Origin of the sequence: Youhaiella tibetensis (assembly GCF_008000755.1) — a bacterium.
GTDB lineage: Bacteria > Pseudomonadota > Alphaproteobacteria > Rhizobiales > Devosiaceae > Paradevosia > Paradevosia tibetensis.
Map to the genome: position 1 here is coordinate 957,797 of NZ_CP041690.1, position 222,895 is coordinate 1,180,691.

At 65.5% G+C, this 222,895-nt stretch carries 228 protein-coding genes, 1 tRNA gene and 1 riboswitch (2 of these 230 cut by a window edge); of the genes, 134 read left to right on the forward strand and 95 right to left on the reverse strand.

Annotated features, from left to right (window positions below; all coding sequences use genetic code 11):
• Positions 1-1,711 carry the 5' portion of a sensor histidine kinase gene (locus FNA67_RS04635; RefSeq protein WP_147655228.1) on the reverse strand. Its footprint begins 1,124 nt before the window's first position, so 1,711 of the gene's 2,835 nt are visible here — the first part of the coding sequence; it begins with the start codon at positions 1,709-1,711; its stop codon lies beyond the left edge, outside the window.
• A 279-nt stretch (positions 1,712-1,990) separates the two neighbouring features.
• Here FNA67_RS04635 and FNA67_RS04640 point away from each other — a divergent pair.
• Positions 1,991-2,067, forward strand: a tRNA-His gene (locus FNA67_RS04640).
• A 17-nt stretch (positions 2,068-2,084) separates the two neighbouring features.
• Here the strand turns inward: FNA67_RS04640 and FNA67_RS04645 are convergent.
• Together FNA67_RS04645 and FNA67_RS04650 are read right to left on the reverse strand one after the other, a co-directional pair.
• The gene (locus tag FNA67_RS04645; RefSeq protein WP_147655229.1) at positions 2,085-3,941 is read right to left on the reverse strand and encodes a ubiquitin-activating E1 FCCH domain-containing protein; all 1,857 of its coding nucleotides are present in this window, start codon (positions 3,939-3,941) and stop codon (positions 2,085-2,087) included.
• A 49-nt stretch (positions 3,942-3,990) separates the two neighbouring features.
• On the reverse strand, positions 3,991-4,611 hold the full coding sequence (locus tag FNA67_RS04650) for a L,D-transpeptidase (protein ID WP_147655230.1): 621 nt from the start codon (positions 4,609-4,611) through the stop codon (positions 3,991-3,993).
• A 146-nt stretch (positions 4,612-4,757) separates the two neighbouring features.
• Here FNA67_RS04650 and FNA67_RS04655 point away from each other — a divergent pair, with 146 nt between their 5' ends.
• The 8 genes from FNA67_RS04655 (at position 4,758) to FNA67_RS04690 (ending at position 11,837) form a co-directional block, all read left to right on the forward strand.
• Positions 4,758-5,366, forward strand: coding sequence for a DNA-3-methyladenine glycosylase I (locus tag FNA67_RS04655; RefSeq protein ID WP_147655231.1), 609 nt, complete (start codon positions 4,758-4,760; stop codon positions 5,364-5,366).
• Positions 5,367-5,736: 370 nt separating this feature from the next.
• Positions 5,737-5,970, forward strand: coding sequence for a hypothetical protein (locus tag FNA67_RS04660; protein WP_049704129.1), 234 nt, complete (start codon positions 5,737-5,739; stop codon positions 5,968-5,970).
• 41 nt (positions 5,971-6,011) lie between these two features.
• On the forward strand, positions 6,012-6,251 hold the full coding sequence (locus tag FNA67_RS04665) for a hypothetical protein (RefSeq protein WP_147655232.1): 240 nt from the start codon (positions 6,012-6,014) through the stop codon (positions 6,249-6,251).
• Positions 6,252-6,346: 95 nt separating this feature from the next.
• Positions 6,347-7,810: a histidine--tRNA ligase gene (hisS, locus tag FNA67_RS04670; protein ID WP_147655233.1), complete on the forward strand. Its 1,464-nt coding sequence runs from the start codon at positions 6,347-6,349 to the stop codon at positions 7,808-7,810.
• Positions 7,807-8,877 (forward strand): ATP phosphoribosyltransferase regulatory subunit, encoded by a 1,071-nt coding sequence (locus FNA67_RS04675; RefSeq protein WP_170267209.1) that lies wholly within the window; start codon positions 7,807-7,809, stop codon positions 8,875-8,877. Before hisS ends, FNA67_RS04675 begins: the two co-directional genes overlap by 4 nt.
• Entirely contained in the window at positions 8,874-9,590 is a 717-nt protein-coding gene (hisG, locus tag FNA67_RS04680; RefSeq protein WP_147655235.1) for an ATP phosphoribosyltransferase, read from the forward strand. Before FNA67_RS04675 ends, hisG begins: the two co-directional genes overlap by 4 nt.
• A 268-nt stretch (positions 9,591-9,858) precedes the next feature.
• Positions 9,859-11,088, forward strand: coding sequence for a glycosyltransferase family 2 protein (locus FNA67_RS04685; RefSeq protein ID WP_244616466.1), 1,230 nt, complete (start codon positions 9,859-9,861; stop codon positions 11,086-11,088).
• A gap of 2 nt (positions 11,089-11,090) precedes the next feature.
• A complete protein-coding gene (locus FNA67_RS04690; protein WP_049704134.1) occupies positions 11,091-11,837 on the forward strand; it encodes a TSUP family transporter in 747 nt (248 codons plus the stop codon).
• A gap of 1 nt (position 11,838) precedes the next feature.
• Here the strand turns inward: FNA67_RS04690 and FNA67_RS04695 are convergent, their stop codons facing one another.
• From FNA67_RS04695 to FNA67_RS04705, 3 genes are all read right to left on the reverse strand, one after another.
• On the reverse strand, positions 11,839-12,741 hold the full coding sequence (locus tag FNA67_RS04695; protein WP_147655236.1) for a tetratricopeptide repeat protein: 903 nt from the start codon (positions 12,739-12,741) through the stop codon (positions 11,839-11,841).
• Between the two features lie 64 nt (positions 12,742-12,805).
• On the reverse strand, positions 12,806-13,294 hold the full coding sequence (locus FNA67_RS04700; protein ID WP_147655237.1) for a hypothetical protein: 489 nt from the start codon (positions 13,292-13,294) through the stop codon (positions 12,806-12,808).
• Positions 13,291-13,524 (reverse strand): BrnA antitoxin family protein, encoded by a 234-nt coding sequence (locus FNA67_RS04705; RefSeq protein ID WP_049704135.1) that lies wholly within the window; start codon positions 13,522-13,524, stop codon positions 13,291-13,293. Before FNA67_RS04705 ends, FNA67_RS04700 begins: the two co-directional genes overlap by 4 nt.
• A 293-nt stretch (positions 13,525-13,817) precedes the next feature.
• Here FNA67_RS04705 and FNA67_RS04710 point away from each other — a divergent pair, with 293 nt between their 5' ends.
• A complete protein-coding gene (locus tag FNA67_RS04710) occupies positions 13,818-14,039 on the forward strand; it encodes a DUF2798 domain-containing protein (RefSeq protein ID WP_049707819.1) in 222 nt (73 codons plus the stop codon).
• 104 nt (positions 14,040-14,143) lie between these two features.
• Here the strand turns inward: FNA67_RS04710 and FNA67_RS04715 are convergent, their stop codons facing one another.
• From FNA67_RS04715 to FNA67_RS04725, 3 genes are all read right to left on the reverse strand, one after another.
• Positions 14,144-14,323, reverse strand: a complete 180-nt coding sequence (locus tag FNA67_RS04715; RefSeq protein ID WP_170267210.1) for a YlcI/YnfO family protein — start codon at positions 14,321-14,323, stop codon at positions 14,144-14,146.
• Positions 14,324-14,441: 118 nt separating this feature from the next.
• On the reverse strand, positions 14,442-16,082 hold the full coding sequence (gene groL / locus FNA67_RS04720) for a chaperonin GroEL (protein ID WP_049704137.1): 1,641 nt from the start codon (positions 16,080-16,082) through the stop codon (positions 14,442-14,444).
• A gap of 45 nt (positions 16,083-16,127) precedes the next feature.
• Positions 16,128-16,415, reverse strand: a complete 288-nt coding sequence (locus FNA67_RS04725) for a co-chaperone GroES (RefSeq protein WP_049704138.1) — start codon at positions 16,413-16,415, stop codon at positions 16,128-16,130.
• A gap of 183 nt (positions 16,416-16,598) precedes the next feature.
• Here FNA67_RS04725 and FNA67_RS04730 point away from each other — a divergent pair, with 183 nt between their 5' ends.
• Positions 16,599-16,784 (forward strand): hypothetical protein, encoded by a 186-nt coding sequence (locus tag FNA67_RS04730; RefSeq protein WP_049704139.1) that lies wholly within the window; start codon positions 16,599-16,601, stop codon positions 16,782-16,784.
• A gap of 40 nt (positions 16,785-16,824) precedes the next feature.
• Here FNA67_RS04730 and FNA67_RS04735 read toward each other — a convergent pair whose 3' ends face one another.
• A complete protein-coding gene (locus FNA67_RS04735) occupies positions 16,825-17,304 on the reverse strand; it encodes a YqhG/Tai3 family protein (protein ID WP_147655238.1) in 480 nt (159 codons plus the stop codon).
• Between the two features lie 121 nt (positions 17,305-17,425).
• A complete protein-coding gene (locus FNA67_RS04740) occupies positions 17,426-18,868 on the reverse strand; it encodes a sigma-54 dependent transcriptional regulator (RefSeq protein WP_244616468.1) in 1,443 nt (480 codons plus the stop codon).
• 160 nt (positions 18,869-19,028) lie between these two features.
• On the opposite strand from FNA67_RS04740, the gene FNA67_RS04745 reads away from it, so the two are divergent.
• From FNA67_RS04745 to FNA67_RS04755, 3 genes are all read left to right on the forward strand, one after another.
• On the forward strand, positions 19,029-20,243 hold the full coding sequence (locus tag FNA67_RS04745) for an EAL domain-containing protein (protein ID WP_049704142.1): 1,215 nt from the start codon (positions 19,029-19,031) through the stop codon (positions 20,241-20,243).
• 17 nt (positions 20,244-20,260) lie between these two features.
• Complete coding sequence (locus tag FNA67_RS04750; protein WP_147655239.1) at positions 20,261-21,127, forward strand: TIGR01459 family HAD-type hydrolase; 867 nt, start codon at positions 20,261-20,263, stop codon at positions 21,125-21,127.
• Between the two features lie 62 nt (positions 21,128-21,189).
• A complete protein-coding gene (locus FNA67_RS04755; RefSeq protein WP_049707820.1) occupies positions 21,190-22,164 on the forward strand; it encodes a bifunctional riboflavin kinase/FAD synthetase in 975 nt (324 codons plus the stop codon).
• 6 nt (positions 22,165-22,170) lie between these two features.
• Here FNA67_RS04755 and FNA67_RS04760 read toward each other — a convergent pair whose 3' ends face one another.
• The 9 genes from FNA67_RS04760 to FNA67_RS04800 all read right to left on the reverse strand — a co-directional run bounded on the left by FNA67_RS04760 (position 22,171) and on the right by FNA67_RS04800 (position 32,360).
• Positions 22,171-22,809 carry an alpha/beta fold hydrolase gene (locus FNA67_RS04760; protein WP_195812458.1) on the reverse strand — a complete coding sequence of 213 codons (639 nt, stop codon included), beginning with the start codon at positions 22,807-22,809 and terminating at the stop codon, positions 22,171-22,173.
• On the reverse strand, positions 22,769-23,326 hold the full coding sequence (rsmD, locus tag FNA67_RS04765) for a 16S rRNA (guanine(966)-N(2))-methyltransferase RsmD (RefSeq protein WP_147655241.1): 558 nt from the start codon (positions 23,324-23,326) through the stop codon (positions 22,769-22,771). The genes FNA67_RS04760 and rsmD overlap by 41 nt, the downstream gene beginning before the upstream one ends.
• Before the next feature lie 3 nt (positions 23,327-23,329).
• Positions 23,330-24,961, reverse strand: a complete 1,632-nt coding sequence (locus FNA67_RS04770) for a pseudouridine synthase (RefSeq protein ID WP_053167668.1) — start codon at positions 24,959-24,961, stop codon at positions 23,330-23,332.
• A gap of 135 nt (positions 24,962-25,096) precedes the next feature.
• On the reverse strand, positions 25,097-25,798 hold the full coding sequence (locus FNA67_RS04775) for a hypothetical protein (RefSeq protein WP_147655242.1): 702 nt from the start codon (positions 25,796-25,798) through the stop codon (positions 25,097-25,099).
• A gap of 230 nt (positions 25,799-26,028) precedes the next feature.
• Positions 26,029-26,574 (reverse strand): signal peptidase II, encoded by a 546-nt coding sequence (lspA, locus tag FNA67_RS04780; RefSeq protein ID WP_053167671.1) that lies wholly within the window; start codon positions 26,572-26,574, stop codon positions 26,029-26,031.
• Positions 26,571-29,525: an isoleucine--tRNA ligase gene (ileS, locus tag FNA67_RS04785; RefSeq protein WP_147655244.1), complete on the reverse strand. Its 2,955-nt coding sequence runs from the start codon at positions 29,523-29,525 to the stop codon at positions 26,571-26,573. Before ileS ends, lspA begins: the two co-directional genes overlap by 4 nt.
• Positions 29,526-29,956: 431 nt before the next feature.
• The gene (mutL, locus tag FNA67_RS04790; RefSeq protein ID WP_147655245.1) at positions 29,957-31,759 is read right to left on the reverse strand and encodes a DNA mismatch repair endonuclease MutL; all 1,803 of its coding nucleotides are present in this window, start codon (positions 31,757-31,759) and stop codon (positions 29,957-29,959) included.
• A 65-nt stretch (positions 31,760-31,824) separates the two neighbouring features.
• Positions 31,825-32,115, reverse strand: a complete 291-nt coding sequence (locus FNA67_RS04795) for a BrnA antitoxin family protein (protein WP_308499094.1) — start codon at positions 32,113-32,115, stop codon at positions 31,825-31,827.
• Positions 32,112-32,360, reverse strand: coding sequence for a BrnT family toxin (locus tag FNA67_RS04800; protein ID WP_147655246.1), 249 nt, complete (start codon positions 32,358-32,360; stop codon positions 32,112-32,114). Before FNA67_RS04800 ends, FNA67_RS04795 begins: the two co-directional genes overlap by 4 nt.
• 107 nt (positions 32,361-32,467) lie before the next feature.
• On the opposite strand from FNA67_RS04800, the gene FNA67_RS04805 reads away from it, so the two are divergent.
• Complete coding sequence (locus FNA67_RS04805) at positions 32,468-32,917, forward strand: nucleoside deaminase (protein ID WP_147655247.1); 450 nt, start codon at positions 32,468-32,470, stop codon at positions 32,915-32,917.
• Here FNA67_RS04805 and FNA67_RS04810 read toward each other — a convergent pair.
• Complete coding sequence (locus FNA67_RS04810; protein WP_170267211.1) at positions 32,850-33,749, reverse strand: patatin-like phospholipase family protein; 900 nt, start codon at positions 33,747-33,749, stop codon at positions 32,850-32,852. The genes FNA67_RS04805 and FNA67_RS04810 overlap by 68 nt on opposite strands.
• 127 nt (positions 33,750-33,876) lie before the next feature.
• A complete protein-coding gene (purD, locus tag FNA67_RS04815) occupies positions 33,877-35,151 on the reverse strand; it encodes a phosphoribosylamine--glycine ligase (protein WP_147655249.1) in 1,275 nt (424 codons plus the stop codon).
• A 138-nt stretch (positions 35,152-35,289) separates the two neighbouring features.
• On the opposite strand from purD, the gene xseA reads away from it, so the two are divergent.
• The 4 genes from xseA to FNA67_RS04835 all read left to right on the forward strand — a co-directional run bounded on the left by xseA (position 35,290) and on the right by FNA67_RS04835 (position 39,336).
• Entirely contained in the window at positions 35,290-36,729 is a 1,440-nt protein-coding gene (xseA, locus tag FNA67_RS04820; protein ID WP_147655250.1) for an exodeoxyribonuclease VII large subunit, read from the forward strand.
• A gap of 72 nt (positions 36,730-36,801) precedes the next feature.
• Positions 36,802-37,023 (forward strand): DUF2093 domain-containing protein, encoded by a 222-nt coding sequence (locus FNA67_RS04825; RefSeq protein WP_049704153.1) that lies wholly within the window; start codon positions 36,802-36,804, stop codon positions 37,021-37,023.
• Between the two features lie 8 nt (positions 37,024-37,031).
• The gene (locus tag FNA67_RS04830; protein WP_147655251.1) at positions 37,032-38,171 is read left to right on the forward strand and encodes a hypothetical protein; all 1,140 of its coding nucleotides are present in this window, start codon (positions 37,032-37,034) and stop codon (positions 38,169-38,171) included.
• A gap of 37 nt (positions 38,172-38,208) precedes the next feature.
• The gene (locus FNA67_RS04835; RefSeq protein ID WP_145976674.1) at positions 38,209-39,336 is read left to right on the forward strand and encodes a hypothetical protein; all 1,128 of its coding nucleotides are present in this window, start codon (positions 38,209-38,211) and stop codon (positions 39,334-39,336) included.
• 15 nt (positions 39,337-39,351) lie between these two features.
• Here FNA67_RS04835 and FNA67_RS04840 read toward each other — a convergent pair whose 3' ends face one another.
• Together FNA67_RS04840 and FNA67_RS04845 are read right to left on the reverse strand one after the other, a co-directional pair.
• The gene (locus FNA67_RS04840) at positions 39,352-39,588 is read right to left on the reverse strand and encodes a DUF4170 domain-containing protein (protein ID WP_049704156.1); all 237 of its coding nucleotides are present in this window, start codon (positions 39,586-39,588) and stop codon (positions 39,352-39,354) included.
• Positions 39,585-40,433 (reverse strand): 3'(2'),5'-bisphosphate nucleotidase CysQ, encoded by an 849-nt coding sequence (locus tag FNA67_RS04845; RefSeq protein ID WP_147655252.1) that lies wholly within the window; start codon positions 40,431-40,433, stop codon positions 39,585-39,587. Before FNA67_RS04845 ends, FNA67_RS04840 begins: the two co-directional genes overlap by 4 nt.
• A gap of 255 nt (positions 40,434-40,688) precedes the next feature.
• On the opposite strand from FNA67_RS04845, the gene FNA67_RS04850 reads away from it, so the two are divergent.
• The 3 genes from FNA67_RS04850 to FNA67_RS04860 all read left to right on the forward strand — a co-directional run bounded on the left by FNA67_RS04850 (position 40,689) and on the right by FNA67_RS04860 (position 42,814).
• On the forward strand, positions 40,689-41,630 hold the full coding sequence (locus FNA67_RS04850) for an AraC family transcriptional regulator (RefSeq protein WP_170267212.1): 942 nt from the start codon (positions 40,689-40,691) through the stop codon (positions 41,628-41,630).
• An 83-nt stretch (positions 41,631-41,713) separates the two neighbouring features.
• Positions 41,714-42,097 (forward strand): thioredoxin family protein, encoded by a 384-nt coding sequence (locus tag FNA67_RS04855; RefSeq protein WP_049704158.1) that lies wholly within the window; start codon positions 41,714-41,716, stop codon positions 42,095-42,097.
• Between the two features lie 3 nt (positions 42,098-42,100).
• Positions 42,101-42,814 (forward strand): cytochrome c biogenesis CcdA family protein, encoded by a 714-nt coding sequence (locus FNA67_RS04860; protein WP_049704159.1) that lies wholly within the window; start codon positions 42,101-42,103, stop codon positions 42,812-42,814.
• A 5-nt stretch (positions 42,815-42,819) separates the two neighbouring features.
• On the opposite strand, the gene FNA67_RS04865 is transcribed toward FNA67_RS04860, so the two are convergent.
• From FNA67_RS04865 to FNA67_RS04875, 3 genes are all read right to left on the reverse strand, one after another.
• Positions 42,820-43,350, reverse strand: coding sequence for a SixA phosphatase family protein (locus FNA67_RS04865; RefSeq protein ID WP_147655254.1), 531 nt, complete (start codon positions 43,348-43,350; stop codon positions 42,820-42,822).
• Between the two features lie 56 nt (positions 43,351-43,406).
• A complete protein-coding gene (locus tag FNA67_RS04870) occupies positions 43,407-45,299 on the reverse strand; it encodes a bifunctional sugar phosphate isomerase/epimerase/4-hydroxyphenylpyruvate dioxygenase family protein (protein WP_147655255.1) in 1,893 nt (630 codons plus the stop codon).
• A gap of 141 nt (positions 45,300-45,440) precedes the next feature.
• A complete protein-coding gene (locus FNA67_RS04875; protein WP_147655256.1) occupies positions 45,441-46,130 on the reverse strand; it encodes a TetR family transcriptional regulator in 690 nt (229 codons plus the stop codon).
• Positions 46,131-46,290: 160 nt separating this feature from the next.
• Between FNA67_RS04875 and FNA67_RS04880 the strand changes: the two genes are divergently transcribed.
• Entirely contained in the window at positions 46,291-47,199 is a 909-nt protein-coding gene (locus FNA67_RS04880) for a shikimate dehydrogenase (RefSeq protein ID WP_308499093.1), read from the forward strand.
• Here FNA67_RS04880 and FNA67_RS04885 read toward each other — a convergent pair.
• A complete protein-coding gene (locus FNA67_RS04885) occupies positions 47,196-47,879 on the reverse strand; it encodes a GntR family transcriptional regulator (RefSeq protein WP_244616637.1) in 684 nt (227 codons plus the stop codon). The two genes, FNA67_RS04880 and FNA67_RS04885, sit on opposite strands and share 4 nt — an antisense overlap.
• Positions 47,880-48,134: 255 nt before the next feature.
• Between FNA67_RS04885 and FNA67_RS04890 the strand changes: the two genes are divergently transcribed.
• The 8 genes from FNA67_RS04890 (at position 48,135) to FNA67_RS04925 (ending at position 55,826) form a co-directional block, all read left to right on the forward strand.
• Positions 48,135-49,121 carry a sialic acid TRAP transporter substrate-binding protein SiaP gene (locus FNA67_RS04890; protein WP_147655259.1) on the forward strand — a complete coding sequence of 329 codons (987 nt, stop codon included), beginning with the start codon at positions 48,135-48,137 and terminating at the stop codon, positions 49,119-49,121.
• A gap of 92 nt (positions 49,122-49,213) precedes the next feature.
• A complete protein-coding gene (locus FNA67_RS04895) occupies positions 49,214-49,729 on the forward strand; it encodes a TRAP transporter small permease (RefSeq protein WP_147655260.1) in 516 nt (171 codons plus the stop codon).
• Positions 49,726-51,027, forward strand: a complete 1,302-nt coding sequence (locus FNA67_RS04900) for a TRAP transporter large permease (RefSeq protein ID WP_147655261.1) — start codon at positions 49,726-49,728, stop codon at positions 51,025-51,027. The genes FNA67_RS04895 and FNA67_RS04900 overlap by 4 nt, the downstream gene beginning before the upstream one ends.
• A 3-nt stretch (positions 51,028-51,030) precedes the next feature.
• The gene (locus tag FNA67_RS04905; protein WP_147655262.1) at positions 51,031-51,471 is read left to right on the forward strand and encodes a type II 3-dehydroquinate dehydratase; all 441 of its coding nucleotides are present in this window, start codon (positions 51,031-51,033) and stop codon (positions 51,469-51,471) included.
• A gap of 187 nt (positions 51,472-51,658) precedes the next feature.
• Complete coding sequence (locus FNA67_RS04910; RefSeq protein ID WP_210246436.1) at positions 51,659-52,789, forward strand: ABC transporter substrate-binding protein; 1,131 nt, start codon at positions 51,659-51,661, stop codon at positions 52,787-52,789.
• A 2-nt stretch (positions 52,790-52,791) separates the two neighbouring features.
• Positions 52,792-53,619: an ABC transporter ATP-binding protein gene (locus FNA67_RS04915; RefSeq protein WP_049704167.1), complete on the forward strand. Its 828-nt coding sequence runs from the start codon at positions 52,792-52,794 to the stop codon at positions 53,617-53,619.
• Positions 53,612-54,436 carry an ABC transporter permease gene (locus FNA67_RS04920; RefSeq protein ID WP_210246437.1) on the forward strand — a complete coding sequence of 275 codons (825 nt, stop codon included), beginning with the start codon at positions 53,612-53,614 and terminating at the stop codon, positions 54,434-54,436. Before FNA67_RS04915 ends, FNA67_RS04920 begins: the two co-directional genes overlap by 8 nt.
• Positions 54,437-54,476: 40 nt before the next feature.
• Entirely contained in the window at positions 54,477-55,826 is a 1,350-nt protein-coding gene (locus tag FNA67_RS04925) for an NtaA/DmoA family FMN-dependent monooxygenase (RefSeq protein WP_147655264.1), read from the forward strand.
• A 45-nt stretch (positions 55,827-55,871) separates the two neighbouring features.
• On the opposite strand, the gene FNA67_RS04930 is transcribed toward FNA67_RS04925, so the two are convergent.
• The gene (locus FNA67_RS04930) at positions 55,872-56,477 is read right to left on the reverse strand and encodes a PadR family transcriptional regulator (protein WP_147655265.1); all 606 of its coding nucleotides are present in this window, start codon (positions 56,475-56,477) and stop codon (positions 55,872-55,874) included.
• Between the two features lie 117 nt (positions 56,478-56,594).
• Between FNA67_RS04930 and FNA67_RS04935 the strand changes: the two genes are divergently transcribed.
• Positions 56,595-57,101 (forward strand): flavin reductase family protein, encoded by a 507-nt coding sequence (locus tag FNA67_RS04935; protein ID WP_049704171.1) that lies wholly within the window; start codon positions 56,595-56,597, stop codon positions 57,099-57,101.
• Complete coding sequence (locus FNA67_RS04940) at positions 57,098-57,514, forward strand: riboflavin kinase (protein ID WP_210246438.1); 417 nt, start codon at positions 57,098-57,100, stop codon at positions 57,512-57,514. The genes FNA67_RS04935 and FNA67_RS04940 overlap by 4 nt, the downstream gene beginning before the upstream one ends.
• A gap of 9 nt (positions 57,515-57,523) precedes the next feature.
• On the opposite strand, the gene FNA67_RS04945 is transcribed toward FNA67_RS04940, so the two are convergent.
• Genes FNA67_RS04945 through FNA67_RS22230 form a run of 4 tightly spaced genes read right to left on the reverse strand, consistent with a single transcriptional unit; the run spans position 57,524 to position 60,569 of the window.
• On the reverse strand, positions 57,524-58,816 hold the full coding sequence (locus tag FNA67_RS04945; RefSeq protein WP_147655266.1) for an NAD(P)/FAD-dependent oxidoreductase: 1,293 nt from the start codon (positions 58,814-58,816) through the stop codon (positions 57,524-57,526).
• 26 nt (positions 58,817-58,842) lie between these two features.
• On the reverse strand, positions 58,843-59,631 hold the full coding sequence (locus FNA67_RS04950; protein ID WP_049704173.1) for a sulfite exporter TauE/SafE family protein: 789 nt from the start codon (positions 59,629-59,631) through the stop codon (positions 58,843-58,845).
• Between the two features lie 15 nt (positions 59,632-59,646).
• Positions 59,647-59,982, reverse strand: a complete 336-nt coding sequence (locus tag FNA67_RS04955) for a protein tyrosine phosphatase family protein (RefSeq protein WP_147655267.1) — start codon at positions 59,980-59,982, stop codon at positions 59,647-59,649.
• A gap of 56 nt (positions 59,983-60,038) precedes the next feature.
• Positions 60,039-60,569, reverse strand: coding sequence for a YgaP family membrane protein (locus FNA67_RS22230; RefSeq protein WP_244616474.1), 531 nt, complete (start codon positions 60,567-60,569; stop codon positions 60,039-60,041).
• On the opposite strand from FNA67_RS22230, the gene FNA67_RS04965 reads away from it, so the two are divergent.
• The 16 genes from FNA67_RS04965 (at position 60,547) to FNA67_RS05040 (ending at position 77,587) form a co-directional block, all read left to right on the forward strand.
• Entirely contained in the window at positions 60,547-61,608 is a 1,062-nt protein-coding gene (locus FNA67_RS04965) for an ABC transporter substrate-binding protein (protein ID WP_244616476.1), read from the forward strand. The two genes, FNA67_RS22230 and FNA67_RS04965, sit on opposite strands and share 23 nt — an antisense overlap.
• 2 nt (positions 61,609-61,610) lie before the next feature.
• Positions 61,611-62,675, forward strand: coding sequence for a FecCD family ABC transporter permease (locus FNA67_RS04970; protein ID WP_147655270.1), 1,065 nt, complete (start codon positions 61,611-61,613; stop codon positions 62,673-62,675).
• Entirely contained in the window at positions 62,672-63,430 is a 759-nt protein-coding gene (locus FNA67_RS04975; protein WP_147655271.1) for an ABC transporter ATP-binding protein, read from the forward strand. The genes FNA67_RS04970 and FNA67_RS04975 overlap by 4 nt, the downstream gene beginning before the upstream one ends.
• Positions 63,427-64,023 (forward strand): hypothetical protein, encoded by a 597-nt coding sequence (locus tag FNA67_RS04980; RefSeq protein WP_147655272.1) that lies wholly within the window; start codon positions 63,427-63,429, stop codon positions 64,021-64,023. Before FNA67_RS04975 ends, FNA67_RS04980 begins: the two co-directional genes overlap by 4 nt.
• Positions 64,020-64,637: a hypothetical protein gene (locus FNA67_RS04985; protein ID WP_147655273.1), complete on the forward strand. Its 618-nt coding sequence runs from the start codon at positions 64,020-64,022 to the stop codon at positions 64,635-64,637. Before FNA67_RS04980 ends, FNA67_RS04985 begins: the two co-directional genes overlap by 4 nt.
• Positions 64,638-65,150 carry a hypothetical protein gene (locus tag FNA67_RS04990; RefSeq protein WP_049704179.1) on the forward strand — a complete coding sequence of 171 codons (513 nt, stop codon included), beginning with the start codon at positions 64,638-64,640 and terminating at the stop codon, positions 65,148-65,150.
• Positions 65,151-65,533: 383 nt separating this feature from the next.
• Entirely contained in the window at positions 65,534-67,390 is a 1,857-nt protein-coding gene (locus FNA67_RS04995; RefSeq protein ID WP_049704180.1) for an ABC transporter permease, read from the forward strand.
• 1 nt (position 67,391) lies between these two features.
• Positions 67,392-68,522 carry an ABC transporter ATP-binding protein gene (locus FNA67_RS05000; protein WP_147655274.1) on the forward strand — a complete coding sequence of 377 codons (1,131 nt, stop codon included), beginning with the start codon at positions 67,392-67,394 and terminating at the stop codon, positions 68,520-68,522.
• A gap of 48 nt (positions 68,523-68,570) precedes the next feature.
• On the forward strand, positions 68,571-69,698 hold the full coding sequence (locus FNA67_RS05005) for an ABC transporter substrate-binding protein (RefSeq protein ID WP_082201857.1): 1,128 nt from the start codon (positions 68,571-68,573) through the stop codon (positions 69,696-69,698).
• A 57-nt stretch (positions 69,699-69,755) separates the two neighbouring features.
• Positions 69,756-70,883 carry an ABC transporter substrate-binding protein gene (locus tag FNA67_RS05010; protein ID WP_147655275.1) on the forward strand — a complete coding sequence of 376 codons (1,128 nt, stop codon included), beginning with the start codon at positions 69,756-69,758 and terminating at the stop codon, positions 70,881-70,883.
• Positions 70,884-70,951: 68 nt separating this feature from the next.
• On the forward strand, positions 70,952-71,815 hold the full coding sequence (locus tag FNA67_RS05015; RefSeq protein ID WP_147655276.1) for an inositol monophosphatase family protein: 864 nt from the start codon (positions 70,952-70,954) through the stop codon (positions 71,813-71,815).
• The gene (locus FNA67_RS05020) at positions 71,812-72,624 is read left to right on the forward strand and encodes an HAD family hydrolase (protein WP_147655277.1); all 813 of its coding nucleotides are present in this window, start codon (positions 71,812-71,814) and stop codon (positions 72,622-72,624) included. The genes FNA67_RS05015 and FNA67_RS05020 overlap by 4 nt, the downstream gene beginning before the upstream one ends.
• A gap of 87 nt (positions 72,625-72,711) precedes the next feature.
• Positions 72,712-73,527, forward strand: coding sequence for an inositol monophosphatase family protein (locus tag FNA67_RS05025; protein WP_147655278.1), 816 nt, complete (start codon positions 72,712-72,714; stop codon positions 73,525-73,527).
• Between the two features lie 15 nt (positions 73,528-73,542).
• Positions 73,543-74,175 carry a dual specificity protein phosphatase family protein gene (locus FNA67_RS05030; protein WP_147655279.1) on the forward strand — a complete coding sequence of 211 codons (633 nt, stop codon included), beginning with the start codon at positions 73,543-73,545 and terminating at the stop codon, positions 74,173-74,175.
• Positions 74,176-74,195: 20 nt separating this feature from the next.
• Positions 74,196-75,857: a Na/Pi cotransporter family protein gene (locus tag FNA67_RS05035; protein ID WP_147655280.1), complete on the forward strand. Its 1,662-nt coding sequence runs from the start codon at positions 74,196-74,198 to the stop codon at positions 75,855-75,857.
• Positions 75,858-75,865: 8 nt separating this feature from the next.
• Entirely contained in the window at positions 75,866-77,587 is a 1,722-nt protein-coding gene (locus tag FNA67_RS05040) for a metallophosphoesterase family protein (RefSeq protein ID WP_147655281.1), read from the forward strand.
• Here the strand turns inward: FNA67_RS05040 and FNA67_RS05045 are convergent.
• On the reverse strand, positions 77,545-78,555 hold the full coding sequence (locus FNA67_RS05045; protein ID WP_147655282.1) for a LacI family DNA-binding transcriptional regulator: 1,011 nt from the start codon (positions 78,553-78,555) through the stop codon (positions 77,545-77,547). The genes FNA67_RS05040 and FNA67_RS05045 overlap by 43 nt on opposite strands.
• A gap of 234 nt (positions 78,556-78,789) precedes the next feature.
• Between FNA67_RS05045 and FNA67_RS05050 the strand changes: the two genes are divergently transcribed.
• From FNA67_RS05050 to FNA67_RS05065, 4 genes are read left to right on the forward strand one after another with little or no spacing between them, the layout of a single operon-like run.
• Positions 78,790-80,205 (forward strand): circularly permuted type 2 ATP-grasp protein, encoded by a 1,416-nt coding sequence (locus FNA67_RS05050; RefSeq protein ID WP_049704190.1) that lies wholly within the window; start codon positions 78,790-78,792, stop codon positions 80,203-80,205.
• 23 nt (positions 80,206-80,228) lie between these two features.
• The gene (locus tag FNA67_RS05055; protein ID WP_049704191.1) at positions 80,229-81,170 is read left to right on the forward strand and encodes an alpha-E domain-containing protein; all 942 of its coding nucleotides are present in this window, start codon (positions 80,229-80,231) and stop codon (positions 81,168-81,170) included.
• Positions 81,171-81,176: 6 nt separating this feature from the next.
• Complete coding sequence (locus FNA67_RS05060) at positions 81,177-81,983, forward strand: transglutaminase family protein (RefSeq protein WP_147655283.1); 807 nt, start codon at positions 81,177-81,179, stop codon at positions 81,981-81,983.
• Positions 81,984-81,996: 13 nt separating this feature from the next.
• Positions 81,997-82,725 (forward strand): proteasome-type protease, encoded by a 729-nt coding sequence (locus tag FNA67_RS05065; RefSeq protein ID WP_147655284.1) that lies wholly within the window; start codon positions 81,997-81,999, stop codon positions 82,723-82,725.
• 1 nt (position 82,726) lies between these two features.
• On the opposite strand, the gene FNA67_RS05070 is transcribed toward FNA67_RS05065, so the two are convergent.
• The 6 genes from FNA67_RS05070 to FNA67_RS05095 form a co-directional block, all read right to left on the reverse strand.
• Positions 82,727-83,317 carry an NAD(P)H-dependent oxidoreductase gene (locus FNA67_RS05070; RefSeq protein WP_147655285.1) on the reverse strand — a complete coding sequence of 197 codons (591 nt, stop codon included), beginning with the start codon at positions 83,315-83,317 and terminating at the stop codon, positions 82,727-82,729.
• Positions 83,317-84,717: an FAD-binding oxidoreductase gene (locus FNA67_RS05075; RefSeq protein WP_147655286.1), complete on the reverse strand. Its 1,401-nt coding sequence runs from the start codon at positions 84,715-84,717 to the stop codon at positions 83,317-83,319. Before FNA67_RS05075 ends, FNA67_RS05070 begins: the two co-directional genes overlap by 1 nt.
• Positions 84,714-86,027 (reverse strand): cytosine deaminase, encoded by a 1,314-nt coding sequence (locus FNA67_RS05080; protein ID WP_147655287.1) that lies wholly within the window; start codon positions 86,025-86,027, stop codon positions 84,714-84,716. The genes FNA67_RS05075 and FNA67_RS05080 overlap by 4 nt, the downstream gene beginning before the upstream one ends.
• A 2-nt stretch (positions 86,028-86,029) precedes the next feature.
• Entirely contained in the window at positions 86,030-86,893 is an 864-nt protein-coding gene (locus FNA67_RS05085; RefSeq protein WP_371874362.1) for an ABC transporter permease, read from the reverse strand.
• Positions 86,890-87,711, reverse strand: coding sequence for an ABC transporter ATP-binding protein (locus FNA67_RS05090; protein WP_371874382.1), 822 nt, complete (start codon positions 87,709-87,711; stop codon positions 86,890-86,892). Before FNA67_RS05090 ends, FNA67_RS05085 begins: the two co-directional genes overlap by 4 nt.
• A gap of 73 nt (positions 87,712-87,784) precedes the next feature.
• Positions 87,785-88,795: an ABC transporter substrate-binding protein gene (locus tag FNA67_RS05095; RefSeq protein ID WP_147655289.1), complete on the reverse strand. Its 1,011-nt coding sequence runs from the start codon at positions 88,793-88,795 to the stop codon at positions 87,785-87,787.
• A 212-nt stretch (positions 88,796-89,007) separates the two neighbouring features.
• Here FNA67_RS05095 and FNA67_RS05100 point away from each other — a divergent pair, with 212 nt between their 5' ends.
• Both FNA67_RS05100 and FNA67_RS05105 read left to right on the forward strand, forming a co-directional pair.
• Complete coding sequence (locus tag FNA67_RS05100) at positions 89,008-89,397, forward strand: RidA family protein (RefSeq protein WP_147655290.1); 390 nt, start codon at positions 89,008-89,010, stop codon at positions 89,395-89,397.
• Between the two features lie 11 nt (positions 89,398-89,408).
• Complete coding sequence (locus tag FNA67_RS05105) at positions 89,409-90,197, forward strand: creatininase family protein (protein ID WP_147655291.1); 789 nt, start codon at positions 89,409-89,411, stop codon at positions 90,195-90,197.
• A 43-nt stretch (positions 90,198-90,240) separates the two neighbouring features.
• On the opposite strand, the gene FNA67_RS05110 is transcribed toward FNA67_RS05105, so the two are convergent.
• On the reverse strand, positions 90,241-92,487 hold the full coding sequence (locus tag FNA67_RS05110) for a xanthine dehydrogenase family protein molybdopterin-binding subunit (RefSeq protein WP_147655292.1): 2,247 nt from the start codon (positions 92,485-92,487) through the stop codon (positions 90,241-90,243).
• A gap of 10 nt (positions 92,488-92,497) precedes the next feature.
• A complete protein-coding gene (locus FNA67_RS05115; protein WP_049704201.1) occupies positions 92,498-92,956 on the reverse strand; it encodes a (2Fe-2S)-binding protein in 459 nt (152 codons plus the stop codon).
• Positions 92,957-93,176: 220 nt separating this feature from the next.
• On the opposite strand from FNA67_RS05115, the gene FNA67_RS05120 reads away from it, so the two are divergent.
• The 6 genes from FNA67_RS05120 to soxA are packed head-to-tail and all read left to right on the forward strand — an operon-like array spanning position 93,177 to position 96,764.
• Positions 93,177-93,479, forward strand: coding sequence for a c-type cytochrome (locus tag FNA67_RS05120; protein ID WP_147655293.1), 303 nt, complete (start codon positions 93,177-93,179; stop codon positions 93,477-93,479).
• On the forward strand, positions 93,476-94,750 hold the full coding sequence (locus tag FNA67_RS05125; protein WP_147655294.1) for an NAD(P)/FAD-dependent oxidoreductase: 1,275 nt from the start codon (positions 93,476-93,478) through the stop codon (positions 94,748-94,750). Before FNA67_RS05120 ends, FNA67_RS05125 begins: the two co-directional genes overlap by 4 nt.
• Complete coding sequence (soxX, locus tag FNA67_RS05130; protein WP_210246439.1) at positions 94,714-95,163, forward strand: sulfur oxidation c-type cytochrome SoxX; 450 nt, start codon at positions 94,714-94,716, stop codon at positions 95,161-95,163. The genes FNA67_RS05125 and soxX overlap by 37 nt, the downstream gene beginning before the upstream one ends.
• 11 nt (positions 95,164-95,174) lie before the next feature.
• Positions 95,175-95,651, forward strand: a complete 477-nt coding sequence (locus tag FNA67_RS05135) for a thiosulfate oxidation carrier protein SoxY (protein WP_147655295.1) — start codon at positions 95,175-95,177, stop codon at positions 95,649-95,651.
• Between the two features lie 10 nt (positions 95,652-95,661).
• The gene (soxZ, locus tag FNA67_RS05140) at positions 95,662-95,982 is read left to right on the forward strand and encodes a thiosulfate oxidation carrier complex protein SoxZ (RefSeq protein WP_049704203.1); all 321 of its coding nucleotides are present in this window, start codon (positions 95,662-95,664) and stop codon (positions 95,980-95,982) included.
• Complete coding sequence (soxA, locus tag FNA67_RS05145) at positions 95,979-96,764, forward strand: sulfur oxidation c-type cytochrome SoxA (protein ID WP_147655296.1); 786 nt, start codon at positions 95,979-95,981, stop codon at positions 96,762-96,764. Before soxZ ends, soxA begins: the two co-directional genes overlap by 4 nt.
• Here the strand turns inward: soxA and FNA67_RS05150 are convergent.
• From FNA67_RS05150 to moaA, 3 genes are read right to left on the reverse strand one after another with little or no spacing between them, the layout of a single operon-like run.
• Complete coding sequence (locus tag FNA67_RS05150) at positions 96,761-97,336, reverse strand: nucleotidyltransferase family protein (RefSeq protein ID WP_147655297.1); 576 nt, start codon at positions 97,334-97,336, stop codon at positions 96,761-96,763. The two genes, soxA and FNA67_RS05150, sit on opposite strands and share 4 nt — an antisense overlap.
• A complete protein-coding gene (locus FNA67_RS05155; protein WP_147655298.1) occupies positions 97,336-98,337 on the reverse strand; it encodes an XdhC family protein in 1,002 nt (333 codons plus the stop codon). The genes FNA67_RS05150 and FNA67_RS05155 overlap by 1 nt, the downstream gene beginning before the upstream one ends.
• A 1-nt stretch (position 98,338) precedes the next feature.
• Complete coding sequence (gene moaA, locus FNA67_RS05160; RefSeq protein WP_049704206.1) at positions 98,339-99,376, reverse strand: GTP 3',8-cyclase MoaA; 1,038 nt, start codon at positions 99,374-99,376, stop codon at positions 98,339-98,341.
• A gap of 393 nt (positions 99,377-99,769) precedes the next feature.
• On the opposite strand from moaA, the gene FNA67_RS05165 reads away from it, so the two are divergent.
• On the forward strand, positions 99,770-100,255 hold the full coding sequence (locus tag FNA67_RS05165) for a DUF6101 family protein (RefSeq protein WP_049704207.1): 486 nt from the start codon (positions 99,770-99,772) through the stop codon (positions 100,253-100,255).
• 75 nt (positions 100,256-100,330) lie between these two features.
• Here FNA67_RS05165 and FNA67_RS05170 read toward each other — a convergent pair whose 3' ends face one another.
• A complete protein-coding gene (locus tag FNA67_RS05170; RefSeq protein ID WP_049704208.1) occupies positions 100,331-101,314 on the reverse strand; it encodes an aldo/keto reductase in 984 nt (327 codons plus the stop codon).
• Positions 101,315-101,555: 241 nt separating this feature from the next.
• Positions 101,556-102,476, reverse strand: a complete 921-nt coding sequence (gene ubiA / locus FNA67_RS05175; RefSeq protein ID WP_210246440.1) for a 4-hydroxybenzoate octaprenyltransferase — start codon at positions 102,474-102,476, stop codon at positions 101,556-101,558.
• Positions 102,477-102,534: 58 nt separating this feature from the next.
• Between ubiA and FNA67_RS05180 the strand changes: the two genes are divergently transcribed.
• On the forward strand, positions 102,535-103,275 hold the full coding sequence (locus FNA67_RS05180) for a 16S rRNA (uracil(1498)-N(3))-methyltransferase (RefSeq protein WP_147655300.1): 741 nt from the start codon (positions 102,535-102,537) through the stop codon (positions 103,273-103,275).
• Positions 103,276-103,335: 60 nt separating this feature from the next.
• Positions 103,336-104,721, forward strand: a complete 1,386-nt coding sequence (locus tag FNA67_RS05185) for a glutamate--cysteine ligase (RefSeq protein WP_049704210.1) — start codon at positions 103,336-103,338, stop codon at positions 104,719-104,721.
• Here the strand turns inward: FNA67_RS05185 and FNA67_RS05190 are convergent.
• Both FNA67_RS05190 and FNA67_RS05195 read right to left on the reverse strand, forming a co-directional pair.
• Complete coding sequence (locus FNA67_RS05190; RefSeq protein ID WP_049704211.1) at positions 104,718-104,963, reverse strand: PilZ domain-containing protein; 246 nt, start codon at positions 104,961-104,963, stop codon at positions 104,718-104,720. The two genes, FNA67_RS05185 and FNA67_RS05190, sit on opposite strands and share 4 nt — an antisense overlap.
• A gap of 21 nt (positions 104,964-104,984) precedes the next feature.
• Positions 104,985-105,497, reverse strand: coding sequence for an invasion associated locus B family protein (locus FNA67_RS05195; RefSeq protein WP_371874361.1), 513 nt, complete (start codon positions 105,495-105,497; stop codon positions 104,985-104,987).
• Between the two features lie 321 nt (positions 105,498-105,818).
• Here FNA67_RS05195 and coxB point away from each other — a divergent pair, with 321 nt between their 5' ends.
• The 12 genes from coxB (at position 105,819) to FNA67_RS05250 (ending at position 118,614) form a co-directional block, all read left to right on the forward strand.
• Complete coding sequence (gene coxB / locus FNA67_RS05200) at positions 105,819-106,730, forward strand: cytochrome c oxidase subunit II (protein ID WP_049704212.1); 912 nt, start codon at positions 105,819-105,821, stop codon at positions 106,728-106,730.
• Between the two features lie 33 nt (positions 106,731-106,763).
• Positions 106,764-108,467 (forward strand): cytochrome c oxidase subunit I, encoded by a 1,704-nt coding sequence (gene ctaD, locus FNA67_RS05205; RefSeq protein ID WP_049704213.1) that lies wholly within the window; start codon positions 106,764-106,766, stop codon positions 108,465-108,467.
• A gap of 68 nt (positions 108,468-108,535) precedes the next feature.
• Positions 108,536-109,465 carry a heme o synthase gene (locus FNA67_RS05210; protein WP_244616479.1) on the forward strand — a complete coding sequence of 310 codons (930 nt, stop codon included), beginning with the start codon at positions 108,536-108,538 and terminating at the stop codon, positions 109,463-109,465.
• The gene (locus FNA67_RS21835) at positions 109,462-109,635 is read left to right on the forward strand and encodes a hypothetical protein (RefSeq protein WP_170267152.1); all 174 of its coding nucleotides are present in this window, start codon (positions 109,462-109,464) and stop codon (positions 109,633-109,635) included. Before FNA67_RS05210 ends, FNA67_RS21835 begins: the two co-directional genes overlap by 4 nt.
• Positions 109,636-109,637: 2 nt before the next feature.
• Positions 109,638-110,192 carry a cytochrome c oxidase assembly protein gene (locus FNA67_RS05215; protein ID WP_147655302.1) on the forward strand — a complete coding sequence of 185 codons (555 nt, stop codon included), beginning with the start codon at positions 109,638-109,640 and terminating at the stop codon, positions 110,190-110,192.
• Positions 110,193-110,203: 11 nt separating this feature from the next.
• Positions 110,204-111,037: a cytochrome c oxidase subunit 3 gene (locus FNA67_RS05220; protein ID WP_049704217.1), complete on the forward strand. Its 834-nt coding sequence runs from the start codon at positions 110,204-110,206 to the stop codon at positions 111,035-111,037.
• Positions 111,038-111,101: 64 nt separating this feature from the next.
• Positions 111,102-111,467, forward strand: coding sequence for a DUF983 domain-containing protein (locus FNA67_RS05225; RefSeq protein WP_147655303.1), 366 nt, complete (start codon positions 111,102-111,104; stop codon positions 111,465-111,467).
• Entirely contained in the window at positions 111,464-112,231 is a 768-nt protein-coding gene (locus FNA67_RS05230; RefSeq protein ID WP_147655304.1) for an SURF1 family protein, read from the forward strand. The genes FNA67_RS05225 and FNA67_RS05230 overlap by 4 nt, the downstream gene beginning before the upstream one ends.
• Positions 112,232-112,300: 69 nt before the next feature.
• On the forward strand, positions 112,301-113,692 hold the full coding sequence (gene thrC, locus FNA67_RS05235) for a threonine synthase (protein ID WP_147655305.1): 1,392 nt from the start codon (positions 112,301-112,303) through the stop codon (positions 113,690-113,692).
• A 101-nt stretch (positions 113,693-113,793) separates the two neighbouring features.
• Entirely contained in the window at positions 113,794-115,002 is a 1,209-nt protein-coding gene (locus FNA67_RS05240; RefSeq protein ID WP_049707839.1) for a M16 family metallopeptidase, read from the forward strand.
• Positions 115,003-115,010: 8 nt separating this feature from the next.
• Positions 115,011-115,619, forward strand: a complete 609-nt coding sequence (locus tag FNA67_RS05245) for a GNAT family N-acetyltransferase (RefSeq protein WP_147655306.1) — start codon at positions 115,011-115,013, stop codon at positions 115,617-115,619.
• A 112-nt stretch (positions 115,620-115,731) separates the two neighbouring features.
• Positions 115,732-118,614, forward strand: coding sequence for an EAL domain-containing protein (locus FNA67_RS05250; RefSeq protein WP_049704222.1), 2,883 nt, complete (start codon positions 115,732-115,734; stop codon positions 118,612-118,614).
• A 104-nt stretch (positions 118,615-118,718) separates the two neighbouring features.
• On the opposite strand, the gene FNA67_RS05255 is transcribed toward FNA67_RS05250, so the two are convergent.
• A complete protein-coding gene (locus tag FNA67_RS05255; RefSeq protein ID WP_049704223.1) occupies positions 118,719-119,297 on the reverse strand; it encodes a YqgE/AlgH family protein in 579 nt (192 codons plus the stop codon).
• A gap of 130 nt (positions 119,298-119,427) precedes the next feature.
• Here FNA67_RS05255 and FNA67_RS05260 point away from each other — a divergent pair, with 130 nt between their 5' ends.
• From FNA67_RS05260 to gcvPB, 7 genes are all read left to right on the forward strand, one after another.
• The gene (locus FNA67_RS05260; RefSeq protein ID WP_147655307.1) at positions 119,428-120,243 is read left to right on the forward strand and encodes a protein-disulfide reductase DsbD domain-containing protein; all 816 of its coding nucleotides are present in this window, start codon (positions 119,428-119,430) and stop codon (positions 120,241-120,243) included.
• A 59-nt stretch (positions 120,244-120,302) separates the two neighbouring features.
• Positions 120,303-120,797, forward strand: a complete 495-nt coding sequence (locus FNA67_RS05265) for a peroxiredoxin family protein (RefSeq protein WP_147655308.1) — start codon at positions 120,303-120,305, stop codon at positions 120,795-120,797.
• Between the two features lie 30 nt (positions 120,798-120,827).
• Positions 120,828-121,412, forward strand: coding sequence for a hypothetical protein (locus tag FNA67_RS05270; protein WP_049704225.1), 585 nt, complete (start codon positions 120,828-120,830; stop codon positions 121,410-121,412).
• A 192-nt stretch (positions 121,413-121,604) separates the two neighbouring features.
• A riboswitch (glycine riboswitch) is annotated at positions 121,605-121,693 on the forward strand.
• 136 nt (positions 121,694-121,829) lie between these two features.
• Positions 121,830-122,996 (forward strand): glycine cleavage system aminomethyltransferase GcvT, encoded by a 1,167-nt coding sequence (gene gcvT / locus FNA67_RS05275; RefSeq protein ID WP_147655309.1) that lies wholly within the window; start codon positions 121,830-121,832, stop codon positions 122,994-122,996.
• Between the two features lie 9 nt (positions 122,997-123,005).
• Entirely contained in the window at positions 123,006-123,371 is a 366-nt protein-coding gene (gene gcvH, locus FNA67_RS05280; RefSeq protein WP_147655310.1) for a glycine cleavage system protein GcvH, read from the forward strand.
• 167 nt (positions 123,372-123,538) lie between these two features.
• Positions 123,539-124,882, forward strand: a complete 1,344-nt coding sequence (gcvPA, locus tag FNA67_RS05285; RefSeq protein ID WP_147655311.1) for an aminomethyl-transferring glycine dehydrogenase subunit GcvPA — start codon at positions 123,539-123,541, stop codon at positions 124,880-124,882.
• Positions 124,879-126,429: an aminomethyl-transferring glycine dehydrogenase subunit GcvPB gene (gcvPB, locus tag FNA67_RS05290; RefSeq protein WP_147655312.1), complete on the forward strand. Its 1,551-nt coding sequence runs from the start codon at positions 124,879-124,881 to the stop codon at positions 126,427-126,429. The genes gcvPA and gcvPB overlap by 4 nt, the downstream gene beginning before the upstream one ends.
• A 102-nt stretch (positions 126,430-126,531) precedes the next feature.
• Here gcvPB and FNA67_RS05295 read toward each other — a convergent pair whose 3' ends face one another.
• The 6 genes from FNA67_RS05295 to FNA67_RS22130 all read right to left on the reverse strand — a co-directional run bounded on the left by FNA67_RS05295 (position 126,532) and on the right by FNA67_RS22130 (position 129,834).
• Positions 126,532-126,924 (reverse strand): GFA family protein, encoded by a 393-nt coding sequence (locus FNA67_RS05295; protein ID WP_147655313.1) that lies wholly within the window; start codon positions 126,922-126,924, stop codon positions 126,532-126,534.
• Between the two features lie 198 nt (positions 126,925-127,122).
• On the reverse strand, positions 127,123-127,626 hold the full coding sequence (locus FNA67_RS05300) for a F0F1 ATP synthase subunit B family protein (RefSeq protein WP_145976677.1): 504 nt from the start codon (positions 127,624-127,626) through the stop codon (positions 127,123-127,125).
• A gap of 5 nt (positions 127,627-127,631) precedes the next feature.
• Complete coding sequence (locus tag FNA67_RS05305) at positions 127,632-128,240, reverse strand: F0F1 ATP synthase subunit B (RefSeq protein WP_049704229.1); 609 nt, start codon at positions 128,238-128,240, stop codon at positions 127,632-127,634.
• Between the two features lie 112 nt (positions 128,241-128,352).
• A complete protein-coding gene (locus FNA67_RS05310; protein ID WP_035032694.1) occupies positions 128,353-128,580 on the reverse strand; it encodes a F0F1 ATP synthase subunit C in 228 nt (75 codons plus the stop codon).
• Positions 128,581-128,667: 87 nt separating this feature from the next.
• Positions 128,668-129,423, reverse strand: a complete 756-nt coding sequence (locus FNA67_RS05315; protein ID WP_049704230.1) for a F0F1 ATP synthase subunit A — start codon at positions 129,421-129,423, stop codon at positions 128,668-128,670.
• An 18-nt stretch (positions 129,424-129,441) separates the two neighbouring features.
• Entirely contained in the window at positions 129,442-129,834 is a 393-nt protein-coding gene (locus tag FNA67_RS22130) for an AtpZ/AtpI family protein (RefSeq protein ID WP_049704231.1), read from the reverse strand.
• 282 nt (positions 129,835-130,116) lie between these two features.
• Between FNA67_RS22130 and FNA67_RS05325 the strand changes: the two genes are divergently transcribed.
• Entirely contained in the window at positions 130,117-130,797 is a 681-nt protein-coding gene (locus FNA67_RS05325) for a ribonuclease HII (protein WP_244616481.1), read from the forward strand.
• A gap of 84 nt (positions 130,798-130,881) precedes the next feature.
• Entirely contained in the window at positions 130,882-132,015 is a 1,134-nt protein-coding gene (locus FNA67_RS05330) for a site-specific DNA-methyltransferase (RefSeq protein WP_147655314.1), read from the forward strand.
• Positions 132,016-132,178: 163 nt separating this feature from the next.
• Here the strand turns inward: FNA67_RS05330 and mutY are convergent, their stop codons facing one another.
• Positions 132,179-133,252: an A/G-specific adenine glycosylase gene (gene mutY, locus FNA67_RS05335; RefSeq protein ID WP_147655315.1), complete on the reverse strand. Its 1,074-nt coding sequence runs from the start codon at positions 133,250-133,252 to the stop codon at positions 132,179-132,181.
• A gap of 62 nt (positions 133,253-133,314) precedes the next feature.
• Between mutY and FNA67_RS05340 the strand changes: the two genes are divergently transcribed.
• The 3 genes from FNA67_RS05340 to FNA67_RS05350 all read left to right on the forward strand — a co-directional run bounded on the left by FNA67_RS05340 (position 133,315) and on the right by FNA67_RS05350 (position 138,050).
• Positions 133,315-133,827: a DUF721 domain-containing protein gene (locus tag FNA67_RS05340; RefSeq protein ID WP_147655316.1), complete on the forward strand. Its 513-nt coding sequence runs from the start codon at positions 133,315-133,317 to the stop codon at positions 133,825-133,827.
• 95 nt (positions 133,828-133,922) lie between these two features.
• On the forward strand, positions 133,923-134,567 hold the full coding sequence (locus tag FNA67_RS05345; RefSeq protein WP_053167696.1) for a DsbA family protein: 645 nt from the start codon (positions 133,923-133,925) through the stop codon (positions 134,565-134,567).
• 24 nt (positions 134,568-134,591) lie between these two features.
• Positions 134,592-138,050: a chromosome segregation SMC family protein gene (locus tag FNA67_RS05350; RefSeq protein ID WP_049704234.1), complete on the forward strand. Its 3,459-nt coding sequence runs from the start codon at positions 134,592-134,594 to the stop codon at positions 138,048-138,050.
• Here the strand turns inward: FNA67_RS05350 and FNA67_RS05355 are convergent.
• The 5 genes from FNA67_RS05355 to FNA67_RS05375 form a co-directional block, all read right to left on the reverse strand.
• Positions 138,047-138,409: a DUF4180 domain-containing protein gene (locus FNA67_RS05355; protein WP_049704235.1), complete on the reverse strand. Its 363-nt coding sequence runs from the start codon at positions 138,407-138,409 to the stop codon at positions 138,047-138,049. The genes FNA67_RS05350 and FNA67_RS05355 overlap by 4 nt on opposite strands.
• Before the next feature lie 53 nt (positions 138,410-138,462).
• The gene (locus tag FNA67_RS05360) at positions 138,463-139,611 is read right to left on the reverse strand and encodes a PA0069 family radical SAM protein (protein ID WP_147655317.1); all 1,149 of its coding nucleotides are present in this window, start codon (positions 139,609-139,611) and stop codon (positions 138,463-138,465) included.
• 98 nt (positions 139,612-139,709) lie between these two features.
• A complete protein-coding gene (locus tag FNA67_RS05365; protein WP_147655318.1) occupies positions 139,710-140,588 on the reverse strand; it encodes a 4-(cytidine 5'-diphospho)-2-C-methyl-D-erythritol kinase in 879 nt (292 codons plus the stop codon).
• A gap of 6 nt (positions 140,589-140,594) precedes the next feature.
• Positions 140,595-142,292, reverse strand: a complete 1,698-nt coding sequence (locus tag FNA67_RS05370; RefSeq protein ID WP_049704238.1) for a tetratricopeptide repeat protein — start codon at positions 142,290-142,292, stop codon at positions 140,595-140,597.
• A 100-nt stretch (positions 142,293-142,392) separates the two neighbouring features.
• Complete coding sequence (locus FNA67_RS05375) at positions 142,393-144,048, reverse strand: electron transfer flavoprotein-ubiquinone oxidoreductase (protein WP_147655319.1); 1,656 nt, start codon at positions 144,046-144,048, stop codon at positions 142,393-142,395.
• A 74-nt stretch (positions 144,049-144,122) separates the two neighbouring features.
• Here FNA67_RS05375 and FNA67_RS05380 point away from each other — a divergent pair, with 74 nt between their 5' ends.
• From FNA67_RS05380 to moaB, 4 genes are all read left to right on the forward strand, one after another.
• The gene (locus tag FNA67_RS05380) at positions 144,123-144,935 is read left to right on the forward strand and encodes a uracil-DNA glycosylase (protein ID WP_147655320.1); all 813 of its coding nucleotides are present in this window, start codon (positions 144,123-144,125) and stop codon (positions 144,933-144,935) included.
• A gap of 107 nt (positions 144,936-145,042) precedes the next feature.
• The gene (locus FNA67_RS05385) at positions 145,043-146,311 is read left to right on the forward strand and encodes an MFS transporter (RefSeq protein WP_147655321.1); all 1,269 of its coding nucleotides are present in this window, start codon (positions 145,043-145,045) and stop codon (positions 146,309-146,311) included.
• Positions 146,312-146,431: 120 nt separating this feature from the next.
• Positions 146,432-146,668: a DUF2798 domain-containing protein gene (locus FNA67_RS05390; RefSeq protein WP_049704242.1), complete on the forward strand. Its 237-nt coding sequence runs from the start codon at positions 146,432-146,434 to the stop codon at positions 146,666-146,668.
• A gap of 48 nt (positions 146,669-146,716) precedes the next feature.
• Entirely contained in the window at positions 146,717-147,277 is a 561-nt protein-coding gene (gene moaB / locus FNA67_RS05395) for a molybdenum cofactor biosynthesis protein B (protein WP_049704243.1), read from the forward strand.
• A 45-nt stretch (positions 147,278-147,322) separates the two neighbouring features.
• On the opposite strand, the gene FNA67_RS05400 is transcribed toward moaB, so the two are convergent.
• Positions 147,323-148,339, reverse strand: coding sequence for a polyprenyl synthetase family protein (locus FNA67_RS05400; protein WP_049707847.1), 1,017 nt, complete (start codon positions 148,337-148,339; stop codon positions 147,323-147,325).
• Between the two features lie 223 nt (positions 148,340-148,562).
• Here FNA67_RS05400 and FNA67_RS05405 point away from each other — a divergent pair, with 223 nt between their 5' ends.
• The 9 genes from FNA67_RS05405 (at position 148,563) to FNA67_RS22060 (ending at position 154,614) form a co-directional block, all read left to right on the forward strand.
• On the forward strand, positions 148,563-149,228 hold the full coding sequence (locus FNA67_RS05405; protein ID WP_170267214.1) for a tRNA1(Val) (adenine(37)-N6)-methyltransferase: 666 nt from the start codon (positions 148,563-148,565) through the stop codon (positions 149,226-149,228).
• Positions 149,229-149,277: 49 nt separating this feature from the next.
• On the forward strand, positions 149,278-150,123 hold the full coding sequence (locus tag FNA67_RS05410; protein ID WP_147655323.1) for a S49 family peptidase: 846 nt from the start codon (positions 149,278-149,280) through the stop codon (positions 150,121-150,123).
• A complete protein-coding gene (locus FNA67_RS05415) occupies positions 150,120-150,356 on the forward strand; it encodes a hypothetical protein (RefSeq protein WP_049704246.1) in 237 nt (78 codons plus the stop codon). Before FNA67_RS05410 ends, FNA67_RS05415 begins: the two co-directional genes overlap by 4 nt.
• 58 nt (positions 150,357-150,414) lie before the next feature.
• Positions 150,415-151,341 (forward strand): glycine--tRNA ligase subunit alpha, encoded by a 927-nt coding sequence (locus FNA67_RS05420; protein ID WP_049704247.1) that lies wholly within the window; start codon positions 150,415-150,417, stop codon positions 151,339-151,341.
• Between the two features lie 50 nt (positions 151,342-151,391).
• Complete coding sequence (locus FNA67_RS05425) at positions 151,392-151,613, forward strand: hypothetical protein (RefSeq protein WP_049704248.1); 222 nt, start codon at positions 151,392-151,394, stop codon at positions 151,611-151,613.
• Positions 151,610-151,753 (forward strand): hypothetical protein, encoded by a 144-nt coding sequence (locus FNA67_RS21840; protein ID WP_170267215.1) that lies wholly within the window; start codon positions 151,610-151,612, stop codon positions 151,751-151,753. The genes FNA67_RS05425 and FNA67_RS21840 overlap by 4 nt, the downstream gene beginning before the upstream one ends.
• 62 nt (positions 151,754-151,815) lie before the next feature.
• Complete coding sequence (locus tag FNA67_RS05430) at positions 151,816-152,013, forward strand: DUF7230 family protein (RefSeq protein WP_147655324.1); 198 nt, start codon at positions 151,816-151,818, stop codon at positions 152,011-152,013.
• A gap of 106 nt (positions 152,014-152,119) precedes the next feature.
• The gene (locus FNA67_RS05435) at positions 152,120-152,677 is read left to right on the forward strand and encodes a LemA family protein (RefSeq protein WP_049704250.1); all 558 of its coding nucleotides are present in this window, start codon (positions 152,120-152,122) and stop codon (positions 152,675-152,677) included.
• Between the two features lie 23 nt (positions 152,678-152,700).
• Positions 152,701-154,614, forward strand: coding sequence for a DUF2207 domain-containing protein (locus tag FNA67_RS22060; protein WP_188569615.1), 1,914 nt, complete (start codon positions 152,701-152,703; stop codon positions 154,612-154,614).
• A 1-nt stretch (position 154,615) separates the two neighbouring features.
• Here the strand turns inward: FNA67_RS22060 and FNA67_RS21845 are convergent, their stop codons facing one another.
• A complete protein-coding gene (locus FNA67_RS21845) occupies positions 154,616-154,903 on the reverse strand; it encodes a hypothetical protein (RefSeq protein WP_145976679.1) in 288 nt (95 codons plus the stop codon).
• 297 nt (positions 154,904-155,200) lie between these two features.
• On the opposite strand from FNA67_RS21845, the gene glyS reads away from it, so the two are divergent.
• Positions 155,201-157,225 (forward strand): glycine--tRNA ligase subunit beta, encoded by a 2,025-nt coding sequence (glyS, locus tag FNA67_RS05450; protein WP_147655326.1) that lies wholly within the window; start codon positions 155,201-155,203, stop codon positions 157,223-157,225.
• A gap of 157 nt (positions 157,226-157,382) precedes the next feature.
• On the opposite strand, the gene rnhA is transcribed toward glyS, so the two are convergent.
• The 3 genes from rnhA to ispH are packed head-to-tail and all read right to left on the reverse strand — an operon-like array spanning position 157,383 to position 159,347.
• Positions 157,383-157,856, reverse strand: coding sequence for a ribonuclease HI (gene rnhA / locus FNA67_RS05455; RefSeq protein WP_049704254.1), 474 nt, complete (start codon positions 157,854-157,856; stop codon positions 157,383-157,385).
• Entirely contained in the window at positions 157,849-158,373 is a 525-nt protein-coding gene (locus FNA67_RS05460) for a GNAT family N-acetyltransferase (protein WP_170267216.1), read from the reverse strand. The genes rnhA and FNA67_RS05460 overlap by 8 nt, the downstream gene beginning before the upstream one ends.
• 2 nt (positions 158,374-158,375) lie before the next feature.
• Positions 158,376-159,347 carry a 4-hydroxy-3-methylbut-2-enyl diphosphate reductase gene (ispH, locus tag FNA67_RS05465; RefSeq protein WP_049704255.1) on the reverse strand — a complete coding sequence of 324 codons (972 nt, stop codon included), beginning with the start codon at positions 159,345-159,347 and terminating at the stop codon, positions 158,376-158,378.
• Between the two features lie 118 nt (positions 159,348-159,465).
• Between ispH and FNA67_RS05470 the strand changes: the two genes are divergently transcribed.
• Complete coding sequence (locus tag FNA67_RS05470) at positions 159,466-161,733, forward strand: putative PEP-binding protein (RefSeq protein WP_147655328.1); 2,268 nt, start codon at positions 159,466-159,468, stop codon at positions 161,731-161,733.
• 341 nt (positions 161,734-162,074) lie between these two features.
• Positions 162,075-162,959, forward strand: a complete 885-nt coding sequence (locus tag FNA67_RS05475; protein WP_053167707.1) for a cell wall hydrolase — start codon at positions 162,075-162,077, stop codon at positions 162,957-162,959.
• Here FNA67_RS05475 and FNA67_RS05480 read toward each other — a convergent pair.
• The 3 genes from FNA67_RS05480 to ygfZ form a co-directional block, all read right to left on the reverse strand.
• Complete coding sequence (locus FNA67_RS05480) at positions 162,956-163,408, reverse strand: hypothetical protein (RefSeq protein ID WP_147655329.1); 453 nt, start codon at positions 163,406-163,408, stop codon at positions 162,956-162,958. The genes FNA67_RS05475 and FNA67_RS05480 overlap by 4 nt on opposite strands.
• Positions 163,409-163,531: 123 nt before the next feature.
• The gene (locus FNA67_RS05485; protein WP_147655330.1) at positions 163,532-164,140 is read right to left on the reverse strand and encodes an HD domain-containing protein; all 609 of its coding nucleotides are present in this window, start codon (positions 164,138-164,140) and stop codon (positions 163,532-163,534) included.
• A 31-nt stretch (positions 164,141-164,171) separates the two neighbouring features.
• Positions 164,172-164,996, reverse strand: a complete 825-nt coding sequence (gene ygfZ, locus FNA67_RS05490) for a CAF17-like 4Fe-4S cluster assembly/insertion protein YgfZ (protein ID WP_147655331.1) — start codon at positions 164,994-164,996, stop codon at positions 164,172-164,174.
• 79 nt (positions 164,997-165,075) lie between these two features.
• Between ygfZ and FNA67_RS05495 the strand changes: the two genes are divergently transcribed.
• On the forward strand, positions 165,076-166,410 hold the full coding sequence (locus tag FNA67_RS05495; RefSeq protein WP_147658142.1) for a dihydroorotase: 1,335 nt from the start codon (positions 165,076-165,078) through the stop codon (positions 166,408-166,410).
• Here FNA67_RS05495 and FNA67_RS05500 read toward each other — a convergent pair.
• The 5 genes from FNA67_RS05500 to FNA67_RS05520 all read right to left on the reverse strand — a co-directional run bounded on the left by FNA67_RS05500 (position 166,407) and on the right by FNA67_RS05520 (position 169,731).
• Positions 166,407-166,955 carry a hypothetical protein gene (locus tag FNA67_RS05500; protein WP_049704259.1) on the reverse strand — a complete coding sequence of 183 codons (549 nt, stop codon included), beginning with the start codon at positions 166,953-166,955 and terminating at the stop codon, positions 166,407-166,409. The genes FNA67_RS05495 and FNA67_RS05500 overlap by 4 nt on opposite strands.
• A gap of 59 nt (positions 166,956-167,014) precedes the next feature.
• Positions 167,015-167,293, reverse strand: a complete 279-nt coding sequence (locus FNA67_RS05505) for a hypothetical protein (protein ID WP_049704260.1) — start codon at positions 167,291-167,293, stop codon at positions 167,015-167,017.
• A 123-nt stretch (positions 167,294-167,416) separates the two neighbouring features.
• Positions 167,417-167,776, reverse strand: coding sequence for a TIGR02301 family protein (locus tag FNA67_RS05510; RefSeq protein WP_170267217.1), 360 nt, complete (start codon positions 167,774-167,776; stop codon positions 167,417-167,419).
• A 68-nt stretch (positions 167,777-167,844) separates the two neighbouring features.
• A complete protein-coding gene (locus FNA67_RS05515; protein WP_170267218.1) occupies positions 167,845-168,264 on the reverse strand; it encodes an NUDIX domain-containing protein in 420 nt (139 codons plus the stop codon).
• Between the two features lie 30 nt (positions 168,265-168,294).
• A complete protein-coding gene (locus tag FNA67_RS05520) occupies positions 168,295-169,731 on the reverse strand; it encodes an FAD-binding oxidoreductase (RefSeq protein ID WP_147655333.1) in 1,437 nt (478 codons plus the stop codon).
• Between the two features lie 96 nt (positions 169,732-169,827).
• Here FNA67_RS05520 and fabI point away from each other — a divergent pair, with 96 nt between their 5' ends.
• The 3 genes from fabI (at position 169,828) to aroC (ending at position 172,521) form a co-directional block, all read left to right on the forward strand.
• Positions 169,828-170,637, forward strand: a complete 810-nt coding sequence (gene fabI / locus FNA67_RS05525; protein WP_210246465.1) for an enoyl-ACP reductase FabI — start codon at positions 169,828-169,830, stop codon at positions 170,635-170,637.
• Between the two features lie 87 nt (positions 170,638-170,724).
• Positions 170,725-171,345: a histidine phosphatase family protein gene (locus FNA67_RS05530; RefSeq protein ID WP_049704263.1), complete on the forward strand. Its 621-nt coding sequence runs from the start codon at positions 170,725-170,727 to the stop codon at positions 171,343-171,345.
• A 69-nt stretch (positions 171,346-171,414) separates the two neighbouring features.
• Entirely contained in the window at positions 171,415-172,521 is a 1,107-nt protein-coding gene (gene aroC, locus FNA67_RS05535) for a chorismate synthase (protein WP_147655334.1), read from the forward strand.
• 7 nt (positions 172,522-172,528) lie between these two features.
• On the opposite strand, the gene FNA67_RS05540 is transcribed toward aroC, so the two are convergent.
• From FNA67_RS05540 to FNA67_RS05550, 3 genes are read right to left on the reverse strand one after another with little or no spacing between them, the layout of a single operon-like run.
• Positions 172,529-173,266 (reverse strand): TlyA family RNA methyltransferase, encoded by a 738-nt coding sequence (locus FNA67_RS05540; protein ID WP_147655335.1) that lies wholly within the window; start codon positions 173,264-173,266, stop codon positions 172,529-172,531.
• Positions 173,263-173,514 (reverse strand): exodeoxyribonuclease VII small subunit, encoded by a 252-nt coding sequence (locus tag FNA67_RS05545; protein WP_049704266.1) that lies wholly within the window; start codon positions 173,512-173,514, stop codon positions 173,263-173,265. Before FNA67_RS05545 ends, FNA67_RS05540 begins: the two co-directional genes overlap by 4 nt.
• Before the next feature lie 20 nt (positions 173,515-173,534).
• The gene (locus FNA67_RS05550) at positions 173,535-174,467 is read right to left on the reverse strand and encodes a histone deacetylase family protein (protein WP_147655336.1); all 933 of its coding nucleotides are present in this window, start codon (positions 174,465-174,467) and stop codon (positions 173,535-173,537) included.
• 69 nt (positions 174,468-174,536) lie between these two features.
• Between FNA67_RS05550 and FNA67_RS05555 the strand changes: the two genes are divergently transcribed.
• A complete protein-coding gene (locus FNA67_RS05555; RefSeq protein WP_049704268.1) occupies positions 174,537-175,481 on the forward strand; it encodes an L-threonylcarbamoyladenylate synthase in 945 nt (314 codons plus the stop codon).
• A gap of 58 nt (positions 175,482-175,539) precedes the next feature.
• Here the strand turns inward: FNA67_RS05555 and FNA67_RS05560 are convergent, their stop codons facing one another.
• Positions 175,540-176,157, reverse strand: coding sequence for a biotin transporter BioY (locus FNA67_RS05560; RefSeq protein ID WP_147655337.1), 618 nt, complete (start codon positions 176,155-176,157; stop codon positions 175,540-175,542).
• A gap of 65 nt (positions 176,158-176,222) precedes the next feature.
• Here FNA67_RS05560 and FNA67_RS05565 point away from each other — a divergent pair, with 65 nt between their 5' ends.
• The gene (locus tag FNA67_RS05565; RefSeq protein ID WP_147655338.1) at positions 176,223-177,137 is read left to right on the forward strand and encodes an MBL fold metallo-hydrolase; all 915 of its coding nucleotides are present in this window, start codon (positions 176,223-176,225) and stop codon (positions 177,135-177,137) included.
• On the opposite strand, the gene FNA67_RS05570 is transcribed toward FNA67_RS05565, so the two are convergent.
• Both FNA67_RS05570 and pdxH read right to left on the reverse strand, forming a co-directional pair.
• Complete coding sequence (locus FNA67_RS05570; protein WP_147655339.1) at positions 177,138-178,025, reverse strand: DUF1499 domain-containing protein; 888 nt, start codon at positions 178,023-178,025, stop codon at positions 177,138-177,140.
• Positions 178,026-178,040: 15 nt separating this feature from the next.
• Entirely contained in the window at positions 178,041-178,673 is a 633-nt protein-coding gene (gene pdxH / locus FNA67_RS05575) for a pyridoxamine 5'-phosphate oxidase (protein WP_049707854.1), read from the reverse strand.
• Positions 178,674-178,773: 100 nt separating this feature from the next.
• Between pdxH and FNA67_RS05580 the strand changes: the two genes are divergently transcribed.
• Positions 178,774-179,712, forward strand: coding sequence for a DnaJ C-terminal domain-containing protein (locus FNA67_RS05580; protein ID WP_049704272.1), 939 nt, complete (start codon positions 178,774-178,776; stop codon positions 179,710-179,712).
• Positions 179,713-179,914: 202 nt separating this feature from the next.
• On the opposite strand, the gene FNA67_RS05585 is transcribed toward FNA67_RS05580, so the two are convergent.
• From FNA67_RS05585 to FNA67_RS05625, 9 genes are all read right to left on the reverse strand, one after another.
• Positions 179,915-181,297 (reverse strand): porin family protein, encoded by a 1,383-nt coding sequence (locus FNA67_RS05585; RefSeq protein ID WP_147655340.1) that lies wholly within the window; start codon positions 181,295-181,297, stop codon positions 179,915-179,917.
• A gap of 765 nt (positions 181,298-182,062) precedes the next feature.
• Positions 182,063-183,427 carry a porin family protein gene (locus FNA67_RS05590; protein ID WP_147655341.1) on the reverse strand — a complete coding sequence of 455 codons (1,365 nt, stop codon included), beginning with the start codon at positions 183,425-183,427 and terminating at the stop codon, positions 182,063-182,065.
• A gap of 636 nt (positions 183,428-184,063) precedes the next feature.
• Positions 184,064-185,488: a xylulokinase gene (locus tag FNA67_RS05595; RefSeq protein WP_147655342.1), complete on the reverse strand. Its 1,425-nt coding sequence runs from the start codon at positions 185,486-185,488 to the stop codon at positions 184,064-184,066.
• Positions 185,485-186,420: an ABC transporter permease gene (locus FNA67_RS05600; RefSeq protein ID WP_049704276.1), complete on the reverse strand. Its 936-nt coding sequence runs from the start codon at positions 186,418-186,420 to the stop codon at positions 185,485-185,487. The genes FNA67_RS05595 and FNA67_RS05600 overlap by 4 nt, the downstream gene beginning before the upstream one ends.
• Complete coding sequence (locus FNA67_RS05605; RefSeq protein WP_147655343.1) at positions 186,417-187,913, reverse strand: sugar ABC transporter ATP-binding protein; 1,497 nt, start codon at positions 187,911-187,913, stop codon at positions 186,417-186,419. Before FNA67_RS05605 ends, FNA67_RS05600 begins: the two co-directional genes overlap by 4 nt.
• Positions 187,914-187,923: 10 nt before the next feature.
• Positions 187,924-188,853, reverse strand: coding sequence for a substrate-binding domain-containing protein (locus tag FNA67_RS05610; RefSeq protein ID WP_244616482.1), 930 nt, complete (start codon positions 188,851-188,853; stop codon positions 187,924-187,926).
• Positions 188,854-188,950: 97 nt separating this feature from the next.
• Positions 188,951-190,087: an energy transducer TonB family protein gene (locus FNA67_RS05615; RefSeq protein ID WP_170267219.1), complete on the reverse strand. Its 1,137-nt coding sequence runs from the start codon at positions 190,085-190,087 to the stop codon at positions 188,951-188,953.
• A gap of 72 nt (positions 190,088-190,159) precedes the next feature.
• Entirely contained in the window at positions 190,160-190,594 is a 435-nt protein-coding gene (locus FNA67_RS05620; protein ID WP_049704279.1) for a hypothetical protein, read from the reverse strand.
• Between the two features lie 64 nt (positions 190,595-190,658).
• Positions 190,659-192,737 carry a TonB-dependent receptor domain-containing protein gene (locus tag FNA67_RS05625; protein WP_147655345.1) on the reverse strand — a complete coding sequence of 693 codons (2,079 nt, stop codon included), beginning with the start codon at positions 192,735-192,737 and terminating at the stop codon, positions 190,659-190,661.
• A 177-nt stretch (positions 192,738-192,914) separates the two neighbouring features.
• Between FNA67_RS05625 and hemP the strand changes: the two genes are divergently transcribed.
• The 20 genes from hemP to FNA67_RS05725 all read left to right on the forward strand — a co-directional run bounded on the left by hemP (position 192,915) and on the right by FNA67_RS05725 (position 215,144).
• Positions 192,915-193,100, forward strand: a complete 186-nt coding sequence (hemP, locus tag FNA67_RS05630) for a hemin uptake protein HemP (protein WP_174851671.1) — start codon at positions 192,915-192,917, stop codon at positions 193,098-193,100.
• 12 nt (positions 193,101-193,112) lie between these two features.
• Positions 193,113-194,162 carry a hemin-degrading factor gene (locus FNA67_RS05635; RefSeq protein ID WP_049704282.1) on the forward strand — a complete coding sequence of 350 codons (1,050 nt, stop codon included), beginning with the start codon at positions 193,113-193,115 and terminating at the stop codon, positions 194,160-194,162.
• Between the two features lie 10 nt (positions 194,163-194,172).
• The gene (locus FNA67_RS05640; RefSeq protein ID WP_147655346.1) at positions 194,173-195,060 is read left to right on the forward strand and encodes a heme/hemin ABC transporter substrate-binding protein; all 888 of its coding nucleotides are present in this window, start codon (positions 194,173-194,175) and stop codon (positions 195,058-195,060) included.
• A gap of 3 nt (positions 195,061-195,063) precedes the next feature.
• Positions 195,064-196,167: a FecCD family ABC transporter permease gene (locus FNA67_RS05645; RefSeq protein ID WP_147655347.1), complete on the forward strand. Its 1,104-nt coding sequence runs from the start codon at positions 195,064-195,066 to the stop codon at positions 196,165-196,167.
• 4 nt (positions 196,168-196,171) lie between these two features.
• A complete protein-coding gene (locus tag FNA67_RS05650; protein WP_147655348.1) occupies positions 196,172-196,957 on the forward strand; it encodes a heme ABC transporter ATP-binding protein in 786 nt (261 codons plus the stop codon).
• Between the two features lie 211 nt (positions 196,958-197,168).
• A complete protein-coding gene (locus FNA67_RS05655) occupies positions 197,169-198,620 on the forward strand; it encodes an ABC transporter substrate-binding protein (protein WP_244616644.1) in 1,452 nt (483 codons plus the stop codon).
• A gap of 31 nt (positions 198,621-198,651) precedes the next feature.
• Positions 198,652-199,614, forward strand: coding sequence for an ABC transporter permease (locus FNA67_RS05660; protein ID WP_145976680.1), 963 nt, complete (start codon positions 198,652-198,654; stop codon positions 199,612-199,614).
• Positions 199,611-200,474, forward strand: coding sequence for an ABC transporter permease (locus tag FNA67_RS05665; RefSeq protein WP_049704288.1), 864 nt, complete (start codon positions 199,611-199,613; stop codon positions 200,472-200,474). The genes FNA67_RS05660 and FNA67_RS05665 overlap by 4 nt, the downstream gene beginning before the upstream one ends.
• Positions 200,471-201,280, forward strand: coding sequence for an ATP-binding cassette domain-containing protein (locus FNA67_RS05670; RefSeq protein WP_147655349.1), 810 nt, complete (start codon positions 200,471-200,473; stop codon positions 201,278-201,280). The genes FNA67_RS05665 and FNA67_RS05670 overlap by 4 nt, the downstream gene beginning before the upstream one ends.
• Positions 201,277-202,032, forward strand: a complete 756-nt coding sequence (locus FNA67_RS05675; RefSeq protein WP_147655350.1) for an ATP-binding cassette domain-containing protein — start codon at positions 201,277-201,279, stop codon at positions 202,030-202,032. Before FNA67_RS05670 ends, FNA67_RS05675 begins: the two co-directional genes overlap by 4 nt.
• A gap of 86 nt (positions 202,033-202,118) precedes the next feature.
• Positions 202,119-202,922, forward strand: coding sequence for a DUF1684 domain-containing protein (locus FNA67_RS05680; protein ID WP_147655351.1), 804 nt, complete (start codon positions 202,119-202,121; stop codon positions 202,920-202,922).
• Between the two features lie 130 nt (positions 202,923-203,052).
• Positions 203,053-205,686 carry an autotransporter serine protease gene (locus tag FNA67_RS05685; protein ID WP_170267220.1) on the forward strand — a complete coding sequence of 878 codons (2,634 nt, stop codon included), beginning with the start codon at positions 203,053-203,055 and terminating at the stop codon, positions 205,684-205,686.
• A 45-nt stretch (positions 205,687-205,731) separates the two neighbouring features.
• On the forward strand, positions 205,732-206,169 hold the full coding sequence (locus tag FNA67_RS05690) for a MarR family winged helix-turn-helix transcriptional regulator (protein WP_147655353.1): 438 nt from the start codon (positions 205,732-205,734) through the stop codon (positions 206,167-206,169).
• Complete coding sequence (locus FNA67_RS05695; RefSeq protein WP_147655354.1) at positions 206,166-208,007, forward strand: FUSC family protein; 1,842 nt, start codon at positions 206,166-206,168, stop codon at positions 208,005-208,007. Before FNA67_RS05690 ends, FNA67_RS05695 begins: the two co-directional genes overlap by 4 nt.
• 62 nt (positions 208,008-208,069) lie before the next feature.
• Positions 208,070-208,504, forward strand: a complete 435-nt coding sequence (gene trxC, locus FNA67_RS05700) for a thioredoxin TrxC (RefSeq protein WP_049704295.1) — start codon at positions 208,070-208,072, stop codon at positions 208,502-208,504.
• A gap of 124 nt (positions 208,505-208,628) precedes the next feature.
• On the forward strand, positions 208,629-211,325 hold the full coding sequence (locus tag FNA67_RS05705) for a bifunctional acetate--CoA ligase family protein/GNAT family N-acetyltransferase (RefSeq protein WP_147655355.1): 2,697 nt from the start codon (positions 208,629-208,631) through the stop codon (positions 211,323-211,325).
• An 84-nt stretch (positions 211,326-211,409) separates the two neighbouring features.
• Positions 211,410-211,796: a response regulator gene (locus FNA67_RS05710; RefSeq protein WP_049704297.1), complete on the forward strand. Its 387-nt coding sequence runs from the start codon at positions 211,410-211,412 to the stop codon at positions 211,794-211,796.
• A gap of 54 nt (positions 211,797-211,850) precedes the next feature.
• On the forward strand, positions 211,851-212,750 hold the full coding sequence (gene rfbD, locus FNA67_RS05715) for a dTDP-4-dehydrorhamnose reductase (RefSeq protein ID WP_147655356.1): 900 nt from the start codon (positions 211,851-211,853) through the stop codon (positions 212,748-212,750).
• Positions 212,750-213,922, forward strand: a complete 1,173-nt coding sequence (locus tag FNA67_RS05720) for a polysaccharide pyruvyl transferase family protein (RefSeq protein WP_147655357.1) — start codon at positions 212,750-212,752, stop codon at positions 213,920-213,922. The genes rfbD and FNA67_RS05720 overlap by 1 nt, the downstream gene beginning before the upstream one ends.
• A complete protein-coding gene (locus FNA67_RS05725; RefSeq protein ID WP_147655358.1) occupies positions 213,909-215,144 on the forward strand; it encodes a lipopolysaccharide biosynthesis protein in 1,236 nt (411 codons plus the stop codon). The genes FNA67_RS05720 and FNA67_RS05725 overlap by 14 nt, the downstream gene beginning before the upstream one ends.
• Here the strand turns inward: FNA67_RS05725 and FNA67_RS05730 are convergent.
• Together FNA67_RS05730 and FNA67_RS21850 are read right to left on the reverse strand one after the other, a co-directional pair.
• The gene (locus FNA67_RS05730) at positions 215,113-216,327 is read right to left on the reverse strand and encodes an SGNH/GDSL hydrolase family protein (RefSeq protein ID WP_147655359.1); all 1,215 of its coding nucleotides are present in this window, start codon (positions 216,325-216,327) and stop codon (positions 215,113-215,115) included. The two genes, FNA67_RS05725 and FNA67_RS05730, sit on opposite strands and share 32 nt — an antisense overlap.
• On the reverse strand, positions 216,324-216,482 hold the full coding sequence (locus tag FNA67_RS21850; RefSeq protein ID WP_170267221.1) for a hypothetical protein: 159 nt from the start codon (positions 216,480-216,482) through the stop codon (positions 216,324-216,326). Before FNA67_RS21850 ends, FNA67_RS05730 begins: the two co-directional genes overlap by 4 nt.
• 171 nt (positions 216,483-216,653) lie before the next feature.
• On the opposite strand from FNA67_RS21850, the gene FNA67_RS05735 reads away from it, so the two are divergent.
• Entirely contained in the window at positions 216,654-217,883 is a 1,230-nt protein-coding gene (locus tag FNA67_RS05735) for a hypothetical protein (RefSeq protein ID WP_147655360.1), read from the forward strand.
• Here FNA67_RS05735 and FNA67_RS05740 read toward each other — a convergent pair.
• The 3 genes from FNA67_RS05740 to FNA67_RS05750 are packed head-to-tail and all read right to left on the reverse strand — an operon-like array spanning position 217,791 to position 220,647.
• Positions 217,791-218,939, reverse strand: a complete 1,149-nt coding sequence (locus tag FNA67_RS05740; protein WP_147655361.1) for a glycosyltransferase family 4 protein — start codon at positions 218,937-218,939, stop codon at positions 217,791-217,793. The genes FNA67_RS05735 and FNA67_RS05740 overlap by 93 nt on opposite strands.
• On the reverse strand, positions 218,936-219,673 hold the full coding sequence (locus FNA67_RS05745; protein ID WP_147655362.1) for a WecB/TagA/CpsF family glycosyltransferase: 738 nt from the start codon (positions 219,671-219,673) through the stop codon (positions 218,936-218,938). The genes FNA67_RS05740 and FNA67_RS05745 overlap by 4 nt, the downstream gene beginning before the upstream one ends.
• A 23-nt stretch (positions 219,674-219,696) precedes the next feature.
• Positions 219,697-220,647, reverse strand: coding sequence for a glycosyltransferase family 2 protein (locus FNA67_RS05750; protein WP_170267222.1), 951 nt, complete (start codon positions 220,645-220,647; stop codon positions 219,697-219,699).
• Between the two features lie 121 nt (positions 220,648-220,768).
• On the opposite strand from FNA67_RS05750, the gene FNA67_RS05755 reads away from it, so the two are divergent.
• Positions 220,769-221,917, forward strand: a complete 1,149-nt coding sequence (locus FNA67_RS05755) for a glycosyltransferase family 4 protein (protein WP_147655364.1) — start codon at positions 220,769-220,771, stop codon at positions 221,915-221,917.
• Positions 221,910-222,895, forward strand: partial view of an acyltransferase family protein gene (locus tag FNA67_RS05760; RefSeq protein WP_170267223.1) — the 5' portion only. The gene runs 64 nt beyond the window's last position; only the first 986 of its 1,050 coding nucleotides appear in the window; its start codon is at positions 221,910-221,912; its stop codon lies beyond the right edge, outside the window. Before FNA67_RS05755 ends, FNA67_RS05760 begins: the two co-directional genes overlap by 8 nt.

A 222,895-nucleotide genomic window follows, 5' to 3' on the forward strand; every position in this document is an offset into this window, starting at 1 on the left:
CGGTTCGCACCTCGGTGGCGCTGGCCGAGAGCATGAGCGCCGGGCGCCCCTGCCAGGAAATAGACTGCAGGCGCGCGGTGACCGGCACGAGCGTGCCGTCGCGCTGCACCAGATGGTTGACCGGGCCGGATTCGGGCTGCTCGTCGCTGGCGGCCGGGAAGATCGAGGCGAGCCCGGCATTGCGCAGGCTCTCCACCGAATCGTAGCCGATCATCTCGGTGATGGCGCGGTTGGCGAACAGCACCTGCTGGTCGCGGAAGACCAGGATGCCGAGCGGGAGCCGGTTGAGCACCAGCGTTTCCCCGCCCAGGTTGACAAGCGAGCCGCTCGCGGCGGGCGTCGGGGAGGAGGCTGCGGGCGCCGCGGCGCCGTCACCCTCTATGATTTCCTCGATGGTGGTCCGCCGGCTCTGCGGCCCGAGTTCGCCGCTCACCCGGTCGTTGAGGATGCGCGAGAGCTCATCGAAATTGTAGCGCGACACACGCTCGACGGCCTCGGGATCGGCCACCGGCTCCTCGGCCTGCGGCGGGACGACGGGCTCCTCGGGCGGCGCGAGGTCTTCACCGGAGGCTTGTTCGATCTCAGCTGCGGCAAGCGACTCGTTGGGCGCCGCTTCGTCGGCGGGCAACTCATCGGCCTGAGCGCCCTCGGAAACCAAGGGCGTGAACCGGCGCGCGACGACGCGGACGAGGGCAGGGGACGCGGGCTCGGGTTCGGGTTCAGGCTCGACCGGCGCGACGTCTTCGCCTGCCTCCTCCTCGGAGGGCGGGAGCGGGGCGTAGAGCTCCTCGTCGTGGGAGAGTTTTTCGAAAAGGCCGCTGAGGCGGCCCGTCTCGGCGGGCGCGGGTTCGTGCACCTCGGGTTCTTCGGCCAGCTCGGGTTCCGGCTCGTCCGCGACCGGCGCGAATTCGGGCGCTTCGAGCGTGGCGCGCGCAGCCGCCTCGACCTCGGCCCATTCTGGATCGATACGGGTATCGACGGCGCTGTCGGGTAGCTCCTCTGGGCCGTCGGCCTCCGCCCAGGCCTCGAGCTCGGCTTCGGGCGCCGGTGGCTCCTCGGGCTCAGCTACCGGGACCGCCGGGGCGACGATGGCTTGCGGCGCCTCGGAGCGCTCGAGCACGATCAGCGTCTCGCCGGCCGGCCCGGCGGAATATTTGCCCGGCACATAGAGATGGCCATCGAGCGTGATCGAGCCGCCGCCTTCAACGGTCGCGAGTGCATCGCCCAGGTTGCTGGCCAGCGGCGAAGCGGCCACGACGCGCTGGTCGCGGTCGAGAACGAGATATTGCGAGCCCTGCGGCAGCCAGCGGCGGGTGACGTCGTCCGGCGTGGCCTCGGGCAGGAGCGTGGAATCGATGGGATCGACCGCCACGATCAGCAGCCCGTTCGACCCGTCGGCCAGTTGCAGCGGGGTCACCGCGCAGGTGGCCGAGATCGGCTTGTCGCCGGCCAGGAACTGGATGCGCGAGAGGCTGGAGCGCCCGGTCGTGCCCAGGCGGATCAATCGGGGTACCTGCCCCTTGATCGGCACCGGCGAAGCCAGCAGCTTGGGCCCGCTCTTCTTGATCTTGGCCAGGAACAGGCGTGCGGCGCCATTGCGCCACAGCAGCTCGGCACCGTCGCCGGACCATAGCCAAGCCGGCCGGGCATCCGCCCAGTGCTCCAAGACGCGGCGCGCCGTTGGCGATTTGATCCATTGACCGTCTGTCACGTCGCCAGCTCGAACTCTGCCGCATATGTACCGGATTGGCACAATCCTTACGCGGAACTTAACATAATTCCAAATATCGCGCCCTTGCGCGAGGGTCCAGCAGCGTGAGCTGCCCGGGTGTCACAATTGCCATCCATGGTTAAGCCAGGAGGGTTTTCCACGGCGTTAAATCGACGCTTGCCAGATCGAAAAACTCGCCCTATGTTCCGCCCGTTTTCAGAGCCTGGCTCCACGCTGGGGTCTCGGCGCCCCGGCGCCACCGAGCTCTGAACATGGCGTGCCGCCTTAGCTCAGCTGGTTAGAGCACTAGATTGTGGATCTAGGGGTCTCCCGTTCGAACCGGGAAGGCGGTACCACCTCCCCCTCTTCAGTGTTATTTTGATACGCGTAGCTGCGAGATCGTCTCGGCGATGTTCCGGAACGCGTCCAGAAGCTGCGCATCGTTGCTTGCCAGGAAGAAGTGCTCCGAACTCGTCGCGCAATTGCGCATCAGATTCTGGGTGGTGGTGTCGTTGTCGATATCGAAGCCGACCGTGAAGACGGTCACTTCCTTCTTCATCTCGGTGCACAGCTTGGTTGCCTGCGTCCAGGCGCTTCCGTTCGGAGCATTGCAGCTGTTTTTGACGCTGTTGTTGCCGTTGGTCGCGTCCCTGCTCAGGACGGCATCGCAGTACATCGTGTTAAACGCGCCGTCCGTCATCAGGATTACGAACTTGCGCAGGTTCTCGGCATCGTAGGCGCCGGGCTTGCTGGCGGCGGGAAGCATGTTCGAGAAATTGGGCGAGACCATGTACCACGCCCATGCCAGCCCGAGATGGCCGGCGGTGGCGCCTTGGGCTGGCAGCGAATCTGCCGTGTCGTGCAGCGCGGTCTTGTCGGTGGTCAGCGGTACGATGGGCACCGTGACGCACGGGGCCGTCGAGCTCGGATAGTTCGGATTCAGCAGCGCCGTGCTCGGCGAAGCATCGGTGAAGGCATAGCTCGTGCGTTCGGTGGCGCAGGTGCTGATCTGCCAAACGACCCAATCGCCCGAGGCGCGCTTGAAGTAGTAATACTCGCACCCGAGCATGGCGCAGTAGGCATCACCCCCGGAACTGTAAGATTGATAGGTCGTCTTGGTGGGCGGACTGACCGAGTTGGACGCGATGGTGGTGGGATTGGTGCCATCTAGCGAAAAGGCATTTCCCGACTGCTGGGTGATTGCGTAGGCCGAGTTGCTGATCTTCGACGTGCCGCCAACGCTTTTCAGATAGACGTTGATCCCGGTCGCAAAGCCATGCGCGACGCTGGTCGTGACGTTGATTTCGCAGCCCGACGTTTTGCACGCGGTGACCGTCCCCCCTGAACTGTAGTTCGAGTAACTTGAGGAACTGACGTTGGCGCCCGCCGTCGTCTGCAGCGTAAACGTGTTGGCGTCGATGCGAGTGACCCGGTAGGCTTTCTTGTTGAGCTGGGTCATGCCCGCGACGTCGTCGATCCAGACCGTGTCGCCTGTACTCAGGCCGTGACCGGCTGACGTCACCTTGGCAGGATTGGCCTTTGTCACTGCGGTTATGTTGGTGCCCGCCCGCTTCGCCCACGCCACCCCGTTGATCGGCTTGGCGCTGTCCACGGGGCCGCGCGCGGCGTCCGCATAGATGCCCGGGTTAACCGTGGCGGAATAGGGTACGAGAGCGAGCTTGGAATAGGTCGGGGTCTGTACGTCCTTGACGACGATGTCGATCAGCTCGTTGGTCGCATCACGCAAGGCCTTGATCTTGCTGCCCCCCATCGAGCCCGTGGTATCGAGGGCCAACGCAACCTCGATATTGGTGGCGCCGCGCGTGGCTTCCGACAGGAGAGACGCGGTGAGGGAATTGACCCCGACCAGCTTCACGAAAAGCGTATCGATCTTCACGTAAGCCTGGAGCTGCAATGTCCCCAGGGTCTGATTGAAGGTTGCCGAAGTCACATGGGCCTCGATAGCGCTATCGGCGATGCGCTCGAGAACAAGGCTATCCGCCGTGGCCTTTATCTGGCTTTCCGTATCGGTATAAATCTTTGGCTGCAGCGCCAGGGCGGCGGCGTCGAGGGCGACCTGGGCGCGGGTCTTGGCCTGTTGCACCGAGACGTAGTCGACCACCGCGCCCGAGAAGGCGACGATCACGATGGCCATCACGGCAAAGATCACGCCGAAGACGCCCCGTTCGTCGGCGCCGAAGCGACCGACCAGCTTGAGGAAATTGCGCACGACCAGGCCCCAATAGTATTTGGGGCCGCACAGTGCCTGAAATTCCTAACTAAAGCACAATCACCTTCGTGCCAATTTGCACGCGACTGAACAGATCCATCACATCGTCATTGGTCATGCGGATGCAGCCGGAGGACACATCGCCCCCGATGGTCCAGGGCTCGTTGGTGCCGTGGATGCGGTAAAGGGTCGAGCCGATATAGAGCGCCCGGGCGCCGAGCGGATTTTTGACGCCGCCCGCCATGTGGCGCGGCAGGTCGGGACGGCGCTTGAGCATCTCGGCCGGCGGCGTCCAGTCGGGCCACTCGCGCTTGTTGGTGATGCGATGGGTGCCGGACCACTCGAAACCCGTCTTGGCCGTGCCGATGCCGTAGCGCAGCGCCTTGCCGGCCCCCAGCACGAAATAGAGGAAGTGCTGGTTGGTATCCACGATGATGGTGCCGGCATGCTCGTTCGAGGAGATGCGCACGACCTGGCGCAGGAAGACCGGATTCATGCGGTAGCGCGACTGGAGCTGCAGGGCGTTGGAGGGCCGCCCGTTGACCAGCGTGATCCCCGGCGGCGGCGCGTAGACCCACGGATATTGCTGGATCTGGCCGGCAAAGGCATCGGCGGTCAGCGCGGCCGTAACGGCCAGCGCACACACGGCGGCGCGGGTGAAACGCAACATGAAAGGGCCCCCAAATCGATAAAATTTGACTCGATTGTGCCTACAATTCGCCAAGGGGCAGTGAAGCAAAGTGGTTTCCCAATCCTTGCCGGGCCATGTCAAAATCGGGTCGCTAAACGCCGATTCTCGACGGACTTATCCCGACCATGACCGACACTACCGATTCTCCCATCCGCTGCTTCTGGGCCTCCGCCGACGACGCGCTCTACCGGCACTATCACGATCGCGAGTGGGGCCGGCCGGTGACCGCCGATGCGCGCCTGTTCGAGAAGATCTGCCTGGAAGGCTTCCAGTCGGGCCTGGCCTGGATCACCGTGCTGCGCAAGCGCGAGCGTTTCCGCGAGGTGTTCCACGGCTTCGATATCGACAAGGTCGCGGCGATGACCGAGGAGGACGTCGAGCGGCTCCTGACCGATACCGGCATCATCCGCCACCGCGGCAAGATCGTCTCGACCATCAACAATGCTCGCCGGGCGCTGGAGCTGCGCAAGGAATTCGGCTCGCTCGCCCACTATTTCTGGCGCTTCGAGCCGCCCGCCGAGGAACTGCCGCCCCCCGGCACCGTGATGGCCCAAACCGAAGCCTCCAAGCGCATGAGCAAGGACCTGCGCAAGCGCGGCTTCAGCTTCGTGGGGCCGACGACGGCCTACGCCTTCATGCAGGCCATGGGCATGGTCAACGACCACGCGCCCGACTGCTTCTGCTATGGCGAGGTCGAGGCCGAGCGCCAGGCCTTCAAGCGCCCCGGCCGCTAGGCCAACCAGACAGAGTGTTGCTTTCGCACAACAATTGGCTCCGGCCGCGACAAGCGGCCGCATCTCCTGTTGGCAGCCCCTCACGAACGCGTTACAAGCGCATCGTCCAAAACGCAGCAAGGAGGCGTCTGATGACTAATCATATGCACTTCGAACATCGCTGCGCGCATGTCGGCATTTCGCTCTCGGCCTACCGAAGCAAATTCACCGCCTGACATCCCCGCTGATCGTTCAGCACCGGACACTTTCCAAGCCTAAAGAGACGACCTGACTGCCTTTGCGGGGACCATTGCGTCCTCGCCGTCACCACCCGTCTCTCATTTTCAACCTGACCAGGAGCCGGTCCGCGTCAATGCGGCCCGGAACACAAATGTCGATTCAAGACGTCAAGGCACGCTCCTTCGTGCCTGCGGTGCCCCGCCGGGCTTCCGCCGACACGAGGGGATTCCTCCAACGGCTCTTCGCCTGGTGGCGGCTACCGCCCGCGGTTCCCGAGCATCTGCGCGAAGATGTGGGGCTGCCCCCCACCGAAAGATCGATCTTCGACTTTCCGCTCATCGATCTCAGCCGCTCCAGCCGTCGCAAGGACGACTGGATGAACTAGGGGCCCAGCCCCCTCCGTCCCGACCAACAAGGAATGAAGACATGACCATTCACCAGCTCAAGCCCAATGCCACCCTCACCCTCCAGGCCCCCTTCGAGGAGACCGCCCGCGGCGGCAGGCTGCTGTCAGCCCTGCTTTCGTGGTGGCGCTACCGGGTGAGGCCGCCCTTAGTCCCCGCGCGCCTGCGCGAGGACCTGGGCCTGCCGCCCGATCCCGACATGAGCGACTATGACGGCGTGCCGATCATCAAGCCGCTCCTGCTCGTGCTCTGGCGCGCCTGAGCCAACGGGCTCCCCGGCTTTTCGGGGAGCCCCACGCTTGCCCAACACCCCCCAATCCGCTACGTACACCCCCGACTTTCCCGGACCTTTTTGACATGACCGACAAATCCAAGCTGATCGTGCCGCGGCTGCCGCGCGGCTTCGAGGATCGCACGCCCGCCGACATCGCGGCGACCGACGCCATGATCGCCAGGATCAAGGCGGTCTATCAGCGCTATGGCTTCGATCCGGTCGAAACGCCTCTTTTCGAATACACCGAGACGCTGGGGAAGTTCCTGCCCGATACGGACCGGCCCAATGCCGGCGTGTTCTCGCTCCAGGACGATGACGAACAATGGATGAGCCTGCGCTACGACCTGACGGCGCCGCTCGCCCGCTATTTCGCCGAAAACTACGACAGGCTGCCCAAGCCGTTCCGCTCGTACCGGGCGGGCTACGTGTTCCGCAACGAGAAGCCCGGCCCCGGCCGCTTCCGCCAGTTCATGCAGTTCGACGCCGACACGGTCGGCGCCGCCGGCGCGGAATCGGATGCCGAGATGTGCATGATGATGGCCGACACCATGGATGCCCTGGGGCTCGCCGGGAAGTATGTGGTCAAGGTCAATAACCGCAAGGTGCTCGACGGCGTGCTGGAGAGCATAGGCCTGGGCAAGGCCGACCCCGACAAGAGCCTTATCGTGCTGCGCGCCATCGACAAGCTCGATCGCCTCGGCCCCGATGGCGTGCGCGCGCTGCTCGGCAAGGGCCGCGAGGACGAGAGCGGCGACTTCACCAAGGGTGCCGGGCTCGACGACGAACAGATTTCGCGCGTCCTTGCCTATACTTCGGCGGAAGGGGAGGGCGATCCGCTCTTTACCGACCTCATCAAGCTGGTTTCCGAGAACGCCACGGGGCTTGCCGGCGTCGAGGAACTGCGCGCCATGGCGGCGCTTTTCGCTTCGGCGGGCTACGGACCCGACCGCATCAAGATCGATCCGTCGGTGGTCCGTGGCCTCGAATACTATACCGGCCCGGTCTTCGAGATCGAATTGACCTTTGCCGTCACCAATGAGAAGGGCCAGAAGGTGGTGTTCGGCTCGGTGGGGGGCGGTGGCCGCTATGACGGGCTGGTGTCGCGCTTCCGCGCGGAGCCGGTTCCGGCGACGGGTTTTTCCATCGGCGTATCGCGCCTGGCCAATGCCCTCAAGCTCACGGGCAACCTGCAGTCCGAGGCCGTGCGCGGCCCGGTGGTGGTGCTGGTGATGGATCGCGACCAGACGGCGCGCTACCAGGCCATGGTTTCCGAACTGCGCAATGCCGGCATCCGCGCCGAAATGTACCTCGGTTCCTCGGGCATGAACGCGCAGATGAAATACGCCAATCGGCGCAACGCCCCGGCCGTGGTCATCGAGGGCTCCAATGAGCGCGCCGAGGGCATGGTCACCATCAAGGACATGGTGGCGGGCGCCGAGGCGGCCAAGGAATTCACCTCCAATGCCGAAATGAAGGCGGCGCGCCCGGCCCAGGTCAACGTGCCGCGCGCCGGCCTCGTCGACGCCATCAAGGACATGCTGGCGTGACCACCTCGTCCGAGCGGCTGGCTGCCCTTGCCGCGCTGGTCGAGGGCGAAGGGGTGACGCGCGTCGCCCCGCCGCTGCTGCTGCCGGCCGGCCCCTATTTCGACCTGGCGGGCGAAGAATTCGGGCGGCGCCTGCTGCTGACGACGGGCGGGGACGGCACCGAATTCTGCCTGCGGCCCGACTTCACGCTTCCCATCGTCACCGACTATCTCGAGAGTGAAGCGGCCGGAAAGCCGGCGGCCTTCGGCTATCTCGGACCGATCTTCCGCCAGCGGCGCACGGGCGTGATCGAATTCGACCAGGCCGGCCTGGAACTCCTGGCCCAGCCCGATGCCGACGTGGCGCTCGATCGCGTGTTCGGCTTTGCCCGCCAGACGCTCGAGATCTTCAACGTCCGTCATGCCGTGGTGCGACTGGGCGGCGTCGGCCTTTTCGAGGCGCTGCTGGCCGGGCTCGACATGCCCGACGTCTGGCGCCCGCGCATCCGCAACCGGTTCGGCCATGCCGAGGCGCTCGAACGCTTGCTGACGCGCCTGGCGACCCAGGCCAACGGCAAGGCGGAGACGCCCGACCGCGCTACGCTGATCGAACAGGTTACCGAGCAGATGCTGGCGGCTGGCCTCAGCCTCACCGAGGGGCGTGGCCCCGAGGAAATCGCCGACCGCTATCTCGAGCAACAGGCGCTCGACGCCGCGCTGGTGCCCGGGGCGACGCTCGAGCTGCTGCGCAGCTATCTCGCCATTACCGGGGAGGCCGAAGAAGCGCTGGCGGCGGTCGAGGCCCTGGCCGGGCGCGCCGGCATCGATCTTTCGGCTCGGCTCGGCACGCTGCGCCGTCATCTCAACGCGTTCGGACCGGCCGCGCCCGTCACGTTCGACGCTGCCTTCTCCCCGCGCCTCGACTACTATACCGGCGTGGTGTTCGAGATGACCGGGCAGGGCGGGCACGTGCTCGCCTCGGGCGGACAGTATGACCGGCTGCTCGAGCGCCTGGGCGCCACGTCGCGGATCGCCGCGTCCGGCTGCGCGGTGTGGGTGGATCGACTGGAGCGGGAGGCGCTGGCATGAGCGGCATCACGCTGGCCGTGCCCTCCAAGGGACGGCTTGAGGAAGTCACGCGCGAAACCTTCGCCAGGGCCGGGTTGACCATCACCCGGCCGGGCGGCGCGCGCTCCTATCTCGGGGCGCTCGAAGGCGTCGACGGGGTGACGGTGCGCTTCTACCCGGCCGGGGAGATCGCGCGCGAGCTCATCCGCGGCGCCATCGATATCGGGGTGACCGGCATCGACCTCATCCACGAGACGGCCGAGCATGGGCCGGAAAGCGTGGTCATCGCCAAGCCGCTCGGCTTCGGCAATGCCGACGTGGTGGTGGCGGTGCCCGATCCCTGGATCGACGTGACGCAGATGCACGATCTGTCGGACGTCGCCTCGGACTTCCGGGCGCGGCACGGCCGCTGGCTGCGGATCGCGACCAAGTACGTGAACGTGACGCGGCGCCATTTCGCGGCGCACGGGATTGCCGAATACCGCATCGTGGAAAGCCTCGGCGCGACCGAAGCGGCGCCGGCAGCGGGCGTGGCCGACATCATCGTGGACATCACCTCCTCGGGCTCGACGCTGGCGGCCAACCAACTGCGGATTCTGGAGGATGGCGTCATCCTCAAGAGCGAGGCGGCGCTGATCGTGAGCAAGACCGCCGACTGGGATGCGCAGCGCCTGGCGCTGGTCGGGCAGGTGCTGACCCGGCTTGGGGCCGAAGGGGCGCTGGCGCAGATCTAGGGGCAACCCAGACCTGTCGGGTGGCCACCCCCACCCTTGTTCCCTCCCCACAAGGGGGAGGGAGACCTGCTGGCTCTGCCCAAAGGCTTACCAACCCCGGACCTGCTAGCTCGATCTCGCCCCAAGGCTTCCCTCCCTTGTGGGGAGGGATCGAGGGTGGGGGTGAGCCGGCGGCTCCGTGCGCTCGGGCTGGGGAGCGGGTTTACGCAATTCTTGAACCAATTTGCGGCTAGAACGCTCTGACCGAAACCGGACAGGATGCACCGGCGTGCCACGAGCCATCGAACTCTCCATTTTGATGCCCTGCCTCAACGAGGCCGAAACGCTTGCCGTGTGCATCCGCAAGGCGCGCGGGTTCCTCGAGCGGGCGGGCGTGGAGGGTGAGATCGTGGTGGCCGACAACGGCTCGAGCGATGGCAGCCAGGAGATTGCGCTCGCCAATGGCGCCCGGCTGGTAAGGGTCGAGACCAAGGGTTACGGCGCCGCGCTCGCCGGCGGCATCGCGGCGGCACAGGGGCGCTTCGTCATCATGGGCGACGCCGACGACAGCTATGATTTCGAGAACCTGGGTCCGTTCCTCGCCAAGCTGCGCGAGGGCAACAAGCTGGTGATGGGCAACCGCTTCAAGGGCGGCATCAAGGACGGCGCCATGCCGCCGCTGCACCGCTATCTCGGCAACCCGGTGCTCTCCTTCGTCGGGCGCCTGTTCTTCGGCTCGCACATCGGGGATTTCCATTGCGGGCTGCGCGGTTTCGATCGGCAGGCCATCCTCGATCTCAACCTGCGCACCACCGGCATGGAATTCGCCTCCGAAATGGTGGTCAAGGCCACCCAGGCCAAGCTCCCCATCGCCGAGGTGCCGACGACGCTTTCGCCCGACGGACGCTCGCGCCGCCCGCACCTGCGCTCGTTCCGGGACGGCTGGCGGCACCTGCGTTTCCTGCTGCTGTTCTCGCCGCGCTGGCTCTTTCTCTATCCCGGGCTGGCCCTGCTGCTGGTGGGTATCGTGCTGGGCGGGGTGCTGCTGGGCGGGCCGGTGCACATCACCCGGACCATCGAGATCGACATCCACACCTTCCTGATGGCCGCCATGTTCATCATCGTGGGGCTGCAGGCGATATCCTTCGCCCTCATCGGCCGGCGCTTCGCCTCGCGCTATGGGTTCATCCCCAAATCGAACTTCGACGGCGTGCTCGAGGCGCTCACGCTCGAGCGCATCCTGCTGGCGGCGGTGCTGCTGATCGGCCTGGGGGTGGGCACGCTCATCTGGGGCGTCTCGGTCTGGGCCTCGCGCGACTTCGGTCCGCTCGATGCCAACTCCTCGATGCGCTACATGATCCTGGCCATGACGGCGCTGGTCTCGGGCCTGCAACTGGGCATGTCCGGCTTCATGTCGTCCATGATCAACATTCCTCTTTACGAGCGGCGTGTAACCGAGTTACCGCCCCCGGACGACCCGATGTCGCGCCGCCGCGACCTACCCAAGAAGAAGCCCTGAATTTGGAACCCCTGACCCTTCTCGCCCTGGCCGGTGTCGGCCTAGCCGCCGGCTTTGTCGATGCGATTGCGGGAGGGGGCGGAATGCTCTCGGTGCCGGCACTGCTGTCGGCGGGCCTGCCACCGGTGGCCGCGCTCGCCACCAACAAGATGCAATCCATCATCGGCACGACGATGGCGGCGACCACCTATTGGCGCAAGGGCATGGTGTCGCTGCGCGCGCTGGTGCCGGCGATCCTGCTCACCATGGCCGGGAGCCTTTTCGGCGCCCTCACCGTCAAGCATATCGACACCAGCGCCCTCAACGTGGCCGTCCCCATCGCGCTCATCGCCATTGCGGGCTACTTCATGTTCGCCCCGCGCCTCACCGATGCCGACCGCGCGGCGCGGCTGAGCTTTCCCATCTACGTGCCGATCGTGGGCATGGTGGTGGGGTTCTACGACGGCCTGTTCGGGCCCGGCACCGGCTCGTTCCTCACCCTGGCGTTCGTGGCGCTGTTCGGCCTGGGCGTCACCCGTGCGGCGGGCAATACCAAGGTGCTCAACCTCGCCTCGAACTTCGGCGCCCTGCTGCTTTTCATCCCGTCGGGAGACGTGGTCTGGCAGGTGGCCATCGTCATGGCCATCGGGCAGATCGCGGGCGGCTACCTCGGCGCGCTGACCGGCATCAGGTTCGGCGCCCGGCTCATCCGCCCGCTCGTCGTCATCGTCTCGATCGCGATGGCGCTGCGGCTACTACTGGTCCACTAGCTCAGTTCGCCGTGCCGAAGGCGGCATCGATGGCGTCGCGCGTCTGCGGGCCGAAATTGCCGTCGACCTTACCGTCGTAATAGCCGTCCGCTGCCAGCAATTCCTGGACGCGCCGCAGGAAGTTGCGCGACACGTCCTTGTTGCGCGCGTCGCGCAGGTTGTCCTTGGCGGCCTTCACCCCGTGGGTGAGGGCGTAATAGGCCAGGTCCGCGGCCTTGTAGGTGTCCTTGGCCACGCCCTGCCCATAGACGTAGCGCAGCGAGAGCGCCCAATAGGCATCGGCATAGCCGCCATCGACCGCCTTCTGGTACCAGGAGACGGCCTCCTCGTAATCCTTCTCGACGCCCCGGCCATCCAGGTACATGTCGCCCATGTAATACTGGCCGCGCAGGTTGCCCTGGTCGGCGGCCTTGCGGTACCAGCCCACCGCCTCGGCATAATCCTTCTGGACCCCGCGCCCTTCCTCGTAGAGCGTGCCCATATTGACCATGGCGGTGTAAAAGCCCGCATCGGCCGCCTTGCGATACCACTCCATGGCGGTCTTGGGGTCTTCCTTGACCGACAGGCCCAGGTCATACATCAGCCCGACCATGTCGAGCCCGTAGCCATCGCCCTGTTCGGCGGCCTGGCTGTAGAGCTCGAAGGCCCGGTCGTAATCCTGCGCCACCCCGTTGCCGTCGTAATACTTGTCGGCTTCGTCCAGGAGATCGTCGACCGACACCTCGGCCTTGGCGGGCGGCGTCTGCGGAGCCTGCGGCTTGCTGGGCGTCTTATCCTTGCCGCTCGACGGAACGGAAACCGACATGGACGGGTTGGCATCCTTGCTCTTTTCGACGGCAAGGGCCGGTGACAGGACGAGTAGACATAGCGCCGAGGCGCTCAAGAACAGGCCGGTGCGAAACACGACAATCCCCCAAATGCTGCCCCACGCGGAGGATGCTATGGCAGATCGGGGGAAGTCAAATCGCTCATTGGCACTGTGACGGCAGGATCGCCTGCAACTCACCCGAGGCGGGCTTGAGTTCGCCCTTCTCGATATGCATGGGCACGAAGGGTGGTGTCGCCTGGATCTGCGGATTGGCCAGCCGCAACGTGTAGCAACCGGCATATTGCCTGTGCGTGCCGTCCCTGGACACGGCGTCTATGGCGACGGGGAGGGAGTAATAGGTGCTGCCCGCGGCGCCCTCGCTCGTCGAGCGGCCCATCAGGATATCGACGCTTTCGGTATCGGCGTAACCCTTGGCGAAGGCTTCGTAGCCGCCCACGCCCGAGTTCTCGCCGTAATAGGAATAGGCGCGCAGGTATTCGCTGCGATTGATGGCGTTGTAGAGCGAGTTGACCACCGCCTCGGGTGTCGAGCGGTCGTCGAGATAGGCCTCGTCCGCGCCGTCCTGCGAGAGGGCGGGCGCGGCCATTGCGACCAGCAACCCCAGCGCGAGGACGAGGCGCGCGTTCATGGCTCGAGGAAGGTGCGCAGGGCCGCGTTGATGCGATCCTGCCAGCCCGGGCCATCGTCCTGGAAGTGCTCGAGCACGTCGCGATCGAGGCGTAGCGACACCGTCTCCTTGCCGACGGGAATGGCATTTGCCTTGGGCGAAGCGTTCTCGACCGGCTTGGTGGTGGCGGCCTTGAACAGCGCCTCGGCCTGGTCGATGGCGCTGGTATGTCGTCTGGTGGGAGGGGCCATGGAGCGGCTTTCTCAATTGGCATTGCGCGCAAGGGTAGAGCAGCGGCGGCCACCGGGCCAGAGCGTTTTGAGCGGTGACAACGTGCCCACCCCGATTGACGGCGGACGGCGCGGCCTCTACCAGACGCGAGCCGAAAAAGAAGCGGCCGGTTGGTTACTCCCGGCCCTCGCATCAGCGAGTTCTTGTCGCCCCCCAATGGGCGATCCCGGGCATCACCCTCAATGAGGATGGTGTCTGGCGGGCCGATGGCCCGGGTCATTCTCCATCCTCGCCCCATGGAGAACGGACCGAAATGAAAACTCTTCTTCTTGCGCAACTCATCATCAGCTTCCTGATGGCGACCATCATGACCGGCTTTTTCAGCCTGCTCGCGCTGGGAGTGAGCCCGCAATGGCCGCAAGCCTGGCTGCATAACTTCGTCATCGCCTGGCCGGTGGCGTTCTGTCTGTCGCTGGTCGTGGGCAAGGTGGCGTTTGCCATCGCGCACAGGGTGTTCCCGCCGGCGAGGGCCTGAGGGACGACCGGCCCCAGCCTCGTTCCCATCGGCGCTTGGCGTTTGCTGACGCGCTCTTCACCTCGACAAGGGGGGAGGGGGACCTGTTGGGGCGACTGCGCTGCCTAGTGCTGAAGTTCCTTGCGGACAGCGGAGGCGATAAAGGCCGAGCGCGTCTGGCCGCGCTCGCGCGCTTCTGCGTCGATGGCCTCGAGCAGACCGAGATCGAGCGAGACGTTGATGCGCGTGGTCGAGCCCAGGTCGCGGACCAGTGGAATGGCTGCAAGTCGTTTGGGAGAAATCACGAGGGTGGGGTGCCATCAGCTGCCCAAAACGGGAAAGGGCGGCCCTGGTGGACCGCCCTCCCGTTCGTGACCTTGGGAAAGGTCAGGTGTTCTAGTCGGCTGGTGCCGGCCGGACTTCTTAGAAGTCCATGCCGCCCATGCCGCCCATGCCACCGCCGCCCGGCATGGCCGGAGCAGCTTCCTTGGGCAGCTCGGCAATGAGCGCCTCGGTGGTGATCAGGAGCGAAGCGACCGAAGCCGCGTCCTGGAGAGCCGTGCGCACGACCTTGACCGGGTCGATGACGCCGAGCTGGACGAGATCGCCATACTGGTCGGTCGCGGCGTTGTAGCCGAACGAAACCGAGGCGTTCTCGAGGATCTTGGCAACCACGACCGAACCTTCAGCGCCGGCATTGCTGGCGATCTGACGGACGGGTTCCTGGAGGGCGCGGCGGACGATGGCGATGCCGGCGTCCTGATCAGCGTTGGCACCCTTGACCTTGAGGTTGGACGAAGCGCGCAGCAGAGCCACGCCGCCGCCCGGAACGATGCCTTCTTCGACGGCAGCGCGGGTAGCGTTCAGGGCGTCATCGACGCGATCCTTGCGCTCCTTGACTTCCACTTCCGTGGCGCCGCCGACCTTGATCACCGCAACACCGCCGGCGAGCTTGGCCAGGCGTTCCTGCAGCTTTTCCTTGTCGTAGTCCGAGGTGGTTTCCTCGATCTGCGCCTTGATCTGGGCAACGCGGCCCTGGATGTCTTCGGCAGCGCCGGCGCCATCCACGATCGTGGTGTTTTCCTTGGTGATCTCGACGCGCTTGGCGGTGCCGAGCATGTCGATGGTCACGTTCTCGAGCTTGATGCCGAGATCTTCGGAGATCACCTGGCCACCGGTGAGGATGGCGATGTCTTCGAGCATGGCCTTGCGGCGGTCACCAAAGCCCGGGGCCTTGACGGCAGCGACCTTGAGGCCACCGCGCAGACGGTTGACGACGAGAGTTGCAAGAGCCTCGCCTTCGATGTCTTCGGCGATGATCAGCAGCGGACGCTGCGACTGCACGACGGCTTCGAGCAGCGGCAGGATGGTCTGCAGGTTCGAGAGCTTCTTCTCGTGGAGAAGGATCACGGCGTCTTCGAGGACGGCGGTCATCTTCTCGGTGTTGGTCACGAAGTAGGGCGAGAGGTACCCGCGGTCGAACTGCATGCCTTCGACGACTTCGAGCTCGGTCTCGGCGGTCTTGGCTTCCTCGACGGTGATCACACCCTCGTTGCCGACCTTCTGCATGGCCTCGGCGATCTGGTCGCCGATCGAGGACTCGCCGTTGGCCGAGATGGTGCCGACCTGGGCGACTTCAGCCGAAGAATTGATCTTCTTGGCCTGGGCCTTGAGGCTGCCGACGACTTCCTCGACGGCCATGTCGATGCCGCGCTTCAGATCCATCGGGTTGAAGCCAGCGGCGACGGCCTTGACGCCTTCGACGACGATGGCCTGGCCGAGAACGGTGGCCGTGGTGGTGCCGTCACCGGCGATGTCGTTGGTCTTGGAAGCAACCGAGCGCAGGAGCTGGGCGCCCAGGTTCTCGAACTTGTCTTCCAGTTCGATTTCCTTGGCGACGGTGACGCCGTCCTTGGTGATGCGCGGGGCGCCGAACGACTTTTCGATAACGACGTTACGACCCTTGGGGCCGAGGGTCACCTTCACCGCATTGGCGAGGGTGTTGACGCCGCGCAGCATGCGCTCGCGGGCATCGGTGGAGAATTTTACTTCTTTGGCAGCCATGTCTGGCGCTCCTCAAAAATAAGCGTTGAACGGCTGGGTCCGGCCTTAGCCGATGATGCCCAGGATGTCGGATTCCTTCATGATCAACAGATCCTTGCCGTCGATCTTGACCTCGGTGCCGCTCCACTTGCCGAAGAGCACGCGGTCACCGGCCTTGACGTCCAGGGCAACGATCTTGCCGCTTTCGTCGCGCGCACCGGGTCCAACGGACTCGATGATGCCCTCGGAGGGCTTTTCCTTGGCGGTGTCGGGGATGATGATGCCGCCAGCGGTTTTTTCCTCGCTGTCGACGCGCCGGACGACCACGCGGTCGTGCAGGGGACGGAAGCTCATGTTCGCTCCTTTTGAGACCTTACGGTGATGCAAATCTGAAGCCTGTTAGCACTCCAGCATCGAGAGTGCTAGCAAGCTGACCGGGGATATAGGAGGGCGGTTTTAGGGAGTCAAGGTCGCGGGATTGTGACGGGAGCTTGAAACCGGTGTTTCCAGTGCGCCGCGAATGGGAGATAAGGGGCCATGAGCGAACAAGCAAAAAATTCCGACATCCGTCTCCGCCGCACCGGCGGCGCGGGTCTCAACACGCAGTGGAAATGGGAAATCGTGGACGCCGAGGGCAAGGTGCTCAAATCCGGCACCGCGCTGGGCGAAGAGCACAAGGCCTTCGCCACGGCCAAGAAGGCCAAGGAGCGGCTGGCCAAGTAGGTCCGGGCAGACAGGGTCCGGGCGATAGTCCGGGCCTGCGCTATTGCTGGCCGAACGGATCGTATTGCAGCAGCCAGGAATAGAGCCATTTCTCGCCGGCTCCGACCGAAGCGACGTCGTCGATCTTCCAGGCGCCCTCGTCCTGGACCATCGAGATGGTCAGCACCGTCGGCTTGCTGGCATTGGTAAAGCTCACCATTGCGACAGCCGTGCCGTCCTGGATCACCGGCTCGGAGACCGCCAGGTTCTCGAGCGTGCCCGTCTCGCCATTGATGAAGGGATTGAAGGCACCAAAATCGGGCGCTGCCGGATCGATGCGCGTGCCTTTCCCGTCCACTGCATTGGCCTGCAGATTGGCCACCACGAGCGATTGCAGATGGGGCGAGAAGTGTTTCTCGATATCCTCGTGCTCGCCGGCCACGAGGGGCTTGTAGATCTCCTCGATCAGCCCGCGGGGTGTATCCGCCACAGGAGCGCTACCGAAGATCATCGGCACGAGGCCGAACAATGTCCAATCCATGGTTTCCCTGGTCGTCTGATCGAGGATTGGCGCGGAAAATGCGAGGCCAAACCGCCTGAAATAAGGCGGGCGCGCGGGTCGCCTGAGATTTAATTCAATGCCTTGAGCGGGTTGGCCGCACTCAGGCGGCCCCTTTGGCTCCCGCCATCTCGGCCCAGGCCTGGCGCTTGCGGTAAATGGTCGAGGGGCTCAGCTCCAGCGCCGCGGCGGCCAGCGCGATGTTGCCGCCGAACGAGAGAATGGCGTCCTCGATGATGCGCTGCTCCTGCTGCCACATGGGCAGCACCGTCGTGCGGCGCGGCGCGGGTGCCGGTTCGGCGATGGGCGTGGGCGAATAGCTGCGCGATTCGATATCGGCGGCGCTCACCATCTCGGCGGAAATCTCTCCGCCATCGAACATCACCACCAGACGGCGGACGAGATTCTGGAGCTGGCGCACGTTGCCGGGCCACTCGCGGGCGATGAGGCTGTCGGCAGCTTCCGGAGAGAAGCCCGAGAATCGCTTGTGCTCCTCGCGCGCAAAACGGGCGAGGAAATGCTGGCCGAGCACCATGATGTCGGCCGGGCGCTGGCGCAGCGGGGGCAGGTGGATGGGCAGCACGTGCAGGCGATAGAAAAGGTCCTCGCGGAAGCGCTTTTCGGTGATCATCTGCATCGGGTTGCGATTGGTGGCGCAGATGACGCGCACGTCGACCTGGCGCGTATCGGCTTCGCTAACGCGGGTGAGTGCCCCGGTCTGCAGGAAACGCAGCAGCTTGCTCTGGAGCGAAAGGTCCATCTCCCCGATCTCGTCGAGGAAGAGCGTGCCGCCATCGGCCAGTTCGGCCGCGCCCTTGCGGTCTTCTACCGAGCCGGTATAGGCGCCGCGCGCGGCCCCGAAGAGCTCGGTTTCCATCAGGTCACGCGGAATGGCGGCGCAGTTGACGGCGACGAAACGCCTCTCGGCGCGCGGGCCCTTGGAATGAAGCGCCTCGGCGCACACTTCCTTGCCGGTGCCGCTTTCGCCGGTGATGAAGACCGGAGCCGAGGACGGAGCGATGCGCCCGATCTGCTCGTAGACATATTGCATCTGGGTGGATGCACCCACGAATCCGGCGAAATCGGCGGTAATGGCGCCCGGACGCGCATCGATGGTCAAGGCACGGGCCTTGCCGTGCCGATGGGCGAGTTCACCGATTCGGGCCGCAAAGCCCGTCCCGGAGATCGGCTTGGCCACGAAATCATGTGCGCCCGCGCGCATGGCGGCGACTGCAGCCGAGACCGAAGCGCCGCCCGACAGGGCGATCAGCAGCGCGCCTTCGGCGATCTTGGCCAGCCGCGCGACCGCTTCCTCGGTCGTGGGCGCCAGGTCGTCAAGGCTGGAAAGATCCATAAGGACAATGTCGTAGTCGCGCCCGCGCAGCTTTTCAGCCGCGGCACGTCCGTTCCGGCACTCCTCGATCACCGGCTCGGCCAGCAGGCATCCCGCCAGGTTGGCCGCCATCGCCCGCCCGGCGGCAGGGTCTCGGTCGATCAGGAGAATTGTGGCAGCGGCGTCGGACCTTCGTCCGGGTCGCATCGGCATGGGCGTTATCCTCGCCTGGCGTTTTTGCTTTGCCCGGATTGTTTATGAACAGGGTAAACAATTCGTTTGTCTTCCTTATCAAGGCATTCGCTTTTGCCGATTCAGCGAGGGTGGTATTGAGTTAGGAACAGAATCACTAACCTGAGCCAGGAAGAGGCAGTTGCAGGCGCTGGTTTATACTTTTATCGCCCTGGCAGCCTTTGCGGTGGCTGCGACGGCCTATTTCGGACTGGCGTTCTCGCCGGTCGAAGCCCTTATGCTCGCGCTGCTCCTGGGTGGACTTGCGGTCATTTACATGGAGCGCACGTTGCGGCGCCGCTCCGAAGCGCGCCTCGAGCGCGCCATCGAGGAACTCTCGCGCCTGCTGGCGACCGACGCCCAGGCGGGCCAGGTGCTCAGCCAGCGCATCAACGCCCTCTCCGATATCGACGCCGGCAAGCGCCTTTCGGGCCTCGAGGCCGATATCTCCGTGCTCGGCACGGTGGTGCGGCAGGTGGCCGAGGCGGTGGCCGATATCGAACAGGCCCAGGACGACGTGCGCGAGGCCAAGAAGGGCCCGATGGTGCTCAGCGCCACCGCCCGCTCCGTGCCCGAAGCGCTGCCCGAGCCCGAAATCGACCTCTCCGAGGTCGAAGACGCGCTGGACGACGGCAAGATCATCTTCCACATCGAACCGATCTTCACGCTGCCCCAGCGCCGCGTCCATGGCTACGACCTGACCCCGCGCATGCGGCTCGACGGCGGCGACCTGGCCGCCGCCTCCGAATTCATGCCGGTGCGGGGCGGCGAACGCATCGTCCGTCGCATCGAGCTGATGGCCCTCGAGGAAGCCGTGGTGCTTTCCCAGCGCGCCCGCGGCAACAAGGTGACGCTAAACCTCTATGCGCCGCTCTCGCGCGCGACCCTGGGCGATGCCGCTTCGGTCAACCAGCTTGCCGCGCTGCTCGAAACCAACCGGGCCGCCGCAACGGTGATCAACTTCGCCATCAGCGAGGACGACTGGCGCGCCGCGACCGGCGCCGAGCGCCAGGCCATGTCCTCGATGGTGCGGCGCGGCGCCGCGTTCTCGATCGTCAACGCCCGCTCGCTGCGCTCGGACTTCAGCGAACTCTCCTCGCTCGGCGTCAAGTCGGTGCGGGTGGACGCGTCGCGCTTCATCGACCAGCCCGAGGCCTTTACCGATATCCATACTTCCGATATCGCCAGTTTCCTGGAGCGTTCGGGTATCGACCTGATGGCCGTTGGCATCAGGTCGGAAGACCAGATCATAACCCTTCTCGAAGACGGCTTCCGCTTCGCGCAGGGCCATTACATGGCCGCGGCGGGCCCCATCCGTCCCGACCTCGTGGGTGATCGCCTGGCGCCTGTAGCGTAAGCGAAGGACCATTCTTTATGTCTGACACAGCCGGAGCGCTTTCCGGGCTTTCCGCCGTTTCCGGCCGCTATGACGTGGTTTTGTCCGACGTCTGGGGCGTCGTGCACAACGGGGTGGCCGCCTACCCGTCGGCTGTCGAGGCGCTGCTCAGGTTCCGCCAGGGCGGCGGGCGGGTGGTGCTCATCACCAATGCCCCGCGACCCTCGGCGCCGATCATCGAAATGCTCGATCATCTCGGGGTGCCGCGCGCGGCCTATGACGCGGTGGTGACCTCGGGCGATGCCACGCGCACCATGATCGCGCGCTATTCGGGCAAGGTGATCCACCATGTCGGCCCGCCGACCGCCGACGACGCGCTCTATGAAGGGCTCGACGTGCGCCGCGGCTCCGCCGAGGAGGCCGACGCGGTGGTGGTGACCGACCTCGACACCGATGACGACACCCCGGACATGTATGCCGAGCGCATCTCCCAGTGGCTGCGGCGCGGCCTGCCGCTGATCTGCGCCAATCCCGACAAGGTGGTCGAGATCGGCGAGCAGATCGTCTATTGCGGCGGCGCGCTGGCCGACATCTACGAGGAACTGGGCGGGCAGGTGATGATGGCCGGCAAGCCCTACGTCCCTATCTATCGCGAAGCGCTGGCGCTGGCCGAAAAGGCGCTCGGGCGCCCGGTCGACAAGGCGCGCATGCTGGCCATCGGCGACAGCGTGCGGACCGACGCCATGGGCGCGGCCGATTTCGGCATCGACCTGCTGTTCATCACCGGCTCCATCCATGCCGGCGAACTCGACGCTTTCGGGCAACCGGACCCGCAGCGCATCGCCGACCTGGTGGCCACGACCGGCGCCAACATGGCCGGATTCATGGCGCGGCTGGGCTGGTAGCTTGCATTGGCGCGGTAAAGTTGGCAATTTCCGGCGGCTTTCGCACTGGGGCGTTCTTCAAAGTGACTGACTTCATCAAGCTCGCGGGCCTCGATAACGTACCGGCCCGGCTCAAGGGCGCCCAGATTGCCATCGGCAATTTCGACGGTTTCCATCGCGGCCATCAGCACGTCTTCGCCACCCTCAAGGCGCGCGCCAGGCTGCGCGGCGTCCCCGCCGTGGTGCTGACGTTCGAGCCCCACCCGCGCGACGTCTTCGCGCCCGAGCCGTTCATGTTCCGCCTCACCGAAGGCGCCGCCAAGGCGCGGCTCGCCGAGGCACTGGGGCTGGACGGCATCGTCATCATGCCCTTCACCCGCCAGCTCTCCCAGGTCGAGCCCGAAGACTTCGTGACGCGCTACCTGATCGAGGGACTGGGCGTTTCCGGCGTCATCGTCGGGGCAGACTTCCATTTCGGCCGCGAGCGCCGCGGCACTCCCGATTTCCTGCGGCAGGCCGGCGCCGCCAATGGCTTTGAGGTCGAAACGCTCGATCTCATCGACGATGGAGCCGAGCCGATCTCCTCCTCGCGCGTGCGCGCTGCCCTGCGCGAAGGCGACCTGGCCACCGCCAATACGCTCCTGGGCTATCACTGGTTCGTCGAGGGCGAGGTGGTCTCGGGCGACCGGCGCGGGCGCGAACTGGGCTTCCCCACGGCCAACATGGCGACACACGAGGGCTTTCACCTGGCCCAGGGCGTCTACGCCGTGCGCGCGCGGCTGGGCGACCGGCTGATCGACGGGGTGGCCAGCTTCGGCAAGCCCATGTTCAACAACCAGCGCCCGCCCTTCGAGACGCATCTTTTCGACTTCCACGACGATATCTATGGCGCCCACCTCTCGGTGGCGCTGATCGGCCATATCCGCGGGCAGGAAGTGTTCAAGGGGCTCGATGACCTGATCGCGGCCATGAACCGGGACAGCCGCAGGGCCGAGGACGCGCTGCGCGCCTGCGGGCCGATGAGCGAGCTGGACAAGAAGCTCGGCTTCTTCGGCTAGCCGCCGCTAGTTTTCCTCAAAATGCCGGGTGATGAGCCCGGCCACCGTTTGCGCATGGGTGATGGCCAGGTCGTGGTCGCCGCCCGCGATGACGTGCAGCCGCGCGTCCGGCAGCAGCGCCAGGAGCCGCTCGCCCACCGCTACGGGGCTGATCGGGTCGCGGTCGCCCCAGAGCAGCAGGGTCGGGCAGGCAATGTCCCCCAGGCGTGCCGAAAGGTCCTCGCGCGCCTCCCCGATCCAGCGCGCGGCGTGAGGGTAGGCTGCGTAGTAATCGGCGCGCCAGTCGCTGCCGCCCAGATCCGCCACCGGTACGCCGCCCGATGTCGCGGCTAGCACGAGCCGGCGGACCTTCTCCGGCGCGGCCAGGGCAACCTTGACGGCGACGAGCCCGCCCATGGATTGGGCGACGATGTTCGAGGGCGCATCGAGGGCGTCGAGCACCATGGCAACGAGATCGTCGATGCCCTGGACATCGGGCCGCGACGGCTCGTCGCCCAGCCCCGGCCAGGCCAGGAACCGCCCATCGAGATGCATATGGTTAGCGACCCGGCCCCAGAAGGCCGCACTGCCGCCCGCGCCGGGGAGAAAGAGGGTCGGGGCCACCTTAGCCGGCGAAGGTGAGGATGTGCATGGCGCCCGCGCCATATTCGCGCCGGTCTTGCAGGGCGAAGCCCTCGGGGATCGCGACAGTCGCCTCGCTGGCCTCTTCGAGCACCACTGTTGCTCCGGGCGCCAGCCACTTGCCCTCGCGCAGCTCGACCAGCGCCTTCTCGCCCAGGCCCTTGCCATAGGGCGGATCGAGGAAGGCGAGGCCGATGCCGCCCATGGTTCCGGCCGGGCCGAGATCGGTCGCGTCGCGGCGCAGGAGCTTGGTGACCCCGCCCGCTCCGAACGCCTCGATATGATCGCGGATGAGCCCGCGCGCATCGGCGCCGGTATCCACGAAGATCACATGGGCTGCCCCGCGCGAAAGCGCCTCGAGCCCGAGCGCGCCGGTGCCGGCGAAGAGGTCGATCACACGCACGCCGTCCAGGTGCGGCCCCAGGCGGCTGGCGAGGATGTTGAAGATCGATTCCCGCGCCCGGTCCGAAGTCGGGCGGATCGAGTCATCGGGTGGCGACAGCAATTGCTTGCCGCGGAACTTGCCGGCAACGATGCGCATGGCTTACCCGCGCGGCTTGCGCGGGCCGCGTGGCGCGCCGCCGCCGGGGCGGGGCGTCCGCGGACCCGAAGAAGGGCCACCATCCTTGCGCGGGCCGCCACGGCCCTTGGGCGCACCTTCCGGACGCGCACCGCGCGGGCCACCCTTGCCGCGCGGCGGCGCATCGCTGCGCGGACCGCGTGCCGGAGCGCCTTCGCCGCGCGGAGAGCGCGTGGAGGAACGGGGAGCTCCGCCTTCGGGACGCGGACCACGACCCGCCGGACGGCCCGCACCCTCCGGACGAGGACCGCGCGCGGGGCCCGCGCCATCGCGGCGAGCAGGGCGGGGCGAAGCATCGGCGCTGCGCGAACGCGGCTTGCCGCCCTCGGCACCGTGCGGCTTGCTGGCATAGGAGCGCTTCGGCGCTGCCGAGCGGTCATCGAAACCGGCGGCGGAACGCGGGGCGCGCGGCTTGCGCGTCCATTCCCCAGCCTCGCGGGCGTCGGGACGGTCCGAATGGCTGCGGCGCGGGCGGTCGCTCAGCGGCTTCTCGCCGCGGCTGCGGAAGGGCTTGTCGCCGGCGGCCTTGCCGCGCGGCTTCTTGTCGAAGTCACGCTCTTCGCGCGCCGGACGTTCCTCGCGCTTGCCGTAGCTGCGCGCCGGCTTGTCGTCCTCGGAGCGGAACTCGGGTTTCTTGCGGCCCTGCGGCTTGGCCTTGTACTCGGCCGGCGCGCGGCCGTCATCGAAGTGGATCTTGCGGGTCGGACCCTCCTCGTCCCGGAACCGACCGGGACGGCCGGCGGGAGCGGCGCGGCCGCCGCGCGCGGGCTTGCCGAAATCGCGGCCGGGGCGATCAGGCGCGCGGCGCGGCTCGGGCAGTTCGGAAATGAAGTCGGCATTGGCCTCGCTGGCCAGCCGCTCGCCGAGCTGATCCTGGAGCACGCGATCCTTGACCGTCTCGACGGCACCGACGGCGAGGTCCCCGAGCTGGAACGGGCCATAGCTGACGCGGATGAGGCGGTTGACCTCCAACCCGAGCGCGCCGAGCACGTTCTTGACTTCGCGGTTCTTGCCCTCGCGCAGCGCCAGCACCAGCCAGACATTGTGGCCCTGCTCGCGCTCGAGCGTGGCCTCGATCGGCCCGTACTTGACCCCGTCGACCTCGATGCCGTCCTCGAGCTTGTCGAGCGCGGCCTGGGTGATCGAGCCGTGGGCGCGCACGCGATAGCGCCGCAGCCAGCCGGTGGCGGGCAGCTCGAGCACGCGCTTGAGGCCACCATCGTTGGTGAGGAGCAGCAGGCCTTCGGTATTGATGTCGAGGCGCCCCACCGTGAGGACGCGCGGCAGGCCCAATTCGTTCAGGGCCTCGAAGATCGTCGGGCGGCCTTCCGGGTCCTTCTCGGTGACCACCAGGCCCGGGGGCTTGTGGTAGAGCCAGACGCGCGTGCCCTGGCGGGCGGCCAGCGGCTTGCCGTCCACCGCGATCTTGTCACGCTCGGTGACGTTGAAGGCCGGGGTCTTGACCACCTTGCCATTGACCGAGACGCGCCCGGCGGCGATCCACAACTCGGCGTCGCGACGCGAACACAGGCCAGAACGGGCCATCACTTTGGCCAGACGATCGCCCGTGGTGGGCGCGGAGCGGCTCTCAGACATGCCGGCAAGCTCTTTTCTTCATGCGGGGCCCGAAGGCGGCGCGGTTGTGGTGGATGCAGGAGTCGTTACCCCCTCCGCAGCCTCGGCTGCAAGAGGGGGTAGCCAACAATAGGTCGTCAGCGATCGGAACGGGGCTCAGTTGATGCCCAGATCGTCCGAGAGCTTGGAGGTCGGGCTGGTGCCCAGGATGCCGTTGGAGACCGCCGGGCCGCGCTGCTGGAGCGCCTTGCGGATGGCGGGCGGGCAGCGCGGATCGTTGAGCTGCACCAGCTCGCCACTGGCCGTGGCGCAGATCAGGTCCCGGCCGCCGACGGTGGTGAAATACTCATCGGGAGGAATGTAGAGCGGCTTCTTGGTGTTGCCGCTGGTGGCCATGTTGGCCGCGTTCATGCGGGCCGTGAGCTGCTTGGCTTCCGCATCGGTAAGCGGGCGGCCCGAAAGCGAGCGCAGGTCGACCACGCGCGCATTGCGCAGGCGCTGCATGTCCGCCTCGGAAATGTTGGAGGTGTCGATCTGCACCTTGCTGGAATCGACCGGCAGCATGGCGACCTTGCTCTCGGTCTGCGGCAGCGGGGCGCCCGAACCGGCCTTGGGCAGCACGAGCGGGCCGCGCGCCTCGATGGTTTCGGACTTGGTGCTCTTGGGAACCATGGAAAGGCCCTGGAGCGTGGAGGTCATCACCTCGCGTTCGAAGGTGCCCACGTCGGTCATGGCATTGGTGCCTTCGACCGTGGTGCAGGCGGAAAGCGCCGCGCCGAGGAGCAGAACTGCGGAAACCATACCGGCCCGGGTCACGGCCATGAAAACGGGCCGTCGCCCGGTATTGACGTTACGCATGCAACTTTCCTTCAAGAAGCCCCTCAGGACCAAGGCGACCGCCTTATAGCCCATTGCCCCGCCTAAGACCAGATTCTGGCAGCAACGTGTTCACGGGTTGTTAAGGGGAGACACCGTGGCGCGCAAGAGGGGGATGAAGGGGCGAAAGAGGCCATATGGCCCCATCACGATTTCTCATCCCCAGCGAAGGCCGGGGTCGGTTGAGTGGCGTGCCCTGTGGGCAACCGGCCTTAAGAGGCCGCCACCGTCTTGCGCCGGCCGACGCCGAGGACGTCCAGGACCAATAGACAGACGCCCAGCGTGATCGCCGCGTCGGCGAGATTGAAGATGTAGAAGGACCGCTCGCCCAGGTGGAAGTGGAAGAAATCGGCGACCGCGCCATAGAGCAGGCGGTCGAGTGCGTTCGAGAGGGCACCGCCGATGCACATGGCCAGGCCCGCGCGCACCAGCGGGGCGTCGGTGCGCACCCACCAGATGGCCAGCGCCACGATGGCAATGGCCATGATCACCCCGAGCGCCGCCACCGGCAGGCTATCGAGCAGGCCATAGGAAATGCCGGTGTTCCAGACGAGGACGTAGTCGAAGAAATCGGTGACGCGCACCATTTCCCCGCCCGTCCAGCCGCCCTGGCTCCAGGGTTCGAACATCCCGGCAGGGCAGGGATGCTCGGGCGAGATGCACGCGCTCGCCACCTGGTAGAACTTCTGGCCGCGGTCGATCGCGAAGGCGAGGACCCCGACCAGCAGGCTGACGATGATCGAGGCGCGCTGGCTCAAACGGAGAGCCCCGCCGCTGCACGCTCGCGCATCGCCTGGGCGTCGCGCGGGGTGAGATCGGGGTAATCCGCATCCGTGCCGACTTCGGGCAGGATCTTCCAGGACCGGGCGCAGCGCTTGCCCTGGGCGAGCGCGGGAACCACCGCGACACCTGCCACCTCGTCGAGGCGGAAGGCGTCCGCGGGGCCGTCCCCACCATCGACCTCGATGGACGAGGTGATGGCGATCTCTGCGAAGTCTTCGCCCTTGATGAGGGCGAAAAGCCCTTCATCGGCGATGTAGACCTTGGGCGCCGCTTCGAGCGAGGAGCCGATGACCTTGTTGCGGCGCTCGATCTCGAGCGCGCCGGTCACGACGCGGCGCACGGCCTTGATCCTGTCCCACTTGGCCTCGAGCGCATCGTTGCGCCAGTCAGCCGGCACCTTGGGGAACTGGCGCAGGTGCACCGAGGAGTCATCGCCGGGGAAGCGCTCGAGCCAGACCTCTTCCATGGTGAAGGGCAGGATCGGGGCGAGCCAGGCGGTGAGGCACTCGTAAAGGTGGTTGAGCACCGTCAGGGAGGCGCGGCGGCGGACCGAGGAGATCGGGTCGCAATAGAGCGCATCCTTGCGGATGTCGAAGTAGAAGGCCGACAGCTCGATATTCATGAAGTTCGAGAGCGCGAAGACCACGCGCTTGTAGTCGAACGCCTGATAGGCCTCGCGCACCAGCACATCGAGCTCGGAGAGGCGATGGAGCACCAGCCGCTCGAGCTCGGGCATCTCGAAGACCGGCACGGTTTCCTCGGCCTTGTAATGGGCGAGGTTGCCGAGCAGCCAGCGCAGCGAATTGCGCAGCTTGCGGTAGGCGTCCACGGTCGTCTGGATGATTTCCTTGCCCAGGCGCAGGTCTTCCGAATAGTCGGCAGACGCCACCCAGAGGCGCAGGATGTCGGCGCCGTACTGCTTGATGATCTCCTGCGGGGCGACGGTGTTGCCCAGCGACTTGCTCATCTTGCGGCCTTCCCCATCCATGGTGAAGCCATGGGTGAGCACGGACGCATAGGGCGCGAAACCGTTGGTGGCGCAGCTTTCGAGGAGCGAAGAATGGAACCAGCCGCGGTGCTGGTCCGAGCCTTCGAGATACATCGAGGCGGGGAAGGTCAGGTCCGGCCATTTCTGGCGGTTGCGCAGCACCCAGGAATGGGTGGTGCCGCTCTCGAACCAGACATCGAGGATGTCGTCGATCTTTTCCCACTCGTCGGCCTTGTAGCCGTCACCCAGGAACCGCTCGGCGGCGCCCGGCTTGAACCAGGCGTCGGCGCCCTCTTCCTCGAAGGCCTGGCCGATGCGGTGGTTGACCGCCTCGTCCTTGAGGATCTCGCCGGTTTCCCGGTTGACGAACACGGCGATCGGCACGCCCCAGGCGCGCTGGCGCGAGAGCACCCAGTCCGGGCGGTCCTCGATCATCGAGCGCAACCGGTTCTGGCCGGCCTGCGGATAGAACTTGGTGGCGTCGATCGCCTTGAGGGCACGGTGGCGCAGCGTGTCGCCCGCCTTACCCTCGATGTCGCGGTCCATATAGACGAACCATTGCGGGGTGTTGCGATAGATCACCGGTTTCTTGGAGCGCCAGGAATGCGGATACTGGTGCTTGACGCGGCCACGGGCGACCATGGCGTTGCGCTCGGCGAGAGCGGTGATGACGCGCTGGTTGGCGTCGCCCTTCTTGCCGTTGTCGTCGATGACGCGCGCGCCTTCGAAGCCGGGGGCGTCCTTGGTGTAGAAACCCGCATCGTCGACCACATAGGGGATCGCCGTGTCGATGCCGCGCTCGTGGATTTTCCGCGAATTCGCCATCCAGACTTCGAAGTCGTCGATGCCGTGGCCCGGAGCCGTGTGCACGAAACCGGTACCGGCATCGTCCGTCACGTGCTCGCCGGGGAGGAGCGGCACTTCGAACTCATAGCCGCCGGCAAGGCCGCGCAGCGGGTGCGAGCAGGAGGTGATGTGCGCCGGGTCGACATCGCCGATGCGGGCGAATTCCTCGACCTTGGCCTTGGCGAAGACTTCGCCGGCCAGCTTGTCGGCGATGATGTACTTCTCGCCCACCGAAGCCCAGTTGCCCTCGGGCGCCTTGGTGACCTCGTAGAGGCCATAAGAGATCTTGGGCGAATAGGAGATGGCGCGGTTGGCGGGGATGGTCCAGGGCGTGGTGGTCCAGATGATCACCGACGCATTGAGGTCGTGGAAGGCCTTGGACGTGATCTCGCCGCCGCCCGAATGGACCGGGAACTTCACCCAGATGGTGTCGCTCTCGTAGTCGGCATATTCGATCTCGGCTTCGGCGAGCGCGGTGCGCTCGACCACCGACCACATGACGGGCTTGGAGCCGCGATAGAGCTGGCCGGAAGCGGCCACCTTCATCAGTTCACGGGCGATCTGCGCCTCGGCGTCAAAGCTCATGGTGAGGTAGGGATTGTCCCAGTCGCCGAGCACGCCCAGGCGCTTGAACTCCTCGCGCTGAACGTCGATCCAGTGCTGGGCGAAGGTGCGGCACTCGGCGCGGAACTCGATGACGTTGACGTCGTCCTTGTCCTTGCCCTTGGCGCGGTACTGCTCCTCGACCTTCCACTCGATGGGCAGGCCATGGCAGTCCCAGCCCGGCACGTAGGCCGAGTTGTAGCCCAGCATCTGGTGCGAGCGGGAAACGAGGTCTTTCAGCGTCTTGTTGAGCGCATGCCCGATATGGATGTTGCCGTTGGCATACGGGGGACCATCATGGAGCGTGAACTTGGGCCGATCCTTGGCCTGCTCGCGCTGCAGCCGGTAAAGATCCATATCCGCCCAGCGCTTGAGCCAAATCGGCTCCCGATCCGGCAAGCCAGCGCGCATCGGGAAATCGGTCTGGGGGAGGAAGAGCGTGGCCGAGTAATCGTGTTCGGTCTCGACGCCCTGAGCGGTATCGGTCATCGGCTATCAACTGAAATTGGATTAGGGGGCGCTTGTAGCAAGGCAAGGCGGCGGGGGAAAGGTTCTTTTGCGTCGCGGGCGTGTGGGGCTCCCCCTCACCGCCCTGCCGGGCACCCTCTCCCCGACGGGGCGAGGGTTTTCGCTGGGGCGCGGCAGGGGTGGCGAGCGGGATTGGGGTGATCCTCAAGGGGATCGTGCAGGCAGGTCTCCTTCCCCTTTGTGGGGAGGGAGGAGAGATGCAAGCTCGGAGTTTGCGGCTCACCCCCACCCTCAGTCCCTCCCCACAAGGGGGAGGGAGGCCGATCGTGTTGGCCAACACTCCGATCTTCCCCGGACTTGATCCGGCGCCTGTCGCATCCGTCCATCCGAGTGGAGACACCCGTCGGCCTCGGCTCTGCAGCCGGGGAAGTGATCGGGCCAGATTGGCATCCCTAACGCGTGCGGCCAAACAGGCGCTCGATGTCCTTGAGCTTCAGTTCCACATAGGTCGGCCGGCCGTGGATGCACTGGCCGGAATGCGGGGTGGCTTCCATTTCGCGCAGCAAGGCGTTCATCTCTTCCACCCGCAGGCGACGGCCGGAGCGGACCGAGCCGTGGCAGGCCATGCGGGCGATGATCGCGTCGAGCCGGTCCGAAACCGCTTCGGCGCTGTCCCACTCGGCAAGGCCATCGGCGAGATCGCGGACGAGGCCGTGCACGTCGGTCTGCCCCAGCAGCGCCGGGGTTTCGCGGACGGCGACGGCGCGGGGGCCGAAGCGCTCGAGGTAGAGGCCGAGCTTTTCGAGCGTCGGGGCGGCTTCCTCCAGCCGGTCGCAATCTTCCTGCGGCAGCTCGATGACCACCGGGATGAGATGCGCCTGGCTGGCAATGGGGCCGGCGGCCATCTGGGCCTTGAAACGCTCATAGACCAGCCGCTCATGGGCGGCGTGCTGGTCGACGAGGACGAGGGAATCCCCGTTCTGGGCGACAATGAAATTCTCGAACATCTGCGCGCGGGCGGAGCCCAAGGGGTATTCCTCGGGTTCGGCGGGCGCGGGAGCTTCGGGCGGTGGCAGGTCGACGCGGGCGCTCGGGGGGGCGAAATCGGAAAAGCTCAGCGGGCGGGCGGGGGCGCTGTAGGTCGGGCGATAGGCCGGCGCGATCTCGGGCCGATAGGCATCCTGCATCGGCTCGGCCATAGCAGGCTCGGGGGCGCGGAAGGCGTCCATGACCGATTCCGCCACGGTGTTGGACGCACGGAAACCGGCGGCGGCGAGGGCCTCTTGAATGGCGCGGATCACCGCGCCGCGCACGGCGCCCTGGTCCTTGAAGCGCAGCTCAGCCTTGGCCGGATGCACGTTGACATCCACCTCGGCCGGATCGACGGCGACGAAGAGCGCGATGACCGGGAAGCGATCGCGGAAGACGAAATCGGCATAGGCGGCGCGCACGGCGCCGAGCAGCACCTTGTCGCGCACCGAGCGGCCGTTGACGAAATAGAACTGCGAGAGGCTGTTGGCGCGCGAATAGGTGGGCAGGCCCGCGAGCCCCGCCACCACGATGCCGTGCCGGGCGAAGCCGAGCGGGGCGGCGTTTTCGGAGAAGTCATCGCCCATGACCTGGCTGAGCCGGGCGGCGAGCGCGCCTTCCCCGGTGATGCCGGGCCAGTTGAGAGTGGAGCGATCCGAGCCGTCGAGCACGAAATGCACGTGCGGATTGGCCATGGCGAGGCGCTTGACCGTATCGGTGATGGCCGCCGCCTCGGCGCGGTCGGTCTTGAGGAATTTCAGCCGGGCAGGGACGGCGGCGAAGAGGTTGCGGACGTCGAGGATCGTGCCCTTGTTCATCGCCTGCGGTACCGGGCCGCGTTTGACGCCGCGCCGCACTTCGAGCCGCAGCCCGCTCTCGGCGCCGTCCGGGCGCGAGGAGACGGCAAGGTCGGATACCGAACCGATCGAGGCCAGCGCCTCGCCGCGGAAGCCCAGGGTGCGGATGTCGTCGAGATCGTCAGCCTGGAGCTTGGAGGTTGCGTGGCGCTCGACCGAGAGGATCAGGTCGGCTTCGTCCATTCCGCATCCGTCATCCTCGATGCGGATCTGCGTCTTGCCGCCACCGGCGGTGGTGATGACGATCTTGGACGCGCCGGCGTCGATGGCGTTCTCGACCAGTTCCTTGACCACGCTCGCCGGCCGCTCGACGACTTCGCCGGCGGCAATGCGATTGATGAGGTCTTCGGGAAGCTGGCGGATAGACAAGAGGTGATTCTCCTTTGCCGCCAGCATAGGGGATGCGGGGGAGGGTGTTGACCCGGAAATGGCGGCTAGAGGCCGACAGCCTTCTTGAGGATGGCATTGGCGCGCGTCTGCCAGCCGGGTCCTTCTGACTTGAGGCGATCGAGAACGTCGGCGTCGAGGCGGATGGACACAAGCTGCTTGGGGTTGTCGCTGCGCGGGCGCCCGCCGGCATTCCGCATCTTTTCGGCGAGTTCCGGGAGGGCCTCGGCGAAGGGGCGCGCCTTGGAAAGCTGGCTTTTGGAAATCTCGGGATTGTCCGAGACGGCATCCCAATCTTCCTGCGCATAGCCCTGGCCGGGCTTCATCTTGTTGGTCACAATAGCTTCCTTTCTGCCGCACTGGCGGAGCGCATCGAAATGATCGACAGCCCTTCCGTGCCGAGCACAGCGAAAATCACCGAGATCGTGCTGTCCCCGAGAGAGCCGAAGGCCTGGAAACGGCCGTTCCGGGCGGGGATGACGAGAGCGCCGAGGAAGAAGTCTTCCGTCAAATCGTTGAAGTCCATGCCGTGTTTGGCAAGGTTGGCGAGGCGCTTCGGTTCATCCCAGGTGATGGTTCGCACAAGGGTTTATGTAAATACAGAAAGGTGGATTGGCAAGGGGTGGGGTGAGTTGGGGCCCGAACGTCTCCGCCTTCACCCTCACCCCCAAACCTGCTACCAACCGCCCCATGAACGCTCCCCAATCCCCGATGGATCTTGCGCTGGCACTTGCCGAGGAGGCTGCTGCCAATGGTGAGGCTCCGATCGGGGCGGTGGTGGTGGAGAACGGCAAGATCCTCGCCGCCGAGCGGAACCGGATGCAGGCGCTCGGGGATCCGACGGCGCATGCGGAGATGCTGGCGATCAGGAAGGCGCTGGAGGTTCGCGGAACCGGGCGGCTCGATGGGTGCGATCTCTATGTGACGCTCGAGCCCTGCGCGATGTGCGCGGGCGCCATCGCGCATGTTCGGCTGCGGCGGCTCTATTACGGGGCGGACGATCCCAAGGCCGGGGCGGTGGACAATGGGGTCCACCTCTTCGCCCAGCCCACCTGCCACCATGCGCCCGAGGTTATCGCCGGTGTAGGCGAACGGCGGTCCCGGAGCCTGCTGAAAGACTTCTTTGCTGGGCTAAGGTGAAGGCCTCGATGCGGGCATCGACCTGGCGCTTGAAGCGGTCCTTGTCGGCATCGACATGGGCGATGATCTCGCGCACGCGCCAGAATTCGTGGGCGCCGAACAGCGACAGGTGCGGGCGCACGTAGATATCGGGCGGATAGGCCGCCATGACGTTGGCGATGAGCGCATGCATCATGATCTGCGCCGAGCCGAACCACACATCGAGCGGCCTGTAGTTGAGAGGCTGCTGCTCGGCCGGATCGCCATTGACGTCGATGCCGATGAGAATGTCCGTGTCGGCCGCAGCCTGGTCGAGCGGCAGCGGGTTGACCACGCTTCCGTCGACCAGCACGTGGTTGGCATAGCGCACCGGCCGGAAGAGCGTCGGGATGGCGATCGAGGCGGCGATGGCCGGGCGCAGGGGGCCGGAGTTGAAGACCACCTGGTGCCAGGACTGGAAGTCGGTGGCGACGGTGAAGAGCGGGGTGGCGAGTTCGGAGAATTCGCTCGGGAAATAGGGCGGCACGAAACTGTCGACCACCTTGTCGGCATCGAGCTGGAGCGGGATGCCGTTGTGGAGGATGCCCCGGATGCGCGGCACGTGCGTGGACCACAGCCGCCCCATGATGGTGCGGGTATTGCCCAGCACGCCATAGGAATGCTCGCGCAATTCGCGCCCGGTCATGCCCGCCGCCCAGCCGGCGCCGATGAGGGCGCCGATGGAGGTGCCGGCGATGACAGAGGGGCGCAGGCCCATCTCGTCGAGCGCTTCGATGTAGGGAATATGCGTCAGCCCGCGGGCGGAACCGCCGCCGAGAGCCACGCCGATACGAGGTCCTGCCGAGCCAGACACTTTCGCACTGGGCTCCTTGCCCGTGCGCCGTAGGGCTGCGGCCAGCTTGCGCCCCCGCTCCACGAGCGGGAGGGGCGGCCGATCCTGGGCGCCCGGAAAGGGTAGGCCTTCAAGGTTGACGATTGGTTCAGGCGCGAGTCCGGGCGATTGCGCGCCATCCGATGTCGCGCCTCGCAAAGCCGTCCGGCCAATCAATTGCATCAACCGCTCGGTAAGCACGGTCCTGCGCCTCCTCGACGGAGGAACCTAGCGCCGTGACATTGAGCACACGTCCCCCATTGGAGAGTAAACGCTCGCCATCCCGGCGAGTTCCTGCATGGAACACCCGAATGTCGGCGGAGTCGAGGCTCTCCGCCCCCCGTATTTCGGTGCCCTTCTGGTAACTTCCGGGGTAGCCCCGGCTCGCCAGAACGACGGTGAGGGCGGTGCGCGGATCCCACTCGGCGGTATGCCCGGCGAGCTGGCCGGTGGCGGTGGCGAGGAGCAGGTCGAGAAGATCGGACTTGAGGCGCATCATCAGCACCTGCGTCTCGGGATCGCCGAAACGGGCATTGTATTCGATGAGCTTGGGGCCGGCCCTGGTGAGCATGAGCCCGGCAAAGAGCACGCCCTGGTAAGGGGTGCCGCGCGCGGCCATGCCGGAAATGGTCGGAGCGATGATTTCGGTGAGCGTGCGCTCCATGAGCTCGGGCGTCATGACCGGGGCGGGCGAATAGGCGCCCATGCCGCCGGTATTGGGGCCCTTGTCACCATCGAAGGCGCGCTTGTGATCCTGAGCCGTGGCAAGCGGAAGGGAGTTGACGCCATCGCAGAGGACGAAGACCGAGACTTCCTCGCCTTCGAGGAATTCCTCGATCACTACTTCGGCGCCGGATGCACCGAAGGCGCCGGCAAAGCAGTCGCGGATGGCGGCCTCTGCTTCCTCGAGCGTCATGGCGACGGTGACGCCCTTTCCCAGCGCCAGGCCATCGGCCTTGATGACGATGGGGGCGCCCTGATCGCGGACATAGGCGAGGGCCGGGGCTTCGGCGTCGAATTTCGCATAGGCGGCGGTGGGGATGTCCATCTCGTCGCAGAGCGCCTTGGTGAAGCTCTTCGAGCCTTCGAGCTGGGCCGCCTCCCTGGAGGGGCCGAAGCAGGGGATGCCGATGGCGCGGACGTCGTCGCCTAGCCCCGCCACAACCTGGGCGTCGGGGCCGATGACGACGAAGTCGATCTTCTGAGACGTTACAAACGCAAGGACGGCGGCGTGGTCGTTGGGATCGAGTGCGACGTTCTCGGCAAGTTTCGCGGTGCCAGCATTGCCGGGCGCGACGAAAAGTTTGGTGAGCCTGGGGGACTTGGCCAAGGCCCAGGCCAGGGCATGCTCGCGCCCGCCGGAACCGATGAGAAGTACGCGCATATGGGGCTCCCCGATTTTGGCCAGCCTCCCGGCGGGAAGTGCCGAAGGGGCTGGGGCTCGATCTGGGCCGCCCGATAACATGCCCGGTCCGCCTTCGCCACCCTTGACGGACTCGGCGTCATCGCGCACCTCTCGGGGATGCCCGAACAACTCACCAACGCCGCCGAATACACCGTCTCCGAGATTGCCCAGGCCGTCCGCCGCACCGTCGAGGAAAACTTCGACTATGTACGGGTGCGTGGCGAGATCTCGGGCTATCGCGGCCAGCATTCTTCGGGCCATGCCTATTTCACGCTCAAGGATGCCGACGCCTCGATCGACGCGGTGGTCTGGCGCGGCAGTTTCGCCCGCCTGGCCTTCAAGCCCGAAGAGGGGCTGGAGATCATCGCCTCGGGGCGCCTGACCACCTTCCCGCGTTCGTCCAAGTACCAGATCGTCATCGAGAACATCGAGCCCGCCGGCGCCGGGGCGCTGATGGCGCTGGTCGAGGAGCGGCGCAAGAAGCTGGCGGCCGAAGGCCTTTTCGCCAAGGAACGCAAGCGCCCGCTCCCCTACCTGCCGCGCGTCATCGGCGTGGTGACCTCCCCCACGGGCGCGGTGATCCGCGATATCCTCCATCGCCTCGAAGACCGGTTCCCCACCCACGTCGTGGTCTGGCCGGTGCGCGTGCAGGGCGATACCTGCGCGCCAGAGGTTGCGGCGGCCATCGCCGGGTTCAACGCCCTGCCAGAGGACGGACCTATCGCGCGCCCGGACCTGCTGATCGTGGCCCGTGGCGGTGGTTCGATCGAAGACCTCTGGGGTTTCAACGAAGAGATGGTGGTACGCGCCGTCGCTGCGAGCCGCATCCCCATCATCTCGGCGGTGGGCCACGAGACGGACACCACGCTCATCGACTATGCCGCCGACATGCGCGCGCCGACCCCTACCGCGGCGGCCGAGGCGGCGGTGCCGGTGCGCTCCGAGCTCATCGCCTATGTCGATGACCAGGGCGCGCGCCAGCGCATGGCGGCGCGGCGCATTCTCTCGAATTATCGCGACCGGTTGCGCGCCGCCGCTGCCGGCCTGCCGCGACCGGCCGACCTCATCGCCACCGCCCAGCAGCGGCTCGACCACGCCTCATCGAACCTCCTGGCCGCGCTGCGGCACGCCAAGCAGATCAAGGAAATCCAGCTCGCGCGGGTGACTTCGCGCCTCTCGCTCTCGACGCTCGAGGCAACCGTGCATCGTGCGCGCCTGCGCTTCGATCCGGTGGCGGCGCGTGCGGAGCCCGCTTTCAGGCGCATGGTCTCGGACCGGCGCCTGCGCGTCGACAATCTGGGCAAGCTGCTGCTCACCCTCGGCTACAAGTCGGTGCTGGCGCGCGGCTATGCCATCGTCAAGGATGCCGAAGGAGAGCTGGTGCGCGGCAAGCAGTTCCTGGCGGAAGGGGATGCGCTGCGCATCGAGTTCGCCGATGGCGAGGTGCCTGCCGTGGTGGGCGAAGGCGGCAACCCGCCCCGGCCTTTACCTTCCGTTAAGCCAAAGAAGCCGCGGTCCTCGCAAGAGCGTGATGATGAACAGCCCGACCTCTTTTGACTGCCACATTTCCCCTCTATATGAGGAGGACTACAGTCAGCATTTGGCCGGACGCGCGGGGGCGAGGACGCCATGAATATCTTCGACAAGGGGTTCACCCCTTCGGAAGCACAGATCCGCTACATGGATGGCGATTTCGTCGTCCTCAAGCCCGGCAGCTTCGTGCGCTGCGCCATTACCGGCAAAGCCATCCCGATCGATGAACTGAGCTATTGGAGCGTGGACCGGCAGGAGCCCTATGCCGATGCCACGGCCGCCTACCAAGCCTACCAGCGTTTCGGCCTGAACGGCTGAGCGCCGCGGTGACGGAAGGGTCCGGCCCGCGCCGCCTGCTTTTCGTTTCCACCAGCGCCGGGGAAGATTCGGTTGCCGCCGAGATCATCCGCCGGCTGCCGCCCGGCTTCATCGTCGAGGCCTATCCGGCGATCGGCGAGGGCACGGCCTATCACGGGCTCTGCGCCATAGTAGGCCCGCGCGCGCTGCCGCCACGCTGGCGCCGCGCCCGCTTTTCGGTTCCCCATGATTTCGGCCTGGGCAATGCCCGCGCCTTCTGGCCGGGCGTGCAGTTCCTGCGCCGCGTGCGCAAGAGCTACGACCGCGTGATCGTGGTCGGCGACATCGCCGCGCTGGCCGGGTGCTGGGCGGCGGGTATTGGCGACGTCGTGTTCCTCGACCTGCACCGGACCGGCCACGGACGGCCCTATACGGCCCTGGAGCGGCAATTGATCGGGCGCACCGCCGCGCTCGTCTTCTGCCGTCACGAGGACCTGGCCGCCGCGCTGCGCGCCGATGGCCGCGATGCCCGCTCGGTCGGCAACGTGCTCATGGATTGCGTGCCCCATGGCGACTACGACGCGATGAGCCGGCGAACCCGGCCGACCGCGGTGACGCTCCTGCCGGGCAGCCGGGCGGGCAACAGCGAGAGCTTTGCGCTCCAGATCAACGCCCTGCGGGCACTGCCTCCCGAGGACCGCCCCGACATTTTCCTCGCCGTCGCCGGCTCGGTTTCGATCGACGACCTGGCGCGCGCCGCCAGGCTCCACCGCTCCGGTCTGCTGACCGGCCAGTCCGCCGACCTCTCGACCCTGCGCGACGAGCAACTGACCGTGCACATGGCCCATGGCTCGGCGCTGGGCAACCTGATCGAGGCATCCGACATCGTGCTATCGCAGGCCGATACGGCCACGGTCCAGGCGGTCGGGCTGGGCCGGCCGGTGATCAGTTTCCGCACCTTCCGCGACCGCGGGGCGCGCTATCGCGATGAGCAGGGGCTCTATGGCATCGCGCGCATCGTGACCCTGCCGGATGTGCAGAGCGTTTCCCAGGCGCTGCGCGTGCTGCTGGTCAATGCCGACGAGCGTGCCCGCATCGGCGCGCTCGGCGCCGAACGGGTCGGGGGCGCCGGCGCTATCCAGGATGTGGTCGACGCCATTGTCGGCTGAGCTTGCCAAGCCGGTCGCGGGCGGCCTAAGTGCGCCCATGAGCGCACGCTTTCTCTTTATCGCCAATGGCAATGGCGAGGATTCCATCGCTGCCGAGATCATCTCGCGCCTGCCCGAGGGCGTGAGCGCGGATGCCTACCCGGTGGTGGGAGCGGGCGGCGCCTATGAGGGGATCGCGCCCATCGTTGGGCCGCGCTTTGAAATCCCCAGCCAGGGGTGGCGTCACACCAAGGGCTCAGTAGCGCGCGATGTGCGGGGCGGGATGCTCTCGAGCATCGGGCCGGCGCTTTCCTTCCTGCGTTCGGCGCGAGGGCGCTACGACAAGGTCGTGGTGGTCGGCGACAATGTCGGCCCGATCCTCTGCCTGCTTGCGGGGCTGAAGATCGACATCTATCTCGACGTCTTCAAATCCGGCTTCGCCCATACCTATTCGGCGCCCGAGCGCTGGCTGATCCGGCGGACGACGAGGACGGTCTTCACCCGCGATGCCATGCTGGCCGAAACGCTGGCCAGGGCGGGCATCGATGCCCGCGCCGCCGGCAACGTCATGCTCGATACCACCACCTACGGCCAGTACGACGCCGCCGCCAGGCGCCGGCGACCGCTCGCCGTGACGCTCCTGCCCGGCAGCCGGGCGACGACTGGTGAGAGCCTGGCGCTGCAGGTGGAAGCCTTGAGGCTCCTGCCCGAGGCGGAACGGCCGGATGCTTTCGTGGCGGTTGCCGGCGGGATTGCCCCGGACGAGCTGGCAACGGCGACCGGCCTGCGCTGGGAACGGCCCAATTCCGGCGAAGCGGCCGACCTGGGGCGGCTCGTGGGCGAAGACCTGTTGCTCAACCTGGCGACCGGGGTTACGGGCAACCTCATCGAGGCGGCAGACGTCGTGCTCTCGCAAGCCGGCACGGCCACCCAGCAGGCGCTGGGCCTGGGACGGCCGGTGATTACCTTCGATCGTGCCGACAACCGGCGCAAGCGCATGGCCGACGAACAGGCGCTGATGGGCGAGGCGCGACGGCTCGTGCCCCAGGATGCCCATGCGCTGGCGCAGGCCACCGCGCGCCTCCTCGCCGATCGCGACGAGCGGGCGCGACTGGGCGAAATCGGCGCCGAGCGGCTCGGCCCCTTCGGGGCGGCCGCAAGGATCGTCGAGCGGTTGCTGGAATAGCGGCCGGGAAGCCGCTTACGCCTTGGTGGCTTCCGGATCGAGCAGGCGATGCAGATGCACGATGAAGTAGCGCATCTCGGCATTGTCCACGGTCTGCTGCGCCTTCTGCTTCCACACGTCGTAGGCCGCCGCGTAGTTGGGGTAGACCCCGACGATATCGACGGCCTTGAGGTCCTTGAAGGTGACCGAATCGATATCGGACAACTCGCCCCCGATGACGAGGTGCAGGAGTTGCTTGTTCTCTTCGCTCATGGTGTCCGTCTCTCCAGATCGGCGGTGATTTCGGTTTCGGCCGGGCAACCGTAGACCCGGCGCAGGGCTTGATGCACGACCGCTTTTAGCGATTCGTCGCTGAGCGCGGCAAGCGCGCCGTGGCGCACATCGGCGGTGTTGAAGAGCGGCTTGCCCGAGCACACATCCTCAAAGCCGATGCCGGCTTCGGCCAGGATGACGGCCGCCCCTGCAATGTCCCAGTCCTGCGAGCCGCGGCGTGCCACCACGGCGTCGAGCTTGCCTGTCGCCACCTGCACGAGCCGGTAGGCGAGGGAGGGGAAATAGGGCCCGCGCGTATAGTGCAGCCCGGCTTCCTGCAGTTCCTGGTGCACGGCTCCTGGCGCCGGAATGACCGCCGAGCGCCCCGGCTGCACGAGGCGCACGATGGGCTTGCCGTTGAGCCGCGCGCCGCCGCCGATCGAGGCGTCGTAGAGCTCGTCGCGCGCCGGCGCATAGACGACCCCGGCAATGGCGACCCCGTCCTCGACCACCGCCACGCTCACCGTCCAGCTGTCGTCGCCGCGAATGAACCCACGCGTGCCGTCGATGGGATCGACCACGAAGACGCGGCGGTTATTGAGCCGGGCCAGATCATCCACGCTCTCTTCGCTCAGCCAGCCATAGCCGGGACGCGCCGCGAGCAGGGAGGCGTGCAGGAACTTGTCCAGCACGATGTCGGCCTCGCTCACCGGCGAGGCGTTTTCCTTGGTCCAGGTCTTGAGATTTCGCCGAAAGTAGCCCGAGGCGATGATGCCCGCCCCGACAGCGGTCGAGCGCAAGAGTTCGAGATCCTGCTCGGGGCTGGTGGCTTGCGCTTCTGGCATACGACCTTCGTAAGGCTTTTCTGCCGCCCTTCTAGGCTTGCGGCGTGTAATGAGCAAGGCCGCCATCGCACATGGCGGCCCTGCGATTGCCGCCGGACATGCCCGAAGCGCCAAGTATTGACGGTAAGGTGAACTACGCGCTACAAAATCCTGACCGATGTTGTGGGCGGGACAACTATGGTCGTGCAGTCTCCTGTTATGTTTTCGACGCAAAATCTTAGTAAAAGCGATCAATTCGACGCTTACCGAGAGTTTATGGCGCCGGTGATCGACGTCGCCGCGGTCGGCGACCCGGAGATTTCCTTTCAAACCCAGCATACGGTCTGGAACATGGGCGCCACGGTGCTCACCCGCGCCGTACTGCCGCCGATGCCACGCCGGTTCAGCCATCTGCGCAAGGATCCGCTGGACCACTGGTGCCTGGTGCTTTGCGAGACCGGCGAGCCGCAGGCGCGGGGCGAGGGCGACCCGGTGCGGCTGACCGGCCGGCAGATGGGCATCCGTTCGCTCGGCCGGCCGTTCGAGACCACCGTAACCGACCGGACCGTGCTCTCCCTCTATGTTCCGCGCGACCTCTTCCCCTCGGCGGCGGGCGTGCTCGATGCGGCCGATGGCCAGATGCTGGGGGGCGTGCTCACCGATTTGCTGGCCGATTATCTTGCCGCTCTCGAGCGGCGCCTGCCGCTGATCGGCATCGAGGAGACGGCCCGCATCGCCGAAGCCACCGGCAACATCATCGCCGCCTGTCTCGCCCCCACCGCCGATCGGCTCGACGCCGCGCGCCCGGCGGCCAACTGGACGCTGGTCGAGCGGGCGCGCCGCGCCATCCAGCAGAACCTGGCCACCCCCGAGTTCACCCCCGAAGAACTCTGCCGCAAGATCGGCACCTCGCGCTCCAAGCTCTACCGGCTGTTCGAACCTTTCGGCGGGGTGGCTCACTACATGCAGCGCCAGCGCCTGCGCGAAGCCCGCTCGATGCTCAGCCGCTCCGACGAGGCCCTGTCGGTCAGCAGGATCGGGGAAATGGTGGGCTTTGCCGACCTTTCCAGCTTCAGCCGGGCCTTCAGGCGCGAATTCGGTGCGAGCCCGAGCGATATGCGCGGGATCCCGGTGATGTCGGCCACGCCGCTCGAGCCCCGCCCATCCATTGCCGATTCCGGCCTGCTCGGCAGCGCGTTGCGTTCGCTGCACGGCTGAGCGTTTCCGCTCACAAGTGCGAGATCGGTTGATCTGACACGCCGTTCCACTCGTATCTTCCTCAACGAAACAGGGAGAGTGAGATGAAACGAGCTTTTGCGTTGCTGGCGATGCTGACCGTGCTGATCGGGGCCGGCCCGGCCGCCGCCTTCGAGATTCGCCCCTTCGACCAGGCCACCGTTGCCAAGCTGGTGGCGACCGGCAAGCCGGTGGTGGTGCACGTCTACGCGCCGTGGTGCCTGCAATGCCGGGCCCAGGAGGCGATCCTCAATCGCCTCTCGGCCACCGGCCAATATGACGATATCGCCTTCTTCAGGGTCGACTACGACCACCAGAAGGACGTGGTGGCCCAGTTCAACGTGCCGCGTTCCACGCTCATCGCCTATCGCGGCGACAAGGAAGTGACGCGCCAGTCCTGGGGCACGAGCCAGGCCTGGGTGACCAACATCCTCGACGCCGTGCACTGAGCGATGATCGGCCTGGTACTGGCGTTTCTCGCGGGCATCCTGACCATTCTGAACCCCTGCGTGCTGCCGCTCGTGCCGATCGTCGTGGTCGGAGCGGCTTCGCGCGACGTGCGCGCCCCCTTCGCGCTGGCGCTGGGCCTGGCGCTCACGTTCGGCGTGGTGGGCGGGTTCGTGGCGGCGGCGGGCGTTGAACTCGGGGACGATCCGGTGCTGCGGACCATCTCTGCACTGGCGCTGATCGGGGTGGGCGCGGCGATGGTTTCGCCCTGGGTCGCCCAATTCTCCGAACGCGCCCTGGCGCCCGTCGCCACGGCTGGTGGCCGGTGGTCCAATGCGCTGCCCGGCAACACGCTGCTCTCCCATGCTGCGCTCGGAGCGCTGCTGGCGGTCGTCTGGGGGCCGTGCATCGGTCCCACCATCGGCGCGGCGCTGCTGCTGGCGGCCCAGCCGGGATCGCTTCCGCTCGCCATGCTGACCATGTCCGTCTTCGCCTTCGGAGCGGCCACCTCCCTCCTCGTCGTCGGCTTCGGCATGTCCAAGTTGACCCGCGAAACGCGCCTGGCGACGCGGCAGGCCGCGCATGTGGCCCGCCTCGCCTTCGGTGTCCTCACGATCCTTGTGGGCCTTGCCGTATTGACGGGCGTGGACCGGCAGATCGAAGCGGCCCTGGTGGCGGCGATGCCCGATTGGCTGGTGCTGTTCGCGACCCAGCTCTAGGGGGCTCAGTCGTCGACGGAGGCCCCCAGAAGCTTGGGCGTGACGAACCGCTCGAGCCTGCCCGATGCCGGCAGGATGTCGGGCCAGGCCTCCTGCTCGAAGTCGATGACGGCGAGGGCAGCCGTTGGGAAATGCGCGTCGAGCGCCGTCCGGTCCTCGATGCCGCCCGAGCCTACGAGCCGGATCGCCAGTTCCTGCAATCCCGGCTGGTGCCCGACCAGCATGAGGGACGGCACGGAAGGCGGGGTCTCGCCGATCACCTTGAGCAGCAGCCCGAAGGGCGCCAGGTAGAGCCGGCTGTCCTCGCGCATAGCGGGGAGATGGTCGCCCATGGCTTCGCTGGCGCGCTCCCAGGTTTCGCGCGTGCGCCGGGCCGGCGAGACCAGCACGAGCCCCGGCACCAGGCCGGCCTCGGCCATGAACCGCCCCATCTGCGGCGCCGCCTTGCGCCCGCGTTCAGAGAGCGGGCGGTCGCGGTCGTCCACATCCCTGGGCCAGTCGGACTTGGCGTGACGGAACAGCATGAGCCTGAGCATTTGCGACCCTTCTCGCGTTGGCACAGGCTCTATCAACCACGCAGCGGCCCTCGCCGCTAGCGGCTGGGTATGTTTGCCGGTCGCAGCGCCCGCTTCTGGGCCGCGATGCGGAAGGGCGCGTTGGGAGCGCCATACCCGCCATAGCCGCCCGAGCGCTGTAGGATTTCAAAGAAGAAACCCTCACCCATGTTGCGGCTGTAGAACTGGAAGAACTCCCCGCCGCCCGCGTCGCGGTCATAAAGAATGTTGTGCGCGCGCAGTCTGGCGACGAACGCTTCGTCGAGCCCGAAACGGGCTGCGACATCGTCGTAGTAGTTGGGCGAGATCTCGAGCACCGGAAAGCCGCGCCCGGCCATGGCCGACGCGGTGGCGAAGATATCATCGCTCGCCAGCGCCAGGTGCTGCACGCTCGACCCGAAGGTGTTGGCGATGAAATGCCCCGCCAGGGTGCGGCTGTTCTCGGCGCCGTTGAGCGTGAGCCGCAAGGTGCCGCCCGCGTTCTCGATGACCTGGCTGCGCACGAGCCCGGCCGGATCGAGGACATCGACCATCGGGCTCTTCTCCACCGCGAAGATCGAGCGGTAGAAGAGCAGCCAGGTCAGCATCTCTTCGTAGGCCATGGTCTGGGCGATATGATCGAAGCGGTCGAGGCCGCAACCGTCCGCCGGCTCGGAGGGAACGGGATCGAACTCGATATCCCAGACGCGTGCCAGATCGCTCGTGCGATCGAGGAAGTAGATGACCCCGCCACCGACGCCGCGAATGGCGGGAATGGATAGCTCGCCGTCACCCACCGGCTGCTCGAATATCTGCGCGCCAAGCGCCCTGGCGCGCGCCACTGCCGCTGCCGCATCGGCTACGCGCAGGCCGATTGCATAGGCCGAGGTGCCGTGGGTTATGTAGGTCGAGTGTGCCAGACCCTCGCGCTCGGTATTGATGACGAGGTTTATCTCGCCCTGCGTGTAGCGCGTCACCGCCTTGGTGCGGTGCTGACCGGCCCGGCGAAAGCCCATCTGGGTAAAAAGCGCGGCGAGCGCCTCGGCTTCCGCTTCGTCGGCGGTGAACTCGACGAACGCGATGCCCTCCACCTCCTGGCGCGCGGGCATCGGGGGTGCGGTGAGCTTGATGTCCGGCTCCAGCTTGGCGACCTGGTCCATGAGATAGACCAGCGAGCGGTGGCCATCGACCGAAATGGTGCGCGGCGAGCCGCCGCGAAACTGATCGTTGAAGATCTCGAGGGAGAGGGGACCGGCATAGCCGGTCGCGGCGACGGCGCGCATGAAATCGACCACCGGCAGGTCGCCTTCGCCCGGCATGTTGCGGAAATGGCGGCTCCAGTAGAGCAAGTCCATGTCGATGAGCGGAGCGTCGGCAAGCTGGACGATGAAGATCCTGTCGCCCGGAATGGCGCGGATGCTGTCCGGATCGATGCGGCGCGAAAGCGTGTGGAAGCTATCCAGGATCACCCCGATATTGGGATGGTCAGCCCGCCGCACGATCTCCCAGGCGTCACGATGATCGTTGACGTGGCGTCCCCAGGCCAGCGCCTCGTAACCGACGCGAATGCCGTGGGCCTCGGCGAGCCGCCCCAGTTCGTGCAGGTCCCCCGCCGCTCGGTCGATGCCGCCCAGCGCCTGGGGCGACACGTTCGAGCAGACCAGCATCAGGTCAGTGCCCAACTCGCCCATCAGCTCGAACTTGCGACGCGCCCGCTCGAAGGCCTGGCTGCGCTGCGGCTCGGGGAGGCCTTCGAAGTCGCGGAACGGCTGGAAGAGCGTGATCTCCAGGCCATAGTCCTTGACCATCGCCCCCACCTCGCGCGGCGAGCCGCCGAAGGTCAGGAAGTCGTTCTCGAAAATCTCGACGCCATCGAACCCCGCCGCCGCAATGGCCTGGAGCTTTTCGGCAAGGTCGCCGCTGATGGACACTGTCGCGATCGAAGTCTTCATCGCTCCCTCCCTCTGCCGAATTGGACGGACTAGTTAGTACATTGATAGGGCGTTCCGCGGCTTCCGGTCAAGGGAAGGCGCCGAAGGGCGCGCTGGAGAGAGGCGGAAGGGGCGGGCCTCGAGCCGGCGAGGTCCGCCGCGTCAGTCGGCGGACAGGTGCTCGGGCCTGACCACGTAGCGCAGGACCATGTCCACCGAATTGGCGCGCAGCGAATCCTGAGCCTGCGGCGTGCCGATATCGCGCCCGAAGATCTTGGAGAAGGTGGCCCGGTTCGAGACGTTGAAGAAGCATAGGGCACTAATCTGCCAGTGCAGCTCGATCGGATCGAGGCTCTCGCGGAAAAGCCCTGCCTCTACCCCGCGCGCATAGAGCGATTCGATGGTGCCGATGGCCGTCACATTGAGGTCGCGGATGACTTCGGACTTTTCCAGATACTGGGCGTGATGGATGTTCTCGATCATCACCATGCGGATGAAATCCTCATGCTTGTGGTGGTGATCGAAGGTGAATTCGACGATGCGCCGCAAGGCCGCGATGGGGTCGAGTCCGCCGATGTCGAGCTTGCTCTCACCCTCGCGTACCAGGCGATAGGCGTTCTCCAGCGCACTGAGGTAGAGGCCTTCCTTGTCGCCGAAATAGTAGTAGATCATGCGCTTGCTCGAACGGGTGCGCGCCGCGATTTCGTCGATGCGGGCGCCGGCCAGTCCGTTGAGCGCAAACTCCTCCGAAGCGATCTCGATGATGTTCTGCCGGGTGCCTTCCGGGTCCTGGGAGCGCACGCCGGCGCGTTCCACCTGTTCCGCGGACTTCTTCACCTTCGCTACCGGCATTGAAATGCTCCTGCACACTCCCACGAGGGGAGATTGACTAAACTAACCAGTTCGTACACTTTGGCGCACGCTTGGCGCCATTATCGGTGGCGCGGGCGGAATGACAAGAACTATGCCACGCAAGATCCAGTCCTGCCTGGTGAAACGGGAACCCAGACCGGTGACGGATACGTTCGAAGCTGCGGTGGCGCGCCTGCGCGAGACGATATCGCGGCGCTGCGCCAGTAACGCCCGCACGGTGCTGATCGGCCTGATCGGCCGCGGCATCCAGTCCTCGCGCACCCCGGCGATGCACGAGCGCGAGGGGGGCCGGATCGGCCTCAACTATGTGTATCTGCTGATCGACTTCGACGCGCTGGGGCTGGCCGATGCGGACCTGCCGCGCCTGCTCGACGCCGTCCAGTCGCTCGGATTTGCCGGCCTCAACGTCACGCACCCCTTCAAGCAGGCAGTGCTGAACCTGCTCGATCGCCTCTCGCCCGAGGCCGCAGCGATCGGGGCGGTCAACACCGTGGTCTTCGAGAACGGGCGCCGGGTCGGGCACAACACCGATTGCTGGGGATTCGCCGAGAGCTTCAGAGAGGGCTTGGCCGGGGCGCCGCTCGGGGAAGTGGTGCAGTTCGGAGCCGGAGGCGCCGGCGCCGCCGTTGCCCACGCGCTCCTCGAGTGCGGCGTCAACGGCCTGACGATCTGCGACAAGGACAGCGCCCGCGCCGGCGAGCTTGCGGGCCGACTGTCGGAGCGCTTTTCGCGCGAGGTCATTGGGGTCGAGGACGCCAGCCTGGCGCTGGGGCGGGCCGATGGCCTGGTCAATGCCACGCCCATAGGCATGGCCAAGTATCCGGGCGTACCTTTCCCCGCCTACCTGCTTTCAAGGCAGCACTGGGTCGCCGAGATCATCTACTTTCCCGCCGATACCGAATTGCTCGAACGGGCCCGCGCCCTAGGCTGCCGCACCCTGGCGGGCACCGGCATGGCGGTCTACCAGGCGGTCAAGGCGTTCGAGCTCTTCACCGGCATCGCCCCGGACCGCATGGCGATGGCGGGGCACTTCCAGGCCGCCGCCTAGCCGACCATCTCCGGAATGCTTGCTGCAAGCACATGATCGATGCCTTTGAGCACGTGCTCGCGCAGCATGGCCTGGGCTCCCGCCACGTCGCGCGACAGGGCGAAGTCCAGCAAGGCCTTGTGATCATCCCTCACGCCCGGTCCGCGAAAGCTCTCGGCCAGCATGTGGTAGCGTACGAACCGGTCGAAGACCGATGTGTGCATGCTCATGAGCGAGTGCGAGCCGCAGGCCGAGATCAGGCCTTCGTGGAAGGTGCGGTCGTAGACGATCCACTCGGGCGTGCGGCGGGCATCGCCGGCGAGCAGCTGGCGCTCGGTCGCCGCCAGCTTGTGGTGGGCCCCGACCACCCGCGCCTCCCATTCGAGGTCGCCCGCGGCGAACGAGAGTGCGAGAGCATGGCTTTCCAGCAGCAACCGCAGGTCGCCCAGCTCGGCAAGGTCCGCCGCCGAAACGGGCGCCACCTCGAAGCCGCGCTGCCCCTCGGCCAGAACGAACGACTCGGACGCCAGGCGCGTCAGGATTTCGCGCAACGTGCTGATGCTGACCGCGTAGTGCTGCTTGAGCCGGTCGAGCGTCAGGCGGTCGCCGGGCCGCAGCGCCCCATGGATGATGTCGTTGCGGATCTGCCGGAAGGTGGCGTCGCCCACAGTCTCGGTCGCGAGCGACAGGTTCCCCTCGATACCCAATTTGCGACCCTTTGCATGTCCAACGGATGAATTGCGTTTTATCAGACGAAAAGGAGATTGACAGTCGAAATCGCGTCGGTCACCTTTTCTGCCGAGGCCGCGAACTCGTGAGGGAGCCGCGGTCGGTTGACATGTACGAACCAGTCCGTACATTGTTCGCAACCCAGGGGCGTCAGACCCCGGGCTAAAATGGGAGGGCCCGCTTTGGTGGGCTCAAGGGACCCGCGTGGTCCATGAGGAGGGATAGAAATGAGCTACCAACTTCGACGGCGGGCAGCCGTTTTCGGCGCCGCCGTGCTTCTGGCGGCAGCGGCGCTTCCGGCCTTTGCGCAGGATAAGCCGACACTCAAGCTTTCCGCGGTGTTCTCCGAGCAGGACATCCGCGCCGAGATGACCAAGCGCTTTGCAGAGGACATCAAGGACGATTTCACGCTCGAGCCGTATTTCGGCGGAACCCTGTTCAAGCAGGGCACCGAGCTCGTGGCGCTGCAGCGCGGCAACCTGCAGATGGGCAATATCGCGCCCCAGGATATTTCCAACCAGATTCCGGCCTGGTCGGTGCTGACCTCGGCCTACCTGTTCCGCGACTACGACCACCTCAAGACCTTCTTCAAGAGCGATGTCGGGGCCGAGTTCAAGCAGATGGCCGAGGATCAGCTCGGCGTCCACATTCTTGGCCCGACCTATTTCGGCACGCGCCAGGTGGGGCTGCGCACCGACAAGAAGATCAACACGCCCGCCGACATGGCCGGCATCAAGCTGCGCATGCCGGGTGGCGACGCCTGGCAGTTCCTTGGCACCGCTCTCGGCGCCAACCCGACCCCGATGGCTTACGCCGAGGTCTATACGGGCCTGCAGACCGGCGCCATCGACGGTCAGGACAACCCGCTGCCGAACGTCGAGAACATGAAGTTCTACGAGGTGACCAAGGAGATCGTCTTGACCTCCCACCTCGTCGGCTTCGACCTCTGGACCATCGCCAGTTCGGTGTGGAACGACATGACTCCCGAGCAGCAGGCCAAGCTTCAGGCCGCCGCCGACAAGGAACTGGAATGGAGCGCCCAGCAGCATCTGGCGCGTGAGGCCGAACTGGTGCAGTTCTTCAAGGACAAGGGCCTGGACGTCTACACTCCCGATGTCGCCGCGTTCCGCGCCTTCGCGCAGGACAAGTACCTCAAGTCCGACCTGGCCAAGGATTGGCCGGCCGGGGTCGTGGACAAGATCAACGCCCTCTAGGATCAGGCGAGGGGCCGTGCCCGTCATGGCCCCCTCGCAACCGGTCCGGCTCCGCCAGCGCGGGCCGGCACAAATGAGGGCTGGGGATCGTCATGTCTTCCTTCGTTAGGGGCGTGGGCGGCTGGCTGCGCCGCCGCGCCGAAAATGTCGCCGCCGCGATGCTGGCCGTCATGTTCCTGGCCTTCATCGCCCAGATCGTGATGCGCTACGTGCTCGGACTGCCCACCGGCTGGACCAACGAGCTCACGGTCATCCTCTGGCTCTGGCTGGTGCTGTTCGGCTGCGCCTTCGTCGTCCGGGAGGACGAGGAGATCCGGCTCGATCTCATCTACAGCGCCGCTCCCGCACCGGCGCGCCGGGTGATGAAGATCGTCAGCGCCGTCGCCCTGGTCTCGATGTTCGCCATCTCGCTGCCGGCGGTCATCGACTACGTGGGCTTCATGAAGGTGCAGAAGACGGCCTACCTCAAGATCCGCTTCGACTACCTCTATTCCATCTACGTCGTCTTCGTGCTCGCCATGATCGTGCGCTACCTCTGGCTTGGCTGGCACGCCATCTGGGGTACGGACGAGGCGAAGGCGCCCGCTTCTGGGGAAGACCCGGCATGACCCTGACCAGCCCCTTTCTCCTGGCCATCGTCGCTATCACCGTCCTGGCGCTCATCGGCCAGCCGATCGGTCTCGCCATGCTGGTCGGCTCGATCTTCTACCTGGTGCTGGCCGGCGCCGACCTGGGCACGGTGGCCGAGCAGTTCCTCAACGGCATGTATTCCAATTTCGTCATCCTGGCGGTGCCCCTCTTCATCCTCGCCGCCGAGCTGATGAACAGCGGCAGCCTCACCGAGCGCCTGCTGCGCTTCTGCAATGCCCTGGTTGGCCGCTTTCGCGGCGGGCTGGCGCAGGTCAACGTGCTGCAATCGGTAATCTTTGCGGGCATGTCGGGCTCGGCCATCGCCGATGCCGCAGGCAGCGGCAAGATGATGCAGCACATGATGACCAAGGACGGGCGCTACCCGCCCAGCTTCGCCGCTGCGCTCACGGCTGCCTCCGCCGTCATCGGCCCCATCATCCCGCCCTCCATCCCCATGGTGCTCTACGCGCTGGTCTCGGATGCCTCGATCGGCTTCCTGTTCCTCGGCGGGGTGGTGCCCGGCATCATGATGGGCGCGGCGCAATCAGCCATCATCGCCACCACGGCGCGTCGCCGCAAATTCCCGGTCGAGCCGCCCGTGCCGCTCCGCCAGATTCCGCGCATCACCTGGGATTCCCTGCCGGCGCTCATGATGCCGGTGGTCCTGATGGTGGGCATCTATGGTGGCGTCACCACACCCACCGAGGCGGCCGCCGTCGCCGCCTGCTATGCTCTCGTCATCTCGGTGCTGCTCTATCGCAGCATCAGCCTCCGCTCGCTCTATGCCTCGCTGCTGACGAGCGCGCGCACCACGGCGTCCATCGGCATGCTCATCGCCGGTGCCCTGGTCTTCAACTACGTCGTCACGATCGAAAACATCCCGGACAGCATCCGCGTGCTGCTCACCGACTGGAACCTCAACCAGATCGGCTTCCTGATCTTCGTCAACGTGTTGCTGCTGGTGCTCGGCTGCGTGCTCGAGGGCACGGCGATCCTGCTGGTGATCGTGCCGGTCTTCATTCCCACCGCCCAGGCCCTCGGCATCGACATGGTGCATTTCGGCGTCGTGGTGGTGGTCAACACCATGCTCGGCCTGATCACGCCCCCTTACGGCATGCTGCTGTTCATCGTCGGCAAGACCTCAGGCGCGCCGCTGCGCCATATCGTGCGCGACACCATGCCCTTCCTCATCGCGATGCTGGCCGTGCTGGTGCTGATCACCTTCGTGCCGGACCTCGTGCTGTGGCTCCCGCGCCTGCTCGGATACCAGGGTTAGAAGATGACGAAACCGATCTATGTGCTGAACGGCCCCAACCTCAACCGCCTCGGCACGCGCGAGCCGGAAATCTACGGCTCCACCACCCTCGCCGAAGTCGAGGCGATGTGCCGGCAGGCCGTCGGGTCGACCCCGCTGGTGTTCCGCCAGACCAACAGCGAGGAGCGCCTCATCGAGTGGGTGCACGAGGCGATAGACGAGGGGGCGGGGATCATCATCAACCCGGCCGCCTTCACCTTCACCTCGCTTGCCCTGCTCGATGCCCTCAAGATGTTCGGCGGCCCGATCATCGAGCTGCACATCTCCAACATCCACCGGCGCGAGCCGATCTATCATCGCTCCTACGTCTCGATGATCGCCACCTCGGTAATGGCCGGGTTCGGGGTCGAGGGCTACCCGATGGCGATCAGGGCCATGCTGGCGCGATTGGCCAGAGCCGGCTAGCCCGTCCTATTCATCACCGCGCGTTGCGGCCCCGCCTCCCAACCCAGGAGGCGGGGTATCGGCGTTCATGCCGACGAAAGGCTTATTCACATCACCCAGCCTTCCGTGAAAAACAATTTGCATAGTCAAGTTTGATCATATTATGTGGACCCGTCCCGTCGTAAAGAGCGGGGGTAGGGAGGAAATCTTGACTAACAGGCCCATTTTCAACGGTCGGTCCGCCATCAGCTATGGGCGATTCATCGCAGTGGCGGCTGCCGCTTCGCTCGCCATTGCCGCGTGCTCTTCGGAAAAGCCCAAGGCAGAGGCGAGCGCCGAGGCGATGCCGGCCAACGTGCTGGTGAGCAAGGCCGAGTGCGACCGCAACAAGGCGGCTGGCACCATCACCTACATCTCCGGCTACGGCTACTCGGCCAGCGCCGGCCAGCTCGACGTGTTCCTCGCCAAGGAACTGGGCTATTTCGATGCCCTGTGCCTGACGGTCGATATCAACGCCGCCGGCGGCAACGGCCAGCAACTCGTATCCTCGGGCCAGGCCCAGTTCACCGCGCTCGGCTCGGCGTCGGACGTGATGCTCGCGGCCGCCAACAGCCGCAACCTCACGGCCGTCGCCACCTATGGCAGCACCTCGCCCTTCTCGATCTTCGCCAACGAGGACGTGAAGAGCCTCAAGGATCTGGAGGGCCGCAAGCTCGGCTACTTCATCAACATCACGCCCATAGCGCTCGCCATGCTCGACGCCGCAGGGGTGGATGTCTCCAAGGTCGAGCTGGTCAAGATGACCAATTACGACCCGACCGTCGTCACCCGCGGGCAGGTCGATGCCATCGTCGGCTACGCCTCCAACCAGCCGCAGACGCTCAAGGCCATGGGCCTGCCGTTCAGCGAGTTCCTGCCGGGCGACCTGGGCCTGCAGGGCACCTACAACGTGATGGAAGTGAACTCCGAGTTCCTTTCCAAGCATCGCGAGGCCGCCGCCGACTTCATGCGCGCCTCCCTCAAGGCGCTCGATCTGTGCCTCGCGGACGAGCCCAAGTGCGTCGACATGATCTCCAAGCTCGCTGAGGACAACAACCAGGGTTCGGCCTTCCCGAAAGACCAGCAGGCCCGCACCTGGGGCGTCGAATCCGCCTGGGTCCGCGCCAGCGCCTTCGGTCCTCCGGGCGTCCAGACGGCAGACGAGTGGAAGAACGAATACGAAATGGTCCAGAAGTTCGGCGGCCTCAAGAACCCGCCGCCGCTGGAAAGCATGATGGATACCGAGCTCGTCGCCTCGCTCTACAAGGACGGCAAGCTCATCTGGCCTGAAAAGAAGTAACAATGTCTGCCCAAGCTGCACAGGCTCTGCGTCACGCCGACAACGACGTCGGCGTGCATGTGGAGAACATTTCCAAAAGCTACGGCGCCGGCGAGAGCCGCACCACGGTCCTCGACAAGGTCAGCCTGACCATCCGCAAGGGCGAGTTCGTTTCCGTGATCGGCCCTTCCGGCTGCGGAAAGTCGACCCTGCTCAAAGTCGTCGCCGGGCTTTCCGGCGCCGATAGCGGCCGCGTGATGATCAACGGCAAGACCGTTCGCGAGGCGGCAAAGGACAAGGCCATCGGCCTCGTTCCGCAGGCTCCTGCCTTGCTGCCCTGGCGCACCATTCTCGACAACGTGTCGCTGCCGATCACGGTCAATCCGGGTGCCAACCGGGGCCGGAACCTGCGTGATCCCAAGGAATTGCTGCGCAGCTTCGGGCTCGGCCACGCCATCGAGCGCTATCCCGCCCAGCTCTCGGGCGGCATGCAGCAGCGTGCCGCCATCGCCCGGGCTTTCGTGTTCGATCCGGAAATCCTGCTGATGGACGAACCTTTCTCGGCGCTCGACGAAATGAACCGCGACCAGCAGCGCATGGGCCTGCTCGATTTCTGGCAGTCCAACCGCAAGTCGGTGCTGTTCGTCACGCACTCGGTGCCCGAGGCGATCATCCTTTCCGATCGCATCGTGCTTATGGCCGCCCATCCGGGCCGCATTGCCGAGATCATCGACGTTGACCTGCCGCGCCCGCGCAACGAGGCGCTCTACGCTACCGACGCCTTCCGCGACCTTGAGGGTCACGTGCGGACGTCGCTGCGCAAGGTGATGATGGAGGCCGCCCGTGTCTGACACCGCAGCCGCAAAAACGGAATCCAAATCCAGGTCCGGCCAGCGCATCGTGCTCATGGAAGCGCTCTGGAACTGGGGCCTTCCCACGATCACCTTCGTGGTCGTGGCAGCGCTCTGGCAGTTCGTGGCCGTTTCCAACCCCTATGTGCTTCCCACCTGGGGCGCGATCGGGCAAAGCCTACTCAATGATCCGGGCATGTACTGGGCGAACCTGCTCGTCACCTGCCAGGAAATCGCCATCGGCGCCGGCGCGGGCATCCTTTTCGGCTTCCTGCTGGCGGTGGCCATGGCCGAGTTGCCCAGCATCGAAAAGGCGGTGATGCCCCTCATCGTGGTGGTCATGGTGACCCCGGTGGTGGCCATCGCGCCGGCCCTCGTCGTCGCCTTCGGCTTCGGTATGACGCCGAAATACATCGTCACGGGGCTCGTCGTGTTCTTCCCCATGCTGGTCAACTCGCTGGCTGGTCTGCGCGATGTCGACCAGAAGGCGCTCGACGTGATGAAGACGCTGCACGCCAGCCGCTGGGAGATCTTCCGCGACCTGCGCTTCCCCGGCTGCATGCCGTTCGTCTTCGCCGGGCTGCGCATCGCCATGCCGCTCGCCGTCGTCGGCGCCGCGGTGGCCGAATTCGTGGCCGCCGGCCAGCAGGCGGGCCTCGGTTCGCTCGTCACCATCGCGGCCGCTCAGGCCAACCTGCCCGTCACCTGGGCCAGCATTGCCCTTCTCTGTCTCCTGGGCGTCTTGCTCGTGTCGATCCTGGCACTCATCCGCAAGCGCGTCCTCTGGTGGAGCGATCAGGACGTGATCGGGCGCTGAGGCGCCCGCATCAAACTCGCAAAAACAGAAAGCCATATCGATGAAGAAGCTACGCTTTGGGCTGTTTGAAAACCCCCAGGCCAATGACTCCGGCACGTCCACGTGGCGGCATCCCGATAGCCAGCGCCACATGTTCGATACGCTCGCCTACTGGCGCGACATCGCCCGCATCTGCGAAGAGGCCAAGCTCGACTTCCTGTTCCTGGCCGACGCCTGGGGCTGGGCGGACGTGAAGGGCGAACGTCCCGAAATCTGCTCGCTCGAAGGGCTGGACCTGCCGCGCCTCGACCCGGCGATCGTCGCCGCCGCGCTCCTCGGCTCGACCTCGCGGCTGGGCCTCGTCATGACCGGCTCGACGCTGCTCGAGCAGCCCTATTCCTTCGCCCGTCGCATGCAGAGCCTCGACCATCTTTCGGGCGGCCGCATCGGCTGGAACGTGGTGACCACCGGCACGGCCGAGACGGCCGTCGCGGCCTTCGGCGTCGACATGGTGCCCCATGACGAACGCTACAACATGGCCGACGACTTCATGGAACTCTCCTACAAGCTCTTCGAAGGCGCCTGGGAGCCCGGTGCCGTCGAGCGCGACAAGAATGGGCGCTACGCCGACCCCTCCAAGGTCCACACCATCTCGCACGATGGGGCTTACTTCCGCTCGCATGGCTACGGCAATGCCTCCTACTCGCCGCAGGGCACCCCGGTGCTGTTCCAGGCCGGCTCGTCCGACCGTGGCCGCCAGTTCGGCGGCCGGCACGGCGAGTGCATCTTCCTGGGCGGCGGCACCATCCAGAAGCTGGCCGGGCAGGTGAAGTCCATCCGCGAGGAGGCCGTCGCCAACGGTCGCGATCCCAACTCGATCAAGATCATGAGCGCCTTCTCCTGCGTGGTGGCGCCGACCGAAGAGGAAGCCCGGCGCAAGCACCAGGAAATCCTCGACGCCCAGACCCCGGAAGTGGCGGTGTCCTCCTATGCCTGGTTCACGGGCCTGGACCTCTCGTCCTACGATCCGGCCACCAAGATGAGCGATCTGCACACCGAACTTTCCCAGACCCAGGTCGCCCGGTTCGGCGACAAGACGGTGGGCGACGTGCTCAAGGACTGGCATGCCCACGGCGTGCGGACCAACCCGTTCGTCGGCACGCCCGAGAAGATCGCCGACATCATCGTGGAGATGGCCGAGGGCGCCGACCTCGACGGGTTCCTGTTCACGCCGCTGATCCAGCCCGCCTCGACCATCGACTTCGTCGAGCAGGTGCTGCCGATCCTGCGCGCCCGCGGCGTGGCGGCCACCGAGTACGAAGGGGAAAGCCTGCGCGAGCGCCTGCTCGGCACGCCGACGCCCGTGCTGCGTGACGACCATCCGGGCGCCAGCTACCGCGCTTCGCGCTAAGTGACGACAGCGCCGACCGGCCCGACGGGCCGGTTGGCGTCCATCCTATTCTGCGGGAGAACTTTCGCGCGGACGCGGCGCTTCGCCTTCTCCGGCAAAGACGTATTCGCCTGCAACGATACGGTCATAGAGCCCGCGCGCCCAATCCTGTTCGGCACGCAGGCGCAGCGAGGACAACTCGAAGATCTCGCGCACATAGGCGGGAGTGGTGGAGGAACGGGCGACATCCTTGATGTCGAAGCCGTTGCTGGCGATCTTGGCGTCGATCTCGGTAATGCGGAACTTGAGCGCCGCGATCACCTCGGCCCTGCTGAGCAGGAACATGAACGAGGTCAGCGCCATCACCGGTTTGGTGTCGAAAGTCTCGACCGTCCAAAGGTTCTGCCGCAGGAGCCGCATCAGCTCGACTTCGCCCTGCGGGGTCATCTGGTAGATGGTCCGCTCGGGCCGCTTGCCGGCCGCCTCGGTGCCACTCTCATCGATATAGCCGTCCTGCTTGAGCGAGCGCAGGGCGTTGTAGATCGAGCCGGGCTGGATATTGGCCCACTCATCGACGTGCCAGGTCATCAGCTCTCGGCGCAGGAAATATCCGTGCACCGGCTGAAACTGGCGGACTGCTCCAAGAACGACAAGGCGAGTGATCGAAGACACGTCGCGACACTAGGGGACGACGCTGCCCGACACAATAGAGGCAGCTTGCTCGGCGCCAAGAAATTGACTAGATGTGTTTGAACTAATCAAACTTGACTATATGCCTGGGAGGACGTGATGGCTGGTGTGGTGGACAAGGAATTCATTTCTCCTCACGCGGCCTTGCGAAAGGCCTTTTCCATGTTCCCCACCGGCGTGGTGGCCATGTGCGGGCTGGAGGCGGACAAGCCGCTGGGCATGGCGGTCAACTCGTTCAGCTCCGTCTCGCTCGAACCGGCCCTGGTGGCCGTTTGCGTCGCCCATACGTCCAGCACCTGGCCGCGCCTCAACAGCCTGCCGCGCATCGGCCTGAGCGTCCTCGGTTCGGACCAAGAAATGCTCTCTCGCCGCCTCTCGTCCAAGGCAGCGGACCGCTTCGAGAACGCACGCTGGCAGGCCAACGAGGAGGGAGCCGTCTTCATCGAGGGCGCCACGCTCTGGCTCGAATGCGCCATCAACGAACGCGTGCGCGGCGGCGACCACGATATCATCCTGCTCGAAGTGCTGTCCTCCCAGCTCTTCCCGGAAATCGCCCCGCTCGTCTTTCACCAGAGCCAGTACCTGGGCCTCTCGGCCGCCCCGTGACCCCTGCCGCCATGCCGGAACTGCCCAGCTTCGCCGGCCTCGTCGTCCACGGCCACAAGCGCGGCCGCATCCTCGGTTTCCCGACGGCCAATATCGCGGTGGATAGCGGCGGGGAGACCATCGAGGACGGGGTCTTCTCCTGTTGGGCGAAGGTGCCCGACATGGCGGGGCTGGTCGGCGCCACGGTGAGCGTCGGGCGCAATCCGACGTTCGACGATGTGACCGAGAGGCGCGTGGAGGCTTACCTCCACGATCTCGACGCCATGCTCTACGGCATGCGGATTGCGTTTTTTGTCGTGCATCGACTGCGCGATACGATGCGCTTTGCCACCGTCGCGGACCTCATCGACCAGACGGCGCGGGACGTCGAGCGCTCCCGTCGCCTGCTGGAAGAGGAGCGCCCGAACCTCTAGAAAGCGCCGCTATTCGGCGTTTTCGCGCATGGGCTGCTTGAGCTTGTTGATCCCCAGCATCTGCAGCGCCAGGTGCTCGTAGAACGGCTCGGCCTGTCCCGAGCGCATCTTACCCAGGAAGTATTTCTCGAACCCGATCTTGGCCAGGTGCACCCATTTGCCTTCGGACGCCCAGTTGACGTTGCGCGGCGGAATCTGCGGCTGCGCCACGAAGGCTATCCCGGTGTCGCCGAAATCGGCCAGGCAGATGGCATTCCAGGTCGGCACCGCGTCCGGCGCTTCGCCGGCAATGAGGCGTGCGATGTTCTGGGCGGTGGCGGTCACCATCGATTCGATCATGAAGCCGGTTTTGGGCACGCCCACCGGCACCGGTGTCTTGCCGGTCGGCGGGATGGCCACGCACACGCCCACCGAGAACACTTCCGGAAAGGCCGGGTTGCGCTGGTACTTGTCAGCCAGAATGAAGCCGCGCGGGTTGGTGAGACCCTCGATGCCGCGCACTGCCTCCACGCCCCGAAAGGCCGGCAGCATCATAGCGTAGCTGAACGGAACCTCATGGGTCCTGGCGACGCTGCCATCCTCGGCAATTTCGGAGACATGGACCTTGCCGGGCTCGAACCGGTCCGTCCGCGCATTGCAAATCCACTTGATGTGGCGCTCGCGCATGGCGCTTTCCATCAGCCCCTTGGTGTCGCCGACCCCATCGAGCCCCAGGTGCCCGATATAGGGCTCCGAAGTGATGAAGGTCATCGGCACCCGGTCGCGCACCTTTGCGTCCCGCAAGGCCTTTTCGAGGATGAAGGCGAACTCGTAGGCCGGCCCGAAGCACGAGGCGCCCTGGACTGCCCCGATTACCACCGGGCCGGGATTCCTCACCAGTTCGTCAAAGACCGGCTTGGCCTTGAGGGCGTGATCGACGAAGCAGACCGATTGCGTGTTGAGCTCGGGGCCGAAGCCTTCGATCTCATCGAACGCCAGCTCGGGACCGGTGGCGATGACGAGATAGTCGTATCGCACCTCGCTCCCATCGAGCAGTTCGATACGCTTCTCGTCCGGATGGAGGCGCTTGGCGCCCTGCGGGAAGAGCGCGATGCCGCGCTTCTTGAACACCGGCTCGAGATCGACGGTGACCGCGGCACGCTCTCGCCAGCCGACCGCCACCCAGGGATTGGAAGGAACGAAAGAATATTCGCTCCCCTTGTTGATCACCGAAATCTCGTGGCTCGACCCCAGCGCGTCGCGCAGTTCGTAAGCCATGATCGTGCCGCCAAGTCCGGCACCAAGAACAACGACATGAGCCACTTCGGTTTCTCCCATTGTGTGGGCGTTCAGCTCAGGAACGCCGCCGCAGATTTCCAGGCCATGTAAAGCGCGACGACCAGGATCATCGCGGCGAAGGCAGAATTTAGCAGGCCGCGCCGGGGCGCCATTTGACCTGCGACAAACGCCCCGCCGATGCCGCCCGCCACGCCCCCGCCGATGAAGACGGCGGCCAGCGGCCAGTCGACGAGACCGGATCCGGCATAGTTGAGGGCGGTGGTGACGCCGAACGCAGTGACCGCAACCAGCGAGGAACCAATGGCGCTCAGGATGGGCATGCCGGTCGCGGCGATGAGGCCCGGAACGATGAGGAAACCTCCGCCGATGCCGAAAAAGCCGGAAAATGCGCCCGTTGCCGCGCCGAAGCCGAGGGTCTTGGGTGCATTGGCGAGCGTGCAATCATGGCCGGCGCGGGGCGCCGCGTTGCGGTGGCGCAGCATCATTCCGGCCACGAACAGCATCAGCAGCGAAAACAGGAACAGCAGCTTCTGGCCATCGAGCGCCTTGCCCAGGGTCGAGCCCAGAAACGCGCCGACAACACCAGCCGCCGAATAGATGAGGGCGCAGCGCCAGCGCACGTTGCCCTTGCGCGCATGGGTCACGAGGTTGGCCGCCGCGTTGGCGGCGACGGCCAGTGCGCTGGTGCCGATCGCCATATGCGCGCTCGGCACGCCCACCACGTAAACCATGAGCGGGACGGCGAGGATGGAGCCCCCGCCGCCGAACAGTCCCAGCGTGAAGCCGACCAATACGCCCGACAACGACCCCAGCAGATACTGGATCGGCTCTAGATACATGTCTTGGTCCGTTTATCAGCGGCTGGCGGCGAGGGCGGTGTTGTAGAGCGAACCCGCGCGGGCGCCCGACCGGCAATAACCGTACATCGGCTTGGGCAGATCCTTGAGCGCCTGCGCCATCCGGCTCTGAGCGCTCTCGCTGATGCCACCGGAAATGGGGATGTAGACGGCCTTGAGCCCCAGTTTCTCGGCTTCGGCTTCGATCATCTTGAAGCTGGGCTGGCCCGGCTCCTCGTTATCGGGGCGCGCGCAGACGATGGTCTTGAAGCCTGCCGCGGCCACGTCGCGGACCTGCTCGGGCAGGACCTGGCCGGCAACGGCGAAATTGGCGTCGATTGTACGATAGTTCATTTTCTTGTCTCTGGAGGTGTTGAAGGGCCACATGGTCACGATCCGTGGGGAGGGGTTCAGGCGCGACGCCTGCCGCGGGTGTTGAGCCCGAGCGCGGCGTAGATGGGGCAGAAGCTGAATACAGCCGTGGCGAGGAGAACCACGCCGACGATGATCGCCGCCCAGAAGGCCAGCGCGCTCGCCCAGATGGGCCAGCCCGTCAGGAACGGAGCAGCGATGAGAAGAGCGCCGATGATCAGGCGCGCGATGCGGTCTGGAGTTCCAACGTTTTGCATAGCGAGCGTCTCCGCTTTTGCCATTCGGCCGCAATCCCGGCGGCCTCGTAATCGATATATATGCGAATATTCTAATATGTCAATGTAATCATGAAATTTGCTGGGCGACGGCGCGGGAAGGGCATCCGCGGGTGTCCACAATGTCGCAACGTGCGCGTGGATTTTAACTTGACTAAACAAGTCCACAATCGCTACGAAAACCTGACTTTCAAGATCATGATTGAGTGTGGGCGAAGCAGGAGAGACTTTCATGTTGGCAAACAGGGCTGCCATAAAGCGGGCTGGCGCGATGGCGCTTGCAGCGTCGATCATCGGAGCCGGAGCGTCCTTCTCGCTCGCCGATGACATCGTGATCACCGACCACGAGAACCGTGAAGTCCGCCTGCCGGCGCCTGCCGAGCGCATCGTGACCATTCCGATGCCCATGGCCTCCGGCGTCATTGCGCTCGACGGCTCGGACAGCAAGCTGGTCGGGCTCAACCCGCTCTCGCTGACGGCGATCCGCGAAGGCATCCTGGGCAAGATTTTCCCCGAGGCGAACAATATCTCGGACGCGGTGACCAGCACCGACTTCATGCCCAATGTCGAGGCCCTGGCGGCGGTCAATCCGAACCTCGTGGTGCAGTGGGGCGGGCGCGGTCCCGAGATCGTCGACCCGATCACCAATGCCGGGCTCAACACGCTCCTCATCAAGTACGGCACCGAAGATCTCACCCGCCAGTACATGACCATGGTGGCGACGGCCATCGGCAAGCCCGAGCGCATCACCGAACTGGTGGAATGGCGCGACAAGGTGGAAAAGGATATCGCCGCCAAGACCGCGGCGATCCCCGAGGACGAACGGCCGAACGTGCTTTATCTCGGGCGCTCGCTCAGCGACATTACCGCTTCGGGCAGCAAGGGCAATTACAATGCCTGGTACATCGACCTCGCCGGGGGCAAGAACGCTGCCGCCGAACTCGAAGGCAGCGTTTCGATCAATCGCGAGCAGATCGCTCAGTGGGACCCGGAAGTCATCCTGCTCAACAGCTTCGAGCCCAACCTGGACGTGAGCTGGGTCTATGACGATCCGATCCTCTCGCTCACCAAGGCCGCCCAGAACAAGCGCGTCTACAAGATGCCGCTCGGTGGCTACCGCTGGGACCCGCCGAACCAGGAATCGCCGCTGACCTGGATGTGGCTCGCCGATCTGCTGCACCCGGAAGTCTTCGACTACGACCTGCGCGCCGAGATGAAGAAGGCCTACAAGGTCCTCTACAATTACGAACTGAGCGACGCCGATATCGACGGCATCATCTGGACCGCCCAGCAGGGCGATGCCGCCGGCTACGATCAGTTCAAGGCCAACTGATCATGGCGGCCACAGCCGATGGGGTGGCGGACGATGTCCGCCACCGCTGGAGCCGGGCAGGGGCCCTGGCTCCCTTCGCCGTCTTCACCGCATTGCTGGCGCTCAGCGTCCTGGTGAGCCTGTGCGTAGGGCGCTTTTCGGTCTCCGTCCCACGCGCCATCGAAATCCTTTTCTCCTTCATCACCAATCCCGGCCGGGCCATCGAGGCGATGGACGAGCGCATCGTGCTGCTGGTGAGGACGCCGCGCGTCGTGCTCGCCGCCTTCTCGGGCGCGGCACTGGCGACCGCGGGCGTGGCGCTGCAGGGTGTCTTCCGCAACCCGCTGGTTTCCCCCGAAGTGCTGGGCATCTCCCAGGGCGCCGCCTTTGGCGGAGCGCTGGCCATCACGCTCGGCATCTGGGGCATTCCGCTCCTTGCGGTCGTCTTCGTTTCCGGCCTTTCGGCCCTGATCTTCGTCGGATTGCTTGCCCGTATCGATGGTCGCACCGAAATCATCACCGTGATCCTCTCGGGCATGGTGGTCGGCTCGCTCTTTTCGGCCTTCGTCTCCCTGCTCCAGTTCATCGCCGATCCCAATTCCTCGCTTCCCGCCATCGTCTACTGGCTCATGGGTTCGTTCGCGACGGCGACATGGGAACGTGTCCTCATCTCCGCGCCGGGCCTTCTCATCGGCATGGGCTTGCTCTGGACGCTGCGCTTCCGGCTCAATGTGCTCTCGCTGGATGACGCGGAAGCCCGCAGCCTCGGGGCCAGGCCGGAGCTCGAGCGCTGGATGATCTTCGGCCTCGTGGCGCTGGTCGTCGGGAGCCAGGTCGCTGTCTCGGGCATCGTCGGCTGGATCGGCCTCGTCATCCCGCACGCCTCGCGCCTCATGGTGGGACACGACCACCGCCGCGTGCTGCCGGCTTCGGCCGTGCTTGGCGCTGCCTTCATGGTGACCATCGATACGCTGGCGCGCACGGTCACCGCCGCCGAGATTCCGCTGGGCGTCCTCACCGCCATCGTCGGCGCTCCCGTCTTCGCCCTGCTGCTGCGCCGGCACTATCGTGACAGGAGTGCGCGATGATCGGACTGACCGACGCCACCGTGCGTTTCGGTAACCGCACGGTTCTCGATCGCCTGACCTTCGAGGTGCCCAGGGGGCGAAGCCTGGCGATCCTGGGGCCCAACGGTCGCGGCAAGACCACGGCGCTGCGCGCCATGCTCGGCTTCCAGCCATTGGCCTCCGGCACCCGCTCCGCGCCGCCCGTTGTCGGCTACGTGCCGCAATATGCCTCGAGCAACCAGAGCTATCGCGTGCTCGAGGTCGTAGTCATGGGGCGTGCAGCAGGGCTGGGGCTCTTCGGCCAGCCCCGGCCGGCCGACTTCGAGGCGGCCTATGCCGCCCTCGATCAGGTCGGCGCCACGCGGTTCGCCCAGGATCGTTTCGACCGGCTCTCGGGCGGCGAGCGTCAGCTCGTCCTGCTCGCTCGCGCACTGGCGACCGGCTCTGACGTCCTCGTTCTCGATGAGCCGGGCTCGGCGCTGGACCTCCATAACCAGGAGCGATTGCTCGGGCTGCTCGGCATGCTGCGCCGCCCCCGTGATCGCGCCATCATCTTTACCACCCACGATCCCAACCACGCCCTGGCTGCCGCCGACGACGCCCTGCTGATGATGCCCGAGGGCGGATGCATTTTCGGCCCGATCGCGGAAACGGTCGTGCCCGAGCATCTCGAGCGCCTCTACGGCGTGCCGATGCGTTCGATCCAGGTTCCAGGCGCCAACGGCCCGCCCCACGACGCCATCCTTCCCGCCTTTGCCGGATACCCTGCCGCATGAAAGTGCTCCTCATTCACTCCCACTTCGGGCCTCCGCCCGCGACCTATGCCGACCACATCGCGGCAGGTCGTCTCTCGGTCATCCGCGAGCGCGACCTGAGCGCCGACGACCTGGCCGGGGCCGGTGGGCTCATCACCACCAACCACCTCGACCAGATCGGTTTCATGCACTATGCCGAGGCCATCAGAGCGTTCCTCGCCAGGGGTGGGCGCTGGTTCTTGAACGGTCATATCCTGCGGCCGTTCGTCGAAGGGCTGGGCAATTATGTGCCGCTCGATCGCCCCAAGCGCGCCGATCTGGTGCTGACCCGGCTCAACAGCCATCCCGTTTTCGATGGCATCGATCAGTCCAGCCTTGAAGAAAACCGCGGCGTCGCCGGGTTCTATGGTCGCGGCCATAACCCGCTGCCGGTGGACGGGCTGGCGGTCAACGGCATCGGGCCGCAAATGCTGCCGGTGGACTGGGAATGGTCCCTGCCGACGGGCGGCCGCATCTTTTCCCATGCGGGCAACGACCTGGGCAGCATGACGGGCGAGCGCGGCCTGGTGCTTGCCGATCGCATCGTCGAGTGGGCGGAGGCAGGCGCGAAATGAGTATCCTGGCTGTTCACCCCGGCGCCTATTACCACATCGAGAGTTTTGAAAGCCCGCGCTTCGCCGGCTATTTCGAAAAGCTCGTCCGCCCCGAAGACCTCGGGTCCGTGGACCTCGACGCCTTCAATGTCGTCCTCATCCCCTGCCGCACGCCTGCCGACCGGATGGAAGCGAGCAAAGAGCAACTCCTGGCCTATCTCGACCAGGGCGGCACGATCGTGGCGACTGGCGAGAGCGAATCCCAGCTGTTCCTGCCCGGCATCGCCTTCACGCCTCAACCCACTAACTTCTGGTGGTGGCTGACCCCCGGCGCCGACCTGGGGGTGCGCATCGCCGCCCCTGATCATCCGCTGTTCGCCAGGCTTACCCAGCGCGACGTCACCTGGCACCTGCACGGCTGGTTCGATCCGCCCGAAGGCGTCCAGGTGCTGGCGGTGAACGGGGAGGGAAAGCCCATCCTCTATATCGACGAGGTGACCACGCGCGGGCGCATGGTCATTACGAGCCTCGATCCCTTCTTCCACCACGGCTCGCATTTCATGCCGGCCACCACGCGCTTCCTCGAAGGCTTCCTGCCCTGGATGCGCAACGACCTAGACCGAAAGGCAGACTGAATGTCCCAGACCCAACTGCACGTGCTCGAGAACGGCAAGGACCTCACCTATACCTTCGCCGACCTGATGCACTATCACGGCTTCGGGTTCCCGGGCGGCGTCGCCCATGCTTTCAAGGTCATGGAAATGGCTCTGCCCCTGCTGGGGGACGGCGCGCCCTGCGAAAGGCGCGAGATCGACATCCGTACCGCTTTCCGCGGCCCGGGCGCCCGCGACGCCTTCGAGATGGTGACGCGCTCGCTCACCGAAGGGCGCTACGTGGTCGATCCGGCCCTCGAACGGCCCGAGCGCGGCGAAACGCTCATGCGCTACGTCTTCCTCCTCACCTATCGCGGCAGGTCCGTACGCCTGCAGATTCGCGAGGGTCACGTGCGAGACGAGTTCATCGCTCTCGGCCGCAAGAGCGACCGTACGCCTGAGGAGGATACGCGCCTCACCTGGCTCAAACAGGAAATGTCCGAGCGCCTGCTCTCGCTGCCGGCCAGCGAAGTCTACATGGTCGCCGAGGACTAGGCGCTTCCTCGCCTCGAGAACGGTTTCGACATGGTCAGAAGGGCGGCAGGGTGCAGACCCCGCCGCCCTTTTCCGTTTCATTTCGCTGCCCCCATTTCTCGCGAGTCGCTCGATGCACGCGAGTGCAAGAATTGCAATCCGCTGTGCAATAGCCCCGATTTACAAGGCCAGAAGTGGCTTTTGCACACCTGTGCAAAAATGACTTGACTAACCCCGAACCCGTAAGGATGAATGGAGGCAACGAAAGAGCAGGGCGCCACGCGTGCTGCTGCACGGGATGGGTAACAGCCTGGCCGTGCCATTGGAGGAGGAATCGGCATGAAGGGCAATCGGTCCCTTGTGGGGCCCGTGTGCGTCGCTGACGCTCAGGGTGCCGTGCAGCAATGAGTGCGGAGCCAACCCGGGTGGATGGAGCGCGCCGCGAGCTTGCTTCAGACCGCGTCTCGACATCGCGGTGGAACCGCATCGTTTATGCCGTGCGCATTGCGGCGCGGGAGCCCACCACGCTCATCGGCATCCTGACGGCGCTGCTCTTCACATACCTGATCATCGTTCCCATCGTCTCGATGCTGACCGATGCGGTTTTCGTGCAGTTCGGTGAGGAGCGTCGCGCCGGCGGCCCCGCGGGCACGCTCACGCTCTATTATCTGGCGCGCACGTTCACTTCCCCGGTCGCTTCCGACCTCTTCTGGACGCCGCTCTTCAACACCCTCTCGATCGCCTTCGGGTCGATCGTGCTGGCCGTCACTATCGGCGGGAGCCTCGCCTGGCTGCTCAGCCGGACCGACATGTTCGCGCGCAAGTGGTTCGCCACCGCGCTCATCGTACCCTACATGCTCCCGGCCTGGACCTTTGCGCTGGCCTGGACGACACTCTTCAAGAACCGCACGATCGGCGGCCAGCTCGGCTGGTTCGAGGCCATGGGGCTGACCCCGCCCGACTGGCTAGCCTATGGGCAATTGCCCATCACCATCATTCTTTCGCTGCACTATGCGCCCTTCGTCATCCTGCTCTTCGGCAACGCCCTGCGGCGCTTCGACTCCCAGCTCGAGGACTCCGCGCGCATTCTTGGCGCCCGGCCGCTGACCGTCGCCACCAAGATCGTGCTGCCCCTGATGCTGCCGGCCCTGCTCTCGGCCGTGATCCTGATCTTCGCCAAATGCCTGGGCGAGTTCGGCGTGGCCTATGTCCTGGGCCTGCCGGTCAAGTTCGACGTGCTGGCGACTTCGCTCTACCGAAACATCTCCTCGCGCCATGTCGGGGTGGCCGCGGTTCTGGCCGGCTCGATCATGCTGATCGGCATCATCTCGCTCATGGTCGATGCCAAGCTGGTCAAGGAAGCCCGTCGTTTCGTCACCATCGGCTCGAAGGGTTCGATGAACCGCAAGGCGCAACTGGGCATCTTCCGGATGCCGGCCAGCGCCTTTGCCGCCCTCGTCTTCGCGCTCAGCGTCGGCCTGCCATTGCTGACCCTGGCTCTGTCCACGGTCATGAAGGTGCCGGCGCAGTTCACCCCGGACAATTTCACCCTCGACTACTGGATCGGTACCGACGTCCATACCGTGGCGCTCCAGACTGGGATCCTGCTCAGCCCCGATCTCTGGAATGCCGCCTGGAACAGCCTGTCGATCGTGGGCCTGGCATCCATCACTTCGGGACTGCTCGGACTGCTCGTCGGCTACGTTGTGGTGCGCACGCCCATCCGCCCGCTCGGCACCTTCCTGCGCCAGGTGACGTTCCTGCCCTATCTCGTGCCGGGCATTGCATTCGCGGCGGCCTATCTCTCGCTCTTCGCCGTGCCCCGCGGCCCCATTCCGGCACTCTACGGCACCGTCTTCATCCTCATGCTCGCGCTGATCGCCGAGCAGATGCCCTATGCCTCGCGCGCCGGCATCTCGGCCATGATGCAACTGGGCAAGGACCCGGAAGAAGCGGCCCAGATCGCCGGGGCCGGCTGGTTCCGCCGCCTCGTGATGATCGTGCTGCCGATCCAGAAGGGCTCGCTCGCCACCGGCATTCTCCTGCCGTTCATATCGGGCATGAAGGGGTTGAGCCTTTTCGTCGTGCTCGCCGTGCCCAGCACTGACGTGCTGACGACCTTCTCGCTGCGCCTGGTCGACTACCATTACACCCAGGCTGCCAACGCCGTGGTGCTGATCGTGGCCGCAATCGCCTATTTCGGCACCGTACTGGGCCAGAAACTCACCAAGACCAATCTCGCTGAAGGACTGGGTGGCTAACATGCCGACGATCAATCTACGCAATGTCGAAAAGAGCTATGGCGGCGGCGCTGCCAATGCCGTCAGCGACCTGGACCTCGAAATCGGGGACGGCGAATTCATGTGCCTGCTCGGGCCTTCCGGGTGCGGCAAGACCACCACCCTGCGCATGATCGCCGGCCTCGAGCATCTGAGCGACGGCGAGATCCAGGTGGGGGAGCGCAAGGTGGACTCGGTCAATGCCGGCATTTTCGTGCCCCCCGAGAAACGGGAGATGGGCCTAGTCTTCCAAAGCTACGCCCTCTGGCCGCACCTGACCATCGAGCGCAACACCGATTTCGGCCTGCGCCTGCGCAAGGTGCCCAAGGCCGAGCGCGAGGAGCGCGTGGAAAAAGTCATGCGCACGCTCGGCATCGAGCAGTATCGCGACCGCTACCCGTCCCAGCTCTCGGGCGGCCAGCAGCAGCGCGTGGCGCTGGCCCGCATGCTGGCGGTCAATCCCGAAGTGCTGCTGCTCGACGAGCCGCTCTCCAATCTCGATGCGCGCCTGCGCCTCGAGATGCGGGCCGAGCTCAAGCGCCTGCACAACGAGTTCAAGACCACCATCGTCTTCGTTACCCACGATCAGTGGGAAGCCATGACCCTGGCCACCACCATCGCGGTGATGAGCGAGGGGCGCCTCCAGCAGGTGGGCTCGCCCAACGATATCTACGACCGGCCGGCCAACAGGTTCGTAGCCGAGTTCGTGGGCAGTCCGCCCATCAATATCCTCGAGCTTGGCGACCAGGCCGATGGACTGGCTGCGGCCGCCAGCCGCTACCTCTCCGAGCGTTATCCCTCGCTTTCGCAGGTGTCCTCGCTCGGGGTGCGGCCCGAGGCGGTGCGTTTCACCTCCGATGCATCCGAGGTCAAGGAGGGGAGTTTCGCGGTGCCCGCCGAGGTTGCCGGTGTGCTGCCTACGGGCGGCAGCTGGATCATCGAGCTGGTCGCGCATGGCCACAAGCTCTTCGCCGTCAGCCACGAACTGCCCGAGGTCGAGGCAGGCCAGTCGGTCACGGTCTGGGCAAAGCCCAAGGCGCTGCATGCGTTCGACGCCTCCGGGCGGCGTTCGCAGGCTGCCGACGCACTCTTCTGTCCGCCCAAGGTGCAGTGAGCATCAGGGCCACCAAGGCGAAAACCGCCAAAATAGGAGGAAGTCTAGATGACGTTTAAGGGGAGGATCGCGCGAGGCGCGCTGGGAGCGGGTGTCTTCGCGCTGCTGGCAACCACGTCGCTCGCCGCTTTGGCCCAGGATTTCAACCTCGATGCCCTCATCGAGGCCGCCAAGAAGGAAGGCCCGATCGGTGTCTACGACAGTACCGGCAAGATCGTGGAGCAGTCCGAAAACTTCACCAAGAAGTACGGCATCCAGGCCACCGGCACCAAGGTCAAGGCCACCGCGCAGGTGGAAATGATCATCCGCGAAGGGCAGGCCAAGAACATCCAGGGCGACGTGCTGCTGCTCAGCGACGCGCCCGCGGGCATCGTCGAGCTGGTGCCGCAGGGATTTGCCGAAAGCTGGCTGCCGCCCGACCTCGCCGACAAGATCCCGGCGCAGTACCAGAACCCGCTGATCATCACCAACAGCGCCAATGTCTGGGCCTACAATACCGAGGTCTACGACAAGTGCCCGGTTTCCAACATCTGGGAGCTCACCGACGCCAAGTGGAAGGGCAAGGTGGCCATGCAGGATCCGCTCAACAAGGCGTCCTATGTCGACTGGTTCAACCAGATGGCCCTGCACGCCGACGACAAGGTCGCCGCCGCCTACCAGGACTATTTCGGCAAGCCGCTCGAAACCACCGAGGCTTCCGCCACCGCCGCCTGGGTCAAGGCCCTGGCCGAGAACTCGCCGCTCCTGACCGACGCCGATGAAGCTGCCGCCCAGGCTGCCGGCGCCCCGGGCCAGAAGGAGCCGTTCATGGCATTGATCTCCTCGGCCAAGTTCCGCGGCAACGCCGAAAGCAACTACAAGCTCGGCCTGTGCACGGGCCTCAAGCCCTGGGCCGGCTGGCTCTATCCGAGCGTTGGCCTGATCGCGACCGGCACCAAGAACCCGAACGCGGCCAAGCTCTTCCTGCACTACATGATGACCGAGGAGGGCATCGCCCCGCAGTCGGTCGACGGCAAGATGTCGACCAACCAGGACGTCAAGCTGCCCGCCGATGAGCCCTCGGGGATCGGTGCCGCCCTCGACCAGATGTTCACTTACGACACCGCCAGCGCGGCGGACGACTGGGACGCCCGCCAGGACTGGCAGGATTTCTGGCGCATCAACTACAAGCGCTGACGAACCGGCCGGGCTGCCCGCGCCGGTGGCCCGGCCCTCAAAAAGGGAGGGGACGAAATGAACGGACGTTTGACCAAGCTGGCACTGCTGGGGCTGACCCTGACGAGCCTGTCGGCGCTCGGGGGAGCCGCCGGGGCGCTTGCCGAGGAATTCGATCTCGACGCGCTCATCGCCGCGGCAAAGTCGGAAGCGCCAATCAATATCTATGACTCCACCGGCAAGATCGTGGAGATGGCAGACGCCTTTTCGGCCAAGTACGGCGTCAAGGCCACGGGCATCAAGGTGTCGGCGAACAGCCAGCTCGAAATGATCATTCGCGAGGCCCAGGCCAACAACGTGCAGGGCGACGTGGTGATGCTGACCGACGCGCCGGCATCGGTCGCCCAGCTACTGCCGCAGAATTTCGTTTATAGCTGGCTGCCGCCCGACATGGCCGACAAGGTGCCCGAGCGCTACCACGACCCGCTCGCCGTCACCACCAATGCCAGCGTCTGGGCCTACAACACCGAAGTCTACGACAGCTGCCCGGTGAGCAATATCTGGGAGCTGACCAAGCCGGAATGGAAGGGCCGCGTCGCTTTCTACGATCCGCTGCTCAAGGGTACGTATCCGGACTGGTTCAACCAGATGGCGACCCATTACGACGACCAGATGCGTGACGCCTACAATGCCGCCTTCTCGACGGACCTGCAGACCGACGAGGCTTCCGCGACGGCCGCCTGGGTCAAGGCCTTTGCCGGCAATGCCCCGTTGATCTCGGACGGCGACGACCCGATCGCCGAGGCGGTAGGCGCACCCGGTCAGAAAGAGCCGTTCTTCGGGCTCCTCAGCTCCGCCAAGTTCCGCGACAACGCCGATAAGGGCTTCAAGCTCGGGCTGTGCAAGGATCTCGGCCCGTGGCCGGGCTGGACCTATACCAAGCTCGCCCTCATCGCCACCGGCACCAAGTCGCCCAACCTCTCCAAGCTCTTCGTCCACTACGTGCTGACCGAAGAGGGTATCGCGCCGCAGGCGGTTGACGGCAAGCTGCCTACGAATGTGGACATCAAGCTGCCCGCCGACGAGCCCTCGGGCATCGGCGACGTGCTCGACAAGCTCCAGCAATACGACGCCTCCACCGCGCTCGACGACTGGGATGCGCGCCAGGATTGGCAGGACTTCTGGCGGGTCAACTACAAGAAGTAGCGAACCCGGCCGATCGCCGGAGGCGGGGTCCCTGCCTGCCTCCGGTGCTCCAAGATCAAGGATGCAACATGATTACCCCCACCCAGTCCGCGCAACTGCGCCGCGTCGCCGAGAATGCGGCCCGGATCGCCGGCGACCCGCTGCTGGACGTCTTCCGCTCCGGCATGGGCTACAGTTACAAGCGTGACCGCCACGACATCGTCACCGAGCACGATCGCGCCTCCGAAGCGCGCATCATCGCCGAGATCACCACGGCCGTGCCCGACTCGACGATCGTGGGCGAGGAGGGGGGCGAAACCGGGCAGGGACGCGTGCGCTGGTATGTCGACCCCATCGACGGCACCTCCAACTTCGCCCGTGGCATCGCCAACTGGTGCGTCTCGATCGCGGCGGCGGTGGATGGTGAACTGGTCGCGGGTGTCATCTACGATCCGGTAGCGGGCAACATGTTCGCCGCCGACCGCGAGCACGGCGCTTCGCTCAATACGCGTCCGATCGCTGTCAATGCCGAAGCCGAGGAGGAGCGCGCCGTGCTGCTCACCGGCTTCCCCAACAACAAGCACCTGCGCCTGTTCGGCCGCCAGGCCCTCTACGCCCACGAGGAACTGCTCGATGCGTTCCTGGCCATCCGCACCCTGGGTAGCGGCGCGCTCAACCTGGCTCATGTCGCCGCCGGCTGGGCTGATGCGGTGATCGGCTTCCGCACCAATTCCTGGGATGTCGGCGCCGGCGCCTTCATCCTCGAGCAGGCTGGCGGCCGCTATTTCGGTTTTCGCGACGGCGCACCGGCCACGCCCGCCTTTCTCATGCCTGACTACATCGCCGTCGGCCGCGCCAGCGCCTATCCGAGCCTGCAAGCCATCATGACGCGCCTGACGCGTCCGGCGCACGACGAACACAACGAACCTTCCAAGGAGGCCCTGGGCTCATGACCGACAACAGGCGCGTACCCACCGGCCGGCTCTGCCGCCCCAAGGCGCTGCTGCTCGATTTCGGCGGCGTGATCGTCCTCACCACCAAGAACCCGGCCTGGGCCGATGAACTCGCCGGTCATGTGCTTGCGCTGCTCGAAGCGCGAGGAGCGGTGGCGGGGCTGACGGCCGCGATGATCGCCGAGGACATCAAGGCGGGTAGCATCGCCGACTCTCACTGGAAGAACGCCATGTCCCGCCCGCTCGCCCCCCGCGAGCTGCGCTACGAGGAGTTCTGGGGCGACTTCGTCGCGGCCGACTGGCCGGCGGAGGCCCGCGACGTCGTCGTGGCCGAGGCAAAGGAACTGTGCCGGATCATGGGTCACGCGCGCTCGATCCGCCGCCTTCGCGACGGCATGCTCGAACTGCTCGACGCCGCCGACGCGGCAGGAGTACCGGTGGGCATCGTCAGCAACGCCCTGGCCGGACAGGTTCACCTCGATTTCCTTGCCGAGCACGGCCTGGCCGCGCGTTTCGCCGTGGAGGTTCACAGCGACGCGGTCGGCCTGCGCAAACCCAACCCCGACATGATCCGCATCGCCGCAGAACGGCTCGACGTCCCCGTCGGCGACTGCTGGTACGTGGGTGACAATTTCGACCGCGACGTGCTGTGCGGCACCCGCGCCGGGGTCGGCGGCAATATCCTGATGGAAGCGGGCAAGACCTACGAACTGCCCTATGACCTGCGCGTGCGTCCTGACGCCATCGTTGCCGATCCTGTCGGTCTGCTCGATCTCTTCGTCACTTCCCTTAAGGCGAGCGCCGCCTGAGATGGCCGCTCCCATGTTGCCCAAGACAGACATTGATCTTGTTGCACACCTGTGCAATCAGACGCAAACGACCAGCGGATCGATATCATGAGTGTGATTTCAGCCCTCTCTCCGGCCAGCGATGCCATCTCCGTTCGCGCTCATTTCTGCCGTGAACTGGCGCTTTCCGCCGGAGCTATCGCCCGCAGGGCGTTCGCGGAACGGGAGGGGCAGCCCGTCGATCTCAAGGGGCCGCAGGACTTCCTGACCGAAACCGACGCTGCGGTCGAGCGCCACATTCGTGCACGGGTGTCCGAAGCCTTTCCCGAAGATGGGTTCCTAGGCGAGGAGACTGGCGGCAACGTAGGTGGACCCGGCGTCTGGGTGGTCGATCCGATCGATGGGACCGCCAATTTCGCCCGCTCCATTCCCCATTTCTGCATCTCGATCGCCTATGTGGCCGAAGGGGCGGTGGAACTGGGCGCCATCTACAATCCCGCCCTCGACGAGCTCTATTTCGCCCAGCGCGGACAGGGCGCTACCCGCAACAGCAAGCCGATCCGCGTCGCCGACACACGGCGCTACGATGCCGCCTGCGTCGAACTGGGGTGGTCCACGCGCGTCCCCAACGAAACCTACCTCCAGGTGCTCTCCGACATTCTGGTGCAGGGCGCCAATGTCCGGCGCGCCGCCTCGGGAGCGCTTGGGCTGGCCTATGTCGCCGATGGGCGCTCCGACGCCTATGCCGAGCTCCACATGCACCCGTGGGATTGCCTTGCGGGTCTCCTCCTGGTGCGCGAGGCGGGTGGGGTGACCGCGCCCTTCCTCGAGCTGGATGGACTGGCCAAGGGCGGCGCCGTGCTGGCCTCGGCCCCGGCCATCGCCGAGGGCATCAGCCGGGCGACCGGCATCTCCTTTCTCTGACCGACCGGAATACTCATGGACGCCACGGCCCCGCGCTACGAACGCCCCCCGATCAGCCTGATCGAAAGCGATATCCACCCCTACGGCATCTCGCTCTTCGTCGGCGGCATGGAGGGCGCCAGCGACCTCGAACTCCTCAAGGCCAACGGCGTGACGACCGTGATCAACTGCGCGGTCAATCTCGACTTCAACTATGTCTCCGACCCGCTTTCGCCCCAGGGCCAGCCGGTGGACTACGGATATGGCGACATCCGCTACTACAAGCTCGGCCTGATCGATGGACCGGGGAACCCGGAAACCATGTTCGTGGCCGGATACTACCTTTTGCGCGGCGCGCTCGATCAGGTGCTGCCCGAGCGGCACACCTATCCCCGCCGCGAACGGGGCAACGTCCTGGTCAATTGCCGAGGCGGCCGCAGCCGGTCGGTGGCACTGACCGCGCTGTTCCTGCACCTGACGCTCCCCGACCGCTATCCGCGACTCGAGGACGCGCTCGATCATGTCCGCAGCCAGCGGCAGCTGCGCCGCGATGAATGGTTCGAGACGCCCAAGCCGATGCTGGTCGAGGCGGTTCGCCGCGCCGCCGGCTGGATCCGCATGATCGAAAGCGACCGGACCGGTACCGCGCCGCTCCAGGCCGCCGTCTAGGCGGGGTCGGGGAGGGGAGCGTGGAATCGACGGTCGTCCTCATCGACATCCTTGGTGCGGGAGCCCTGCTGATCTGGGGCCTGCGCATGGTCAAGACCGGCGTAACCCGTGCTTTCGGGGTGCAATTGCGCCTCTGGATCGGACGGGGGACCTCCAACCGCGTCGTCTCGTTCTGCGCGGGGCTGTTTGCCACCCTGCTACTGCAGAGCAGCACCGCCACAGCCATGATGACCGCCTCTTTTGCCAGCCGGCAATTGCTGACCGGCGCCATGGGGCAGGCGGTGATGCTGGGCGCTAATGTGGGCACGAGCCTGGTTGCGGGCGTGCTTGCCCTCGACGTCCATTGGCTGGCGCCGCTGTTTGTCCTGGCGGGCGTGGCGACGTTCAAGCTCAACGAGGGAAGCAAGGGCAAGGGCATCGGCCGCGCGCTCCTCGGCCTTGGGCTCATGCTTGTGGCCCTGCGCCTCCTTGGGGAAGCAACGGACCCGATCCGCGAGTCCACCACCATAGCCCTCATCCTCAACGCCCTTTCCGGTGCGCCGCTTTTCGCGCTGATCCTGTCGGCCGGATTGGCCGTGCTAGCGTCCTCTAGCCTCGCCGTGGTCCTGCTGGTGATGTCGCTGGCTTCCGCCGGCACCATGGATCATGGGCTTGCCCTGGTTCTCGTTGCCGGCGCTAATCTCGGTGGCGCCGTGCCGCCGCTGCTGGCGACAATGGGTGAGGGCGTGCTTGCCCGGCGGGTCACAGTCTCCAATCTCTGTGTGCGGGCCTGCGGCTCGCTCTGCGTGCTCGTGGCGGCCGGCGCACTGGCGCCCCCGCTGGCCGGGTTGATGGCAGACCCCGCCAGTTTCGTGGTCGGCGCGCATATCGGCTTCAACATCGCGCTGGCCTTGATCTTCCTGCCGCTCGTCGGTCCCCTTTCGCGGCTCTTTGCGCGCCTCATGCCCGAGGTCGCGACCGGCCAGGGCGTCGGGCCGCGCTTCCTCGACAATGCCGGTCTCGAAGATCCGGTCGTGGCGCTCTCGACCGCTGCGCGCGAGACGCTGCGCATTGGGGACACCGTCATCGAGATGCTCGAAACGAGCCTCAACACCTTGCGCTCGAACGATGCGAAGGGCTGCGCCAGCGTCAAGCTGCTCGACGACAAGGTCGATGCCCTTCAGGAAGCGGTCAAGATCTACCTGGCGCGCTTCACGAGCGGCGACATCGAAGACGCCGAGATGCGCCGCGCCACCGAGATTCTCAGCTACGCCATCAACCTCGAGCATATCGGGGACATCGTGGACCATGGCCTGAACGACCTCGCCTCGCGCAAGATCAAGGGGCACCTGGCTTTCTCGGGCGAAGGGTTCCACGAGATCGAGGCCTTCTACGAAAAGACTGTCGCCAACCTGCGCATTGCCCAGACCATCTTCATGTCCCGCGATCTCGAACTAGCGCGCCGGCTCGTGGAAGTGAAGGTCGATATGCGTCGGCTCGAGCAGGAATCTGCGGCGCGCCATCTCGATCGCATCCGCCAGCGTCGCGCCGAAAGCATCGAGACCAGCACGCTGCACCTCGATATCCTGCGCGACCTCAAGCGGGTCAACGCCCACATCACCTCGGTGGCCTATCCGATCCTGGATGAGGCCGGGCAGCTCCGCGAAAGCCGGCTGCGCTCGCTCGACAAGAAAGCTTCCTGACCGTCGCCATGAAGATCGCCATCCTCGCCGACCCGCACCACCACGATATCCACGGCACATTTGGCGCTCCGCACATCGCCGGTCCCAGGCTGCGAACCCTCGCCGATACCACCGCTTCGACACGCGTCTTCAACGAAAGCTATCCGGCCTTCCGCGCCGCGCTCGCCGATATCGCCGCCCGCGGCATCCGCATCGTCGTCATTCCCGGCGACGTGACGGACGACGGGCAGGCTGCGACCGTCGCGGCGACCATGTCGCTGCTCGATCACTATGCGACCAACCACGGCATGCGTTTCTTTGCGACGCCTGGCAACCACGACCTCTATTCGATCCATGGGCGCCACCAGTCCAAGCGTTTCCTCAGCGCCAATGGCTCGCATGTCCTGTTCACCAGTGACAGCAGTGAGCCGCAGGAGGAATCCACCGCGCGTATCGTGACGCCCACCATGCACTGTGCCGGCTATGAGCGCGGCCTGCCTCCGATTGCGCGACTCGGCTACTTCCGCGACCGCCGCGATCTCCATTGGGAAAGCCCGTTCGGCGCCAGCGACAGGATGGCCGAGCGAACCTACGAGGTGCGCTCCGACGATGGCTCGATCACCCGAACCATGGTAGACGCTTCCTATCTCGTTGAGCCAGAGCCCGGGCTCTGGCTGCTTTCCATCGATGCGAACGTGTTCGAGCCGCGCGATGGCGCCACCGATCCGGTGCCGGAGAAGGCCTACCACGACAGCACCGATGCAGGCTGGAACGCCATGCTCAAGCACAAGCGCTTCGTCCTGGATTGGGTAAGGGACGTGACGGCGCGTGCCCGCCAGGAGGGCAAGGATCTTCTGGTGTTCTCGCACTACCCGATGATCGATCCGCTGGCTGGGACGCTCGAGGACGAGATCGCCCTTTTCGGCAACACCAGCTTCGCGCGCCGCGCACCGCGGGCCGAAGTGGCCCGATCGGCCATCGCGGCGGGACTCCGCGTGCATTTCAGCGGGCACCTACACGTCAACGACACCGCCGTCTTCAGGGAAGGCGACATGGCGCTGGTCAACGTCGCCGTGCCGTCACTGGTCGGCTTTCCACCCGCCTACAAAATCGGCGAATTCGGCGACGGGATGCTCGACATCGAGACCGTGTTTCTCGACAAGGTTCCCGGGTTCGAAGTCGCCTTTGCCGCCTATAGGGCCGAACGCGCCCGTACCGGCGCGGACTATGGCGCCTTGCTCGAGGCGACCAGCTATCCCGAGTTCCTGAGCCGACACCTGTCCCAGATGGTGGCCTGGCGCTACCTGCCGCGCGAATGGCCCGCCGACCTGGCGGAGATCGTGCCGCGTCTCGACCTTGGACGGCTGGCGGCACTCGCTGCCATCGACACGCCCCTAGCCACGCTTCCCGAGGGCCTGCACGGGTTGCCCGCCAAGCTGCACCAGGATTGGCACGCCATTCCCTTCATGGACCTGGTGGTCGACTGGTACCATTTGCGCAAGGCCCGGGCGCTCGCCGCAGGCTTTGTGCCCCCCGCGCGCCTTGCGGCCTATGATGCCCTGGCCGCCTTGTTCGCTGCCGGCGACTGGCCGGTCGAAAGCCTGCAGGGGCGCATCGCCGCCTTCCTGCGGATCCTAGGCGAGTACCGCAACGGCCAGCCCTCGGTGGATTTCTCGATCGACCTCGAGACCGGCGCCGTCGAACCGCGCTATCGCGGGCGCACTGACTTGCGCCAGACCGGATCGGCCTGAAGCGCCAGCGGCTGCTGCGGTTCGCCTTCGCGGTTGACCAATTCCACGATCGCGTCGGCGATACGGTCGATGGGTTGGCGGAAGGTCGTCAGGTTATAGGAGCTCCAACCGGCCTGCTCGATGTCGTCGAACCCGATGACGCAGAGGTCCTGGGGAATTTCCATCCCGAACTCGTTGCGCGCCGCATCCATGAAGCCGCAGGCCAGGAGGTCCGTGACGCAGAAGGCGGCGTCGGGGCGATCGGAGCGGGGCAGCAGCATGCGCGCCGCCTCGACGCCCGAGGCATAGGCCGTCGGGCCCGGCCGCACGATGGCGACTTCGATCCCCGCAGCCCTGGCGGCATCGGCAAAGGCCACTTCGCGCCCGACGAGGCTGGGGGTGCCCGCCTGGGAGGAGACGACCGCAATCTTGCGGCACCCGGCGCGCTGGAACATGGCGAAGGCCTCGCGGGCCGCCGTCGCGTTGTCCACCGCGATCGTGTCCACCCCCATCGGACGATCGTCGCGATTGATAAGGATAACGTGCTGGCCATTGGCGACGCAGGTATCGATGAGCGAGGCGGCCGGAGAGCCCGAGAGAACGACCGTCGCGTCGGCGCGGTAGTTGAGCGTCAGCCGCAGCGCGCTCTCGACATTCTCCGCCTGGCCGGAGGTGTTGATGATCATGGCGACCTTGTCGATGGCCTGCAGCCGACGGGTCACCGCCTCCATGATGCGCGCGTAGTAGGGCGTATTGAGATCGGCGCCGATCAGGCAAACGATGCCGGACCGGTCGTGGATCAGCCCGCGTGCCAGATGGTTGACGTGGTAGCCGAGCCGGTCGGCCGCCTCCACGACCTTCTTGCGGGTTGCCTCTGAAACACTGGCGCCGTTGGTGAACGTGCGCGAAACGGCCGAGCGCGAAACGCCCGCCAGCTTTGCAACCTGTTCAGCAGTGACGAAGGACTTCGCAGTTTTCTGCTCGGCCATCCCACGAATCCTCTTGCCTTCCACAGGGACTTATAGCCGAGATAGGGCTGTTGCAAGCCTGTGCAATAGGCAGGGCGAGACGAGCGGGCCGCATTGGGCTTGGCACCGCCAAGATGCGCTCGTGACTAATAACTGCTCAAACGAGCGGCAGGCAAACTCACTGCACAATGTTTAAACAATGGCTTGTATTTTTCCGGCAACCCGGTTGAATGGAGGGGTAGCTGGAGGTTTCGAGTGCATCCATTCGACGAAATGCTGGCGCCGGAAGGCGGCGTCAGACCACCCTATGCGGCACTCCAGCAATGGCTCGACGTGCAGTCTCCAGCAAAGTTGAGCCAGAAGGCGACCGATGCCGAGGGCGTGTTCCGCAAGACGGGCATCACCTTCGCCGTCTACGGTGACAACCAGGCCGCCGAGCGGCTTATCCCCTTCGACATCATCCCGCGCATCATCACCGGCCGCGAGTGGCGCCGGCTCTCCCAGGGCATCGAGCAGCGCGTCATCGCCCTTAACGCCTTTCTGGATGACATCTACCACCGCCAGGAAATCGTTCGCGCCGGTCGCATTCCGCGCGAGCTGATCGCCCAGAACGAGGCCTTCCTGCCCGAGATGATGGGCTTCCGCCCGCCCGGCAACGTCTACACCCACATCATCGGCGTGGACATCGTCCGAACCGCCGAGAACCAGTTCTACGTGCTCGAGGACAACGCCCGCACACCCTCCGGGGTCTCCTACATGCTGGAGAACCGGGAGACGATGATGCAGCTCTTCCCCGAGCTCTTCCAGCAGGTCAAGGTCCTGCCGGTCGAGACCTATCCGCAGTTCCTGCGCCAGTCCCTGGCTGCCGTGGCGCCGCCCGGCGGCAACCAGTCCTCGCCCACCATCGCGGTGCTGACGCCGGGCATGTACAACTCGGCCTATTTCGAGCACGCCTTCCTCGCCGACCAGATGGGCGTGGAACTGGTGGAAGGCCGCGACCTCAAGGTAGTGGACGGGCGCATCGCCATGCGCACCACCGAGGGCTTCCGGGCCATCGATGTGCTTTATCGCCGGGTCGACGACGCCTATCTCGACCCGTTGACCTTCCGCCCGGATTCGACCCTGGGCGTTCCCGGCATCATGGACGTCTACCGGGCCGGCAACATCACCATCGCCAACGCGCCGGGCACGGGCATTGCCGACGACAAGGCGATCTATTCCTACATGCCCGAAATCGTCGAGTTCTACACCGGCCGTCAGGCGATCCTCGAGAACGTGCCGACCTGGCGCTGCGCGGAGGCGGACAGCCTCAAATACGTGCTCGAGCACCTCGAGGAACTGGTGGTCAAGGAAGTACATGGCTCGGGCGGATACGGCATGCTGGTTGGCCCTGCCGCCTCGAAGGCCGAGCGCGAAGCCTTCGCCGAAAAGCTCAAGGCGCGGCCGGGCAACTACATCGCCCAACCCACCCTCGCCCTCTCGACGACGCCGATCCTCACCGAAGCAGGCCTTGCGCCGCGCCACGTGGATCTGCGCCCCTTCGTGCTCGTATCCGACCGTGTGCGCATCACCCCCGGCGGGCTGACGCGGGTGGCCCTCAAGGAGGGCTCGCTCGTGGTCAACTCGAGCCAGGGTGGCGGCACCAAGGATACCTGGGTGCTGGACGACTGACGCGACGACAGGGGTTTTAGGGCATGCTTCTTGGACGAACCGCCAACGGCCTCTACTGGATGCACCGCTACATCGAGCGGGCCGAGAACATGGCCCGCATCGTGGATGCGGGCCTCCGAATGGCACTGACCCGCACGTCGAACGCCTCGGAGGAATGGTCCTCGGTGGTGTCCTCGGCAGGGGTGCGCCAGGGATTTTGCGAGCGGCACAAGCAGTTCACGGCCGCTACCGTATCGGACTTCCTGCTGCGCGACCCCGACAACCCGTCGAGCGTGATCTCGTGCATCGAGACCGCCCGGGTCAATGCCCGCATGGTGCGCACGGCCTTGACGCGCGACGCCTGGGAAGCGGTCAATGAAGGCTGGATGGCGCTCAAGGAGGTCCTGGCCCATCCGATTCCGGAAAGCGACCTGCCGCCGGTGCTCGACCGCATCAAGCGCGAGACCTCGCTCATTCGTGGCGCCTTCCACGGCACGATGCTGCGCAACGAGATCTACAATTTCGCCCGCATCGGCACCTGCATCGAGCGCGCCGACAACACCGCGCGCATCCTCGACGTCAAATACTACGTGCTGCTGCCCGCCATTTCCTATGTGGGCACCACAATCGACAACTATCAGTGGGAATCGATCCTGCGCTCGGTCTCGGCGCACCGCTCCTACCGGTGGGTCTATGACGCCCAGTACAAACCGGCCCAGATCGCCGACTATCTCATCCTGGACGGGCGCATGCCCCGATCGCTCAACTTCTCCTACCGGAACATCGTGGAGAACCTCAATTACCTGGCCGAGGACTATGGCCAGCGCCACGTCTGCCACAACTCGGCCGAACGCACGCTTTCCAGCCTCAAGGGCACCAAGGTCGACGCCATTTTCGACGTCGGCCTGCACGAGTTCCTCTCCGACTTCATCGATCACAACAACCGTCTGGGCGCCGAGATCGCCGAGATCTACAACTTCGATTGACGCCAAGTGCTGCTGACCATCAACCACGTCTCGCGCTACCACTACGACCAGCCCGTTCCCTACGCGGTACAGAGGTTGCGGCTCTGGCCGACCAACCATCCGGGGCAGGTGGTGCGCGAATGGCGTGTCGAGGTGGAGGGCGCCGAGCGCGAGGTGAGCTATGTCGACGGTTTCGGCAACCGCACCGAACTCGTTCGCCACGAGCGCAACGCCGAGAGCATCTGCGTGCAGGCATCCGGCGTCATCGAGACTGAAGACCGCAACGGTGTGCTTGGGCCGGCGAACGGGACGCCCCCGCTCTGGGTCTTCGAACGCGAGACCGAGCTGACCCGCCCCGGCGAACGCATCCGCGCCCTGGCAAGCGAACTCGGCGCGCTGGGCGAGGGGCACCTGCCGATGCTGCATAGCCTGATGGGCCGCATCCACGAGCAGGTCAGCTACGTGCCTGGCGCCACCAACGTCGCCACCGACGCCGAGGCCGCCCTGGTCAACGGCGCCGGCGTGTGCCAGGACCACGCGCAGATCTTCATTTCCGCCGCTCGCCTGCTGGGGATTCCCGCGCGCTATGTCTCTGGCTACCTGCGCATGGAAGGTGTCGCCGAGCAGACTGCCAGCCACGCCTGGGCGGAGGCGCACGTGGATGGCCTCGGCTGGGTCGGGTTCGACGCCGCAAACGCCATATGTCCCAACGACAACTATGTGCGAATCGCCTGCGGGCTGGATTATCGTTCCGCAGCACCGGTTTCCGGGGTTCGCACCGGTGCCGCTGCCGAGACGCTCGCCGTCGAGATCAGCGTCGAACAGGAGCAGTAGGGCTGACGGGACGATGACATATTGTGTCGGGTTGAAGATGGACAGCGGGCTGATCTTCATGTCCGATACCCGGACCAATGCGGGCCTGGACAACATCTCGACCTTTTCCAAGATGCGGACCTGGAGCACGCCCGGCGAGCGCGCAATCGTGCTGCTCTCGGCCGGCAACCTGGCGACGACTCAGGCCGTGGCCGGCCTGATCGACGAACGCATTCGCACGCCACGCGCCGGCCGGCCCTCGCTCATGGAAACCAGCTCCATGTTCCAGACCGCGCAACTGGTCGGCTCGATCGTCAAGGAAGTCATCCACGATACCGCGCCTGTCGGCCAGAGCGCCGACGCTTTCGGGGCGACCTTCATCATGGGCGGGCAGATCAGGGGCGAGGGGCCGCGTCTTTTCTATATCTATCCGGAGGGCAATTTCATCGAATCCTCGCCGGACACGCCTTTCTTCCAGATCGGCGAGCACAAATACGGCAAGCCTATCCTGGTGCGGGCCTACGAACCGGACATGAGCGAGGAGGACGCGATCAAGCTCCTGCTGGTCTCGTTCGATTCCACGCTCAAGTCGAATCTCTCGGTTGGTCTGCCCCTGGATATGCAGGTCTACCGCGCCGACAGTCTCGCCCTTGTTCCCGGCCGCAGGTTCGAGCGTAACGACCCCTATTACACCGCCATCTCGGAAGGCTGGGGCTCCGCGCTCAAGGCTGCCTTCCATAGCCTGCCTTCGCTCGAGTCCTGATCTAGAAGCGCGTGAACTCGGCCCTCACCGTCGCCAGGAATCCTTCGAGGCGAGCAGGCGTGCAATTGTTCATGTCGTAGAGCGCCAGGTATTTCGGCCGGCTCCGGAACGTCGCCCAGCCCCAGCGCATGGCGACGCGGCGCGGCGGATCGCCCATCGCCCAGGTCCGCAGGCGGTCGCCGCCATAGGTGGTGACGAAGGCGGCCTTGCGGATGTTGTGCAGCCCCGGCTTGAGCCGCCCACGATCCTCCCCGCCCTCCATCGTGAAGGAAACGCCGGGCAGGAACACCCGGTCGAAATAACCCTTGAGGATGGCGGGGTAGCCGTAGTTCCACACCGGGTGGACGAAGACGACGGCGTCGGCTGCTCGCAGGCGCTCGACATAGGGCTTGACGAGGTCCGAGAGATTGCCGGGCACACTGTGATAGGCTAGCCGCTCCTCGCGCGTCATCACCGCCGGAAAATCCTCGTCGTAGAGGTTGAGGGCATCGACCGCATGGCCCGCGCCCTGCAGGGAATCGAGGACCGCCCCGAAGAGCGCACGATTGTAGCTGGTTTCGACCGGATGGGCGTGAACGACGTGGACGCGCATCAGGCGGTACGCACCGCGTTGAGGCCGTCGAACAGCCAGGCCTTGCCGGCGTTGAAATCGAAGTCCGGGTTCTCCCAGGCCACCATCTTGCCCGGGTTCAACATGCCCTTCGGGTCGGCCTCGCGCTTGAAGGCCAGTTGCTTGTGGTCGGTGCGCTTCATGCCTCCCTCCTCGAGCGTGTAGCGGTGGGGGTTAAAGACATTGCAGCCATTGTCCTCGTGGATGCGGATGATCTCCTCGAGGCGCTCCTCGCTGGTATAGCGCACCATCGGCAGCCCGGAGAAAGTGACGACGCCATCCTGGCGCGTCATCTCGATATGCATGGGCAATTCGTCGCCGAGCATTTCCACGATCCGTCGCACGTGCTCGATGGTTGGGTAACGGGTCTGCAGGTAGGTGATCGAGTTGTCTATCTTGAGCGCACGCAGCGTCGTGTGGTTCCAGGCCAGTTCGTAGATCGGCGGCAGCCGGCGCTTTTCATCCTCCGTCGCCAGGTCCGCGCGATAGCGCATCTCGCCTTTGTGGTGGTCGACGAAGAGGGCCAGCGAATCCATCGATACCGGCGCCACCATGATCAGCACCACCGACTGGCCGTCCTTGAGATAAGGCTTGTGCCGGTTGAAATAGGCCTCGGGGATGGGCGCCGCGCAAGGCGAGACCTCCTTGACCAGCAGCCCGTCCTGCAAGGCCACCGCTTCGGCGAAGCGGGCCGCATCCATGAACGCGTCGAACCCGACGATGACGTCTATCCAGTCATAGGCAGGCGCCAGCGGCATCTCTGCCTCAACGATGATGCCGTTGGTGCCGTAGGCATGCGCCACCTTGAGGACGTCCTCGCCGACCAGGCCGAGCTCGCGCGGTTCGGCTTCGCAGGTGACGATCTTGAGGCCCAGGATGCTGCCCAGGTTGCGCAGGCCACCCCAGCGCACCGAACCGACGCCGCCCGAGCCACCGGCGATGAAGCCCCCCAGCGAGGCCATCCGGTAGGTGGAGGGGTGGAAACGCAGTTCCGAGCCGACGGCTTCGCGCGTCTCGTGGTCCATTTTTTCAAGAACAGCGCCGGCCTGGGCGAGAACGCGATCCCGTTTGATCTCGATCACCTTGTCCATGTTCATCATGTTGAGCATGGCGCCGCCCGAAAGCGGCATGGCCTGGCCATAATTGCCCGTTCCCGCTCCGCGTGGCGTGATGGCGACGCCGTGCCTGTAGGCGGCGCGCAGGACGGTCTTCACTTCCTCGGTGGAGCGCGGAGAGACCACGACCTCGGCACTCACGTGGTCCAGCTTGGCCTTGAGCACCGGCGAATACCAGTAATGGTCCCGGCTGCGCTGCTGCACGATGCGCGGATTGTCTTCTTGCGGGATGTCGCCCAGTTCGGCTCGGAAGTCTGCAACGCTCATTGCTGTCCCATCAGGTCGTCGAGTTCTCGATAGTCGGGAAGGGTGGTGTCGATGGCCATCCCGCCCCGCAACACCGTGCGATCGGCCTGCGGGCGGGACATCAGTTCGGTCCAGGTGCGGCCCTTGAAGACGACCAGATCCGCCGGGGCGCCGACCACCAGCTCGGCCGTATGGGCGAAGCCGGCGATCGCCGCCGGATCGGCCCCGACGGACCGTGCCCAGGTGAAGGCATCGGCTTGCGGGTGGTCGAAATGCAGGATACGCGCGCCTTCGCGGAGCACCTCGAAAGCATCGAGGTCGCCATAGGCATAGAAGGGATCGCGCGTGTTGTCCGAGGCGATGGCCACCGGCACGCCGGCCGCCTTGAGCTCGTTGAGCAGCGTCACCCCGCGCCAACGCGGCGTGCGCACTCCGTGCTGGTTCTCCCGATCCTGCAGGTAGAGGTTGCACATGGGCAGCGACACCACGGCGATGCCGGCCTCTGCCACCGTCTCGATGGTGCGCAGGGCCAGGTCTGCGGGCTGGTTGGCAAGGGCGCAGCAATGGCCCGCCACGACGCGCCCCTTGAACCCGGTTTCGATCACCGCCTCGGCCAGGCTGAGCAGCGCCGAAGCGGACGGGTCGGCCGTTTCATCTGTGTGCAGGTCGATGTCGAGATCCATCTCGCCGGCCATTTCCACCAGCCGCCGCATGATGGTGGGGTTCTCCGGGTGGACAGCGGACGAGCCGCCAAGGATGCCTCCGGCGGCCTTTGTTCGCTCCGCAACGGCGCGAAGCGCGGCAGGATCGAGGATCGTGTCAGGGCCCATCAGGCCCGCCGCCTGCAATTCGATGCGCCCGGTCCAGCGTTCGCGCGTGGCCTCGAACACCTCCCAGGTGATGGCGTGCTGGGGTGGCGCCATGTCCAGGTGCGTGCGGATGGCGGCGGTGCCGTGCGCATAGGCACAGCGCAGCGAAAAATCCATGCGGCGCTCGACGTCGCGCGCCGCCCAGTTGGCCTGCCTGTCGGCGAGCACGGCCATTAGCGCGCCAAGCCAGGTCCCGTCCGGGTTCTCCTTGCGCGGCCAGATGTGCCCCTTGTCGAGATGGGTGTGCAGGTCAACGAACGCAGGCATCACGATGTCGCCGCGCAGGTCGATCCGCTGGTGATGCGGGGCTGAACCGGCTTCCGCGATCGCCGCGATCCGGGCGCCGGCGATGGTCACGTCCACCGGCTTGAGGGCGCCCGAGCCGGGTTCCCCGAGCACCGAGGCGGGCACGCCGGCATTGGCCAGCACGTAGTGCCCGTCGGCAGGAATGGAGAGCGCCATCGCTAGTTCTCCCGCCGGATGGCGCTTTCGTGCCAGCGGTGCAGCGCCAGCCAGGAAACGAACGAGGTCAGCCCGAAGATGGCGATACCCGTACCGCACAGCATCAGCAGCGCCACGAACAGGCGGGGCAGGTTGAGCCGGTACTGGCTTTCGAGGAGCCGGAAGGCGAGCCCGGCACCCTGTCCGGCCGAGCCGGCAGCGAACTCTGCAACCACCGCGGCGATGAGCGAGAGCCCGCCGGCGATGCGCAGCCCCGCCATGAAATAGGGCATTGCGGACGGAATCTTGAGGTAGATGAGCGTCTGCCAGCCAGAGGCACCGTAGAGCTCGAAGAGGTTGAGCAGGTTGTGGTCTACACTCTTGAGGCCCTGCGCCATGTTCGAGAGAATCGGGAAGAAGGCGACGATGAAGGCACAGATGAGCAGCGCCGTCTGGGTATCGGGCGCATAGATGAGCAGCAGCGGCGCGATGGCGATCATCGGCGTGACTTGCAGGATCACGGCATAGGGAAACAGCGCCAGCTCGAGAATGCGCGACTGCACCAGCATGATGGCGAGCCCCACCCCGCCGATAAGGGCGATGGCCAGGGCCATGAAGGTGATGCGTACCGTGACCAGGAGGGCCGGCCAGAGCGTGGCGGAATCGGTCCAGAGCGCGTTCCACACGTCCACCGGCCCGGGCAGGATGTAGCGCGGGATGCCGTTGATGGTCACCGCCAGATGCCAGCCGATGATCCCCAGGGTCAGGGCAAGGATGGGTACCACGACCTGCAGGACCTTCTCCCGGTTCGGCGTCTTCGCCAGGATGACGCCGGCTGCGCTGTCGGTGCCTGCTTCGCTGTTGGTCTGAACGATCTCGCTCATCATGCCACCTCTGCCGCATGGATGGCCCGTTGCAGGGCGTCGGAAACGAGCTGGCACGTCTGCCTGTAGCCCTCGGACGTGCGGTAGTCCGGGTCCCGGCCGTCGGGCTGGGGAATGTCCATGTCCGAGTAGACCTGCCCCGGCCGCGCCCGCATCACCACGATCCGGCTCGAAAGGTAGGCGGACTCGTAGACCGAGTGTGTCACGAAGATCACCGTGACCCCATTTTGCTGCCAGAGCCGCAGCACGTCGTCGTTGAGTTTCTGGCGCGTGATCTCGTCGAGCGCCGCGAACGGCTCGTCCATGAGCAGCAGGCGCGGCTTGGTCACCATGGCCCGCGCGATCGAGACGCGCATTTTCATGCCCCCCGAAAGTTCGCGTGGATAGGACTTGGCGAAGTCCGCCAGCCCCACGGCCTCGAGGCCTTCCATGATCTTGTCACGCGCATCGCCCTTGGAAACGCCGCGCAGCTTGAGCGGCAGGTGTACGTTGTCGAAGACGGTCGCCCAGGGCATCAGGGTCGGATCCTGGAAGACGAAGCCGACATCGCCTTCCGGCAGCCCCTTGGCGTTGATGCGCGAACTCGGCCAGTTGATCGTTCCCGAGGAAGGCGACCCCAATCCGGCGATGATCCGCAGGGCCGTCGATTTGCCGCACCCGGAAGGCCCGAGCAGCGAGATGAACTCGCCGGCGCGCACATCGAGCGACATGCCCTTGAGCGCCAGGGTGCCATTGGAAAAGAGCTTGGAGACGTCGCGCATCGAAACGACAAGCTTGCGCGCGGTCTCGGCGGTGCCGGCCTGGGCCGGGGCAGTGGCAATGTCAGTCACCGGAAACAACCCGTGTTGGGGGCAGGGCGGTGCGGGCGGACCCGCACCGACGAGTCGCGCCTTGTCAGCCGGCCGTGGCCAGTTCCTTGCCCACGCCCTTGCAGACGAACTGGGTGGTGTAGGCCTTGGAGATGTCGATGCCGTCCTGGTAGACGCCAGCGTTGACCATCTTGGCGTAGAAGTCGGACCAGCGAGCATCGGTCATGCAGCCGATACCCTGGGTCTCGGCGTCGCCGGATACCACGATGCCATATTCTTTCATCTTGGCGATGGAATAGGCGATCTGGCCGTCGGTCATTTCGGGATTGTCGGCCTTGATCAGGGCGTTCGCCGCGCTGTTGTCGCCGTAGAGGTAGTGGTACCAGCCCACGATGGTGGCATCGACGAACCGCTGCACGAGGTCGGGATTCTTGTCCACGATATCCTGGCGCGTCTCGATGGTGGTCGAATAGGGATCATAGCCGAAATCGGCGAGCAGGAAGACCTTCGGCGCCCAGCCGGTCTGCTTTTCGATCTCATAGGGTTCGGACGTCAGGTAGCCCTGCTGCACGGACTTCTCGTCGGCGATGAACGGGGCCGGGTTGAAGGTGTAGGGTTCGTACTTGTCGTCGGAGAAGCCCTCGAACGCGGCCTTCATCCACGGCCAGTAGCCGGCGAAAAAGCTGTCCTTGCCCATGATGAGCTTGGAAGCATCCTTGAGGCTCGCCAGATCCGAATATCCCGCGTCAGGATGGGCCAGCAGCACCTGCGGGTCCTTCTGGAAGATGGAGGCGACCGCAAGGACCGGAATGCCTTCCTTGACCGAGTCGATGGTCGACATGCCGCCCATGTAGAACTCGATCTGGCCGGCCACCAGCAATTGCCCGTTGGGGGCCTGCGGTCCGCCCTGGCGGATCGTTACATCCAGCCCGTACTTCTTGTAGGTGCCGTCGGCCACGGCCTGGTAGTAGCCGCCGTGCTCGGCCTGGGCCAGCCAGTTGGTGCCGAAGGTCACCTTGTCCAGCTCCTGGGCGGAAACCGGCGATGCGGCAAGCGCCATCGCTGCCAGAATGGTCGTCTTGATCGAAACGTGCATGTTGCGCTCCCCTGCGCCGCAGTCTCCTGCTGCGGCTGAACTTCGTGCGGACAAGGCCCGCCCTCGAGTAGCTTTGAACAACGGCGGCGACGTGTGAAGCCAAAAAATAGGCACATTTAGCGAATGCCTGCTATGCGTGCAGAAATGCAGTCGCAGGGCTGGTCAAGCGCTTTACCTGCCACTAGCATTCGCACCAATCGTCCGGGGGCATCATGATCGCAACGCTTGATCCGAAAGACATCCACCCGCCGTTCGCGCCTTACAGCCACGGCGTGGTCGTGCCCGCGGGGCAGAAGCTCATCTTCTGCTCGGGCCAACTCGGGATCGGGGCGGACAAGGCAATCCCGTCCGATTGCGCCGGCCAGACGAGGCTCTGTTTCGCCAATATCGTCGCGATCCTGCGCGAAGCCGGGCTGGGGCTCGGGGACATCGTGCGCATCAACGCCTATGTCACCGGCCGCGAGCACCTGGCCGAATACATGGCTGTCCGCAACAGCCTCTTCCACCAACCCTACCCGGCCTCGACCCTGATGATGGTGCAGGGCTTCGCCCGACCCGAATTCGTGGTCGAGATCGAGGCAATCGCGGCCGGCCCGGCCTAAGGACGCCTTTCATGCGCAAGATCTGGTGGACCGATTTCGCCGCTCGCGAATTCGACGGCATCGACCCCAACAAGACCATCGCGATCCTCCCGATCGCCGCTGTCGAACAGCATGGCCCGCATCTGCCGGTCGGCACCGACACCATCATCAACACCTCGATGATGGAACTGCTGGCCGAACGCGCCCCGGAAAACCTCGACATTCGCATTCTGCCCGTCCAGTCCATCGGCAAGTCGAATGAACACGTCTGGGCCAACGGAACCATCACCCATACCGCCACCAACCTCATCGAGGCCTGGACGCAGATCGGGCTCGAAGTGGCGAGGGCGGGGGTGCGCAAGATCGTCATCGTCAACTCGCACGGCGGCAACGAGGAGATCATGGGCATTGTGGCGCGCGAGTTGCGTGTGCGTGCCGGCATGCTCGCCGTCAAGAGCGGCTGGCGCTTCACGCCACCGGACGTGCTGACCGACCTCGAGCGCCGGCACGGCATTCATGGCGGCGACGCGGAGACGTCGCTCATCCTGCATTTCAAGCCGCATCTGGTGGATATGGCGCGAGCGGAAAACTTCGTCTCGATCGCCGCGCGTGACGAACAGCAGTTCAGGTACCTGCGGCCCACGGGCGCCTTCGGCCACGTCTATGCCTGGATTGCTTCGGATATCAATCCGGCAGGCGCGGTGGGCGATGCCTCGATCGCCACGGCGGAAAAAGGGCGCACCATCGCCGAGGCCAATGTCGCCGGGATGCTTGAAGTGCTTGCGGAAGTCGAGCGCATGCCCCTGCCGAGCGAGCGCTGAAGCAAAAAATGAGGCCGGCGGGAGTGCCGCCGGCCTTTGTTGCTTAGCTCCAGGTCAGGTCATGGAGCCGGAACGGGGTGGAACGCACCCGCTTGCCGATGGCGGCATAGATGGCGTTGCCCACCGCCGGACCGACGACGCCGGCCGGCGGCTCGCCGATCTCGAAGTAGCGATTGTCGTCCGACAGGCCACCGAAGTGGATGTTGATCTTGGGCATGTCTTCCATGCGCAGCATCGGATACTCGTCGAAGTTGCCTTCCACGATGCGCCCGTCCTCGACGTTGAGGCCTTCCATCATGCTCATGTTGAGCCCGAAGATGGTGCCGCCTTCCAGTTCCACCCGCACGGCATCCTCGTTGAGGATGCGGCCGGTGTCGAAGGCCACATCGAGCTGCAGAACCTTGAGCGTGCCGTCCTGGGCGATATCCACCTTGGCAACGGTCGCCACGGTCGTGCCCGACGGCGTCTTGCCGTCCATGCCCCAGTTGGCGACGGCCACGCCACGGCCCTGACCCTTGGGCAGGGCTTCGCCCCAACCGGACTTGGCCTTGACCTCTTCGAGCACCTTGACCCAGCCCTTGTCGGCGAACTTGCCGTAGAGCCGCAGGCGATAATCGAGCGGGTCCTCGCCCGCCGCTTCGGCGAGTTCGTCCACGAACGTCTCGACGAAGAACGCGTTCGAGTTGTAACCTGGGCCGCGATAGGGGCCGGTCAGGATGTGGAACGGAACCGTCTGCGACTCGATCTGGGCATTGGGCGTCACCGCCGTCAGCGCCGTTTCGGGCATGCCGACTGCGAAGAAGCCCGGGCCGCCGGACATGCGCCCGAGCAGGGCGGTGGGCAGGCCGTCATCACCGAGTGCCGCCTTGAGCTTTGCCGCCATCATTGGACGGTAGCGGCCCTGGCGGGTCATTTCCTCGCGCGACCAGATGAGGTGCACCGGCTTGCCGGGATACTTCTTGGCCACGGCCACGACCATGCGGGCGTCGTCCGAGAACACGCGCCGGCCGAAGCCGCCACCCACGAAGGTCTGGTGGAAGTAGACATTCTCCGGGGCGACGCCGGTTTCGTGCGCTGCAACGTAGAAGGCTTCCTGCGAATGCTGGGACGGGTGCCAGAAATCCACGCGGTCCGGGGTGACGAGTGCAGTGCCGTTGAGCGGCTCGATCGGCGTCTGGTCGCAATAGGGCGTGTGGTAGTTGGCTTCCACGATCTTGCCGGCGTCCTTGAACACCGCCTCGACGTCGCCATTGCTCACTTCCACCTTCTCGCCGGGCTTCTCGACCGCGGCGAGTGCGGCATCGACCATCTGCTGGGTCGACTTCCACTGCGCGCCCGGACCGTCATCCCACTCGATCGGGAGCGCGTCGAGCGCCATGCGGGCCTGCCAATAGTGCTCGGCAATGACGGCCACCGCGTGCTGGGCCGGATTGACGCCGAACGGGAAGGGCGGCTTGAGGTCGGTCGGCACGTTTTCGCCGGGCTCGACCGTGACGACGGCCAGTACGCCCGGCATGTCCTTGACCTTCTCGGCGTCATAGCTCTTGAGCTTGCCGCCCATGACCGGGGACTGCATCATGGCCGCGTAGACCATGTCCGGAACCTTGACGTCCACCCCGTAGATGGCCGAGCCATTGACGATGTGGGGGATCTGAATCTTGGCCGGGGCCTTCTTCTGCAGCCAGGTCCACTCCGAACGATCCTTCGGCTTGGGCTCTTCGGCAAAGCTCACCTTGGAGGCTGCCTCGACCATCTCGCTGAACTTGGCCGATTTGCCGCTCGCATGGGAGAGCACGCCGTCCTTGATGGCGATTTCGGCGGCTGGAACGCCCCAGGCTTCGGCCGCTGCGCCGATGAGGCGGGCGCGGGCGCTGGCGGCAACCTGCAGGTAGGTGTCCATGCGGGCCGGGCCGGTCGAACGGCCACTGAAATAGCCAAGCGCGCCACCGGGCGTCGAATAGACGTTGCCTTCCTTGTAGTCGCGGTTGGTATTGGCGTACTCGACCTTGATGTTGTCCCAGGCCGGATTGAGCTCTTCCATGATGTAGGAAGCGATCTGGGTCAGCGTGCCGTTGCCGATATCGACTGCGGTCGCCCGCACCGTGACGATGTCATCGGCGCCGATGGTGAGCCAGGGCGTGAATTCGGTGGCGCCTGCCGGTGTCGGCACTCCAGCGGGCAAGCCCTCAATCGTGGCTGCCATGGCGTGGGTTCCGATCACCATCGCACCGCCGGCGGCGAACGAGGAGATAAGGAATTTGCGGCGATTGAGGTTGAAGCTCTTGTTCATGGCTGGGTCCTCACGCCTTCATTTCCGCGGCTGCCTTGTGGATGGCAGCGCGCACGCGCGGGTAGGTGCCGCAGCGGCAGATGTTGGAGACGTACTGGTCGATGTCCTCGTCGGTCGGCTCGGGGATGGCCGCGAGCAGCGAAGAGGCAGCCATCAGCATGCCGGCCTGGCAATAGCCGCACTGCGGCACGTTCATCTCGATCCAGGCCTTCTGGAGCGGATGGCTCGAATCGGGGCTGAGCCCTTCGATCGTGGTGATCTCGCTGCCCACCGCAACTTCGAGCGGCACCTGGCACGAACGTGTGGCTTCCCCGTCCAGGTGCACCGTGCAGGCGCCGCACTGGGCAATGCCGCAGCCGAACTTGGTTCCGGTCATCCCCAGATGATCGCGGAGTACCCATAGCAGCGGGGTTTGCGGATCGGCATCGACTTCTGTCGGTTTGCCATTAATCGTCAAAGTGACTGACATAAATATTCCTCCCAAAAAAGGGGCCCTGATCAAGGTAATTTATGCCGCCTAGTTTAGAACCGATCCAGCCTTTGGGCCCTCGGGTTTCCTAATGTGCATGTTTGGTTAGTCTATGCTTCGCGGACTCGGGCCGGAGCGGTATCGTTTGGGAACCGATAGTAGCGCCGCGGTATCCCGACGGGCGGGAGCGCTATCGAACGCGAGGGGAGTTCCTGGGATAATGCAGGTTTTACTGAGGCTTACCGTGCTTCTGGCTGCTCTCGGCGCGGTTCCGGCCATGGCGGCCGGACCCGATGGCGAGGCACTCTCCCAGGCCTGCACGAGCTGCCACGGCGTCGATGGAACGAGCCCAGGCGCCATGCCTGCCCTGGCCGGTCGGCCGAAGGATGAATTGATTTCGCTTATGCTGGCCTTCCGCGAGGAAGGAAGCGAGGCCACGATCATGAACCGCATCGTACGTGGATATACCGACGACGAACTCGCCGCCCTGGCCGCCTACTTCTCGAATGTGGACGTAAAATGAGCAAGCTTTCCCGACGCACTTTCGTGAGCGGTGCGGGCGCTGCGCTCGCGGCCCCATTCGTCCTCCCCCACCTGGCATCGGCGGCCGGAAACCCCAAGGTCGTCGTCATCGGCGGCGGCTTCGGCGGCACATCCCTGGCGCGCTACCTGCGCCGCCACAACCCGGACGTGGCGGTAACGCTCGTCGAGCGCGACAGGACCTTTTCCACCTGCCCCTTCAGCAATGGCGTCATCGGCGGCCTCTGGCAGATGGAGCAGATTACCTTTGGCTATGACGCTGTCGCGGCCGCGGGCGTCGAGGTGATCCACGACACCGCCTCCGCGATCGACGCGACGGCCAAGACCGTGACCCTCGCGGGTGGCGACGTGCTGCCCTACGACTACCTCGTAGTATCTCCCGGCATCCAGTTCGTCTGGGACAGCATCGAGGGCTACGGGCCCGGGGCGGCCGAGATCATGCCGCACGCCTGGCAGGCCGGCCCGCAGACCATGCTCCTGCGCCAGCAGATCGAGGCGATGGACGACGGCGGGCTTGTCATCATCGGCGTGCCCAAGACCCCGTTCCGCTGCCCGCCGGGCCCCTTCGAAAGGGCGTCGCTGATCGCCAACTACCTTCATCAGCACAAGCCGAAATCCAAGGTGGTGATCCTCGACTCCAACGAGAGCTTCGCCAAGCAGCCCCTGTTCGAAGAGGCTTGGGCCAAGCTCTACCCGGGGATGGTCGAATGGGTGCCGGGTTCGCAATCGGGCGTGGTCATGGGGGTGGATACCGCCACCATGACCGTCTCGACCAGCTTCGACGACTTCAATCCGGCGGTCGCCAACATCATCCCGGCGCAGCGGGCCGGCCAGATTGCCATCGATGCGGGGCTCGACGAAGGCAAGGGCTTCTGTCCGATCGACCCGGTCACTTTCCAGTCCACCGTACACAAGGACATCTACGTGCTGGGCGATGCCACCATCGCCGGGGCCATGCCCAAATCCGGCTTCAGTGCCAACAACCAGGCCAAGGTCTGCGGCGCCGCTATCCTGGCCGCGATTGCGGGCAAGGAGGTCGCGCCCTCCAAGCTCATCAATGTCTGCTACAGCTTCGCCACGCCCGACTATGCCTTCGAGATTGCCGACGTCTTCGAGGTCAAGGACGGCAGCCTGGCGCTAAGTTTCGAAGACAATCGCACCACGCCCCTTGAGGCTTCCCAAGACGTCCACAAGCGCGAGGCGGAATACGCCCACTCATGGTACGAGAACATCACCGCCGAAATGTTTGGCTGAGCGCGGCCCTCGCCCTGGCGCTTGCCCTGCCTTCGGCCGGCGCCGCCCAGGATGGGCCTTCGCTTGAAGAACCGCTCACGGCCGAGCCCGGCAACCTGCAGCGGGGCAAGGCCGTGGCGGTCAATTCCGACCTGGGCAACTGCCTGATCTGTCACGCCATCCCCATTCCCGAGGTACCGGACGGCGCGGCGGGAGACATCGGGCCTTCCCTGGGAGGCGTGGGGTCGCGCCTGACCGCAGGCGAGATGCGCCAGCGGATCGTCGATCCCAAGGCACTCGATCCGCAGACGGTGATGCCCGCCTATTACGTTTCCGATGGCCTGGTGCGCGTGCAGACGCAATATGCCGGCAAGACCATACTGACCGCCCAGCAGATCGAGGACCTCGTGGCCTTCCTGCTGACGCTCAAATAGAAAGTGCCGCGATGAAGCGATCCGAGCCAGCCAATCTCCTGACGCGCCGCAGTGTGCTAGCCGGGCTCGGCGCCGGGTTTGTGCTCGTTTCCATGCCGGTGCGCGCCGACGACGCCAGCGTTGCCGAAGCGATCGAGGCTGCCTTCGGAGATGCCCCGCGGACCGACGGGCGCATTGCCATGACGCTGCCGCCGCTGGCCGAAAGCGGCAATACCGTGCCGCTCACGGTGAGCATCGAGAGCCCCATGACCGAGGCGGACTCGGTCAAGCGCGTCATGATCTTCGCCAATCGCAATCCGCGTCCGCTCATCGCCACCATGGCGTTCGGCCCCAAGGCCGCCAAGGCGGAGTTTTCGACCAATATCCGCCTGAGCGGAACGCAGGATGTCATCGCCATCGCCGAAATGACCGACGGCACCATCTACCAGGCCCAGGTGCGCGTGATGGTGACGGTTGGCGCCTGCGACACTCTCAAGATCAGGTTCTAGGGAGAGCGCCATGCCCAATACCCGTATCCGCGTTCCCAAGACCGCCCTCAAGGGAGATGCCGTGGAGATCCGCGCCATCATCCAGCACCCGATGGAGAACGGCTTTCGCCTCAACAGCCAGGGCACGCCCATTCCGGTCGAGATTATCAGCGAATTCGTCTGCACCTATGACGGCGGCGAGGTGTTCCGCGTCACGCTCGAGCCCGGCCTGTCGGCCAATCCGTATTTCTCGTTCTATCTCAAGGCCACCACGAGCGGCCCCGTCGACTTCTGGTGGAAGGACCAGGACGGGACCATCACCGAGGCCAGCGCACATCTCGAGGTGGTATGAAGCTCTCGACCCTGGCACCGGCTTTCGCGGTCACGGCAGTCTTCGCCCTGGCCTTCGTGCTGACCGGCGCCGCCGCGCCGCCGGTGACGCCGAAATCGGGCTATGACTACCTGACGCCCGAAACCCGCCAGCTCCAGGACGACGACTTCGCCAATCCGGGCATGCTGTGGGTGGAGGAGGGTGAACGGCTCTGGAGCGAGCCGGCCGGCACATCAGGACAATCCTGCGCGAGCTGCCACGGAGACGCGGCGACATCCATGCGCACCGTAGCCACCCGCTATCCCGCCTGGTCGCAGTCCGAGGGCAAGGTGATCAACCTTGAGCAACAGATCAACCAGTGCCGGGGGCGGCAGGGCGCCGAGCCCTTGCAATACGAATCCGAACCGCTGCTATCGCTCACGGCCTTCGTGTCGCACCAGGCCAAGGGGCTACCCATGTCGGTGGCCGTTGATGGGCCCGCCGCCCAGAGCTTCGAGCGCGGCAAGGCCTTCTTCTACCAGCGGCGCGGCCAGCTCAACCTTTCCTGCGCCAATTGCCACGAGGATCATGCCGGCGACCACCTGCGCGCCGACGTCATCAGCCAGGGACAGGTCAACGGCTTTCCGATCTACCGGGCCCTTTGGCAGACGATGGGGTCGACCAACCGCATGTTCGCCTGGTGCAACGAAGCGGTGAGGGCCGAGCCCTACGCGGCCGGTTCGCAGGAATATGTCGATCTCGAGCTTTACCTGCGCTGGCGCGGGCAGGGGCTCGCAGTCGAAACGCCTGCCGTCAGGCGCTAGTCGCGCACGAAGTCGAGGGCGGTATCGAAGTCCGCCAACTCCTCGGCGCCGGCATCGACGGCAACCGCACCGGCAAGCAGGCGACCGGCCCCCCTGTCGCCTTCGAGCGAAAGGAGTTCATCGAACCGCGCCCGGGCAAAGGCGGCGGGCGGCATGATCGCCCCTGACGGCGCGCGCGAGCCGACCATGGCCTGATCCCCATCGAGCCGTCCGACCAGTGACTGGAGATGTCCTGCCGATACGTATGGCATGTCGGCGAGGCAGATGAGCGCGGCATCGACCGGCTGCGCCGCGAGTGTTTCGACGCCGACAGAAAGGGAAGAGGAAAGGCCGCGCGCGGTATCGGGGTTGATCGCGACCATGAATCCCAGGTCGGCGAACATTTGGGCCAGTTCCTCGTCGCCGAACCGGCAAACGGCAAGGCGGGACTGAAAGGGCAGGGCGCTCAACGTATCTGCGATATGGCGCGCCAGCGGCTTGCCCTCCAGTTCGGCGTGGAGCTTGCTGGCCGTGCCATAGCGCCGCGACAACCCTGCGGCGAGAACGATGACCCCGGTATCGGCGAGCTGCATCAGCCGTCGAGCCGCATGCGCGCTTCGGCGATTTCGCCGAGCACGGAGATGGCCAGGGTAGAGGCGGTGCGGGTCGGGCCGAAAAGGCCGATCGGTCCGTGGAGCCGCGCGATGCGGGCTTCCTCGACCCCGGCCGACTGCAGCTTGGCAATGCGGCCCGCATGGGTGCGCTGGCTGCCGAGCGCCCCGACATAGAAGGGGTCGTAGCCCAGCGCGCTTTCGAGCAGCCGACTTTCCTTGAAGCGGTCGTGGAGCAGGAAGACCACGGCGGTGAACGGGTCGACCGGAAGGTCGGGGAGCGTCGCTCCTGTGACCAGCGTCACCGGTGTGCCATGTCCCTCCACGATCTCGGAGCCGTTCTGCGAGGACATGAAGGCCGCGACCGGCAGCCCGGACGCGCGCCCGATGCTCGAAAGTGCCACGAGTTCGTGGCCTTCGCCGATGAGCACCAGCCGGGTCAGCGGATGGTACTGGCGCACGAAGTTCTCGCCCTGCCAGGAGCTGCGCTCGGAGACGCCCGATACCGGTACCAGTTCGGAGGCGCCGTCGGCCGGCCGCAAGCGGATGGCGAACGGCTGCCGCTCGGCCAGCCGCGCCTGCGCCTGGTGCACCAGCTCCGCCGACAGGCCCACGTGCACGTGGACGTCGATGCTGCCGCCGCAGGGCAGCTTGATATCGATGAAGGGCGAGCCCGTGCCGAAGCGCAGGATCTCGTCGCCGCCGCTCTCGATGGCGCGCACGGCTTCGGCGGCAACCGCCGCTTCCACGCATCCACCCGAGACGTAGCCGCAATAGCGTCCGTCGGCCAGCACGGCCATTTGCGAGCCGAGCGCGCGGGGGGCACCGCCCGAAATGTCGACGATGGTCAGCAGAGCCCCCGCAATTCCCTCGGCAAGTCCCTCCTGAAGCAGCAGGAAAACCGAGGCAGGATCGTCCGGGTCCAACCCCGTATCGTAGGGGACCAGCGGGACGGTGGACTTGGAAATCTCGTCGAGCGCCATCTCAGCCCCCCGTCACGCTCATATGGCGACTGACCGCAGGCGCGGGGTTTGCGCGGTCGAGCACGAAGTCGTGGCCCTCGGGCTTGAGCAGCATCGCCCGGTCGAGCGCGGCGTCGAGGCCGTCCGGCCCCTCCTCGCGGAGTACCGCCCGCAGATCGACCATGTCCTCCTGGCCCAGGCACATGAAGAGCTGCCCGGTCGCCGTCAGCCGCACGCGATTGCAGCTTTCGCAGAAATTGTGGCTCATCGGGGTGATGAAGCCGACGAGGCCGCCGGTCTCGGCGACGCGTTCATAGCGCGCCGGACCGCCTGTACGATGGGGCGTCTGCTCGAGCGTGAAACGCTCGGCCAGGCGCGCGCGTACCTCCCGCAGGGAGAGGTAGCTCTCGACCCTGTCGATGCCGACTTCGCCCAGAGGCATGCCTTCGATCATGGTCAGGCCATAACCTCGTGCATGCGCCCAGCGCAGCATCGGCTCGATCTCGTCGTCATTGCTGCCGCGCACGGCAACCATGTTGATCTTGATGGCGATGCCCGCTTCGTCCGCGGCCTCGATACCATCGAGAACGTCAGCCAGCCGGCCGCGCCGCGTGATGGCGGCAAACCGCTCGGGGTCGAGCGTATCGAGGGAGACGTTGATGCGCCGGACCCCGGCCGCGGCCAGGCCACGCGCATGGCGCCGCAACTGGCTGCCATTGGTAGTGACGGTGAGTTCTTCGAGCCCGTGCCCGAGATGCCCGCCGATCCTCTCGACCAGCGCCATGATGTCCTTGCGCACCAGCGGCTCCCCGCCCGTCAGGCGGATCTTGCGCACGCCGCGCCTGATGAAGGCGGAGGCGATGGTATCGAGTTCTTCGAAGCTGAGCACCTCCTTGCGCGGCAGGAATTGCATGTCCTCGGACATGCAATAGACGCAGCGGAAGTCGCAGCGATCGGTCACGGATATGCGCAGGTAGGAGATCGTCCGCCCATAGCGATCGACCAGGCCGGCGGCGCCGGTCGGTTCAATTCGGGGCTGGGCAAGAAGCGTTACTGGCATGGGCCCGCAGCGGTGATGAGACTTTGCCAAACATAGGAGATCGCCCCGCCAAAAGCACCGTCACGCTACCCCCGCTATGGCAATCTTGAACTGTGGTATGACCAATGACGGAATGGACGTTCGTCGCAAGCTCAGGCGATGCCATCGCTTTTCGGCAGAATGGGGCCTCGGCCTGCACCGCCCGCACAGCGTTAATTGGCCATTACACCCGGTCATGACCCGCTAACCCTCTTCAAAACAACCTAAACTTAACTGCGTTTCTTAAGCCGGCCGGAAAGGGGGCGCGCTAGATTTGGGCGCATAAACGAGGCGCAAAAAAACAAGCTCTCGAGAGTTTACAGGAAGGTTTTCAAGATGGTTCGTGGCATGGGAAATGATGGGTCATCCGTCGTTATGTTCCGCGGCAGACCGGCAGGCGGTCGCCCTGCGGCTACCCCGTTCGGAGCCGCCAACGACAATGGACCCAAGGACCCGGTAAATACCGTCACCGTGCGCCGCACACTCGAAAAGAGCGGCGTGACCATCAAGATCAAGGTGCCGGTCTCCGAATTCGTCGGCGTCGCCGTCTCCACCCGCATCTCGGACGAAGGCATGCTGACCAGCGCCATCGAGCTGGTGCACGGCGATCCCGACCTCAACTACCAGGTGTTCGAGGAAGAGGGGAACCACAACGTGGTGGCCGAATGGCAGAACTGGGGGCGCAAGCTGCGCCTGCCGCTCTACATCAAGGCCGGCGACGGTTCGCTTCTGCCCTATTCGCAGCAGGTCGACGGCGTGATGCTCGGCAACCAGACCAGCCGTCGCAAGCTGGCCGCCGAAGCCGGCCGCCGCCCGCGCTTCCTCAATCGCCGCAAGCCCGGCGAGCCGGAAGCCAACTAGGAATTCGCGACCTCCAATCGCAAAAAGCTGAGGCCGGTCGGTGGTGCGACCGGCCTCGGCTTTTGTGCGTGCCGTTCAGTGGTTGAGCGACTGCATGCCCGCGGGCGTGTACCGCTCGCCCGCCGCCGCCCCGGCCGGGGCCACCACGTCCAGTTCCGCCAGGTCGGCGGGGCTGAGCTCGATATCGACCGCCGCCGCGTTCTCCTCGAGATACTTGATGCGTCGGGTGCCCGGGATCGCCAGCGCGCCCTGCGCGAAGACCCATGCCAGCGCGAGCTGGGACGGCTTGACGCCCTTGCGCTCGGCGACTTTGCGGATGCGGTTCACCAGGTCCATGTTCCTGTCGAAATTGGCATCGGACCAGCGCGGGTCCGACTTGCGGAAATCGCTGTCCGCCAGCGTATCGACCGAGCTGATGGCTCCGGTCAGCAGGCCGCGTCCGAGCGGCGAATAGGCGACGAAGCCGATGCCCAGTTCGCGCACGGTGTCGAGCACCTCATTTCCTTCCACGCCGCGCTCGAACAGCGAATACTCGGTCTGCAGCGCCGAGAGCGGGTGGGTGGCGTGGGCCTTGCGGATGGTGGCCGCCGACGCTTCCGAGACCCCGATGAAGCGAACCTTGCCGGCCTTCACCAGGTCGCTGAGCGCCCCGACGCTCTCCTCGATCGGCACGTTCGGATCGATGCGGTGCAGATAGTAGAGATCGACATAGTCGGTCTCCAGATGCCTGAGCGACCGGTCGATGGCCTTGCGGATATATTCGGGGCGACCATTGACCGGACGCCGCTCGCCCTCGTCGGTCACTTCCGAGCCGACCTTGGTGGCGATCTTGACCTTGTCGCGCTTGCCCTTGAAGGCCTTGGCGAGCAACTGCTCGTTCTTGAAGGGCCCGTAGATCTCGGCGGTATCGAAGAAATCGATGCCCAGTTCGAGGGCGCGGGCGAGGGTGGCGAGGTTCTCGGCCTCATCGCTCGGCCCGTAGAACGCGCTCATGCCCATGCAGCCCAGTCCCTCCATCGAGACCTTGAGGCCCTGGCTGCCCAAATCGACGTATTTCATGTCTGAAACTCCTTCGCTCGAATTGCTCGAAGACGGCGGTAACTCTCTGGTGATCGCCGCAAAGATTCTCGTCCCGCCGTGCAACTTCTGCCGGACGATCGCGTTTCTTTTGTGCCGGCGTCGATCACGCCCCCGATTCCCCACGCCGGCTACAACGTTAGCTTCCTCCAGAGCAAAACGTTAAGAGGCTGACCCCGTGGTGCGGTCAGCCTCTTCCCGTTTCTGGAGGGTCTTCATGGGGCTACCACGCCCATTCGATCAGCAGCGCCAGCGTCAGCGTGAACCCGACCCAATGGTTGGACGTGAAGCGCAGGTAAGGGTTCTGCGGTTCATCGGCATTCAGCGTCCACACCTGCCAGGCCATCAGCCCGCCCGGAACGAGCGAGGCAAGCACGAACAGCCACCCGCCTCCCGCCGCCAGGGCCGCCAGCACCCAGAGGATATACGCCCCGGCGTAGATGCCGGCGACGATGGGGCGCGTGCGGCTACCGAAGAGACGGGCGGTCGATTTGACTCCGATCAGGGTGTCGTCCTCGATGTCCTGGAGGGCGTAGATCGTATCGTAGCCGATGACCCACAGGATGCACCCGGCGTAGAGCAGGATCGGCGGCCAGCCGAGGCTGTCGATCTGGGCCGTCCAGCCCACGATGGCGCCATAGGAAAAGGCCAGCCCCAGAAAGAACTGCGGCCACCAGGTCACGCGTTTCATGAACGGATAGATTGCCACCAGCACCAGCGAGGCGATGCCGAGCACGATGGTGAGCAGGTTGAACTGGAGAAGGATGACGAGGGCGAGAAGCGACTGGGCGACGAGGAACACCGCGGCCTGGGTACGCGAGGCCGCGCCCGAAGGGATGGGGCGCGAGCGCGTGCGTGCAACCATGGTGTCGATCTTGGCATCGACGATGTCGTTGCCGGTGCAGCCCGCGCCGCGCATCAGCGTGGCGCCGACGAGCATGAGCAGCAGATACCAGAAATTGAAGCCCACGGCCGGGCGCGCCACCGCGGCTAGTGCCAGGGCGAAGGCGCACGGCCAGAACAGCAGCCAGATGCCGATGGGGCGATCCCAGCGCGCCAGCCGGGCGTAAGGCTTGAGCCAATCGGGCGCGAAGGCATCCACCCAGTTACCACGTTGGGCGTCTGCGACCTTGCCGGTTTGCATCCTGACACTCCGATAGGCTAATCCGGGGCGGAACGTACCCCCCATGCGGACCAAGTCAATGCCCCGCACTCATTCATCGCTGCCGCGACTGTTCGTAGAGCCCTCCCTTGCCAGGGGGGAGCCCCTGGCGCTCGACAGGGACCAGTCCAACTATCTCGGCGCCGTGCTGCGCATGCCCACAGGCGGCGAGGTCATAGTCTTCAACGGACGCGACGGCGCCTGGCTGGCGCGCATTGCCAACCCCAACAAGAAGGCCGTGGTTCTCGAGCTCATCGAGCAGGCCGCTCCGCAATCGCCGCCCTCCGACCTCTGGTACGGCTTCGCCCCGCTCAAGTCGGCGCGCCTCGACTATGTCGTGCAGAAGGCCACCGAAATGGGGGCAGGGGCGATCCAGCCGGTCATCACCCGTTTCACCCAGGTGCATCGGATCAATGCCGAAAAGCTCAGGGCCAATGTCATCGAGGCTGCCGAGCAATGCGAAGTTCTCACCGTTCCCGAGGTGATGGCGGATATCGCGCTGGACAAGCTTGTGGCGTCCTGGGATCCGGCCAGGGCGCTGGTCTTCGCGGACGAAGGCCAGGCCTCCGCATCACCCATCGAAGCGCTACGGGCTCTGGCCGGCCGCCCCGTCGGCCTGCTGGTCGGACCGGAAGGCGGCTTTGCGCCCGAGGAGCGTGAAAAGCTCCTCGCGCAAGCCTTTACCGTCCCGATCAGCCTGGGGCCGCGCATCCTGCGCGCCGACACCGCCGCGGTTGCGGCGCTGGCGGTTATCCAAGCAACCATCGGTGATTGGCGATAAAGGGATTGCTTTCGGCTTGCGAGCCGATATGTTCCGCCCACTCCAATCCTAGAGGACTACATGGCCGGCGCTTCTTCTCACTCGCCCCTGATTGAATCGCGCGCTGACTTGATCGAGGCGCTCGAGCGGGGATGTAAGCCCAAGTCCGAATGGCGCGTGGGAACCGAGCACGAAAAGCACGTGTTCCACCGCAACCCGCTGCGCCCCGTGACCTATGAGGGCCCCAACGGGATCCACGAGCTCCTGGCCGGCATCGAGGCGGAAACCGGTTGGCATCCGTTCTACGACCACGACAACCCGATCGGCCTGCGCAATCTCGGCCCCTCGGGCGGCATCTCGCTCGAGCCGGGCGGGCAGTTCGAGCTTTCTGGCGCTCCCATGGAGACGCTGCACGACGCCGCCATCGAAGTGGCCGAGCACCTGGCCGTCAGCCGCAAGATCGGCAGCCGCCTTGGTATCCATTTCCTCGGACTGGGTGTGACCCCGCTCTGGTCGGTGGCCGAAATCCCGGCCATGCCCAAGTCCCGCTACGGCATCATGAAGCCCTATATGGAAAAGGTCGGCACGCTCGGCACTTCCATGATGTTCCGGTCCGCCACCATCCAGGCCAACCTCGATTTCTCCTCGGAAGCCGACATGGTCAAGAAGCTGCGCGTGAGCGTGGCGCTGCAGCCGGTCGCCACGGCGCTCTTTGCCAACTCCCCGTTCGTGGACGGCAAGGAGAGCGGCTATCTCTCGTTCCGCTCCCACATCTGGCTCAATACCGACGCTGCCCGCACGGGCATGCTGCCCTTCGCCTTCGAAGAGGGGATGGGGTTCGAGCGCTACGTCGACTATGCACTCGACGTGCCGATGTATTTCGTCATCCGCAACGGCCAGTACGTGAACGTGGCAGGCGAAAGCTTCCGTACCTTCCTCGAAGGCAACCTGCCGCAGCTTCCAGGCGAAAAGCCCACCGTCAAGGATTGGGAGGATCACCTCTCCACGCTCTTCCCCGAGGTGCGCCTCAAGCAGTTCCTGGAGATGCGCGGAACCGACATGGGCGATGAGGCCGCCATCACGGCGTTGCCTGCGCTCTGGACCGGCATTCTCTACGACGACATCGCGCTCGATGCCGCCTGGGACCTCGTCAAGGACTGGACGGAGTTCGACCGCCAGCACCTGCGCAACGAGGTGCCGCGCCTTGCCCTGCAGACCCCGGTGCCCGGCAACGACCTGCGCTTCGGCACGGTCGGAGACCTGGCTCGCGAAATGGTGGCCATCGCCAGCGCGGGCCTGGCGCGTCGCGACATCAAGAATCCGATGGGCAAGGACGAGAGCATCTACCTGGCCTGCCTCGAAGAGACGCTGCGCCTGGGCAAGACGCCGGCCGAACGCTGGCTCGATCTTTATCGGGGCGAGTGGGGCGGCGACCTGACCCGCATCTTCGACGCAGCCGAAATCTAGGAAACGAAGGCGACCCCGAGTTCGGTCGCCTTGCGCCAGCTCACCCGACAGTCGCGCGTGGTCTTGTCGCTCATCTGCAGGATGAATTCGTCCGGGATGCCCACGACGCTCGTCACGCGCAGATTGGCACCGATCTCGGACAGGTTCCGAACGGTGCAATCGATGGCCGAGCGCCCTTCGTTAAAGACGATCGAGCCACCCTTGAGCGTGCGGTGACGCTGCGCGCGACGGCGTTCTTCCATGGAGCCCCCTTGCGGAAAGCCTTACGGCAGCTTCGCGAACCCGTCGGCGAAGCCCTTGAGCGACACCGGAATGCCGATGCCTTCTTCCGGCGTCTTGAACACGACGAAGATCGCGTTCGTGCCCTTCGAGAGCGTATCGATGAGCGCCGCGTCCATGGCCACTTCGGCCACGCACCCGTTGGGCAGGCAGCGCACGAAGGCGACGCGCCCCATGTCCTTGCCGTCAACGTTGAGCCCGAGCCCGTTGGGCAGCAGCACGCCCAGCGGCGCAAGGACGCGCAGCAGTTGCGCCTGCTTGTCGGCGGTCTTGAGTACGATCACCGAGAGCCCGACATTGGGCTGGTCCTCGGCGGTCACGTTCTGGATGATGGCGCACTGCTCCCCGGTCGCACCGGGCGGCGTGTCGCAGCTCATCTGCCAGTCGCCGTACTGCGCCTTGACCAATCCCTGCGCCTGGCTGGGGAGCACCGGCAGGCAGACCGTGGCCGCAAGGGCGATTGCGGCGGCGACGCTGCGCTTGAATGGATGCTTCACTTGGCTCTTTTCTCCCAGTCGAATCGGACCGTTTTCTAGGCTCTGTTGCCTTCTTGCGGGGGCGTCAGGCCCTTGTCAACGCTGCCCGCCCAGGCGCGCGACGACATCCCGAAAACTGCGGCAACCATATGGCGTTGCCCATTCGCGGCGCATTTTGACGCATCCTTGTGCATATCACCGTCGTAGACTCGCGCAATTGGATGTGATTTAGGTCACCACCAGTGAAGAAACGCTCCGAGGTTGAGTCGGGGCGGCTTGTCCTATGCCGCACATTTCGCCTCAACCCCGTCGCACGCAATTGTGAAGTATAGGGGGTTATAGGTGACCGCACAGTTCTTCCGTAAGTTGGGGGCTGCGCTGGCTGCGCCGCTGGCACTTCTGCCAGGCGTCGCGCTGGCTGTGGAGGCCGGACGGCCCGACCCGGGCCAAATCGGTTTCCAGGAATCGGTGACCCCGATCATGGATTCCATCGAAGCGTTCCACAACAACCTGCTGCTGTGGATCATCTCGGGCATCGTCCTGCTGGTGTTCGTGCTTCTGGCGATCGTGATTTTCCGCTTCAACGCGAAATCCAATCCCAAGCCGGCCACGTTCACGCACAATACGCTCGTCGAGGTCGTCTGGACCGTTCTGCCGATCGTGGTGCTGATCATCATCGCCATCCCGTCCTTCGCCGTTCTGACCGACCAGCTCACGGTTCCCGATGGGCAGCGCAAGTACCTGGGCAACTCCATCTTCTCCTGGGGTGAAGTCGACGTTCCCGCTCCCTCGCTGACCATCAAGGCGACCGGCGAGCAGTGGTACTGGAACTACACCTACGTGGACGACGACCAGTCCTACGACTCCTACATGCTCAACGAAGCGGACCGCACCGCCAACAAGCCGAACGAGCCGCGCCTCCTGGCCGTGGACAACGAGCTGGTCGTGCCGGTCAACGCCACCGTGCGCATGCAGGTCACGGCGAGCCCCTCGGGCGTGATCCATGCCTTTACGGTTCCGTCCTTCGGTATCAAGATTGACGCCGTCCCCGGCCGCCTCAACGAGACCTGGTTCAATGCCCGCAAGGAAGGCATCTACTACGGTCAGTGCTCGGAACTGTGCGGCAAGGACCATGCGTTCATGCCGATCGCCGTGCGCGTCGTGAGTGCCGACCAGTTCAAGACCTGGCTCGCCTCCCTCAAGGAGAGCGGCGACGTCGAGACGGCCAACGCAACTTTGGTGGCGGCTCAGTAAGCCGCGAATACTGTAAAGAGAGAGAACGCCGCCATGGCTGACACTACACAACACGCTCTCGAGCAGGCTGCCACACACGGGTCTGGGCACGACTCCCACGACCACGGTCACCCGACCGGGTGGCGCCGCTACGTCTATTCGACCAATCACAAGGACATCGGCACGATGTACCTTATCTTCGCGATCATCGCGGGTGTGATTGGTGGTCTCCTCTCCGGCGCAATGCGCATGGAGCTCCAGGAGCCCGGCATCCAGATCTTCCATGGCCTGGCGGCCATGGTCTACGGCGTTGACGGCGACGTTGCCCTCGATGCCGGCAAGCAGATGTTCAACGTGTTCACCACCGCTCACGCCCTCATCATGATCTTCTTCATGGTGATGCCGGCGATGATCGGCGGCTTCGCCAACTGGTTCGTGCCGCTCATGATCGGCGCCCCGGACATGGCGTTCCCGCGCATGAACAACATCTCGTTCTGGCTCCTTCCCCCGGCCCTGCTGCTGCTGGTCATCTCGATGTTCGTCGAGGGTCCGGCCGGTCTGCACGGCGCTGGTGGCGGCTGGACGATCTATCCGCCGTTCTCGACCTCCGGTCAGCCCGGCCCGGCCATGGACTTCGTGATCTTCTCGCTGCACATCGCGGGTATCTCCTCGATCCTTGGCGCGATCAACTTCATCACCACCATCTTCAACATGCGCGCCCCCGGCATGACGCTGCACAAGATGCCGCTCTTCCCCTGGGCCGTGCTCGTGACCGCGTTCCTGCTGCTGCTGTCGCTCCCGGTTCTCGCCGGCGGCATCACCATGCTGCTGACCGACCGCAACTTCGGCACCACGTTCTTCGCGCCTGAAGGTGGCGGCGACCCGATCCTGTTCCAGCACCTGTTCTGGTTCTTCGGTCACCCCGAAGTGTACATCCTGATCCTGCCGGGCTTCGGCATCATCTCGCACATCGTCTCGACCTTCTCGCGCAAGCCGATCTTCGGTTACCTCGCGATGGTCTACGCCATGGTTGCCATCGGCTTCGTCGGCTTCATCGTGTGGGCTCACCACATGTATACGACCGGCCTTTCGCTCGACGTGCAGCGCTACTTCGTTGCCGCAACCATGGTCATCGCGGTGCCCACCGGTGTTAAGATCTTCTCGTGGATCGCCACCATGTGGGGCGGCTCGATCACCTTCCGTCCGCCCATGGTCTGGGCCATCGGCTTCATCTTCCTGTTCACCGTTGGTGGTGTGACGGGCGTGGTGCTCGCCAATGCCGGCGTCGACCGTTCGTTCCAGGACACCTACTACGTGGTTGCCCACTTCCACTACGTGCTCTCGCTGGGCGCCGTGTTCGCGATCTTCGCGGGTTGGTACTACTGGTACCCGAAGATGTTCGGCTACATGTACAACGAGACCCTGGCGCACGTGCACTTCTGGATCACGTTCGTCGGTGTGAACCTGATCTTCTTCCCGCAGCACTTCCTCGGCCTCGCCGGCATGCCGCGCCGCTACATCGACTATCCCGATGCTTACGCGCTGTGGAACCGCGTCTCCTCGATCGGCTACTACATCACGTTCGTGGGTCTGCTCGTGTTCCTCTACCTGCTGGTCGAAGCTGCCCGTAAGAAGCGCAAGGCTCCGGACAATCCGTGGGGCGAGGGTGCAACCACCCTGGAATGGACGCTGTCGTCGCCGCCGCCGTTCCACCAGTTCGAAGTGCTTCCGCGCATCGAATCCACCAAGACGCACTAAGCGCGTCCCAGGGCTTACAAATGCGGGCGTCCCGGGTCGGGGCGCCCACCACACGAAGGGTAAAGCGAGTGACCTATCTTCATGACAGCAAGGACGTTCCGGCGATTGCCGGTGGCGCGCGGGTAGGCGACTACTTCGCGTTGCTCAAGCCTCGCGTCATGTCGCTGGTCATCTTCACGGCCATCGTCGGCCTGTTGCTGGCGCCCGGCCCGATCAATCCGGTCATCGCCTTCATTGCCCTGCTCTGCATTTCCATCGGCGCCGGTGGCTCGGGCGCGCTCAACATGTGGTACGATAGCGATATCGACGCCGTCATGAGCCGCACGCGCAACCGCCCGATCCCGTCCGGCCGCGTCGAACGCAACGACGCTCTGGCCATCGGCCTGATCGCCTCGGGCTTTTCGGTGATGACGCTGGGCCTGGCCACCAACTGGCTGGCCGCAGGCTTCCTCGCCTTCACCATCTTCTTTTACGCCGTCATCTATTCGATGTGGCTCAAGCGCTCGACGCCCCAGAACATCGTGATCGGTGGCGCGGCCGGAGCCTTCCCGCCGATGGTGGCCTGGGCTGCCGTGACCGGCACCATCAGCATCGAGAGCATCGCTCTCTTCCTCATCATCTTCATGTGGACCCCGCCGCATTTCTGGGCGCTGGCGCTCTATAAGCAGAGCGACTACCAGGAAGCCGGTATCCCCATGATGCCCAACGTTGCGGGCGAACAGTCGACCAAGGTGCAGATCCTGGTCTACTCGGTCCTGCTGCTTGTCTCGACCCTTATCCCGTCTTTCATCGGTTTCTCGCACCTGCCCTACACGGCCGTCGCGACCGTAACCGGCGTGTGGTTCGTCGTCCTTGCCTTGCAGCTCTATCGCCGCACCGGTGTGGAGATGAAGAAGGCAGGCAAGAAGCTGTTCACGTACTCGCTCTACTACCTGCTCATCATCTTCCTCGCTCTTCTCGCCGACCATTATCTGGCGCAGTTCGGAGGTTTTGCATGATGGCCAAGGAAGTCGCACCCACTCCCGTAGATCCCAAGGAGGCTGCGCGTCTCGCCAGCCGCCGCAAGCGATCGATCGCTCTGGCGGTCGTTCTGGGCGTGGTCGTGGTCCTGTTCTACGTGCTGACCATCGTCAAGATGGGCCCGGCCATCTTCAACCGGGACCTCTGAGCATGGCACACGCACAAGACTCTTCGCCGATCGTCAATTCGCGCCGCCATCACCGCATCGCCTATGTGCTGGTGCTCGTGGTCGCCGCAATGGTGGGCGTCGCCTATGCGGCCGTGCCGCTCTACAAGATCTTCTGCCAGGTGACCGGCTACGGTGGCACCACGCAGGTCGCCGATGCCAACCCCAAGGGCGTCATCGACCGCGAGATGACCGTGCGCTTCGACTCCAACGTCGATGGCGGCCTTCCCTGGACGGTGACGCCGGCGCGGCCCATCACGGGCAAGATCGGTTCCACCGAGACCATCAACTTCGTGGCGGTCAACAATTCGGACAAGACCGTCACCGGCACCGCGATCTTCAACGTCAGCCCCGACCGGGCAGGCGTCTACTTCAACAAGATCGAGTGCTTCTGCTTCACCGAGCAGACGCTCAAGCCCGGCGAGCGCGTCGAGATGCCGGTCGTCTTTTTCGTTGATCCCGACCTGAACGAGAACAAGGATCTCGATACGGTTCGTGAGATCACGCTCTCCTACACTTTCTACGCTTCAGATAAATAAGGGAAGCTGACATGGCCGCGGTTACAAAACACCACGACTACCACCTCGTAAATCCCAGCCCTTGGCCTTTTGTCGGCTCCGTCTCGCTGTTCGTGATGGCTCTGGGCGCCGTGCTCTGGTTCCACAACATGGCTCCGCCGTGGATCCTGGTCATCGGTGTCATCGGTGCCCTCTACACCATGTACGGCTGGTGGTCGGACGTTATCAAGGAAGGCCATGCCGGCGATCACACGCCCGTAGTGCAGATGCACCATCGCTACGGCATGATGCTCTTCATCGCGTCCGAAGTTATGTTCTTCGTGGCCTGGTTCTGGGCCTATTTCGACGGCTTCTTCCGCTTCGGTGATGCCGAGCAGTATGCCCGCGTCGAGGCGACCGGCGGCCATTGGCCTCCGATGGGCGTTGAGCTCTTCAACCCCTGGCACCTGCCGCTGTTCAACACTATCATCCTGCTGACCTCGGGCACGACCGTGACCTGGGCCCACCATGCCCTGATCCATGGCGACCGTCGCGGCCTCAAGGCCGGCCTGGCGCTGACCGTGGCCCTCGGCGTGCTCTTCACCATCGTGCAGGCCATCGAATACACCCATGCCGGGTTCACCTTCTCGGGTAACTTCTATGGCGCCACCTTCTTCATGGCGACCGGCTTCCACGGCTTCCACGTCATCATCGGCACCATCTTCCTGCTGGTCTGCCTCGTCCGCGCCCAGGCCGGCGACCTGACCCCGAAGAACCATCTCGGCTTCGAATTCGCCGCCTGGTACTGGCACTTCGTCGACGTGGTGTGGCTGTTCCTCTTTGCCTCGATCTACATCTGGGGCAGCTGGGGCGTGGCGACGCACTAAGCGTCCGCAACCAGATCGTTCGGGGCGCGGCAATCCGCGCCCCGTTTTCTTTAGGGACGAGCCGATGAGCCAGACCTTTCCTCCCGTGAACCCCTTCAAGGCCGGCGCGCTTTGCCGCTGCCCGCGTTGTGGAGAGGGCAAGCTCTTCCGCGGCTACCTCAAGGTCGCCCCGCAATGCAGCGTGTGCGGTCTCGATCTTGCCTTTGCCGACAGCGGCGACGGCCCGGCCATCTTCATCATCTTCGTGGTGGGTTTCCTGGTGATGGGGCTGGCGCTCATCGTGGATATCCTTTTCCACCCGCCGGTGTTCGTGCACCTGGCCCTGTGGGTGCCGATCACGCTGATCCTTTGCTTCGCGCTGCTGCCGCCCTTCAAGGCCATCATGGTGGCCCTGCAGTACCGCCACGACGCCCATGAGGGCCACCAGTGACCGCTACGACTACTGCCCGGGGGCGTCCCTGGGTCTTCTGGAGCTTCATCGTCTTCATGGCGGCGCTCGTCGCGCTGTTCATCTACCTCGGCACCTGGCAGATGCACCGGCTGGGCGAGAAGGAAGCGCTGATCGCCGCCGTCGAGCAGCGCAGCCACCTCGCGCCCGAGCCTCTGCCCCCTGTGGCGGAGTGGTCCTCGATTGTCCCCGCTGACTTCGACTTCCGCCCCGTGTCCCTGACCGGCCATTTTGTTCCGGACCAGACCATCGAGGTCTTCACCAGCCTGAGCGAAACCAAGGGCATGTATTCCGGCCCGGGCTATTGGGTGGTCGTGCCCTTCGCGCTCGACAGCGGTGGCACGGTCCTCGTCAATCGCGGCTATGTGCCCGAGCCGCGCCGGGCCGACTTCGCTAACGATCCCTCGACGCCTGCCGGCACCGTCACCGTGACGGGCCTCGCCCGTCAGCCCGAGGAGATCAACTCGTTCACCCCAGCCGCCGACGCCGCCAAGCGCATTGAGTGGGTGCGCAATCCCGCACGGCTGGCCGAGCTTCTCGATCCCGCGCTCGCACCGGTCGCTCCCCTTTACGTGGACCTTCCGGCCGGGGAGGCGGGGGCGCTGCCGCAGGGCGGGGAAACGGTGATGGCCTTTCCCAATCGACACTTCGAATATGCGATGACCTGGTACGCGTTTGCGCTCATTACGCCAATCATGCTGGGCTTCTGGATCTTGCGCCAGCGGCGCGGGCAAGCAGGCAAGTAGAATGAAACTTGCGGCGCACGGCCCGTTTCAATAGGTTGCATCCCACTTTTGGTCGGATGCATCCAATCTATGCAGTTTGTTTCGACGCGCGGCCTGGCGCCTGCGCTGAGTTTTTCTGATGCCATGCTTGCCGGTCTCGCGAGCGACGGCGGTCTTTATCTGCCGGAAACGTGGCCGCAGGTTTCCCCCGCCGAAATAGCTGCCTACGCGGGGAAGCCCTATGCCGAAGTCGCCTTCGACATCATCCGGCGCTTTTCCGCCTCAGACATCCCCGATGCCGACCTCCACGAGATCGTCACAGCGGCATACGGCACGTTCCGGCACCCCTCGGTGACCCCGATCATCGAGCTCGAACCCAACCACTTCGTGCTCGAACTCTTCCACGGCCCCACGCTTGCCTTCAAGGACGTGGCCATGCAGTTCCTGGCCCGCGCCATGGACCATGTGCTGACCAAGCGCAACCTGCGCGCCACCATCGTGGGCGCGACCTCAGGCGATACCGGCTCGGCCGCTATCGAAGCCTTCCGTGGCCGCGACACCACCGACATCTTCATCCTGCACCCCAAGGGGCGCACGTCCGACGTGCAGCGCCGGCAGATGACGACGGTGCTCGACGCAAACGTCCACAACATCGCCCTCGAGGGCACGTTCGACGACTGCCAGAACATCGTCAAAGGGCTTTTCAACAACCACCGCTTCCGAGACTCGGTGCGCCTTTCTGGCGTCAATTCGATCAACTGGGGCCGGATCGTCGCCCAGATCGTCTATTACTTCACCGCGGCGGTCTCGCTCGGCGCCCCGCATCGCCAGGTCTCGTTCACCGTGCCTACCGGCAATTTCGGCGACATCTTCGCCGGCTACGCCGCCAAGCGCATGGGTCTGCCTATCGACCGGCTGATCATCGCGACCAATGCCAACGATATCCTCAAGCGCACGCTTGCCGGCGGGCGCTACGAGGTCAATGGCGTGGCGCCCACCATCAGCCCCTCGATGGACATCCAGATTTCCTCCAATTTCGAGCGGCTGCTCTTCGAGGCCGCCGGGCGCGATGCTGCCCAGGTGCGCACCATGATGGAAAGCCTCAAGCAGTCGGGAGGCTTCGACGTGCCGGCCCCGGCCCTGGCCGCGATCCGCGCCGAATTCCAGTCCGGCACCACGGACGAGGCGGCCACCAGCGCCACCATCGCCTCGGCGCTCGCCGATTCCGGCTACCTGCTCGATCCCCACACCGCGGTCGGCGTCCATGTCGCCCGCGCTAATCTTTCGGGCGTTACGCCCATGCTGAGCCTGGCCACGGCGCACCCCGCCAAGTTCCCCGCGGCCGTCAAGGCTGCGACGGGTGTTGAACCGGCACTGCCGGTGTGGTTGGCTGATCTCAACGAACGGCCCGAGCGCTTCGACGTTCTGGCCAACGACCAGGGTGCGGTGGAGACCTATATCAAGACGCGCACCCGCGCCTGAAACCGGGCAGCCTGCGGTTAGCGCAGCGCCAAGCCCACGGAGGAGAGTTCAGCGTGAGAACTACGACGCTCGATAACGGCGTGACCGTCCTGACCGACGACATGCCCCACCTCGAAAGCGCATCGCTCGGGGTCTGGGTAAAGGCAGGGTCGCGCAGCGAGCGCAAGGACGAGCACGGCATTTCCCACCTGCTCGAGCACATGGCCTTCAAGGGCACTGCGACCCGCAATTCGCTTCAGATCGCCGAAACGATCGAAAATGTCGGTGGCGACCTCAACGCCGCCACCTCCATCGAGCACACGGGCTATTTTGCCCGCGTTCTCAAGGAAGATGTCGGCCTCGCTGCCGATATCCTGGCCGATATCCTGCAGAACTCGATGTTCGATTCCAACGAACTCGACCGCGAGCGCAACGTCATCATCCAGGAGATCGGCGCGGCGCGCGACAATCCGGACGATCACGTTTTCGACCTCTTCCAGTCGGCTGCGTTTCCGGACCAGCCGATCGGGCGCACCATCCTGGGCACCGCCGATTCTGTGCGCACCATGGGCGCCCCCGCCATCCGCGACTATATGGATCGCAACTATGTGGGCGAGCGCATGGTGGTCGCCGCAGCCGGCAACGTGAACCACGACCAGCTCGTGGACATCGCCAACGACCGTTTCCACAACCTCAAGCGCAATGGTGCTCCCGATCCGGAGCGCGCCCGCTACGTGGGCGGCGAGGAGCGGCTGGTGTCGGACCACGAGCAGGCCCATATCGTCCTCGGCTTCGAGGGCAGGGCCTATAACTCGGACGGTTTCTACGCCGCCCAGGTGCTCGCCTCGATCCTGGGCGGTGGCATGTCCTCGCGCCTCTTCCAGGAAGTGCGCGAGAAGCGCGGTCTGTGCTACTCGGTCTACGCCTTCCATTGGGCGTTCGAGGACTCGGGCGTTTTCGGCATCGCCGCCGCGACCGGCGAGGACGAGGTGGCCGAACTGGTCCCTGTCGTGCTCGACGAATTGCGCCGCGCCACCGAGACCATCACCGAAGAGGAAGTGACCCGCGTGCGCAACCAGATTCGCGCCGGCCTCCTGATGTCGCTCGAAAGCCCCTCGGCCCGCGCCGGCCAGCTGGCCCGCCAGCAGATCCTCTGGGGCCGGACCATTCCGCTCCAGGAAACCGTCGACCGCATCAACCGCATCACCGCCGACCGGGTCAAACACGTCGCCAACCAGATCTTTGCCACCAACGAGGTCTCGTTGGCCGGCATCGGACCTGTGTCCAAGCTCCCGGACTACGTCTCGATCGGCGAACGTCTTAAGCACTAAGGTGTGGCGTGCTTTGGCCCTGGTCCTCGCGTGACAAGACTCCGGAACTGCACGGCGAGCGCGTAATCCTGCGCGCTCCCCAGCCGCACGACTACAAGGAGTGGCGCGCCCTTCGCCACCAGAGCCGCAGTTTCCTCAAACCCTTCGAGCCGCGCTGGACCGAGGCGGACCTGGGCCGCAGCGTCTATTTCGCGCGGCTGCGGCGCGGCAAGCAGGAAGCCGAGCAGGGCACCGATTTCACCTTCTTCATCTTCGTCATGGAAGGGGACCGCCAGAAGCTCGTCGGTGGCATGACCCTTTCCAACATCCGGCGTCGTGCCGCCCAGTTCGTGACGCTTGGCTACTGGATGGGCGAGCCGTTTGCCGGGCAGGGCTACATGACCGAGGCCGTTGGCGCGGTGCTGCCTTTTGTCTTCGACACGCTCGGACTTCACCGCATTCACGCCGCTTTTCTGCCCGACAACCTCGCCTCGCGGCGGGTGCTCGAAAAGAATGGATTCAAGGAAGAAGGCTACGCCGACAAATATCTCCAGATCGATGGGAAATGGGCCGACCATGTCCTGTTCGGCCTGACCCGCGAACATTACGAAGCCCGTCGCCGCCGCCGCTTCGCCTGAGGCACGTTCCCACAGCTTCGGCCTGGCGCCTGCGACGTTGGCTTGTCCTATGCGGAAATCCCCGCTACCACTTTCGCGCATCGCGAAAAGACTTAGGAAAACCCGCCGCCTAATGCGTCAGTTCATCACCCTCGCGATGTCGCTCGTGTTTCTCGTGGCTGGCCTGCTTCCTGCCGCCGCGTTCGACGTGATTTCCGTTCCCGAAGACGTCAATGCCGTCAACCTGACCGAGGCCATCGACATCGTGCCCGGCAATAACGGGCGGGTGCAGCTTTCGACCGCTCCCGGTGAAGACGGCATCATCCGTCGCATCGAGGTGCTGGCGTCCGAACCCGGGACGAATCCCAACTGGGCCCTTTTCGCGCTGCGCAATGATTCCGACGTGCAGATCGATCGCCTGCTGGTGGCGCCGTTCTTCCGGCTGCCCGGCTCGGGCGTCTTCAACCCCGATCTCGGCTCGGATCGCGTCCACGTACTGACCCCGAGCGCCGGCATCCGCCCCGTTCGCCTGGCCGACCCGGAATCGGACGTCTTCGAGATCACCCTCGATCCGGGCGCCACGGTGACCTTCGTGGCCGAACTGGCCTCCGACCAGCTTCCCGAGCTCTATCTCTGGAAGCCCGACGCCTATCGCGACTACGTCAATTCCTTCACGCTTTTCCGTGGCGTGGTGCTCGGCATCGCCAGCCTGGCCGCGGTGTTCCTCACCGTCATGTTCGTGGTGCGGGGCAGAGGCGTATTCCCGGCGACGGCCGCCTTCGCCTGGGCGGTGCTGGCCTATCTCCTCATCGATTTCGGTGTTATGGGACGCCTGCTCGGCGTCGGCAACGGCTCGATGCAACCGTTCAGGGCGGCCGCGGAGGCGGGCATCGCGACGACGCTGGCCGGCTTCCTCTTCATCTATCTCAACCTGCACCGCTGGCATCTGCGCTTCATCCATCTCGCGCTGGCTCTGGCCGCAGTGTTCCTGGCCCTATTCGGCTTCGCCTTCTTCCAGCCCGAGATCGCCGTGACGGTGGCGCGGCTGGTGCTGGTGCTGCTGGGGATCTCCGGCTTCTTCCTCATTCTCCTCCTGGCGCTGCGCGGCTACGACCGCGCCGTGCTGCTGGTGCCGACCTGGATCATCTACATCGCCTGGCTGTTCTATGGCTGGCTGGTGGTCTCGGGCCAGGTATCCAACGACGTGGCCCAGCCGGCCGTGGCCGGCGGCCTTGTACTTATCGTCATGCTGCTGGGCTTCACCGCCGTCCAGCATGCCTTCTCGGACGGGCAGGTTTCCATCGGCACCCTCTCGGAAGTCGAGCGCCGCGCCCTCGCCCTCACCGGCAGCGGCGATTTCGTCTTCGACTGGAATATCGAGCGGGATCGCGTGTCGGTATCCGATGAGCTCAACACGCGCCTGGGCGAACGCCGTGGCGCGCTGCGCGGCGCCATCAAGCGTTGGCTCGACCGCGTGCACCCCGAGGATCGCGATCGCTTCCGGACGGCCTTCGACACCCTGGTCGAGTTGCGGCGCGGCAAGGTTTCCGCCGACATGCGCCTGGCGACCCACGACGGCACCTATCGCACCTTCCGCATGCGCGTGAAGCCGGTGCTGGGCGGCGACGGCCAGGTCAACCGCATCGTCGGCACCCTGCAGGACGTGACCGAAGACCGCGCATCGCGCATGCGCCTGCTCCACGACTCGGTCCATGACAGCCTGACGGGCCTGCCCAACAAGCAACTGTTCCTCGATCGGCTCGACCGCGCCCTCATCCGCGCCCGCACCCCGGGCGGGGTGAAGCCGGCCGTGTTCCTCATCGATATCGACCGCTTCATGGACCTCGAGGAGCGCGTGGGCCACTCGGCCGCCGACTCGGTCCTGCTCGCCATCGCCCGCCGCATCTCACGCGTCATGCGCCCGCTCGATACGGTCGCGCGCATCAACGGCGACCAGTTCGCCGTGATCCTCGCCTCCGAGCAGGCCGCCAGCCGCATCGCCGAGACTGCCGAGCAGATCCGCAAGGCCCTCAAGGCTCCGTTCAACTTCGGCGACCGCGACCTGACGCTCACCGCCTCCATCGGCGTCACCATCTACGACAGCAACCCGGCCACCGCCGCCGACGTGCTGCGCGATGCCGAACTGGCGATGTATTACGCCAAACGCCTTGGTGGCGACCGCATCGAGGCCTACCGCGCCTCGGCCCGCTCCATCACCGCTTATAACCGCGCCAGCGAGGAAGATCTCGACCGCGGCCTCAAGGCCGGGGAACTGCAAGTCCAGTACCAGCCGATCATGGATATCAATTCCGGCCAGATATCGGGCGCCGAGGCGCTGATGCGCTGGAACCATCCGAGCCGCGGCGTGGTGAACCCGGAAGAGTTCATACCGCTCGCCGAACGTTCCGGACTCATCGAACGCCTCGGCCGCCTCGCTTTCGAGCAGGCCGCCAACCAGACGCGCGAATGGCTCAAGGCCCTGCCGGGCCTAGGCGAGGATTTCTTCGTTTCGATCAATCTCTCGCCCAGCCAACTCGCCTCCGAATCGCTGCTCAACGACATCCGCGGCCTCGCCAGCGGCAACAAGGACCTGATCTCGCACCTCAAGCTCGAGGTGACCGAGGGGCAGGTGATGACCAATCCCGAGCACTCGGCCTATATGCTCTCGACCTTGCGCAGCCTCGGGCTTGGCCTGGCGCTCGATGACTTCGGCACGGGGCACTCCTCGCTGAGCTACCTCCACCGCTTCCCCTTCGACACCATCAAGATCGCCGCGCCTTTCGTGCAGATCGGCGAGGATGGTGGCATGGCTCACACCCAAGTGCCGATCATCCGCTCGATCGTGGCGCTCGCCGCCGATCTCGACCTGATGGTGATTGCCGAGGGCGTGGAGACGCTGGACGAGGTCGAGCGCCTGCGCTCGCTCAACTGTCGCTACGCCCAGGGCTTCGCCTTCGGCGCCGCCATGCCGGGGCCGGAACTGTTCAAGAAGCTGCAGGCTCAGGTAGCGCGGTAGGGACGGTCAAGTGGCGCTTGGGCGCGCCCCAAACCGCTAGACACGCTTCCCCGGCGAAGGCCGGGGCCCATAGTTGTAAAGATGCCGGGCGGCCCGATGCCTCCTTAGGCATTCCCCGCCATCGTGCTCAGGCTTGCCCGCGTAATCCCCAGTTTCCTGAGTGCTGCATCGTACCGCTTTTCCAGCGGGACATCGAACAGCAGGTCGCGTGAATAAGGCACCGTGAGCCAGCCGTTGCGCCCGAGTTCGCCCTCGAGCTGTCCGGCGCCCCAACCGCAATAGCCGAGCGCGAAAATCGCCTCTGCCGGCTCGTTGTCGAAGGCGAGCGAGCGCAACACGTCCAGCGTTGCGGTGAGGTAGATTTCCTCGCTCACCTCGTAGGAATTGCCGTCGCGGAAGTAGTCGCTCGAATGAAGCACGAAGCCGCGGCCCTTCTCGACCGGCCCGCCGCGCAGGACTTCCCGGTTCTTGACCTGGTCGGGCAGGCGGATGATGTCATCGTGTTCGCCCAGGCTCAGTTCTTCGAGAATGTCGCCGAAGCTCATGTCGTCGACGCTCTTGTTGACCACCAGTCCCATAGCGCCTTCGTCGCCATGGCCGACCAGGTAGATCAGGCTCTCGCGAAAACGTTCGTCCGTCATGTCCGGCATGGCGACAAGAAACTGGCCCTTGAGCGAAATCATCACGCTGCTCCTCGGTCTGCGGGGCTGAGATCAGCTTAGGCCTGTTCCGGGGCCCTGCAAACCCCACCCTCACGAAGGCCTGATCGGTGGAGACTTTTGGAAACACTCAAGCTGCGCTATCCAAACCGCCATGCGTTCGCTTGTCCTCGTTTTCGCGACACTTTCGACTGTACCGGTCCTGGCGGCCGAAAGCGCCTGGCAGGAGCTCGTTCCTGGCGTGCGCGCGCGTCTCGTCACCAGTGACGTGCTCGATGCCGACGGCACCACGCTCGCCGGCATCCAGATCGACATGCCACAGAACTACAAGACCTATTGGAAGACGCCGGGGCAGACCGGCATCCCCACCGAGATCGACCTGGCGGGTTCGCAGGGCGTTGAGGGCTACCAGATCCTCTGGCCATATCCCACGGTCGACAACGCCGCCGGCTATCTCGACTACGTCTACTTTGGCCCGACCGTCCTGCCGCTGGAACTCAAGATCGCCAGCGACGCTCCTTCCGTGGTGGTGTCGGCCGTGATGGGGATCTGCTCGGACATCTGCATGCCCGCCAAGGCCAGCTTCGCCATGCCGCTGCAATTCGCCAAGGCCGATGCCGGCGAGGGTTTGCGGCTGCGTCAAGCGCTGGCCAACACGCCCATGCCCTGGCAGCAGAATCCGGAGGCAATCGGCGACGTGGTCTTCGACCAGGCGACCGGCGCCCTCAAGGTCAAGGTCGAAGATGCCCGCGTTGATTCCCAATCGCTTATCGCCTCTTTCGGCGATGCCGGCCTGCTTTTCGGGGTGCCGCAAAAAAGCCCGGAACCCGGCATAGTGCTCCTTCCGTCCTTGGGGACGGACAAGATTGAGGGCCTGGAGGGGCAGCCCGTTCAGCTCACGTTCATGACCGACATGGGACCGTTCGAAGTCTCCCGTCGAGTGTTGCCTATGGCCGCCTCGTCGCGGTAAAAGTTAGTTCAAAGGTCCGTCAAAATCGGCGCGGCCCGTGAACGCATAAGGGCAAGCGCATGATCAAGAGCGGCGACACGATTCCGTCTGTGCCGGTGAAGCTGGTTGACGGCTCCGGCATAAGCGACACCACCAGCGACAGCGTTCTCGGCCAGGGGCGCGTCGTGTTCTTCTCGGTGCCCGGCGCCTTCACCCCCACCTGCCACGTCAATCATTTACCTGGCTTTATCGCTAATGCCGATAAAATGCGCGCTGCCGGCGTGGACAGGATCGTCTGCGCCGCCGCCAATGACCATCACGTGGTCAAGGCATGGGCCGAAGCGAGCGATGCGCTCGGTAAGATCGATTTTATCGCCGATGGCAATGCCGCCCAGGCCAAAGCCTTCGGACTGGACAAGGACTTCTCGGGCGCCGGCATGGGCACGCGCTTCACGCGTGCGGCCATGCTGATCACCGATGGCGTCGTTGATGCCGTATTTATCGAGGATGCACCTGGCGTTTCCGCCACCGGCGCACCCGCAATCCTGATGGCGCTTGAAGCGCGCAAGAAGTAAGTCTGAGTGATGCGTGTGGAGAAGTTATTGATGCCGAACAACAAAATGAGCCCCGCCGTCCGATTTGCCGGCGCCGGCCTTCTGGCCCTCGCCTTGGCTGGCTGCTCGATGGGGAACATGTTCGGCGGCGGCGGCTCCACCGGCGCCCAGTTCGCCAACGCCACGGCCAATCCTGCCCAGATCGCCCAGGCTGCGCCCTCGGCGCTCCCGGCCATCGCCACCGAATGCCCGCCCATCAAGGTGCGCCCCGGCAGCGAGACGCTCTTCTCCTATGCCGGCCAGGCCGGCAACCCCGCCAACCTCAACTGGCAGGCCGTTATCGAGAAGCAATCGCGCAACTGCGTGGTTTCCAACGGCCTGATCACGGTCAAGATGGGCCTGGTCGGGCGCGTCGTCATGGGTCCCAAGAGCAGCGTCTCCTCGGTCAACCTGCCGGTCCGCTTCGCGGTCGAACGCGACGGCTCGGCGATCTTTTCGGAAAAGTACTCGATCCCCGTCGCCGTGACCCCGCCCAACCAGAGCGAGGAATTCGTCAAGGTCGTCGAGAACGTCCAGATTCCCTATATCGGCGGCGAAGACCTGGTCATCTGGGTCGGCTTCGATCCGCGCGGGTAAGGCCCGGGGCGCCATCGCGCCCAATGTCGCGCTTGCAATCGCTCGCCTGGAGTGTCGCGGTCGCCGCCTTTGCAGGCGGCTACGCCTATTCCCGCCATACCGAGATGCATCCGGGAGAGTAGGGCGTTTGTCAGCGTCCTTGTGAGCATTCCATCGTCGCGATTGACGGCGAACCAATTCTTCTACATGTTGCGCTCGACTGCGGGAGAGATCGGGCTTTGCCCGGCGCCGAAGGAGCAACCGCCCCGGAAACTCTCAGGCAAAAGGACCGCGTCAGGCTGAACTCTGGAAAGCGGGCGATCTCGCCCCACCGAAGGAGCAACCGGCAATAGCCGGGAAATCTCTCAGGTTAGCGGACAGAGGGGGTGCGCGCTTGCCGCAAGGCGGGCAATCGTCCCTCGCTGCCGGAAGAGTCAATTGGCCGACACCTCGCCTCAAGACCTCAAGACCGTTCCCCTCAACGACGTGCATGTCGCGCTCGGCGGCCGCATGGTGCCCTTCGGCGGCTATTCGCTGCCGGTGCAATACCCGACCGGCATCATCACCGAGCACAAGTGGACGCGCGAGCATGCCGGGCTCTTCGACGTCTCCCACATGGGGCCGTCCTTCCTGCTGCTCAACGAGAAATCGGGCGACCCCGATGCCGATCACGCCGCCATCGCCGCGCTGGTCGAGCCGCTGATCTGCGGCGACATCAAGGGCCTCAAGCCCGGTCAGATCCGCTACACGCTGCTCCTCAACGAGACCGGCGGCGCCCTCGACGATCTGATGATTGCCCGCCCCGCCGATCCGGCCTGGGCCGGTTCGCTCTATATCGTGGTCAATGCTGGTACCAAGGACGCCGATTTCGCCCGCATCGCCGCCGCCTCTGCCGGCAAGGCGACGCTCAACCGCGCCGACAACTGCGCGCTCCTCGCCCTGCAGGGGCCAGACGCGGTCGCGGTGCTCTCAAGCATTATTCCCGAAGTTGCCGAACTGGGCTTCATGACCTACCGCTCCTTCCCCTGGAACGGCACCGTGCTGGTCATCGCCCGCTCGGGATACACCGGCGAGGATGGCTTCGAGATCCTGGTGGAGCCCGAACACGCCAAGGCTTTCTGGGACGCGCTCGCCCTGGACGGACGAGTGAAGCCCATTGGCCTGGGCGCTCGCGACAGCCTGCGCCTCGAAGCCGGCCTGCCGCTCTATGGCCACGACCTCGATGAAACCATTTCGCCCACCGAGGCCGGCCTCAACTTCGCCGTCTCCAAGCGTCGCCGCGAAGCTGCCGATTTCCCCGGCGCCGCGCGCATCCTCAAGGAATATGGCGGCGAACTCTCCCGTGTCCGCGTCGGCCTGCTGGTCGATGGCGCGCCGGCCCGCGAGGGCGCCGAAATCCTCGATGCCTCGGGTGCCGTCATCGGCAAGGTCACGAGCGGCGGCTTCTCGCCGTCCCTGAGCCGCGCCATCGCGCTCGGGTTCGTGCCGCCCGACCATGCCGCGGTCGGCACCAAGCTTTCCGTTTCCGTGCGCGGCCGCAGCCAGTCCGCTGAAGTCGCCGCGCTCCCCTTCGTTCCCCACCGTTACTACCGCAAGCCGGTTTGAGAGGCGTCCATGACCATCAAGTTCACCCAGGACCACGAATACATCCGCATTGAAGGCCAGACCGGCATCGTCGGCATCACCGCCTATGCGCAGGAGCAGCTCGGCGACATCGTTTTCGTCGAGCTCCCCGCCATCGGCAAGACGGTCAAGAAGGGCGACGAGACCGCCGTCGTGGAATCGGTCAAGGCCGCTTCGGAAATCTACGCCCCCGTGGGCGGCACCATCGAGGCGGTCAACGAGGCGCTCGGCGCCGAGCCGGCCATGGTCAACCAGGACCCGCTTGGCACCGGCTGGATGTATCAGATCCACATCGGGGATCCCTCCGAACTCGACGGCCTGATGGACGAAGCCGCCTACGCTGATTTTATCAAATAGCACTGAGCCTCGGGCTCACCCCCTCCCCAACCCTCCCCGCAGGGGGAGGGTGTTTCGATCGAGGCGCCGGCACCAATCTCGCCATAGCCGCGATCAGCACCTCCCCCCTTGCGGGGGAGGCTGGGAGGGGGAGGCCCGGGACGCCGAACCCGACGAAAGCACCTCCCATGCGATACCTCCCCCATTCCGATGCCGAGCGCGCAGAAATGCTCGCCACCATCGGCATCGCCTCGGAAGACGCGCTGTTCAGCGCCGTCCCGCGGGCGGCCTACAATACCGGCGCCATCGACCTGCCGGCCCATTCCCCCGAATTCCTGGTCGAAGCCCACATGCGCGCCCTTTCGGGCAAGAACCGCGCGGCCGGCGACGGCCCGTTCTTCGTCGGGGCAGGGGCCTATCGCCACCACGTGCCGGCGACCGTCGATCACCTGATCCAGCGCTCCGAGTGGCTCACGGCCTATACGCCCTACCAGCCGGAAATCTCGCAGGGCACGCTCCAGATGCTCTTCGAGTTCCAGACCCAGGTGGCCAAGCTCACCGGCATGGACGTGGCCAACGCTTCGCTCTACGACGGCTCGACCGGCACCGCCGAGGCCGTGCTCATGGCCCGTCGCCTGACCCGCAAGAAGAAGCTCGTGCTCTCGGGCGGCCTCCATCCGCACTACCGCGACGTGGTCAAGGCCTACCTCAAGAACGATCCCGATCTCGTCTGCCTGCCGGCCTCCCCGCAGGGCCAGGGCGATATCCTCGATCACATCGACGACCAGACCGCCGCCATCGTCATCCAGACCCCGGACTTCTACGGCCACCTACGCGACCTGCAGAAGGCCGCCGACATGGCGCACGCCAAGGGCGCGCTGCTCATCGTCGTGGTGACGGAAGTCGTCTCCCTGGGGCTCCTTGAGGCTCCCGGCACGTTCGGCGCCGACATCGTGGTGGCCGAGGGTCAGTCGATCGGCAACGCCCTCAATTTCGGCGGCCCCTATGTTGGCCTGATGGCCACCCGCAAGGAATTCGTCCGGCAGATGCCGGGGCGCCTCTGCGGCGAGACCGTCGACGCCGAAGGCAAGCGCGGTTTCGTGCTCACCCTCTCGACACGCGAGCAGCACATCCGCCGCGAGAAGGCGACCTCCAACATCTGCACGAATTCCGGCCTTTGCGCCCTGGCGTTCACCATCCACATGTCACTGCTTGGCGAAGCCGGCCTCACGCGCCTCGCCCGCCTCAACCACGCCCGCGCCATCGCCCTCGCCGATGCACTGGCCAAGGTTCCGGGCGTGGAAGTGCTCAACCAGACGTTCTTCAACGAGTTCACCATTCGCGTGGGCAAGCCCGCCGCCGGCGTCATCGAAGCCCTGGCGCAGCGCAATGTCCTTGCGGGCGTGCCGGTGTCGCGTCTCGAGCCCGGAAAGCCCGAACTCGAAAACCTCATCGTCCTCGCCGCCACCGAACTCACCACCGATGCCGACATCGCCGCGCTAGCGAACGGCCTCAAGGAGGTGCTCGCATGAGCATGAACACCCAGGGCCGCCCCACCGGCATCGGCACTCTGTCCCACGCGGGCTCCGGCTCCGCCCTCATCCCCGATGAACCGCTGCTCTTCGAGATCGGCGATACGCACCATTCAGGCGTCGACCTTCCGGACGTCGAGATCGATGAGAGCCGCCTTGGCGGCTTCAGGCGCAAGTCGGCGCTCGACCTCGCCGGGCTTACCGAGCCCGAGGCCATGCGCCACTACGTGCGCCTCTCGCGCATGAACTACTCGATCGATTCGGGCATGTATCCGCTCGGCTCGTGCACCATGAAGCACAATCCGCGCCTCAACGAGAAGATGGCCCGTCTGCCGGGTTTCTCGGACGTGCACCCGCTCCAGCCGGTTTCGACCGTACAGGGCGCGCTCGAGCTGATGAGCCAGCTCAGCCATTGGCTGATGACGCTCACCAACACCTCGGCCGTGGCGCTGACGCCCAAGGCCGGCGCCCATGGCGAGCTCTGCGGCATGATGGCCATCCACGCCGCGCAGGAAGCGCGCGGGCAGGGGCATCGCAATGTGGTGCTGGTTCCCGAAAGTGCCCACGGCACCAATCCGGCCACGGCTGCCTTCCTCGGCTATACCGTCAAGCCCGTGCCCGCCCGCGAGGACGGCACGGTGGATGTCGAGGCGGTCAAGGCCGCGCTCGGCCCCGATGTGGCGGCGATCATGCTGACCAACCCCAATACCTGCGGGCTCTTCGAGCCTCAGATCATCGAGATCGCCAGGGCGGTCCACGATGCGGGGGCATTCTTCTACTGCGACGGCGCCAATTTCAACGCCATCATGGGCGTGGTGCGCCCGGGCGACCTCGGCATCGACGCCATGCACATTAACCTGCACAAGACGTTCTCGACCCCACACGGCGGTGGCGGGCCGGGGGCGGGCCCGGTGGTTCTCTCCGAAGCGCTCGCCCCTTTCGCCCCCGTTCCTTTCGTGCGCAAGGCGGCTGCTGGCGGCCTTGAAATGGTGGAGCACAGCGAAGGCGAGGCCCTGGGCCGCATCACCGCCTTCCACGGTCAGATGGGCATGTATGTGCGCGCTCTGACCTACATGCTCAGCCACGGTGGCGATGGCCTCGCCCGCGCCGCTCGCGACGCCGTGCTCAACGCCAACTACATCAAGGCCCGGCTCGAAGATGCCTTCTCGGTGTCGTTCCCGGACTACCCGTCCATGCACGAAGTGCTGTTCGACGACTCTTCGCTGGAGGGTACCGGCGTCTCCACCCTCGATTTCGCCAAGGCGCTGATCGATGAGGGCTACCACCCGATGACCATGTACTTCCCGCTGGTCGTCCACGGCGCCATGCTGATCGAGCCCACCGAAAGCGAGAGCAAGCAGACGCTCGACGCCTTCTGCGACACGATGCTGGCCCTGGCTGCCGACGCCAAAGCCGGCGACAAGGACCGCTTCACCGGCGCCCCCACCCGGGCCCCCCGCCGCAGGCTGGACGAAACCCGCGCCGCCCGCAGCCCCAAGCTGCGCTGGCAGCCTGAAGAGGCACCGCCGGCAGCCGCAGCCGAGTAAACGCGGAATACGACCGAAAAGGGCCTTCCCGATGCCTCGGGGAGGCCTTTTGCTTTTCAGAATTGGCTGGGCTTGTGCCTCGCGCCACCTCTCCGGGCGCCACTACTCCTCGGCACGACTCGCGTTCGGCTCATCTCGCTCGTAAAGCGTCATATGCGCGAACTCCGGCAGCCAAGACTCGCGGCGAATGGTCCAGAGCTCGTAGGTTGGGGTTAGTTGATCGGGCGTATCGAGCGAGCCGAGATGGATCTCGATTTCATCCCCGCTGATCGAAAAGACTGCCGATCCACACCGGCGGCAGAAATGCCGCCCGTCATAGGCCCCGACCTCTCCCTCGATGGCCACCGCGTCCTGTGGAAAGATGGCATAGGCATTAAAGAGCGCCCCATGGTGCTTGCGGCAATCAAGGCAGTGACAAAGCCCAACCCGATCCGGTTGGCCGGAAGCCTTGAATCGCACGCTGCCGCAGAGGCAGCCGCCGGTGAAACTTTCCATCGTTGGTCTCCTCTCACGAAGTAGCCTGGCATCAAACCCCTGGGCGGTCTCGATAGCAACGTCTGCGCCGAGCGATCGTTCAAAAGGGGCGACGCCCCCACCGGCCCTCTGCCCGTTCTGCAGGCGCGCCTTTGTCCCGCGCAAACAAAAAGGGCGGGTCCACTGGACCCGCCCTGATTCACGTCACGCTATTCCGGCTTAGTTCAGCCGTGCACCGACATCCTTGATGGCCTGGTCGATCAGGGCAGGGCCCTTTTCGCCGACCTGCTTGTTGAGCAGTATGCGGGCCGCTTCGATGGCGACATCGGCCGACTTGGCGCGGACTTCGGCAAGTGCCTGGGCCTCGGCCTGGGCTATCTTGTCTTCGACGGCCTTGGTGCGGCGGGTCACCATGTCCTTGAGCGTCTCGTTGGCCTCGGCAGCGAGGCGCTTGGCCTCTTCCTGGGCGGCCGTCACGATGCTTGCGGCTTCCTGTTCGGCTTCCACGCGCTTCTTTTCGTAATCGGCGAGAAGAGCCTGGGCTTCCTCGCGCAGGCGCTTGGCCTCGGCAAGGTCGTCCTCGATCTTCTTGATCCGCTCATCGAGCATGCTCGTGATCATCTTGGGCAGGCCCGCATAGATCGCGATGGCCAGGAAGATCACCAGGCCGATGGTGGCCCAGACGGTCGCGGCGGTGGTGTAATCCAGTCCGAAGTTGAGCATCGGCTTTACTCCTTGGAGACCTGGGCGACCGCGTCACGGGCGTCCTGGGCGGAAACGTTGCCCACGAGCTTGCTGACGAGGGTTTCGACCGTATCGGCAGCGATCTCGCCGACATGGCCCAGGGCCTCGGTCTTGGTCGCCTTGATACGGGCTTCCGCGTCGGCGACCTTCTTGTTGAGGTCGGCCTCCACGGCGCCGCGCTTGGCATCGAGGTCGGCCTTGATGCTGTTGCGGGTCTCTTCGGCGATCGCGTGGCTCTTCTTGCGGGCTTCGGCCAGGGCAGCTTCATAGGCTGCGATGGCCGCGTCCGTCTTCTGGCGCGATGCGTCGGCCGCTGCCAGGTCGGAGTCGATCCGACCCTTGCGGTCTTCGAGGATGCCGCCGATGCGCGGCAGGGCGAGGCGGCTCAGAACGACGTAGAGAACGACGAACGTGATCGCCAGCCAGATGAGCTGGGTACCGAAGGTCGAAGAATCGAACGGGGGAAAACCCGCTTCGTGTTCTCCGCCATGCGCCTCGGTCGTCGCATGGGTCCCATCGGTCGGCGAAGCTGCCGTATCGTGGGTGGCCTCGGCCTCGTGGGCGTCGCCTTCTGCTGGGGTCTCGTTTGCCATTTACGACTATTCCGCTGATCTGCGTGAACCGGCCGGGATGGCCGGTTAAACGAACGGCAGCCTTAAGCTCTCAGGCTCTTGGCCGCCGTCCAGATATCTGCGCCTGAAAGTATCAGACTGCGAACAGCAGCAGCAGGGCGATCAGGAACGAGAAGATGCCCAGAGCTTCGGTCACGGCGAACCCGAAGATCAGGTTACCGAACTGGCTCTGCGAAGCCGACGGATTACGCAGGGCGCCCGACAGGAAGCTGCCGAAGATGTTGCCCACGCCGATAGCCGCACCGGCCATGCCGATAGCTGCAATACCGGCACCGATGTACTTGGCGGCAATTGGATCCATTTTTAGTCTCTCCTTTGAAGGCCTTTGACTGTGCAGTCTTTCAGACACCCCGGCCACCGCGGCCGAGGCGAAACCGGTTAGGTTCGATCAATGCGACGGATGGATCGCATCGTTGAGGTACATCGAGGTCAGCACGGCAAACACATAGGCCTGCAGGGCCGCCACGAGGAATTCGAGGGCGGTGATCGCCACGGTCATGATCAGCGGCAGCAGCGCGCCGAGGAAACCGAGTGCACCGAGCGAGCCCAGCGTCACGATGAAGCCGGCGAAAACCTTGAGGGTGATGTGGCCGGCCAGGATGTTGGCGAAAAGACGAACCGAGAGGGAGATCGGACGCGAGAGGAACGACACCACTTCGATCGGAACGACGATGGGAAGAACGTAGCCCGGCACGCCATGCGGCACGAAGAGCTTGAGGAACTTGAAGCCGTTCTTGTAGACGCCGTAGCCCACCACCACGACCATCACGAGCAGCGCCAGGGCGACCGTGACGATGATGTGGCTGGTGACGGTGAAGAAGAACGGGAACATGCCGAACATGTTGGCGACGAGCACGAACATGAAGAGGGCGAACACGAACGGGAAGAACTTCATCCCCTCGGTGCCGGCCGAGCCTCTGACCATATTGGCCACGAACTCGTAGAGCATTTCGGAAAGGGCCTGGGCGCGGGTCGGGACCAGTTTGCGCCCTGCTGTCGAAAGCAGCAGGTAGCCCAGGATCAGGCCGACCGTCAGCACCATAAACAGTGCTGAGTTGGTGAAGGCGACACCGCCTTCGCCGAGCGAGAAAATATTGGTGATGCCAAACTGGTGGATCGGGTCAACTTTGGTCGGATCGGCCAAGTTAGGTTCCTCGCTAGCCTATCTATCGTCGTCTTCGTCGTCGTCCGCAGGACCGAGATCCGCGTCCTTTGGCGGCGGGGCCGCCTTGTTCATTTCCGCCACCGAACGGGTGACGTTCAAAATTCCGGCCGCGAACCCGACGAGGAGCATGACCAGCATGATCCAGGGTCGCGTATTCAGCCACAGATCGAGCAGATACCCGATCCCGGTGGCGACCAGGATTGCGGCGATGAACTCCGACCCAAGCCGCACGGCGCGGCCCATCTGGCTCGTGTCCCCCGACGCGCGGCGCGAGGTTTCAGCCTCTTCCACCGCCCGGTCGCGCTTTGCAGCGGCAATCCGCGAAGCAAGATCGTTGGTGACCTTGTTCTCGCTGCCGTCCGGACGCTGTTCCTTGGGCGGATTTGCCATCTCGCTCACTCACCTCGTCCGGCCGCCTTCGTCATTGAAGGATGCCCCTTTAAGTCGCGCGCAACATAGTGGCGGCGAAGAAAGGTGTCAAGAACGGGGCAGGGGAGCTAAAGTATTGATAAACCGAAGTATTTTGCCGTTGCTAACAGGTGCGGCACTGTGACGGGTTAAGATTCGGTGGCGCGGACCGCGGATTCCGGGGGATACGAGGTCGCACCGTGCCGTTTGCGGGCCTATTATAAGGCGTGAGAGCGCGCATGCTCCGACTTTTGAATTGCCTTCGTGCGCGCCGCGCGCATGCTGGCGCACATGCCCAAGCCCGATTCTCCCATTGTCGTCATAAAGCCCTCGCTCCGCCATGAACGCGCGGCTCTCAAGGCTGGTGCCACCATCGTGGCGGGGGTCGATGAGGCGGGCCGCGGGCCGCTGGCCGGACCGGTCGTCGTCGCCGCGGTCATCCTCGATCATCGGCGCGTCCCCAAGGGGCTCGACGATTCCAAGCGGCTGACAGCCGAGATCCGCGAGGAGCTCTTCGCCGAGATCGTGGCCAAGGCAACGGTGTCGGTGGTGGCGGCTCCGCCAGCGATCATCGCCGCCCGAAACATCCGCGGCGCGACCCTCTGGGCCATGACCCGCGCCGTGCTCAATCTCTCCATGGCGCCCGACCATGTCCTGGTGGATGGCAGGGATGTGCCGCCCGGCCTGCCGGTCACCGGCCAGGCCATCATCGATGGCGATGCGCTTTCCGTCTCGATCGCCGCCGCTTCCATCATCGCCAAGGTCACGCGCGACCGCATGTGCCAGATCATGCATCGGGACACTCCCGATTTTGGCTTTGCCGGACACAAGGGCTATTCCACCCCCGAGCACCTCAAGGCTCTCAAGACCTTCGGGCCCTCGCGCCACCACCGCATGGATTTTGCCCCGTGCATTGCGGCGGCCGAACGCACCCTCTTCGATTAACCTTTCGCTTACCGTGGCGCTTAAAACCCCTTTAACCCTAATGGCTTACAACCAGCTTGTTAGTGCTGCGTTAGGGTTAAGTAGATGTTGCGTACCGCGCGTAATACGGCTTCGGCCGTTGCGGATGGGGAGGCGCGCCTCCCGATCGACACCATTCTCGTGGGCGATTGCATCGACCACATGAATGCCTTGCCGGCCGGCTCGGTTGATCTGATTTTTGCAGACCCGCCCTATAACCTGCAGCTGGCAGAAGGGCTGACCCGCCCCGACCAGAGCAAGGTCGATGCGGTGGACGACGATTGGGACAAGTTCGAGAGCTTCGCCCATTACGACGATTTCACGCGCCGCTGGCTCAAGGCCGCGCGCCGCCTGCTCAAGCCCGATGGCGCCATCTGGGTCATCGGCTCCTACCACAACATCTTCCGTGTCGGCACGGCGCTCCAGGACCTCGACTACTGGATGCTCAACGACATCGTCTGGCGCAAGGCCAACCCGATGCCGAATTTCCGCGGCACCCGGTTCACCAATGCGCACGAGACCCTGATCTGGGCCGCCAGGAGCCAGAAGAGCCGTGTGACCTTCAACTATGAGGCCATGAAGCTCTCCAATGACGATACGCAGATGCGCAGCGACTGGCTGTTCCCGATCTGCACCGGCTCCGAGCGCCTCAAGGACGAAAGCGACGGCAAGGTCCATCCGACCCAGAAGCCCGAAGCGCTGCTTTTCCGAATCCTCAATGCCACGACCAAGCCGGGCGATGTGGTGCTCGACCCGTTCTTTGGTACTGGCACGACAGGTGCGGTGGCCCGCAAGCTCGGCCGCCATTTCATCGGCATCGAACGCGAGGATGCCTATGTCGCGGCGGCCTTGAAGCGGCTCGCTGCCATCAAGCCCGTCCGCGCCGACGCCCTCGAAACCACCGTACCCAAGCGCGCTGCCCCGCGTGTGCCGTTCGGTTCGCTCATCGAGCAGGGGCTCATTGCCGCCGGAACCGAGATCTACGACGAACGCCGCCGCCATTCTGCCCTGGTGCGGGCGGATGGCTCGGTGGCCTCCGGTCCCTTCTCGGGCTCCATCCACCGCGTCGGCGCCCTGGTGCAAGGTGCAGAAGCCTGCAACGGTTGGACGTTCTGGCACTTCGAGCATGAAGGACTTTTGCGTCCCATCGACGCCCTGCGCGCCGACATCCGCGCCCAGATGCAGCTTTTGTCAGCCTGAGACCGGCCTCCAAGCGTCAGGCAAACTCGCCGCCGGCCACAAGCCGGCGGTTTTTGCTTTGGGCAGTTTGCATCGGTCGGGCGTAGCGGCGCCTTTCACGAGCCTAAGACGGGAAGTACTCTCCCGCCCCTTGTGGGGAGGGATTGAGAGTGGGGGTGGCCAGTTACTCCACTCCCGCCGTTGCGAGCACCTTCCGGAACAACGACGGCAGCGCTTCGCCATCTAGTTCCCCTCGATCCGCCCACCAGCCGTCCACCAGAGGTTCCGTGTTTGGTGCAAGGACCGACCACACCTCCAGCTCCAGACGGAAGTGCGTGAACACGTGGACGACCTGGCCGCGATGCCGCCATTCACCCGGGAATGGAAATGTCGGCTCCATCTTCTCCCCGACCCATTCCGAACCCGGCGTTTCGGTCATCTTGGCCAGCAGCCCCTTTGCGGGGCGCGTGCGGAGGTAGATGTCCCCGTCCTTGTCCTCGATCACGAACGCATGTCCGTGGCGCGTCGGGCGCGCCGCCTTCTCGGCCTTGACGGGATGGCGCTCAGGATTACCCTCCGCCGCTGCCATGCAACCCGGTTGCAGGGGGCAGAGCATGCAGAGCGCGGTGCGCGGCGCACAGATCGTCGCGCCCAGGTCCATCAGCGCCTGGGCATAATCGCCGGCACGCTCGGGCACGGTTTCCTGCAGCCAGGCCCGCAAGTCTTCCTTGGCCTCGCGCGCCGGAACATCGACCGCGAAGTACCGCGCCAGCACCCGTTCGACATTCCCGTCCAGTACGGCCACGCGCTCGTCATCGGCAATCGCGGCAATGGCCGCGCTTGTGTAGGCGCCGATTCCCGGCAGGGTCAGCAGGCCCTCTGCCGTCCGCGGGAATTCGCCTCCGTGACGTTCCACCACCGCCTGGGCGCAGGCATGCAGGTTCCGCGCCCGGGCGTAGTATCCCAGCCCCGCCCATTCGACGAGCACGGCCTCGAGCGGCGCGGCCGCCAGGTCGCCGACCGTGGGCCACAGCTCGGTGAAGCGCAGGAAGTACTTCTGCACGGCCGCCACGGTCGTCTGCTGCAGCATGACCTCCGATAGCCACACCTTGTAAGGGTCTGGCCTGACCCCGAGCGCGCGTTCTTGAGGGCTTACGCGCCAGGGCAGGGTGCGCGCATGCTTGTCGTACCAGGCGAGCACGGCCTGCGCATCGATAGGGGAAATGCGCGGCTTTTGCGCGAGGGCGGTTTTTGGCATGATGGGCGCAACAAACTCCAAGCCGCCCCGCCGCGCAAGCATAGGACGCAACGATTCCACCGATGGCCGAAAAGCCCAAAGAGTATAAGCGCCTCAACCGCGCCGTCGGCGTCGCCGAAGCGCTGACCGGTGCGCTCGATCCGGCGCTCAAGCGCCGGGGCTTTGCCAGCCGCGATATCATCACCTATTGGGCCGCCATGGCTCCCGCGCCCTATGACAAGGTGGCCGTGCCCGATAAACTCGTCTGGCCGCGCGGCGAGCGCAGCGCCGAGGGCGCCACGCTCCACCTGCGCTGCGCCTCCTCCCACGCCTTGGGGCTGGCCCACGAGGGCGCCAAGGTGGCCGCCGCGGTCAACCGCTATTTCGGCTACGTGCTCGTGGGCCAGGTGCGCCTGTCGGCCGAGCCGTTCAGGCCGCATTCAGCCAAGGCGGCCGATACTGAACCCAAGTTGACCAGCGCCGCAGAGGCAAAGGTGAGCGATGCCATCGACGGCATAGAGGATGAAGGTCTAAAGGAAGCCCTGCGCGTGCTCGGACGCGGCATCATGGCCAAGTCGAAGCCGAGTGGACGTTGACGAATGGACTGTTCACTGCGTGTTGATGGTGGTGCCCACTTGCCGCCTGAAAGCTGCCGTGTAGTGTCGCGCAATTCGAACCGGAGAAAAACAAAGTGAAATTTACCCGCCGTGAGACACTGATCCTTGCCGCCGCGGCTTCGGCCCTGAGCGTGACCGGTATCGGCGCGGCCCAGGCGGCCGACGGCGAGATGATCGATCAGGCCAAGCTGATGGCCCCCGACGGTCTGCCCGACAAGGTTCTCGGTTCGCCCGATGCCAAGGTGACGGTCATCGAGTACGCCTCGCCCACCTGCCCGCACTGCGCCATCTTCTCGAACGAGACGCTGCCCGAGTTCAAGAAGCAGTATGTCGATACCGGCAAGGTCAAGTTCATCCTGCGCCCCTTCGTGCGTAATGTGCTCGACGCCGTGGTCTTCCTCCTCGCCGAAGCGGCGGGTGACGACCAGTACCACAACGTGGTCGACACCTTCTTCAAGACCCAGGACCAGTGGGCCGCTTCCGACAAGCCGCGCGACGCAATCCTGGTCATCGCCAAACAGCTCGGATTCACCGATAGTAGCTTTGAAGCGGCCTTGACGAATCAGGACTTGTTCAAGGGCATGGAGACTCTGCGCGAGCAGGCGATCAACGACTTCAAGCTCGAAGGCACGCCGACCTTCTACATCAATGGCAAGAAGCTGAGTGGAGAGAAGACGATTGAGCAGATGGCAGCGGAAATCGATCCCCTGCTCAGTTAACTCGTCCTCCCGGATGGGGGCGCGATGAAGTTCACGCGCCTCAAGCTTCACGGATTCAAATCCTTCTGCGACCAGACCGAGCTCCTCATGGAGCCCGGTCTGACTGGCGTTGTGGGCCCCAATGGCTGCGGCAAATCCAACCTTGTCGAGGCCCTGCGCTGGGTCATGGGCGAAAGCTCATACAAGGCCATGCGCGCCTCGGGCATGGACGACGTCATCTTCTCGGGCTCGGGAAACCGCCCCGGCCGTAACTCTGCCGAGGTCACGCTCGTCCTCGACAATGTCGATCGCACCGCGCCCGCCGCGCTCAACAACGCCGATATCCTGGAGGTAACCCGCCGCATCGAGCGCGAGGAAGGGTCTGTCTATCGCGTCAACGGCCGCGAGGTGCGCGCCCGCGATGTCCAGCTGCTCTTTGCCGATGCCTCGACGGGTGCCCATTCGCCCGCCCTTGTCCGGCAGGGCCAGATCGGCGAGTTGATTGCCGCCAAGCCTACCCAGCGCCGGGCCCTCCTCGAAGAGGCGGCCGGCATTTCCGGGCTGCACTCGCGCCGCCATGAGGCCGAACTGCGTTTGCGCGGCGCCGAGCAGAACCTCGAGCGCGTCGACGATGTCATCGCCCAGGTCGAGACCCAGCTCGAAACGCTCAAGAAGCAGGCTCGCCTGGCCATCCGCTACCGCGCCATTTCCGGCGACATCCGCAAGACGGAGTCGGCGCTCTATCACGTGCGCTGGGTGGCTGCGCGCTTTGCCGAAAAGGAAGCGGAGGCCCAGCAGGGCAAGCTCGTCGTGGCTCTGGGTGACGCCATGTCCGCCGAACGCGCCGCCCAGAAGGTGCTCGATGCCGCCGATTCGGCGCTCCAGCCGCTGCGCGACCGCGAGGCTGCGACCGGCGCAGTGCTTCAGCGGCTCACCATTCTCTCCGAGCAGCTTGCCGACGAGGCTCGGCGCGCCAACACCCGCCGCGCCGAGCTCGAAGATCGCCTGCGCCAGTTGGCCGCCGACGCCGAGCGCGAGCGCGCGCTGGTGGACGAAAGCGAGGAAACCCTCGAAGGGTATGCCGAAGAGCGCGCGCGCCTCGAGGAGGAAGTCGCCGGCGAGCAGGATGCCTTCGACGCCGCCCGGGCGGCTGCCGAAGAGGCGGCCCGTGCCGTATCGGAAGCCGACCAGCAGGCGCGCGCCGCCGCCGATGCCCTCTCGCAATTGCGGGCCCGCCGCGCCCAGGCGATGCGCAGCGCTGAAGAGGCCCGCCAGCGCGTCGCGCGGCTGACCCAGCAGATCGCCGATATCGACCGGGAAGCCGCGGGCATCACGGCAAGCCTGGATGCCGACGAAACCCTATCGGTCAGGCGCCGCGACCTCGAAGCCGCCCAGGAGCGATCCGGCGAAGCCGAGGAATCGGCGGTCGCGGCCGAAGAGGAGACCCAGAAGGCGCAGTCGGCGCTAGATGCCGCCCGTCCCAGGCTCTCCGAAGTCGAGACGGCGCTGGGGCGCCTCGAAAGCGAGGCGGATACGCTTTCGCGCATTCTCAATGCCGGCGGCGCCAGCCTCTGGCCCGCCATTGTCGACCAGTTGACGGTGGCCCCGGGCTACGAAACCGCGCTGGGCGCGGCGCTCGGCGACGATCTTGAGGCCTCTTCAGACGCCGGTGCGCCCATGCACTGGGCCGGCCCCATGGATGGCGACGGCGACCCGGCGTTGCCGCAGGGCGCCGAGCCCCTGTCGCGTTACGTCTCGGGCAGCGCCGTCCTCAAGCGGCGCCTCGACCAGATCGGCCTCGTCGACAAGGCCGACGGCGTCGGTCTCATGCACGCGCTCAAGTCCGGCCAGCGCCTGGTTACGCTCGAGGGTGACCTCTGGCGCTGGGACGGCTACGTCGCCGCCGCCGACGCCCCGAGCGCCGCCGCGCAACGACTGGCCCAGCGCAACCGGCTCGCCGAACTCGACGCCGAAATCGTGCGCATGCGCGGCGAACGCAACGCCTGGAAGCGTGACGTCGAGGCTCTGGCCGCCGCGCTCGAGGCAGCCCGAGCCGCGGAGCGCGAAAAGCACGAATACTGGCGCGCCGCCCAGCGCGAGATCGCGGTGGCGCAGGCCGAAGTCGAGAAAGCGGCCAAGGCCATCGGCGACCTCACCACCCGGCAGTCGGCGCTCGCCGAAACCCGGACGCGCCTGGAAGCCAGCCTCTCGGAAGCGGAGGCCTTCCGCGAGGAGACCGAAGCGGTTCTCGAAGAGGCGGGAGACGAAGGCGAAGCCTCCGATCTCGCCCAGGAGCGGCAATCGGCGCTTCTCGATGCCCGCGAGGCCGCCGAACAGGTCCGGCTCAAGCTCGGCACGTTCGAGACCTCCGGCCGCATGCGCGCCGCGCGGCTCGCCCAGATTGCCACCGATACCGCCAACTGGCAGCGCCGGCGCGACGGCGCCGCCGGCCAGCTTTCGACCCTCGGGGCGCGTCGCGGCGAGGTCGAGGCGCAACTGGCGACCATGGACGCCACGCCCGAAAGCTTCGAGACCCGCCGTGCCGAGCTCGATGACCAGATCGAGGACGCCCAGCTTACCCACAAGGCCGCCTCGGACGCCCTGGCTCAGGCCCAGACCGGCTATCGCGAGGCCGACAAGACCCACCGCGCTGCGGTGGAGGGCCTGTCGGGTGCGCGCGAAAACCTCGCCCGCGTCGAGGAGCGCCTCAAGGGCTTCATCGCCCAGCGTCACCAGATTGAGCAGCTCGTGCGCGAAAACCTCGGCATCGATGCCAGCCGCACGGCCGAGGCCGCCGGCATCCGTCCAGAGGATGCCTTGCCCAACGAGCAGGCTACCGAGCAGAAGCTGGAACGCCTCAAGGCTGAGCGCGAACGGCTGGGCGGGGTCAACCTCACCGCCGAGCGTGAAGCCGAGGAAGTGCGCGAAAAGCTCGAGGGCATGGTCAAGGATCGGGACGACCTGATCGAAGCCATCGCCAAGCTGCGGGCCGGCATCCAGAGCCTCAACCGCGAAGGCCGCCACCGCCTGAGCGAAGCCTTCGACAAGGTCAACGCCCACTTCCAGGAGCTCTTCACCTCGCTCTTCGGCGGCGGCACCGCCGAGCTAAAATTCGTGGAAAGCGATGATCCGCTCGAAGCGGGCCTCGAGATCATCGCCCGCCCGCCCGGCAAGAAGCCGCAGACCATGACCCTGCTATCGGGTGGCGAACAGGCGCTCACCGCGATGTCGCTGATCTTTGCGGTGTTCCTCACCAACCCCGCCCCGATCTGCGTGCTCGATGAGGTGGACGCCCCGCTCGACGACGCCAATGTCGAGCGCTTCTGCAACCTGCTCGAATCCATGCGCCAGCGCACCGATACGCGCTTCCTCACCATCACCCACAACCCGATCACCATGAGCCGCATGGATCGCCTGTTCGGCGTCACCATGGCCGAGCGCGGTGTGAGCCAACTGGTGTCGGTGGACCTCAAGACCGCCGAATCGTTCCTCGAAGCGGTCTAGAGCGCCTTGAGCTGTTGGCCGAGGGCGGCTTCGTCGGGCACGAAGAGGTGCCGGCCGACCGTGTTGGTCTCATAGACGAAATCGCGCAGCGACTTGCTGGCGCCGACCTGCCCGGAGATGTCGCCAACGATCGCCAGGCGCAGCCAGTAATTCTGCAGCTTCTGGATGAATTCGCCCGCCAGGCCAGTGCGGAGTTCGAAAAACTCGGGCAGCAGCCGACCGACCGGTATCGCCACCATCTCGATCTCGAGCCCGTAGGTTCCGCCGATCACGTCCAGCGCATCGGCCGACGAGCCCAACAGGGGACCGTCCCCGGGGTAGAACTGAACGTTGATGTCGTTGATCCTGGCGGTGCGCATGCCGGCATCACTATCGGGCCCGAACCGGCGACACAAGGCGTGTCGCCGTCCGGTCAGAACAGCGAGAGCTGGTTGTCTTCCGGCTTGGCCGGCGCGAAGAGGTCGATCCGCAGCGGCGGCACCTTCTGGTTGAGGCCGTAGCGCTCGACTGCCTTTTCGTAGCGCTGGCGCAGCAGCACCGCGTAGGGGCCTTCACCCGTGAACCGCGATCCCCAGCGCGGATCGTTGTCCTTGCCGTTGCGCGTCTCGCGCACGAGGCTGAGCACATGGCGCACCCGATCGGGAAAGTGCCGCAGCAGCCATTCGCGGAAGAGGTCGCGCACTTCCCCCGGCAAGCGCACGAGGATCATGCCGGCGCCCTTGGCGCCCTGCGCCGCCGCGGCATCGAGGATGCGCTCGAGTTCCATGTCGTTGATCGCCGGGATCATCGGGGCGGCCATCACTGCCGTGGGCACCCCTGCTTCCGACAGCAGCCGGATGGCTTCCAGCCGCTTGGAGGGCGTGGATGCGCGCGGCTCCATCTTGCGCGACAGCTTGTGGTCGAGTGTCGTCACCGAGATCGCCACCCGCACCAGGTGCAGCTTGGCCAGTTCGGTCAGCAGGTCGAGATCGCGCACCACCAGCGCCGACTTGGTGGTTATGGTCACTGGATGGCGCGCTTCCAGCAGCACTTCGAGGATCGAGCGCATGATTTTGTGTTTGCGCTCGGCCGGCTGGTAGGGGTCGGTGTTGGTGCCGATGGCGATGGGCTTGGGCCTGTAGCGCGGATTGGCGAGTTCGGCCCGCAGCGCTTCGGCGGCGTTCACCTTCACATAGATGTCGCGCTCGAAATCGAGCCCGGCCGAATGGCCCAGATAGGCATGCGTCTGGCGCGCGAAGCAGTAGATGCAGCCATGCTCGCACCCACGATAGGGATTGATCGAGCGATCGAACCCGATATCGGGGCTCTCGTTGCGCGCGATGACGCTCTTGGCCCGCTCGACATGCTCGATGGTTTCGAAGATCGGCAGCGGGTCGACATTGTCCCAGCCGTCATCGAACGTCTCGCGCGTGTGCTTCTCGAACCGGCCGACGATATTGCTCTGCGCCCCGCGCCCACGGTTCTGGCCGGGGTCGACCATGGGGCGGTCGATGAGGTCGGCGTCTCGCGTATGTGCAAGCTTGTCGAGCGCCTCGAAAGATGGAGCCTGGTAGAGCGCCATGTCCGTTCTCCTGTCCGCAGGGCGAATCGTCGCCCTGGTAACGTCCCGTTAGGGATAGCGCGGAAATGAGAACAAATAAAGAACAAACGCAAGGAACGTCAGTCCGGCTGGATCACCGGCGCCGCCGCCACCCAATAGCCGGGCCACCTCTCTCGCAGGTCGTGCGCGGCCTGGTGCGCCTGTGTGCTCGAGCCGAAAAGCCCGAAAACCGTGGCACCCGAGCCGGACATGCGCGCGAGCACGCATCCTGGCGCCCGCGCCAGCGTGTCCCGCAACGCGCCGATCACCGGCACCATGGCGATGGCAGGCGGCTCGAGATCGTTGCGGGTCTCAGCCAGCCAGATTCCGAGCTGGGCCGGACGTGTCAGGGGCTCGGGCAGATCGGGCAAGCCGTCGTTCTCATGCACCTGCAGGCGCCGGAAGACGTCGGCCGTCACCACCGGAACCAGCGGATTGACCAGCACGACATGGGTCTGGGGAAAGCTCGAAAGCGCCGTCACGCGCTCGCCAACCCCCTGGGCGCGGCAGGGTCGAGAAAGCAGGCACATCGGCACGTCGGCGCCGAGCCTGGCGGCGACTGCCATCAACTCGTGTTCGGGTAAGAGGGCAGGGCCCAGCGACGCCATGAGGCGCAACACCGCCGCCGCGTCGGCCGAGCCCCCTCCCAGCCCCGCGGCGACCGGCAGGTTCTTCCTCAGGTTGAACGCAAGCCGCGCAGGCACGTGATCGGGCCAAGTGGCCCGGAAGGCCGCCACGGCGCGCAGCACCAGGTTGCCTTCCCCACTGGTCAGACCCGTTCCGAAGGGCCCCGAAATCGAGAGCTTGTCCTCGTTCGCCGGGAAAGCCTCGATCTCGTCGGCCACGTCCGCGAACACCACGAGGCTATCGAGCTCGTGATAGCCGTCAGGGCGCCGCCCCGCGATGTGCAGGGCGAGGTTGATCTTGGCGGGTGCCGTCTCGACGAACGCTTCCGTCACGGCGCGCTACTGGGTAGCGGCGACCGGATCGAGCCCGTTGGCCAGTTTCGGCTTCACGCGCTCCTTGACGTTCCCTTCCTGATCGACGCTGAGCGCGATGTTCCACTGGAACCGTGCCTCGAGCGTGCGCCCGGCGCGCCAATAAGCGTCGCCCAGGTGATCGTTGATCTCCGGATCGTTCGGGCGAAGCTGCACGGCCTGCTCGAGGTAACGCACGGCGTCGTCGTATTTGTTGAGCCGGTAATAGGCCCAGCCCAGGCTGTCCACGATGTAGCCGTCATTGGGCTGGGACTGGACCGCCTTCTGGATCATGCCCAGGGCGCGGTCGAGGTTCATGCCCTTGTCCACCCAGCTGTAGCCCAGGTAGTTGAGCACCTGCGGCTGGTCGGGGTTGAGGTCGAGCGCCTTGAGGAAGTCGCTCTCGGCCTTGTCCCACTCGTTGGCGCGCTCATAGGCGATGCCGCGCACATAGTAGAACCGCCAGTCCGCCGGGGCCTCGCCATTGGTGAGGTCGAGCGCCTTGGTATAGGCGTCGGCCGCCGCGATGTACTGCTTGTCCGAGCGCAGCATGTCGCCCAGCGTCGAGACCGCGTCGATGTCCTTGGGATTGGTGGCAACGATATTGCCCAGCCGGCGGATGGCCTCGCTGCGATCGCCCGTGGCGTCGAGGTTGGAAGCGACGCGGATCACTGCGGTCGGCTTCATGGGCGAACCGGTGGGGATGGCGTCGTAGAGCTTGTTGGCGGCGTCGTGCTGCCCGGCGCCATCCAGGAGCTGGCCCAGCACCAGCGAAATCACGTCGGCCTTGGGCTCGAGATAGATACCCAGGCGCAGGAACACCACAGAGAGGTCAAGGCTCCCGTCGCGGGCCAACGCCACCCCGATGCCGTGGAACATCTCGGCGGCGCCCGTCTGCACGTTGGTTGCGAACATGCCGGGGCGCTTGTGCTTGGCTAGGTCTTCCTTGACCTGGTCCACCAGCGGGTGGCTTAGCCCCTGGGCCTCGAAGTTCACCACCACGTCGATCGCATCGTCGAACTTGCCGGCATTGCCCAGGATCCGCGCATAGGCCTCGGCCACGCGCGCCACATAGGGGTCGTTCTCGTAGGCCTTCTTGGCGTAGCGGATGGCGTCGTCGGTATTACCCGTGACCTCGGCCATCAGCGCGCGGTGGAAGACGAGGAAGTCGCCCAGCCCCTGCGAGCCGAGCTCGTCCAGCAGCTTGTTGGCTTCATCCAGCTTTTTGTCGCCCACCAGCGCCCAGGCGCGCAGGATGTCGCCCGTGATGCCGGCAAAATTGTCCGAGCCCAGGTCCCGCAACGCCTCGGCCGCCGCCGCATAGCGGCGTTCCTTGAGCGCTTCTGTCGCGATGATGAGGCGCGCCAGCTGGTTGTCCGGCTGCAGCTCGAGCAGATGGCGGGCCGTGTTGGCCGCGTCCCCGATCTGCCCGTTGGCGGCATAGGCCACGAAGGCCCGCTCGATGACGGTCGGGTTCTCCCAGTCCACCTGCGCCGCCTGGCCGAAATAGCGCGCGGCGTCTGCCGTTCGCATGTCGACCATGGCCTGCTGGCCAGCCAGGAAGCTGCCTGTCGCGCTCAACGGCTTGCTTGTGAAGAAGGTCTGGGAGAGCGCTGTGGATGACATGCCCATGACGGCCACGGCAACGAGGGCCGAGCGATGGAGAATGCGCGCAACTGAAGTCACAGGGTAGGGTTCTCCCACAAATCAGCGGATTGCTGTTTAAGCCCGCAAAGATTGTCCGTTTTGAGACTGAGCCGCAAGGGGCGGTGGCGGGGTTGTGATGCTACATTCCCGAGTAGTTCGGCCCGCTGCCGCCCTCGGGTGGCACCCAGGTTATGTTCTGGGCCGGGTCTTTGATGTCACACGTCTTGCAGTGCACGCAATTGGCCGCGTGGATGCGGAAGACGGGCGCGCCCCCCTCCTCGGCCACCTCGTAGACGCCTGCCGGGCAGTAGAGCGGGGCGGGCTCGCCATACCGGGGCAGGTTGTCGCGTATCGGCACCGCCGGATCGTCGAGCACCAGGTGCACGGGCTGGTCTTCGTCATGGGAAAGATTGGCCAGGAACACCGACGCCGGCCGGTCGAATGTCGTCACCCCGTCCGGGCGCTCGTAACGATGCTCGGTCGAGCCCGCCTTTGGCCGCAGGGCCGCGTAGTCCGCGCCCTTGTGCGCCAGCGTTCCGAAGATCGAGAACTTGAAAAGCTGGTTGGTCCACATGTCGAAGCCTGCCAGCAGCACCCCGCCGACCAGCGTGCCGAACCGCGACCACAGCGGCTTCATGTTGCGGACCGGCTTGAGCTCGGCTTCGATGCCGGTCGAGAGCACCTTGTCCTGCAGCGTCTCGATCCAGTCGTTGCTCCGGCCTTCCGCAATGGCCGCGCCGACGGCGTCGCCCGCCGCGATGCCCGAAAGGATCGCGTTGTGGATGGCCTTGAGCCTTGGAGTGTTCATGAAGCCGGCCGCGCAGCCGATGAGGGCGCCGCCGGGAAAGGCGAGATCGGGTATCGACTGCCAGCCGCCCGACGTCATCGTCCGCGCTCCATAGGAGATGCGGTGCGCTTCTTCCAGCAGTGGCGCGATGGCCTTGTGCCGCTTGAAGCGCTGGAATTCGTCGAAGGGCGAGAGCATGGGGTTGGCGTAGTCCAGGTGCACTACCAGCCCGAGGTAAATCTTGCGGTCCTCGGCGTGGTAGCAGAACCCGCCGCCGCCCGTGGTGTTGTCGAGCGGGAAGCCCAGGTAGTGGTCGACCCGGCCCGGCTGATGCTTCTCGGCCGGGATCTCCCAGACTTCCTTGATCCCGAGACCGTATTTCTGCGGGCTCTTGCCGGCATCCAGCCCGAAGGCGGGGATGATTTTCTTGGCGAGCGAGCCGCGCGCGCCCTCGGCGATCAGCGTGTACTTGGCCAGCAGCGCGATGCCCTGCGCGAAACTGTCCTTGGGCTTGCCGTCATGGTCGACGCCCAGGTCGCCGGTGATGATCCCCAGCACCTCGCCCTTCTCGCCGGTCACCACGTCGACGGCCGCAGTCATGGGGTAGATCTCGACGCCCAGCCCGGTCGCTTGTTCCGCCAGCCAGCGGCAGAGGTGGCCAAGGCTCACGATGACGCCATCGGGCGTCTGCATCATCGGCGGTACGATGAGGTGGGGCAGGGTGATCCCGCCCTGCGCGGTGAGGAAATGGAACCGGTCCTCGGTGACCTTGGGGCCAACCGGGGCGCCCATCAGCCGCCACTCGGGCAGCAGGGCGTCCAGCCCTTTCGGATCCATCACCGCGCCCGAAAGGATGTGGCCGCCCACCTCGGCGGCCTTCTCGACCACCGTCACCGCCAGGTCGGGATATTTCTGCTTGATCCTGATCGCGGCCGCCAAACCGGAAGGACCTGCGCCAACGATCACGACGTCGGTCGAAAGGCTTTCGCGGTCGCCGGCAGAGGCCATGAGTCGTCCAATTCCAAGGGCACTGGGGTCACTGGCGCTGGCAGCGCCGCAAGGCGTGTGACATAACAGACATCATGACTGCAAATCGACCGCTAAATGACGCCGAAATGGTCGCGGCCCTCGAATGGTATCGCGCCGTAGGCGTGGACCTCGCCGTTCTTGAGGAGCCTGTCGATCGCTTCGCCGCCTCGCAGATGGCGCGCGCACGCCCCGCGCCGCCGCCGGTCGCTGCCGACCCGGTGCCGGTGGCGCCGCCCGCTTCGGCGGCGGGTCTGAACGCCGACCCTTCCGAAGCGCGCGGCCTGGCCGCCTCGGCCACCACCCTCGATGAATTGCAGTCCATCCTCTCGGCCTATGACGGTTGCGCGCTCAAGCTGCGCGCCACCCAGCTCGTCTTTGCCGACGGCAACCCGGAAGCCGACATCATGTTGATCGGAGAGGCTCCCGGCAGCGAGGAAGATCGCATCGGCAAGCCTTTCGTCGGCCGCTCCGGCCAACTGCTCGACCGCATGCTCGGTGCAATCGGGCTCGACCGCACCAAGGTCTATATCGCCAACACCGTTCCCTGGCGCCCGCCCGGCAACCGCACGCCCACGCCCGAGGAAATTGCGCTCTGCCTGCCGTTTCTTCATCGCCAGATTGAACTTGTCGCGCCCCGGATCATTGTGACCCTGGGTGGCCCGGCAATGCAGACCGTGTTTCAGACCACGGCCGGCATCCTCAAGTCGCGGGGCCAATGGCGGGAGCTCAGCGTGGGCAACCACACGGCCATGGCCATTGCCACGCTGCATCCGGCCTACCTCCTGCGCCAGCCGTTGCAGAAGCAGCAGGCGTGGCGTGACATGCTGGCACTCAAGCAAAAGATCGCGGCAGAAAAGCTGGGCTAAAAGGCGAAACCTGCCCCAATCTTGACGGAGTGTTCACCCAAGGGATGGAACTATCTTCCATACCTGAACTGAATCTCTCTCGCGGCTCGGTTTTCAAAAGCGGTTCAATGACTTCCGTCGTCAAGATCTATGCTCTCTTCCTCGGTTCCTGCCTGCTCATGTTCGGCGGCGGACTTCAGGGGCTCCTGCTCTCGGTGCGCGGCGCGGAGGAGAACTTCTCCCTGCTGGCCTTGGGCCTGATCGGCACCGGCTGGTCGGTCGGCTTTGTCGCTGGCTCGATTTCCGTGCCGATGCTGGTCAAGCGCGTCGGCCATATCCGCGCCTATTCGGTGATGGCCGTCGTAGGAACGGTCACGATCCTCCTCAATCTGCTCTGGATCAACGACATCGGCTGGATCGTCCTGCGCGCATTCTCGGGCTTCTGCTTCGCCGGTGCCGCCATGATCGTGGAGAGCTGGCTCAACGAAGTCGCCGACAACCGCAACCGCGGCACCATCTTTTCGATCTACACCACGCTCAATATGGCGGCCTCGACCCTGGGTCAGCTCGCCATGTCGGTGACTGGCGTCTCGGGCTACCTGCCCTTCGTGATCGGCGCCATCAGCTTCATTCTCGCCGTCCTGCCGACCGCTCTTACGTCGACGCCCCAGCCCCGTCCGCTGGCGTCCGCCAAGCTCGACGTGGTGCTGCTCTATAAGACCTCCCCGGTGGCGGTCATCGCGGCGTTCACCCTGGGCATGGCCAACGGCACTTTCGGCACGCTCGCCCCGGTCTACGGCTACGCCCAGGGCCTCGATGCCGCCGGCATCTCCGTGCTCTTTGCGGTGACGGCCATTCTCGGCGCCAGCGCCCAGATACCCTTCGGCCGCCTTTCCGACCGCGTCGATCGGCGCCTGGTGATGATCGGCCTGTCGCTCGCAGCGGCCATCACCGGCACGCTCCTGGTGATCATCAATCCGTCGCCCGGCATCATCATGTATGTGCTGTTCGGCATCTACGGCTTTGCCGCCAACCCGATCTACGCCATCGCCGTGGCCCACGCGAACGACTTCGCCAAGGATGGCAGCTTCGCCAAGATCGCCAGCGGCATGCTGCTGATCCTGGGTATCGGCCTGGCTATCGGGCCGGCGGTCGCATCCTTCATCATGAGCAGCTACGGTCCGGTCGGCCTTTTCATCGTCACCGCGACTTTCCACGGCACCCTTGCAGCGGTCGCCTTCTGGCGCATGAAGATCCGTCCGGTGCGCGATGCCACCGGCCGCATGCGCTTCCGCCCGATGGAATCGAGCAAGGCGACGCCGGAAACCGTCGTGCTCGATCCGCGTTCGGACCCCGAAGAGGCCGAGCGCGAAAGGGCCTCGACAGCTGCTGCGTAAACCACTACCAAGCGGGCGCTCCAGTCAGCCGTAAGCGTTACCGTCATCCAACGCACCAACCCACGCCCGTGGGCTCCCTCAGGGAGAGGTGCCCGTTGGCGAAATAGACGGAGATTTCCCATGCGCTTCCGGCGCTTGCCGAAACGCTACGCTGCGGTGGTTACACCGCTGGTGCTTTCCTTGATCATGACATTTGTCGTATCGCTAGTTGCGACCCTGCGTTCTGTCGGGGCCTCGCCCGATCTGCTTTCGCTCTGGTTGCAGGCTTGGGCGCTGTCCTGGGCCATCGCTTTCCCCACGCTGCTTGCGGTGCTTCCGCTTGTGCGGCGGATCGTGATGGCGATCGTGGAAAGCTGAATCATACCGGCAGCCCCCAGGGGCTGCCGCAACCACCAGGAGCATACGATGTTCAAGTCAGAGCGCGACGACAAGAAACCCTTCGTTCCGCTGTCCTTTTTCGTCATCGCGGTATCCGACACCCGCACCCTCGAGACCGACACCAGCGGCGCTCTGCTCAAGGAAATGATCGAGGCCGACGGCCACCACGTCTTTGACCGCACCGTGGTGCCCGACGTCGTCCACCAGCTGCGCGCCCGCGTTCAGGGCGTGGCGGCCGATACGCATATCGACGTCATCATCACTACGGGCGGCACCGGCTTTACCGGCCGCGACGTGACCCCCGAAGCCATTGAGCCGCTGTTCGACAAGCGCATGGATGGGTTCTCGGTGCTCTTCCACCAATTGTCGGCTCAGAACATCGGCACCTCGACCATCCAGTCGCGTGCGACGGCCGGTCTCATCGGCAAGACCTTCGTCTTCTGCCTGCCGGGTTCGAAGGGTGCCGTGCGCGATGCCTGGACCGGCATCCTGCGCCACCAGTTCGACTACCGGACCAAGCCCTGCAATTTCGTGGAGATCATGCCGCGCCTGCAGGAGCACCTGCAAAGGCTCGAGGTCGAGCAATAAGGGTATCGTTCCCGGCGCGGCGCGGAGGCAGTTCCCTGCGCGCCGCTAGAATGCCCGCGCGACGCTGAACTCGGCGACATCGCCCAGGAGCGTCCGCATCTCCGAAGACGGCAATGCCCTGAGGGCCTCGCGTGCTGCCCGCGCGTGGGCGTGCGCCTTCTCGACCGTGCGGTTGAGCGTGTCGTATTTTTCGAGGATCGAAACGACCCGCGCCACCGTCTCGTCGGGTACCTCGACATTGCCGAGCGCGCCTTCGATCAGGGACCGTTCAGCCGGCGTGGCATCGGCCAGAGCCAGGATGATCGGCAGCGTCATCTTGCCTTCGCGCAGGTCATCACCGGTGTTCTTGCCCAGCGTGCCGCTTTCGCCGCGATAGTCGAGAACGTCGTCGACGAGCTGGAACGCATTGCCCAGCTCGACCCCGTAGGTGCGCAGGGCTTCGCGGCCGGCCGCATCGGCGCCGCCCACCATGGCGCCAACTTCGGCCGCCGCCTCGAAAAGCGTAGCGGTCTTGGCGTGGATGACCTGGTCGTATTCGGAAGCCGTGGTCGAAAGATCGCGCGTCTTGGCGAGCTGGAACACTTCCCCCTCGGCCATGGTCGCTGCGGCCTTGGCCAGCACGCCCAGCGCTTCCACGTCCCGGGTCTCTACCATCATCATGAAGGCCTGGCCGAGCAGGAAGTCCCCTACCAGCACGCTCGCCTGGTTGCCCCAGATGATACGGGCAGCCGGGCGTCCGCGGCGCAGGTCGCTCTCGTCCACAACATCGTCGTGGAGGAGGGTCGCATTGTGCATGAATTCGACGGCTGCCGCGAAATTGACATGGGCGCCGTTGGATTTCCCGAACAGCAGCGCTGCCGCCACGGTCAGCATCGGCCGCAGGCGCTTGCCGCCCGCTTCGATGAGGTAGCGGGCCAGTTCGGGAACCATATCCACATGCGAATCGGCGCGCGCCAGGATAAGCGCGTTCACCTTGTTCATTTCCGCTTGCGTTGCGGTCAGCAGGCGGTCCATCGCGGAGGGACCGGCCAGTTCGTTTTCTGCTGTCGCCGACAAGGCCATCATTTACTCGCGTTTGCCGTGAGCCCGGCGGAATGTCGTTGAGCCGGGGCGGACGCGTTATATGCTTGGCGCGAACCAAGTAAAACCCCGCCCGCAGGGTGCGATGTCCCTAGACCAGCCTAACGACTTTGTAAAACACCAAACGCCGACGCGCGATGCCTTTTTGGGCGGGCGGCTGATTGTGTCGCAACCTGGCCACGGTTTTCGTGCAGGCCTCGATTCGGTGATTCTGGGCGCCTCGGTCTCCGTGGAGAGCAAGACGCTGCTCGATCTGGGCACCGGCTCCGGCGTTGCCGGTCTCGTGGCGCTGGCTAATATCCCCGCGCTTTCAGGCATCCTGGTGGACAGGGACCCAGAGGCGCTGGCGCTGGCGCGCCTCAATATCGAAGAGAACGACATAGGTGCCCGCGCAACGGCGCTCGAGCTCGATGTTGCCGCCAAGGGCAGCGTCCGCAAGGCCGCCGGACTGCCGGCCGAGCACTTCACCACCGTCATTGCCAATCCTCCCTTTTTCGAGCGGGAGGCAGGTACGCTTGCTAACCATCAGGGCAGGGCGTCCGCCCGGCACATGGCCTGGGAAGAGCTCGACCTATGGGTCAAGGCCGCCGCGACCCACGCCACTCCCGGCGGCGAGATCATCTTCGTGCATGTCGCCCAGGCCTTGCCGCACCTGCTCGCAGCCTTCGAGTCCCGCTTCGGCGCCCTTACCATCTTGCCGCTGTCTCCCCGCAAGGGACAGGAATCCACGCGCGTCCTCATCCGCGGCATCAAGGGCTCCCGGGCCCCGCTGCGCCTCCTGAGCGCGCGTGCCCTCCACGAAGATGCCGGTCGCGGCTTCTCGCGCGAGTTCGAGGCCATCTTCCGCGGCACTGGACGGTTGGTCTGGTAATTGGCAGGCTTGCCGCTTACATGACCGGCTGAAACGGTCGGGGGAACCCATGGCAGGACGAATTCGCAGCTGGATCGGCAAGCTCTTCGGGCACGGGGCAACCGTGATCCCCGTGGTGCGCCTGCAGGGCGTCATCGCCGCCGACACCCGTCCGGGCCGTCTCAACATCGCCGGCGTCGCCCCGCTCCTCAAGCGGGCGTTCGACATGAAGGCGGCGCCCGTAGTCGCTATCATCGTCAATTCGCCCGGCGGTTCGGCCGTGCAGTCTCGCCTGATCTCCAAGCGCATCCGCGACCTTGCCGAGGAAACCGGCAAGAAGGTTATCGTCTTCGTCGAGGATGCCGCGGCCTCCGGTGGCTATTTCATCGCCGTGGGCGCGGACGAGATCATCGCCGACCCGTCTTCCATCGTCGGTTCGATCGGCGTCATCTCCGCCGGCTTCGGCTTCGTCGAGGCCATCGAAAAGCTCGGCGTCACACGCCGCGTCTATACGGCCGGCAAGAACAAATCGACGCTCGACCCCTTCCTCCCCGAGAAGCGCGAAGATGTCGACCGCCTCAATGCCTTCGCCCTCGATGTCCATCACGTTTTCATCGACCACGTGAAGACGCGCCGCGCCGGCAAGCTCACCGCCCCGGACGACGAATTGTTCACCGGCCAGTGGTGGAGCGCGCTGAGCGGCTTGCGGCTGGGCCTCATCGATGGCCTGGGCGACATTCACCAGACGCTGCGCGAACGCTATGGCGCCGATGTTCAGCTCAAGGCCATCGAGCCCAAGCGCCCCCTTTTCGCGCTGCCGCGCTTCGGCCTGAGCGCCGCCGCGGCAGGCTCTGCAACCGGCGAAGTTCTTGCCTCGATCGAGGATCGCGCCCTGTGGTCGAGGTTCGGGCTGTGACGGCAATCGCACTGCGCCTCGCCATCTATGTCATCATCGTCGCCGCGGTCTATTTCGGCATCCGCAAGATCTGGCGCGACTGGAAGAGCCAGTTCCGCAATCTCGACCGCGAGCAGCATGAGCGCGACCTGCGCGAGCGCGACCGCCCCGATGTGATCACCCTCAAGCGCGACGGCGACGGCGTATTCCGCCCGAATGGCAAAGACGACGATCAGGCAGGCCCACGCGCTTGACCACCCGGATGCGGCCCACTAGTTTCGCCGCGCTTTCTCCAGCCGGACCTTTCGCGCGATGACCGACGCCCTGCCTGCCAACATGGACCCTAAACGCTCGTTCCAGGGGCTGATCCTGACGTTGCAGCGCTATTGGGCCGAACAGGGTTGCGTCATTCTCCAGCCATACGACATGCCCATGGGCGCTGGTACCTCCCACACCGCCACAGTGCTGCGCGCGCTCGGCCCCAAGCACTGGAACGCCGCTTACGTGCAGCCCTCGCGCCGCCCCAAGGATGGCCGCTATGGCGAGAACCCCAATCGGCTCCAGCACTATTACCAGTTCCAGGTGATCCTCAAGCCGTCGCCCGACAACATTCAGCAGCTCTACCTGGATTCCCTGGCCGCCATTGGCCTGGATTCCTCGCTCCACGACATCCGCTTCGTCGAGGACGACTGGGAGAACCCGACGCTGGGCGCCTGGGGCCTCGGCTGGGAGTGCTGGTGTGACGGCATGGAAGTGAGCCAGTTCACCTACTTCCAGCAGGTCGCCGGCTTCGAATGCTCGCCGGTCTCGGGCGAGATCACCTATGGCCTTGAGCGTCTCGCCATGTACGTGCAGGGCGTCGAGAACGTCTACGATCTCAACTTCAACGGCGGTAACGGCAACAGCAAGGTTACCTATGGCGACGTTTTCCTGCAGAACGAGCAGGAATTCTCCAAGTACAATTTCGAGGCTGCCGACACCGACATGCTGTTCCAGCATTTCGCCGACGCCGAGAAGGAATGCCGCGCCCTGCTCGAAAAGGGCCAGGATGGCGACCGCCACACCCTTGCCGTTCCCGCCTACGAGCAGGTCCTCAAGGCCGCGCACAATTTCAACCTTCTCGACGCGCGCGGCGTGATCTCCGTGACCGAACGCCAGAGCTACATCCTGCGCATCCGCGAACTCGCCAAGGCCTGCGGCGGTGCCTGGCTGCAGACCGTCAACGGCGGCGCTGCCTGAGGGAGAAATCCCAATATCGACGTGGGGCACGGGTGCATAGGCTGCTTCCCATGCACCTGGTCCGAAACGAGCAGATCAAGTTGACGGGAGCCTACCTGAACGGCGCGGCTCTCGCCTTCCTGGCTGTCGGAGTTCTCGCGCCGGTGGTGGCGCTTGTTTCTCAGCGTCTGGATCAGCCTTGGCTGGTTGCTGCTATCGTACCGGGTTGTATGGCCGTCAGCGTCGCCTTACATTTGTTGGCGCGGTGGTTTCTGGAAGGGCTGGAAGAATGAGCACGCTCGATTTCCTGGTCATCTTTAGCATCGCGCCCCTCTGCGTTTTTCTGTTCGCGTTCGTCATGCTTTACGCGACCCGGCATCAGCGCGAGGAGTCGCGGCGCCACCGCCGCCTGCGCGAGCGCGCTGCTGAATAGCCGGACTTCACTTCGGGGCTTCGGTCCCCTATCTGTCTCCTGTCAAGAACCGGAGATTTCTCATGAAAATCAAACTGACACGAAAACAGGCGGCGCCGCCCAATCTGGCGGCAAAGGCGCTGGCCGAGGCGCAATATCGACCCAAGGTCGAGAAGAACCCGAAGGCCTATAGCCGCAAGCAGAAGCATCCAAAGGGGAGTTTGATGGTCGATCAGCTCCCCTTTTCCGTGCCCGGGAGCGAGGAAGAGGGCAATACCTGAGCAAAGTGCCTGTGCGCACAGTGCTTTGCTCAGGTATTGCCCTGTTGAAGTCCGCTTCCCGCAATGCCACTCTTCCCCGGCCGATTTCGGCGCTTAGGGGATCGTCATGACCGGCTTGATCATTCTGCTCATAATCGTGGCCGTGCTCGGCTACGCCGTCTACCTCTACAACAGCCTGGTGCGGAACCGGCAGCTCACGCAGGAGGGCTGGTCCGGCATCGACGTGCAGCTCAAGCGCCGCGCCGATCTCATTCCCAACCTGCTCGAAACCGTCAAAGGCTACATGACCCACGAGCGCGAGACGCTCGAAGCGGTCACAAATGCCCGGGCCGCCGCCCAGGCCGGCGCCAATGCTCCTCCTGAGGAGCGCGCCAAGCTTGAAGGCGCGTTGACCGGCGCTCTGGGGCGTCTCCTGGCCGTCGCCGAGGCCTATCCCGACCTCAAGGCCAACACCACGTTCCTCGATTTCCAGCAGGCGCTCCAGGGTGTCGAGGACGAGATCCAGCTCGCGCGACGCTATTACAACGGGGCGGTTCGCAATCTCAACGTGGCCGTAGAATCTTTCCCCTCCGCCATCATCGCCAACATGTTCAAGTTCACCAAGGCGGAGTATTTCGAGCTCGAAAACGCCGCCGATCGCGCCGTACCCACCGTCAAGTTCTAGCCTCGGGGGCGCAGCGGATGCGCATGGTCGGCCTGTTCGCGCGGCTTGCCGCCACGTTCGTGATGCTGGTCACACTGGCAGCGCCAGCGCTTGCCGCCGAGGTGATCCGCCGCTTCGATGCGGATATCGCGTTGGCGAAGGACGGCACCGTCAGCGTCACTGAGCGCATCTCGGTCAATGCCGAAGGCTACAGCATCACGCGCGGCATCTTCCGCGATATTCCCACAACGCTCACCAACGCCAATGGCTCGCTCCTGCGCTCGAACCTGGATGTGATCTCGGTCACTCGCGACGGGCACCCCGAGCAGTTCGCGCTCGAAGACCTGGAAAACCACTTCAAGCGCATCCGCATCGGCAATCCCGACGTCTACCTGCGGAACGGCATGCATACCTACGAAATCCGCTACACCATGACCCGCATGGCGCGGAGTTTCCAAGACCATGACGAACTCTACTGGAACGTTACGGGCAACTACTGGAACTTCCCGATCATCGAGGCATCGGCGAGCGTAACGCTGCCCGAGGGGGCGGTCATTTCCAACCTCGTCGGCTACACCGGTCCCGTCGGCTCCAATGAGCGGGCCGTGACCGTCACCCGTACCAGCGACAACACCGCCACCTTCAAGGCCACCCGGCAGCTCGATTCAGGGGAAGGCATGAGCGTTGCCCTTGCCTTCCAGAAGGGTGTCCTCGAGGCGCCGGGCGGCCTCACCGGGCTGGGCTACTGGCTTTCGGATCATCGCGATACCGTCCTGCCGCTCGTCGCCGTCCTGCTCGTCCTCGCCTACAACCTCTTCGCCTGGGATATGGTCGGGCGCGATCCGCCCAGGGGCACCATCATTCCGCTCTTCCACCCGCCCAAGGGCTATTCGCCGGGCCTCGTGCACTACATCAGCGAGATGGGCTGGAAGCGCGATGGCTGGACGGCCTTTACCGCCTCGATCTTCGATCTGGGGGTCAAGGGCCTCATCAGGATCGATCAGACCACCAAGAAGCTGCGCATCACCCTGACCGGCAAGCAGCCAGACGGGCAATTGCCGCCGGGCGAGGCGCTTCTCTACGGCTACCTCAACGCCAAGGGTAACCTCACCGTCGACACCACCACCGGTCCCGAACTCAACCAGAAGCGGTCCGAGTTCATCTCCACGCTCCAGAGCGAGAACCGTCAGGTCTATTTCCGCAACAACACGGGCTATGTCTTTCTTGGCGGAATGCTCGCCGTGCTCATGCTGGGCGCGATGGTGTTCTTCGAGGTGCTCGATCCGCTCTGGCTGATCGTCGCGGTCATTGCCGGCGTCGCCATCGGCCTTTTCACGTCGCTCTTTTCGAGCTTCTGGAGCGGCGGTGGTTTCAGTCGCTTCGTGATCCTCGTCTGGGTGGGCATTGCCGGCTTCAATCTCATCGGCGCCGGCAGCGATGTGATTTCGGGCTTCCGCGTCGATACGGCCGTCTTTGCTGCGGCCTCGATCGTGCTCATCACCATCGTCTTTGCCATCCTGCTCCGGGCGCCCACCGTGCAGGGCCGCAGGGTCATGGACCAGATCGACGGCTTCAAGATGTATATCAACACCGCCGAAAAGGAGCGGCTCAACCTTATCAACGAGCCGCCGATGACCATCGAGCGCTTCGAGTCGATCCTGCCCTTCGCCATCGCACTCGGCATCGAGAAGCCCTGGTCGCATTACTTCCAGAGCGAACTGGCGCGCAACGCGGTGGCGGGCGCCGCCGTCGCCACCTATTCGCCCGGCTGGTATTCGGGTCGCGACTTCTCCTCGGGCAATTTCTCCAACACCGTATCCACGGTCGCCAGCAGCATGACCTCGGCCATGGTCGCCGCCCAACCGCAGTCCTCCTCCTCATCGGGCTTTTCTGGCGGTGGAGGCGGTGGCGGCGGGTCCGGTGGCGGCGGCGGTGGTGGAGGCGGCGGGGGCTGGTAGCCTAGAGCTCCGCCAGCCGGAACCGCAGGTTTCCGCCGCCCTCATAGAGCACGTTGTCCACCACCCAGCTATCGGGCGTGCGATCCATCTGCACCTGGTCGACCCGTTGCGATCCGTCGGGCAACCGGTAGGTCACCGCAACCAAGACGATCGGCGCGTTCTCGATGCCGTTGACGAACGAGGCGTCGCACGTGCTCGGCCTGCCCGAAAGGCTCGACCAGGGGATGGCCACGTCTTCCCCGGCATGGCGCAGGGCCTTCACGATCGAGGACAGAAGGGCAGGGGCCATTGGCGGCCTCAGCCGGGTCCACTCGCCGCTGATGGCTGCGGCGCAGAATTTTTCGGCCACTTGCAGTGGCGTGGGAGTACGGGGGCTGTCGGCGTTTCCGGCGTCCCAGGCTTGCGCCGGCACCGTCAACAGCAGCAAGGGCAATAACCAGCGCATGGCGGTCCTCCTTCCTGCATCTGGTTGATTTTACGCCTGCCCGCGTGCGCCAACAACGGCGAAGCGATGGCCCGAAGCGATGGACAACCGGCGCTACCCTTGCTAGGCAATCCGCGCCTTTCCGCTAGCTGGTTTCACCAAATGCCCGAACTGTTGCTCGAACTCTTCTCGGAAGAAATCCCGGCCCGCTTTCAGCGTCGCGCCGCCGAAGATTTGAAGAAGGCCGTCACCAACGGTTTGGTCGAAGCGGGTCTGCTCTACGAGGGCGCCAAGGCCTTCGTCACCCCGCGCCGGCTGGCGCTCACTGTCACCGGTCTGCCGCCCCGCTCGCCCGATACGCGCGAGGAAAAGAAGGGCCCGCGCGTCGGCGCGCCCCAGCAGGCCATCGATGGCTTCCTCAAGTCGGCCGGTCTCGTCTCCATCTCCGAGGCCAAGGTCGAAAGCGATCCCAAGAAGGGCGAGTTCTACGTCGCCGTGGTCGAGCGCAAGGGCGAGGAAACCCAGACCATTCTTTCCCGGCTCCTGCCCAAGGTGATCGCCGAATTCCCGTGGCCCAAGTCCATGCGCTGGGGTGCCGGGCGCACGCAGTGGATTCGTCCCATGCGCGCCATCATCGCCACCTTCGGCACCGAAAACGACGATCCGGTCGTCATTCCCTTCGATGCCGAAGAACTTGAGAGCGGCCAGACCACCTATGGCCACCGCTTCCTCGCTCCGGGCGCCATCAAGGTGAAGCGGTTCGATGACTACGTCACGTCGCTCGAGCGCGCCAAGGTCGTGCTCGACATCGATCGCCGCCGCGACATCATCAAAGGTGAGGCCGACCAGCTTGCCTTCGCCCAGGGCCTTACCGTCATCCACGATGATGCCCTGCTCGAGGAGGTCGCCGGGCTCGTTGAATGGCCGACCGTCATGATGGGGTCGTTCGATCCCGATTTCCTCGAGGTGCCCGAGGAAGTCATCATCACCACCATCCGCGTCAACCAGAAGTGCTTCTGCCTGCGCGACGCCTCCGGCAAACTGGCGCCGAAGTTCCTGCTGACGGCCAATACCGTCGCCCAGGATGGCGGCGAGTTGATCGTTGCTGGCAACGAGCGCGTCATCCGCGCCCGCCTGTCGGACGCCAAGTTCTTCTACGAGACCGATCTGGCCACGCCCCTGGCCGACGGGCTGCCCCGCCTCGAGCACACGGTGTTCCACGCCAAGCTCGGCACCCAGCTCGAGCGCGTCAATCGCCTCGAAAAGCTGGCCGTCGAGATCGCCCCGCTGGTCGGCGCCAACCCCGACGAGGCCCGCCGCGCCGCCCGCCTGGCCAAGGCTGATCTTGTCACCAACATGGTCGGCGAGTTTCCCGAACTGCAGGGCCTGATGGGCCGCTACTATGCCGAGCGCCAGGGCGAGAGTGCCGCGGTCGCCAATGCCGTAGAGATGCACTATAAGCCGCTCGGTCCCACCGACCGGGTACCCACAGAGCCGGTCGCGATCGCCGTGGCCCTGGCCGACAAGCTCGATCTGCTCACCGGCTTCTGGGCCATCGACGAAAAGCCCACCGGCTCGCGCGATCCCTTCGCCCTGCGCCGTGCCGCCCTCGGCGTCATCCGCATCATCACCGAGAACGGCCTGCGCTTCCCGCTCCAGGTCGAGGCCGACCTGCTGGCCTTCTTCCACGATCGCCTGAAGGTGTCGCTGCGCGATGCCGGCGCCCGCTACGATCTCGTCGACGCCGTGATCTCCGAAAACAGCAACGACGTGCTCCAGATCACCCAGCGCGTCGAGGCATTGTCCGATCTTCTCGGCACCGAAGACGGTCGCAATCTCCTCGCCGGCTATCGTCGCGCCGTTAACATCCTCGTCGCCGAGGAAAAGAAGGACGGCCGCGCCTATACCGGCACCGAGTTCAGCGGCGCCGCTCCCGTTGCCGAAGAGCTCGCTCTGAGGAACGGCGTCGCCCAGGCTTATGCGGATGTGTCGGCGCTCATCGCCTCGGACGACTACAAGGGTGCCATGGCGGCCCTCGGTCGCCTGCGCGCGCCCGTCGATGCCTTCTTCGAAGCCGTGCTGGTCAACGACCCCGATCCCGCCGTCCGGGCCGACCGCCTGAACCTGCTGGCCCGCCTGCGCGACACCATGCATCTGGTTGCCGATTTCTCGAAGGTCGCCGGCTGAAACGATGGGGACCGGCCAATCGGCTGGTCCCCGACTTGCCCGGACCCAAGTCCCTCTTCCCCGGCGAAGGCCGGGGCCCAGCGATAGCGCCGCCCACGCAGGCCTCCCCGCTTCGCGTCCGCCCAATGATGTCAGTATCGAACTAAGGCTTCCCGGCTCAAACCGGAGGCACGATCTCGTCGCGCCGGCCGTTCTTCTTGAACGGCGCCATGCCTTCGTTGGCCAGCTCGTCGGCCCGCTCGTTGAGGTCGTGGCCGGCATGGCCCTTGACCCAGTGCCAGGAAACGTCGTGCCGCTGCACGGCGGCATCGAGCGCCTGCCAGAGCTCGACGTTCTTGACCGGCTTCTTGTCTGCGGTCCGCCAGCCGTTGCGCTTCCAGTTGTGCACCCAGCCCTGCACGCCGTTCTTGACGTATTGGCTGTCGGTATAGAGTTCGACCTTGCACGGGCGCTTGAGCGCGCTGAGCGCCTCGATGGCGGCGGTCAGCTCCATCTTGTTGTTGGTCGTGAGGGCTTCGCCGCCCTTCAGTTCCTTGCGCTTGCCGCCATATTCCAGGATTGCGCCCCAGCCGCCCGGCCCGGGATTGCCCGAGCACGCGCCGTCTGTGTGGATCGTAACGACATCAGCCATGAACTGCCCGCCGGTTGTAGATGAAGAACTGGCAGGGCATGTCGAAGATGACCTGGCGGCGGGTGGGTTCCATGCCGATGCGCGCCAGCACGGCGAGCGAGGCGGCATTGTCCTTATGAGCGAAGCCGATGAAGTGGTCGTGGGGCGTTTCCCGGAAGATCCAGTCGCGCAGGCCCGCCGCCGCTTCGGTGGCGTAGCCCTTGCCCCAGTGCTCGCGAAAGAGCGCGTAGCCGATCTCCGGCTCGCCCGTCGGTTCGTGGATTCCGAACCCTGCCCGCCCCAGCAATGCCCCGTCTTCCTTGCGGATGACGCGCAGTTTGCCCATGCGGTGGTCGCGGAATTCGCTGGCCCAGCGCTCGAGCCGCAGCCGGCAGCGCTCCTCGGACCAGGGTAGGCCCTCGGCAGTGAAATAGCGGGCGATTTCGGGGTCGCCATGCAGGCGAACGAGTTCGGGAAGGTGCTCCGGCTGCCAGTTGGTCAACCTGAGCCGCTCGGTTTCGAGGACCGTTTCGCTCACGATCAGCCCGCAACCTGAACGGAAACTGAGCGCAGTTCGCGCGGGACGTTGAACGCGATGTTCTCGCGCGCCGTCACCCGGCTTTCAACCTTGATCTCGTAGCGCTGCGCGAAGGCCTCGATGACTTCGTCCACCAGGCTCTCGGGGGCGGATGCACCGGCCGAAACACCGAGCGACCGGATGCCATCGAGGCGCGTCCAGTCGATCTCGGAGGCGCGGTCCACCAGCATCGCCACCTTGCAGCCGGCGCGCTCTGCCACTTCCACCAGCCGCAGCGAGTTCGAGGAATTGGGCGAGCCCACCACGATCATCGCATCGACCTCGGGCGCCACCTGCTTGACGGCTTCCTGCCGGTTTGTGGTCGCGTAGCAGATGTCTTCCTTGTGCGGGCCGTTGATCGCCGGGAACCGGCGCCGCAGTGCCGCGACGATCTCGCTGGTGTCATCCACCGAGAGCGTCGTCTGCGTCACGAAGGCCAGGGTCTCGGGATGCTGCGGCTGGAAGGCCTCGGCATCGGCCACCGTCTCGACCAGCGTGATCGACCCCTCGGGAAGCTGCCCCATCGTGCCCACTACCTCGGGGTGCCCGCGGTGACCGATCAGAACGATCTCGTGCCCTTCGGCATGATGGCGCTGGGCCTCCACATGCACCTTGGAGACGAGCGGGCAGGTGGCATCGAGGAAGAACATGTTGCGCGAGCGCGCATCGGCCGGCACGCTCTTGGGCACGCCATGGGCCGAAAACACCACCGGCGCTTCGGTCTCGGGGATCTCATCGAGCTCCTCGACGAACACCGCGCCCTTGGCCTTGAGCCCATCCACCACGTATTTGTTGTGCACGATGGCGTGGCGCACATAGACCGGCGCGCCATACTTCTCGAGCGCCAGCTCCACGATCTGGATCGCCCGGTCTACGCCGGCGCAAAAGCCGCGCGGTGCGCACAGCACGATGTCAAGTTGCGGCCTTTTTTCCATATGAAAGCAAATGCTTTCTGAGGACCGGCAAGTCAAGTCTTGTTGCGGTGTTCGGGGTGCATGGGCAATATGCCCGTAACGTAGTGTTGAGGTCGTCCCGGTGACGCTGGCCCAGGAAATGTTTGCGATTGCCCCGGCGACGGGCCGTGCCAACGTTTCCCCTGCGCAGGAAGCTTTGCTGACCGGGAAGGCGGCCTGGCTCTACCGTGCTGCCGAAGCCGACATTCCTGTCGTTCCCACCATCGTTATCACCCGTTCTGCCTGGGAAGCCCTGCAATCCGAGCGTCGCCTGCGCGATAACCGCTTGCGCACCCACTGGGTCGCTACCCTCTTCCGGCTCGTCGGCCGCGATGGCGTGCCGCCTCACCTGGTCGTCCGTACCTCCGCGCCAAAGTACACCTCGGGCCTCGCTCCTGCCGAGGTCGACATCCCCGCGCCCCAGAGCGAGACCGAATCGGTCGATCCCGCCAAGCCGCTGGCCCGGGCGATTTCGGAGGCGTTTGAATCCTATTCGAGCGGTTCGTTCTGGCTTTCGAGCAGCGACAAAACCGCGCGGGGCCGGCAGATCGTCATCGTCCAGGCCCTCGCCACCGGCCAGTTGCGCACCTTCCTTACGCGCGATGCGCTGGCCGGCACCCTCGGCCCGGCGTCGGCCACCGGCGACGCGCTTCCTGAAATGCCCGCCGCCTCCCGCGATCTGGCCGAACGGCTCGATGCGCTCGCCGGCACGCATCTCTCCTGCCTCGTCGAAGTCGAGGGTAACAAGGTCCGCCTGCTCTCGGCCCGCGCCATCGCCGTGCCTGCCGGCGCCGAACTCGAGGCCGCCGTCGATCGGGTCGAGCGGGGCATCTGGACGCAGGGCCAGGCGGTCGCCGCCATCAGTCCGGCCCGCGTGCCCCAGCTCCTCCACCCGCGCCTCAAGGCTGACAACGAGGCCGAGCCCATTGCCACGGGCCTGGGTGTCTCGCCTGGCGCTGCCAGCGGCCTGGTGGTCTTTACCCCTGAGGACGCCGCGCGTGTCCGCGCCCGCGGGCGTCACTGCATTCTGGTGGTCACCGAAACCGGCCCCACCGACATCGAGGGCATGAAGGCCGCCACCGGCATTCTCACCGCCCGCGGCGGCATGACCAGCCATGCCGGCGTCGTGGCGCGCATCACCGGCAAGCCGTGCGTTGCAGGCGTTCGCACCCTGCACGTGGATGTCTCCGAGCTTTCCTGCCGTATAGGGGACCACGAGTTCCGCTCGGGCGACCGCATCACCATCGATGGCAGTGACGGCAGCGTCTATGCCGGCGCCCTCCCGCTCAGCCAGCCCCACATCGGCGGCGCCATCGGCACGCTCCTCGACTGGTCGGACAGCTCGCGCAAGATCTCCGTTCGCACCAACGTGGAAACCGTCGAGGCCGCCCGCACGGCGCTCAGCTTCGGCGCCGAAGGCATCGGTCTCGCCCGCTCCGAACATATGTTCTTCTCGCCCGAGCGCATGGTGGCGCTGCGCCGCATGATCCTGTCGGAAGACGAGGCCGACCGCGCCAAGGCGTTGACCGGTCTCGTCGACTTCCAGACCGGCGATTACGCCGCGCTCTTCCACACCATGGGTGGCCGCCCCATCACCGTGCGCCTCTTCGATCCGCCGCTTCACGAGTTCCTGCCGCGCTCCGATGAGGATATCGAAGAGACCGCCAGCTCGCTCGGCCTCGCCGTCCGCCAGTTACGCCAGCGCCTCGAGCGCCTCTCCGAGGTCAACCCGATGCTCGGCCATCGCGGCGTGCGCGTCGCGATCACCTATCCCGAAATCCTCGAAATGCAGATGCAGGCCCTCATGGCCGGCGTCGAGGCCGCGACAAGGCGCCAGCTCGCGCCGGTCAGCGTCGAGGTCATGGTGCCGTTCGTCTCCATGGCCAGCGAAGTCACCTGGATCCGCGAGCGCGTCATGGCGATCGCCGAGGCGGCAGGCGTGCTCCAGAGCGGGCGGGCGCTGCTCTCCTTCGGCACCATGATCGAGTTGCCGCGCGCCGCGCTGCGGGCAGGTGACATCGCCCAGAGCGTCGACTTCTTCTCGTTCGGCACCAACGATCTCACCCAGACCACGTTCGGCATTTCACGCGACGACGCCCCGACCTTCCTTGCCGCCTACCAGCGCAAGGGCCTCTACGACCAGGACCCGTTCGTCACCCTCGACCAGAAGGGGGTTGGCGAACTCATCGCCATGGCCATCGAACGCGGCAAGGCGGTCAATCCCAACCTCAAGATCGGCATTTGCGGCGAACATGCCGGCGATCCGGAGTCCCTGCGGTTCTTTGCCGGGCTCGACATAGATTATGTCAGTTGTTCACCGTACCGCGTGCCCATCGCGCGGCTGGCGCTGGCCCAGGCCGAGGGTTGATCCCAAAGCAATTTTTGGCGCCGGCGGGGCAAAACAAGGGGCTGATGGGCGGACTTATCCACCTCTCGCATTAACCGTGATCTGCAACGGAATCGCCCCATTTTGGCCGGAAAAAGCCCGTTTCCGCGCCCGAATCGGTGTGTTTACCCTGCGATAACCCTAATGGCGCATCATTGGGGTTGCCGGTATTTGAGTGAGTTTTGCCGGCGTGTTGTGTTGTGTGAGTAACAGCGTACATGGCCCTTCGAACCCGGCCAGTGAGAGCCCGCGCGGCTCGGCCCCGATCCCCCGCTGCCAAAGTTCTGGCGGCGGCTGTTTTTTGCCTTGTCGGCTACGCGACCATGATCGGCGGCGCGCAGGCACCGGCATATGGCGAGGCCGAAGTCCCGGCCGTCGTCCCGCCCTCCGCGACGCTTTCCTATTCGGGTGACAAGGTCACCATCACCGGCTCGGTCAAGCAGCTCTTTGCCAGCAAGGAATTCACCGGTCCCAACCGCGTCCTCAAGCAGGACCGCGCGCGCATCAATGTCGATGTGCTGGCCCTCACCAAATCCTTCGAGCAGACCCGTACGCGCCTCGCCGCCGCTGCCGAGCAGGCTGCGACCACCAAGACCGCTTCGGCCGCCGACACCAAGGTATCGGTGATGCCGCGCCCGCTCGAAGTCGCCTCGCTCGATCCCGCGGCCGGGTCCGAAGCGCTCCAGGCCATCGATTCCACGGTGCCCATGCCCGCTTCCGCCTCCGGCCAGCTCGCCTATGCCCGCGAAATGGCCCCGGTCACGAGCTTCGACACCAAGCCCGCTTCCACCAAGTATTCGGATCGCGAGCTCTGGTGCCTGTCGGAGGCCATCTATTTCGAATCGCGCGGCGAGTCCTATCGCGGCCAGGTCGCCGTGGCCCAGGTCGTCATGAACCGGCTCAAGCACAAGCTCTATCCCAAGACCATCTGCGGGGTGGTCTTCCAGGGTGAGGAGCGGCGCAATGCCTGCCAGTTCTCCTTTGCCTGCGACGGCATCCCGGAGACGGTCACCGACAAGAAGTCATGGGCCCAGGCCGAGGAAATCGCCAAGAAGGTCACCAGCGGCGAGCTCTACCTCACCGAGGTCGCGAACGCCACGCACTACCATGCCACCTACGTCTATCCGGACTGGGCGCCGCGTCTCAAACGCGTGACCAAGATCGGCCTCCACGTCTTCTACCGCTTCAAGGGGTCAGCCGCCGGCTAGTTGCCGAGCGCGAAGATCGATCCGGCGCTGAGCAGCGGCGCGACCGTCCAGCCGGATTTGTCGGACCAGAAGGCCACGCTCGTCACCGGCACGCCCGCACCCGTCAGCGGCGTCACATGGATGCCCGGGTAGCGCACATGCGGGGAGGCGAGGCCGTCGGTCGAATACGTCCCGCTCGGCGTGGTCATGATCTTGACGAAGCTCGTCCTGCCGAACTCGATCTTGCGCACTACCGCTGTGTGCGTCGCTTCCAGCGACACGTTCGGCTCGGTTTCGATCGTGAACAGGGAGTCGTCGAAGATCGCCAGCTTGGACTTGTCGAAGCTGGGCGCGAGCATCTCGTCGGCAAAGGCTCGAATGTCGGAGCCCGCCCCCGTCATCGCCAGGGCGGTGGCGGCGGTTGCACCCAAAGTCATCCCGACGAGTACGGGTTTGGTCGGCAAGGCCATGGCACTCTCCCAAAACAGGACAGTCCGGCGCTCGAGTAGCGCCGGTTCTTAACGGTTTATCAACCATAGCCGCTGCGGCAAGGCAAAGTCGATCAGCCGACAGCGTTAATTTTGCTTAGAATTTTACTGATTTGCGCTCAGCGTTTCGAAGGCGGAAACGAAGCGGTCATGGGCTTCCCGGGTCGGCCAGGGCCGGATCAGTCGCTCGAATTGATCGAAGTCGAAGGCCGGCAAAGTCGGCTCCCCGAAAAGCCGCCGCGCCTCGTCGCGATCGAAACCGGCAAGGTTCACCGCCTCGAAGAAAGCCGCCTCACGGTCCGCTGCCTTGATCTGCTTGACCAGCGCCGCCGGCGGGTGGGCAGGCAGGGAAAAGCGAACATGCACCGCCCCCAGCAACCTGTTCTCGATGTCCTTGTAATTCCCCCCGATCGCCGCCTTGAAGGGCGAAATCAGGTCGCCCATCACGTATTCGGGGGCGTCGTGGAGCAGGGCATAAAGCGATGCGGCCGGGCTGCAATCGGGATTGAGCGCCCGGTGGATTTCCATCACCAGCACCGAGTGCTGGGCCACCGAGAACGGGTAGTCGCCCTTCGTCTGGCCATTCCAGCGCGCCACGCGCGCCAGGCCGTGGGCGATATCGGAAAGCTCCACGTCAAGCGGGGAGGGATCGAGAATATCCAGCCGCCGGCCCGAAAGCATACGCTGCCAGGCCCGATTGGTCGCACGTGCCATTTCGCCCTCAAGTGGAAGGAGACACCGTTTCCTATTCGTTCGCGACCGATTCTCCAAATGCGTAGGTGGCCCATGCGGGCAGGACCAGGCTCGCCGGCGCCCCGGCCACGGTGACGCCCGCCGGATCGACGATCCGGTCGAGCCGCACGATGCCCACGGCCTTTCCATCGGCCACGGCGCCGACCGTTCCGGCCTCGCGCTCGCCCACCAGCACCGGCATTCCCGCTTCCGCTGCGGGCGCCGCCACGATCACCGGCCGGCGGCGCGCCGTGCCGCGATGCTTCATGCGCGAGACGACTTCCTGGCCGACATAGCACCCCTTGTCGAAGTCGATGCCGCCGAGAAGGTCCATGCCGATATCGTGGGCGAAGGTCGAGTCGGCGGCAAAGTCCGCGCCCTGCTCGGGAACGCCCGCCGCGATCCGCGCGGCGAGGTAGGGGGTGGTGTCCGCCTCCCAGCCCGCGGCATTCTCGATGGTGTCGATGACCCGGTAGCCGATGCCGCCCGCCCGGCTGTCGGCATGGACGATGCCCGCCTGCGGCGGCTCGGCGCTCCAGCCCACGCGGTGGCTCGCCCTGAGGTCTTCCATCGTCACTTCGGCGCGGAGCTTATAGAGCCGCATGCGCTTGAGGAAACTGTCGGCAACCGTCTCGTGCACGTCCAGCCAGAAGGCGTCGCCGTCCCAGCCGACCAGCCCCTCGGCCTGGATTTTGCCCTGGGCCGAAAGCAGCGCCCACCAGCGCGCCGGCCCCGGCTCGGCCACGACATGGCCCGTGACCACGTCATTGAGCAGTTTCTGCGCATCGCGCCCGGAAAACCGAAGCACGGCGCGGTCGGAACGGAGAGTGACGGACATATCTGGCTCCACACTGGACTAGGCCAAGGGCCTTGCCCTACAACCGGCCTCATTGGACTAGAACCGGTGAATGGCAGACATGGCGCAGTATGACGTGATTTTCAAGGACGGCACGGTCGTCAACCAGGACGGTGCTCACGTCACCGATATCGGCGTCCGGAACGAACGCATCGTGGCGCTCGGCTCGCTCGACCCGAGCGCGGCCGACAAGGTCGTCGACTGCAAGGGGCTCCATATCCTGCCCGGCGTCATCGACACCCAGGTCCACTTCCGCGAGCCCGGCCTCGAGCAGAAGGAAGACCTGCAATCCGGCTCGCTTTCGGCAGTCATGGGCGGGGTCACGGGTGTCTTCGAGATGCCCAACACCAACCCGCTGACCATCACGGCCGAAACCTTCAACGACAAGATCCGCCGCGCCACCAATCGCATGCACTGCGATTTCGCCTTCTATATCGGAGGCACCCACGACAACGTCGCCGAACTTCCCGAGCTCGAACGTCTGCCCGGCTGTGCCGGCGTCAAGGTGTTCATGGGGTCCTCGACCGGCAGCCTGCTGGTTTCGGACGATGCCGGGGTCAAGGCGATCCTGACCGCCATCCGCCGCCGCGCCGCCTTCCACTCCGAGGACGAATATCGCCTGGAAGACCGCAAGCCGCTGCGCGTCCCCAATGATCCGTCCTCGCACCCGGTCTGGCGCGATCCGGAGGCGGCGCTGATGTCCACCCGGCGCCTGGTGCGTCTCGCGCGCGAAACGGGCAAGCGCATCCACGTCCTCCATATCTCGACCGCCGAAGAAATGGTGTTCCTGGCCGACCACAAGGACGTCGCCAGCGTCGAGGTCACCCCCCATCACCTGACGCTGGACGAAACCGCCTACACGCGCCTGGGCACCTACGCGCAGATGAACCCGCCCGTCCGCGACGCCGCCCATCGCGCCGGCATCTGGGCCGGGGTCGACAACGGCGTGGCCGACATTCTCGGCTCCGACCACGCCCCGCATACGCGCGAGGAAAAGGACAAGCCCTATCCGAGCTCGCCCTCGGGCATGACCGGCGTCCAGACGCTCGTCCCCATCATGCTCGACCACGTCAATGCCGGTCGCATGAGCCTGGCCCGCTTCGTCGACATGACCAGCGCCGGTCCCAATCGCCTGTTCGGCATCGCCAACAAGGGCCGCATCGCGGTCGGCTATGACGCCGACCTGACGATCGTCGACCTCAAGCGCGAAGAAACCATCCGCGACGAGTGGGTGGCCTCGCGCGCCGGCTGGACGCCCTATGACGGGGTCAAGGTCACCGGCTGGCCCGTCGGCACCATCATCCGCGGCCGCACCGTCATGTGGGAAAACGAATTGCTGGCGGCCTCGACCGGCCAGCCGATGCGCTTCCTCGAAACGCTCGAACCGGTCGCCTAGTCGCCCCGTATGAAGGCGGACCAGGTTCCATCGGGCGCGATGACGACGCGGTAGTCGAACCATCCGCCGAACTCGATCATCTCCTTGAGCCCCTGCGGGCTGGTGAGCTGATATGCATCCACGAGTTGCGCCGGCGTCAGGGCCCCCAAGTCATCGATGCCGGCCAGATACGGCCACACATAGACCTGGTCCTCCCCATAGGTTTCGAGCGCATAAGGCGCCTTGAGGATCTCGACCAGTGCCGCCAGCGCGTCGCGCCCCTCGCCATCGAGCGAGTTCTCCTTGAAGAAGGCCACCGTGTCGCGCGGCGGATCGCCGAACGAGATCTGCGGCGGCTCCTTCTGCGCTTCCATCAGCGTAACGAGATTGGCTACCTCGCCGGTCGTGGCCGCCTCGATGAGCTTCTGGCGCATCTCCCGTACGGGCGGCGGAAGGTCCTCGAGTCGGTCTGAAATGCTCAAACTTTGGGTGGTTTCGCCCAGGGCGGGCAGGCTGGCGCCGATGGCCATGGCCAAAGCGGCGGCAACGAAGAGCTTCGTCTTCAATGCTGTTCTCCCTCGTCTGCCCCAGGGGAGTGAACAACACCGTGTCCGGCCGGGCAAGCCTATTGCAGCGAACGATCCAGGTTGTATTCGCCCGCCTCGATGCGCTCGGGAAGCGCCGCGATGATCTCGGCAGCCACGGTCTCCCCGTGGGCGCGAACCAGTGTCGCCAGCGCCGCGAAGATCGAGGCATGCGCCAGCGCCACGCTGCTTATCCCGTCTTCTTCGGCCATGTTCCAGGCCTCCGCCAGGTATTCGAGCGCCATCTGCTGCTCAGCGTGATCGCTGCTCAGGGGCGTACCGGCATCGGCGGCTGAAAAGGGACTCTTGGTCGTTCGCATGAATCACTGCTAGCACGACCGGGCGGCCCATAGAGATGAGACGTAACTTGAAGGTTAACGGCGGGTCAGGAATTTTACTTAATGCAGGAAGCGCTGGGCGCCGGCCTGTGGATAATTCCGATCCTATTCGGCGTAGCGCGAATGAATGTCCCGCGCCGTCTTTTCGGCTTCCGCGAGCAGTCGTGTCAACGCCTCGGACGCCGAATCTGTGCAAACCTCGTAAAGCCGAGCAAACGAAGTGTAGCCGCTGTTGAATGCACCCGCGAGCCGTTGGCGGCGATCTTCGTCCGGCTCGTCGGCAGCGATCAGCGCTTCCATCTGGGCACGCCAGTCCGCTCCTCCGGCCTTGCACAGAGGTTCGAGAAAATAGAGGCTGCCCATGATCTCGGCCAGGCGTTCCATCTGCGGTTGGTAGAGCGGGTCGACCGCTCGCGCGCCGGAAGGAAGGCACCAGACCGTGGCGAGGACTGTGACCAGTCTCACGGTGGTTCTGATTCGGTGGTGCCAGGCTGCTTTCATGGGAGTTTAGTGCCAGAACCGGCCGATATCCGCTAGTGGCCGGCCGCGCCCGGCGCGAGCGCCGCTCGCGCCTTGACCAGCACATCGGGCAATTCCGGGGTCACCAGCAATGGCGCGGTCGCGTCGAACCGCACCCAGCAATGCCCGGAAATCTCGTCCGAGCCGATGATTTCGCCCTCGAAATCGTCGCTCACGAAAACCGCGAGCCAGAATGGCCTCGCCTCCTGGCCGATATCGATGATGTCGACCTGCGAGGCCGAAAACACCGAGACCCCGGTCTCCTCTGCAACCTCGCGGATGGCCGTCTGCGCTGCCGTCTCTCCCGGCTCGCGCCGTCCGCCCGGCAGCGTCCAGTAATCGAGAAAAGGCTCGCGCGCCCGCCGGATCAACAGCACCTCGTCGCCGCGAAAGATCGCCATGCTGGCGCCGTTGAACTCGCCCTGTTTCGCCACGAAGGTCTCCGCAATTCGCATTGGATTTCGTTACGATCCCATCGATCCTGGCAACCCGTCCAGGACCTTGCCGGGGTTGAGAATGCCCTTCGGGTCGAGCGCCTGCTTGATGGCGCGCATCATCTCCAGGGCCACTGGATCCTTGTGTGACTTGAGCAGCTCGGTCTTGAGCTGGCCGATGCCGTGTTCGGCCGAGATCGAGCCTCCCAGGCGCGTGACGATCTCGTAGATCGCTTCATGCAACGGCTCTGCGCCCGCCATGAAGGCCTTTCCATCCGCGCCCGGCGGCTGGCTGAGATTGAAGTGGATGTTACCGTCCCCGAGATGGCCGAACGGGCAGGGTCGAATGCCGGGGAGCAGGCGCTCCACGGCCGCGCTGCCTTCCGCGATCAGCGCCGGCACGGCTGCGATCGGCACCGAGACGTCATGCTTGATCGATGCGCCCTCGCGGCTCTGTACGTCCGACATCTGCTCGCGGGTCGCCCACATCAGGTTGCGGTCATCGAGGGATTCGGCCACCACCGCATCGGCGATCGTGCCGTCCGAAAGCGCCGCTTCGAGGCCCGCCTGCAGCAGCCCGTAGGCGCCTCCCTTGGGGATCGAGATTTCCGCCAGCGCATACCAGGGCGAGGGCCCGGCGGATGGATCGCGGGCGATCATCCCGTGCTTGAGCTGCAGGTCGATCCCGAAACGCGGCATCAACTCGAACGCCGTGAGCTGCGTGCCCGCGCGCTCGCGGAGCCGATAGAAGAGTTGCAGCGCCGCCTCGGGCGAGGCCACGCTCACGAAGGCCGTCTCGTGAGCCTCGGGCAGGGGGAAGAGCTTGACGGTCGCCGCGGTGATGATCCCCAGCGTCCCCTCGGCGCCCACCAGCAGGTCCTTGAGGTCGTAGCCGGTATTGTCCTTCTTGAGCGCGTTGAGCCCCTGGTAGAGCCGTCCATCGGCCAGCACCGCCTCGACGCCCAGGCACAGCTCGCGCGCGTTGCCATAGGCAAGCACCTGCACGCCACCGGCATTGGAGGAGAGAACACCCCCGATGCGCGCCGAACCCTGCGAGGCGATCCACAGTGGCAGCATGGCGCCTTCCGCCTCCGCTGCCCGGTGCGCTTCCTCGAGCGTCAGGCCGGCCTCGACGGTCATGTGACCCGCATCGGCGTTGATGGTACGCACCTTGTTGAGGCGCGTCAGGCTGACGATCACCTCGTTGCCCGACAGAGGCACCTGCGCCCCGACCAGTCCCGTATTGCCGCCCTGGGGGATGAGCTTGACGTCATTGGCACTGGCCCATCGCGCAATGGCCTGCACTTCCTCCACGCTTCCCGGCTGCACCACCGCGACCGCCGTCTGGTGGAAGCGCTTGCGCGGCTCGTTGAGAAAGGCGCCCATCCTGGAGGTGTCGCCGATGACGGCGCCCGAACCGGCAATGCCGGACAGCGCTTCAATGATCTGCTTTGAGGTCAAGGACATGGAGCGGACCATAATCTGTCCCCAGTCCGGCGAAAAGCTAGAACTTGCCCGGCTCCAAGCCCTGTGCGACAAGCGGGCCAGACAACTTTCGCGAGGATTCCGATGGCTGATGGATTGATGGCCGGCAAGCGTGGCCTGATCATGGGTTTGGCCAACAACCGCTCGATCGCCTGGGGCATTGCCAAGGCCCTGCATGCGCAAGGGGCCGAAATCGCCCTCAGCTATCAGGGTGAAGCCCTCAAGAAGCGCGTCGAGCCGCTGGCAGCCGAAATCGGCAGCGATTTCCTGGTCGAATGCGACGTGGGCGACGAAGCGGCGATGGACCAGACCTTCGCCGAGATCAAGCAGCGCTGGGGCAAGCTCGACTTCGTCGTGCACGCCATCGGTTTCTCCAACAAGGAAGAGCTCGAAGGTCGCTACATCAACACCACGCGCGATAACTTCAAGCTGACGATGGACATCTCGGTCTATTCGTTCACCGCGGTCGCCAAGCGCGCCGAGGAGCTGATGAGCGAGGGTGGCTCGCTCCTGACGCTGACGTATTACGGCGCCGAAAAATACGTGCCGAACTACAACGTCATGGGCGTTGCCAAGGCGGCGCTGGAAGCTTCGGTGCGCTACCTCGCCACTGACCTCGGCACCAAGGGCATCCGCGTAAACGCCATCTCGGCCGGCGCCATCAAGACCCTCGCCGCTTCGGGCATTTCCGGCCTGCGCGACATGCTGCACTGGCAGGAAGCCAATGCGCCCCTGCGCCGCAACGTCACCATCGACGATGTCGGCGGAGCCGCCCTCTACCTGTTGTCGGATCTTTCGAGCGGTGTCTCGGGCGAGATCCACCACGTGGACGCCGGCTTCAACATTATCGGCATGCGCGTCCTCGACGAGCCGGCTGCCGCCCAATAACCGGGTGGCCGCCGCAAGCACCGGTGGACGGGAGCCGAATTCGCCCGCCTGCGGCGGGCCATTTCGATTGGTGTTTAGGGCATAGAGATGACTGCACTCCAGTGGCCGGAACTGTATTTCATCCGGCACGGCCAAACCGACTGGAACGCCGAAAAGCGCTACCAGGGCCAGCGCGACATTCCGCTCAATGCCACGGGCCAGGGGCAGGCAGATCTCAACGGTCACACCTTGCGGCGGCTCTTCGAGGCGCGGCAGATTGATCCCAACGCGCTTGAATGGCACGTTTCCCCGCTCGGACGCACCCGCGAAACCATGCAGCGCATCCGGGCGGCCTTCGACGGGCCGCTTCCCGAGGTCTCGATCGACCCCCGGCTGATGGAAATCTCCTTCGGCGCCCTGGAAGGGCTCCTGCATGCCGAACTCCCGTCCCACATGGCCACTGCGCCCGGCGACCGGGGCGCGGACTACTGGGAATTTCGGCCCGAGGGCGGCGAGAACTATCTCGATGTCGAGGCACGCCTGAGCGACTTTGCGCTCGATCTGGGCGGCCCCTCGGTCGTGGTTGCCCATGGCGGCGTCGCGCGCGTCCTGCGGGTCCTGGTCCAGCACGCCCCGATCGCGGACGTTATCAACTGGACGCCGGCCCAGGATGTCATCATGCATTTCACCGAAGGGCATCTGGAGTTGATCGGGGTCGACGACGTCTGAATTGACGTTGCCGGGCCATCTCCCTAGAACAGCCGCAGTTTCCCGCGGGTGTCGGGAGTAAGGAGCAGTATGTCCTACAATACTTTCGGCCAGATGTTCCGCTTCACCACCTGGGGCGAGAGCCACGGTCCCGCTCTTGGCGTCGTGGTCGATGGCTGCCCGCCGGGCATCGCCATTTCTCCCGAAGTGATCCAGCGCGATCTCGACCGCCGCAAGCCCGGCCAGTCGCGTTTCACCACCCAGCGGCGCGAGGCCGACGAGGTCAAGATCCTCTCCGGCGTCTTCGAGGACGAGCGCACCGATGGCCTGCGCACCACTGGCACGCCGATTTCGCTGCTGATCGAAAACACCGACCAGCGCTCCAAGGACTACGGCGAGATCCGCGACAAATACCGTCCGGGCCACGCCGACTTCACCTATCACCAGAAATACGGCCTGCGCGACTACCGCGGCGGCGGACGCTCCTCGGCCCGCGAGACGGCCGCGCGCGTTGCCGCCGGCGCCGTTGCGCGCCTCGTCATCCCCGAGGTCAGGATCCGGGCCAGCCTCGTCCAGGTCGGTCCGCACAAGATCGACTACGCCAATTTCGATTGGGACCAGGTCGACCAGAACCCTTTCTTCTGTGCCGATGCCAAGGCCGCCGCGATGTGGGCGGAATATCTCGACGGTTTGCGCAAGTCCGGCGATTCCGTCGGCGCGGTCATCGAGGTGGTTGCCGAGAACGTGCCGGTCGGCTGGGGCGCGCCGATCTACGGCAAGCTGAGCGCCGACCTTGCCTCTGCCATGATGTCGATCAATGCCGTCAAGGGCGTCGAAATCGGCGCGGGCATGGAGGCGGCGAGCCTCACCGGCACGGCTAACGCCGACCAGATGCGCGCCGGGCCTGACGCGCCCTATTTCCTCTCCAATTCCGCCGGCGGCATCCTGGGCGGCATCACGAACGGCGATCCGGTCGTGGTGCGCTTTGCGGTCAAACCGACCTCGTCGATCCTGACCCCGCGCCAGACGGTGACGACCGCGAACGAGGATACCGACATCATCACCAAGGGCCGCCACGATCCGTGCGTGGGCATCCGCGCCGTTCCCATCGGCGAAGCGATGATGGCTGTGACGCTCGCCGACCACTTCCTGCGCCATCGTGCCCAGACCGGACGGCCGGGCGGCGTCGGATACTGAGCGCGCGCTAGGCCTTCAGGAACACCGCGACGGTTTCGGTATTGCCGTCTCCGCCCGAAATGGGGGATGGGACCGAAACGCGGTGCGCCCAGCCTTCGTCGGCCAGGAACGTGATCACATCCGTAATCGCCCTCTCGATCGCGCCGGCATCGGTTACGATCCCGCCCTTGCCGACATTGTCGCGGCCCACCTCGAACTGCGGCTTGATGAGGATCACCGCTTCGGCGCCCGGGCGGCAGAGGGCAAGCGGCGCGGCCAGGACCTTCGTCACCGAAACGAAGCTGACATCGGAAACCAAGAGGTCGATGGGTTCGGGAATCTGGCCGGCATCGAGGTCGCGCGCGTTGACGCCTTCGAGCGAAACCACCCGGTTCGATCCGCGCAGGCGCTGATGGAGCTGGTCGTGCCCGACATCGACCGCATAGACCCGGGCCGCGCCACGCTCGAGCAGCACCTGCGTAAACCCGCCCGTCGAACTGCCGACATCGAGGCAGGTCTTTCCTTCGACCGCGATTGCGCCCGCATCCAGCCCCGCCAGCAGCTTGAGCGCGGCGCGTGACACATATCGCGATGCAGGGTCGTCAAGGGCAATGGCGTCGCTCGCCGCCACCATCTGGTGCGGTTTGCCGGCCACTACGCCATTCACGGTGACCGTGCCGCGCAGGATCGCATCGCGTGCCCGCGCCCGGCTCGGCAGCAGCTTGCGCTGCTCCAGGGCCAGGTCGAGCCGGATCCGCTCGCTCATCTCTCGTCGAGAGGCTCGGTGCCGGCGGGCTTGCCGTCGCGCGAGAGCGTAATCTTCTCGATGCGCGCCTCGGCAGTCTTGAGCAATCCATCGCAATGGGCCTTGAGCGCTTCGCCGCGCTCATAGATCGCGATCGATTCCTGCAAGGGCGCGCGGCCGCTCTCGAGCTTCTGGACGATAGTCTCCAGTTCCTCGAGCGCCCGCTCGAAGCTCATTGCCTTGATGTCTTCGTTGATGTTCTCGGCCATGGCAGAATCCCGGTGGGCGGTTAGAGCGTGCCGTCTTGTAGCATCGTGACGTGGCTTGTCACCCCTTCGGCAAGCCCGTGCAGGTCATATCCACCTTCCAGCAGGGAGACGAGCCGGTTGCCGCATCGCCTCTCGGCAATGTCCATCAGCTTGCCCGTGACCCATGCATAGTCCTGCGGGTGCCAGTTCAGCTGCGCCAGCGGATCGCGGTAATCCGCGTCGAAACCGGCCGAGACGAAGAGAAAATCCGGCGAGAAGGCATCGATGGCCGGCAGGATCGCCTCGAGATAGGCAATCCGCATCGCCTCGCCATCGGTGCCGGCCTGCAGCGGCACGTTGAGGATGTTGCCTACCCCGTGCTCGTCGGGGCGACCCGTGCCGGGGTAGAGCGGCATCTGATGGCTCGACGCGTAGAAGACCGTGGGATCGTCCTTGAAGATATCCTGCGTGCCGTTGCCGTGATGGACATCGAAGTCGACGATCGCCACGCGCTCCGCGCCATACTTGCGCTGCGCCTCGCGTGCTGTGATCGCGATGGTATTGATGAGGCAAAAGCCCATCGGGTTGACGATCTCGGCGTGGTGGCCGGGTGGACGGATGGCGCAGAAGGCGTTGTCGACCTCGCCCATCGCCACCGCATCGAGTGCCGCCAGCGCTCCCCCGAGCCCCGTCGCGGCAGCATCCAGCGAGCCTGCCGAGATGAACGTATCCTCGTCGATCTGGCCGATGCCCTCGGCGGGTCGCGCGTCGCGCAGCCGCGCCAGATAGTCGCGGTCATGGGCGAGCTGCACCAGCGACAGGTCGCCGGAGGGCGCCATGCGGCGCTTGAGCGGCGCGAAGCGGTCATGGGAAAGCGCTTGTTCCACCGCACGTACGCGGTCGGCGCGCTCGGGATGCCCCGATGGCGTCACATGACTTTCAAAGTTAGCTTGGCTAATAAGGAGAGTGGTCATGCTTGGTACGTCGCGATGCCGCCGGTATGTCTTCTTGACGTGGCACGCCCCCCTTGTCAAACAGCGCGCATGAATAAGCACCTGATCGATCCGCAGAGCGTCCAAGAGGCCGCAGACATTCTCATCTCGGGCAGGGTTTGCGCCTTCCCTACCGAGACCGTCTATGGTCTTGGGGCAGACGCCACCAATTCGGACGCGGTGCTCTCGATCTACGAGACCAAGGGCCGGCCCCGCTTCAATCCCCTGATCGTCCATTGCGCGAACCTGGACATGGCCGAGAGCCTTGCCGAGTTCTCGCCCCTGGCCAAGCGCCTCGCCAAGGCCTGGCCCGGCCCGCTCACGCTCGTGCTGCCGCAGAAGTCCGGCAACAAGATTTCCGATATCGTGACGGCCGGCCTCGATACCATCGCCATCCGCATTCCAGACCATCCCCTGGCGCTCGATCTCATTCGCGCCGCCGGTCGTCCACTGGCTGCGCCCTCGGCCAATCCTTCCGGCCGCCTGTCGCCGACCAACGCCTACCAGGTGCGTATCGGTTTCGGCGGCCGCGTGCCTGTGCTCGATGGCGGTCCGTGCGAGGCGGGCGTCGAATCCACCATCCTCAAGGTCGTCGGTGACAGTGTCGTGCAACTGCGCGCCGGCGCCCTGGCTCGCGACGAGGCCGAGCGGATGCTCGGGCGCCGCATCGAGGTCGCCGAGCATGACGCGGCCATAGCCGCGCCCGGCATGTTGCCGAGCCACTACGCGCCACAGGCCACCTTGCGTCTCAACGCCGAAGCGCCCTTTGCCGACGAGGCCTACCTGGCCTTCGGCCCCGCTCCTGCCACCGACCGCCCCTTGCTCAATCTCTCGCCCACCGCGCGCCTGCACGAGGCGGCGCGCAATCTCTTCGCCATGCTCCATGACCTCGACGCGATGGGTGTCGGCAAGATCGCCGTGGCCCCGATCCCGGAAGAGGGGCTGGGCGAAGCGATCAACGATCGCCTGCAACGGGCGGCTGCGCCCCGCGCCTAGGCGAACGAAAAAGGCCGGCTCAATGAGCCGGCCCTTGCAATTCAATGGTGCCGAAAGATCAGGCCTTACGGCTGCCCAGCAGCGCCCAGGCGCCGGTCACGGTCATCGCGGCGAAGGCCATCTTGATGATGTCCCAAACGATGAACGGCTGCACCGCAACGGCGAAGGCCGAGCCGAGCACGTTGCTCTGGTCGATCCAGGTGGTGCCGGCGGCCAGCATCAGGAGCCATACGAACCCGAGGGCAAAGCAGACGGCGTCCGCCGCGACCATCACGCCGAACAGCGCCAGCGGACGGCGCGAGAGGCCGGCATCGGCGGCGCGGCCGATAATGTAGGCCATCGGGATCATGCCCACGATAAACCCGAAGGTCGGCGACATGAGGTAGGCGATCCCGCCCCCGCGCGCGAAGACCGGCAGGCCGAGCAGGCCCTGGGCGATGTAGGCAACGACGGTCGCCACGCCGATCCGCCAGCCGAATGCTGCCGACAGCACTGCCACGGTGAGGGTCTGGAAAGTGACGGGAACCGGGATCAGCGGAATGTTGATCCGCGCGGAAACCGCCAGGAGAATCGTGCCCGCGAGGACGGTGAAGGCGTTGGCCACCATACGGTTGGTGTCGGCCTTCGGCTCGAGCACGCCCAGGATCGTATTCGGGGTCGTCAGAGTTAGCGCCATTGCGATAAAGGTCCACCCAAGAAACTATGTTCGATTATTTCTAGTCAGTGGAATCCGGCAACGCAATGACCTCTGTGCCTTCCCTGGTGTTCAACACAGACTTTGATCCGCAAATCGGGGCGCCTGTAGCGGTCATTCCCGGGTTGGAGCGCCTGACGGCGCCCAATGCCAGCCCCTATACGTTCACCGGCACCAATACCTTTCTCATCGGCCGCGATCGCCTGGCCATTATCGATCCGGGGCCCGACGACGATGCTCATCTGGCAGCGCTTCTCGCCGCCATCGCCGGCCGTCCGGTCGAGGCGATCGTCCTGACCCACACTCACAAGGATCACTCCGCCCTCGTTCCGCGCCTCCGCGCCGCAACCGGTGCCCCGGTCTGGTTCGAAGGGCGCCACAGGCTGTCGCGCCCGCTGCATCCGTTCGAGATCAACACCCTGTCGCGGTCATGCGACTGGCGGCTGGTCCCGGATCGCGTTCTTAAGGACGGCGAAGTTCTCAGCTTTGACGGCATGGAGCTGGAAGTCATCGCGACGCCGGGCCATTGCGCCAATCACCTGGCGTTCGGCCTCCGCAGCACGCCGCTGCTGCTCACCGGCGATCACGTCATGGGCTGGAATTCCACCCTGGTCGCCGTTCCCGATGGCTCGATGGGCGACTATTTCGCTTCCCTCGAGCGGATCATTGCCAGTCCCTACGCACAGTTTCATCCCGCCCACGGCGGTCCCATCATCGAGGGGCAGAGCTATGCGCGCGCGCTCAAGGCGCATCGCGAGTTGCGAAACGCCCAGATAGTTGAAGCCGTAGGCGCGGGAGCCCAGTCCATCGGCGCCGTCGTGCAGTCCATCTACCCTCAGCAGTCCCCGGCAATCCGGATGGCTGCAGCCATGACGGTGCGCGCCCATGTCGAGTATCTGGCCGGGCAGGGTGCGTTGCGCATGCGCCGGACGCTACTGGGGACGCAGCTGGCACCCGCCTGATCAATCGGGCGGCGGCGCCTCTGTGTCGAAGGGATCGGGCGGCGGCGGTCGCAGGTCACTGGGACGCTCCGCCGGCACGACGGTATCGGTGTCGTTCCGCGTTTCCTGCGGGGGCGGGGCTGCCGGCTCGGACGGCGCGCCGAGCACACTGTCGCGCAGCACGCCGGTGACGGCATTGTCGAGCGCCACCAGGAATTCCTCGATGCGTTGCCCGTTGGCCCCGAGATCGGAAAAGCTCGGCGTCAGCGATGCGGACCGCATGTCGACCTTGGCTCCGCCATTGGCCGTAGCGACGCGGATCGCCACTTCGTCGCGCCAGCCCAGCCAGGTCGTGACCACGGCATCGATCTGGCCGTCGCTGCGCACCGTTGCCGGCGCCTGGCGCAGGCGCACGTCCCAACCCCAGTCGCTCACGAGCTTGGCTACCAGATCGTAGACCTGCGGTGCGCCCAGGGGGTAGGAGCGGGTCTTGGCATTGGGAAAGGCAGCTTCGATAGCGCCGCCCGTCTCCCCGGGGGTTTGACCTCCGGCGGCCAGCGCCAGCTTGAGTTCAGGGTCGGTCGAGACATCGGTTACGCGCGGATAGCGGCTGGCTTCCAGTACGCCATAGGCGAGGGGTGCAAGGCAGATAAGGCTGAGCACCAGCCCGCCAAACGCGCGGTCCCAACCGCGATCGCCGCTGATCCAGAGCCGCACGAGCGCCACCAGGCTGGCGACCAGCGCCATGCCCGCGACCACCGCCGCGACCAGTTCCATGGCATGGAAAGCCTCGGTGGCGATGACCTGCTGGCGGTGGAGAATGACGGGTATAACGGCCAGCGGGATCGCGAAGCTTGCGAGCCGCCGGGCCCAGATTGCCCACTTGGACGTCCGGATGAGGATACGCATCGCCCCCTCGATGCGTCAGGGATTGAGGCGTTGCCGCCGCCATTCGCCGATGGCGTCCTGGGTGAACAGGAAGCGATCGTGCAGGCGGAATTCGCCGTCTTTCCAGAACTCCATCTGGTGCGGCACGATGCGGAAGCCGGACCAGTGCGCGGGGCGAGGCACTTCGGCGCCCTCGAGGCGGGCCGTCAGCGTTTCGACACGTTCCATCAGCTCCCGCCGGCTCCTAAGTGGACGCGATTGCTCCGATGCGCTCGAGGCGATCTGCGAGCCGCGCGCGCGGCTATGGAAATAGTCGTCGGCCTCCGAGGCGTCGACGATCTCCACCGGTCCGCGGACGCGGATTTGGCGCCGCAGCGACTTCCAGTGCATCACGAACGCCGCCTTGGGATGGGCCAGCAGCTCGCGCCCCTTGGCGCTGTCGAAATTGGTGAAGAAGGCAAAGCCGCGCCGGTCATGCGCATTGAGCAGCACCATGCGGACATCGGGAAGGCCGTCACCATCCACGGTTGCGACCGCCATGGCGTGCGGGTCGTTGGGCTCGCTGGCCTTGGCCTGCGCGAACCATTCCTCGAAGAGGTCGAACGGGTCGATGAAGCCCTCGTCGGCATCGTCGAGCAGGCGGTCGGTAAGAGTTCTTTCGGCAGTCATAAGAAGACCTTCGGTCGTGAACTGGACAAGCCGGGGAGCCGTGGCCATATAGGACGTGAAAGTGCGGTTCTGCAACCGCCATACGATTCGATTGGAACCCATGCGCGATCCATACACGGTGCTTGGGGTGTCACGCTCGGCGAGTGAGAAGGACATCAAGTCCGCCTACCGGAAACTGGCCAAGGCGTATCATCCCGACCAGAACAAAGACGACCCCAAGGCCCACGCCAAATTCGCCGAGGCCACGGCTGCCTACGACCTTCTCAACGACAAGGAGAAGCGGGCGCAGTTCGACCGTGGCGAAATCGATGCAGAGGGCAACCCCCGTTTCGCAGGATTCGGCAACGGCGGCGGCTTCGGCGGCGCCGGTGCTCGCACTGCCCGCGGGGGCGGCAGTTCGGCCAATTTCTCGGCCGAGGACATTCTCAAGGAATTCATGAGTGGCCTGGGCGGGCAGGGACGCCAGTCGCGGACCAGCCAGGGCTGGGACCCGTTCGCTGGTGCTGGCGCGACATCTGCCTCGGCCAAGGGCGAGGATGTCACAGCCACCGTTGCCGTGAGCCTGGAAGACGCCAACAAGGCGGCTTCCGTTCCGGTGCGGATGCCTACCGGCAAGGTGCTCTCGGTCAAGCTGCCGGCCAAGGTCGAGGAAAACCAGCAGATCCGGCTCAAGGGGCAGGGACACGCTTCGCCTTTTGGTGGCGAGCCCGGAGACGCCATCATCACGGTCAAGTTCGCCCACCACAAGATGTTCCGGCGCGATGGCAACGACCTGCGGGTGGACGTGCCGATCACGCTCTACGAGGCCGTGCTCGGCGCCAAGGTGCGCGTGCCGACCCTGGATGGCTCGGTGGAGCTCAACCTCCCCGCGGGTGTGGACACGCTCAAGTCGCTGCGCCTCAAGGGCAAGGGCCTTTACGGCGAGGGCGATCTGTACGCCAACGTCAAGATCGTGCTGCCGGAAGGCGGCGATCCGGACCTCGAAAGCCTGATGCGCTTCTGGAAGGACCAGAAGCCCTATAAGGTCCGCGACAACTAGCGGGCGTCTGCGATCGTTTGTAATGCCGAGGGGCCGGTTCACCGAACCGGCCCCTCTGTTATTGCGACCAGCCTGAAAACGAAAAACCCGCTCCGGCAATCCGGGGCGGGTTTTCTTGGCCTCAAATCTCAAATGGTCGGGGGGAGGCCCGCTTGCATGCCAGGCCTCCCCCCATATTCCAGCTAAGACTTTGGAGGTCGTTTTACTGGAAAGTCTTGGCGGCCTTGAACGTGGCCTTGTAGCCGCCGTTCGAGAAGGCCTGGCCCTTGAGCGAAGCGGTGAAGTCGCCGCCCGGAGCCCATGCCACTTCGGCAGCGCCGTAGAAGACGTTCTCGTAGGTGCCGGCGGTGCCACCGAGGCCAGCCGGGGGAACGAGGCCGCTGTTCGAGCCGTACACGCCGATTTCGCCGGTCAGCTTGAGGGTCTCGGTCACAGCTGCAACGAGCTGAGCCGCGATCTGGTAGCCTTCGGTGTTGGCGGTGTTCGTGTCGCTGTCGAAGAAGCGACCACCGAGATTGATGGTGATGCCGTCGGTGACTGCGAAGCCGGCCGAAGCGCCAAAGCCCCAGCTCTGAACTGCCTTGACGTTCTCGACTTCACCCGAGAGGGCGAGCGTGAACATGTCGAACGTGGCCTGGGCCGAAGCAAGAGCTTCCCAGTTCGTGCGGCTGTTCACCAGGTCGTTGTTGGCAGCGAAAGCGCCACGGACCTTGAAGTTGTCGAACGTGCCGGTCATGCCAGCGTGGACGGCGTATGCCTTGATGTCGCCATCGAGGATGCCACCAGCCATGAAGGTAGCGTGAGCGGTCAGCGATTCACCAGCATAGCTGATCACGCCAACGGCCGTGCCAGCCTGGCCAGCGGACGACTGGTTGAGAGCTTCGAGACCAGCGCCAACCGACAGGCCGTTGCCGAGATCCGAAACGATCTGGATGACGTGACCGCCGTCCTTGATCTTGGTGCCGTCAGTGTCGGAGAGGCCGTCGTTGTAGCCAACGCCGACGTCAACCTTCTCGGAGTTGAAGAGGCCGAGGAAGTTGAACGGCTCGTCGTCACCCTTGTTGATGATCGAGCCCTTCTTACCGGCCATGATCACGGTCGAGTCACCGATAGAAACGTAAGCCTCGTTGAAGTGGAGGTCTTCGTTGTCGCCCAGTTCGCTCACGGTGGAGTTGGTCCACTGCTGTTCCTGGATCTGACGGATCTTCAGGACGGCCTTGGCCGGGCCGAAATCGCTGTCAGCGGTAGCCACGAACTTGATCCAGGCCTCAACCTTGCTGCCCCAATCGGTGTCGCCGTTGTTGTCGGCGATCGAGAAGGCGCCAGCCGGAGTGCCAACCACCACCGCGCCAGTCGAGCCCGCCGGGGTCGCGCCGTTGGACGTGCGGTAGTCGCCCCAGTTGAATTCGTACTTCACTTCACCGGTGATCTGCAGGCAGTTGGTGTCGGAAGAGATGGTCAGGCCGGAAAGACCCAGGGAATCGCAGACGTCGAGCGACGTCAGAACGCCCAGATCGGCAGCCTGTGCGCCGGTGGCGAGACCAGCGGCAGCGATCGAACCCAAGAGCAGGTTCCTGATTTTCATTGTTGACCTCCAAGTCAGTCTTGGTTTCCCGACCATCTCGGCGCCTCGGCTCTTTGAGCCTCTGCCCTCGCTTGCGCGACCGGCACCAAGTAAGCCGGGCTTTGAGCCCAGTTTGGTGTGAGTTGGTTTTGCGACGCTGCTTCCCCTGATCGCCCATGTCCGGGTTTCCCCGATCACGTGGTGCGGCAACCAGCTTCAGTTCATCGTCACGCCCCCAATGTCGTTCTACGACGAACAATCTATAGGCGAGAAAAATTCGAAACAAAAGCGAATCCGCCCGAGTCGAGCTGTGGCGTAAGTTTGTCAGAATGTGGATATACGAAGCATAACTAAAAGTAGTAATGCAGCAGAAACACAAAAGAACTGCTCAAAAACGGCGCGAGGTGGAGGTATGGTAGAGTCAAGTCGACGCTGAATGCGTGTAATGACCAAATTGTGGCCGCTTCGTGAACTTTGATGTTGCTGAACAACGACTCGCGTGGGCCTCGTCACGGGCTCGTGATGAGGTTTAGACACGCTACGGACATTTGCGTAAGGGGGGGGATGACGTCAGAGTGCCGGCGGGCGGCAGAGGGCCGAAAATGGCTCTCGGAACATTGAGGTAGTTGTGTTGCAAAGCTGCAACGCATCAGAAACATGCCTGACATGCATTTTCGAGATGCGGAAACACTATCGATTCGTCGCGCCGCTATGAGCCCGGCGTGAAGAGAGGCCCGCTTGCATGCCGGGCCTCTCCCCTTGTCCAGCTAAGACTTTGGAGGTCGCTTACTGGAAGGTCTTGGCGGCCTTGAACGTGGCCTTGTAGCCGCCGTTCGAGAAGGCCTGGCCCTTGAGCGAGGTGGTGAAGTCGCCGCCCGGAGCCCATGCCACTTCGGCTGCGCCGTAGAAGATGTTCTCGTAGGTGCCGGCCGTTCCGCCGCTCACGCCGTTGTTCTGGCCGTAGACGCCGACTTCGCCGGTGAGCTTGAGGGTCTCGGTCACAGCAGCGACGAGCTGGGCGGCAACCTGGTAGCCTTCGTTGTTGGCCGTATCGGTGTCGCCGTCGAAGAAACGGCCGCCGAGATTGATGGTGATCCCGTCGGTGACGGCAAAGCCGGCCGAACCGCCGAAGCCCCAGCTCTGGATCGACTTGACGTTCTGCACTTCGCCCGAGAGGGCGAGGGTGAACATGTCGAACGTAGCCTGGGCGGAAGCGAGAGCTTCCCAGTTCGTGCGGCTGTTGATCACGTCGCGGTTGGCGGCGAAGGCGCCACGAACCTTGAAGTTGTCGAACGTGCCGGTGACGCCAGCATGCATGGCATAGGCATTGACGTTGCCGTCAAGGATGCCGCCCGCGAGCAGGGTCAGGTGAGCCGATAGGCTCTCGCCCTTGTAGTTCACCACGCCAACAGCGGTGCCGGCCTGTGCGGCCGAGCTGTTGTTGAGGGCTTCCAGGCCTGCGCCGATCGAAACGCCGTTGCCCAGGTCCGAAACGATCTGGATGACGTGACCGCCGTCCTTGATCTTGGTCAGGTCGGTATCCGAGAGCCCGTCATTGTAGCCGACGCCCAGGTCAACCTTTTCGGAATTGAAGAGGCCGAGGAAGTTGAACGGCTCGTCGTCACCCTTGTTGATGATCGAGCCCTTCTTGCCGGCCATGATGACGGTGGAGTCGCCGATCGAGACATAGGCCTCGTCGAAGACGACGCCTTTGGTGTCGTCGGAGTCGTCGTACTGACCGCCGTTATAGGTCTTGGTGTAGACTTCCTGGCGAACCTTGATCACGGCCTTGGCCGGGCCGAAATCGCTGTCGGCCGTGGCGACAAAGCGGATGAAAGCCTGCATGCGGCTCTGCCAGTCGTTGCCGCCGCCGTTGTCGGCAATACCGAAGGTGCCCGCCGGGGTGCCGACGATGCGGTAGTCACCGGCGCTGCTGCCCACACCGGTGCTCTTGTAGTCGCCCCAGTTGAACTCGTACTTGATCTCGCCGGTGATCTGCAGGCAGTTCGTGTCCGACGAGATCGTGAGGCCGGAAAGCCCCAGCGAGTCACACACGTCGAGCGAAGTCAGCACGCCGAGGTCGGCGGCCTGGGCGCTGGTGGCAAGGCCAGCAGCGGCGATCGAACCCAGAAGCAGGTTCCTGATATTCATTTATTGACCTCCAAGTCAGTCTTGGTTTGCCCAACTGCGGCGCACGGTGCGCCTTACGCACGTGACGAAGCGTCTGCCCTCGCGTTCGCGACCGGCACCGAATGGGCTGGGCTCGAGAGCCCTGCTACGTTTGAGTTTGTGTAAGTGACGGCGACATTACGTGGTCCCCGGCGGTCGAATCTGCCGACCCGCGCCCTCGGTTTCCAGCTCAGTTCATTCGTCACGCCCCAATGTCGTTTTCGACGCCAAAATCTATATACAACTAAAGTGAACTAGAAAAGAGATTCGTTTGAGTCTTGAAATGTAACAATAAGATGTCATTTGAGTGACATGAAATAAAACATCAGTATAGTTGTCGCGTAGATCAAATTCAGAAATGTCATAATTGATGCTCCGCATCAGTGAGCGGTCAATTGGGTATGAGTATAGAGCGATAGGCGAAGCCAGGCAGGCGCCACTATCGCGTTAATCTGCAATGGACCTGCTTGATGTATGGTAGAAGCAGGGCAGACACATGCCGGCCGAGCTTGTCAGATACCTGCCCAGTTCTCGGTCAGTCGATCACGCGTAGCGCGGCTGCCCCAGCGGCGCCGATGCATGTCACATCAGGGCGTGGCCAGTGTTGCTGGCGTGCAACTATCGACTGAAGGATCGGACGTAGGCCGTGCCGCTCTGGAAGAGCTGCTGTTGTCGCTCAAGGCGCGTGAAGCGTTCGGGGCGGGGCGCTGCGGCGATCGAAAAGCTGGTTTCGGCGTCCTCGTGACCCAGGGCCTTGAGCGCGATTCGGAAAGCGCCGAAGCTCGTGGCGTTGACCGGGCTGGCCGGGCGCGTGATCGGCGTGCGGAGCACGTCCGCGATGATCTGCGGCCACACGGTGCTCAAGGCGCCTCCGCCGACCAGGCTCACATTCCCGGCAGCACACCCGCCCATGGCCTCGATATTGGCGTTGATGGCGAAGGCCACCCCCTCCATCACCGCGTAGTAGAGCTCGCCCGGGCCGTCATTGCTGGAAACATTCAGAAACGCTGCCCGCACGTCCAGGTCGATGAACGGCGACCGCTCTCCATGGAGATAAGGCAGAAACAATGCGCCGCCCGGTTGCACATCCGCGGCCTCTGCCAGGGTGTCGCCGCGAATGATGTCGACGCCCACCGCGTTCCGGGCCCATTCCGCCGCGGCGCCCGCCGAAAGGATCGGCGCGATCTCGATGATGTCGTCGGTCAGCGGGTGGGGCAGTCGGTAGAACGGACGCGGCTCGGCCGAGGCGCTTGCTGGTGCGACACGCGCTACCCAACCCGTGGTGCCCAGGTAAAGGCTCACGTCGTCCGTGTGATCCGCGCCGCTGCCGACCGTCGTCGCGCCGCCGTCGCCGCACCCGTTGATGATGGGAATGCCGGGCTCGAGATGAAGCAGCTGCGCGGCCTCCTCTGTCAGCGTCCCGATGACCGTCGCGGCCGGCAGGATGACCGGCAACTGGCCGAGATCGATTCCGAAGATGGCGAGCAGTTCGCTCGACCAGTCGCGTCGCGTCAGGTCCATCAGGCCCGTCGTGGCAGCGCAGGTCGGGTCGGTGACGAACTTGCCCGTGAGCTTATAGGCCACGAAATCCTTCGAGCCGGGCAGGAACTTCTCGGCCTTCCTGTAGTGGTCGGGTTCGTGCTCGCGCAGCCAGGCCAGCTTGAAAGCCGTCATCAGCGGCTCGGGCGCATTGCCGGCGATGGCCGGGTCGATCCTGTGCCGGAAGGCCTCGACATAGGGCACGCCGCACGGGTCGGAATAGAGCAGGGCGTCTCCGAGCGGATTGCCGTCGCGGTCCACCGGGATAAGGTTTTCCATGGTCCCGCTCAGCACGATCGCCGAGACGTGGAGCGGCGGCAGGTGGCTGACGGCCTCCACCGCCGCCTCCCACCAGCCAAGGGGAGACTGCCGGTGCGGATTCGGGCCGGCCGGATAGTTGACTTCGTCGCGATCGACCATGGTGCCGTCGGCGGCAAACAGCGCCGCCTTGAGCCCGGAACTGCCGATGTCGAAAACCAGGATTGGGTCCTTGGGAGAGGTCATTGTGCGGTCCGCCCCATGCGGCGTAGCAGCACCGCCACGATGATGATGACGCCCGTCAGAATCTTCTGGATGAAGGGATCGACGCCCAGGATCGTCATGCCATTGGCCAGCACGCCGGTAATCGCCACGCCCAGCAGGGTGCCTGCGACGGAGGGCGTGCCGGTGGGCGAGGCGGTGGTTCCGATAAAGACCGCGGCATAGGCCGGCAGCAGCAGCGGCTCGCCCATCGTGTGTTGCACGCTGCCGAGGCGCGAAGCCAGCAGGAGGCCAGCCAGCGCCGAGAGGCCGCCGGCAACGGCGAAGGTGACAATGACATCGCGCATCACCGGCAGTCCGGCGAGGCGCGCGGCCTGGGCGTTGCCGCCGATGGCGCGCAGGCGGCGGCCGAACTCGGTCTGCGTCAGCACGAAACTGGCAACGCCCAGGACGGCGGCGATCCAGAGCGCCAGTACCGGGACGCCGAAAACATCACCGCGCGCCAGCGACTTGAACCCGTCCGGCACGCTCTTGAACATGCTGGCGCCGCCCGAAGCGCCGAAGGCCAGTCCGGAGAGGATCGTGCCGAGCGCAAGTGTCGCCACGAAAGAGGGAATGCCGAACCGGGCCACCAGCACGCCATTGGCCACCCCCGCGGCAAGACCGGCGAGCAGGGCCGCCGGCACCGCCAGCCACACATCATAGCCCTGGCCGAAGAGCGCAAAGCAGATCACGGCGGCGAGCGAGGCCGAAAAGCCGACCGAGAGGTCGAACTCGCCGATAGTCATCACCAGCGTTGCGGCGGTCGCCACGATGGCGAGCGTCGCCATCTGCTGGATGAGGTTATAGACATTGGCCTGCGTGGCGAAGGCCTGTGGGGCGGCGATCGAAAAGCCGATGCACAGCAGCAGGAAGGCGATCAGGGTGCCGAAACGGCTGAGATTGAGTGCAGTCACGATGCCTTGGCCTTTGCCTGAGCGGCGGTAGAAAGAGCTTCGGGCGACGCCTGCGCCCGCTCGAAAGTGGCAACCACCGCGCCGTCGCGGAACACCAGCACGCGGTCTCCCAACTCCAGCGCCTCGTCGCGGTCGGAGGTGGAAACCAGCACGGCATTGCCGTCGGCCGCGATGGCGCGGATGATTTCCTTGATGGTCTGCTTGGCCATCACGTCCACGCCTTCGGTGGGCTCGTCCAGCAGCATCACGCGCGAATGGCGGTTGGCCCAGCGCGAGAAGATGAGCTTTTGCTGGTTGCCGCCCGAGAGCGTGCGGGCCAGTTGCCCGGGAGAACGGAAGGCCATCGAAACCCGCTCGGCGGCCACCAGGAACGCGGAGCGTTCGGCCTTGGTGTCGGGTATCGGCAGGCCCGGCACTCTTCGGTAGGACGACAGCAGCGGCAACGTCTTGTTGAACACCAGGTCGAGGCTGCCGAAGAGGCCCGTGCGGTGCCGGTCGGCCGGCACGTAGGATACCGCCGCCTGCACCGCGTCGCGCGGAGATCGCGGACGATAGGCCGCGCCCTCGAGCCTGATCGAACCGTCCTCGATCGGCGCCGCGCCCCAGAGGGCCTGCAGCAGGCTGGAGCGTCCCGAGCCCGAGAGCCCATAGAGCGCAACGACCTCGCCGGCGCGGACGGCAAGGCTGGCCGGGGTCCGCAACTCACCGGTCACCAGCCCCTCGATCTCGAGAATGCGGGGCGCACTGGCGGCTACCGGCGGCCGGTCCTCGTTTGCGGCGTGCGTGCCGCCCATGGCGGTTACCAGGCGGGCGACATCGAGCTCGCTTTTCGGCAGTTCCTCGACGACCCGGCCGTCCCGCAACACGACGGCGCGATCGCAGAATTCGGCGATTTCGTCGAGCCGATGGCTGACGAGGATGATGGCGGTGCCGCGGGCGCGCATGCGCTCGATCACCGCGAAGAACTTGTGCGCATCTTCCGCCGGCAGCGCCGCGGTCGGCTCGTCCAGGACCAGGATGCGCCCCTCGTCCGAAACAGCCTTGAGCAAGCGCACGAACTGCTTTTCTGCCGGCGGCAGGAAGGCCACCGGAACGTCCAGTTTGAGGTCCGGCGCGATCTCGCGGGCATGGCGGGCGATTGCCTCGCGCATCGCCTTGCGGTCGATCCGTCCGGCGCGCTTGGGGTAGGGGCGGCCGAGGAAGCAATTGTCGATGGTATCGAAACTGGGGACCAGCGGCGCGTCCTGGTGGATCACCCGGATGCCGGCAGCATAGGCATCGTGCGGAGAGTGGAAGTGCACGGGCGTCCCATTCACCACGATGGTTCCGCTGTCGGCCGCTTGGGCCCCCGCGATGATCTTGATGAGTGTCGACTTGCCCGCCCCGTTATGACCGACCAGGCCCAAAACTTCGCCCCCGGAGAGTGAGAGGCTCACATCTTCGAGGGCGTTGGTCGCGCCGAAGCGCTTGGTCATGCCGTTGAGGGCGAGCAATGGTCTTCCGTCAGTCGCACTTGACGCCCAGGCTGTCGCGCGTGATCAGCTCGACAGGGGCGTAGAGTTCGTCCTTCTCGGGCGTGCCGCCGGCGAGGATGGTATTGAGCTGGTCAGCCGCGATCTCGGCCATCTGCGTGAAGCCCTGGCGCACGGTGCCGACATAGGACGTGCACTTCTTGATGAGCTCGATCGCTTCGGGGTTCCCGTCGATGCCGGCAACCACGATGCCCTTGCGGCCCGCCGCCTCGATGGCGAGGTTCGCCCCGATGCCGGGCTCGTCCCAGCCGGCCCAGACGGCGTTGATCGCCCCTTCGGCCGGGTTGGCGAGCAGGATGGCGTCCATGGCCGCCCGGCTGTCCTCGATCTGGCCGGGCACCTGCACATAGTGGTCGGCGATCTGCTTGACGTCCGGATTGGCCTTGAGGGCCTCATCGAGCGCCAGCTCGCGCTGATGCACGCCGGGGTGGGCCGAATAGAAGAAGCGGACGATATTGCCCTTGTTCCCGATCGTGTCGAACAGGAACTTGGTCATGGTCTGGCCGAGCACGAAATTGTCCGACGTGACGTTGAGCACGGTCGAAGCGTTCTTGGCGCCGTCGATGGTGACCACGGGAATGCCGGCGGCCTTGGCTTTGTCGACCTGATCCTGGATCTGGGCAGGGTCGACCGAGACCAGCACGATGGCATTGGCGCCCTTGGTGGTGGCATCCTCGACGCGGCTCGCAAAGGCGCCCATGTCGCCGGCCGTATCGACCACATCGATCGACCACTGGTGCTTTTCTGCCTGCGCCTTGAACGAGTCGATCATCTCGGCCGTCGCGATCGCCGACAGGTACGGCGTGAGCACCGAAACCTTCTCGCCGGCAGCCTGCGCTGCACCGGCAGCCGTAAGCGCAAACGCCGCCGACAGGGCCAGCGACGTCATGGACTTGGTCATTTCGAGTTCCCTCCAGAATTCCGCGCCGACCTTACCGGTCGGGAGCAGGCGCTCCAAGCTCAAAATGCTGATCGATGCTCATTGGCCGCAGGGGCCGCTAGCGCACGAAGCCCAACGGCATCGTGAAGGTCCATTCGCTCTTGCCGGACTCCGGTGGGATCGCAGGGAAGGGCGCGGCGCGCTGAACGGTCTCGATCGCCGCCTTGTCGAACACCGGATTGCCCGACGAGCTCACGACGCGGATGCCCGAAGCCGAGCCGCCCGCCGAAACGGTGAATTGCACCTGCACTTCGCCACGCCCCCTGCCGCCAGAAGGGTAGCGCAGGGCGCGCCGCAGCCTGGAGAGAACCTGGCCGGGATACTTCGTCACCGACGCGCTATTGCCTTGCGCTCCGGTCCCCTTCTGGCCGGCCGATGCCGCGCTCGCCACCGCGTCGGCGTTGGAATTGCCGCCATTGCCTCCGGCACTGGGTTTGGGTTTCTGTGGTTGGGGCATTCTGGGTGTCTCGACGGCCTTCGGGTAGGTAGGCTCCTGCTTCTGCGCGACAGTCCGTGTCTGCGGCACGGGCGGGGCGTTAGGGTCAACCGGCTCGGTTGCCTCGATCGCTTCCGCCACCTCGGTCGGCTGGGCAATCTCCTGCGAGGGTGGCGGAGCGATGTCCTCTGGCTCGACGGTCACGGGCGTGTCTGGCGTGACGGCGTCAATCGCTTCGGCCACGACCGAGTTCGACGCCAGGAGCGGCACTGTTTCAGCTGCCAGGGTCTCGACCGGTTCGACCGGTTCTGCCACCGCCGCAGTCACCGGTTCCGCTTCCTGCCGGGCAGGCTCGACGGGCTCCGCCTCGATGGGTTCGACCGCCTCTGCGCTGGTGGGCGTGGCTTCAGCCTCGACCGGCTCGAGCGTTTCGCTCTGGGACGCTTCGATCACCTCGCCGCCGGCGGATACCATCGATTGGGTCGCGTCGCTCTCGATTTCGCTGACGGCGTTGGATTCGACAGTCTGCGTCGCGATGATCTCCACCTCGACGGCCGAACCCTCAATGTCGAGCGTGTCGTCGGCGGGAAGGAACAGGAAGAGTCCAGCGGCGAGCACGCTCCCATGAATAAGGAGCGAGGCCACCGGCCCCAGCAGCCAGTGCCTTTGCCTGGCTGGACGCCCGATATCGAGTAGCGATCTGCCCGGCACCGCAACGCTCGGCACGGGCTCGCCCGTGTTCTGGATAACGATTGGCACCCAGGCCCGCGGCGGTCTGCCGGGGAGGGGGTTGTCGTTGTTCCAGATGGGCCAGGCCGCGCTCATGGCAGATCAGAGTCCGAACTGGATGGCAGTCTTGTTGTCGGTCGAAAGTGTGGCCAGGCACTCCCCGGCCGCTACGTCGGTGCCGGTGCAGGCGGCAACATCGTTGATCAGCACCCGGCTCAGCCCGTCGCAGGGAATCTTGCCCAGGTCGAACTGCAGCACCTTGGTCTTGCCCGCCGGCAGCGCCTTGAAGTCCAGCGTCACCAGCCGCTCGATACCGCCTGCCGCGTTGAAAAGCGCCACCTCGAAAGCAGCCTTGTCGAGGGGTTTGCCCAGCCCGTTCGTAGCCAGGAACGTCACCCGGCAACCCGTCTCGCTCGGCTGGACCGCGTTGAGTTCGAGCAGAAGGCCTGCAGCCGGCGCCGTGTCCTGCGCCAGGGCGGCCGGCGGCAGGCCGATCGCGGCAAGCACCCCCAAAATTGCTGTTACGCGCGCGATCATCTCGGCTTCTCCTCGAAACGAAAAACAACCGGCGCGACAGGTTGGTGTCGCGCCGGTTTAGGCGTCAGTAGTCGAACTGCTTGGCCAGCGTCAGCTTGAACGTCCGGCCCTTGGAACGGTCGGGAGTCTGGTTGTCGCGGTAGTCGGCATTGAAGATGTTCTCGATCGAGAACTGCGCTTCCGTACCGGCGAACGGACCGGACTCCGGCTTCCAGGTCGTGAAGAGGTCGAACGTGGCGTAGCCCGGCGTCGCGGTGCTGGTCACCGAGCTGTCCGCCGCCGAAACGCCGGTATCGGTAGCCGCGACGAACGTCGCCTTGGCGCCGTATTCCAGGTTGTACTCGGGGTTGCGTGCGCCAACCGTGAGCTGGAGCTTGTGACCCGGGACCGAAGTCAGCGGGTTGCCCGTGACGTCGTTGGTGCCGACCATGGCCGCGTACGCTAGGCGCCCGAAGAGGAATTCGGACTCATAGCTGCCTTCCACTTCCACGCCGTAGATCGTGGCCTTGCCCACGTTCCAGAAGTAGGGGTTTCCGGCGACCGACGGAGCGGATTCGATGAGGTTTGTCAGGTCGTTGTAGAACCCGGTGACCTTGACGCTCGCCTGGTCGCCGTCGAACAGCAACTCGTATCCGGTGAGCGCGAAGCCCGCCTCATAGGAGTTGGATTGCTCCTTCTGCAGGGCGAGGCTTGGGCCCTTGGTCGAATTGTACTGATAGAGCTCGTCCAGCGTCGGCAGGCGTTCGGTATGGGCCACCGAGCCGAAGATCGACACATTGTCGTTGAACTTGTAGAGCGCCGCCACCTTCGGGGATAGCGCCACATCCTGGATGTCGTGCTGGCCCTTGGGCGTGATGTCGGGCTTCTGCCAGACGAAGTCGGCGCGCCCGCCGGTGATGATGGTGAGCTGGTCGTTGAGGACGAATTCGTCCTGCACATAGAGTCCAAGCCGCGTATCGGTGCCTTCCGGGTGCGTCGAAATCGCCGTACTCGCCAGCGGCAGCGTCGTGAACGCAACGCGATCCTGATAGCTCAACTGCGCGCCATAGGTCAGGAAGTTCTGCCAGTTCTCGCCGGTGAACTCGGAGGTGTTCTCCAGGCTCGCCTGCCAGGTCTTGTACCCGTATTCGGCATCGCCGATCGAGCCGATCGCGGAATTGGCCTGCTTCACATAGGTGTCCGAGTACGAAAGGTTCGCCTTCAGGTCCACCCAGGGATTGTCGAGGTCTTCGTTCTCGTAGTGAAGCACGGCAGTCTGGTCGACCACGTCGCGGTCCACCTTGCCGAACATCGCGACCGTGCCCGTCTGGGCGTAGTCCTGGTCGTCGTTCTTGCTCGACCAGCGCTGGTAGGAAAGGCTCAGCTTCTGGTCATCCTGGTCACCGAACCGGGCCGTGCCCTTGATGAGGCCGGAATAGGCGTCGAATGCGGAACCCGAAAGCGTCTTGCCGTTGGCGAGATCGAAATCATTCGACCGGCGCCAGTTGCCGGTGGCCAGGACGTCGAAGCCCTCATTGAACTTGTGCGCCACCAGGCCCGACATCAGCGTGCCGTTGCCGTTGGACGTGTACTGACCCTTGATGCGCACCGCCCCGGTCATGCCGTCCTTGATGAAGTCGGAGGCGTCCTTGGTGGTGAAGTTGATCACGCCCGCCAGCGCACCCGAGCCGTATAGCGTGGACGAGGCCGGACCGCGCAGCACTTCGACCTGCTTGTAGAGCTCGGGATCGGAGAAGAACGAGCCCATGCGGTACTGCTCGTAGAACTTCTTGGCTCCATCCACCGTGACGATGATGCGCGACTCGTCGCCGGAATTCTCCGCCGTACCGATGCCGCGAATGTTGAAGGATTCACCGAAAATGCGGTCGCTGCCGATCACCGAGACGCCCGGAACCGTCTCGAGCACGTCCTTCACGGTGGTGGCCTGCGCCTGATCGATATCGGCCTGATTGACCACCGTCACGGCTTGCGGGGTATCCACCGCAACCTTCTCGGCGCCCGCCCCGATCACGAGGCGCTCGAGCAGCGTGACGTATTTGCCGTTCACGGTCTGCGTCTGTGCGGCAACCTGCGGCACGCCCACCAAGACCGTCATCGCGGCGCCGCCCAGCAGCACCGCGACGTTTCTTCTTACCAGCCCCATTAAGAGTCTCCAGTTTCTTGAGATGCTGGCTGGCTCTGGGCTTGCTCGCACTTATTCTGGCTGCAGAAAAACATGATTTCTACAGTCCACTATTGACGTGTCTATAAATCATGATACTCAGAGTCAAGAATTAAGTCGGGGCTTCCAACACCCCGCTTCATTGCCTGGATCAGAGACGTGACGACGACCGACAGACCCCGCAGCTCCGCCCAACCCGCAGCCCGAAACGTGCCGGAAGTCCCTGTCCGTACCCTGACCAGCGCCGAAATCTTCGAGGGGACCACGGAGGTGCAAATCCTCCACGAGCAGGCGGTCTACCGCCTCAAGATCACCCGACAGGGCAAGTTGATACTGAACAAATAAGGGAGCCGACCAATGGCCAAGTCTCCGGCCGAGATCCGCGAAATTCGCGCCCTCCACCCCAAGATGCGCGAGCGCGATTTCGCACGCATCCACGGCATTTCCGAAGCCGAGCTCACGGCCGCCTATGTCGGCGAGAACGTGGTCCGGCTTAAACCGGACGTTGCCGTGCTGCTCGCCGGCCTTCCGGCCTGCGGCGAGGTCATGGCGCTCACCCGCAATGAAAGCGCCGTCCACGAGAAGATCGGCCCATACGAAAACGCCAAGGCCGGCGCCAACAGCGCCATCGTTCTGGGTGATGAGATCGATCTGCGTATCTTCCCCTCCAAGTGGGTCAGCGGCTTCGCAGTCGAGAAGTCGGACGGGGAGGGAGGCGTTCGTCGCTCGGTGCAGTTCTTCGACGTTGCCGGCGATGCCGTACACAAGGTGCACACGCGCCCCGCGACCAACCTCGAGGCCTGGAACGCACTGGTTGAAAGCCTCCGGTCCGAAGATCAGTCCCAACTCGTCGAGATCGGCACCGTGCCCGATGTGGCTGCGGTCGATGCCAGCGCCGCCGCAAGTCCCGAGGAACTCCTCGAGAACTGGTCCCGGCTCACCGACACCCATCAGTTCTTTGGCATGCTCAAGAAGCTCAACCTCGAGCGTCTCCAGGCCATGCGGATGATTGGCGACAACTATGCCTGGCCGCTCGATCCCGCTGCGACCGCCCAGATGATGAACGGAGCCGCCGCGTCGTCCCTGCCCATCATGGTGTTCGTGGGCAATGCCGGCTGCATCCAGATCCACGGCGGTCCCATTGCCAGGGTCGAGCCCATGGGGCCATGGCTCAACGTGCTGGATGAAACCTTCCACCTGCACCTGCGCCTCGACCACATCGCCGAGGTCTGGGCCGTCCGCAAGCCGACGGCCGATGGCCACGTGACGTCGGTGGAGTGCTACGGCGCCGACCAGAAGCTCATCATTCAGTTCTTCGGCAAGCGCGTGGAAGGCCACGATGAGCGGCCGGAATGGCGCGCGCTGGTCGAAAGCCTGCCCGTGCTCCAGCAGTCAACCGCCGCCTGAGGTCTTGGTAATGGTATCGAAGTTTTCCCGGGCCCTTGGCGCGCTCGCGCTCGCAGCAACGCTGACGGCGGGTTCCGCCTTCGGCGAGGATCTCAAGCCCTTCCCCGATTCTTCCCGGCTCGTGGCCGTGGGTGGCTCGCTCACCGAAATCATCTTCGCGCTCGGCGAGGAGGGGCGTCTGGTTGGGCGCGATTCCACCGCGGTCTATCCGGAGGCGGCGCTCGAGTTGCCTGATGTCGGCTACATGCGTGCGCTCTCGCCCGAAGGCGTGCTCTCGGTTAATCCGAGTGCCTTGCTGGTCCTCACCGGCTCCGGCCCCAAGGAAGCGCTCGACGTGCTTTCAAAGGCCTCCATCCCCTACCAGACCGTCCCTGAAGGCTTCTCCCACGAGGGCATCCTCGCCAAGATCAAGGCCGTCGGTCAGGCGCTGGACGTGGAAGACAAGGCGCGTGCGCTTTCCGATGAGGTCGACAAGGACCTCAAGGAGGCCGAGGCTCTCACTGCCAATGTCGCCGCAAGGAAGAAAGTGCTCTTCATCCTCTCGATGCAGGACGGCAAGGTCCAGGCGTCCGGAACCGGCAGCGCGGCCAACGGCATCATTGCCCTCGCCGGCGCCGAGAACGCCATCACCGACTATCAGGGCTACAAGGCTCTGACGGACGAGGCGATCATCAATGCCAGGCCCGATGTGATCCTGATGATGGATCGTGGCGGCGAACTCGCCGTCTCTGACGAGGCGCTCTTCACCCATCCGGGGATCGCCCTCACGCCCGCCGGCCAGAACCACAAGGTCGTCCGCATCGACGGCGCTTACCTCCTCGGCTTCGGTCCGCGCACGGCGTCAGCCGTCCGCGATCTGGCCAGGGCCATCTACGGCGACGCCCTGGGCGGAAACTGATCGATGACCGACCTCACCCTGAAAACCTGGCTTTCCATCCAAGAGCGCCCCGCGCGCGCCGGAGACAGGGCTCGGCTGGCAGCGGTGACGGTCGGCGGACTGGCCGTGCTCCTGATGCTGGTCTGCCTGCTCAGCCTCACCACCGGTGCCTCCGGTTCGTCGGGCTGGGCAGTCATTGAAAGCTGGTTCGGGCTTGTCGACAAGTCCGACCCGGCGGTCCTGCGCGAGCAGGTCATCATCTACGATATCCGCCTGCCGCGCATGGTCCTGGGCATCCTTATCGGCGCCGGTTTGGCCGTCTCGGGCGTCGTGATGCAGGGGCTCTTCCGCAATCCGCTGGCCGATCCGGGCCTGGTCGGTGTTTCGGCAGGGGCGGGGCTCGGGGCGGTGGTCATCATCGTCCTCGGGGCCACCATTGCCGCCCCGCTCGTTGCCCTGCTCGGCATCTATACGCTGCCCCTTTCAGCCTTCGGGGGCGGCTTGGTCACAACCCTCATTCTCTACCGGGTCTCGACCGCACGCGGGCAGACCGCCGTCGCCACCATGCTGCTCGCCGGCATCGCCATCGGTGCGCTGGCCGGGGCCATCACCGGCGTTCTCGTCTACCTCGCCAACGACCAGCAACTGCGCGATCTCACCTTCTGGGGGCTGGGTTCCCTGGCCGGCGCCACCTGGGTCAAGGTCACGGCCGCTGGTCCCATCATCGCCATTGCCGTTGCCTCCACCTTCTTTCTCGCCGGCGGTCTCAATGCCCTCACGCTCGGGGAGGCGACGGCCAATCACCTCGGCGTGCCGGTCCAGCGCTTCAAGAACATCGCCATCGCGGCCGTTGCCGCGGCCGTGGGCGCTTCGGTGGCCGTCAGCGGGGGCATCGGTTTTGTCGGCATCGTCGTGCCGCACCTGCTGCGCCTCGTCATCGGGCCCGATCATCGCTTTCTTCTGCCGGCCTCGGCCCTGCTGGGAGCCTCTTTCCTCCTGGGCGCCGACGCCATCAGCCGCGTGATCGTCGCCCCGGCCGAACTGCCCATCGGCATCGTCACCGCCTCGGTGGGTGGCCCGTTCTTCCTCTGGATACTGCTCCGCCGCCGCGACCGGCTGGCCTGGTAAACTCATGCTCCAAGCACGCGACGTTTCCGTTGCCATCGGCAACAAGACCATCATCCATGACGTGAGTTTCACGGCATCTCCCGGCCACGTCACCACCATTATCGGCCCCAACGGGTCCGGCAAGACCACGCTTCTCAAGGCTATCTGCTCGGACCTGGCCTATCGCGGCGAGGTCACCATCAACGGCCGGAACCTCAATTCGCTCAAGGCCTGGCAGGCCGCCTCGCTGCGCGCCGTGCTGCCGCAATCGACCACGCTGTCGTTCCCCTTCACCGTGCGCGAGGTCGTCGCCCTCGGCACAACCGCGGGCCGCTCCGGCGTCGATGATGCCGACAGCCTTCCCGAGCGCGCCCTTGAGCGGGTCGATCTCGAAGGTTTTGCCGGACGGTTCTACCAGGATCTTTCGGGTGGCGAGCAGCAGCGCGTGCAGTTGGCGCGCGTGTTGTGCCAGGTCTGGCAGCCCGTGCTCGATGGCCAGCCGCGCTACCTGCTGCTCGACGAGCCCGTCTCCAGCCTCGATATTAAGCACCAGCTGGCCATCATGGAGATCGCCCGCGAATTCGCCGATGCGGGCGGAGGGGTGTTGGCAGTCCTGCACGATCTCAACCTGGCGGCCATGTCATCCGATCGCATTCTGGTCATGCGGCGCGGCAACGCCGTTGCCTTCGGCGCGCCCGAAGAAGTGCTGCGCGACGAGGTCATCAACCCGGTCTTCGAGTGCAACCTCAAGGTTGGCGCGCTGCCCCGGCAGGGCGCGCCGTTCGTCCTGCCGCAATCGGCCCGGGCCTGACGGAACTTCCTTCCGCCACTTCGCGTAAAATTGGAATGCTCACGTTATCGCAGGAGTGGGCTTGCATCGACTTACGCTGTATCCATGATGCCTAGCGAGGGTCGATCCATCCGCCCTTGCGCCGTTTCGACGGAAAGCTGAACAAGGAATACACAAGATGAACAGCGTCATCGCTCCCCGCAAATTCACCGCCGTGGCGGTCGCCGCGCTCATGCTCGCCGGCACCGCCTTCGGCGTCTCCGCCCAGGATTTCGACGCCAACGCCACCATCAATATCGGTTCGCTCTACGAGCCGCAGAACCTGGACAACACCGCCGGTGCCGGGCAGGGCGTCAACGAGGCCTTCAACGGCAACGTCTATGAAGCGCTCTTCAAGCTGACAGACGAAGGCAAGGTCGAAAAGTCGCTCGTGGCCGACTACACCCAGAGCGAGGATGGCCTCACCTACACCTTCACCCTGCAGCCCAACGTCAAGTTCCACTCGGGCGATCCGCTGACCTCGGCCGACGTCAAGTCCTCGATCGAGCGTGTCGTGGCCGAGAACTCCAAGTCCTCGCGCAAGAAGAGCCTCTCGAACATCGATTCGATCGAGACCCCCGACGACTCGACCGTCGTCATCAAGCTCAAGAGCCGCTCGATCTCGCTGCCCTATAACCTCTCCTATGTCTGGATCGTCAACGACGCGGCCACCGACATCACCTCCCAGGAAGACGGCACCGGCCCCTACAAGCTCGCCGACTGGCGCCGCGGCTCGGCCCTCGCGCTCGAAAAGTTCGACGGTTACTGGGGCGCCGCGCCAACCAATGCCGGCGTGACCTACAACTATTTCACTGACGCCACCGCCCTCAACAATGCGCTGCTGACCGGCGCCGTTGACGTCATCACCTCGGTGCAGAGCCCGGACTCGCTGGCCCAGTTCAAGGACAACCCGCAGTTCAAGGTCACCGAAGGCGCGTCGACCACCAAGGAAATCCTGGCTTACAACGATCGCGTCGCGCCATTCGACAACGTCAAGGTCCGCAAGGCTCTGGCCCGAGCCGTGGACAAGAAGAAGCTGCTCGAATCCATCTGGGGCCCGTATGGCACGCTGATCGGCTCCTTCGTGCCGCCGACCGATCCCTGGTATGTCGACCTGACGGGCGTTGACCCCTACGATCCGGAAAGCGCCAAGGAACTGCTCAAGGAAGCCGGCTTCCCCGATGGCTTCGAATTCACCATCGACACCCCGGATTACGACCCGCACCCGATCGTCGCGCAGTTCCTGCAGAGCGAATTCGCCAAAGTGGGTGTCAAGGCCAACATCAACATCATCACGGCCAACGAGTGGTACACCAAGATCTACCAGTCCCATGACTTCCAGGCCACGCTCCAGGAGCACGTGAACCACCGCGACATCGTGTTCTACGGCAACCCGGACTTCTACTGGGGTTACAACAACCCTACCGTTGTCGACCTCATCGCTTCGGCCGAAACCCAGCCCACCGAGGCCGACCAGACCGCCAAGCTGCTCGAAGCCAACAAGCTCATCGCTGAGGATGCAGCCAGCAATTGGCTCTACCTCTATCCGCAGATTGTGGTATCTGCGGCTAACGTCAGCGGCTATCCGATCAACGGCCTGAACTCGCAGTTCTTCGCCTACGGCATCAAGAAGGCCGCCAACTAACGCGTCAACAGCCGGACGGAAGGAAAGCCCTATTCTCAGCTACACCCTCCGTCGGCTTGTTATCCTGGCACTGTCGCTGCTCATCGCAGCGGCGGTGCTCTTCGTCCTTCTCCGCCTCCTGCCGGGTGACCCGGCCAATGCCTTGCTCTCGGTCGGCGCATCGCCTGCCCAGATCGAGGCGGCGCGCCAGGAGGTCGGCTCCAACCTGCCGCTCGCCCAGCAGTTCGCCCATTTCGTCTCGAGCCTCGCCCGCTTCGACCTCGGCACGTCCTTCGTCAGCAAGACCCCCGTGCTCGCCGAAATCGGCAACCGCCTCTCGGTCACCATTCCCCTCACGCTGATGAGCTTCGTGCTGGCGCTGATCATCGCCGTTCCGCTCGGCATCATCTCCGCCGTCAAATCCGACAAGTGGTATGGCGGGGTCATCTCGATCGTCTCCCAGCTCGGCATCGCCATTCCGGTCTTCTGGGTGGGCATCCTGCTCGTCACCATCTTCGCGGTGAACCTCAAGCTCTTCCCGTCGTCCGGCTTCCCCCTCAAGGGCTGGAGCAATTTCGGCGCGGCGCTTTATTCGCTGCTGCTGCCCACCCTCACCATTGCGCTCGTCATGTCTGCCTCCTTGCTGCGCTACGTCCGCTCGGCCGCCCAGGACGTGCTCGGGAGCGACTATCTGCGCACCGCCCGGGCGCTCGGCGCCAGCTTCCCCGAGGCGCTGGTGCGCCACGGCATCCGCAACGGCTCGGTTCCGGTCATTTCCATCCTCGGCATCGAGCTGGCGACCGCCTTCCTCGGCGCCGTCGTGGTCGAAAAGGTCTTCGCGCTGCCCGGCCTGGGCTCGATGCTCCTGCTCGCCATCCAGCAGCGCGACTACCCCAACGTCCAGGGCGTCCTCTTCATCTCGACGCTTCTCGTCCTGCTCGTCGGCTTCTTTGCGGACCTCCTCCAGCGCATCATCGATCCGCGCCTGCGCGACAATCGGGCGAGGCCGGCATGACCACGTTCGAAGAAACCGCCGCGCTGCCGCCGGCCAAGGTCCGCACGCGCCGCTCCTTTACCCTCTGGCTTGGCCTGTTCCTCGTCGGCATCCACGTCGTCATGGCGCTGCTGACGCTCGTCTGGACGCCCTACGACCCGGGCAGCATGACCGGCGGGCGCCTCGCGCCACCCTCCTGGGAGCACTGGGCGGGCACCGACCGTCTCGGTCGCGACTTCTTCACCCAGATCATGATCGGCTCGCGCATTGCGCTGCAGGTCGGCATCGGTGCGGTGGCCATCGGTGCGGTGATCGGCGTCACCCTGGGCATGCTCGCCGCCTTTGCCACGCGTTTCCTCGACGACGCGTTGGCCGCCGCCCTCGACATCCTCATCGCGTTCCCGACCTTGCTGCTCGCCATGCTGATCGTGGCGCTGGGCGACAGCGCCAGCCTCGGCTCGGCTATCCTGGCGCTCGGCATCGCCATCTCGGCCATCGTGGCGCGCCTCACCCGCATTCTCGCCAAGCGTGTGCTCCAGCAGGACTACATCATCGCCTCGCGCACCTCGGGAACGTCCTGGCCCGGCATCGTCAGGCGGCACGTCCTGCCCAACATCTGGCCGACGCTTTCGGTCAACTTCGCGCTCCAGTTCGGTCTCGCCGTGATTGCCGAAGCCTCGCTTTCCTATCTCGGTCTCGGTGCCCCGCCGCCCAATGCCTCGTGGGGCCGTCTGCTCCAGGAAGCGCAGGGCACGGTCTACACCGCCCCCATCGGCGCCATCGCGCCCGGTATTGCGCTGGTCACCCTCGTCATCGGCGTGAACCTTCTCGCCGACGGCCTGCGCGACATCGGCGACCCAACCCGCAAGAGGTCGCGATGAGCCCCTTGCTCGATATCCGCAGTCTGACGCTCACCACCGGCGGTCGCCCGCTGGTGTCCGATCTCTCCTTCGCCATCGAGCCCGGCGCCCGCCTTGGCCTCATCGGCGAATCCGGTTCCGGCAAATCCCTCTCGGCCATGGCCGCCATGGGTCTGCTGCCGCGCAACATCGTGCCCTCCGGATCGATTCAACTGGACGGGCAACAGGTCATCGGCGCCCACGAGCGCGTGCTCAACCGCCTGCGCGGCCAGGCCGCCGCCGTGGTATTCCAGGAGCCGCTGACCGCGCTCGACCCGCTGCTCAAGATCGGCCGCCAGGTCGCCGAGCCGCTCCAGCGCCGCTGGACGCGCGAGGGGCGGCGCCTCGAGGGCAGGGACCTCCAGCGCGAGGTCATCGGCCTTCTCGAAGAGGTCTCCCTCCCCACCCCCGAGCGCATCGCCGCTTCCTATCCGCACGAAATCTCGGGCGGCCAGCGCCAGCGCGTTGCCATCGCCATGGCGCTCGCCTGCCGGCCCAAGCTGCTCATTGCCGACGAGCCGACCACCGCCCTCGACGTCACCACCCAGGCCGAGGTCCTCAAGCTCCTTGACAGGCTCGTGCGCGACAACGGCATGGCGCTGCTCTTCATCAGCCATGACCTGCCGGTCGTGGCCCAGATCGTTCAGGACGTGGTGGTGCTGCGCAAGGGCGTCGCCGTCGAGGCCGGGCCCGTGGCCGAAGTCTTCGCCCGCCCGTCCGATCCCTATACCCGCTCGCTGGTCGACGCCGCGCAGGCCTTCGACAAGGCGCTGGAGGGCGTAAAATGACCCTCGTTTCCGTCGAGAACGTGAGCTTCGGCTATGGCCGCGACCGCCTCGTGCTCAACGATGTCTCGCTCACGATCAGGCCGGGCGTCAGCATCGGCCTCGTCGGTGAGAGCGGCTCGGGCAAGACCACCCTCCTGCGACTGCTCCTTGGGCTCGGCAAGCCCTCCTCTGGCCGCATCCAGTTCGGCGACCAGACGCTCGAGGCGGGCAACGCCGCCTTCATGCGCAGCTACCGGCGCAATGTGCAGGCCGTGTTCCAGGATCCGTATTCCTCGCTCGACCCGCGCCAGACGGTGCAGGGCATCGTCTCCGAGCCGCTGCAATCGCTGCGCATTCCCGGTGACCACCGCCAGATGGTGGTGGCGGCGCTCCAGTCCGTGGGACTGGAGGGCGACGTCCTCGGGCGTTACCCGCATGAATTCTCTGGCGGTCAGCGCCAGCGCATCGCCATAGCGCGTGCCATCGTCGCCCGCCCCCAGCTCGTCCTCGCCGACGAAGCCGTGAGCGCCCTCGATCTCTCCACCAAGGTCCGCATCGTCGACCTCTTCAAGGAGCTCGCCGCGCAGGTGACATTGCTCTTCGTCTCCCACGACCTGGGGGTGGTCGCGGCGCTGTGCGAGGAGATCGTGATTTTGGAGCGCGGACGCATTGTCGAAAGCGGCAGAACGCACGAGATACTGAAAAGCCCGCAGCATCCCTATACGCGAGCCTTGCTGGCCAGCGTGCCGCGGATGCCGGAGCTGACGACTTAGCCCGCCCCACCATGCGACTTTCCCGGCTGGACCGCGGCCTGTCGCTCGAGTTTGACGGTGCGGAGAGTGAAACGAGGACCACTGAAATGACCGACTATCTCACCCAACTGGACGCGTGGAAGGCTCATCGGCTTGAACGGCTCAAGGCAGCCGACGGTTGGCTCAACGTCATCGGCCGGTATTGGCTCGAGAACGGCACCGTGAGCGTCGGTTCGGCCCACGACAACGACCTCGTCCTCTCGGCCGGGCCGGCCCATGTCGGCACCGTCACGCAGGATGCCGAAGGCGTCACCTTCACTCCGGCCGAAGGCATCGAGGGGCACGAGAACGGTCCGGTCCGCCTCAAGCTCGACAAGCATCACCCGCCGCGCTTCCATGCCGGCTCGCTCCTGCTCGAAGTCACCACCCTCAACGGCCAGCACGCCCTGCGCGTCCGCGACAGCGCTTCGACCGCCCCGGCCGACTTTCCGGGCATCCCCTATTATCCGGCCGATCCGAGCTGGCGCATCGTCGCTGATTGGCAACTGCTCGATACGCCCATCACCATGACTGTCGACACGGTTCTCGGCATCCCGACCGAGGTCACCGTCACCCACAAGGCCGTTTTCCAGCACGATGGCCAGACCTACGAGATCATTGCCACCCACGGTTCGGCCAAGTCGCCGCAATTCGTCATCAAGGACCCGACTTCGCGGACCGACACCTATCCTGCCTCGCGCTTCCTCTTCGGCGAGGACGTGACCGACAGCTCGATCGTTCTCGACTTCAACAAGGCCATCAATCCGCCTTGCGCCTTCACCGAGCACGCCGTCTGCCCGCTGCCGCCTCCGGAGAACGTGCTGCCTTTCGCCATCACGGCGGGCGAGAAGCGCATCGCCAACAGCCACTGAGCGCCCGGACAGGCCGGCTTGACCGTGAGGCGGGCATAACGAATTATGCCCGCTATTGCGGGGAAGTCATTTGATCAAGGTGTATTGGGCACGCCGGCTCGGCGCGATGCTTGTGTTGGGAGCCGTCTCTGTGACGGCTGCTTTGGCTTTCGAGCCGACCGACCCGGAATACTGGCGCACGCCCGAGTTTCAGGCGCAGATCGGGCTCGACTACATCTACGCGCAGGACGCCTATGCCCTGGGCCTTGATGGCACCGGCGTCAATATTGGCCTGCTCGATACCGGCATCGACATGTCGCACCCCGAATTCGCGGGGCGCAGCTTCTCGGGTTGGGCGCTCGACGGAGTGCTCTGGAGCCGTGATGGCAACGGCCACGGCACCATGGTCGCCTCGGTGCTGGCGGCAAACCGCGATGGCGTCGGCATGCATGGCGTCGCGCCCGGCGCCCGTTTGCTGGTGGCCTCCGATCTCAACAGTCGCGGCGAGTTTGACGAGCAGGCGTTAGTCGGCGGCGTCAACTGGCTGATCGACCAGGATACCGACTTCATTCTCTACGAACTCGGCCACACCGGCTTTCCTGTGGTGGATTACACGCTCGCCGATGCTCACGATACGCTTGGCATGCCATTGCTCGATGCCTTCCATCGTGCCACCGACGCCGGCATCGTCATAATTGTCCCCACCCACAACCAGTTCTTCGATGACCCGAGTCTCGAGGCCGGGCTGCCCTCGCTCTTTCCCGAACTCGAGGACAACTGGCTTGCCGTCTCGGGCTACTATTACGGCAACAAGTGCGGCGTGGCGAAATACTACTGCCTGACCGCGCCGGCTGAGGATATTCGGGTCGCCGCTGCGGGTGGCGGCTATGAGAACGTCTGGGGCACGTCCTTTGCCGGCCCCCATGTCGCGGGCGTGGCGGCGCTGGTCAAGCAGCGCTATCCCTACCTTACCGCCAACCAGATCAAGCAGGTCCTGCTTGGCACCGCCTGGGACGAGAACGGCGACGGCGTCGATGACCAATTCGGCTACGGCTTGCTGCAGGCATGGGCCGCAGTGCGCGGGCCGGGCAAGTTCGACTGGGGCGATTTCCACGTCGTCCAGCCTTCGGGCGTCAGCTCCTGGTACAACGCCATTTCCGGCGCCGGCGGCCTGATCAAATCGGGTGAGGGCGCCCTGATCCTGCGTGCCGACAACACCTATACCGGCCCCACGCGCGTTGATGGCGGCGACCTCGTGATCGAGGGATCGATCGCCTCCAATGCCTTCGCCGATCCCGGCGGCGTCCTGACGGGCGACGGCACCATCGATGGCGCAGTGGAGAACCGCGGCACGCTCATGCCCGGCTGGGGTGCAGACGGCGGAACCCTCACCATTTCGGGCAACTACGATCAATACGCGGATGCCTCGCTCCTGGTCTATGTCGGCGGTCGCTTCGGCGTCAGCCACGCCGCCATCCACGGAGCTGCTTCGCTCGACGGCACGGTGGAGGCGCGCGTGCTCGCAGGTGGCTACCAGGGCGACGCCGAGCATGAAATCCTGCGCGCCGACCTCGGGCTCACGGGCCAGTTCGAGGGCGTCACCGACGACATGGCTTTCCTCGATACGCAACTGCGGTACGACCCCGACGCCGTCTATCTCGGCGTGCGGCGCAACGGCGTCACCTTCACCAGCTTCGCCGGCAGTGCCAACGGGGCAGGGGCCGCCGGCGCCATCGAGGCGCTGGGCGTAGGCAACAGCCTCTTCGATGCCGCCGTAACGCTCTCGACTGCCGACGCTGGCGCCGCCTTCGAGCAATTGTCCGGCCAGAAGCAGGCTTCCACCGCGACTGCATTGGCCGATGCGGGAAGCCTCGTCGGCTCGATGGCCAACGATCGCCTGCGCTCGGCCTTCGGTTCGGCGGGCGCGGTCGAGGTTCCCATCATGTCCTATGCCGATGGCGGGACGCCGCTGATGGTCTCGATGGATTACCAGGGACCCGCCTTCTGGACGAGTTCGCAGGCGGCGTGGGGAAGCGGCGATGCCATGAGCCGGTTCAGCGCCGGCCAGCTCGTTGGCGTCGATGCCCCGTTCGGTGACTGGCGGCTCGGCGCGCTGGCTGGGGTCGGCCTCACCTCGACCAGTTCGAGCACCGCCAGCCTCAAGGGCACCGACTACCATTTCGGTGTCTATGGCGGCACCAGTTGGGGCAGCCTCGCGCTGCGCAGCGGCGCCTCCTTCTCCCATCATGAGCTTGAGACCAGCCGCAGCGTCACGGCAGGGGGCCTCGATCAGACCCTCACCAGCAGCTACGGCGGCAACACCGCCCAGGCCTTCGCCGAACTCGGCTACGGCATTGAAGCGGGCGACCTGCATTTCGAGCCCTTTGCCGGGCTCGCCTATATGAACGTCTGGACCGATGGCTTTGCCGAAACCGGCGGTTCCGCCGCACTTTCGGGCAGCGGCACCACGCTCTCGGCGTTGTTCACCACCATCGGCCTCAACGCCCACACGCGTATCGTCATCGGCGAAACCGAGGCGGTGGTGCGCGGCTCCGCCGGCTGGCGCCATGCCTTTGGCGACGCGCCGGTCTCCACCCAGGCATTTTCCGGCAGCGGCTCTTTCGCCGTCACCGGATCGGAGATCGACCGCGACGTCGCGCTCCTCGAAGCGGGCGTCGACTTCCCGATCAGCGCCAGCGCCACCGTCGGACTGACCTACGGGGGGCAGCTATCCGCCAAGTCTCACAGCCATGGCTTCAAGGCGGAACTGCGCGTTGATTTCTAGATGAGATAGTTTGCATATCAAACTATCTCATGATACATCCGTTGCATGACCTCCCCCAGACATCGCTTTGGCATTGCCTTCATGCAACTCGCCCGCCAATGGCGCCGCGCCGTCGATGCGCGCCTCGCCGAAGCGGGGTTGACCGACGCCACCTGGTCGCCGCTCGTGCACCTGGACCACCGGCCCGACGGCGTGGTCCAGAAGGATCTGGCGCACCTGGTCGGCATCGACGATTCCAGCCTGGTCCGGCTCGTTGACCTTCTCGAACAGCGCCAGCTCATCGAGCGCAGGGTCGACGAGCAGGACCGGCGCGCCAAGCGCATCGTCCTGACCGATATCGGCAGGACCGCCGTGCGCGACATCCGCAAGACCCTTCACGCCGCCGAAGCGGAAATGCTGGCCGGCCTCGGTGACGAAGAGATTGCCGCCATGCTCGACGCCTTCGCCCGGATCATGGCCAACGCCCAAGAGGCGCGACCGTGAGCATTCTGGAAAGAGCCGAGGCGCTCGGCTTCGATCTGCCGCGCCTGCGCTACGGCCTGCGCACCGCCCTTGCCGCGTTCCTTGCCCTCCTCGCCGCCTGGGCACTGGGCCTCGAACACCCGCAATGGGCCGCGATGACGGTCTGGGCCGCGTCCCAGCCTGTGCGCGGCATGCTGGTCGAAAAGAGCCTCTTCCGCGCCGCCGGGACGGCTGTCGGCGTAGCCGCGGGACTGCTGCTCATGCTGGCCTCGGACGGGCAGACGGCGATCCTCGTCGTCGGCCTCGCCCTTTGGGTGGGCCTCTGCGCCGGAGCCGGCAACGTGCTGCGCGGCTTCATGTCCTACGGCACGATCCTTGCCGGATTTTCGGCTGCGATGGTGACGCTCCTGAGCACCGCGCACCACGATTCCATCCTCCTGCTCGGCTACGACCGCCTGATGACGGTTCTCGTCGGCGTCTTCGTCGCCCTGCTCGTCGGGCTCATCTTCACGCCCGCTTCGGCCGGAGACTACGAGACCTCGGCCAGCCGGCTCACCGGCCGCCTTCTCGATGAGATGGCCCGCCCGCCAGCCGAACGCAGCCTCGGCGAACAGAAGGCCATTCTCTCGGAGGCCGCCCTCATCGAGGAAGCGCTCGATCCGCATGCCGCCGGCTCGCTCAATGCCCGCCGGGCGGCGCATGCGGTCCGTGCGCTGGTCCTGGCGCTGGTATCCGGCCTCCTCTGGTTGCGGGGGCCGGAGGCCCAGAGGATTGATGGGGAGGCACGTGGCCGGCTCGGGGAGGGCGCTGCGCTGGACGCGGCCCGTTATCCCGAAGTTGCAGCGGTCCTCCAGGCCATCGGCATCGCCGTCGATGGCCTGGGCAACCGTCCGGTTGCCGAACCGCACATGCGTCCTCCAGTGGTTCTGCACCGCGACTGGCGCGGTGCCCGCGCCGCCGCCATCAGGGCTAGCGCCACGATGCTGGCCATCGGCCTCGTCTGGGTCCTGACCGGCTGGGAGGCGGTGCCCTATGTCCTCCTGGGCACCTCGGTGATGATCACGATCTTTTCCACCTTCGATGACCCTGCCGGCATCCTCAAGGCGGTCTTCGCCGGCCAGGTCTTCGGCGCCATCGCGGCGCTGGCCTGCCGCTGGCTGCTCTGGCCGCTGGCAGACAGCGAACTGACCATGCTGCTGATGATGGCCCCGTTCATCGTCTCGGGCGCATTCGTGCTGTCGAACCGGCGCACCATGCCTGCCGCCCCCGACTATGCCATGGTCTTCCTGCTGCTCTCCCAACCGGTGCTGCCGCTCTCGGGTAGCTTCGGCCAGTCGGTTTCCACCGCGCTCGCCGTGGTCGCCGGTCCGCTGATCGCGCTGGCGGCTTTCAGGCTCATCTACCCGATCGATCCGGCCCGTCGCCTCCAGGCGCTCATCGCCGCCATGGTGCGCGAACTCGAGGAAATGGCGCGCGGCGACGCCCAAATCCGCGGCGATCGCTGGCGCATGCGCCTCAACCACCGCCTCCTCAGGCTCGTGCGCTGGGTCGAAAAGACCCGCAAGGGCGATATCCCCGCCTTCGAAGGCAGCTTCGCCGTTCTCGCGCTCGGCAGCGCCATAGCGCGCCTGCGCGATCTGCAATCGCAGTCCGATCTGGATCCGGGCGCCAGCCGGGCCGCGCGCGTCGCATTGGCCCGGAGCGCCACGGTGGGCGTCGCGCCCGACCGAGCCGCCCGATCGCTCGAACGCGCGGCCGCGCGCCTGGGCGCCACGGGCGACGCCGAACTCATTGCCAATGCCGCCCGGCAGGTCGCGTCCAACGCCTCGTTCTTCCGGCTGGCGGGCGCCGCCGCCTGATCCTCTTGCGCCAGGCCGCAATCGGAACCACCTAATGGGCATGTTCAGATTGGATATCGACCATGGCTAACGAAGAACGTGTCGTCTGCGTGCATTGTGGTGCCGTCAACCGCGTACCCGCCGGGAGTAATGCCGATGCGGCAAAATGCGGCCGCTGCGGCGAGCCGCTGTTCGAAGGCAAGCCTGCCGATGTTGCCGCCGCGATGGTTGACCGCCAGATGACCAAGGGCACCCTGCCGGTGGTGGTTGACGTGTGGGCGCCCTGGTGCGGACCCTGCCGCATGATGGCCCCCGAATTCGAGAAAGCCGCCCAGGTCGGCGAACCGGGGATGCGCTTCCTCAAGCTCAATTCCGACGAGCATCAGGAAATGGCGGCCCGGTTCGGCATCCGCGGCATCCCCACCATGCTGTTGTTGCGCGATGGCAAGGAAGTCGCGCGCGTCTCGGGCGCCATGACCTCCAACCAGATTCTGGGCTGGCTGGCCCAGAACCGCTAGCGGGCCAGCATCTCCGGCAGCGGCGAGGGCGCCCACGCGGCGCCCTTTTTCATGACCCTCTGGCGTCTCGCCCGGATCGGGCTTAGCGTCGATTCAACAACTGAGCCTTCGACGAGGACGATCCATGACGATCCGCAATCTCGCCGGAACCTTGCGGCCTGCATCCGTGGCCGTGATCGGCGCCTCCATTCGCGAAGGTTCGGTGGGCCGGGTGGTCATCGAAAACGCGCTCGCGGGCGGCTTCTCGGGTGATGTCTATCCGGTCAATCCGAAATACCAGGAGATCGCCGGCCAGCGTTGCTACGCGCGCGTCGCCGACCTGCCAAAGCCGCCCGACCTCGCAGTGATCGCCACGCCCGCCGCCACGGTTCCCGGTATCGTCGCCGAACTGGGTGAGTGCGGCGTTCCTGTAGCCGTCGTTCTGGCCGCCGGCTTCGATCAGGACGGGCTGCGCCAGAAGCTGCTCGATGCCGCGCGCCCGCGCATGGTCCGCATCATCGGCCCCAATACCATCGGCTTGCTGGCGCCGCAGGTGCGGCTCAATGCCAGTTTCGTCCACATCTCGCCCGAACCCGGCCGGCTCGGCCTCATCTCGCAGTCGGGCGCCATGGTCTCGTCGATCATCGATTGGGCCGTGGCTGAAAATATCGGCTTCTCCCAGATCTTCTCTCTCGGCGACATGTCCGATGTCGACGCTGCCGATTGCCTCAATCTCCTCGCCGAAGACGCCCGTACTGCCGCCATCCTTCTCTATCTCGAATCCATCCCCGCGCCGCGCAAGTTCATGTCCGCCGCGCGTGCGGCGGCGCGGCTCAAGCCGGTCATCGCCGTCAAGCCGGGACGCCACGCCCAGGCGGCGGCCGCTGCCCGCACCCATACTGGCGCGCTCTCCGGTTCCGACCGCGTGGTCGAGGCTGCCCTGCGCCGGGCCGGTATCATCCGCGTCAACGACCTCGAGGACCTGTTCTCCGCCGCCGAGATCACTGCGCGCTTCCACCCGCTTCGCCGTGGCCGCACTGCCATCGTCACCAATGGCGGCGGGGCGGGCGTGCTGGCCGTCGATCACCTTATCGATCGCGATTGCGAACTGGCCGAGCACCAGCCCGAAACGCGCGCCGCGCTCGACGCCGTGCTGCCGCCGACCTGGTCTCACGCCAACCCGGTGGACATCATCGGCGATGCGCCGCCCGAGCGCTACGCCTCGGCGGTCTCGGTCGTCGCCAGGGATTCCGGCGTCGATGCGCTGCTGGTCATGAACTGCCCCACCGGGCTCTCGTCTTCGAGCGGCGCCGCCACGGCGGTGGCAGCCCTGGTCGAGGATGGTCTGGTCAATGGCAAGCCCGTGCTCGCCTGCTGGCTGGGCAAGGCCACCGCCGAGCCTGCCCGGGCATTGCTGCAGGCCTCCGGCATCGCCAGTGTCGATACACCCGAAGCGGCCGCCGAGGCGGTCGCTCTCCTCACGCGCTGGTCGGCCCTGCGGCAGCTGGTCGAGCGCGTTCCCGCCAACACCGTGCAGTTTCGCATCGACCGCCTGGCCGTCGCCCGCATCCTGCGCACCGTGGCCGACGAGGGGCGCTCGCTGCTGACCGAGACCGAGGCCAAGGCCGTCGTCGGCGGCTATGGCATCCCGGTGCCCGAAATCGCCGTGGCCGGCGATCCTGCCGAAGTCGAGGCTGCCGCCGCCAGGCTCCTCGTCGATCACCGCGCCGTGGTGGTGAAGCTGCTGTCGCGCGCCATCTCCCACAAGTCAGATGTCGGTGGCGTCGTCCTCGATATCCGCTCGGCCGCCGACGCCGGGGCCGCCGCCCGCGCCATCCGCGCCCGGCTCGAGAAGCTCGGCACCCAGCATCAGATCGATGGCTTTTCAGTCCAGCCGATGATCCGCCGCCCCGGGGCCGAGGAACTGATCATCGGCCTCAATGTCGATCCCATCTTCGGTCCGACCGTGCTCTTCGGGGCGGGCGGGGTGGCGGTGGAAGTGCTCAAGGATACCGCCATCGGCCTCGTGCCGCTCGACGAAGTGCTGGCCGGCGACCTCATCGACCAGACGCGCATCAGCCGGCTGCTCGCCGGCTACCGCGACGTGCTCCCCGCCAACCGCTTGGCCATCGAGCAGGCCCTGATCGGCCTCTCGCAACTGGCCATCGATTTTCCCTGCGTGGTGGGTGCCGACATCAACCCGCTGCTCGCCGACAATGACGGGGTCATTGCCCTCGATGCGCGGGTCGAGATCGATCCGGCGCGCATCGACGAAAAGGGCCCGAGCAAGTGCCTCGCCATCCGTCCCTATCCCTCCGGCTGGGAAATGCGTGCCAAGGTCGGGGAGCGTTCCTTCCTCATCCGGCCGATGCGGCCGGTCGATATCGATCTCTACCCCGCCTTCACCGAGCGGATGGACCCGGAGGACATGCGCCTGCGCTTCCTCATGCCCACCCACCAGATCCCCCACGACATGCTGATCAACTTCACCCAGCTCGACTACGATCGCGAGATCGCCTTCGTCGCGCTGGAGGAGCCGGGCGGGGCAATGGCGGCGGTCGTGCGCTACTCGGCCGACCCCGATCACGAGCGCGCCGAATTCGGCATCATCGTGCGCAGCGACCTCAAGGGCCTGGGGTTGGGCAAGATCCTGCTCGGGCGCCTCATCGCCTACGCGCGGGTGGAGGGCATCAAGCGGCTCGATGGCCTTATCCTGCGCGAAAATTCCGGCATGCTGCACCTCGCCACCCGGTTCGGCTTCAAGCCCGATCATGAGCCCCCCGAGTCCTCCCTTGTGCGCACCAGTCTCGACCTGACGCTCGATCACGAACCGGTCGCCTGACGGCGCCCTTGTGGAAAACCTGTTGAAAACCCTCCGGCTTTCCGCTTGAGTGGCGAGGGGACAGGCTCTTACTCGGAGGCGGCGTTGAGTAACCTGGACGTCCCGGCGCGCAACACCAGGGCCTTGCTGCTGGTGGAAGACGAGCCGTTGATTGCGGCTGGCATCGCCGAGTTGCTCGGAGAGCACGGCTACGAATTCGTACAGTCGGCCTATACCTACGCGGAAGCCGAGGAGGCGGTAGGGAGCGGGCGGTTCGATGGCGCCATCCTCGATGTCATGCTCGCCACGCGCTACGTCTGGCCCATCGCCGCGGCCCTGCGCGACAGGGGCACGCCCTTCCTGTTCCTGACCGGCCTTGAAGCGGGGAGCATAGACGAAGCGTTCCGCGACGCTCCGGTGGTCTTCAAGCCCTTCACCGAGCATGAGCTCGTCAGCAAGCTCAACGCCCTCATGTCATTTATGCCAAGTTGAGCCCCGCGCCGCCTTGCTGCATTCTCCCCTGGCGGTCTCTAGGTGGTGATTGGCATGAAGGTGCTTCTTTTCGGGCCTGACGGGCAGGTGGGGCGAGCCTTGCAGGCAGCGCTTCCCGTTCTGGGGGGCGAGGTCGTCGCGGCCGGCCGCAGCCGGGCCGATTTCACCCGCCCCGGCGCGCTTGCCCAGGTCGTTGCCGCCGAACGGCCCGACGTCATCGTCAATGCCGCCGCCCACACCGCCGTCGACAAGGCCGAGTCCGAGCCGGACCTCGCCGAGCGCATCAACGCCCTGGCGCCTGCCGAGATCGCCGCTGCCGCCGCCGCGCACCGCGCGACCCTCATCCACTATTCCACCGACTACGTTTTCGACGGCGCCGGGTCCACGGCCCATTCGGAGACCGATGCGACCGCGCCACTGAGCGTTTATGGCCGCACCAAGCGGGAAGGGGAGGTCGCCGTCGCCGCGAGCGGCGCTCCTCATCTCATTTTCCGCACGAGCTGGGTCCACGCGCCCGGCGGCAACAATTTCATCGCCAAGATGCTCTCGCTGGCGAGCGAGCGCGACGAATTGCGGGTCATCGACGATCAGGTCGGCGCGCCGACCAGCGCCGCGCTCATCGCCGACATTTCCGTCCGGGTCATGGCCGCCGCCATGGAGGGGCGCCCTCTGGCCAGCGGCATCTATCACCTCGTCTCATCAGGGGAGACCACGTGGAACGGCTATGCCCGCTTCGTCATCGAGAACGCCATGCAGCGGGGTGTTGCCGTGAAGGCCACGCCCGATCGCGTTCTTCCCGTGCCGACCTCTGCCTTTCCCACCCCCGCCCGCCGCCCGCTCAACTCGCGCCTGTCTACGGCCAAGCTGCGTGCCGCGCTGGGTGTCGATCTTCCCGATTGGCGCATCGGCGTTCTTGAGACGCTCGAAGCCGTCATTGCGGGGCGGACGGCCTGATGCGGCCCCTGCATGTCGGATTGCTCTGGCATGCGTTCGGTCATCCCAACCTGGGCGTCGATGCCCTGGCCCGCGCCAATGCGGCCCTCATCGGGGAGGCGGCTGCCTCCCTCGGCCTGCGGCCCACTTTCGTTACCCTTGGTTCCGCTGCGTCCGGCAATGCACCAATGCCCGCCGATGTTACCGCCGGCCCCCATCCCAGCATTCGCGAGCTGGCGCTGGGCAGGTCCCGCTTCCTGGAGGCCATCAGGCGCTGCGACATCGTCTTCGACATCGGCGAGGGCGATAGCTTCACCGATCTTTATGGCGCGCGCCGCTTTGCCTATCAGGCAGCAACCAAGTTTGCCGTTCTCGCCGCCGGCGTGCCCCTGGTTCTCTCGCCCCAAACCATCGGCCCGTTTACTGCTCCCCATCACCGCGCCATCGCCGCTTCGCTCCTGCGCCGGTCGCACGGCGTTCACGTGCGCGATGGCCTTTCGCGCGACTACGCCGCCTCCCTCGGTGTCGCCTCGCCCGCCGAGTTCACCGACACGGCCTTTGCCTTGCCCTACCGGCAGGCCGAGCGGGGCCGGCGTCCCCGCGTCGCCGTCAATGTTTCGGGCCTCCTCTGGAACCGCTCCGTCGCTACCCGGCTCGACTATCGCGCCTTCACCTGCGCGGTTCTCGACGCCTTCACCCCCACGTCCGACGCCGACCTCTATCTTTTCGCCCACGTCAACGGCGCGAGCGGCGCCGACACCGACGTGCCTCTGCTCGGCGAACTCTCGCGCCGCTACCCGCAGGCTCGGATTGCTCCGCTCTTTGCCACGTCGCAGGATGCCAAGAGCTTCCTTTCCGGCGTCGACTTCGTCGTCACCGCCCGCATGCACGCGGCCATCGCGGCGTTCTCGTCTGGCGTTCCGGTCGTACCCGTCGCCTATAGCCGCAAGGTCAACGGCCTTTTCGCCAGTCTCGGCTACGATTGCTATGTCGACGCTCAATCGGACGATCTCGCCTCTGCGGTCGGCCGAACCCTCGAGGCTTATCGTCACCGCGCCGAGCGCGCCGGCCAGGTGGCGGCGGGCAGGGCGGTCGCCGCGCGTCGACTCGACGCCTACCGGTCCGAGCTGACCCGACTGCTTGCGGTCCTGCCGGTGGCCCAGCGCCGGAGCCGCCCCCATGACCCGGCATAAGGCGCTTCTCGCCATTTCGCTGCTGGCGCGGGCCGGCGCCGGGTTCGTCGGCCTCTTCGTCCTGGCCCGAGCCCTCGGTCCCGCCGACTACGGTCTCGTCGCCACGATCCTGGCCGGCGCATCCATCATTGCCCTGCTCACCGACTTCGGCTTTTCCATCAAGCTGCTGCGCGATGTCGGTGCCAGGCCCGAACGGGCAAGGGAGATCCTGGCCGACTGCTTTCGCGTCAAGACCGCGCTTGCGCTGCCGGCCACCGTCGTTGTGCTCGTTTTCCTCCTGCACTGGCAGCCCGACGCTAACGCGCTGACGGCCTGCATCTTCCTCTACCTCTCGGTCATCGTTCTCTCCTATGGCGAGCTGGCGCTTGTCGGCCTGCGCGCCCTCGGCCACTTCCGGACCGAACTCAGGATCGTTCTCGCCGGCGCCGCGATCTTTGCCGCCTTCCTTGCGCTCGCGTTCTTCCTGCACGCGCCGTTCATCGGCTTCGCCACCGCCATTCTCCTGTCGCGCCTCATGCAATCGGCACTGGCTTTCTTCACCCTTTCAAGGGTCGTCCAGCTCGGCAACTGCCTCTCCGGCCCCGTGATCGGACCTCTGCGCGAAGCCGCCGGACTGGCGGCGGATACCATCCTCACGGCCCTTTCGGGGCAGATCGACGTGGTGCTGGTCAGCTTTACGCTGGGTCTGCACGCTACGGGCATCTACCAGGTCGCCGCCCGCGCCTCCTCCTACGCCATGCTCCCGTCCCAGGTGCTGGCAGGCGTTTACACGCCCGTCCTCTCGGCCCGGCACCACGTCCGCGACCGGGAGGCGCGCGCGCTCGAAGCCCGCATGCTCATCGAATTTCCGCTGCTGGGCGCCTTGTCCGCGCTGGTCATCGTTCTGGTGTTCCCCGCCCTCGCGCCGATCATCTTCGGCCACGCATTCGCCGTTCCCATGTCCGTCTGGACGGGTTTCGCCGCCTTCGTCTTCCTGCGCTTCTCGCTGGGCGCGCTCGGCATCGCGCTCGTCGCCAGGCGTGCGGTCAAGGTGCGTCTCCTCGGCCAGTCGCTGGGTGTGGCCACGCTCTGCACCGGTATGCTTGCGCTGCTCCCCGGCTGGGGTATCGTTGCCGCCCCCTGGGTCGCGGTGGCGGCAACGCTGGTTACGGCGCTGGTCTACTGCACTGCGCTTGGTCGCGGCTTCTGGCTCAGGCTGTCACATCGAGCAGGTGCCGCGTAACCGCCTGCGCTGTCCGCATGGCCAGGTAGTCGTGGCCCGCTTGCGTCGGATGGATCCCGTCCGACGAGATGTAGATGTTGGAATTGCCGGTTCCTGACGTCGCCCCCGTGCGCCCGGTGCCCCATTGCCAGTTGCCCGCCTTGGTATCGATATAGCGGATACGACCGGAGTCGATCGCCTCGCCCTGTGCAGCGACCGCCGCGGCGATAGCCGCGAAGATCGGGTCCGGCGTCACCAGCGCCGGTCCCGTCCAGGGGCCCATCACCGTTACCCCTGCGAAGGGCAGGGCTTCAAGCAGGGCTGCAAGATAGGCCGTCGCATCCGCTTGCACGTCCGCCGCCACCTGGTCGGCATCGTTGATACCCAGCGCCACCACCACCCAGTCCGGCGCATAGGCCGCGACATCCGCGCCTAGCTTCTGCAACGGGGTCTTGCCGCTCTGCTGGCCGGTCCTGCGATAGCCGATGCCGCTCTCCCCGTTCACCCAGGTATCGGCAATGCCCAACCGTTGCCCGACCTGATGGGCGAACCCGCCTCCGAGCTTGGTCGCCCCGGTGCCCACCGTCACGCTGTCGCCCACGACCATCAGCCGAGGCCCATCCGTGCGTACCGGCCAAACCGAGTGGTTGGCGCCCACCGCCACGCCGCAGAAGCTGACATAGAACCCGGTCTCGAACATGATCTTGCCGATCGGGGTCGACCCGTTGTCGATCTTGAGCCGCCGGTACGTCGAATCCGCCGTGATCGTCTGCACCGCAGCCGTCACCGGCTTGTCGTTGATCCAAAGCCGGTATTCGTTGCTGTTGCTTGCCGAGGCCAGTACCAGCAGTTCGATAGCCGGTGCATCGGTGGCGAATACATAGGCGATCATGCTGCCGCGCCTGGCCCCGCTGGCGCCCTCCACGGCAGCCGGAAAATAGAGATCCTGCGCGGCATTGGTGAAGTAGCTCCATCCCACGCTGCTCACGCCGACCGCCGAGCGCAGGACCCCGTCTGTGAATGTCGTGCTCGGCGTCAGGATCTGCTGCGTGGTGCCGGAAAGCGTGGTGGCCACGTTCCCCGCACTGAGCGTGATCGTTGGCGGGGAAGCCATGTCCACCAGGCTGCCGCCCCGGACGGCCTGCCGCAGCATCCGGTCGGCCTTGTAGCGTAACGTGTCCTCGAGCGGTCGCGTAAGGATCATCGCATTTCTCCCAGCAGCACGGCGCCATCCCGGTCGGTGAGGTAGCGGCCGTCGCGGTCGGTCAGCGCCACGCGACCCGCCGGCACGCGAAGCATGACCCGCGGGCGGAAAAGGCTGGTCTTTGAGGGGCTCAGGCCCAGGCCGATGGCTGTCATCGCTGGTCGCCTCCTTGGGAATAATGCTGGTCGGTCATCTCGCGTCTCCAAACGTGAAGACCCAAGGGTAAGGCTGCCCCGCCTCGCGGGGATAAGTGGACTGAATCACTCAAAAAGCGTGACGCCGCCGCCGCGCTTTGGCATGGTCGGGCAGGGATTGGGGGCCGGCTCATGGCGCAGGAGGCAACGCAGGGCGAGGGCGGCGCTATCACGCGCCTGCGACATGTGGCGCCCATGCTCGAGATGACGCTCGCTATCCTTTACGCGCTCGCCCACCTGCTGTTCTTCTCGACCCTTGCCAATGCCATCCTGCCTGGCCTCGATCGCCTGGCGCTCCTGGCCATGGCGTTTGCCATCGCCTGCGCCATCACCTTGGCCGCCTGGCGCGGTCGCTGGCTCGCCGCGGGCCTCGCCATCGCCGCACTCGGGCTCGTCGCGGTCCAACTCGTGGTCTTCTCGCATCTGGCCCAGGTGCCGGTGAACTGGAATGCCGGGCTTTCCTATACCGTGCTCGCCGGCTTCATCGTCTTCTTCAATGCCCGCCACCACCTGTCGCTGGTCCTGCGCATCCTCGTCGCGCTCGCGCTGGCCTATTGCGTCGCCTACGCTCTCTTTTCCGATCGCCTGGTCGAACTCGGCGGCCTGGGCACACAGGTCCTCGCCGGGGATAACCGCGGCCCGCGCCTCGTCCTGGCCAATGGCTACGCCGCGCTCGCCGTTTTCGCCTGCCTCGTCCGGCTCAGGTCGCATCCGGTCGATTGGCGCTGGCTTGCGCTTCTGGCGCTGGTGCTTCTGGCGCTGGTCGAGGCGCAGTCGCGCACCTTTTCGGTGCTTGCCGCGATGGTCGGGGCATTCTACCTGCTGGGCCTCCTCAGCGGCACCGTGCGTTGGGCGCTGGCCTTCGTGTTCACCCTGTTGCTGGCGGTGGTGCTGTCCGGCGCGGCGCTGCCCGGTTGGAACCCGTTCGGCTTCTTCGTCTTCGATCCCTCGGGGGCGGTGAGGGCCGGCGCCTATGCGCTTTTCCAGCCCTATCTTGCCGATAATCCCGTGACCGGCATCGGCCTGCCGCCCGATCGGGCGGCCTTCGAGGCCTTTGTCGGCCGGCCCTATGTCTATTGGGAGGATCTGGGCGCCTTCGGCATCTGGGCGGCCTTCGGTGCCTGGGGGCTGATCGCGTTTCTGCTCCTCGCCTATCGCAGCATTTTCGGCATCCCCGTGCGCGGACCCGACGCGATGGCGGTGTCGCTGGCGGCACTCACCGCAGCGCTATTCGGCATCCTCTCCCCCACGCTCTGGAGCGGCAGCGGCTCATTGCTCGCCAATCTGGTGGTCGCCTCGTGCCTCGCCGGCCGGCAAGCCTTCGGCCGTCCGCTCGACGCCGGCGACGAGCTGGCCGTATAGCGCCAGTAGCCGCCGCATATATCGGTCGATATCGTAAGTCCGCTCGTAGAGCTGGCGGCCGCCGCGCGCAAGCCGCAGCGCGAGCGCCGGGTCGCGCGCCAGGCGCTCCATGGCATCCGCCAGCGCCACCGGCTCTCCCGGCGGCACCAGCAGGGCGCTCTCGCCGTCGCGCAGCGTCTCGGGGATGATGCCCACAGGGGTGGCGATCACCGGCAGCCCTGCCGCCAATGCCTCGATGATGGCCATGGGCATGCCCTCCTGCCGTGAAGCCAGCACCAGCGCGTCGCTCCTGCGATGCAGCTCGAGCAGTCGTTCGGGCGCGAGCCAGCCGGCAAAATGCACCTGCGCCCCGATGCCAAGCTCCCCGGCGAGATGCCGGTAGACATCCTGCGGTCCTTCGCCGGCCAGTGTCGCGCTGGCCGCCATGCCCCGCTCGGCGAGCAGGGCAATTGCCGCCAGCACGACTTCCGTTCCCTTGCGCTGCGAAAGCGCGGCCGGCACCAGAAGGCGCATCCCGCTACGCGCATCCCGCCGCGCGAGACCTCGGTCGGCGCAGGCGTTGCGGAGTACGGCGACCTTGTCTGCGGGCACCGCAAGTTCCTCCATCAGCAACCTTCGCGTCCGCTCGCCGAGCACCAGGTTGAGGTCCGCCAGCCGCACCGTCTGCGCGACGAAGGCCCGGATCGGCCCTTCGCTGCCGCGAACGAAGGGTTCTATCCGCGCGCCGTGGTGATGCAGCACTACCCGCATTCCCAGCAACCGTCCCAGCCGCAGCAAGAGCCCCTTGCGCAGGAAACTGCCGCCCTCCGAGACATGGAGATGGAGGATTTCCGCGCCCGTACTCGCCCGCAGCCAGATCAGCGCCAACCCCGCCACGACCAGCCGCGCCGGCCAGAGCCACCTGGCCCTTGCGCCCCAGGGATCGACCACCAGGACGCGCGTACCGGGAGCGTGCTCGGCCAGCCAGGCTTCGATGGCCCGCGTCACCGAGCCGATGCCGCCCCCGCGCGACCGGCCGCCCGGCGAGACGATGACGATGGCCCGCGGCGCGTTCATGGTCGTGCCTCCCAGCGCAGCCGTGCGACCGTGAGCGCGAAATGCCCGCCGCCCCCGACGTAGCGCGGCGCCAACCGTCGGGGCTCCTGCGCCAGTCGAAACATCCACTCGAGCCGCGCCGATTGCAGCCAGCGCGGTGCCCGCCGGAACCGCCCGGCCCAGAAGTCGAGCACCGCGCCGCCATTGATGATGAGGCACGGCCAGTCGGCCAGCCGCGAGAGCTGCGCAGCCACGCGCTCCTGGCGCGGCATGCCCATGCCCAGCACCACGATCCCGGGCCGCACCCGCTGGAAGATTTCCTCGTAGACTGCCTCGTCCTCAAACCCGTCGGCGCTTGCCGCGACCGCGCAGCCCAATGCCGAAGCCCGCTTGGTGGCGAGATCGAGCCAGGGCTCGCACGTTCCGAAAAGCGCGGCCCGTCGACCGGCGGCGCCGGCCAGAAGTCGCGGAATGAAATCGGTGCCATTGGCGTTTCGGCCTGGATCGGTCCCGATGAGCCGCAACGCCACCTCGATACCCACGCCGTCGCGCAGCAGCAGGTCGGCGCCACACAGGTCGCTGCGGAACCCAAGATCGTCCCGCGCCAGGTTGAGCGCGTTCTGGTTGACGAACGATACGACCGTGGGCCGATCCCTCGACAGCAGCGCTTCGATCAGCGCCGTTTCCTCGGTTGCCGATGCAACGATCGTCACCCGATCGAGCAGCCTGCGCAGTTCCTCAAGGTCGCATGCCATCGCCCCCCTCCTGGCATTGGTCCTCACGTCACGAACGGCAACCCCGCGATTGCGCGAAGCAGAAGCGTCGCCCGCTCCCACCGCCCGCGCACGACATTCGCGGCGACCCTGCGGCCCAGATCGGCATAGACGAAGGGCAGCGACACCCGCGAATGTCGCCAGCAGAACTTCACCCGGTTGCGCGTCAGGTAGTAGGTCGAGAGCGCCGACCCCTCGCCGTGGTCGCTGGTCCCGATCGACGCGCCGACCCGATGGCGCACGATCGCCTGCGGCGCGTAGCCGAGCCGGAACCGCCCGCGGGCGCGAACCCACCAGTCCAGTTCTTCCCAATAGAGGAAATAGTCCTCGCTCATCGGCCCGACGGCTTGGAGGAACGCCCGGGTCACCAGCACCGAGGCGCCGCTGACATAGCCCATTTCGCGTTCGATGGCCGCGCGTTCGACGCGCGCGTCGACCCGGCCCATGCCCCCGATGGCGCTGCCGCGACCCTTGAGCCGGCTGAACCTGCCTCCGCCCCGCGTCTGCACCCGTCCATTGCCATCCGCGTAGACGAGCGTTGCCCCGCAAAGGCCGATCCGGCCGTCTTCGGCCACCCTCCGACGCAACCAGTCGAGCGCGTCCGGCGCCGGCTCGCAATCGTTGTTGAGGATCCAGAAATGCGCGAAGCCGCGCGTCAGCGCGTGGCGCAGTCCCACATTGTTGCCTCCGGCATAGCCGAGGTTTCCACCGGTCTCGAGCAGCGTCACCTCGATCGGCTGCCGGCCGCAACCCTGGCGTTGCGCATTGAGCGATGGCAGCGACCGCGCGATCCAGCGCCGTAACCTCTCCGGCGAGCCGTCGCTCGAAGCGTTGTCGCAGACGATGATGGAATAGTCGTCGGCATCAAGCCGGAGCAGGCTGTGCAGGCACCGTTCGGTGTCGGCCCAGCCGTTCCAGTTCAGTACGATGACCGCCGTCTCCAAGATGGCCCCCAAGCCGTCAATTCCGGCAAAGCCTAGCGCGCTGCCATTGCCTCTGGCTCTTGTGATTTATGCCAATTGTGGCCCGGGTCGATCGGTTGTCCCCTGAGCGCGCGAGCATGCCAAGGGGGCGGAAATGCCCGAAATCTGCCTGAGCACCAAGACGTGGCGGTCCGGCGCGGCCTGGTTCAACCAGGCGCTGGCGCAGGCCATCGCCGGGGCAGGTGGCACCATCGCCTACATCGCGCCCCTGTCGCTTCCCGAGGATCGCGAGCCGCGTCACCCCAACCTCACCCGCATCGTCATTTCGCGCGAACGCGTGGGGGAGGGCGGCCGGATGACCCGCGGCCTCGCCTCGCTGCGCCGGATCGTGACGGGAACCCTCGCGACGCTGGCCCAGCGCCGGCACACCCGCACATTCCTCTTCTCCATCCCCGAGCCGCTGCTGTTCTCGCTGCCGCTCTTCGCGCTCCTCCGCCTGTCAGGGGCGAGTGTCGTCCTCATCGTCCACGATGCCGAGCCGCACCTCTGGCGACTCCCCGCGCCTCTGCGCGCGCTCGAACGCGCCGCCCTCGCCGCAAGCTACCGCCTGGCCACCGATCTCGTCTGTCTCACCGCCACCACCCGCGACGCGCTGATTGCCCGCTTCGCGGCTCCAAAGGCCAAGCTCCGCGTCATCCCGCACGGCGCCTTTGCCACGCGCGCTGCCACCCCCATCCCCGGGTCCGGCCGCCTCCTCGCCTTCGGCTCCATCCGTCCGAACAAGTCGCTGCTCGAAGTGATCGGCGCCGTTGTCCGCTGTCGGCAGGCAGGTCGCGACGTCACCCTCACCATCGCCGGGGAGCCGCTCGACGGCCCCTATTGGCAGCGCTGCCTGGCACTCATCGCCGAGGACACGAGCGGGTTCGACCTTCGTCCCGGCTTCGTGCCGGACGATGCCCTTCCCGAACTCATCGCGCGCAGCGATGCCCTGGTGCTCGCTTATCGCGACTTCGCCTCCCAGAGCGGGGTCGCAGTCCTCGCCGCCCTTGCGGCCCGCCCAGTCATCGCAACCGCCGCTGGCGGCATTGGCGAGCTCATGGCCGAAGGCCTTGCCTGCCAGCCCATCCCCGCCGATCCGGACGCCCGGGCCATAGCGAGCGCCATCTCGGCCTTCTACGACCAGCCGCCCGAGGCCTGGCGCGATGCCGCGAGCTCGGCCCGCGATCATTTCGCGACTGCCCTCGCCTGGGGACCCATCGGCGAGCGTTACCTGTCCTTTGCCCGGGAGTCCTCCGATGCGTGAGGCGCCCTCGCGCCTCGAAGGCATCCAGGCCCTCCGCGCCCTGGCGGCCCTGCTCGTTGTCCTCGACCATTGCCTGCTCAAGTTCACTGCCGCCGGCCACCTGCCGCTTTGGGTCGAGCCCTTTGCCTACCGTTCCGGCTCGGCCGGCGTGGCCCTGTTCTTCGTCATCAGCGGCTTCATCATGGCGCGCACCGCCAGCCACCCGCGCGGCCGCGGGGCGGCGCGCCGCTTTATCGCCCGCCGTCTTCTCCGCATCGCTCCGCTCTATTGGCTGGCGACCCTCATCTATGCCGCCCGCCTCGCCGCGGGCGGGGAAGCCGTCGCGCCCCTCGACCTCCTGCGCAGCGTGCTTTTCGTGCCCTATTTCGACGCCGACCAGGCGTTGCGCCCGGTGCTCGGCGTGGGCTGGACGCTCAATTTCGAGATGTATTTCTATCTCGTCTTCGCCGTCTCGCTTCTGCTGCCGGCCCGCCTCGGTCTTGCAGCCATCGCCGCGTTCCTCGTCGCCAGCGCCACGTTCGGGGCGCTCGCCGCCGCGCCCGACAACGCCCTTGCGACCCTCCTCACCAGCCCCATGCTCCTCTATTTCCTCGCCGGCCTCGCACTCCACGCGTTGGCCGCCAAACGCCCGCTCCCCGCCCTGACCGCTCGAACAGCCACGCTGCTCGGCCTACCGGCCGTGGCGGCAATGCTCATCGACAGCGCAACCATTCCATTCCTCGCCCCCGCCCTCGTGCTGGCCGCCGCCTGGCTGCGACCCGGCCGCGTCGGCGCCCCCGTCCTCGCGCTCGGCGATGCCTCCTACAGCACCTACCTTTTCCACGGCTTTCTCCTCGGCCCGCTCGCGACCCTCATGCTCGCATCACAAACCTCGCCATGGGCAACCGCCGCCTTCCTCATCCTCGCCGTCTCCGGCTCTCAGCTCTGCGGTCTTGCCGTCCATCTCGCCATCGAACGCCCCATGCTCCGCGCCGTCCG

What these genes read in the sequence shown, in the direction of transcription:
- FNA67_RS04650 (WP_147655230.1), bottom strand. Translation starts at nt 4,611, where the DNA reads ATGTTGCGTTTCACCCGCGCCGCCGTGTGTGCGCTGGCCGTTACGGCC.
- FNA67_RS04655 (WP_147655231.1), top strand. Translation starts at nt 4,758, where the DNA reads ATGACCGACACTACCGATTCTCCCATCCGCTGCTTCTGGGCCTCCGCC.
- FNA67_RS04660 (WP_049704129.1), top strand. Translation starts at nt 5,737, where the DNA reads ATGTCGATTCAAGACGTCAAGGCACGCTCCTTCGTGCCTGCGGTGCCC.
- FNA67_RS04665 (WP_147655232.1), top strand. Translation starts at nt 6,012, where the DNA reads ATGACCATTCACCAGCTCAAGCCCAATGCCACCCTCACCCTCCAGGCC.
- hisS (WP_147655233.1), top strand. Translation starts at nt 6,347, where the DNA reads ATGACCGACAAATCCAAGCTGATCGTGCCGCGGCTGCCGCGCGGCTTC.
- hisG (WP_147655235.1), top strand. Translation starts at nt 8,874, where the DNA reads ATGAGCGGCATCACGCTGGCCGTGCCCTCCAAGGGACGGCTTGAGGAA.
- FNA67_RS04700 (WP_147655237.1), bottom strand. Translation starts at nt 13,294, where the DNA reads ATGAACGCGCGCCTCGTCCTCGCGCTGGGGTTGCTGGTCGCAATGGCC.
- FNA67_RS04705 (WP_049704135.1), bottom strand. Translation starts at nt 13,524, where the DNA reads ATGGCCCCTCCCACCAGACGACATACCAGCGCCATCGACCAGGCCGAG.
- FNA67_RS04710 (WP_049707819.1), top strand. Translation starts at nt 13,818, where the DNA reads ATGAAAACTCTTCTTCTTGCGCAACTCATCATCAGCTTCCTGATGGCG.
- groL (WP_049704137.1), bottom strand. Translation starts at nt 16,082, where the DNA reads ATGGCTGCCAAAGAAGTAAAATTCTCCACCGATGCCCGCGAGCGCATG.
- FNA67_RS04725 (WP_049704138.1), bottom strand. Translation starts at nt 16,415, where the DNA reads ATGAGCTTCCGTCCCCTGCACGACCGCGTGGTCGTCCGGCGCGTCGAC.
- FNA67_RS04730 (WP_049704139.1), top strand. Translation starts at nt 16,599, where the DNA reads ATGAGCGAACAAGCAAAAAATTCCGACATCCGTCTCCGCCGCACCGGC.
- FNA67_RS04735 (WP_147655238.1), bottom strand. Translation starts at nt 17,304, where the DNA reads ATGGATTGGACATTGTTCGGCCTCGTGCCGATGATCTTCGGTAGCGCT.
- FNA67_RS04740 (WP_244616468.1), bottom strand. Translation starts at nt 18,868, where the DNA reads ATGCCGATGCGACCCGGACGAAGGTCCGACGCCGCTGCCACAATTCTC.
- FNA67_RS04750 (WP_147655239.1), top strand. Translation starts at nt 20,261, where the DNA reads ATGTCTGACACAGCCGGAGCGCTTTCCGGGCTTTCCGCCGTTTCCGGC.
- FNA67_RS04760 (WP_195812458.1), bottom strand. Translation starts at nt 22,809, where the DNA reads ATGGCGCGGGCGCCATGCACATCCTCACCTTCGCCGGCTAAGGTGGCC.
- rsmD (WP_147655241.1), bottom strand. Translation starts at nt 23,326, where the DNA reads ATGCGCATCGTTGCCGGCAAGTTCCGCGGCAAGCAATTGCTGTCGCCA.
- FNA67_RS04770 (WP_053167668.1), bottom strand. Translation starts at nt 24,961, where the DNA reads ATGTCTGAGAGCCGCTCCGCGCCCACCACGGGCGATCGTCTGGCCAAA.
- FNA67_RS04775 (WP_147655242.1), bottom strand. Translation starts at nt 25,798, where the DNA reads ATGCGTAACGTCAATACCGGGCGACGGCCCGTTTTCATGGCCGTGACC.
- ileS (WP_147655244.1), bottom strand. Translation starts at nt 29,525, where the DNA reads ATGACCGATACCGCTCAGGGCGTCGAGACCGAACACGATTACTCGGCC.
- FNA67_RS04805 (WP_147655247.1), top strand. Translation starts at nt 32,468, where the DNA reads ATGAACGCTCCCCAATCCCCGATGGATCTTGCGCTGGCACTTGCCGAG.
- purD (WP_147655249.1), bottom strand. Translation starts at nt 35,151, where the DNA reads ATGCGCGTACTTCTCATCGGTTCCGGCGGGCGCGAGCATGCCCTGGCC.
- xseA (WP_147655250.1), top strand. Translation starts at nt 35,290, where the DNA reads ATGCCCGAACAACTCACCAACGCCGCCGAATACACCGTCTCCGAGATT.
- FNA67_RS04825 (WP_049704153.1), top strand. Translation starts at nt 36,802, where the DNA reads ATGAATATCTTCGACAAGGGGTTCACCCCTTCGGAAGCACAGATCCGC.
- FNA67_RS04835 (WP_145976674.1), top strand. Translation starts at nt 38,209, where the DNA reads ATGAGCGCACGCTTTCTCTTTATCGCCAATGGCAATGGCGAGGATTCC.
- FNA67_RS04840 (WP_049704156.1), bottom strand. Translation starts at nt 39,588, where the DNA reads ATGAGCGAAGAGAACAAGCAACTCCTGCACCTCGTCATCGGGGGCGAG.
- FNA67_RS04845 (WP_147655252.1), bottom strand. Translation starts at nt 40,433, where the DNA reads ATGCCAGAAGCGCAAGCCACCAGCCCCGAGCAGGATCTCGAACTCTTG.
- FNA67_RS04850 (WP_170267212.1), top strand. Translation starts at nt 40,689, where the DNA reads ATGGCGCCGGTGATCGACGTCGCCGCGGTCGGCGACCCGGAGATTTCC.
- FNA67_RS04855 (WP_049704158.1), top strand. Translation starts at nt 41,714, where the DNA reads ATGAAACGAGCTTTTGCGTTGCTGGCGATGCTGACCGTGCTGATCGGG.
- FNA67_RS04860 (WP_049704159.1), top strand. Translation starts at nt 42,101, where the DNA reads ATGATCGGCCTGGTACTGGCGTTTCTCGCGGGCATCCTGACCATTCTG.
- FNA67_RS04865 (WP_147655254.1), bottom strand. Translation starts at nt 43,350, where the DNA reads ATGCTCAGGCTCATGCTGTTCCGTCACGCCAAGTCCGACTGGCCCAGG.
- FNA67_RS04870 (WP_147655255.1), bottom strand. Translation starts at nt 45,299, where the DNA reads ATGAAGACTTCGATCGCGACAGTGTCCATCAGCGGCGACCTTGCCGAA.
- FNA67_RS04875 (WP_147655256.1), bottom strand. Translation starts at nt 46,130, where the DNA reads ATGCCGGTAGCGAAGGTGAAGAAGTCCGCGGAACAGGTGGAACGCGCC.
- FNA67_RS04890 (WP_147655259.1), top strand. Translation starts at nt 48,135, where the DNA reads ATGAGCTACCAACTTCGACGGCGGGCAGCCGTTTTCGGCGCCGCCGTG.
- FNA67_RS04895 (WP_147655260.1), top strand. Translation starts at nt 49,214, where the DNA reads ATGTCTTCCTTCGTTAGGGGCGTGGGCGGCTGGCTGCGCCGCCGCGCC.
- FNA67_RS04900 (WP_147655261.1), top strand. Translation starts at nt 49,726, where the DNA reads ATGACCCTGACCAGCCCCTTTCTCCTGGCCATCGTCGCTATCACCGTC.
- FNA67_RS04905 (WP_147655262.1), top strand. Translation starts at nt 51,031, where the DNA reads ATGACGAAACCGATCTATGTGCTGAACGGCCCCAACCTCAACCGCCTC.
- FNA67_RS04915 (WP_049704167.1), top strand. Translation starts at nt 52,792, where the DNA reads ATGTCTGCCCAAGCTGCACAGGCTCTGCGTCACGCCGACAACGACGTC.
- FNA67_RS04925 (WP_147655264.1), top strand. Translation starts at nt 54,477, where the DNA reads ATGAAGAAGCTACGCTTTGGGCTGTTTGAAAACCCCCAGGCCAATGAC.
- FNA67_RS04935 (WP_049704171.1), top strand. Translation starts at nt 56,595, where the DNA reads ATGGCTGGTGTGGTGGACAAGGAATTCATTTCTCCTCACGCGGCCTTG.
- FNA67_RS04950 (WP_049704173.1), bottom strand. Translation starts at nt 59,631, where the DNA reads ATGTATCTAGAGCCGATCCAGTATCTGCTGGGGTCGTTGTCGGGCGTA.
- FNA67_RS04955 (WP_147655267.1), bottom strand. Translation starts at nt 59,982, where the DNA reads ATGAACTATCGTACAATCGACGCCAATTTCGCCGTTGCCGGCCAGGTC.
- FNA67_RS04965 (WP_244616476.1), top strand. Translation starts at nt 60,547, where the DNA reads ATGGCGCTTGCAGCGTCGATCATCGGAGCCGGAGCGTCCTTCTCGCTC.
- FNA67_RS22230 (WP_244616474.1), bottom strand. Translation starts at nt 60,569, where the DNA reads ATGATCGACGCTGCAAGCGCCATCGCGCCAGCCCGCTTTATGGCAGCC.
- FNA67_RS04970 (WP_147655270.1), top strand. Translation starts at nt 61,611, where the DNA reads ATGGCGGCCACAGCCGATGGGGTGGCGGACGATGTCCGCCACCGCTGG.
- FNA67_RS04975 (WP_147655271.1), top strand. Translation starts at nt 62,672, where the DNA reads ATGATCGGACTGACCGACGCCACCGTGCGTTTCGGTAACCGCACGGTT.
- FNA67_RS04980 (WP_147655272.1), top strand. Translation starts at nt 63,427, where the DNA reads ATGAAAGTGCTCCTCATTCACTCCCACTTCGGGCCTCCGCCCGCGACC.
- FNA67_RS04985 (WP_147655273.1), top strand. Translation starts at nt 64,020, where the DNA reads ATGAGTATCCTGGCTGTTCACCCCGGCGCCTATTACCACATCGAGAGT.
- FNA67_RS04990 (WP_049704179.1), top strand. Translation starts at nt 64,638, where the DNA reads ATGTCCCAGACCCAACTGCACGTGCTCGAGAACGGCAAGGACCTCACC.
- FNA67_RS04995 (WP_049704180.1), top strand. Translation starts at nt 65,534, where the DNA reads ATGAGTGCGGAGCCAACCCGGGTGGATGGAGCGCGCCGCGAGCTTGCT.
- FNA67_RS05000 (WP_147655274.1), top strand. Translation starts at nt 67,392, where the DNA reads ATGCCGACGATCAATCTACGCAATGTCGAAAAGAGCTATGGCGGCGGC.
- FNA67_RS05005 (WP_082201857.1), top strand. Translation starts at nt 68,571, where the DNA reads ATGACGTTTAAGGGGAGGATCGCGCGAGGCGCGCTGGGAGCGGGTGTC.
- FNA67_RS05010 (WP_147655275.1), top strand. Translation starts at nt 69,756, where the DNA reads ATGAACGGACGTTTGACCAAGCTGGCACTGCTGGGGCTGACCCTGACG.
- FNA67_RS05015 (WP_147655276.1), top strand. Translation starts at nt 70,952, where the DNA reads ATGATTACCCCCACCCAGTCCGCGCAACTGCGCCGCGTCGCCGAGAAT.
- FNA67_RS05020 (WP_147655277.1), top strand. Translation starts at nt 71,812, where the DNA reads ATGACCGACAACAGGCGCGTACCCACCGGCCGGCTCTGCCGCCCCAAG.
- FNA67_RS05025 (WP_147655278.1), top strand. Translation starts at nt 72,712, where the DNA reads ATGAGTGTGATTTCAGCCCTCTCTCCGGCCAGCGATGCCATCTCCGTT.
- FNA67_RS05030 (WP_147655279.1), top strand. Translation starts at nt 73,543, where the DNA reads ATGGACGCCACGGCCCCGCGCTACGAACGCCCCCCGATCAGCCTGATC.
- FNA67_RS05040 (WP_147655281.1), top strand. Translation starts at nt 75,866, where the DNA reads ATGAAGATCGCCATCCTCGCCGACCCGCACCACCACGATATCCACGGC.
- FNA67_RS05045 (WP_147655282.1), bottom strand. Translation starts at nt 78,555, where the DNA reads ATGGCCGAGCAGAAAACTGCGAAGTCCTTCGTCACTGCTGAACAGGTT.
- FNA67_RS05055 (WP_049704191.1), top strand. Translation starts at nt 80,229, where the DNA reads ATGCTTCTTGGACGAACCGCCAACGGCCTCTACTGGATGCACCGCTAC.
- FNA67_RS05065 (WP_147655284.1), top strand. Translation starts at nt 81,997, where the DNA reads ATGACATATTGTGTCGGGTTGAAGATGGACAGCGGGCTGATCTTCATG.
- FNA67_RS05070 (WP_147655285.1), bottom strand. Translation starts at nt 83,317, where the DNA reads ATGCGCGTCCACGTCGTTCACGCCCATCCGGTCGAAACCAGCTACAAT.
- FNA67_RS05075 (WP_147655286.1), bottom strand. Translation starts at nt 84,717, where the DNA reads ATGAGCGTTGCAGACTTCCGAGCCGAACTGGGCGACATCCCGCAAGAA.
- FNA67_RS05080 (WP_147655287.1), bottom strand. Translation starts at nt 86,027, where the DNA reads ATGGCGCTCTCCATTCCTGCCGACGGGCACTACGTGCTGGCCAATGCC.
- FNA67_RS05085 (WP_371874362.1), bottom strand. Translation starts at nt 86,893, where the DNA reads ATGATGAGCGAGATCGTTCAGACCAACAGCGAAGCAGGCACCGACAGC.
- FNA67_RS05095 (WP_147655289.1), bottom strand. Translation starts at nt 88,795, where the DNA reads ATGCACGTTTCGATCAAGACGACCATTCTGGCAGCGATGGCGCTTGCC.
- FNA67_RS05100 (WP_147655290.1), top strand. Translation starts at nt 89,008, where the DNA reads ATGATCGCAACGCTTGATCCGAAAGACATCCACCCGCCGTTCGCGCCT.
- FNA67_RS05105 (WP_147655291.1), top strand. Translation starts at nt 89,409, where the DNA reads ATGCGCAAGATCTGGTGGACCGATTTCGCCGCTCGCGAATTCGACGGC.
- FNA67_RS05110 (WP_147655292.1), bottom strand. Translation starts at nt 92,487, where the DNA reads ATGAACAAGAGCTTCAACCTCAATCGCCGCAAATTCCTTATCTCCTCG.
- FNA67_RS05115 (WP_049704201.1), bottom strand. Translation starts at nt 92,956, where the DNA reads ATGTCAGTCACTTTGACGATTAATGGCAAACCGACAGAAGTCGATGCC.
- FNA67_RS05120 (WP_147655293.1), top strand. Translation starts at nt 93,177, where the DNA reads ATGCAGGTTTTACTGAGGCTTACCGTGCTTCTGGCTGCTCTCGGCGCG.
- FNA67_RS05125 (WP_147655294.1), top strand. Translation starts at nt 93,476, where the DNA reads ATGAGCAAGCTTTCCCGACGCACTTTCGTGAGCGGTGCGGGCGCTGCG.
- soxX (WP_210246439.1), top strand. Translation starts at nt 94,714, where the DNA reads ATGGTACGAGAACATCACCGCCGAAATGTTTGGCTGAGCGCGGCCCTC.
- FNA67_RS05135 (WP_147655295.1), top strand. Translation starts at nt 95,175, where the DNA reads ATGAAGCGATCCGAGCCAGCCAATCTCCTGACGCGCCGCAGTGTGCTA.
- soxZ (WP_049704203.1), top strand. Translation starts at nt 95,662, where the DNA reads ATGCCCAATACCCGTATCCGCGTTCCCAAGACCGCCCTCAAGGGAGAT.
- soxA (WP_147655296.1), top strand. Translation starts at nt 95,979, where the DNA reads ATGAAGCTCTCGACCCTGGCACCGGCTTTCGCGGTCACGGCAGTCTTC.
- FNA67_RS05150 (WP_147655297.1), bottom strand. Translation starts at nt 97,336, where the DNA reads ATGCAGCTCGCCGATACCGGGGTCATCGTTCTCGCCGCAGGGTTGTCG.
- FNA67_RS05155 (WP_147655298.1), bottom strand. Translation starts at nt 98,337, where the DNA reads ATGGCGCTCGACGAGATTTCCAAGTCCACCGTCCCGCTGGTCCCCTAC.
- moaA (WP_049704206.1), bottom strand. Translation starts at nt 99,376, where the DNA reads ATGCCAGTAACGCTTCTTGCCCAGCCCCGAATTGAACCGACCGGCGCC.
- FNA67_RS05165 (WP_049704207.1), top strand. Translation starts at nt 99,770, where the DNA reads ATGTTCCGCGGCAGACCGGCAGGCGGTCGCCCTGCGGCTACCCCGTTC.
- FNA67_RS05170 (WP_049704208.1), bottom strand. Translation starts at nt 101,314, where the DNA reads ATGAAATACGTCGATTTGGGCAGCCAGGGCCTCAAGGTCTCGATGGAG.
- ubiA (WP_210246440.1), bottom strand. Translation starts at nt 102,476, where the DNA reads ATGCAAACCGGCAAGGTCGCAGACGCCCAACGTGGTAACTGGGTGGAT.
- FNA67_RS05180 (WP_147655300.1), top strand. Translation starts at nt 102,535, where the DNA reads ATGCCCCGCACTCATTCATCGCTGCCGCGACTGTTCGTAGAGCCCTCC.
- FNA67_RS05185 (WP_049704210.1), top strand. Translation starts at nt 103,336, where the DNA reads ATGGCCGGCGCTTCTTCTCACTCGCCCCTGATTGAATCGCGCGCTGAC.
- FNA67_RS05190 (WP_049704211.1), bottom strand. Translation starts at nt 104,963, where the DNA reads ATGGAAGAACGCCGTCGCGCGCAGCGTCACCGCACGCTCAAGGGTGGC.
- ctaD (WP_049704213.1), top strand. Translation starts at nt 106,764, where the DNA reads ATGGCTGACACTACACAACACGCTCTCGAGCAGGCTGCCACACACGGG.
- FNA67_RS21835 (WP_170267152.1), top strand. Translation starts at nt 109,462, where the DNA reads ATGATGGCCAAGGAAGTCGCACCCACTCCCGTAGATCCCAAGGAGGCT.
- FNA67_RS05215 (WP_147655302.1), top strand. Translation starts at nt 109,638, where the DNA reads ATGGCACACGCACAAGACTCTTCGCCGATCGTCAATTCGCGCCGCCAT.
- FNA67_RS05220 (WP_049704217.1), top strand. Translation starts at nt 110,204, where the DNA reads ATGGCCGCGGTTACAAAACACCACGACTACCACCTCGTAAATCCCAGC.
- FNA67_RS05225 (WP_147655303.1), top strand. Translation starts at nt 111,102, where the DNA reads ATGAGCCAGACCTTTCCTCCCGTGAACCCCTTCAAGGCCGGCGCGCTT.
- thrC (WP_147655305.1), top strand. Translation starts at nt 112,301, where the DNA reads ATGCAGTTTGTTTCGACGCGCGGCCTGGCGCCTGCGCTGAGTTTTTCT.
- FNA67_RS05240 (WP_049707839.1), top strand. Translation starts at nt 113,794, where the DNA reads ATGCCCCACCTCGAAAGCGCATCGCTCGGGGTCTGGGTAAAGGCAGGG.
- FNA67_RS05250 (WP_049704222.1), top strand. Translation starts at nt 115,732, where the DNA reads ATGCGTCAGTTCATCACCCTCGCGATGTCGCTCGTGTTTCTCGTGGCT.
- FNA67_RS05255 (WP_049704223.1), bottom strand. Translation starts at nt 119,297, where the DNA reads ATGATTTCGCTCAAGGGCCAGTTTCTTGTCGCCATGCCGGACATGACG.
- FNA67_RS05260 (WP_147655307.1), top strand. Translation starts at nt 119,428, where the DNA reads ATGCGTTCGCTTGTCCTCGTTTTCGCGACACTTTCGACTGTACCGGTC.
- FNA67_RS05265 (WP_147655308.1), top strand. Translation starts at nt 120,303, where the DNA reads ATGATCAAGAGCGGCGACACGATTCCGTCTGTGCCGGTGAAGCTGGTT.
- FNA67_RS05270 (WP_049704225.1), top strand. Translation starts at nt 120,828, where the DNA reads ATGCCGAACAACAAAATGAGCCCCGCCGTCCGATTTGCCGGCGCCGGC.
- gcvH (WP_147655310.1), top strand. Translation starts at nt 123,006, where the DNA reads ATGACCATCAAGTTCACCCAGGACCACGAATACATCCGCATTGAAGGC.
- gcvPA (WP_147655311.1), top strand. Translation starts at nt 123,539, where the DNA reads ATGCGATACCTCCCCCATTCCGATGCCGAGCGCGCAGAAATGCTCGCC.
- gcvPB (WP_147655312.1), top strand. Translation starts at nt 124,879, where the DNA reads ATGAGCATGAACACCCAGGGCCGCCCCACCGGCATCGGCACTCTGTCC.
- FNA67_RS05295 (WP_147655313.1), bottom strand. Translation starts at nt 126,924, where the DNA reads ATGGAAAGTTTCACCGGCGGCTGCCTCTGCGGCAGCGTGCGATTCAAG.
- FNA67_RS05300 (WP_145976677.1), bottom strand. Translation starts at nt 127,626, where the DNA reads ATGCTCAACTTCGGACTGGATTACACCACCGCCGCGACCGTCTGGGCC.
- FNA67_RS05305 (WP_049704229.1), bottom strand. Translation starts at nt 128,240, where the DNA reads ATGGCAAACGAGACCCCAGCAGAAGGCGACGCCCACGAGGCCGAGGCC.
- FNA67_RS05310 (WP_035032694.1), bottom strand. Translation starts at nt 128,580, where the DNA reads ATGGATCCAATTGCCGCCAAGTACATCGGTGCCGGTATTGCAGCTATC.
- FNA67_RS22130 (WP_049704231.1), bottom strand. Translation starts at nt 129,834, where the DNA reads ATGGCAAATCCGCCCAAGGAACAGCGTCCGGACGGCAGCGAGAACAAG.
- FNA67_RS05330 (WP_147655314.1), top strand. Translation starts at nt 130,882, where the DNA reads ATGTTGCGTACCGCGCGTAATACGGCTTCGGCCGTTGCGGATGGGGAG.
- mutY (WP_147655315.1), bottom strand. Translation starts at nt 133,252, where the DNA reads ATGCCAAAAACCGCCCTCGCGCAAAAGCCGCGCATTTCCCCTATCGAT.
- FNA67_RS05340 (WP_147655316.1), top strand. Translation starts at nt 133,315, where the DNA reads ATGGCCGAAAAGCCCAAAGAGTATAAGCGCCTCAACCGCGCCGTCGGC.
- FNA67_RS05350 (WP_049704234.1), top strand. Translation starts at nt 134,592, where the DNA reads ATGAAGTTCACGCGCCTCAAGCTTCACGGATTCAAATCCTTCTGCGAC.
- FNA67_RS05355 (WP_049704235.1), bottom strand. Translation starts at nt 138,409, where the DNA reads ATGCGCACCGCCAGGATCAACGACATCAACGTTCAGTTCTACCCCGGG.
- FNA67_RS05360 (WP_147655317.1), bottom strand. Translation starts at nt 139,611, where the DNA reads ATGGCGCTCTACCAGGCTCCATCTTTCGAGGCGCTCGACAAGCTTGCA.
- FNA67_RS05375 (WP_147655319.1), bottom strand. Translation starts at nt 144,048, where the DNA reads ATGGCCTCTGCCGGCGACCGCGAAAGCCTTTCGACCGACGTCGTGATC.
- FNA67_RS05380 (WP_147655320.1), top strand. Translation starts at nt 144,123, where the DNA reads ATGACTGCAAATCGACCGCTAAATGACGCCGAAATGGTCGCGGCCCTC.
- FNA67_RS05385 (WP_147655321.1), top strand. Translation starts at nt 145,043, where the DNA reads ATGACTTCCGTCGTCAAGATCTATGCTCTCTTCCTCGGTTCCTGCCTG.
- FNA67_RS05390 (WP_049704242.1), top strand. Translation starts at nt 146,432, where the DNA reads ATGCGCTTCCGGCGCTTGCCGAAACGCTACGCTGCGGTGGTTACACCG.
- moaB (WP_049704243.1), top strand. Translation starts at nt 146,717, where the DNA reads ATGTTCAAGTCAGAGCGCGACGACAAGAAACCCTTCGTTCCGCTGTCC.
- FNA67_RS05400 (WP_049707847.1), bottom strand. Translation starts at nt 148,339, where the DNA reads ATGGCCTTGTCGGCGACAGCAGAAAACGAACTGGCCGGTCCCTCCGCG.
- FNA67_RS05410 (WP_147655323.1), top strand. Translation starts at nt 149,278, where the DNA reads ATGGCAGGACGAATTCGCAGCTGGATCGGCAAGCTCTTCGGGCACGGG.
- FNA67_RS05420 (WP_049704247.1), top strand. Translation starts at nt 150,415, where the DNA reads ATGACCGACGCCCTGCCTGCCAACATGGACCCTAAACGCTCGTTCCAG.
- FNA67_RS05425 (WP_049704248.1), top strand. Translation starts at nt 151,392, where the DNA reads ATGCACCTGGTCCGAAACGAGCAGATCAAGTTGACGGGAGCCTACCTG.
- FNA67_RS21840 (WP_170267215.1), top strand. Translation starts at nt 151,610, where the DNA reads ATGAGCACGCTCGATTTCCTGGTCATCTTTAGCATCGCGCCCCTCTGC.
- FNA67_RS05430 (WP_147655324.1), top strand. Translation starts at nt 151,816, where the DNA reads ATGAAAATCAAACTGACACGAAAACAGGCGGCGCCGCCCAATCTGGCG.
- FNA67_RS05435 (WP_049704250.1), top strand. Translation starts at nt 152,120, where the DNA reads ATGACCGGCTTGATCATTCTGCTCATAATCGTGGCCGTGCTCGGCTAC.
- FNA67_RS22060 (WP_188569615.1), top strand. Translation starts at nt 152,701, where the DNA reads ATGGTCGGCCTGTTCGCGCGGCTTGCCGCCACGTTCGTGATGCTGGTC.
- FNA67_RS21845 (WP_145976679.1), bottom strand. Translation starts at nt 154,903, where the DNA reads ATGGCCCCTGCCCTTCTGTCCTCGATCGTGAAGGCCCTGCGCCATGCC.
- glyS (WP_147655326.1), top strand. Translation starts at nt 155,201, where the DNA reads ATGCCCGAACTGTTGCTCGAACTCTTCTCGGAAGAAATCCCGGCCCGC.
- rnhA (WP_049704254.1), bottom strand. Translation starts at nt 157,856, where the DNA reads ATGGCTGATGTCGTTACGATCCACACAGACGGCGCGTGCTCGGGCAAT.
- ispH (WP_049704255.1), bottom strand. Translation starts at nt 159,347, where the DNA reads ATGGAAAAAAGGCCGCAACTTGACATCGTGCTGTGCGCACCGCGCGGC.
- FNA67_RS05470 (WP_147655328.1), top strand. Translation starts at nt 159,466, where the DNA reads ATGTTTGCGATTGCCCCGGCGACGGGCCGTGCCAACGTTTCCCCTGCG.
- FNA67_RS05475 (WP_053167707.1), top strand. Translation starts at nt 162,075, where the DNA reads ATGATCGGCGGCGCGCAGGCACCGGCATATGGCGAGGCCGAAGTCCCG.
- FNA67_RS05480 (WP_147655329.1), bottom strand. Translation starts at nt 163,408, where the DNA reads ATGGCCTTGCCGACCAAACCCGTACTCGTCGGGATGACTTTGGGTGCA.
- FNA67_RS05485 (WP_147655330.1), bottom strand. Translation starts at nt 164,140, where the DNA reads ATGGCACGTGCGACCAATCGGGCCTGGCAGCGTATGCTTTCGGGCCGG.
- ygfZ (WP_147655331.1), bottom strand. Translation starts at nt 164,996, where the DNA reads ATGTCCGTCACTCTCCGTTCCGACCGCGCCGTGCTTCGGTTTTCCGGG.
- FNA67_RS05495 (WP_147658142.1), top strand. Translation starts at nt 165,076, where the DNA reads ATGGCGCAGTATGACGTGATTTTCAAGGACGGCACGGTCGTCAACCAG.
- FNA67_RS05505 (WP_049704260.1), bottom strand. Translation starts at nt 167,293, where the DNA reads ATGCGAACGACCAAGAGTCCCTTTTCAGCCGCCGATGCCGGTACGCCC.
- FNA67_RS05520 (WP_147655333.1), bottom strand. Translation starts at nt 169,731, where the DNA reads ATGTCCTTGACCTCAAAGCAGATCATTGAAGCGCTGTCCGGCATTGCC.
- FNA67_RS05530 (WP_049704263.1), top strand. Translation starts at nt 170,725, where the DNA reads ATGACTGCACTCCAGTGGCCGGAACTGTATTTCATCCGGCACGGCCAA.
- aroC (WP_147655334.1), top strand. Translation starts at nt 171,415, where the DNA reads ATGTCCTACAATACTTTCGGCCAGATGTTCCGCTTCACCACCTGGGGC.
- FNA67_RS05540 (WP_147655335.1), bottom strand. Translation starts at nt 173,266, where the DNA reads ATGAGCGAGCGGATCCGGCTCGACCTGGCCCTGGAGCAGCGCAAGCTG.
- FNA67_RS05545 (WP_049704266.1), bottom strand. Translation starts at nt 173,514, where the DNA reads ATGGCCGAGAACATCAACGAAGACATCAAGGCAATGAGCTTCGAGCGG.
- FNA67_RS05550 (WP_147655336.1), bottom strand. Translation starts at nt 174,467, where the DNA reads ATGACCACTCTCCTTATTAGCCAAGCTAACTTTGAAAGTCATGTGACG.
- FNA67_RS05555 (WP_049704268.1), top strand. Translation starts at nt 174,537, where the DNA reads ATGAATAAGCACCTGATCGATCCGCAGAGCGTCCAAGAGGCCGCAGAC.
- FNA67_RS05560 (WP_147655337.1), bottom strand. Translation starts at nt 176,157, where the DNA reads ATGGCGCTAACTCTGACGACCCCGAATACGATCCTGGGCGTGCTCGAG.
- FNA67_RS05565 (WP_147655338.1), top strand. Translation starts at nt 176,223, where the DNA reads ATGACCTCTGTGCCTTCCCTGGTGTTCAACACAGACTTTGATCCGCAA.
- FNA67_RS05570 (WP_147655339.1), bottom strand. Translation starts at nt 178,025, where the DNA reads ATGCGTATCCTCATCCGGACGTCCAAGTGGGCAATCTGGGCCCGGCGG.
- pdxH (WP_049707854.1), bottom strand. Translation starts at nt 178,673, where the DNA reads ATGACTGCCGAAAGAACTCTTACCGACCGCCTGCTCGACGATGCCGAC.
- FNA67_RS05580 (WP_049704272.1), top strand. Translation starts at nt 178,774, where the DNA reads ATGCGCGATCCATACACGGTGCTTGGGGTGTCACGCTCGGCGAGTGAG.
- FNA67_RS05585 (WP_147655340.1), bottom strand. Translation starts at nt 181,297, where the DNA reads ATGAAAATCAGGAACCTGCTCTTGGGTTCGATCGCTGCCGCTGGTCTC.
- FNA67_RS05590 (WP_147655341.1), bottom strand. Translation starts at nt 183,427, where the DNA reads ATGAATATCAGGAACCTGCTTCTGGGTTCGATCGCCGCTGCTGGCCTT.
- FNA67_RS05595 (WP_147655342.1), bottom strand. Translation starts at nt 185,488, where the DNA reads ATGACCTCTCCCAAGGACCCAATCCTGGTTTTCGACATCGGCAGTTCC.
- FNA67_RS05610 (WP_244616482.1), bottom strand. Translation starts at nt 188,853, where the DNA reads ATGACCAAGTCCATGACGTCGCTGGCCCTGTCGGCGGCGTTTGCGCTT.
- FNA67_RS05620 (WP_049704279.1), bottom strand. Translation starts at nt 190,594, where the DNA reads ATGATCGCGCGCGTAACAGCAATTTTGGGGGTGCTTGCCGCGATCGGC.
- FNA67_RS05625 (WP_147655345.1), bottom strand. Translation starts at nt 192,737, where the DNA reads ATGGGGCTGGTAAGAAGAAACGTCGCGGTGCTGCTGGGCGGCGCCGCG.
- FNA67_RS05635 (WP_049704282.1), top strand. Translation starts at nt 193,113, where the DNA reads ATGGCCAAGTCTCCGGCCGAGATCCGCGAAATTCGCGCCCTCCACCCC.
- FNA67_RS05640 (WP_147655346.1), top strand. Translation starts at nt 194,173, where the DNA reads ATGGTATCGAAGTTTTCCCGGGCCCTTGGCGCGCTCGCGCTCGCAGCA.
- FNA67_RS05645 (WP_147655347.1), top strand. Translation starts at nt 195,064, where the DNA reads ATGACCGACCTCACCCTGAAAACCTGGCTTTCCATCCAAGAGCGCCCC.
- FNA67_RS05650 (WP_147655348.1), top strand. Translation starts at nt 196,172, where the DNA reads ATGCTCCAAGCACGCGACGTTTCCGTTGCCATCGGCAACAAGACCATC.
- FNA67_RS05655 (WP_244616644.1), top strand. Translation starts at nt 197,169, where the DNA reads ATGCTCGCCGGCACCGCCTTCGGCGTCTCCGCCCAGGATTTCGACGCC.
- FNA67_RS05665 (WP_049704288.1), top strand. Translation starts at nt 199,611, where the DNA reads ATGACCACGTTCGAAGAAACCGCCGCGCTGCCGCCGGCCAAGGTCCGC.
- FNA67_RS05670 (WP_147655349.1), top strand. Translation starts at nt 200,471, where the DNA reads ATGAGCCCCTTGCTCGATATCCGCAGTCTGACGCTCACCACCGGCGGT.
- FNA67_RS05675 (WP_147655350.1), top strand. Translation starts at nt 201,277, where the DNA reads ATGACCCTCGTTTCCGTCGAGAACGTGAGCTTCGGCTATGGCCGCGAC.
- FNA67_RS05680 (WP_147655351.1), top strand. Translation starts at nt 202,119, where the DNA reads ATGACCGACTATCTCACCCAACTGGACGCGTGGAAGGCTCATCGGCTT.
- FNA67_RS05690 (WP_147655353.1), top strand. Translation starts at nt 205,732, where the DNA reads ATGACCTCCCCCAGACATCGCTTTGGCATTGCCTTCATGCAACTCGCC.
- trxC (WP_049704295.1), top strand. Translation starts at nt 208,070, where the DNA reads ATGGCTAACGAAGAACGTGTCGTCTGCGTGCATTGTGGTGCCGTCAAC.
- FNA67_RS05705 (WP_147655355.1), top strand. Translation starts at nt 208,629, where the DNA reads ATGACGATCCGCAATCTCGCCGGAACCTTGCGGCCTGCATCCGTGGCC.
- rfbD (WP_147655356.1), top strand. Translation starts at nt 211,851, where the DNA reads ATGAAGGTGCTTCTTTTCGGGCCTGACGGGCAGGTGGGGCGAGCCTTG.
- FNA67_RS05720 (WP_147655357.1), top strand. Translation starts at nt 212,750, where the DNA reads ATGCGGCCCCTGCATGTCGGATTGCTCTGGCATGCGTTCGGTCATCCC.
- FNA67_RS05725 (WP_147655358.1), top strand. Translation starts at nt 213,909, where the DNA reads ATGACCCGGCATAAGGCGCTTCTCGCCATTTCGCTGCTGGCGCGGGCC.
- FNA67_RS05730 (WP_147655359.1), bottom strand. Translation starts at nt 216,327, where the DNA reads ATGATCCTTACGCGACCGCTCGAGGACACGTTACGCTACAAGGCCGAC.
- FNA67_RS21850 (WP_170267221.1), bottom strand. Translation starts at nt 216,482, where the DNA reads ATGACAGCCATCGGCCTGGGCCTGAGCCCCTCAAAGACCAGCCTTTTC.
- FNA67_RS05735 (WP_147655360.1), top strand. Translation starts at nt 216,654, where the DNA reads ATGGCGCAGGAGGCAACGCAGGGCGAGGGCGGCGCTATCACGCGCCTG.
- FNA67_RS05740 (WP_147655361.1), bottom strand. Translation starts at nt 218,939, where the DNA reads ATGAACGCGCCGCGGGCCATCGTCATCGTCTCGCCGGGCGGCCGGTCG.
- FNA67_RS05745 (WP_147655362.1), bottom strand. Translation starts at nt 219,673, where the DNA reads ATGGCATGCGACCTTGAGGAACTGCGCAGGCTGCTCGATCGGGTGACG.
- FNA67_RS05755 (WP_147655364.1), top strand. Translation starts at nt 220,769, where the DNA reads ATGCCCGAAATCTGCCTGAGCACCAAGACGTGGCGGTCCGGCGCGGCC.